The organism is Streptomyces sp. NPDC048484, from assembly GCF_040651415.1.
In the GTDB taxonomy this organism is placed as follows: Bacteria; Actinomycetota; Actinomycetes; order Streptomycetales; family Streptomycetaceae; genus Streptomyces.
Genome location: NZ_JBEZJY010000003.1, coordinates 1 through 224412 on the forward strand (window position 1 = coordinate 1; position 224412 = coordinate 224412).

The following is a 224412-nucleotide window of genomic DNA, read 5'->3' on the forward strand; positions in this document are numbered from 1 at the left end:
GGTACTGCAGGGGGGACCCTGTGGGAGAGTAGGACGCCGCCGAACAAATATTGCAAAGAAGCCCCCGCACCTCGGTGCGGGGGCTTCTTTGCGTTTCACGGGAGGATACCGGGGCCCCTCCGCGCTGTGGGCGGATGCCTGAGGGTAAGGTCAGGGAGCAACGTCAGCACGTTCCCCACAGGAGGCCCTCGGGTGGAGGTCCAGGAGACCCGCGTTCAGACAGACCGGGTTCTCACCATCCCGAACGTCCTCAGCATGGCGCGCCTCGCGGGCGTACCGCTCTTCCTGTGGTTGATCCTCAGGCCGGAGTTCGGTGGGCCCAACAGCGACGGCTGGGCACTTCTGGTGCTCATGTTGAGCGGAGTCACCGACTATCTGGACGGCAAGCTCGCCCGGCGCTGGAACCAGATCAGCAGTCTCGGCCGGCTGCTGGACCCCGCGGCTGACCGGCTCTACATTCTGTCGACCCTGCTCGGCCTCACCTGGCGCGAGATCCTGCCACTGTGGCTGACCAGTGTCCTGCTGGCGCGTGAGCTGGTTCTGCTCGTGATGGTGGGCATCCTCAGACGGCACGGCTATCCGCCGCCTCAGGTGAACTTCCTCGGGAAGGCCGCGACGTTCAACTTGATGTACGCCTTCCCGTTCCTGCTGCTCAGTGACGGAAGTGGATGGCTTGCGTCACTCGGTGCTATTTTCGGATGGGCGTTCGCAGGATGGGGTACAACTCTGTATTGGTGGGCAGGGATCCTCTACATGGTTCAGGTCCGCCGCCTTGTTCGTGCGGACAACCATGGCCGACTGAGCTCGCCCAATGGGCGGCCGTAGTGGCCTCTGATGGCCCGCAACGAGAATGTGCGGGACAATCTGACGGGTGAAGTCGGCTAGACCGTCTCTTCAAGGAGGACGCTTCCGACATGAAGGCCGTCGTGATGGCCGGAGGCGAAGGCACACGCCTTCGCCCCATGACCTCAAGCATGCCCAAGCCGCTCCTGCCCGTGGCCAATCGCCCGATCATGGAGCACGTGCTACGGCTGCTCAAGAGGCATGGGCTCAACGAAACCGTCGTCACTGTCCAGTTTCTGGCCTCGCTGGTCAAGAACTACTTCGGTGACGGTGAAGAGCTCGGTATGGAGCTGACTTACGCCAACGAGGAGAAGCCGCTCGGTACTGCCGGCAGCGTCAAGAACGCCGAGGAGGCACTCAAGGACGACACTTTCCTCGTGATCTCCGGTGATGCTCTGACCGACTTCGACCTCACCGACCTGATCAATTTCCACAAGGAAAAGGGTGGGCTGGTCACCGTCTGCCTGACCCGCGTCCCCAATCCTCTGGAATTCGGCATCACCATTGTCGACGACGAGGGCAAGGTCGAGCGCTTTCTTGAAAAGCCGACCTGGGGTCAGGTCTTCTCGGACACCGTGAATACGGGCATCTACGTCATGGAGCCCGAAGTATTCGACTATGTCGAGGCCGATGTCTCCGTCGACTGGTCCGGTGACGTCTTCCCTCAGTTGATGAAGGAGGGCAAGCCGATCTACGGCTATGTCGCCGAGGGCTACTGGGAGGACGTCGGCACGCACGAGAGCTATGTGAAGGCGCAGGCCGATGTCCTGGAGGGCAAGGTCGACGTCGAACTGGACGGCTTCGAGATATCGCCCGGAGTCTGGGTCGCCGAGGGCGCCGAGGTCCACCCCGACGCGGTGCTGCGAGGACCGCTCTACATCGGGGACTACGCCAAGATCGAGGCCGACGTCGAAATCCGTGAGCACACCGTGGTGGGCTCCAACGTCGTCGTGAAGACCGGGGCGTTCCTGCACAAGGCCGTGCTGCACGACAACGTGTACATCGGTCAGCACAGCAACCTGCGTGGCTGTGTCGTCGGAAAGAACACCGACATCATGCGGGCCGCGCGGATCGAGGACGGCGCCGTCATCGGGGACGAGTGCCTCGTCGGCGAGGAATCGATCGTTCAGGGCAACGTGCGGGTGTACCCGTTCAAGACCATCGAGGCCGGCGCTTTCGTCAACACGTCGGTCATCTGGGAGTCGCGCGGCCAGGCCCATCTCTTCGGAGCCCGTGGAGTGACCGGGATCCTCAACGTGGAGATCACGCCTGAGCTGGCGGTGCGCCTGGCGGGGGCGTACGCGACGACCCTCAAGAAGGGTTCCACCGTCACGACGGCCCGTGACCACTCCCGAGGTGCCCGCGCGCTCAAGCGGGCGGTCATCTCCGCCCTGCAGGCCAGCGCCATGGACGTACGGGACCTGGAGAACGTACCGCTGCCGGTGGCGCGGCAGCAGACCGCGCGGGGCAGTGCCGGCGGAATCATGATCCGGACGACGCCCGGGGTTCCCGACTCGGTCGACATCATGTTCTTCGACGGGAACGGGGCCGACCTGTCGCAGGGAAGCCAACGCAAGCTCGACCGGGTGTTCGCGCGGCAGGAGTACCGGCGTGCCTTCCCCGGCGAGATCGGGGATCTGTATTTTCCGGCCAGCGTCTTCGACTCGTACACGGGCTCCTTGCTCAGGAATGTCGACACGACCGGGATCGCCGAGTCCGGGCTCAAGGTGGTCGTGGACGCGTCGAACGGCAGTGCGGGACTGGTGCTGCCCAGCCTGCTGGGCAAGCTCGGGGTCGATTCGCTGACCATCAACCCAGGGCTCGATGAGTCGCGGCCCACAGAGACAGCGGACTCCCGCCGGTCAGGGATGGTGCGGCTCGGAGAGATCGTGGCCTCCGCGCGGGCGGCCTTCGGGGTGCGGTTCGACCCGGTGGGCGAGCGGTTGTCGCTCGTCGACGAGAAGGGCCGGATCGTCGAGGACGACCGGGCGCTGCTCGTCATGCTGGATCTGGTGGCCGCCGAACGGCGCAGCGGGCGGGTGGCGTTGCCGGTGACCACCACGAGGATCGCCGAGCAGGTGGCGGCGTACCACGGGACGCAGGTCGACTGGACGACGACGTCTCCGGACGATCTGACGCGCGTCGGGCGCGAAGAGTCCACGATCTTCGGCGGCGACGGGCGCGGCGGGTTCATCGTGCCCGAGTTCAGCAGCGTGTTCGACGGCGCGGCGGCCTTCGTCCGGCTCATCGGCCTGGTGGCGCGGACACAGCTCACGCTCAGTCAGATCGACGCCCGGATCCCGCGGGCGCACGTCCTCAAGCGCGATCTCGCGACTCCCTGGGCGGTCAAGGGGCTTGTGATGCGGCGTGTCGTGGAAGCGGCCGGTGACCGGTTCGTGGACACGACCGACGGTGTCCGTGTGGTGGAGACCGACGGTCGCTGGGTGATGGTCCTTCCCGATCCGGCGGAGGCGGTCACCCATCTGTGGGCCGAAGGACCCGACGACGCGTCGGCGCAGGCTCTGCTCGACGAGTGGTCGTCGGTGGTGGACAGCGCAGGTCGCTGAGCTGCACACGCGCGTGCCGGACGGTGCCCTCAACAGGGCCCGTCCGGCACGTCGGTGGGGCCGTTCGGAGGTACTGGTCGCGACGTGCGACGATGTGCGGCATGCCGCAGCAGCCCCCCGTTCGGAGCACCCCTACGCGCCCCTCGCGCCCGGACGCGTCCATGTCGCTGCTCACCAACGTCATGGACCACAGCCTCGACGAGGGGTACGCCGAGGCGGCTGCCCGCAAGAAGGCCGAAGGCACCGGCGGGATGCCCAAGACGCTGCGGGCGAAGCTCGCTCTCGCGGCCGGGCTGGTGCTCGCGGCGCTCGTGGTGACCGTGGGTGCGGCGCAGGCGCGGATAGCGGCTCCGGGCGTGGCGAAGGAGCGCGAGGAGCTCATCGACCGTATCGACCGTGAGACGTCGTCGGCCGAGGACCTGGAGGACGGCATCGACGAGCTCCGCGACGATGTGAGCTCCCGGCAGCGTGAGGCGTTGCAGAAGCACGGCGGTGACCAGGGCGAGCTGGTGGGCATCCTGGCGGGGGCCGTCGAGGTGCACGGCCCCGGCGTGAAGCTCGTCGTGGACGACGCCAAGGAAGCCGGCCAGGGCGGTGAAGGGGACGCGCGCGAGACGTCGGGCTTCTCAGACACCGGACGCGTACGTGATCGCGACATGCAGCGCGTGATCAACGGGCTGTGGGAGTCGGGTGCCGAGGCCGTCACGATCAACGGACAGCGGCTGACGGCGCTGTCCGCGATCAGGGCCGCGGGTGACGCGATACTGGTCGACAACAAGCCGCTGGCGCCGCCGTACACGGTGTTGGCCGTGGGTGATGGGAACCGGCTGAGCACCAAGTTCCAGAACAGCGGTGACGGGCGGTATCTGCACGCTCTGCAGGAGAACTTCGGCGTCAGGACCAGCATGTCCGTCGAGGGCGAGGTCCGGCTGCCCGCAGCATCGAGTGTGATCGTACGAACAGCAGAACCGAGCACAGAGAAAGGCACATCGTGATCGCCGTACTGGGCCTCGTTGTGGGAGTCGTGGCTGGATTGTTGGTCCGGCCCGAGGTTCCGGCGATGGTCGAGCCCTACCTTCCGATCGCCGTCGTCGCGGCGCTGGACGCCGTGTTCGGAGGTCTGCGGGCGATGCTCGACGGCATCTTCGACGACAAGGTCTTCGTGGTGTCGTTCCTGTCCAATGTCGTGGTGGCCGCGCTGATCGTCTTCCTGGGCGACAAGCTGGGCGTGGGCGCCCAGTTGTCCACGGGTGTCGTGGTCGTCCTCGGTATCCGCATCTTCTCCAACGCCGCGGCGATCCGCCGGCACGTGTTCCGGGCGTGAGGCGGATGAACAGCGAGGACGAAACGCCGGGCACCCCCAAGAGTTCGCTGCGTAGGGAACTGCCCGAAGAAGTGTCGGCGAAGGCTCCGGAGTCCCCGGCGGCTCCGACGGCTCCGAAGGCTTCGGAGACGGCGGAGACAGGGGAGACGGCGGAGGGGCCCGCGGCACCGGACGCCGGGACTCCGGAGGCTGGGCCGGAGCCGGGCAGGCCTGCCGCCCTCACCGGCCGGCAGCGGCTGGTGAAGGGCCTGTGGCCGCCACGCGTGTCCCGTGCGCAATTCATCGTCGCGCTTCTGCTGTTCGGGCTCGGCTTCGGCCTCGCCGTCCAGGTGGCGTCCAACAGTGACAGCGACGGCGCCCTGCGTGGCGCACGTCAGGAGGATCTCGTGCGCATCCTCGATGAACTGGATGGCCGCACACAGCGTCTGGAAGAGGAGAAGCAGGGGTTGGAGGATCAGCGCACCGAGCTGGAGAACAGCTCGGACCAGGCCGAGGAGGCCCGTAAACAGACGGTCGAGAAGGAGAAACAACTCGGCATTCTGGCGGGCACCGTGGCGGCGCAGGGCCCCGGCATCACGCTGACGATCGACGACGAGAAGGGGACGGTCGAGGCCGACATGCTGCTCGACGCGGTCCAGGAGCTGCGCGCGGCCGGCGCGGAGGCGATCCAGGTCAACGGCGTAAGGATCGTCGCGGGCACCTATCTGACGGATGTGGACGGGGGAGTCGCCGTGGACGGGAACAAGATCAGCTCCCCCTATCGTTTCAAGGTCATCGGTAAGCCGCAGGACCTCGAACCGGCGCTCAACATCCCTGGCGGAGTGGTGCAGACTTTGGAGAAGGAGCAGGCCACTGTCACGGTGGAACGCTCGGACAAGATCGTCGTGGACGCCGTGCGACCGGCGAAGCGGCCTGAGCACGCTCGGTCGTCCTCCCAGTGAACCGGCGGCGCTTGAGGGCCGCTCCTCCAGGGCATGAGCTTGCGGGGGGTCGGCGCACCGAATGGGTGGTGCGTGGTGGAAACTGTCTGGTGGATACGGACGTTGTGAGGGTGTCCGGCTCGACCGGTGTGTGCAATCAGGGTTCGTCCTGCCCCACGGGCGGGTCTGTTTCGGTCAAGGGGAATCGCCCGTGAAGTTGTTTGCGAAGTTGTTCGGCAAGAGCGCACGAGAAGGCAGCGACAACGCGACTGCCCGGCATCGTGCACCGCGCCCCTCGGAAGGCGAGGAGCAGGGAGACCGCCCGCTGTTCCGGGACCAGGTCGGTGGGCCGGGCGGTGACATTTCCGGTGGTCAGGGCGCGCCGTCTGTTGACCCTGCCCAGTCGGGGCGCATAGGTTTCGGGGATCCGTCAACCTCAGGTGCGGGTGGAGGTTTCGGCTCCGACCCGTACGCGTCCAATACCCCGGCGGGGCAGCCGCGGCAGGAGGATCCGTCCATGTCGGCCCTGGTGTGTACGAGGTGCGGTAACCGCAACGCGGAAGCGAGTCGCTTCTGCTCCAACTGTGGTGCGCCGTTGCGGGCCGGGGCGACCCCGGAGCGCCCGTCGGAGACCACCTCGACGATTTCCATTTCCGGCCTTGAGGCCTACGACGCCGAGGTCACCGGCCAGACCCAGATGCCGATGCTGTCTCCCGAGGCGCAGGCCGCCGTCGACGCGCTGCCGCTCGGCTCGGCGCTTCTGGTGGTGCGGCGGGGGCCCAATTCGGGCAGCCGCTTCCTGCTGGACGGCGAGCTGACCACGGCCGGCCGTCATCCGCAGAGCGACATCTTCCTGGACGATGTGACCGTGTCGCGCCGCCATGTGGAGTTCCGCCGGGAGCCCGACGGTTCGTTCACGGTGGCGGACGTCGGCAGCCTCAACGGCACGTACGTCAACCGGGAGCGGATCGACCGGGTCCCCTTGTCGAACGGTGACGAGGTGCAGATCGGCAAGTACCGGCTGGTCTTCTACGCGAGCCAGCGGGGCATCTGACCCTCCCCCAGACTTTGTCCGGGGAGACCCCCAGGGAAGGTCCATGCTTCGAACACCGAGCGGCGGTGCCGGACACGGCGCCGCCGCCGCGGACAACGGGCTGATGAGTATCGGCACCGTGTTGAACGTGCTGCGTGACGAGTTCCCCGAGGTCACCGTCTCCAAGATCCGGTTCCTGGAGTCCGAGGGCCTCATCGAGCCGCAGCGGACGCCCTCGGGATACCGGAAGTTCAGTCCGGGCGATGTCGAGCGTCTCGGTCACGTCCTTCGGATGCAGCGGGACCACTATCTGCCCCTGAAGGTGATCCGCGAGCATCTGGACGCCCCGGGGCGCGGTGAGACGGCCCCGGTGCCGTCCGTGGGGCGTCAGCGCGACGGCGGGGCCCCGAGCGAGCCTGAAGGGCCCACGGTGGTCCGGATCGGCCGGGCCGAGTTGCTGGCCGCCGCGGAGATCGGTGAGCAGGTACTCGACGAGTGGGAGTCGTACGGGCTCATCGCCCCCCTGCCGGAGGGCGTGTACGACGCCGAGGCGGTGACGGTGGCCGGACTGGTCCTGGAGCTCGGTCGGTTCGGGATCGAGCCGCGGCACCTGCGTGCTGTGAAGGCGGCCGCCGACCGCGAAGCAGCGCTCGTGGACCAGGTCGTGGCGCCCCTGCGCCTCCATCGCAACCCACAGACCAGGGCACACGCACAGGCGCGTACCAAGGAGCTCGCGGGACTCGCGGTGAAGCTGCACGCCGCCCTGGTGCAGTCCGCGCTCGGGGTGCGGCTGCCCTGACCCGGCGGGGCGCGCCGGGCGTGGGATAGGGCACCATTCCGTGCTCGACTACCCAAAGGTGCCGGGCACGGCCTAGGGTTGCTGTGTGAACGAGCTCGACGTCGTAGGTGTCCGGGTGGAAATGCCCTCCAACCAACCGATCGTGCTCCTGCGTGAAGTGGGAGGCGACCGTTACCTCCCTATCTGGATCGGGCCGGGGGAGGCGACGGCGATCGCCTTCGCACAGCAGGGCATGGCCCCCGCGCGACCGCTGACCCACGACCTGTTCAAGGACGTGCTGGAGGCCGTCGGTCAGGAGCTGACCGAAGTGCGCATCACGGATCTGCGGGAGGGTGTCTTCTACGCGGAGCTGGTGTTCGCCAGTGGAGTCGAGGTCAGCGCCCGGCCGTCCGACGCCATAGCGCTGGCGCTGCGCACCGGGACGCCCATCTACGGCAGTGACGGCGTCCTGGACGACGCCGGCATCGCGATTCCGGACGAGCAGGAGGACGAGGTGGAGAAGTTCCGCGAGTTCCTCGACCAGATCTCGCCAGAGGACTTCGGGACCAACAGTCAGTGACGTGAGTGACGCGAGTGACGTCAGCGGCGGCGTGAAACACCGGCCGGTGACCCTCCGGGACCGTCGCACAACAGGCCGTACGGCGGCCGTCGAGAGGGCATTCGGCTAGCCTTTCCCCGCGGTGGGGCACGGGAAACCACTCTCAGGGTGATTATCACCCGGCGTGCCGAGTGTGGCGATCGTTGACGCGCCCCTGGTGACTGCCTACCGTCGAGGAGGCAGGTCAAGGACGGAGGTCGGCGTGAGAAGCAGCGGCGACGGTACGGCTGGGGGTGCCCCCGGACGCGGTCCGGGGGAGAGCGGCCCGTACTCGCTTCAGAGCAGCGCGGCCGATCACGTACAGCGGCCGACGGCGGTGCCGGTGGACGGCGAGGTGGCGTCCGAGGAGATCGGTTATCGCGGCCCCACGGCGTGTGCGGCCGCGGGGATCACCTATCGGCAGTTGGACTACTGGGCCCGGACCGGGCTGGTCGAGCCGAGCGTGCGACCCACTCACGGAACGGGGACGCAGCGGCTCTACAGCCTCCGGGACGTGGTCGTCCTGAAGATCGTCAAGCGGTTCCTCGACACGGGGGTCTCGCTGCAGAACATCCGCACCACGGTGCAGCACCTCAGAGAACGCGGATCCTGCGACCTGGAGCGCATGACGCTGATGAGCGACGGTGCGACGGTCTACGAGTGCTCCTCACCCGACGAGGTCCACGCACTTCTCCAGGGCGGCCAGGGCATCTTCGGCATCGCCGTGGGCGTGGTGTGGCGGGACGTGGAGAACGCGCTCTCGCAGCTGCACGGGGAGCGTGTCGACACGGGCGAGACACTCGTCGGGCCAAATCCCGCGGACGAGCTTGCCCGGCGCCGCAACCGGGCGGTCTGACCCGGCGGCTCCGGCGGCTCCGGAGGTTCCGCGGTCGGGCGGTTTCTGGCGCGGTCCCGCATCCCTCCGGAGGCGGTGTGCCGGGGCATTGTCAGTGGCGTAGGGCAGCATCGGACATGTGAGAACCGCGCCCACGATCCTGCATCTCGACATGGACGCCTTCTTCGCCTCGGCGGAGCAGGCGTCCAAGCCGAGTCTGCGCGGGAAAGCGGTCATCGTGGGCGGCCTCGGACCGCGTGGAGTGGTCGCCACCTGTTCGTACGAAGCACGGGTCTTCGGCGTGCATTCGGCGATGCCCATGGCGCAGGCCCGCCGCCTGGCGCCGAACGCCGCGTACCTCGTACCGCGCTTCGGGCTCTACCGGGAGATCAGCGAGCAGGTGATGAGGCTGCTGCGGGAGCTGTCACCGCTGGTGGAGCCTCTGAGCCTGGACGAGGCGTTCGTGGACCTGGAGGCCGGGCAGACGGCCTGGGACGAGAGATCTGCGCTGCTGGCCGGGGGGAAGCTGCGCGCGGACATCCGGGCCGTCACGGGGCTGACCGGATCCGTGGGGCTGGCAGCCTGCAAGATGCTCGCGAAGATCGCCTCCGAGCAGGCCAAGCCCGACGGGCTCGTGCTGATAGAGCCGGGTACCGAACGGACGCTGCTCGCTCCCATGCCGGTGCGCATCCTGCCGGGCGTGGGGCCCGCCACGGGGGACCACCTGCGCCGGGGCGGGATCAACACGGTCGGCGAGATCGCCGTAGCGGGCGAGGACGAACTCGTACGGCTGCTGGGGAAGGCTCATGGGGTCGCCCTGTACGCCATGGCGCTGGCCCGCGACGAGCGGCCCGTGGTGGCCGAGCGGGACACCAAGTCGGTGTCGGTCGAGGACACGTACGACGTGGACATCCACGACAGGGGGCGGGTGCGCATGGAGGTGCAGCGGCTCGCGGACCGGTGTGTCCAGCGGTTGCGGGGTGCGCATCTGTCGGGGCGGACCATCGTGCTGAAGGTGCGCCGGTTCGACTTCTCCACGCTGACCAGGTCCGAGACGCTTCGAGGGCCCACGGACGACCCCGCGGTGGTTCGGGAGGCGGCCGCACGGCTGCTGGAGTCCGTGGACACCACGGGAGGCGTACGGCTGCTGGGGGTCGGGGTCTCGGGACTCGCCGACTACACGCAGGAGGACCTTTTCGCCCAGGCTCGGGCGGCTGCCGCCGAGGAGTCGGAGGAGCCCGGCCGGGAAGAGGCCGAGGAGCCGGTCCAGGAGGCGGAGCCGGAGCCGCCGGCCGAGCGGCAGTGGCGGGCGGGGCACGATGTGCGGCATGCCGAGTTCGGGCACGGGTGGGTGCAGGGGAGCGGACTGGGGCGGGTCACGGTGCGGTTCGAGACGCCTGATTCCGGGCCGGGGCGGGTGAAGACCTTCCGGATCGACGATCCTGCGCTGGAGGTGGCGGAGCCGTTGCCGTTGGTCGCGCGGATACCCGCGGGCGTGCATGTGGCGCCGGAGGAGGGGTGAGGGGGGCCTCAAAGTCCGCAAGCAGGTCTTCCGCAAGCAGGTCTTCGTGCCTCTGTGCGGTCGTGCGTGCGGTGGGTGCGGGGCGTGTGTGGCCTGTCGCACCGTTCCCGCGTCCCTGAAGAACTCAGGTGGGTTCTTCCTTGGCTGACAGGTGGCCGAAGTCGTGGTCCGGGAAGGGGGGAGGTGGAGCCACATCCAGGCCGTAGTGGTGGTACAGCTGGATTTCCTGTTCGGGGGAGAGGTGCCGTCCGACGCCGAAGTCGGGGGCGTCCCTGATCAGGGCCCGTTCGTACGGGATGCGCAGCGATCCGTCGATCAGTTCGCTCGGCTCCAGGGGGACGAACGCGTCCCGGCTGAACAGGCCCGTGCGTATGGCCGCCCACTCCGGTACGCCGGTCGCGTCGTCCAGGTAGACCTCGTCAACGGTGCCGATTCTCGTGCCGTTGCGGTCGAACGCCTTGCGCCCTATCAGGTTGCGCGGATCGATGTCGGTCTGCACGGGCCCTCCAGCTGCTCGCAAGTCATCCGTAAGCACTACGAAAGAGCACTTTGAGGAGGGCGGCCACTCGAGGGAACCCCGCTGATAGGCTGGGCGGCGGCTGCTGACCCCATGCGGGAGAGTCCTCCGGGTTTCATCGGAGGCGCCGAAGGAGCAAATCCTCCCCGGAATCTCTCAGGCACACGTACCGCATGGACGAGGTCACTCTGGAAAGCAGAGAGGTGTCCGGGTGTTCGACGGGTTCCGCTCTCACCGACGGTGAAAGCCGGAGCGCCCTCGTGGCGAACCGGTGAAGCTCTCAGGTTGAGATGACAGAGGGGGAGGCCGTCCGGGCACCCATGCCGTGGTGCCCCTCGAAGGTCGTCAGACCAGGAGGCCTCCGCAATGACCGCCCATCGTATTCCGCTCTCCGAGCTCGAACAGGGAATCCCCTTCGAGCAGCGCCACATCGGGCCCGACTCCGAGGCCCGCGCCAAGATGCTCGCGCAGGTGGGGTACGGCTCGCTCGACGAGCTGACGGCCACCGCGGTGCCCGATGTGATCAAGAACGCCGACACGCTCGACCTGCCGGGTGCGCGTAGCGAGGCCGAGGTGCTGGCCGAGCTGCGCTCCCTCGCGGATCGCAACCAGGTGCTTGATTCCATGATCGGGCTCGGCTACTACGGCACGTTCACACCGCCCGTCATCCTGCGCAACGTCATGGAGAGCCCCGCCTGGTACACCGCGTACACGCCGTACCAGCCGGAGATCTCGCAGGGCCGCCTGGAAGCGCTGCTCAACTTCCAGACCGTGGTCGCCGATCTGACGGGCCTGCCGACCTCCGGCGCCTCGCTGCTCGACGAGGGCACGGCGGCCGCCGAGGCCATGGCGCTGTCGCGCCGCATGGGGAAGAACAAGAAGGGCCTCTTCCTCATCGACGCGGACGCCATGCCGCAGACCGTCGCCGTGATCCGGACCCGCGCCGAGCCCACCGGCGTCGAGGTCGTCGTCGCCGACCTGAGCGCCGGCATCCCCGCCGAACTCGCCGAGCGCGAGATCAACGGCGTACTCCTCCAGTATCCCGGCGCCTCCGGTGCCGTACGGGACCTCAGGCCCGTCGTCGACCAGGCGCACGAACTGGGCGCGGTCGTCACCGTCGCCGCCGACCTGCTCGCCCTGACGCTGCTGACCTCGCCCGGTGAGCTGGGAGCCGACATCGCCGTCGGTACGACGCAGCGCTTCGGCGTGCCCATGGGCTTCGGCGGGCCGCACGCCGGATACATGGCCGTACGGGAGAAGTTCGCGCGCAGTCTGCCCGGGCGGCTCGTCGGTGTCTCGGTCGACGCGGACGGCAACAAGGCGTACCGGCTCGCCCTGCAGACGCGGGAGCAGCACATCCGCCGTGAGAAGGCGACCAGCAACATCTGTACGGCTCAGGTGCTGCTCGCCGTGATGGCCGGGATGTACGCCGTCTACCACGGTCCCGAGGGTCTGAGAGCCATCGCCCGGCGTACCCACCGGTACGCCACGATCCTCGCCGCGGGTCTGACGGCGGGCGGGGTCGAGGTCGTCCACGAGGCGTACTTCGACACGCTCACCGTGCGGGTGCCGGGCAGGGCCGCGGAGACACTCGCGGCCGCCCGCCAGGGCGGGGTCAACCTCCACCTCGTGGACGCGGACCACCTGTCCCTGTCCTGCGACGAGACGACCACACGGACCCAACTGGGCGCGGTCTGGTCGGCGTTCGGCGTCGACGGCGATGTGGCGGCACTGGACGCGACGGCACAGGACACGCTGCCGGCTCCGCTGCTGCGCACCGACGCGTACCTCGCACACCCGGTCTTCCAGCAGTACCGCTCGGAGACCGCGATGCTGCGCTACCTGCGCCGTCTCGCGGACCGCGACTACGCGCTCGACCGGGGCATGATCCCGCTCGGCTCATGCACGATGAAGCTCAACGCGACCGCCGAGATGGAGCCGGTCACCTGGCCCGAGTTCGGGCAGCTGCACCCCTTCGCGCCCGCCGAGCAGGCACAGGGTTATCTGACGCTCATCCGTGAGCTGGAGGAGCAGCTGGCCGAGGTCACCGGGTACGACAAGGTGTCGCTCCAGCCCAACGCCGGTTCGCAGGGCGAGCTGGCCGGTCTGCTGGCCGTCCGCGGCTACCACCGGGCGGGCGGCGACGAGCAGCGCACCATCTGCCTGATCCCGTCCTCCGCGCACGGCACGAACGCGGCCAGCGCCGTGATGGCCGGTATGAAGGTCGTCGTCGTGAAGACCGCCGGGGACGGCGAGATCGACGTCGAGGACCTGCGCGCCAAGATCGAGCAGTACCGTGACGAGCTGTCCGTGCTGATGATCACGTACCCCTCGACGCACGGTGTGTTCGAGGAGCACGTCGCCGACATCTGCGCGCAGGTGCACGAGGCGGGCGGCCAGGTGTACGTGGACGGCGCCAACCTCAACGCGCTGGTCGGGCTCGCCAAGCCGGGTCACTTCGGCGGCGACGTCTCGCACCTCAACCTGCACAAGACGTTCTGCATCCCGCACGGTGGCGGCGGCCCGGGTGTGGGGCCGGTCGGGGTGCGCGCGCACCTGGCGCCGTACCTGCCGAACCACCCGCTGCAGCCCGCCGCGGGACCGGAGACGGGCGTGGGCCCGATCTCCGCGGCTCCCTGGGGTTCCGCGGGCATACTGCCGATCTCGTGGGCGTACGTCCGTCTCATGGGCGGTGAGGGACTCAAGCGGGCCACGCAGGTCGCCGTGCTGAGTGCCAACTACGTGGCCAAGCGCCTGGAGCCGCACTTCCCGGTCCTCTACACCGGTCCCGGCGGGCTGGTGGCGCACGAGTGCATCATCGACCTGCGGCCGCTGACCAAGGCCACCGGCGTGAGTGTCGACGACGTCGCCAAGCGGCTCATCGACTACGGGTTCCACGCGCCGACCATGTCGTTCCCGGTGGCCGGCACGCTGATGATCGAGCCCACCGAGAGCGAGGACCTCACCGAACTCGACCGGTTCTGCGACGCGGTGATCGCCATTCGCGCGGAGATCGAGAAGGTCGGCACGGGCGAGTGGGGAGCGGACGACAACCCGCTGCGCAACGCCCCGCACACGGCGGCAGCGCTCGGCGACACGTGGGAGCACGCGTACAGCCGTGAGGAGGCGGTCTTCCCGGCCGGGGTCTCGGCCGCCGACAAGTACTGGCCGCCGGTGCGTAGGATCGACCAGGCGTACGGCGACCGGAACCTGGTCTGTTCCTGCCCGCCGCTGGACACCTACGAGGAGTAGTCGTCACTCCTCGTGTCCGCCAAAGGGCGGCCGGGGCCGGCGGGCGCAGAGGTATGGGCGGCCGGTGTCGCCACGCGCACACGGGCCACGGTCGCCTTGCGGAGGTCGAGGAGTGTCTCGTCGCTGCCGGGAAGAACGGTGTCGAACCGCTCCAGCTGTCGGCCGCCGAGCGAGACGGTGCCGTCGAGCACCACCAGAGCGGTGGCGGACGTGGCCGAGACGGGCAGTTGCGCGTCGCCGCTGAGAAGGTCGACGCCGCCGCGGATGCCGCGCCGTGTCATGAGGTTGAGCGCCTGCGCCCGGCCCTGAACGGCGGTCGCGGCCACCTGCGAGGCTCCGGCGAACCGGACCACCTGGGTGTAGCGCAGATCGTGCACGACTCCGTCGATGGACAGCTGCAGGGGCACAGGAGCCGCTGACAGCAGATGGCGGTCCATCTCCGGAAGTGCGGAGAAGGGGCCGGTTTCCTCGATGTCCGCGAGGCTCAGCCGCCACGTGGTCGTCCTGGGCTGATCTGCTGCGAGCTCGCGGTGGATCTCGCGGGTCCAGCCTCGCCCGTTGGCCCACCGCTGTGGTTCGAGCGTGGTCATGCGGATGACGCGCGTGGCATCCGCGTAGCCGATTCCCGACTCTCCGGCGCGTGGTTCCGGTGTGAGCATGTCGAACTCACGGCCTCTCTGTCGTCCAGTCTGTTGTCCAGCGGTCACTCTCCCGTCCATCGTCGCTCAGTCGTGAGTCGTGAGTCGTCAGTGACAGCGGGTACGTCAGCGGTGACCAGCATTGTTCAGGGCAAACCTGGGCAGAGTGGTTACTCCTGAGTCATTCCTGGACATGCGTCGGGGCCGGTTCGGGGAGTGTTTCCCGGGCCGGCCCCTCATGTGTCCGGGCGGTCTGCCGCGCCGCCCGTGTGCGTCGTGCCGCTCAGGCGGCGGTCATCACGTCCATGGCCAGCGGCCGGTGCGGAGCGATGATCCGGCCGTCCGGCAGAAGTTCGCCGGTGTCCTCGAAGAGGAGGACGCCGTTGCACAGCAGGCTCCAGCCCTGCTCCGGGTGATGCGCCACGAGGAGCGCTGCCTCCCGGTCGGCGGAGTCGGCTGTCGGGCACGGTCGCTGGTGCTGGCACATTGATGGGATCTTTCGCTTTGGTGTGAGGTCGGTGATCGATGTGTTGTCTGTCCCGCGGCTCGAACTGGCGTTCATGGCCGCCCCCCGTTTGTCAGATGGTCCGGAACCCAGTGTTGCCCTACGGGCGTCAATCCGCAGGGATTTAGCGGCAGCACTCCTCACAGGTTGATGACGCATCACCCGTGCGGACGGTTCATCCCAACTGAGGTGTCTCTTTGGGTGGTTCGGAATGGTCGGATGGGGCTAGTCCGTACGGGCCGGGGGTGCGCTGCGTCCAGCATGCGTCACTCCACGCGACACCCTCCCCGTCCGCTCCCCATCCCTCGCGTATATCCGTTTCCCGTCCCTCGCGCATAAGGGCGACGCGCACAGCGGTGTGCCCCGCGGCCGGGGTGGAGGCCGCGGGGCACGAAAGTAGGGATGCGCTCAGGCGGGTGAGCCGAGCAGCGGGGTGGGCGTCGGGGTGAGCCGATGCGTCAGAACGGGCAGCAGTTCGGCCGCCCGGTGCGGGCGGTGAGCGGCGATGCCGGGTGGGGCGGGCGCCAGCGGCACCAGCAGGTCGGTGGCGGCGAGACGGCCTCCGGTGCCGTCGGCGGTGAAGTCGCCGTGCAGCCAGAGTGTGAGCATGTAGAGCTCGGGTACCGACAGCAGACGTGGCTGGTACGACCCCGGCATCGTCTCGGCCTGGCGCAGAGCGCGTTCGGTCGCGGTGACGTACGGGCCCTCGAAGAAGTGGGAGAAGGCCCAGCCGTCGGGGGTCAGCCTGGTTTCCGCGGCCGCTACAGCACGTTCGTGGCAGCGGATGAGGAATCGCCATCCGGCGAGACGGGTGGCCGAGGTGCCGGCCGGGGTGATCCGGTCGAGCACGTGGACAGGCAGTGGGAGTTCGGCTGTGAGGGGTCCCTGGGCGTTGCGAAGGGACGGGGTACGGGCTTCGCGGACCGCGGTGGGGGAACCGAGGGCCGTGACGACGGTGCGCAATGCCGGCGCGGGAGCCGGAGGGACGTGCAGCGGCATGATGGGTCGCCTCTCGTTCGACAGGCATGGTGGCGCGGGGCGGGGGCGGACGGCGCTGTCAGCTCTCTGGGTCAGCTCTCTGGGTCAAAGGGGCGTGGGTGCAGGGCCCGTCGGCGAAGGGACGTCTGCCGCGAGATGTCCGGTACGTGTGCTCGCCGAGTTGTCGGAAGGCCCTGGTAGCTCCGCTACGTTCCTTCCGACACACTGGCGATCGCACGCACCGGGCGCCGGCGGCCCGCCCTTCGGGCGAAGATGTCACTTCGACGACAGATTCTGCGACCGTGAGTGCCAACTCTCTGCCTCGTTCGCGGAGTTTATACGACACGTGTTCAGGCGATGTTTCGGCTAGCCGTTCCGCATATTAAGTGCAAGAGGCAATCAGGTCGCCTAAACGTGTGTTTGACCGAGGTTCTTTGCGGGTACCCGTCGCTGACCTCGGAATATTCCACCGAGGTGGACGGCCGGTTTTCATCGGTGTTTTTCACGACAGGGTCGACCGTCAACAAAAACGCGATGCCTCATGCCTGGTGAATGTGCCGGGAGAAAACTGAGTTCAGAGTAGTGCCCGGGGGGTCACCCCAGGGCGTTATCGATCACATTGCCTGGGCATCATCTTCCGTGAGCCGGACACCAGCGGCCGGTTCCACGGGCTGCCCAGTCGAGGAGGGAAGCTTCGATGGGGGAGAAGGTCGTGGTGGGGTCGATCGGTCTGTCCGACCGCCGACGGTACCGAGAAAAGCTCCAGCAGTGTCTGGAGGGGCTGGCGCGGTTGTTGGCGGAGAAGCGGTTCGACCGTCCCAAGAATCTCATGGGTCTGGAGGTCGAGCTGAATCTGGCGGGGCCCGACGGCATGCCGAGAATGATGAACGCTGAAGTACTCGAGCGTATCGCGAGCCGTGATTTCCAAACAGAACTCGCCATGTTCAATCTGGAAGTAAACATTGCTCCCCATCGGCTGGAAGGCCGGGTATTCGACCGGCTCGCCGAGGAACTGCGCACCTCACTCGCATACGCCCACCGGAAGGCGAACGAGGTCGAGGCCGGAATCGTGATGATCGGTATTCTGCCGACCCTCGCCCGCGACGACCTGGTCTCCGCGAACCTTTCCGACGTGGACCGCTACACACTGCTCAACGACCAGATCGTGGCGGCCCGTGGCGAGGACTTCTCGCTGGACATCGAGGGCGTGGAGCGGCTCAGCTGCACCTCGGCGTCCATCGCGCCCGAAGCCGCCTGTACCTCGGTGCAGTTGCACCTCCAGGTCACCCCCGACCGGTTCGCCGACGTGTGGAACGCCGCGCAGGTCGCGGCCGCGGCGCAGATCGTCGTCGGCGCCAACTCGCCGTTCCTCTTCGGCCGTGAGCTGTGGCGCGAGTCCCGGCCCCCGCTGTTCCTCCAGTCCACCGACACCCGTCCGCCGGAGCTGCAGGCGCAGGGAGTGCGGCCGCGCACCTGGTTCGGTGAAGGGTGGATCTCCTCGGCGTACGACCTCTTCGAGGAGAACCTCCGTTTCTTCCCTCCCCTGTTGCCCATCCGCGACGAGGAGGACCCGATGCGCGTCCTCGACGAGGGCGGTATTCCGCGGCTCGCCGAACTCGTGCTCCACAACGGCACCATCTACCGCTGGAACCGCCCGGTGTACGGCATCGACGACGGCGTCCCGCACCTGCGGGTCGAGAACCGCGTGCTGCCCGCGGGCCCCACCGTGATCGACGTCGTCGCCAACGCGGTCTTCTACTACGGACTCGTACGCGCCCTTGCCGCGGAGGCACGGCCGGTCTGGACCCGGCTGCCCTTCGAGGCCGCGGCCTCGAACTTCGACCGCGCCTGCCGGTACGGCATCGACGCACAGTTGGAGTGGCCGCGGCGCGGCAGGCACGGCGGGGTCACGCGGATGCCCGCGGTGGAACTGGTGCGGGACGAGTTGCTGCCGCTCGCCGCGGCGGGTCTGGACGCGTGGGGCGTCGAGCCGGCCGACCGGGATCTCTACCTCGGTGTGATCGAGGAGCGGTGCAAGCGGGGAGTCAACGGGGCCTCCTGGCAGTCCCGTACGTTCCACAGGGCGCTGGAGAGCGGCATGGGGCGCAATGCCGCGCTGGCCGCCACGACGAAGCGGTACAGCGAACTGATGCACCTCGGTGAGCCGGTGCACACCTGGCCGGTCGGCTTGCGGGAGCCGGCCGTTCCGCTGGGGTGACAGCGGCCGGAGCAGCAGGAAGGGAGCAGCAGGAACGGGCCGGTGGGAAGGGGCCGGCGGGAAGGGATCGGCAAGAAGGGATCAGCTTCTGTTGCCCGCTTTCACGACAGCCTTGAGGATCACCGAGTGGATCTGGGACGGGTCGGTGACCAGTTGTCCTGAGCCGCCGGTCGCCTCGGCGATCGCGTTCAGCTCGTTCTTGTCGGCGTCCGGGCCCACGGCGATCGCGATGAGGGGTACGGGATGCTCGGGGTCGGTGAGCTTGCGGAGTTCGGCTATCAGGCCAGAGCGCGAGATGCTCCCGGGATCTTTGTTCACGCCGTCGGTGAGCAGCACCAGTGCGTTGAACTTGCCCTTGGCGTAGGAGGCCGTCACCGCCTTGTACGCGGCCAGTGTGGTGTCGTACAGGCCGGTCGAGCCGTTGCGGACCGGCTTGAGGTCGCTGAAGGCCGCCGACAGCCGTTCCCGCTGGCTGCTGCCGCCCACCTGGTCGCCGAGCCGGTCGGTCGGTACGAGGACGCGGTAGTCGCGCTTGCCGTCGAGCTTCGTGGCGAACTTCCACAGCCCGATCTCGTCCTCCGGCGTGAAGGTGGCCAGGGCCTGCAGCAGTGCCGCCTTGGTCACGTCCATACGGGACTCGCTGGTGCCCGGCACCGGGTCCGACATGGACGACGAGGCGTCGACGACCGTGGTGAGACGGGCGCTCTGCACCGTGATCGTCCACAGGCCGAGGGCTTCCTCGACCTCCTTGTCCGTGGCCGGCTTCTCCGGCACTTCCTCGTAGGGCTGGGGGGCGCGGCCGCCAGCTCCGGCGACCAGATCGGCCGGGATGTCGTCCTCGTCCGTACGGAAGCCGTGCTTCTCCAGGATCCTGCGCCCGTCGGGCTCGCCGAGGAGAGTCATGAACCGCAGCGCTGCCCGGCTCTCGTCCGTGGTCAGGCTGGGCTCGTCGACCAGCGCGAACGGATGGTCGAGCCGGGGCGCACCGTCCTTCGGGTAGAAGAGGTCGAGATCGTCGCCGCTGTCCGCCGACGCGTTGTACGCGAACGTTTCCTGCTCGGAGAGGATCAGTGCCTGGTTGCGCTTCGGGTTGCCCTGCTCGGTGCCGGACAGGTCGCGCGGCAGGGTGTCCAGGACCTGGCCGTCGCTGTCGGAGGTGCGCTGCGAGAGGGCCTTCGCCGTGGCCGCCGCAAGGGTGTCGCCGCCCTTCGACTTGCCTGCCGTCTGGGCGAGTTGGGTCAGCGCGAGCAAGCCCGTGGCGCTGCGCGAAGGGTCGCCCGCCCCGAGTTTCAGGCTCTCGCTCGTCATGGTCGCACCCGCCAGCTCGGTCCAGGAGTACGTTTTCCTGGGCCAGCCGAGGGACTTCGCGGCCGTCGGGATCATGGCGACACCGATGGGGGACGAGGCGACATTGCCCGCCGGTGTCACGCTGATCGACTGGTTGTCCGCCAGCACCTGGTTCACCCACACGCCCGAGTCCGGTACCCATGCCTCGAAGTCGGTCGCACCCTTCTGCTTCGACCGCAGGGCATCCGTGACCTTGTACGTGTCCCGGGCGGTCACGCGCACGTCGAGGCAGCTGCCGTCGGAAGTCACGTCGTTGTCCCGGGCGTAGTCGGCCGCGTCCTTGAGCGCGGGTGCGATGCCGGGAGCGGCGGCGATCCTCAGCCGTACGACGTCGTCCCAGCAGGACGAGCCGAAGGAGAGCAGGCCACCGTCGACCGCGGCCACGGTGCCGGCGGCGAGTACCAGGGCCGTCGCGAGTGCCACGTTGCGGCGCCGCGTGCGTGGCCGGGGGGCGGCGCCGCCCCTGCGCAGCCCGTCGGGCAAGCTGTGACGTCCCATGGCGGTGGTGCCCCTCCCTGATCGAGCCCGGAGCCGTTGAAGTCGTTGAAGCCGTGAAATGGCTGGATGGCACGGCACGGCACAAAGGGAGTGCGCCCCCCATGGTGTCCGTCCCCCGACGGCCTGTCGCGCACGATCTTCGCAAGTTCATTCGAGACCCTAGCGGGGCGAAGATGGGGATGAGGCGGGATTACGCAACTGGAGGCAGGAGTGCACGTGGGGCAGGGGCCGACCGCTGGTTCTTTTTCCGAGGAACGGCCCGCGCGGCGGATCCTCCGTGACGAGACGCTGCTCGTGCTGGGCGTCTCGCTCGGGGCGAGCGGGGTCTCCGCACTGATCAGCTTTGTCGGCTCGGTCACCAGACCGGGGGGCCTGAAGGACCAGGCGGCCACGCTCAACGCCTCGGCCGCCCCGGGCCGTCCATGGCTCGATCTGGCATGGCAGTTGTTCGGCATGGCGTCCGCGCTGGTGCCGGTCGTGCTCGTCGCGCACTTCCTGCTCCGCGAGGGCGAGGGGCTGCGCACACTCGGGTTCGACCGCACACGGCCCTGGCCCGATCTCGCCCGTGGAGCGGGGATCGCCGCGGTCATCGGCAGCTCGGGCATCGCCTTCTACCTGGCGGCCCGCGGGTTCGGCTTCAACCTCACCGTGGTGCCGGAGGCACTGCCCGAGGTGTGGTGGAAGTACCCGGTGCTGATCCTCTCCGCGATCCAGAACTCGGTCCTGGAGGAGGTCATCGTCGTCGGGTATCTGCTGCGCCGCCTCGGCCAGTTGGGCTGGACGCCGGTCACGGCCCTGGTGGCCAGCTCGGTGCTGCGGGGCTCGTACCACCTCTACCAGGGCATCGGCGGGTTCATCGGGAACATGGTGATGGGCGTGGTCTTCGTCTACCTGTACCGCCGGTGGGGTCGGATCGGGCCGCTGGTGGTCGCCCACTCGCTCCTCGACATCGGGGCGTTCGTGGGATACGCGCTGCTGGCGGGGAAGGTGGGGTGGCTGCCCACCGCGTGACCCCGCGTGTGACCACCCGCGTGAGTGGTCGGTTCGCGCCGCTCACGCGAGCAGGTCACCCTCGATCACGGTGACCGCGCGGCCGGAGATCAGGGTGCGGTCGCCGCGAAGCTCGGTGCGGACCCGCCCGGAACGGGACGAGGCCTGGAGGCCGGTGAGCCGGGTACGGCCGAGGCGGCCGGACCAGAACGGCGCGAGGGCCGTGTGGGCGCTGCCGGTGACCGGGTCCTCGTCGATGCCGATGTTCGGGAAGAAGCAGCGGGAGACGAAGTCGTAACCCCGGGATGGATCTTCGGCGGGGGCCGTGGCGATGATGCCGCGCTCGGAGCAGCGGCCCAGGGACACGAGGTCGGGTGTCAGGGCGAGGACCTTTTTCTCGTCGGAGAGTTCGACGAGCAGGTCCCCGATGTTCGGGCCGGTGTCGAGTGCGGTGAGGGGTTCGGCGCCCAGGGCGTCGGCGAGGCCCGGCGGGATCTCGACCTCGGTGAGCGGGGCGGTCGGGAAATCCAGTGTGATGGAGCCGTCGTCGAGCGTCGTCGCGATGAGCACGCCGCTCCTCGTCGCGAACCGCACGGTGCCTCGTGCGGCCCCTGTGGTGGCCAGTACGTGTGCGGTGGCGAGTGTCGCGTGGCCGCACATCGCGACCTCGGCGGCAGGGGTGAACCAGCGGAGCGCCCAGTCGGCCTCGCCGCCCTCCGGGAGGGGATGGGCGAACGCCGTCTCGGCGTGGTTGACCTCCAGGGCCACGTTCTGCAGCCAGGCGTCGTCCGGGAAGGACGTCGAGGCGTCGAGCAGGAGGACCCCGGCCGGATTGCCGGCGAAGGGGCGGTCGGTGAAGGCGTCGACGATACGAATTCGCATGCGCCAGACGCTAACCGGTGATCAGAGGCACCGGCCAAGGCCAATTCGCGGTAGGTGGACCGGTGGTGGGGAGCGCCGTCACCGGCAGTGGTTCGGCTACGGCTCCGCACGACCCGGCACGGAGAAAGAAGGCAACCGGGGCCCGAGGCCGCCGATGAACTCTGCGGACGCGAAGAGCTCAGGCGTCAGATGCACGCCCGTGATGCGGTGGGCGAGGGCGAAGGCGGCGAGGAACTGGTTGCCGATGTCCAGGTCGTCGGTGCCGCTGAGATCGAAGCCGGATTCCCGCATCTCGGTGAGGAGCTCATCCGGCCGGCTGCCGGTGCGGTCGTCGGGATAGGCCTGGTCGAGATCCAGGAGTACGGCGCCGTCGCGATACCAGCAGAAGCGGCACGCCCCAGCGATGGCGTTGTGGTTCGTGACCACCGTGCGCCCGCGCGAGAGAGGGAGCATGACCTCATCCGTGGCACCCAGAAAGCCGTCGGGCTCGAACATCAGTGACCAACCACCAAGAGAAGTGGCCCCCGCGAACTCCCGGTGATGTTCGAGCACCGCGTCCTGTGACGGCTTGATCAGCCCGTCCACGCCGGTGATCCGCGTTCCGGACTCGACTCCCAGGGTCTGGAGCAACTCCTCAGGGGCGAGCCCTTGGACGAGCGTGACGCAGTACGTCTCGTACTGGTCGCGCTCTCGGATCCACGCATAGTCGGCGGCGGTAGTCGTGTCCGTCATGGGCGCAGCATGACAGCCGCCACTGACATTGATGCTGATACTCAGGTCCAGTGCCCGTACGGGGCGGTTCTTCGTCCTGGTCCATGGGGGCGGAACAAGGGCACGTTGGCGGCCCCTCAGTCGACACAGAACTCGTTGCCCTCGATGTCCTGCATCGGGATGCAGGAGTCGTTGCCGTCATACAGCGTTTGTACGTGTACCGCGCCGAGCGGGACCAGTCGTGCGCACTCGGCCTCAAGTGCGGCCAGGCGCTCTTCACCCACGAGTCCGGTGCCGACCCGCACGTCGAGATGCAGCCGGTTCTTGGCGGCTTTCCCTTCGGGGACGCGCTGGAAGTACAGTCGCGGGCCGACACCTGAGGGATCACTGCAGGCGAACCATGATTCCCACTCCTCAGGTGGCTGCGAGCGCTTGAAGTCGTCCCACGTGTCAAACCCCTCCGGCGGCGGCGGGACGACGTACCCCAACACCTCGCACCAGAAACGAGCGAGGCGCTCGGGTTCTGCGCAGTCGAAGGTGACTTGGAACTTCTTGGTCGACGTCATCGGTCCACCGTATGGGCGCGCTCTGTTACACCGGGATCTACACCGGGATCGCAGGGTTTCCTCGCCGTGCGGTCGAGGTCTCGCGTGACATGAGCAGCGCGGACCGGATCGCAGGCTGAGAGGAGTCACCCTCTACGGGCCCTCGGGGCCGGCGTCCCCGGCTCGCGCGGCGGCTGCCGCCTCCAGCAGAAGCCAGCCGTCGACCTCCACCGTCTGCCGCTCCCTCGGCTGCCACCCACGGGCCAGCGCCACGTCGAGCAGGGCCCGGACGGCGCCCGGCTCGTGCAGATTCAGGTCTGCGCCCTGGATGAAGCCCACGTCTCCGGAGCCGAAGGGGGCCCCGCCCGGGACGTAACGGCCGGGCCCGCCGGCGAAGACAATGCGCAGCCGGCCGCCGGTGCCGGCCGGCTGCGGAGACAGGGTGAGGGTCTGGCGGCAGCTCTCGGGCCGACCGTCGTGGTCCGTTCGGTGACTGTGGCGCATCGCCCACATGTACACGCGCCCGTCGGCAACCAGCCGGCGGGGCTTCTTCGCATGGCGAGGCACAAGGCCGAGGATACGCGGCCCGGCCCCTGGGGCAGCCCCAGCGATGATCAAACCCCGATGAACCGGACAGGTCGGTCGTCACACTTCGGCGAGACCGGTGAAGGTCCGACGAGACAGGACAGCTGCCTGTATCGGTAGAGCCTTGCCAGGCGAGCTATTCCGATATATCGTTGACGCATCGCGACAGATCAACGATGGAATGGAGTGATTGCGATGCGTTCCCATGGAGAGGAATACGGACCGGGCTTCGGCCCCGGTCATGGACGTGGTCGAGGGCATGGCCGGGGTGGCCCCGGCGGTCCCGACAGGGGTGCCTTCGAGGGGCTGCGCGCGGCTTTCGGTCCCTTCGGGCCCGGTTTCGGTGGTCCCGGCTTCGGTCCGGGCCCCTGGGGCGGGCGTGGAGGCCGGGGCGGACCGCGTGGCAGGGCGCGGCGCGGTGACGTACGCGCCTCGATCCTGGCCCTGCTCAAGGACCGGCCCATGCACGGCTACGAGATGATCCAGGAGATCGTCGAACGCAGCGGCGGGGCGTGGAAGCCCAGTCCGGGCTCGGTGTACCCCACCCTTCAGCTGCTGGAGGACGAAGGTCTGATCAGCAGTGCGACCGAGGGCGGCAAGAAGCTGTTCTCGCTGACCGAAGCGGGTCGCGTCGCGGCCGCCGAGGGTGCGGAAGCGCCCTGGGAGGATGCGGGGCGAGGAGTCGACTGGGAGGCGCTGAGCGACATCCGGCAGGCCGGCTTCGGTCTGATGGAGGCGTTCGGGCAGGTCTGGAAGACCGGCGACAAGGAGCAGCGTGAGAAGGCGCTGTCCCTCATCAACGAAACACGCAAGAAGCTGTATCTGATCCTCGCGGACGAGGACTGATGGCTCATCCGGCTGAACAAGCTGTGACATGGGGGGTACTTCGACTTCGAAGTACCCCCCATTGTGTCCATTGCGTGTGCCCGTGTGTCTGCGTGCCCGTGTGTCTGTGTGACTGTGTGGGGCGGCAGTGTTCAGAGGTGGTCATGGGTGGAGGGGTTCTCTAGGCGACCAACCCGCCCAGTTTGCGCAGGGACTCGTTGAGTGCCGCCGTCGCCGAGTCCTTCAGTTTGCCCGCCATCAGCGATACGGCGGCACCGGTGAACTCGCCGTCGATACGGACTGTGGTGGCTCCTCCCTCGGGAACCAGCGTGTAGCGCGTGGCGACGGTCACGGACATCGGCCCCTTGCCTCGGATCGCGAGCGTGCGAGCCGTCTCCAGTTCCTCGATGGTCCAGTTGACCTCGGCGGGGAAACCCATGAGCTTCATGTTCTCCTCGAAGGTGCCGCCGACTTCGAAGTTCTCGGGGCCGCCCTTCGGGAAACTGGTGTGGGTGGAGTTCCACTCGCCGTACGAGGAGAAGTCCGTGAGCTGCGCCCAGACCTTCTCGGCAGGCGCCTCGATCCGTGCTTCCGCGCTGACTTCGGCCATGCGGCCACCCCTTTGTCTCGGGCGCTGCGCCAGGCGCAGCTGGCTACGGTGTCGCGGAACGTAGCCGTAGAGGCTTGAACATTCAATACTGATGAACTGTCAGGAAGTGCGGGGATCTCATCCGTAAGGAGGAGGAGCCGGACATCGGGGCCCACCCTGTGTGGGACGCGAGAATGCTTCCCAGCGGGGATGACCGGACGAGAGGGGAGTGATGGGGTGAGGGGTGTGCAAGACCGTATCCCCCATCAGCAGGCCGCCGAGCGCGGCCGGACCGGCCTGGACGTCGAGGTCCGTCTCAGCGCGGAACTGGCAGCAGTCGTAGTCGGTGCGCGCAGAAGGGCACTGCGGGACGGGGACCGGCAGATCGACACGGCTCATCTGCTGCATACGCTCCTGGAGTCGGACCCCGATGTGCGAGAGGCCTTCGACAGCGGCCCGCAGCTCGCGCGGCTGCTCGGCTATCTCGTCCAGCGCAGCATCGGATACGGGCTCCGCTGGCAGAACTCCGTCGAGGACTCCGGTGCCGTGCCGACGCTGACCGGGGGTGAGTGGTCGCCGGTGGCGGCCGGCGCCCTGGCGGCCGCGTACGTACGAGCCACCCGGCGGGGTGACCGGCTCGCGGAAGGCGTCGACCTGCTCGCCGCGCTCGTCACCGAACCCGAGTCGCGGGCCGTCGAGGTGCTGACCCGCGCGGGGGTCGATGCGCGGGAGCTGCTGGTACGCCTGGACGGCGCGGCGGAGCGGGGTATCGGGGCCTGACGCGCTCGCCGGAATCGGGCTGGGCACGTCCAGGCATTGAGACAGGTGTCAACGGGAGTGACGCTCATGTCGTCGCCTGCCATCATGTGCCGGTGCATACGTCGATGAGCAGTCAGGACCACCGGGGGAGAGGCGTCGGGCTGGGGCTCGCGCTCGGGTCGGCGGTCGCCTTCGGAGGATCCGGCGTCGCCGCCAAGCCGTTGATCGAGGCGGGTCTGGAGCCCCTGCACGTGGTGTGGCTGCGCGTCGCGGGCGCCGCACTGGTCATGCTGCCGTTGGCCGTGCGTCACCGGAATCTGGTGCGCGAGCGTCCCTTGCTGCTCGCCGGTTTCGGACTGCTGGCCGTGGCAGGCGTCCAGGCCTGCTACTTCGCCTCGATCTCCCGCATACCCGTCGGGGTCGCGCTGCTCGTCGAGTACCTGGCGCCGGCGCTGGTCCTCGGGTGGGTGCGGTTCGTGCAGCGCCGGCCCGTCACGCGTGCCGCGGCCCTCGGCGTCGTTCTCGCCGTCGGCGGTCTCGCCTGTGTCGTCGAGGTATGGGCGGGGCTGAGCTTCGACGCCCTCGGACTGCTGCTCGCGCTCGGCGCCGCATGCTGCCAGGTCGGCTACTTCGTCCTGTCCGACCAGGGCGGCGACGCGGAAGAGCGGGCGCCGGCCCCGCTCGGCGTCATCGCGTACGGGCTGCTCGTCGGCGCACTCGTCCTGACGGTCGTGGCACGGCCGTGGGGCATGGACTGGTCGGTCCTCGGTGGGAGCGTGGACATGGACCGGACCTCCGTCGCCGCCTCGCTGCTGCTGGGCTGGATCGTGCTGATCGCGACCGTCCTCGCCTACGGGACCGGGGTCCTGGCGGTGCGCAGGCTCTCGCCCCAGGTGGCCGGAGTCGTGGCGTGCCTGGAGGCGGTCATCGCGACCGTGCTCGCCTGGGTCCTGCTGGGGGAGCACCTTTCGGCGCCCCAGATCATCGGCGGAACGGTGGTGCTGTGCGGCGCCTTCATCGCGCAGACGTCCACGCCCGCCAGGGCTTCGCAGGCGCCGGTGGCACGTGGCGCGGCGAACACCGGCGGGCCTCGAATCCCGGGCGAGCGTCAGAGGGTCGTCAGGTAGTCGGGGACCTCGATACCCGGAGCCAGATCGTCGGCGGGCAGGGGCGTTCCGTGGCTCGTGCGGACAGGGAGGACTCCGGTCCAATGAGGCAGGCCGAGGTCCTCGGGCTCGTCGTTCGGGCCGCCGGTGCGCAGCTTGGCCGACACCTCGTCGAGGTTCAGCCGCAGTACGGCTGTGGCGGCCAGCTCCTTGGCGTTGGCGGGCCGCGAGTCGTCCGAGCGACCGGGCACCACCTGGTCGACCAGAGCGTCGAGGGCCTCCCGCTTCTCGTCCGGGTCCGTCACCTGGCAGGCCACGCCGTGCACCACGACCGAGCGGTAGTTGAGCGAGTGGTGGAACGCCGAGCGGGCCAGCACCAGCCCGTCGACGTGCGTGACCGTGAGGCAGACGGGTAGACCCGGGTCGGTCTGACCCGCCATGCGCAGCGGGCGCGAACCCGTCGAGCCGTGCACGTAGAGCCGCTCGCCGACCCGCCCGTACAGCGTGGGCAGCACGACCGGCGCTCCGTCACGGACGAACCCGAGATGGCAGACGTACCCCTCGTCGAGGATCGAGTGCACCATCTCGTGGTCGTACGCGGCACGCTCCCGGGAGCGGGTGGGGACGGTGCGGTCGGTCGGGGTGTAGGTGTCGGGGCGCGGGGCGGCCGTCTCCGTCATTGGTGCTCTCCAGGTCAGCGTCGTCATACGTACGCACGGGACATGCGGGATATGCGGGACAGCGGAACGCGCGGACACGCGGTGCGCTCGCGCGCATCGTGTTCTCACCGCGCGTTCACCTTGCGTGGCATATTGCACTAGTGCATACTCTGCTTTGTGCTAGGAGAGTATCGGATCGAGGGCAGGCGCGCAGCCGAGATTGCGGCCAGTGTCGAGCGTGCGGTGGGTTCGGGAGAGCTGGAGCCCGGCCAACTGCTGCCGCCGATGCGGGAGTTGGCATCGCGGCTGGAGGTGAATCCCAATACCGTCGCGGCCGCCTATCGCACACTGCGTGAACGCGGGGTCATCGAGACCGAGGGCCGGCGTGGCAGCCGGGTCCGCTCCAAGCCGGTGACGACCGCTCGCGAGCTGTCCCGACTGGATGTGCCGACCGGGGTGCGGAACCTGTCCGACGGCAATCCGGACCCGGCCCTGCTGCCCTCGCTCGTCGACGCGCTGACGGCGGCCGCGGAACTCGCCGACCGCGAACCGACGCTCTATGGAGCGGCTGCCGTGGAGCCGGACCTGGCGCGGCTCGCGCGCGCGGACCTGGACGCGGACGAAGTGCCGGACGGGCCGGTCGTCGTCACCTCGGGGTCACTCGATGCCGTCGAGCGGGTACTGGCCGTCCATCTCAGGCCCGGGGACGCGGTCGCCGTGGAGGATCCCGGGTGGCACAGCGTGCTCGACCTGGTTCCGGCCCTCGGACTGCGGGCCGTTCCCGTCGGCGTCGACGCCGACGGGCCGCTGGCCGCCGACGTGCGAGCTGCCCTGGAAGCCGGGGCGCGGGCCCTGGTCGTCACCGACCGCGCGCAGAACCCGACCGGCGCCGCGGTGAGCGCCTCGCGCGCGCGTGCCCTGCGCGCCGTGCTGGGGGAGTATCCGGAGACCCTGCTCGTCGAGGACGACCACGGGCATCGCATCGTCGACCTGCCCCTGCATCCACTGGCCGGCGTGACCCGGCACTGGGCGTTCGTGCGCTCGGTCGCCAAGGCGTACGGGCCCGATCTGCGACTGGCGGTGCTCACCGGCGACGACGTCACCATGGACCGCGTCCAGGGGCGGCAACGGTTGGGGCCGGGCTGGGTGAGCCGGGTGCTGCAACGGGCCGTGGTGCGGCTGTGGTCGAGCGGCGCCGTGGACACCCGGGCCGTCTCGTCGGCGTATGGGCGGCGCCGGGACGCGCTGATCGCCGCGCTCGCGGAGCGTGGCATCGAGGCGTACGGACGCAGCGGTATGAACGTGTGGGTTCCCGTCCCGGACGAGACCGGCGCCGTCGCGCGGCTGCTGCACTCCGGCTGGGCCGTGGCGCCGGGGGCCCGCTTCCGGATGAGCGCGCCGCCCGGACTGCGGATCACCGTGTCGACGCTCGATCCGGGCGAGGCGGGGAGGGTGGCCGAGGCGATCGCCTCGGCCGTGGGACCCGCGCCCGCTCGGCGTTACGTCTGATCCGGCGAAGGCTTCACCGGATTCACGGGCTGCCCTGGCTGCCCCGGCTGCCCCGGGCTCCCTGGGCCGCTGTCTTGCGGGCTTCCCGTCTTCCCGGACCGCGGCGACGGGATCCTGGAGCCGGAGGGCCTGGAGCCGGAGGGCCTGGACTGGGTGAGCGCCGCGCCCGCCAGCACGATGACGGCACCCACCGGCGTCGACCAGGTCAGTGATTCGCCGAGGATGGCGACACCCGCGGCGGTGGCGATGACCGGGATGAAGTACGTGACCATCTGGGCCGTCGTCGGCCCGACCTCGGCGACCAGGCCGTACTGGACGAGGACGGCGAGGCCCGTGCCGAGGGTGCCCAGCGCGATCACCGCGAGCAGCGGTATCAGCGCGAAGTGGTTCGGCGTCGCGGTGAACAGTGGAGTGACGACGGCCAGTTGCACCGTCGCGAGCAACAGCTGGGCGCCGGCCAGCGACAGGTTGGAGTGGCTGGAGCCGGCCAGCGTGCGGCGGACGTAGATCCAGCCGATCGGATAACTGAGCGAGGCAAGCAGGGCCATCGTGGTGCCGGCGGCGTCCAGACCGTGGAAGCCCTGCCAGGCGCCGAGCACCGTCAGTACGCCGAGGAATCCGATGCCGAGGCCGGCGACACGGCGGCGGGTGGGCCGGTCCTCGGACAGGGCGACCATCGACAGGGCCATGCCCCACAGGGGTGAGGTCGCGTTGCAGATCCCCGCCAGGGTGGACGGGATCGTCAGCTCGGAGTACGCGAACAGGGAGAACGGCAGCGCGTTGATCAGGAGGGCCGCGACCGCCAGATGCCCCCACGTGCGGGCGCCGCGCGGCAGGCGCTCACGCTTCCAGACCATCGCTGCGGCGAGCACCAGCGTGCCGAACAGCAGTCGGCCGAACGTCACTTGGAAGGGTGCGTAACCGTCCGTCCCCACCTTGATCAGCAGGAAGCTGAAACCCCAGACGAGGGAGAGGGTGCCGAAGCGCACGCGCCAGTTGAGAGCCGGGGCCGGCGCCGGCGCCGGAGTCGCTGCCGGAGGGTGGGGAGTCAGAGCCGGAGCCGGAGTCGTACGGGGACGGGACGCGGAGCGCGGTAGGGACGCCGAAGAGGCGTTGGGTACGACGGTGTCGGCTGAGGCGGGGAGAGGAGTACGGGGCTCGGACGGGGCGCTCATACGGCTCACGATGACGGAAGCGATCTCGTAGAACAAGCGAGACTTTTCGTCAGGCATCTCGTAGCATCGCTTACATGTTGAACCTGGAGCGCCTGCGCACTCTCGATGCCCTCGCCCGTCACGGCTCGGTCAGTGGCGCTGCCGACGGACTGCATGTGACGACGTCGGCGGTCTCTCAGCAGATGGCCAAGCTGGAGCGGGAGGTGGGCCAGCGGCTGCTCGCCAAGAACGGGCGGGGGGTGCGGCTCACCGACGCCGGGCAGCTGCTCGCCGACCACGCCGCGCGCATCCTGTCCCAGGTCGAACTCGCCCAGTCCGACCTGGAGGCGCAGCGCGGACAGGTGGTGGGGGAGCTGCGGCTGTCCGCGTTTCCCACGGCGGCGCGCGGGCTGTTCCCGGCCGCCCTGGCCGCGTTGCGCGCCGAGCATCCCGGACTGCGTGTCCGCTCACGCGAGTTGGAGCCGGAGGAAGGGGTCTTCGGGGTGCTGCGCGGCGACATCGATCTGGCGGTCGTCCTCGACTGGTACAACAAGCCGTTGCCCATGCCCGAGGGGTTGGTCAAGGCCTCGCTCCTCGACGACGTCGCCGACGTGGCGATGCCCGTGGGACATCGCTACGCGGACCGCGCGGAGGTGGACCTCGAGGACTTCGCCGAGGACGAGTGGATCGCCTGGGAGGAGGGCGAGTTCTGCCACGAGTGGCTGCTCTTCACCCTGCGGGGCAAGGGGATGGAGCCGGTGATTGCCCACCGCGCGGAGGAGCACCACACACAGCTCGCGCTGGTCGCGGCGGGGCTCGGTGTGTGCGTCGCGCCCCGGCTCGGGCGCGGCCCGGTGCCGGCCGGCGTGCGGACGGTCCCGGTGCGGCACCGGGTCTCCAGGCATGTGTACGCCGTGTGGCGTGCGGACGCCGACCGCCGCCCGTCGATCAGGGCGGTGGCGGATGCGCTGCGGACGGCGGGCTCGGCGCTCGGGTGAGACACGCGCCCGCGCTCACCGGTGCGGGCCGGCCAACGGTTCCGGCGGCCCGACGGTTCCGGGGGCGGGAGACGAGGCGGGGCGCGCCACTCATCGGCTCCCCGTCAGCCCCTGCCGCTCCCCGCCGACGACTCTCCGACTTTCCGCTGGCTCCCCACCGTCTTCTTTCCAGCTTCTCTCCGGCTTCCCGCCGTCTCTTCTCCGGTCACAGCGTGGCGAGCTTGCGGAAGTCCCACGAGGCCGTCGCCTCCGGCGTCAGCCGCATCCAGGCGTGCCTGCCGTCGTGCGGCATCTCCTCCAGGCCGAAGTTCTTGCGGGCGAACAGCCGCTCCACGGCGTCGAGTTCGGAGCACGGCTCGCCGGTGCGCGGCGCCTCGCCGACGAACTCGACCGAGCCCGACACCTCGACGCCCCGCAGCTCCCCGTACTCCTCGCCCGTATCGACGACAACGGCCACCCGCGGATCGCGGCGCAGGTCGGCCCACCGCTTGCTGCGGGTGATCGAATACAGCCAGAGGGACTTGCCGTCCCAGGTGAACCAGAGGGTGCTGACATGCGGAGCACCGTCCGCGGAGACGGTCGCCACGCGGCAGGTGCGCTGGGTGGTCAGGAACTTGTCCAGCTCGTCGGGCGTCATCATGATTCTTCGGCCCCGGCGCTGAGTGACGGCCATACGGGTCCCCTCTTCGCTTCTTCCAGGACTTCTACGACGAAATCTTCTATGACCGTTCTTCCATGACTCTTCCGCGGCATCGAGCCTGACGGTGCGTCAGGAAATCATGGGCTGTCTTCCGTCAGTACGCAATGGTGGCTACGCTCGCCCGCCACCACCGGTCGGGGCGACCCGGTTCCGGCCGACCGGGACGCCGCTCGCGACAGGAGAAGTCATGCCGTCGTACGAAGAGCTCAGGGAACTCCTCGATCCCGCGACCACGGTGCTGCTGACCGTCGAGTGTCAGGAGGGCGTCGTCGGCCCGGACAGCGCGCTGCCGGAACTCGCCCGGGAGGCCCGCGCGTCGGGCGCGCTGGACCGGGTCGCCCGCCTTGTGGCCGCGGCCCACGAGAGCGGCGTACAGGTGATGCACGCGATCGCCGAGCGCCGCCCCGACGGCCGCGGCGCGAACCACAACGCCCGGCTCTTCCGTGCGGCCGAACGCCTGCCGGTGCAGCAGCTGACCGGCAGTACCGCGGTCCGTGTCGCGCCGCCCGTCGAGGTCGCCGCGGAGGACCTCGTCGTACGCCGCCTGCACGGCCTTTCGCCCCTTGCCGGTACCGAGGTGGACGCGCTGCTGCGCAACCTGGGCTGCCGCACGCTCGTCGTGACCGGTGTCTCCGCCAACGTGGCCGTACCCAACACGGTGTTCGACGCCGTGAACCGCGGATACGCCGCCGTGGTCCCCCGGGACGCCATCGCGGGCGTGCCCTCGGACTACACCCCTGCGATGATCCGCAACACGCTCGCCCTGGTGGCCACCATCACCACCACGGACGACGTGCTGGCCTGCCTCAAGCGGCCCCGCTCCGTCAGGCGAGCGTGATCGAGTCGCCGGTCACCGTGATCTTGGCGGCGGTCAGTCCGCTGGTCGCGGGTCCCTTCTTGACGCCGCCGTCCGTGACGCTGAACTGGCTGCCGTGGGCGGGGCAGGTGATGATGCCGTTCTCCACGCTGTTCACCCGCTGTTTCTGGTGCGGGCACACGGTCGAGAAGGCCTTGAACTCGCCCGCCGTCGGCTGGGTGACGACCACGGACTGGTCGGCGAAGACCTTGCCGCCGCCCTCCGGGATGTCGGCGGTCTTGGCCAGTTCCGCGCCACCGGCGGCTCCGGACGAGGCGTCAGAGGAGTCGGATCCGGCCGACTTGTCGTCGGAGCCCCCGCACGCGGTCAGGGCGGCGGCGATACCGGCCGCGCCCAGCCCCGCCAGGAGGGTTCGACGGCAGAGCGCCGGGGCGGGCTGAATCGATTCGCTGGACATAGTGGCGGTCCCTTCCACGGATGTGCAGATGTACTGGTGTGCGGATGTACTGGCGTGCAGATGTGCGGATGTGCGTTTGCGGGGAGGCGTGTCGATCCGACAAGAGGTACGGGCACGTCACCCGCATGGTTCAGGCGGTCCGAAGATCCAATGACTTCTTGATGAAATCGAGATCCATTCGGAGCAGGGTGTCTATCACGCCTTCCTGTGTCACCAGATGTGTCGCGCCTTCCGGCGGGAGACGGCTGTACGACACGGTGGTCCGGCTGTGGCTCAGGTGGTGGTGTCCGGGGTTGTTTCGGGCTTTGAGTGGAGGATTTCGCGGGCCTGTTCGGCGGCGCGGGCGGTGCTTTCGGAGACGAAGTCGAGGAAGCGGGCGATGTTTTCGAGGCGAGTGGCGGCGGGAGTGCCGCTGCGGAGGACGCTGATGCCCTGCCGTGCGGTGTCGACGACCTTGGTGATGGAGCGGGCGCTGGCCATCATGGACTGGTAGTAGACGTCGTCGTCGACGACGTACCGCTCGCGTCGGCCTTCGTCGCGTTCCCGGCGGACGAAGCCCTGGCTCTCGAGGAACGCGATCGCCTTCGAGATGGCCGCCGGGCTGACCTGGAGGCGTTGGGCGAGTTCGGCCGCGGTGAGGCTGCCGCTGTCGGTGAGGATCAGGCAGGCCGTCACCCTGGACATCATCGTGGGCATGCCCGAAGCGATGATGACGGTGGTGAACACCTCCTCGTACTCGCGCACTGCTTCGGCGTCGCGTCCATAGGGCTGCGGGGGTGTCTGTGAGTCCCGGGGCTCTGCCTTCCTGCGCCGGTGGGCGCGGTGTTCCGTGGCGCGGTGGGCCACTTCGGCGCGGTAACCGGTCGGACCGCCGTTGCGCATCACCTCGCGCGTGACCGTCGAGGTCGGCCGGTCCAGGCGTCGCGCGATCTCGGCGTAGGCGAGGTCGTCGGCCAGTCCCAGTGCGATCTGCTGGCGTTCCTGCTGGGTGAGCCTGCCTCCCGGCATCGCGGTCTCCTTCGTGGCCTGGGTGGCCCTGTGGTGGCTGGTGTGCCGACTATAGCGTTCACTCCTAATTCATTGCAACGAACTCTGGTTCGTAGCGTTGCGTTACGCGTCAGGTCATTGCATCGACTTCGGTGCTCCCGCCTGCGGTTATTGGCCCTAGACGCAACGAGCGTGTTGTCAGATCAGTGAATGCAACGTAGCGTTTCCCTCATCGGAAAGAGCGGGCCGAAGGGGCACGCGATACCGGAGAAGGAGAGCACCATGGAGAAGTTCGACACCCCCGCCGCCGTCCAGGCCGTCCTCGACATTCCCGCAGGACGCATCCAGCTCATCGCCGCTGACCGCACCGACACCACCGTCGAGGTCCGGCCGGCCAACGCCGCCAGGAGTCGCGACGTGAGGGCGGCCGAACAGACCGAAGTCACCTACGCCGACGGCGTCCTGCGGATCCAGGCCCCGGAAGCGAAGAACCGGATCCTCGGCAACTCCGGATCCGTCGAGGTCACCGTCCAACTGCCCGCCGGCTCCCATGTCGAGGCGAAGGCCGCCGCCGCGGAGTTCCGCGGTGTGGGACGTCTCGGCGATGTCACCTTCGACGGCGGCCACAGCTCGGTCAAGCTCGACGAGGCCGCAAGCGCCCGCCTCACCGGCCTCGACGCCCACATCACGGTCGGCCGGCTGAACGGTCCCGGCGAGATCAGCACCCAGCGGGGCAACGTGAACATCACCGAGGCCGTGGGCGGCATGCTCACGCTGAGCACCCAGCAGGGTGACATCACCGTCGGTGCCGCCCAGGGAGTCTCCGCCGTCCTGGACGCCGGCACCAGCCACGGCCGGATCAGCAACGCGCTGAAGAACGCCGACGGTGCCGCCGCCGGCCTGACCATCAAGGCGACCACCACTCAGGGTGACATCACCGCCCGCAGCCTCTGAGGCTCGCAGCCCTCTGAAGGAGCACTCCTCATGACCAACACGACCGACAAGACCAACACGACCGACACGACCGACTTGGCCATCGCGGCGTACGGGCTGCGCAAGTCCTACGGCGACAAGACCGTCCTGGACGGCGTCGACCTGACCGTCCCGGAAGGCACGGTCTTTTCCCTGCTCGGCCCGAACGGCGCAGGCAAGACCACCGCCGTAAAGATCCTCTCCACCCTCATCTCGCCCGACGCGGACTCCGGGCGGATCCATGTCGGCGGCCACGACCTCGCCACCCAGGCGCAGGCCACCCGCGCGGCGATCGGTGTCACCGGGCAGTTCTCCGCGGTCGACGGGCTGATCACCGGTGAGGAGAACATGTTCCTCATGGCGGACCTGCACCACCTGCCCAAGGGTGAAGGGCGGCGGGTCACCGCCGAGCTGCTGGAGCGCTTCGATCTCACCGAGGCCGCGAAGAAGCCCGCCTCCACCTATTCCGGAGGCATGAAGCGCCGTCTCGACATCGCCATGACGCTGGTCGGCAGCCCGCGGATCATCTTCCTCGACGAGCCGACCACCGGCCTCGACCCGCGCTCACGTCACACGATGTGGGGGATCATCCGCGAGCTCGTCACCGACGGGGTGACGGTCTTCCTCACCACTCAGTACCTCGAAGAGGCCGACGAACTCGCCGACCGCATCGCCGTCCTCCACGACGGCAGGATCGCCGCCGAGGGGACGGCCGACGAGCTGAAGCGACGCATCCCCGGCGGACACGTCCGCCTTCGCTTCACCGCCCCCGCCGACTATCAGCACGCAGCCGGCGCCCTCACCGAGGCGACCCGCCAGGACGAGGCCCTCACCCTCCAACTCCCCAGCGACGGCAGCCAGCGCGACCTGCGCTCCATCCTCGACCGGCTGGACTCCGCCGGCATCGAGGCCGACGAACTGACCGTGCACACCCCTGACCTCGACGACGTCTTCTTCGCCCTCACCGCCGCCACCGCCGTGCCCACCCAGCCGAACCAGCCGAACCAGTCCAAGGAGACCGTCCGATGAGCTCTCTCTCCCTCTCCGTGCGCGACTCCTCCACGATGCTGCGCCGCAACCTCCTGCACGCCCGCCGCTACCCGTCGCTCACCCTGAACCTGCTGCTCACCCCGGTCATGCTGCTGTTGCTGTTCGTCTACATCTTCGGCGACACCATGAGCGGAGGCGCGGGCCGCTCCGCCTACATCGCCTACATCGTGCCCGGCATCCTGCTGATGACCATCGGCTCCACCGTCATCGGCACCGCCGTCTCGGTCTCCACCGACATGAACGAAGGCATCATCGCCCGCTTCCGCACCATGGCGATCCACCGCAGCTCCATACTGTTCGGCCACGTGGCCGGCAGCGTCCTGCAGATCACCATCAGCGTCGTCCTCGTCGGCGCCGTCGGCGCCGCCATGGGCTTCCGCTCCACCGATGCCAGTGTCCTGGAGTGGCTCGCGGCGTTCGGACTGATCATGCTGTTCGCCCTCGCGCTCACCTGGATCGCGGTCGGCATGGGCATGGCCAGCCCGAACGCCGAGGCGGCCGCCAACAGCGCACAGCCGCTGATCCTCCTGCCCCTCATCTCGAGCGCCTTCGTCCCGCTGAACAGCATGCCCGGCTGGTTCCAGCCGATCGCCGAGTACCAGCCTTTCACCCCCGCCATCGAAACTCTGCGCGGACTCCTCCTCGGCAGCGAGATCGGCAACAACGGGTGGATCGCCCTGGCCTGGTGCCTGGGCCTGACCGTCCTGGGCTACCGCTGGTCCACAGCCCAGTTCAACCGCGACCCCAGGTAACGGCCATGCCGGCGGAGGTCATCTCCCGCCACTCGTCCCGCCCGGGGCGGCGTACACCGACACCGCGTCGGTCGTGCGCCGCCCCTTTCACGTGAGTGGGGACTCACAGCGGCCTGGCCGCACCGTGCCGCCGTCGATGCAGTCCTGCCCGGCCGCTGCGTCCAGTTCCTCGTGAACGCGGCGTTCGACGACCGCTCAGTTCGCCGGCTCGACCTGCTGGTCGACCTGGCAGAAGTCGACCGATGCCAGGAAGCGCTTCTCGAGCTTCACCTCGGTCTTTGCCTTGCCCTTCGCCGGCACGGTGACCATGTCGGACTGGGTCCTGAGGAGCAAGGTGCCCTCGGCGTCGTAGAAGGTGACCCAGGCCTGGAAGCCGGCCTTGCGCTTGTTCGGGTTCTTGATCTCGACCGTCGCGTACGGGGTGGCCGCGGTCGCACAGCTGACCAGCTTCGCCGCGCCGGCCTTCAGCGTCGTGCCGGAACCGGTGCTGGAGGAGGTGGGTGTGGAGCGATAGCCGGGGCGCCGGGTGTAACCGCTCCCGCCGCTGCTGCCGTACGTGGAGTCGTCGTCATCAGCGCGGTACCCGCCCGACGAACTGCCCCCTGAAGTCGATCCTGAACTCGATCCCGAACTCGATCCCGAACTGGTCGACGAACCGCCGTGGTTCTGGCTGGAGCTGCTGCAACCCCCGCCACCGCTGCTGCTTCTGTTGTGGCCGTGCCGCCCCGACGAGAAGCCGGTCATAGTGAGTACGACCAGGGCCAATACCGCTGTGAGCTTGAGTGTGCTCCCCCGAGAATCCATACGATCACTCTAGTTCAGGGACCCCCGCACGTGCTGCGGCACACCTGTGTCTCGATCATGCTGGAGGCCGGAGAGTTTGGTGTGACCCCGGCGTGGCGATTTGGGCGCTCCTCGCCCGCGATCACCCTCGGTTACTATGCTCACTTCATGCCGGATGCCGGAAGCAAGGGGCGCACCGCCATCGACGGACTGTTTGGTTGACGGGGGATTCCCGCTGCTACGCCCCTCCAAAGCCGGCCGTGGATCGCAAAGGCTGAATAGACGGGTTGCCTGGAAAATGCTGAAAGAGGTCACTGCGACCCGCTACATCACGCCCCTGCGTGAGGGCGGCTCGCTGCCGGGACTCGTCGAGGCCGACGATCTCGGTACGTACGTCATGAAGTTCACCGGCGCTGGACAGGGGCGCAAGACCCTCGTCGCTGAGGTCGTCTGCGGTGAACTCGCCCGTCGCCTGGGCCTGCGTGTACCGGAGCTGGTCACGATCGGGCTCGACCCGGTCATCGGACTCGGCGAACCGGACCATGAAGTACAGGAGTTGCTCAAGTCGAGCGGGGGGCTGAACCTCGGGATGGCCTTCCTCACCCGGGCGATCGGATTCGACGCCCTCGCGCACCGGGTGAGCCCGGAAGAAGCCGGGAAAGTCGTCTGGTTCGACGCGCTGGTCAACAATGTCGACCGGTCGTGGCGGAACCCCAACATGCTGTTCCGGGACGGCGATCTGTGGCTCATCGATCACGGTGCCACCATGATCTGGCACCACAACTGGCCCGGCGCCCAGGCTTCGGCGGCCAAGCCGTACGACGCCTCCGCTCACGCACTCGCCCCTTTTGACCCCGACATCTCCGCCGCCGCCGAGGAGCTGGGCCCGCGTGTCACGGAGGAACTGCTCGCCGGGGTGACCGCCGCGATCCCCGAGGAGTGGCTGAGGGGCGAGCCGGGCTTCGACTCGGCCGACGCCCTGCGGCGCGCGTACGCGGAGCCGCTCCTCGCCCGGGCCGCCACCGTCCACGAGCGCATCTGTATCCAGGGCAAGGATGAGGATAAGGGCGCGGGCAAGGGCAAGGGCAAGGGCAAGGGCAAGGGCAAAAAGAGCATCCAGGGCGTTCGGGGTGTTCGGGGCGTCAAGGATATTCAGGAGGAGGTGAAGTGAGCGGGCGTGAGGGACAGGTCGGCCGCGTCGTCTACGAGTACGCGCTGCTGCGCGTCGTGCCGCGTGTCGAACGGGGGGAGTGCTTCAACGCCGGAGTGCTCGTGTACTGCCGCGCGCGATCCTTCGTGGCCGCCCGCACCCACCTCGACGAGACCAAGCTGCGCGCTCTCGACCCGGGGGCGGACGTGGCGGGCGTGCTGGCGGCCCTGCGGGCCGTCGAAGGTGTCTGCGCCGGGGGTGCGGAGGCCGGACAGGCCGCGGGCGACGACGCCGGGCGACGCTTCCGCTGGCTGATCGCGCCCCGCTCCACCGTCGTACAGCCGGGGCCCGTCCATACCGGTCTCACGGCGGATCCCGTGGCCGAGGCGGGGCGGCTGCTCGACCTGCTGGTCAAGTAATGGATCATCTACCGGTCAGGTGATGGATCACGTGCCGGCCGGGTAATGGATCACATGGGCGCGGCTTGCCGTTGACACTGGGTGCCAAGGCTTCTAGCGTCTCGTCTGCTGAAGGTACTAAGCGGTCGCTCACCAGAGGGGCGTACCGTTCCAGGGCTTCCCCAAGGGCGAGGAGAACCAGCAATGTCCACCACTGAGCAGCGCGTCGCCGTAGTCACCGGTGCCGCGCGCGGCATCGGCGCCGCGACCGCCGTACGACTGGCCGCGGAAGGCCGTGCCGTCGCGGTGATCGACCTCGACGAGGCCGCGTGCAAGGACACCGTGGAGAAGATCACCGCTGCCGGCGGCAAGGCGATCGCGGTGGGCTGCGACGTCTCCGACGAGGCGCAGGTCGAGGCCGCCGTGACACGGGTCGCCCAGGAGCTCGGGGCGCCTACGATCCTGGTGAACAACGCGGGCGTGCTCCGCGACAACCTGCTGTTCAAGATGAGCGCGTCCGACTGGGACACGGTTCTGAACGTGCACCTGCGCGGCTCCTTCCTGATGACGCGGGCCGTGCAGAAGTACATGGTGGACGCCAAGTTCGGCCGGGTCGTCAACCTCTCCTCGTCCTCGGCGCTCGGCAACCGCGGTCAGGCCAACTACGCCGCCGCCAAGGCCGGTCTGCAGGGCTTCACCAAGACTCTCGCGTTCGAGCTCGGCAAGTTCGGCGTCACCGCGAACGCCGTGGCGCCCGGCTTCATCGTGACCGACATGACCGCCGCCACCGCCGAGCGGGTCGGCATGGGCTTCGAGGAGTTCCAGGCCGCGGCCGCCACCCAGATCCCGGTGCAGCGCGTGGGCAACCCGGACGACATCGCCAACGCGATCGCCTTCTTCACGGGCGACGCCGCCGGATTCGTCTCCGGCCAGGTGCTGTACGTGGCCGGCGGACCGCTCAACTAGGACTGGGGACAGGGACATGACCGCTGTGGAACTCTCGGGCAAGGTCGCCCTTGTCACCGGCGCCAGCCGCGGCATCGGCTACGGCATCGCCGAGGCACTGCTCGCCCGCGGCGACCGGGTCTGCATCACCGGCCGCAACGAGGACACGCTCAAGGAGGCCGTCGAGCAGCTCGGCGCCGACCGTGTCATCGGTGTCGCGGGCAAGGCCCACGACGAGGCCCACCAGGCCATCGCCGTCGAACGCACCATGGAGGCGTTCGGCCGCGTCGACTTCCTGGTCAACAACGCCGGTACGAACCCGGTGTTCGGGCCGATCGCCGACCTCGACCTCAACGTGGCGCGGAAGGTGTTCGAGACCAACGTCGTCTCCGCGCTCGGCTTCGCCCAGCGGACGTGGAAGGCGTGGCAGAGCGCGAACGGCGGGGCGATCGTCAACATCGCCTCCCTCGCGGGTGTCTCGGCCTCGCCGTTCATCGGGGCGTACGGCATGAGCAAGGCCGCCATGATCAACCTGACCATGCAACTGGCACACGAGTTCGCGCCACTGGTGCGGGTCAACTCGATCGCTCCCGCCGTGGTCAAGACCAAGTTCGCGCAGGCCCTGTATGAGGGCCGCGAGGCGGAGGCGGCCGCGGCCTACCCGCTCGGCAGGCTCGGCGTGCCGTCGGACATCGGGGGTGCCGCGGCCTTCCTGACCTCGGAGCAGTCGGACTGGATCACCGGGCAGACACTCGTGGTCGACGGCGGCATCTTCCTCAACGCCGGCGTGTCCTGAACCACCGGATCCCGGGGACGGTGCCGGTTTTCCGGGTGGTGCCGGCCCTCTGGGTGGTGCCGGTCCGTCGAAGAATTCGGTGATTTAACCGCTGTGTCTTACACGGGATTTCCACTCGGAAAATTCGTGATGTTGACGGATATGTTCCGCACAGATTCCAAACAAGGGACGCAGAGCCAAAAAAAATCGAACAAATGATGTTCGTGCACGTCAGATGCCCCGCCGGGAGAGTGAGTCGACCGGCGGGGCACTGCGCTATGGTCCTGCCCACCTTGCGCGGCAGACGGAGGAGCGAGCGTGCGCGTGTTCAACCGGAACCGGTCTCTGCGGCACTTGTCGGTGGTAGCAGCCATATCCCTGGTGTCGGGGTGTGGAGTGTTCTCCTCCGACGCGTCCGAGGACGAGGGCCCGATCGTCGTGGGCACGACCAGCGCACCCAGCACTCTTGACCCCGCCGCGTCGTGGGACGGCTCCTGGGAGCTGTTCCGCAACATCTACCAGACGCTGCTGAGCTACCCCGCCGGAGCGTCCGCGCCCGAGCCGGACGCCGCCGAGAGCTGCCGTTTCACCGACGACTCGGAGCGCACGTACAGCTGCACGCTGCGCGACGGAATGTCCTTCTCGGACGGGCACGGGCTCGACGCCAAGGCCGTGAAGCACTCCATCGACCGCATCCGGAAGATCGCTGTGGACGGCGGCCCGGCGGGTCTGCTCGGCAGCCTGGAGCGGGTCGAGACCAAGGGCGACCGCGTGGTCGTCTTCCGTCTCAACAAGCCCGACGCCACCTTCCCGTTCGTGCTCGCCACACCGGCCATGTCGATCGTCGACCCCGCGGAGTATCCGGCCGACGCCCTGCGCGAGGACGGCAAGGTCACCGGGTCGGGACCGTACGGCCTGGATTCCTACCAGGAGGGGCAGGAAGCCCGGCTCGTCCGCAACGACAACTACAAGGGCTTCGCCGACCGCAAGAACAGCGCCGTCACCATCCGGTACTTCCAGGACTCGGGCGAGATGGTCGCCGCGCTGAGGGACCGGAAGATCGACGTCACCCTGCGGGGGCTCGCCGCCAAGGACATCGTCGACCTCGAGGAACGGCGGGGCAAGGACGAGATCCAGCTGGTGGAGGGCGCGGGCACGGAGATCCGCTACCTGGTCTTCAATCCGAAGGACCCGTGGGCCAAGCGGGCCGCGGTCCGCAAGGCCGTCGCCCAGGTCGTCGACCGGCCGGCCATCGCGCACACCATCTACAAGGACACCGTCGAGCCGCTGTACTCCATGGTCCCGAGCGGACTGGCCGGTCACACCACGGGCTTCTTCGACGACTACGGCAGCCCCAGCACCTCCAAGGCCCGGCAGATCCTCCTGGAAGCGGGCATCGCCGAACGCGTGCCGCTCACCCTCTGGTACACGACGGACCGGTACGGCTCCACGACCAAGCCGGAGTTCGAAGAACTCAGACGTCAGCTCAACGGGACGGGCTTGTTCAGCGTCACCGTCAAGGGCCGTCCCTGGAAGACGTACGAGGCGGGCTACCGCAAGGGCGAGTACCCCGTGTTCGGCCGTGGCTGGTTCCCCGACTTCCCGGACGCCGAGAACTTCATCGCGCCGTTCGTGGGCGAGCAGAACGCGCTCGGTACGCCGTACAAGTCCCCCGAGATCACGGACGTACTGCTGCCCGAGTCGCGCCGCGAGAGCGACCGCGGGGACGTCGCCGAGCAGTTCAGGAAGGCCCAGGACATCCTTGTCGACGACGCGCGGCTGCTGCCGTTGTGGCAGGGCAAGCAGTACGTCGCCGCCAGCGAGGAGATCTCCGGGGTCGAGCGCTCCATCGACCCGTCGACGATCATGTTGGTGTGGGAGCTGGACCGCAAGACCAGCTGGTAGCGGGGGAGGCAGGCGGGTGGGCGGCCGGGAGCCGGCCGGGAGCCGGGCTGATTGTCAGTGGGCGGCGGTAGGTTCTGTGGACCGGAAACGACCGCACATCTAAGGAAGTTCACGTGACCGACACCGCCATGCTGCCCGAGTCCTGGCGCGGCGTCCTGGGCGAAGAGCTGCAGAAGCCCTACTTCAAGGAGCTCACCGAGTTCGTCGAGGAGGAGCGTGGGAAGGGCCCCGTCCACCCTCCGCGCGACGAGGTCTTCGCCGCACTCGACGCGACTCCGTACGAGCGTGTGAAGGTGCTCGTCCTCGGCCAGGACCCGTACCACGGCGAGGGACAGGGCCACGGCCTGTGCTTCTCGGTCCGACCCGGTGTGAAGACGCCGCCCTCCCTGCGCAACATCTACAAGGAGATGAGGGAGGAGCTCGGCCACCCCGTGCCGGACAACGGCTATCTGATGCCGTGGGCCGAACAGGGCGTCCTGCTGCTCAACGCGGTGCTGACGGTCCGCTCCGGTGAGGCCAACTCGCACAAGGGCAAGGGCTGGGAGAAGTTCACGGACGCGGTGATCCGGGCCGTGGCCGGCCGGCCCGAACCGGCGGTCTTCGTCCTGTGGGGCAACTACGCGCAGAAGAAGCTCCCGCTCATCGACGAGGACCGGCACACAGTGGTGAAGGGCGCACACCCCTCGCCGCTGTCCGCGAAGAAGTTCTTCGGCTCGCGCCCCTTCACCCAGATCGACGAGGCGATCGCCAAGCAGGGACACGAGCCGATCGACTGGCGGATTCCGGACCTCGGCTGACGCTTCGAGGCCGTGACGGGCTCCGAGGCCGTGACAGGCGTCGGGCCGGGCTGGTCCGGGCTCAGGGCTGGTACGGGGGCTGGTCCGTCACGGGGTGGCCCAGGGGCGTACGGGGCCGCCTGAGCTCGTTTGTCCGTGCCTGCCGTTAGCGTCGGGAGAGGTGGCAACGGGAGGCGCGGGCGCGCCGGCCGGCGGACGAGCGGGTGGAGGACGACGCGGTGGCGGAGCAACAGGAACAGGCGGCGGCGGACGCGATGATGACCAGGATCGGGCAGGTCATCATGCTCCTCCACGGCGGCGACCGTGAGGAGGCCAGGGGCCGCTTCCTGGACCTGTGGGCGGAGATCGGCGATGAGGGCGACGCACTCCATCGCTGCACGCTCGCGCACTACATGGCCGACACGCAGGACGATCCCTCGGACGAACTTGCCTGGGACCTGCGGGCCTTGTCGGCGGCGGACGAACTCACGGACGCACGGGTCGCGGAGCACCACCGGTCCCTCGCGGTACGGGCCTTCTACCCGTCCCTGCATCTGAACCTCGCCGCCGACTACGTGAAACTCGGCCGCTCCGAGGCGGCCCGGGGCCACCTGGATGTGGCCCGGGACAACGTGGGCGTCCTCGGTGACGACGCCTACGGCGACGGGATCCGGGCCGGCATCGGCCGCCTGGAGTCGAGGCTGGACCAGGAGGTGCCGGGCGGGGCACCCGAAGGCACGCCCAGACAGGGGAGAGGACCGGGAGGGGAGACGCTGGGGCCGCCGCGCCACACGCCCTAGCGGTCGGGGCAGCCGGGGGCAGAGGGGCCCCATCGGTGGTGGGCCCCAGGGGGCCCCAGGGGGCTCCAGGGGCCCGGGGTCAGCCGTACATGTCCTTGCAGAGTGCTGCCTCCGGGCTGTCCGCCTTCCAGCCGCCGTACGCCCGGCCCAGGGCACACACGTCCGTGCCCGTCGACGGTACGGAGGTGGGCAGTGGCGGGGCGGGGCGGTGTCCGGGTCGCCGCGGCTCCGAGCGCTGGGGCGGAGCGGCTGGGGCGCGCCGCGGTGGGGCCACCGGGGTCGCGGCGGGGCCGACGGAGGCCGTACGCGCCGGCGTGGACGCGGGTGACGAAGGGCGGCGGGACGGGCCGATGAGCTCCAGGGCCTCGCGGGCCGGAGCCTGTACGACCTGCGGTTCGGCCCTGCTGTCCGGGCGCGGCTTCGACACCGTGGGCGGTGGGGCCGACAGGCCCGGTGAGGGTGGTCGCTGGGCGGTCACACAGCCCGAGACGGCCGAAACAGCCACGGTGACCAGGAGCGTTGCGGTGGTCGCGGTTCGATGCACCCGCGCAACTCTGCTGTGTCCGAGCCGGTTTGGGCAGCTGAGAAGCGGAGGATGCCCCACATGGGTGAACGCGCGGCGGCCGGTGCCCTGGCCGCCGCCCGAGTCGCTGCCGCCTCGGACACAGGCTCTCAGAGCCTGTGTCACATCCCCTCAGTCGCCGGTGGCCCCGTCGACGCGCTCGCGGAGCAGGTCTGCGTGACCGTTGTGGCGTGCGTACTCCTCGATCATGTGGGTGTAGATCCACCGCAGGTTGAAGGGCTTGTCGGTGAACCTGCTCCTGCCCTTGGACAGGTCGTCCAGGCCGAACCGCGCCGCGTTGCGGCGGGCGATCGCGATCTCGTCCTGCCAGGTGGGGTACGCCACCTCCCAGGTGTCCGCCTCGGTGAGATGGAACTCGCCGTCCTGGTCTTCGTCGCTGTAGTGGATCGGCCCGGCGTCGTCGTTCATGAGGACCCTGCGGAACCAGCTGCGCTCCACGTCCGCCATGTGCCGGACGAGACCGAGCAGGGACAGTTCGGAGGGCGGCACCGAGGCGGTTCTGAGCTGGGCGTCGTCCAGGCCCTCGCACTTCCGGGCGAGGGTTTCCCGGTGGTAGTCCAGCCAGCCCTCCAGCATGGCTCGCTCGCCGGCGTCCGTCGCGGGTTCCCTGCGCTTGATCGTCATGGCCGCATCATCGCGGACGGCCGACGCCCCGGCCAGTACTTTTCGCCCCATGCCGACGAGCCCGGCCTGTGGCCGGCCACGACCCGGCCGGCCCGCCGTGTCCGTGTTCGTCACCCGCCGCGCGCCTCCAGCGCCGGCTCGTACGCCGCGTACACGGAGGCACGCAGGCTCCGTACGACCGCGATCGTCCGCAAGGCTGTCGCGGTCGCACGGCGCAACATGATGCGAAGCCGACCATCGACGGGATTGCCGACCGGCGACCGCCGCGGTCGCCGTATGCTTCCGACGAGACGGGCATACGCGTGCCCCGGAGCCGCGTTGATCCGCCCGGATCCGCGCCTCGGCCCGCCCGGGCCCGCATTCCCTCGGAGGAGATCCCTGTGAAGGTCGGCTGCATCGGACTCGGCGACATCGCGCTGAAGGCGTACCTGCCGGTGCTCGCCACCCGTCCGGGACTCGAACTGCATCTGCACACGCGGACGCCCGCGACCCTCACCAGGGTCGCCGACAGCCTGCACGTTCCGGCCGGGCGGCGGCACACGGACCTCTCCGCGCTGCTCGCGCAGGACCTCGACGCGGCGTTCGTGCACGCGCCCACGCACGCGCACCCCGAGATCGTGGCCCGGTTGCTCGAAGCGGGCGTCGCCACGTACGTCGACAAGCCGCTCGCGTACGAACTCGCCGACTCGGAACGCCTGGTGCGGCTCGCGGAGGAGCGGAACACCAGCCTGGCCGTCGGTTTCAACCGGCGATACGCGCCCGGGTACGCGCAGTGCGTCGAACACCCGCGTGAGCTGATCCTGCTGCAGAAGAACCGCGTCGGCCTGCCGGAACAGCCCCGCACGATGATCCTCGACGACTTCATCCATGTCGTGGACACGCTGCGGTTCCTGGTGCCGGGGCCGGTCGACGACATGACCGTGCGGGCCCGTGTCGAGGACGGGCTGCTCCACCACGTCGTGCTGCAGCTGGCCGGGGACGGGTTCACGGCGCTCGGCGTGATGAACCGGCTGAGCGGCTCGGCCGAGGAGATCCTGGAGGTGTCCGGGCAGGACACCAAGCGTCAGGTGATCAACCTCGCCGAGGTCGTCGACCACAAGGGGCAGCCGACGACACGGCGGCGCGGCGACTGGGTGCCGGTGGCCCGCCAGCGCGGTATCGAACAGGTGGTGCTCGCCTTCCTCGACGCCGTGCGAGCGGACAAGGTCCTCAGCGCCCGGGACGCGCTGGCGACCCATGAACTGTGCGAGCGGGTGGTGCGTGCGGTGACGGAGCGCTCCGCCTGAGCCGCAGCGACCGTACGCCCTCGGTGGCGCCCAGGGCGGCAAGGATCAGCAGGGCCGCGTAGAGAGGCCACTGGCCGAACCGCGCGTACGGGGTGACGCCGTGCGACAGCGGCACGTCGTACACGGCGGATGTGCTCTCGTCGGTGCCGAGCCAGGAGCCGACGCGCTCCCCGTCCGGACCGTAGGCCGCCGAGACGCCGGTGAGCGTCGCGTGGACCATCGGCCGGCCTGTCTCGGCGGCCCGCAGCGCCGCGAGCGACGCATGCTGCTCGGGAGCCCAGCTGCTCTGGAACGAGGACGTCGCCGACTGCGCGAGCAGGACCTCGGCGCCGTCCCGCGCGAGATGCCTGCTCATGTCGGGGAACGCCGATTCGAAACAGACCATCGGGCCCACCCGCAGTCCGTCGCCGACGTTCATCACGACCTGCTCGGTGCCGCGCATGCGGTCCTCGCCCGCGGCCTTGCCCACGGAAGTGGCCCAGCCGAGGAGGGAACGGGCCGGGACGTACTCGCCGAAGGGCACGAGCCGCATCTTGGCGTAGCGGTCGCCGGTCGGGCCCTGCGGACCCACGAGCACGGAACTCTTGTATATGCCCGGCACGTCCGAGCGACGCGCGTCGACATTGACCATGATGTCGGCGTCGGCCTCACGGGAGAGCGCGGCCAGCCGGTCCGCCAGGTCGGGACGGTCGGCGAGGTCGAAACCGACACTGCTCTCGCCCCATACGACGAGGTCGACGTCCTGCCCGGCCAGCTCCCGGGTGAGCGCCTCCTCGCGCGCGAACCGCCTCTCGGGGCTGCCGGCGCCGTCGATCACGCCGGGCTGCACGACGGCGATGCGGGCCCGGCCGCCGTCATCCTCCGGGCGCGGCGACCAGGTCCAGACCGCCGAGGTGGCCGCGGCCGTCGCGACGAGTCCGGCGACCGCGGGGACACGGGACGACCGCACCGCGACAAGGATGGCCACCGCCACGTTCACGCCGACGAGCAGGAAGCTGAGCAGCCACACGCCGCCGACCGAGGCGAGCCGCAGCGCCGGCTCCACATCCCACTGGCTCGACCCGAGCAGACCCCAGGGCCCTCCCAACCCCTCCCAGGAGCGCACGAGTTCGACCATCAACCAGCCGGAGGGCAGCACGAACAGGGCGGCCACCAGGCGGCCCGGCGAGGGCGCACCGGCCAGGAAGCGCCGCACCAGCAGGCCCCACGGCGCCCAGAGCGCGCCCAGCAGCGCCGCGATCACGACGGTGAAGACATGCAGGCTCGGCAGCAGCCAGTGGTGCACGGCCAGCATGAAACCGAGCCCGCCGAGCCAGCCGTCGTACGCCGCCCGCCGCCCCGTCGGAGCCGAGCGCACGAGCAGGATCCACGGCACCAGCGCCACGTACGCGAACCACCACAGGGACGGCGCGGGGAAGCTCAGCATCGGCAGCGCACCGGCGAGCGCGGCAGCCAGGCCGCGCCTCCACGGGGAGCCGAGACGTCGCCGCCAGTCAGTGGCGGACAGGTTCATCCAGCGCCTCCCTCGGCCCACGGTGCTCGGTGCGTCAGTCCAGTGTGCTTCAGTGTGCGCGCCCCGGGACGATCTACGAAAGGGGCCCCGGCTCAAGGGGCGGCGGGTTCCTGGCGTCGTTGCGGGGCCCGGCGCCACTTCTCGTGCACGACCACTTCACTCAGCCGCCAGCCGTCGGCCGTACGCACCAGCCCGAACCCGTACCGGCCTCCGCAGACGAAGTCGGGCTCGGTGGATCCACCGTCGGGTGCCGCGAGGCCGTCGGGTCCCGCGAAGCGCATCGGGTTGACATAGTCGGCCTGGACCCGGGCCGTGTCGCCCGTGTCCTGCTCCAGCAGGCCGAAACGCACCCGTCGGTTGACGATCAGGTGCTGCCGCATCGGGAACAGCGCCATGGTCTGCGAGAGCCATCCGGCGATCTGACCGGCATCCCCTTCGATACCGCCCGCGGACCGGTAGTCCGCCCGTCCGTCCGGTGCGAAGAGCTGCCGGTACGCCCCCCAGTCCCCGTCGTCGACCGCCACCGCGTACTCGGTGACCACCTCGTCGACCGCGAGCCGGTCCATCACCGCCGCCAGTTCCACACGCTGTGTCATCGGCTCAGTGTTGGCCACGAGGAGGACCGCGCCAAGGGGTGCGCGGCGATATTCACCGGCCGTGCGCGGTACGGATGCCCGAACGGGCGTCCCCGGTCAGTGCTGGGCGTTCGGCCCGCTCCGGTGCGGAGCGTTCAGGACCTTCGTGGTGAACGAGGCCAGCTCTGCCCGTAGTCGCTCGCGGGGTGTGCCGTGGTGGTCGAGCAGGTGGTCGACGAGGTCGGCGCGGACCGAGGCGAGCAGTGCGTGGGCGGTGAAGTCACTGCCGTCGAAGCCCGGAAGCTCCTCCAGGACGCCGCGGAGGGTGGCGTGCCACCAGTCGTAGTGCCCCGCGCCGTAGGGGCTGCCCGTCCCCGCGTCCTCCAGTGCCAGCGAGAGGTGCCGGTGGTCGAGCTTGAAGCACAGGAGGGCGTCCAGCAGGGCCGGAACGCGCTGCATCGGCGGGGCGCCGGGCCCGAGGGGGTGCGGGCCGTCCGCGACGGCCTGGCGTACAGGTTCCAGCCGGGCTTCGAAGAGCGCCTGGATCAGACCGGTGCGGTCTCCGAAGCCGCGGAAGAGCGTCCCTTTGCCGACCCCCGCCTCGGCCGCGATGTCGGCCATGGTCACGTGTTCGGGCCTGTCGCTGCGGGCGAAGAGCCGGTCGGCTGCGGCGAGTACGGCTTCCCGGTTGCGTGCGGCGTCCGCACGGGGCTTGCGCTCGGGCACGGGTTCCCTCCTGGGGTGGGGCACAGATTCCCTCCTGGGTTCCGCAGATTCCGTGGGTGGCCGTGGGTGGCGGCAGGGGGCGGCGAGTGGCAGCCGGGTTGCGTAAGCGGACCGTCGGTCCGTATGGTTGGAGAAAGCGGACCGCTGGTCCGTATTGTATCGGAGGAGACCCTCGATCATGACCACGACCACGCCCATTGCGTCGACGGAGGCCGCGCCCGTTGCCTCGACCGCGGCCACGCGACCGGCGGACCTGTTCCGCCAAGGCCTGCAGCTACTGCTCGACAAGGACATTTCCGGCTGGGTCGACCTGTGGGACGACCGGGGCGTCCTCGAATTCCCCTTCGCGCCCGAAGGGTGGCCGAAGAGGCTGGAGGGCAAGGCCGCCGTCTCCGACTACATGCGCCATTACCCCGACCACATCGATCTGCATGACTTCCCCGACGTGAAGATCCATGAGACCGGCGACTCCGGGACGATCGTGGTGGAGATGCGCGGGGTGGGGCTGCTGGTGGAGACTGGGGCTCCGTTCGACATGATCTACATCGCCGTGGTGGCCGTGGCCGACGGTCTCATCACTCACTACCGCGACTACTGGAACCCGCTCGCCGTCTCCCGGGGCAGCGCGGCCGACTTCACGCGGAGCGACCGATGACCGGCTCCGGCGTCACCCTCGTCCTCGGGGCCACCGGTACCACCGGCAGCCGAGTGGCCTCCCGCCTCGCCACGCAGGGACACCGGGTCAGGGCCGCGAGCCGAGGCGCCACCCCCGTCGACGGCGCGCAGGCCGTCCGCTTCGACTGGTACGACCCGGCGACGTACGAGGGGGCGTTGAGCGGCGCGGACCGTGTCTACCTCGTCGCGCCCGTGGACTCCGCGACGCCGGCCGACGTCATGCTGCCCTTCCTGGAACAGGCCCGAGCGACCGGACTGCGCCGAGCGGTGCTCCTCAGTTCCTCCGCGATCCCCGCGGGAGGCCCGGCCGCCGGGCTGGTGCACGAGGCTCTGCCCGGCCTGTTCGACCAGTGGGCGGTACTGCGGCCGTCATGGTTCATGCAGAACTTCACCGGCGATCACATGCACGCCCGGAGCATCCGCGAGGAGGGGGTGATTCTGACCGCGGTGGGAGAGGGCCGGGTGGCCTTCGTTGACGCCGACGACATCGCGGCGGTCGCCGTACACGCGCTGACCGATGCACGGGCTCCGGGTGCCGACCTGGTCATCACCGGCCCGGAGGCGCTGAGTCACGCCGACGTCGCGGCCGTCCTCACCGAGGTGACCGGGCGGGCGGTCGCTCACCGGCCGCTGACGTACGAGGAGATGCGGGATCACCTGGCCGCTTCGATGCCGCTCGAGTACGCCGCGATGCTCGCGGGCATGGACCGCGCGAACGCGGGAGGAGCCGAGGACCGCACCACTGACACGGTCCGCCGTCTCACGGGCCGTCAGCCGCGCACCTTCCGCGACCATGTGAGGGGGGCGACTTCTACGACGGGTCGTGTGACGGCTCGTACGACGGTATGACTCGTACGATGCGGGCGGCCTGGCGGTGGTGACCCGTCAGGCCCGCGCCGCAACAGTGCTCGCGCGCTCCGGAGTTCACGCCGCCTCGCCGATGTTCATGCCGCTTCGACGATCTCGTCGCGTACTGCCGCGGCCCACTGCACGACCAGCAGTTCATACTCGGCACGCTCCTGCGTCGAGAGGGAACCGCCCGCGCGTATCCATAACGCTCGGATCTGCTCATTCAGCACGGCCGCGGACCGCACGGAACCAGGGGTCGGAGAATTGGTGGACATGCGCATCAGCGTAAGGCCAACGGCTGACCGTGCGCTACTGGATGACTACCCATGCCTTATGTGGTTGGTCACGCTATAAACCTGTCAGGGCTGCCGAGTTGAGATTTTTCCGGGCGCCGGGTGAGGTTCACTGCCGTTCCGCCCACGTGTGTGACCAGGTGAGCAGCGGGCCCATCGCGGTCACGAGATCGTCGCCGAGACGGGTGAGGCGCCAGGTCGACTCGTCCGTGGGGGTGGCGATCCCCGCGTCGCGGAGGTCGGTGAGCCGGGCGGACAGCACGCTGGAGGACATGGCGTCGCAGCGCCGCTGGAGATCGCGGAAGCCGATCGGCGCACCACCCTGGTGGAGTTCCCAGATCACCCGGAGTGTCCAGCGGCGGCCGAGGAGGTCGAGCGCGGCCATCACGGGGCGACCAGTGGCCGAACCGCGCACAGGGCGGCCGGGGCGGGGTGTCGTGCCCAAGACCACTCCCTCCCCTTCTCTCCCGCGCCGGTCGGCTCGCGGGATCGGCTGACTCACCGAGCTGACTCACTGAAGCGACAACTCTCCGTGCGCTTCTTTGCGTTCCGACTCTTGCGCTTCTGAATTAGAAGCGCAAGAGTCGGGCGGCATGAAACAACGCATCGACGGCATCATGCCGCCCTACGATCCTGAATCCGAGCGTGCCTTACGCCGCTGGATGCCGCCCGGCGTCACCCAGGAACCCCTGATGCTCTTCAAGGTCCTGCAACGCCACCCGGACCTCGCCTCCCGTATGCGGACGCTCGGTGCAGGCCTGCTCGTCCAGGGGTTGCTGTCCGACGCGGACCGCGAGTTGGTCATCGCCCGGGTGGCGGCCCGCTGCGGATGCGCCTACGAGTGGGGCGTCCACATGGCCGCGTACGCGGAGGCCGCGGACCTGAGTCCGGATCAGGTCCCTCTGACGGTGACCGGCACCCCGGCCGACCCGGCCTGGGCACCCCGGCAGCGGGCCCTCCTCGAAGCCGTCGACCAGCTTCACGACACGACCCGCCTCGGCGACGAGGCCTGGACCGCGCTCCGTGACCATCTCGGCGAACAGGAAGCCCTGGAGTTCCTGGTTCTGGCGGGCTGGTACCGCACCATCGCGTACGTGCTCAACGGGCTGGAGATCGAGCACGAACCCTGGGCGAAGGCGTTCCCGAACGCGTGAACGCGTGACCGGTACCGGCCTCGCGGACCATCGGACCATCGGGGCAGCCCCCAGGGGCTTGGGTGGCGGATGCGGCGCACCTGGCCGGCCCTCGGTTCAACCGCGGGCTGCTGCGACCCCGGGTACGGCCGGCGCCAGCCGGTACGCGTTGCCCTCGCGCCGCACGTGACCGGCGGTCGGCGCCGGGAAGTGGCTGCCGAGTAGCAGCGTCGAGGTGCCGGCCAGCGAGTCGAGCATCCGGTGCCGGGTCCTGGCGGCGAGTTCAGGTGCGATGTCGACGCAGCTGGAGAGATCCGGATGCCCCATCTGGACCGGGTGGTGGATACTGTCGCCGCTGATGAGCGCCCTCTCGCCCCGGCTGCTCAACTCCACCGTCACCTGGCCCGGAGTATGGCCGGGGCTCGGCAGCAGACGGACGCCCGGCGCGATCTCCGTGCCCTCGTCCGCGACGTCGACGAGTTCGAAGAGGCCCGCGTCCCGGACGGGGTGCACCGAGTCCTGGAACATCTGTTGCCGCGCTTCTTCCATCTCGACACCGGCCCAGTAGTTCCATTCGGTGTGCGAGGTGAGATAGCGCGCGTTGGGGAAGGTGGGCACCCAACTGCCGCCTTCGGAGCGGGTGTTCCAGCCCACGTGGTCGGTGTGAAGGTGGGTCAGGACGACGACGTCCACGGTCTCGGGTGCAAAGCCTGCCGCTGTCAGCCGCGCGTCGTAGTCGCTGTTCAGGTTGTGCCAGGCGGGGTTGGTGCGCTGCTTTCCGTTTCCGATGCCGGTGTCGACCAGAATCCGCAGTCCGTCCACCTCGATCGCGAAGCTGTGGCTTGCCAGCCGGAGGATGCCTTCTTCGTCGGCGAAGTCGGGGCGCAGCCAAGGGGTCCGGGTCACGACGTCCGCAGTCGCCCCGGGCAGCAGCCACGGGCCGGTCGCGGCGGGAAGGGCTGTTTCGTCGATGCGTCGCACGGTGTGGTCGCCCACGGACCATGCGGGGGTCCGCGCGGCGGGGGTATCGGGCTGCGAGGTCGTGGACACGGTGATCTTTCCTTACGTGAGCTAAAAGCAACTGGTTTGCTTTAATGAACCGTAGGTCCTACCGTCCACTAAAGCAAACGATTCGCTTTTAGGTGTCGCGGGCCGTGGCCAGTTCCCGGACCGCTGTACCCGCACAGAGCTGGAAGGACACTCATGACCAGCGAACTCACTCCTCAACAGGCAGCTCAAGGCGCGCTGCGGGCGGGACTCGCCCTCGGGGACGACCGTCACGAAGGGGTGGCTGCGACCGCAAACCACATCCACTCCGTCATCACCATGCTGCGGGAACTCGACTTCGCCGACACGCCCCCCGCGGTCGCGTACCGGGCCGGACAGGAGAACGTCGATGCAACCCTTTGAGCTGTCCCTCGCCGAGGCGGCCCGCGCGGTACGCGCACGGGAACTGTCCCCGGTCGAGCTCACCGAATCCGTACTGGCCCGCATCGGCGCGGTCGACGGAAAACTCCGCGCCTACGTCACCGTCGCGGCGGACGCCGCTCTGGCCGCGGCGGTTCGCGCCGAACGGGAAATCTCCGAAACCGGACCGCGCGGCCCGCTGCATGGGATCCCCATGGGCCTCAAGGACCTGATCGACGCCGCCGGCCTGCCCACCACGGCGAGCTCGGACGTCCGGGCCGGGCACATCGCGGACCACGACAGCGAGGTGGCCGCCCGCCTGAAGGCTGCCGGGGCCGTTCTTCTGGGCAAGACGCACACCCATGAATTCGCCTACGGCCTGACCACCCCACAGACCAGCAACGCCTGGGACCGGAGCCGCGTCGCCGGAGGGTCGAGCGGCGGCTCGGCGGTGGCGGTCGCCGCGGGCGAGGCGACGTTCGCCCTGGGCACCGACACGGGAGGTTCCATCCGGGTCCCCGCCGCACTCAACGGCGTGGTGGGCCTCAAGCCGACCTACGGTCTCGTCTCCCGTTCCGGTGTGACCCCGCTGTCCTGGTCCCTGGACCATGTCGGCCCCATCACCCGCAGCGCGCGGGACGCGGCTCTGGTGCTGGCCGCGACAGCCGGGTACGACCCGCGCGACCCGGCGAGTGTGTCCGGCCCCCCGGTGGACTTCACCGGCGGCGGCGATCTGAAGGGGCTCAGGGTCGGAATTCCCCGCAATCACTATTTCGACAGGGTCTCGCCCGAAGTCGAGGAGGCCGTACGCCGGGCGATCGAGCGGCTGGCGGAGCTCGGCGCGAAGCTCGTCGACGTAGAGATCCCGATGGCGCGCTATGTCCAGGCCGTCCAGTGGGGGCTGATGGTTCCCGAGGCCACGGCCTACCACGAGCGGTCATTGCGGGCCGTCCCCGACCTGTACAGCCCGGACGTACGCGTCCTGCTTGAGGCCGGCGAACTCACATCGGCCGGCGACTACCTGCGCGCCCAGCGGGCCCGCACCATGATGCGCGACGACTGGGCCCGCATGTTCGACGGGATCGACGTACTCGCCGCCCCGACAGTGCCGATGACAGCCGCGAAGTCCGGCCAGGACACGGTCGAGTGGGCCGACAGCACCGTGGAAGCGGTGTCCGACAGCTATGTCCGCCTCTCCGCCCCGGCCAACATCACCGGCGTTCCGGCCCTCACTGTGCCGGTCGGGCACGATCACGCCGGACTGCCGATCGGTATGCAGCTGATGGCGCGCCCCTTCCGGGACGCGACGGTGCTGCGCGTCGGGCGGGTGTACGAGGAGGCGGCCACCGACGTCGGGCGGATCGCCCCGGTGGCGGCCTGAGGACCGACGGAAGCCCGGTGGCTCGTGCGCGCCCCGGGGGCGCGCGGCAGACCTTCTCGGTCGACCCCGGTCGACGGCTTCGGATGGTGCAGCGCCCAGGGCGCCCCCTTGTCGCCAGGAACGGGATGGGGTGACTAGAAGCAACTTATTCGCATTAAGGTGGAACGCATGAGTCCCAAGTCCATGACGCGTCCCGGCGGACGCAGCGCTCGTGTGCAGGAGTCGGTGCATGCCGCGGTCCGCGAGCTCGTCGGTGAGACGGGCCGCGAAGCACTGACCGTCACCCTGGTGGCGGCCCGGGCCGGCGTGACCCCTTCCACGATCTACCGCCGCTGGGGCGACCTGCAGGAACTCCTGTCCGACGTCGCAGTCGAACGGCTGCGCCCGGAGACCGACCCCGTCGATCTCGGCAGCCTGCGGGCCGATCTCGACGCATGGGCGGAGCAGTTCCTCGACGAGATGGCCTCTCCGCCCGGGCGTGCGTACATCAGGGATGCGCTCCTCGGTGATCCGGACGGCACCAACGCCGGCCAGTGCTCCGCCTACGCCGCAGAGCAGATAGACGCGGTCCTGAACCGTGCGACGCGGCGCGGAGAGGCCGTGCCTGACACGGAACGAGTGATCGACCGGGTCGTGGCGCCGATGATGTACCGCATTCTCTTCCGGCCTGGTCGACTGGACGCCGCGTACGCGCGCGAACTCGTGACGAACGCCCTCGGCCGGCCCTGACGGCGAAACCGCACTTGCCCGAGCGTCAACCACGGAAGGCTGGTCGAGACCATCAGGGACCCGATCAAATGGGGAGGCTTGGCGCGAGCGGGCCGGCGGCGACTCAGCCCGACGACTCCGCCGCGTGCGGGCTCAGCGCGCCCATGCTGACCAGCACGATGATCAGGATGCCGAGCAGGATGCGGTAGTAGACGAACGGCATGAAGCTCTTGGTCGTGATGAACTTCATGAACCAGGCGATGACCGCGTAACCCACCAGGAAAGCGATGATGGTGGCGAAGACCGTGGGGCCCCACGAGACGTGACCGCCCTCGCTCGCGTCCTTCAGCTCGAACGCGCCGGAGGCGAGCACCGCCGGGATGGCGAGCAGGAACGAATAGCGGGCCGCGGCCTCGCGGTTGTAGCCCATGAGGAGACCGCCGCTGATGGTGGCGCCGGAGCGCGACACACCGGGGACGAGGGCCATGGCCTGGCAGATGCCGTAGATCAGGCCGTCCTTCACGCTCAGGTCCTGCAGCGTCTTGCGTTCCCGCGCGGCCCTGTGCTTCCCGCCCGCCTCGTCACGTGCCGCGAGCCGGTCCGCCACGCCCAGGATGATGCCCATCACGATCAGCGTGGTCGCGGTGATACGCAGATCGCGGAACGGCCCCTCGATCTGGTCCTTGAGGGTGACGCCGAGTACACCGATCGGAATCGAGCCGATGATCACGAGCCAGCCCATCTGGGCGTCGTGGTCGTGGCGCATCGCCTTGTTCGTGAGCGAGCGGAACCATGCCGAGACGATCCGCGCGATGTCCTTGCGGAAGTAGATCAGCACCGCCGTCTCCGTGCCGATCTGGGTGATCGCCGTGAAGGCCGCCCCCGGGTCCTCCCAGCCCGCGAACGCCGCGGTGAGCCGCAGGTGCGCGCTGGAGGAGACGGGAAGGAACTCGGTCAGCCCCTGGACGAGTCCGAGGATGAGGGATTCAAACCAAGACATGAAGTTTCGTGATCCAAGCGCTGATGACGGGAGCGGAGCGAATAGGCGTGCGAACGTGCCGTGTTGTCGTCAGCGGTGACCAGGCGCGCCCGGGGCAGCGTAGCGCCTCCGGGTGAGCGTGTGACGACAGGGCCTCCTCAGTGGAGTCATGCGAGGCGGCGGGGGTGTTGACCCGCGACGATGCCGCCGCTTACGTTTCCGCGAGGAGTGAAAGCGCTTGCTGTCTCCGGGGTCATCTCATGGTCACCGGGACGGGCAGGCGTCTGCCAGATCCGCTGTCACGTCCGATGGAGTGCTGATCCCGTCCATGCGTACTGCCCGCGACGCCACCACCACCAGCAAGACGACCGAGCGCGAGAGGCGGTCCTCGGCTTCCCTCGACGGCCGCCGCATCAGGGCCGCCGTCATCGGCACCGGAGCCATCGCCTCCGGCAGCCATCTGCCGGCCCTCGCAGCTCTTGCCGCCGAGGGCGAGGTGGAGATCGTCGCCGCGGTCGACATCGACGCCGCCGCGGTGAAGCGCTTCTGCGCGGACGGCGGTGTCCCGCACGGGTACACCGATCTCGACCGGATGCTGGCAGAGCAGCGCCCGGACCTCGTCTCCGTCTGCACCCCGCCGACGCTGCACCGCGAGCAGACGGTCGCCGCGCTGCGTGCCGGTGCCTGGGTGTGGTGCGAGAAGCCGCCCGTGCCGACTCTCTCCGACTTCGACGCCGTGGAGGCGCAGGAGGGCGCCGACGGCGGCCCCTACGCCTCCATCGTCTTCCAGCACCGCTTCGGATCAGGAGCGCGGCACGTACGCCGCCTGATCGCCGAGCGGGCCGTGGGGCGGCCTCTCGTGGCCCACTGTCAGACCACCTGGTACCGCAACGCCGCCTACTACGCCGTGCCCTGGCGCGGTAAGTGGGAGACCGAGGGCGGTGGCCCCGCCATGGGCCACGGCATCCACCAGATGGACCTCCTGCTCGATCTGCTCGGACCGTGGAGCGAGGTGCGCGCCATGGCCGGACGCCTGGTGCACGACGTGCAGACGGAGGACGTCTCCACCGCCCTCGTGCGCTTCGAGAGCGGCGCCCTCGCGACCGTGGTGAACAGCGTTCTCAGTCCCGACGAGGTCAGCCGCATACGGATCGATTGCGAGCGCGCCACGGTCGAACTCACTCACCTCTACGGCCACAGCAACGACAACTGGCGTATCACCCCGGCACCGGACGCGTCGGCCGAGGACGTGGCGGCCTGGCAGGACTTCGGCGCCGACGTGCCCAGTTCGCATCTGGCACAGTTGCGCGACCTCGTCGCGAGCATGCGCGCGGGCGAACGGCCGCGCAGCAGCGGCGCCGACGGGCGCACCAGTCTCGAACTGATCACCGCGCTCTACAAGTCGGCGTTCACGGACACGACCGTCCGCGCCGGTGAGATCGGCCCCGGCGACCCCTACTACACGGCCCTGCACGGTGGAGCGCCCGGCTGGGCACCCGCGACGCACGAGGAGGCATCGGTATGACCGCACGAGGCGGCCTGCGTATCGTCCACGCCCACGGCGACCGCATCACGGTCACCGAACCCTCCACGGGAGTGGAGCTGTTCAGCTACGTCTACGGTCCTGAGGCGGCCTGGGAGGCGCCGAAACCGTATCTGCACCCGCTCAGGACGCTTGCGGGCAACGTTGTCACGGACTACCGGCCCAACGACCACCGCTGGCACAAGGGCCTGCAGATGACCGCCTCGCATCTGTCGGGGGCGAACCTGTGGGGCGGCAACACATACGTTCACGGGGAGGGGTATCTCGAACTCCCTGAGCGGGTGGGGTCGATGCGGCACGTCGGATTCGACCGGGTCGAGGCGGACAGCGCGGGTTCGGCCGGTGCGGGCGCGGACAGTGCGGCTTCGGGCGGCACCGGTCCGGGCGGGGCGGTCATCGCCGAGCGGCTCACCTGGCATCCGTACGACGGCTCGCTCTGGGCGGAGGAGGAGCGCCGCGTCGAGGTGCACGACGTGGACCCGGCGTCCGGTTCGTGGGCACTGACCTGGACGACCTCCGTCACCAACCGCCGGGACGAACCCCTGCGGTTCGGCAGTCCGACGACGGCCGGGCGGGAGATGGCCGGCTACACCGGCCTGTTCTGGCGCGGCCCCCGCGGCTTCCGGGACGGGCGGATCATCGGCCCGGACACCGAGGGGCCGGACCTGATGGGGCAGCAGGCGCCGTGGCTCGCGTACTCCGCGGAGCACGACGTCTCCGACGGATACGCGACGCTCGTCTTCGCGCACGCCCCCGAGAACGATCACACGGGCGAAAGCGGGGCCCACCCCGCCCACTGGTTCGTCCGCAACGAGCCCTTCGCGGCCGTCGCGCCCTCCTTCGCCTTCTTCGACGAACTGGAGCTCGCGCCCGGCGACACACTCACCCGCCGCTACCGCGTCGTCGTCGCCGACGGCGCGTGGGAGCGCGAGGAGATCGCCAAGTACCTGGCGGAGCACCCGTGGTGAGCCCCGCCGAAGGCTTCACTGAGCGGTCGGGAGGCTTCACTGAGCGGTCGGGAGGCTTCGGCGGTCTCCCGGGCGGAGTCGCCGTCTCGCATCTCTCGGTCTACGACTGGCCCGCCGACGACGGGGTGTGCGGCGGAACCCCCCATCTGCATCTGACCTGTTCGGAGGCGTACGTCGTCACCGGCGGGCGGGGCGCGGTGCAGACCCTGACGACCTCCGGGTACGAGGTCACGCCGCTCCCACCGGGCACGGTGGCCTGGTTCACGCCCGGCACCATCCACCGGCTCGTCAACGAGGACGACCTGCGCATCACCGTCCTCATGCAGAACAGCGGGCTCCCGGAGGCGGGGGACGCGGTGCTCACGCTGCCGCCCGAGTACCTGACCGACCCGCGGACGTACGCTGCCGCGACCGTCATTCCGGCGGACGCGCCCGAGGAGGAGAAGGAACGGATCGCCCGCGCCCGGCGTGACCTCGCCCTGAAGGGCTACCGGGCGCTGCGCGAGGCGGACGGGCCCGAGCCCCTCGCCGCGTTCCACCGGGCAGCCGCGGCCCTCGTCCGGCCCCGGCTCGCCGAGTGGCGGGAGCGGTGGCGGCGAGGCGCCGAGGCGGCGGCCGCGGCGACGGGCGAACAGCTCGAACGGCTGGAGCGGGGGGACGTGTCCCACCTCGCCGACGCAGCCGTGCGATCCGAACAGCCGTCGGCGCACGGGAAGTTCGGGATGTGCGGGCGGCTCGACGTGTACCGGGGAGAGTAGGCCGCGGGTCCGCTGCCGCCGACGTGTTCGAGCACCATGGGGCGATCGCCGTCGTTGAGATGGCGGTCGTCGCCCCACGCCATGAGCGTGAGCAGCTCCGGAGCCGGCCCGGAGCCGGCTCCGGGCCGGCCCGCGTGGGCCGGTACTCGAAGCGCGGCTCAGCGGGAGCGGAAGTGGTGGCGTTTGCGCCAGGCGACTATCGCGGTCACCAGCGCGGGGAGCGCGATGAAGGCCATGGCGATCAGGAAGGCCGGGGAGGTCGGGGCCGAGGCGCGGGCGCCGGCGACCGCGTACGCGGCGGTGTTGGGGATCGAGCCCAGGCCCGTGGCGACGAGGAAGGGGAACCATCCCATCCGGGACACGGACGCGCAGTAGTTCGCGGCCCAGAACGGCACCCCGGGGAAGAGGCGCGCAGCCATCATCGAACGGAAGCCGTGCCGGCTGAGCTGCCCGTCGGCGGCCTTCAGCCAGCGGCCGCGCAGCAGAGGCCGCAGCGCGTCCTGCCCGAGCATCCGACCGAGCCCGAAGGCGATCCCGGCCCCGAGGACCGTACCGGCGAGCGCGGTCCCGAGCCCCAGCTGCGAGCCGAAGAGGGCGCCCGCCGCGAGGTTGAGGATCGGCCGGGGCACGAACGCGACCGTGCACAACCCGTACGCCACCGCGAAGACCACGGACGCCGCGGCGCCGTTCAGCTGGGGCGGCCAGCCGTCGGCCAGCAGCTTCTGCGGCTCGAACAGCAGCACCGTCGCGGCGGCCGACAGCAGCAGCGCCACCAGCAGGGAGAGCCGGGACCATGGAGAGAGCAGTGCTCTTGTGCAGCGAGCGGCCAGGCCTGTCGGCGCGGCGGTGAACTCCACGGGGACGAGTTCTGTTGCGGGGAGCGGGGCAGTGACCGTGGCGGTGCCCCCAGAGCGGGTGGTGGCATCGAGCATCCGGCGACACTAACTGACCCATGTGTGTGATCGCCGTATGGTTCGTCTCATGGGCGTCACAGCTTCCGGAACGTCAGATGGCCGTTCGGAGCTGCCGCACAGCGTTGTCGCGGACACCGTGCTGGAGCGGCTGACCGTCACCTACACCGCCGCGGCCGATCCGGAACGGGCTGCGTCGGTCCGCGCGTACATGAAGGACATCGCCCCTTTCCTGGGCCTGACCTCGCCTGATCGCCGCGCGCTCTCCCGTACGGTCCTCCAGGGAACGCCCCAGCCGGACGAAGCCGACTGCACGGCCGTGGCGCTGCGCTGCCGGCGGTTGCCGGAGCGCGAGTACCACTACTTCGCCGTCGACTATCTGCGCCGGCATGTGAGGCGTCTCTCCTCGGGTTTCCTGCCCGTGGCGCGTCACCGTTCGCCAATCGGGGCACCCCGACTTCTTCGTCCGCAAAGCGATCGGCTGGTGTCTGCGCGAGTACGCCAAGACGGATCCGGCGGCCGTACGGGGATTCGTCGCCCGCGAGCGGAACCGGCTCTCGCCGCTCTCAGCGCGTGAGGCGCTCAGGAACATCGGCCCCTGACGTCCTGACGTCAGGGGCCGATGATCCGGCGTTCTGGCGTTCCTGAGGCCTCCGGCGCCACGGACGCACCAAATACACCGGGCGCCCCCGGTGCACCCGGCGCACCAGCGGAAACGTCTGGATCCGCGCGGCCGACGCCTGTGGAAAACCATTCGACGCGGCCGGACCCGTCAGCGATGATCGCCTCATGTTCCGGTACGCCTTCCCTTTCGCAGCGTCCGCAGTCGCGGATGCCCCGAAGGCTGCCGTTCTCTTCACAGTGGCCGCCGCAGAAGGCGCCCGAAGCTGACCCTTCCCGGATCGTCCGCCGGACCCCGCAGGGGGAGGGTCGGCAAGTCCTTGGGGTCCCTGTCCCGGCCGTTCTGACGCCGGGACCATCACTCAGCTCTGCTGACACCGAAGAGGCTTCGAGGTACAGCCATGCCCAAGACGGCTTACGTGCGCACCAAACCGCATCTGAACATCGGCACCATGGGTCATATCGACCACGGCAAGACCACCCTGACCGCCGCCATCACCAAGGTCCTCGCCGAGCGCGGCTCCGGCACCTTCGTACCGTTCGACCGGATCGACCGGGCGCCGGAGGAGGCCGCGCGCGGCATCACCATCAACATCGCGCACGTCGAGTACGAGACCGACACCCGGCACTACGCGCACGTGGACATGCCGGGCCACGCCGACTACGTCAAGAACATGGTCACGGGCGCGGCCCAGCTCGACGGGGCCATCCTCGTGGTCTCCGCGCTCGACGGGATCATGCCCCAGACCGCCGAACACGTGCTGCTCGCCCGGCAGGTGGGCGTCGACCACATCGTCGTCGCTCTGAACAAGGCCGACGCCGTCGACGACGGCGAGGACACCGTGTTGACGGACCTCGTGGAACTGGAGGTCCGCGAGCTGCTGACCGCGCACGGCTACGGGGGCGACTCCGTACCGGTCGTACGGGTCTCCGGGCTCAGGGCGCTGGAGGGCGACCCCCGGTGGACCGAGGCGATCGGCGCGCTGCTCGACGCCGTGGACACGTATGTGCCCATGCCCGAGCGGTACGTGGACGCGCCGTTCCTGCTGCCGGTGGAGAACGTGCTCACCATCACCGGTCGCGGCACGGTCGTCACGGGCGCCGTCGAGCGCGGCACGATCAGGGTGGGCGACCGCGTCGAAGTGCTCGGCGCCGCCGTGGACACGGTGGTCACCGGTCTTGAGACGTTCGGCAAGCCCATGGACGAGGCGCAGGCCGGCGACAGCGTGGCGTTGCTGCTGCGCGGCGTCCCGCGCGACGCCGTGCGCCGCGGTCATATCGTCGCGGCGCCCGGCAGCGTCGTCCCCAGCCGTCGTTTCTCCGCACAGGTCTACGTCCTGTCGGCGCGCGAGGGCGGGCGGACGACACCGGTGTCCACCGGCTACCGGCCGCAGTTCTACATCCGCACCGCGGACGTGGTCGGCGACGTCGATCTCGGCGAGAGCGCGGTCGCGCGGCCCGGTGACACCGTCACCATGACGGTCGAACTCGGGCGCGACGTACCGCTGGAGCCGGGACTCGGTTTCGCGATCCGTGAGGGCGGCCGCACGGTCGGCGCCGGCACGGTGACCGGCGTCGGCTGAACCGGCGTCGGCTGAACCGGCATGGCCGGGCGGGTGCCCGCCTTCCGTTTCATGCGAGTTCGTGCGAGTTCGTACGAGGGCGGGCACCCGATCCGGCTGGCGCCGGGCCGTAGGGACGCAAGGCGCCGGGAGCGAGCAGGAGCGGGATCGGGAGCGGGCAAGGGTCGGGCTCGGGCACACCCGTGCGGGCACAATGGAGCCGTGGATGAGCCGATACCCGTGACCAGGACCGTGGATCACGGGACCGCCAAGCTGATGCCGGACGTCGACCGGAAGCGGGCCTGGCTGCTGACGGTCGACGGGGCGCCGCAGTCGTACGTCGACCTGGACGAGCCGACGCACCTGGAGTTCGAGTACGCGCGACGGCTCGGGCACGTCCTCGACTCGGTCGCGGCGCCGGGGCGCCCGCTGGATGCGCTGCACCTCGGTGGTGGTGCCCTCACGCTGCCCCGGTACCTCGCCGCGACCAGGCCCGGGTCCCGGCAGGACGTCGTCGAGGCCGACAGCGGGCTCCTGGACCTCGTCGTCGAGTATCTGCCCGTTCCCGAGGGCGTCGGCATCGCGGTGCACGGCGCGGACGCCCGCGCCTGGCTCGAAACAGCCCCCGCCGCCTCCGCCGACGTCCTGATCGCCGACGTCTTCGGCGGCTCACGGGTACCCGCGCATCTGACCTCGGCGGCGTACGCGCGCGAGACCGCGCGCGTCCTGCGGGACGACGGCGTGTACCTGGCCAACCTCGCCGACGCCTCACCCTTCGCCTTCCTGCGCTCCCAGCTCGCCACGTTCTCCCTCGCGTTCGGGGAACTCGCGCTGATCGCCGAGCCGGGTGTGCTGCGCGGCCGCCGCTTCGGGAACGCGGTGCTCGTCGCCTCGCACCGGCCGCTCGACATCGCCACCCTCATGCGCCGCACAGCCTCCGACGCCTTTCCGGCGCGGGTCGAGCACGGGGACACGCTGCGGGTCTTCATGGGGGACGCGAAGCCCGTACGAGACGAGGACGCGGTGCCGTCGCCGGAGCCGCCGGACGGGGCCTTCAGCATCGGCTGAGGGAGAGGGAGAGGGAGAGGGAGAGGGAGAGGGGCACGGGCCGGCGGATACGGGCCGGTCAGTTCTCGGCGGGCGCCGGCTCGCTCTTCTTCGGTGATCCCTGCGTCACTTCCCGCGTGCGCCGCGTCAGATTCCGTACGTCGGGCACGAACAGCACCGCCGCCGTCACCACGACGACCAGGACCGCGCAGCCCCACAGGGACGCCGAACGTCCGAAGACCGACTCCGCCGGACCCGCGAGGGCGGTGGCGAGCGGGACCATGGCGATCGAGCCGAACCAGTCGTACGCCGAGACGCGGGAGAGCTTGTCCTCGGGGATCTCCTGGTGCAGCGCGGTCATCCAGGAGACGCCGAACACCTCGATGGCGACGCCGGTCACGAACATCACCGCGCACAGGGCGCCGACCGGAAACGGTACGGCGAGCGCGGCGGACGGCAGGGCCAGCGGGAACACACAGAGCGTTCCGGCGAGGAGCAGCCTCCGGGGTTTCCAGCGCATCATCAGCAGCGCGCCCCCGACGGTGCCCGCGCCGAACGCGGCGAGTGCCAGGCCCCACGGACCGGCGCCGCCGAGACTGTCCCGGGCGACAAGAGGGCCGTACACCGCTTCGGCGGCGCCGACGACCGCCACCACGACCGAGAACTGGGCGACGATCGCCCACAGCCAGGGCCGTCCGACGACCTCCTGCCAGCCGTCGCGGAGGTCGGTGAGCAGGCCGGTGCCCGGCACCCGGGGCGGTATGTGGCCGACGTCGAGGAAGGCACGCAGGGCGCCCGCGACCGCGAAGGCCGCCGCGTCCACCGCGAGCACCCAGCCCGGTCCGACCAGCGCGACCATGACACCGCCGAGCGCGGCGCCGCCGAGGCCCGCGCCGTGCATCGCGAGGCGGAACACGGCGAAGGCACGGTTGGCCTGCTTGCCGCTGACGGAGGAGAGCAGCATGCCCTCGGCGGCTGGGGCGAAGAACGCCTGGCCGGTGCCGCCGAGCGCGGTGAGGAGCATCATCTGCCAGAGCTGGGGCTCGCCGCCGATCACGAGTGCCGCGAAGGCCGCCTGGGAGAGGCAGTTGAGGGTGTTGGCCGCGACCATCACACGGTGCCGGGGCAGGCGGTCCGCGACCGCGCCGCCGATCAGCAGGAAGAGCACGAGGGGCAGGGTGCGGGCCGCGGCCACCAGGCCCACGTCGCCACCGTCGCCGCCCTCGTCCAGGACGGCGAACGCCGCCGCGATCAACGCACCCTGGCTGCCCAGGTTCGTCACGACCGCGGCGGCGGTCAACAGGGTGTAGTTGCGGCCCGCCCAGGAGGGGCGGCGCAGGCGGGCGGGAGGGTCGGTGGCGGGGTCCACCTGCCGACTATCCCCGCCGCCGGGCCGACTTGCCAAACGGGTTGTCGGCCTCTTCGCGCCGGTTCACCTCTCGCCGCCGACGGCTCTCTAGGACAGCGCCTGCCACGCCTTCGAGAGTGCCTGCCGGAACTGGTCCGTCTGGTGCGCGGTGAGATCGCGGACCATGCGTTCCTCGAGTTCCCGTACGGGCTCGGCATGCAGCGTGAGCAGATCGCGGCCGGACTCGGTGAGAAGGATCAGCAGCTCGCGGCGGCTGCGTGGGTTGCGCTCGCGCCGCACGAGCCCGCGGGTCTCCAGGGCCCGGACCACGTCGGCCACGGACTGCGCTGTCACGAACGAGTCGCGTGCGAGCTGAGCCGCGGACAGGCCGTCGTGCCGCTCCAGGACGGTGAGTGAGGTGTACTGCAGGGCTGTGATCCCCGTCGGCTTCAGCAGCTCGTCGAGATGGGAGCGGACGACGAGTTCGACCTGCTTGACCATGTAGAGGAGCGACGGGGGTGCCTTGGTGACGACCATGGGTTCAGCCTAAGGCATTGACAGGAAACCTGTCTGTAATGAGACTGCCAACCAACAGGAATCCTGTTGGTTGAAAACTTGGCGATCAAGGCTGAGGAGTGGGCAATGACGACCACCTTCGAGAGTGGGCCCGGGCAGTTGTTCATGGGCGGACAGTGGCACGAGGCGGCTGACGGGGCGCGTACCGACGTGATCGACCCGTCCACGGGCCAGGTGGTCACGACGGTCGCCGAGGCGGGCGCGGCCGACGTCGACGTCGCCGTACGGGCCGCGCGCGACGCCTTCGACAACGGCCCCTGGGCCGGCCTGAGCGGCCGCGAGCGCGGCCGGGTGCTGCACCGCGTCGCCGAGCTGATCCGGGAGAACGCCGACGAGATAGCGGCTCTGGAGAGCCGTGACGTCGGCAAGCCGATCACGCTGTGCCACGCCGTCGACGTGACGAACGCGGCCAACGACTACGAGTACTACGCGTCCCTCGCCTGGACCCTGGACGGCGCGACCCGTGACACGCCGCTCAACGGCCTCGCCTACACCCGGCGCGGCCCGATCGGCGTGGTCGCCGCGATCACCCCCTTCAACTTCCCGCTGATCCTCTCCGGCTCGAAGATCGCCCCGGCTCTCGCGGCCGGCAACACGGTCGTGCACAAGCCCGCCGAGGAGACCCCGCTCAGCGCCCTCTACATGGCCGGCCTGCTGAAGAAGGCGGGCGTGCCGGACGGCGTCCACAACGTCGTCACCGGTACGGGGCCGGTCGCGGGCGAGGCGCTGCTGCGCAGTCCCGGCATCGACAAGATCGCCTTCACCGGGTCGACGGCGGTCGGCCGGCATGCGGCGAGCGTCGCCGGCGAGGGCCTGAAGTCGGTCACCATGGAGCTCGGCGGCAACGCGGCGCACATCGTCTTCGAGGACGCCGACGTCGAGAAGGCCATCGGCGCCGTCATCAAGGGTTTCGTGTTCAACACCGGCCAGTTCTGCATGGGCGGCCCGCGCCTGCTCGTCGCGCGCCCGCTGTACGACACCGTGGTCGCCATCCTCGCCGACGCCGTCCCCGGTGTCCCGGTCGGCGACCCCCGCGAGCCCGAGACCGTCGTCGGGCCGATGGCGGGGGAGCGGCACCTGAAGAAGGTCGAGGAGTACGTCGAACTGGCCCGCAAGGAGGGCGCCCGCATCGTGTGCGGCGGTGGGCGTCTCGACCTGAACGGCGGCTTCTACTACCAGCCCACGGTCATCGCCGGCCTGGCGAACGACTCCCGGGTCATCCAGGAGGAGATCTTCGGCCCGGTCCTCACGGTGCAGCCCTTCGACTCCGAGGACGAGGCCGTCGAGCTGGCCAACTCCACGCCGTACGGCCTGGCCTCGGGCCTGCAGACCACCGACCTCGCCCGTGCGCACCGCGTCGCCGACCGTCTCCAGGCGGGCATCGTGTGGATCAACGACTGGGCGATGCTCGACCCCGCGGTGCCCTTCGGCGGGGTCAAGGCCTCCGGCTTCGGCCGCGAGTACGGGCCCGAGGGGCTCGCCTCCTACACGAAGGTCAAGTCCGTCGTCGTCTCGCTCGGCTGAGCGCCCCCCCGCAGGTCCATCATCGATTCAGGGAGTTCGCAGCATGTCCACCACCACTCGCGCGGCCGTGGTCGAGTCCGGGGGAGCACCCTTCACCCTCGCCGACGTCGAACTCGACGAACCGCGCGCCCATGAGGTCCTGGTCCGCATCGTGGCCGCCGGTCTGTGTCACACGGACCTCGGCGTCGCGAGCGGCGGCCTGCCGTTCCCGCTGCCCGGAGTCCTCGGGCACGAGGGAGCCGGGATCGTCGAGGCCGTCGGACCGGACGTCACCGGGGTCGAATCCGGCGACCACGTCGTGCTGTCCTTCACGTCCTGCGGCTCCTGCCGGAACTGCCGCGACGGCCACCCGGCGTACTGCGCCGCCTGGCTGCCGCTGAACCTCCTCGGCGGTCGCCGTGCGGACGGCTCCGTGACCATCAGCCGCGACGGGGCCCCGCTCGGCGGTCACTTCTTCGGCCAGTCCTCCTTCGCCGAGAGGGCGTTGGTGGACGGGCGCAGCCTCGTCAAGGTCGACAAGGACCTGCCGCTGGAGTCCCTCGCACCGCTGGGCTGCGGTGTGCAGACCGGCGTGGGCGCCGTGTGGAACGTCCTGGAACCCCGTACAGGGGACACGATCGTGATCCTCGGCGCCGGCGCGGTCGGTCTGTCGGCGGTGATGGCCGCGGCGCTGACGCCCGCGACCACGGTGATCGCCGTCGACAAGGTGGCTGAACGGCTGGATCTGGCGCGGGAGTTGGGTGCCAGGCACACCGTGAACGCCAATGAGGCGGACATCGTCGAGGCGGTCCAGCTGATCACGGGAGGGGCGGGGGCGGACGGGGTCGTCGAGACCACGGGCAGCGTCATCGTCCTCCGCAAGGGCGTGGACGCGCTCGCAGCGCGCGGTACGGCCGTGATCGTCGGAGCCCCGCCGTTCGGTTCGGAGGTCGCCCTGGACGTCAACGGAATGCTCGGCGGCAAGCGGCTGGTGGGTCTGACACTGGGCGACCAGGAGACCCAGACCGCGATCCCGGCCCTGGTCAAGCTGGTCCGGGAGGGCCGCCTGCCGCTGGAGAGGCTGATCAGCACCTACGCGTTCGAGGACATCGGCCAGGCCGTCCAGGACATGGCCGCGGGCAAGGCGATCAAGCCGGTACTCACGTTCACCTGATGGCCGGGGCTCAGGACAGCGCGCCCCACAAGGGGCGCAGGCAGCCGCGCGATCAGCCGCGACCGACCCGCAGGTCGACACCCGACCGTTTCCCCGCGCCCCGCAGAGTCCTACCGAAGCCGGTACATGACCGGAGGGGCTGTCCGGCCTGACGGCCGGACAGCCCCTCACCAAGATCTTCATCGACCTAGCCGTCCGTCGGCGCGTCCTTCGTGAGGCGCACGGTGCTCAGGATCTTCTGGACCGTCGCCTCGGGGATCTCACCGTCGACACCCTTGGCGCCGAACAGGTTCCAGGTGACGTAGTCGCCCACGCTGTTCTTGAACGCGAAGGTGGTGGCCTTGCCCTCGCTGTCGCACTTCCCCTTCTGCGGCGTGTTGCTGGAGTACGCCTTGGCGACGCTGCCCACAAGGCCCGACTTCGTCGTGTAGGCCTTCGCCTTGTCCCACTTCACGCTCTTCTTGTCGGGCTGCGTGTAGCCGCCGAAGATCCACCACGGCACCCGGGTCTCGGCCGCCTCGGCCGCGTCCTTGGCGCCGTTCTCGCCGCGCGTTCCGGTGGTGGCCAGCGCCGTGTCCTCCTTGCGGCCGTCCTTGTCGCTGTCGCTGCTGCACCACTTGGACTTGAGGTAGGCGGGGGCGGTGACCGTGGTGCGGTCGGTCTTGCCCTTCTCCTCCCACTCGAAGCCGACGCTCGTGTCGGTGCTCTCGATCTCCCAATCGGCCGGCACGTCGAACATGGTGCCGAAGCGGGGATTGATGACGACCTTCCAGCCCGCGATCGTCGCCTTCTCGCCGTCCGTACCGCGAGGGTTGTCCTCACCGGTGGACGCGGACGCACTCGGGTCCTTGGACGCGCTCGACGACGGCGACCGCTTCGACTTGCCGCCCTTGTCGCTGTCGGCCTCGTCGTCCTTGTCGCCGCCCAGGACCAGCACACCCGTGACACCGGCCGCGACGACCACAGCCGCAGCGGCCACGATCGCGACGAGCTTCGTCCTGCCACCGCCACCGCCCGCCGGAGGCTGCGGTGCACCGGGCGCACCCCAGCCGGGCTGCCCCGGCTGCGTGTACGGGCTCTGCGGCTGAGGTCCGGTCTGGTATCCAGGCTGCTGATATCCGGGCTGCTGATACGGATTCGGCTGCTGGTACCCCGGCTGCTGGTACGGGTTCTGGTTCTGGTCCTGCGGGTTCTGCTCGCCCCCGGGCGGCTGGTTTCCTGGCCACATGGCCAGAACCCTAGCGTCGCTCCGGACACGGTGGGGTCACCGGCCCTCGTCAGGAACGTACCGGATCGGGAGCCAGATGCGTCCTAATGCAGACGTACCGGTACCGAGGATTCCGCGGCAGGGCCGGGTGGAGGCGCCGCTCCTCTGTTCAGGGTTCGCTACTCGCGGGTAACATGCGGCCATGAGTGCAGATCAGATGTCGATCGGCGAGATGCTCGCCGCCACGGTCCCGATGGTTCGGACCCTGAAGCTGGAGTATGTCGAGACAACTCCGGAGAAAGCCGTGCTCGCGCTGCCCGATCAGAGCGAGTACCACAATCACGTCGGCGGACCCCATGCCGGGGTGATGTTCACGTTGGGGGAGTCGGCGAGCGGGGCCGTGGTGCTGGCCGCGTTCGGGGACCAGCTCGCGCGGGCCGTACCGCTGGCCGTCAGCGCCGAGATCAGCTTCAGGAAACTGGCCATGGGGGCTGTCACGGCCACCGCCACGCTGGGGCGTCCCATCGGCGACGTCATCGCCGAACTCGACGCGGGGAAGCGCCCGGAGTTCCCGGTGGCCGTCGCCATCCAGCGCGAGGACGGCGCCGTGACGGGAGAGATGACCGTCGTCTGGACACTGCGCCCCAACAGCTGAGGCCAGGCAGCCTAGGGGCAGAGCCGAGGGGGCGGAGTTGAGGCGCCGGAGTTGAGGGCAAGGCGTCGTGGCGTCCTGGGTTCGCCGGGGCGTACCGTGCCGGACTGGGCGCGTTCAGCGATGTCGTCGTCGCCGGCGGACCTCGCCGTGCACCGTTACCGACGTGCTGAAGGCGCTACTGAGGCGAGGCTGGAGGCGGGCCGGATCGGCGACGCCTGCACGCTCTTCTGCGTGAGCACCGCACCGTGACGATCGAGGAGGTACGCGGAGCATGACGATCCCCGTCGAACCACTGCGCATCGGCGTGCTGGGCGCCGCCCGCATCGCTGATCTGTCCCTGGTCGGCCCGGCCCGCGCGACCGGCCACCGCCTGGTGGCGGTGGCCGCCCGTGACCGGTCCCGGGCCGAGGCCTTCGCCGCCGGGCACGACGTCGAACGGGTCCTGGACTCGTACGCCGACGTCGTCACCGACCCCGAGGTCGAGGTCGTCTACAACCCGCTCGCCAACGGCCTGCACGGGCCGTGGAACCTCGCGGCGCTCGCCGCGGGCAAGCACGTGCTGACGGAGAAGCCCTCGGCGAGCAACGCGGCGGAGGCCGTCGAGGTCCGGGACGCCGCCGACAAAGCAGGCACCGTCTTCATGGAGGCCTTCCACTACCTCTTCCACCCCGTCACCCGGCGCCTGCACGAGCTGCTGGAATCCGGCGAACTCGGCGAGCTGCGGCACGTCGAGACGCTCGTCGCCGTTCCCGCTCCGCCCGCCGAGGACCCCCGCTGGTCGTTGCCGCTGGCCGGCGGCGCACTCATGGACCTCGGCTGCTACGGCTTGCATGCCCTGCGCATGCTCGCTCCGTGGGCGGGTGGGGCGCCCACGCTGGTGGGCGCCAGGGGCGGCGGCCGTGCGGGCGCTCCCGACGTCGACGAGTGGCTGGACGCGGACCTGGCCTTCCCCGGCGGCGCCACCGGTTCCGCCCGCTGCCACATGGACCACAGCGAGCTTCGGATGAGCTGCCGGATCGTCGGCTCCCGCGGCGAGGCGACCGCGATGAACTTCGTCCTGCCGCACCGGGACGACCGTGTCGTCGTACGCACACCGGCGGGGGAGCGGACCGAGCAGCTCGGCAAGCGGTCCTCGTACACGTACCAACTGGAGGCGTTCGCCGCCCATGTGCGGGGCGGGGCGGCGCTGCCGCTCGACGCGGAGGACGCGGTGGCGACCATGCGGCTGATCGACGGCTGCTACCGCGGGGCCGGCTTCTCGCCCCGGCCGCGCACGGCGGTTCCGCGCGCGTAACCGCCCGACGGCGCGTCGTTCGTGCCCCGGCCGGTCCGTCGCCCTCGGGCGGTCGTGGGCTGGTCGCGCAGTTCCCCGCGCCCCTGAAGTGGCCCTCGGCTCAGGCGTAGAAGGCCGGGCGTTCGACGAGTTCGACCTCGACGCGGCCGCCCTCGTTCTGGGCGCGGACGCCCGCCTCGCAGACCGCGGCCGTGGCGTAACCGTCCCAGGCGCTGGGCCCCGTGACCTCGCCGCGCCGGGTGGCGTCCACCCAGGCCTGCATCTGGCGGTCGTACGCGTCCTCGAACCGCTCCGTGAAGTCCTGGGCGATGGTGCCTCCCCAACGGCCCGCCGTGTTCGTGACCAGGGCGTGCCCGTCACCGATGCGGGCCGTGCCGCGTTCGCAGACCACCTCGGCCTGCACCTGGTATCCGAAACCGCAGTTGACGTTGATCTCGACGTCCACGATCGCGCCGCCCGCGGTCTCGAACAGCACGAACTGCGGATCCTGCAGGCCCTTTGGGGCGTTGCCCGACGGCGTCGGCTTCAGCACGGTGACCGCGGTGATCTCCTGGCCGAGCAGCCAGCGGGTGATGTCCATCTCGTGCACGACGGAGTCGTTGATGAGCATCTCGCTGGTGAAGCCGGGCGGGGTCGCCACATTGCGGTGCCGGTTGTGCAGCATCAGCGGCCGGCCCAGTCGGCCCGTTTCCAGCAGTGCCTTGAGCTTCGTGTACTCGGCGTCGTACCGGCGCATGAAGCCCACCTGCACCCGGCGGTGCCCGAGTCTCCGCTCGGCCTCCAGGACGCGCAGCGCCGAGGCCGAGCCGGGCGTGAGCGGCTTCTCGCACAGGACCGGCAGATCGAGTTCGAAGGCGGTGAGCAGGGCCGCCTCGTGGGCGGAGCCCGGGGAGGCGATCAGTACGGCGTCGACGCCGTCCGAGGCCATCGCGGCGGCCGGGTCGGTGTACGCGGAGCAGCCCTCGATGCCGTCGGCGATCCGCTTGACCCGTTCCGCGTCGACGTCGACGACGGCGGCCACGTGGGCCCCGTTCGTCACCTCGTGGAGCCGGCGCACATGGTCGGCCCCCATCCTGCCGGTGCCGATGACGGCCACGCCGAGGGTTCCCCCGCGAGCCATCAGGACTTCCCCTCCGAGGTGGCGAGGGGAGACCTCACGTCCTGCACCTCGGGGAGTTCGTCGACGTCGACGCCGCGGACCTGGGCGAGTTCGTGTTTGAGGGCGGCGAGTTCGGCGCCGCCCGCCATGTGGTTGGTGAGTTCTTCGAGGGTGACCTCGCTGCGGGCGGCGGAGAGTTCCATGGTGCCCAGGCGCAGGACGCTGAAGTGGTCGCCGACCATGTAGGCGTGGTGCGGGTTGTGGGTGATGAAGATGACGCCCAGGCCGCGGTCGCGGGCGGCGGCGATGTACTTGAGTACGACGCCGGACTGTTTGACGCCCAGGGCGGCGGTGGGCTCGTCCAGGATCAGGACGCGGGCGCCGAAGTAGACGGCGCGGGCGATGGCCACGGACTGCCGCTGGCCGCCGGAGAGGGTGCCGATCGGCTGGTCGAGGTCGTCCAGGATGATGCCCATGGCGCGCAGTTCGGTGTCCGCGGTCTGCTTCATCGCCGTGATGTCCAGGCGGCGGACGGGCCAGGGGCCCTTGGTCATCTCGGAGCCGAGGAAGAAGTTGCGCCACACCGGCATCAACGGCACGGTGGCCAGGTCCTGGTAGACGGTGGCGATGCCCTTGTCGAGGGCCTCGCGCGGGGTGCTCAGCCGCACCGCCTCGCCGTCGATGAGGAACTCGCCCTCGGTGTGCTGGTGCAGGCCGGAGATGATTTTGATGAGCGTCGACTTGCCGGCGCCGTTGTCGCCGAGGACGCAGGTGACCTGGCCGGGGTGGACGGTCAGGTTCACGCCGTGCAGGGCGCGGACGTTGCCGTACGCCTTGCCGGCTCCGCGCAGCTGGACGATGGGCTGTCCGCCGTCCTGGGCCGTGGGTTCGGCCTGGTCCTTGGCCGGCGCGTCGGTGACCGAGCTGCTGCCGGTTCCGGTTCCGGTGCCGCTCTCGGCGGGGGAGTCGGAGGTGGTGTTGTCGGTCATGGGTTACCTCCGGGTTGCCTGGCGGCGGACCCACAGATTGACGAGGGCGGCGAGCAGGAGCATGACGCCGAGGAAGGCCTTGAACCAGTCAGGGTTCCAGTTGGCGTAGACGATGCCCTGGGAGACCATGCCGAAGATGAAGGCGCCGATGACCGGCCCGATCGCGGAGCCGTACCCGCCGGTGAGCAGGCAGCCGCCGATGACCGCGGCGATGATGTAGAGGAACTCGTTGCCCACACCCTCGCCGGACTGGACGGTGTTGAACGAGAACAGGATGTGCATGCCGACGAACCAGGCACCCGCGCCGACGCCCATGAACAGGGCGATCTTGGTGAAGGTGACCGGCACGCCGACCGCGCGGGCACTCTCCTTGTTGCCGCCGGTGGCGAAGATCCAGTTGCCGAACTTGGTGCGCAGCAGCAGCCAGGTCGCGGCGGCGGCGAAGACCAGCCAGTAGAAGACGGTGATCTTGACGTCGACTCCGCCGATGCCGATCTCCGAGGCGAAGACACTCCTGGCCTGGTCGAAGCCGTCCATGTCGCTGATCGAGTCGGTGGCGACGTTCTCCGTGTAGAGCTTGGTGATGGCGAGGTTGGCGCCCTGCAGGATCAGGAACGAGCCCAGCGTGATCAGGAACGACGGCAGGCCGGTGCGGACCAGCAGGTAGCCGTTGAACGCGCCGACCGCCAGCGCCACCACCAGGGCGACGACGACACCGGTCCATACGTTCATGGACAGCTGGAAGCTCCAGATGCTGGCGGTCAGCGCGGAGGTGGTGACCGCGACACCGGCGGACAGGTCGAACTCGCCGCCGATCATCAGCAGCGCCACCGGCAAAGCCATGATGCCCATCACGGAGGCCTCGTAGAGCACGTTGGCCAGTGAGCTCGCCTCACGGAAGGGGGAGGCGACCGCGAAGAAGAAGACGTAGACCGCGATCGCCGCGATGAGTGCGCCGATCTCGGGGCGGCCCGCCAGCCTGCGGACCAGGGACCGCTGTGAGGTCCGGCCGTCCTTGGGAGCGGCCGGCGAAGCCGGCGGCGAGGAACTCGCCGCCGGTGCCGTTGCCTGGGTCATGGGTGTCACCGAGTGCCCTTCGCGGCGAACTTCGAGATGTCGGCCACGTTCTCCTTGTCGACGAACGCCGGACCGGTCAGCACCGGCTCCTGGCCACCCCCGCTGAAGTTGCCGTTGGTCTTGTACAGCCACAGGGAGTCCACCGACAGGTAGCCCTGCAGGTACGGCTGCTGGTCGACGGCGAACTCGATGTCGCCGTCCTCGACGGCCTTGACCATCTCCTTGTTCAGGTCGAACGTCGCGACCTTCGCCTTGCTGCCGGCGTCGTCCACGGACTGCACGGCGGTCAGGGCGAACGGGGCGCCGAGCGTGACCACGTAGTCGATCGACGTGTCCTGCTTGAGCTTGGCGTTGATCGTCGACTTCACGGCCGGCATGTTCGTGCCGTTCACGTTGAGGGTCGTGGTCTTGCCCTTGAACGTCTTCTTCACACCGGAGCAGCGGGCCTCCAGGGAGACGCTGCCCTGTTCGTGGATGACGCAAATGTTGTTCTTCGCGCCGAGCTCGTTGAGCTTCTCGCCGAACGCCTCACCGGCGACGAACTCGTCCTGGCCGAAGTACTCCAGGAGCCCCTGCTCCTTCCAGTCGTCGATGCCTCCGTTGAGGCCGACGACGGGTATGCCGGCCTTCTCGGCCTTGGCGACCACGGACTTCATGGCGTCCGGCTTGGAGAGGGTGAGCGCGATGCCGTCGACCTTCTGGTCGATCGCGTTCTGGACCAGGTTGGCCTGCTTCGCCGAGTCGGGGCTGTTGGAGTACACCAACTCGACGTTGTCCTTGGCGGCAGCGGTTTGCGCTCCCTTGCGGACGAGGTCCCAGAAGGTGTCACCGGGGGCCGCGTGGGTGATCATCGCGACCTTCATACGGGGGGTGTCGGCCTTGCCGGCAGACCCGTTGCCCGAGTCCTCCTCGGCCTTCTTGCCGCCGGAGCCGCTGGAACAGCCGGTGACTATCAAGGCCGCCGCGGCGACCGCGGTGACGAGGGCGAATCTGCGGGAGCGGGGGCGAGACGTGCGGTCCATCTTTCCGGCACCTCACTGTGCGACAGGGGAGAGGAAGCAGAAAACTCGGCTGTGCTGTTTGGAGGGGATGTAAGTCCCTGACAGACCCCGCTGTCAATACTTTGTTAAGACATCATTTCACGACGACGTGAGAATGTAAGTACAAAGTCTTGACATGGCTCGCCCCCGGTCTTACACCTAGGACACACCGGTCCCCTGCATCCCGCATCCCGCAAGTCCGGATCCCGCACCCCCGGAAGTCCGCATCCACCACGAGGAGCGACGCGTATGCCCGAGTCCTTCGACCTGATCACCATGGGCCGCCTCGGCGTCGATCTCTATCCTCTGCAGACCGGCGTACCCCTCGCCCGCGTCGAGACCTTCGGCAAGTTCCTCGGCGGTTCGGCGGCCAACGTGGCGGTCGCCGCGGCGCGCCTGGGACGTGCGACAGCGATCGTCAGCCGAACCGGCGATGATCCCTTCGGAGCCTATCTGCACCAGGCTCTCAAGGAGTTCGGGGTCGACGACCGCTGGGTCACCCCGGTCGAGGCCTACCCGACGCCGGTCACGTTCTGTGAGATCTTCCCGCCCGACGACTTCCCGCTGTACTTCTACCGGCAGCCCAAGGCGCCGGACCTGGAGATCCGCACCGACGAGCTCGACTTCTTCGCACTCCGGGCCGCGAAGATCTTCTGGATCACCGGAACCGGACTGAGCGAGGAGCCCAGCCGCTCGGCCACACTCGCCGCCCTCAAGGCCCGCGACAAGGCCGGGACCACCGTGTTCGACCTCGACTGGCGCCCCATGTTCTGGAAGGACCCTTCGGAGGCCCGCCCGTACTACGCCGAAGCCCTGCGGCACGTCACCGTCGCCGTCGGCAACCTCGACGAGTGCGAGATCGCCACCGGAGTCCGGGAACCGCGGGCCTGCGCCGAGGCCCTCCTCGAAGCCGGCGTGGAGCTGGCCGTCGTCAAGCAGGGCCCCAAGGGCGTCCTCGCCGTCCACCGCGACGGCACCACCGCCGAGGCGCCGCCGGTGCCCGTCGAGGTGGTCAACGGCCTCGGCGCGGGCGACGCGTTCGGCGGCTCGCTCTGCCACGGCCTGCTGGCCGGCTGGGAGCTGGAGAAGACGATGCGGTACGCCAACGCGGCCGGCGCCCTGGTGGCCTCCCGCCTCGCCTGCTCCTCCGCGATGCCGACCGCCGCCGAGGTCGAGGATCTCGTCACCTCCCGCGGCTGACGCCGCCACCCCCTGAACGGAGCCAACCTTTGAGCATCACCATCCCCGACCTCGTCAGGGTGCGCGCCCGGCATCCGGAGGCCGTGGCCGAAGCGGCCGCCCGCCGTACCCGGCGCCCCCTCGTCGGCGACAGCGGCCGCCTCATGATCGTGGCCGCCGACCACCCGGCACGCGGCGCGCTCGGAGTCGGCGACCACAGGCTCGCCATGGCCAACCGCGCCGACCTGCTGGAGCGGCTGTGTGTCGCGCTGTCCCGGCCGGGCGTGGACGGAGTGCTCGCCACCGCCGACATCCTGGAGGACCTCCTCCTGCTCGGCGCGCTGGAGAACAAGGTCGTCATGGGCTCCATGAACCGCGGCGGTCTGGCCGGCGCCGCCTTCGAGATGGACGACCGCTTCACCGGCCAGCGTGCCGAGGACATCGCCCGGCTGAACTTCGACGCGGGCAAGCTGCTGCTGCGCATCGACTACGACGACCCCGGCTCGCTCACCACGCTGGAGTCCACCGCCCGGGCGATCGACGACATGGCCGCGCACCGTCTGCCCGTGTTCGTCGAGCCGTTCATCTCCCGCCGCGTCGACGGGACGGTCCGCAACGACCTCACGGCGGAGGGCGTCACCCGCTCCATCGCCATCGCCTCCGGTCTCGGCGGCACCTCCGCGTACAGCTGGCTGAAACTGCCCGTCACCAGCGACCCGGACGACATGGCCGCCGCACTGGAGACCTCCTCCCTGCCCGCCGTCCTGCTCGGCGGAGAGGTCGGCAGGGACCAGGAGGGCGCGTACGAGAAATGGCGGAAGGCGCTGCGGCTGCCCACCGTCCAGGGCCTGGTCGTCGGCCGGTCCCTGCTCTACCCCGCCGAGGGTGACGTGGAAACCGCGGTGGACACCGCGGTCGGCCTGCTCTGACCGGAGATCTGACCGGAGACCGGAAGGACCACACTTCATGACCAGCGCACACCACCTGCCCGCGGGCAAGGCCGCGAGCGGCACGTACGCGGTGGACGTCACCCCGGAGAGCGCGGGCTGGGCCCACTCCAGCCTCCGGGTCCTCGAACTGCCCCCCGGCGGCACACACCTGTTCACGGCCGGGGACAGCGAGTGGATCGTCACGTCGCTCGGCGGCGGCTGCACCGTCGCCGTCACCGACGACTTCGGCCGTGACGAGTTCGAACTGCACGGCCGCGCGAGCGTGTTCAGCGGCGTGAGCGACTTCGTCTACGTGCCGAAGGACGCCACCGCGGCCCTCACCTCCGCCGAAGGCGGCCGCTTCGCGCTCACCGGGGCCCGCTGCGAGCGCCGCCTGCCGGCCCGCTACGGGCCCGCCGAGTCCGTGCCCGTCGAGCTGCGCGGCAGCGGCAACTGCTCCCGAAGGGTCCACAACTTCGGCGCGGCCGGAGTCTTCGAGTGCGACAAGCTCATCGCGGTCGAGGTGATCACGCCGGGCGGCAACTGGTCCTCGTACCCGCCGCACAAGCACGACGAGGACCGGCCCGGCGAGGAGTCCGAGCTGGAGGAGATCTACTACTTCGAGATCGCCGACCACGAGGGCACGCCCGGCCTCGGCTACCAGCGGGTCTCGCCGTCCGGGCACGGCAGCGGCACGGACGTGCTGGCCGAGGTGCGCGGCGGAGACGTCGTCCTGATCCCGGACGGCTGGCACGGCCCCTCCATCGCCGCGCCGGGCCACGACATGTACTACCTCAACGTCATGGCGGGCCCCGGCGCCGACCGGGCCTGGCTGATCTGCGACCACCCCGACCACGCCTGGATCCGCGACACCTGGCCGGGCCAGCCGGTCGACCCCCGGTTGACCTGATCCGCCCGCGCCCGCGCCTCTGCCCCGCCGCCGCCTCCGCATCCGAGTGAGGAACCGATGAGCCGCTCCACCCTCCGCCTGACCGTCGCCCAGGCACTGGTGCGTTTCCTGGCCGCGCAGTACACCGAACGCGACGGCGAACGGCACCGGCTGATCGCCGGTACCTGGGGGATCTTCGGCCACGGCAACGTGGCCGGTCTGGGCCAGGCGCTCCTCGAAGCCGGCGAGGAGACCATGCCCTTCCACCAGGGCCGCAACGAACAGGCCATGGTGCACGCCGCGGTCGGTTACGCCCGCCAGCTCAACCGGCTCTCCGCCCAGGCCGTCACCACCTCCATCGGCCCCGGCGCCACCAACCTCGTCACCGGCGCGGCCCTGGCCACGGTCAACCGCCTCCCCGTGCTGCTCCTGCCCGGCGACTACTTCGCGACCCGCGTCGCCGACCCGCTGCTCCAGCAGCTGGAGCACCCGGTCGAGGCCGACCTGTCCGTCAACGACACGCTGCGCCCGGTCTCCCGCTACTTCGACCGCGTCCACCGCCCCGAGGCGCTGATCCCCTCCGCCCTCAACGCGATGCGGGTACTCGCCGACCCCGTCGACACCGGCGCCGTCACCCTGGCCCTGCCGCAGGACGTCCAGGCCGAGGCGTACGACTGGCCCGAGGAGTTCTTCGCCGACCGGATCTGGCGCGTCCGCCGCCCGGCGCCCGAACCGGCCGAACTCGCCGCCGCGGCGGAAGCCGTACGCGGCTCCCGCCGCCCCCTGATCATCGCGGGCGGCGGCGTCCACCACAGCGAGGCCGAGCCGGCCCTCAAGGCGTTCGTGGAGGCCACCGGCATCCCGGTCGCGTCCACCCAGGCCGGCAAGGGCTCGCTGCGCCACGACCACCCCGCGGACGTCGGCGGCGTCGGCCACACCGGCACCGCCGTCGCCGACGACCTGGCACGCACCGCGGACCTGGTGATCGGCGTCGGCACCCGCTACTCCGACTTCACGACCGCCTCCGCCACGCTCTTCCAGAACCCGGCCGTGCGGTTCGTGAACCTCAACGTCGCCGCCTTCGACGCGCACAAGCTGAGCGCCCGGACCCTGGTCGCCGACGCCCGCGCCGGTCTGGAAGCCCTCACCGAGGCGCTGTCCGGCCATCGCGTGGACGCGGCGTACGAGGCCGAGTACCGCGCGGGCAAGGAGCGTTGGGAAGCGGTCGTGGACGCCGTCTACCGGGCGGACGACGAGCACGCGGTCCCCACCCAGACCCAGGTCCTCGGCGCCCTGGACGCCGTGGTCGGCGACGACGACGTGGTGATCAACGCGGCCGGTTCGCTCCCCGGCGACCTGCACAAACTCTGGCGTGCGCGCAGCCCGCGTCAGTACCACCTGGAGTACGGCTACTCCTGCATGGGATACGAGATCCCGGCGGGCATCGGCGTCCAGCAGGCCGCCCCGGGTACCCCCGTCTGGTCACTGGTCGGCGACGGCACGTACCTCATGATGCCGACCGAGATCGTCACGGCCGTCCAGGAGGGGCTGCCCGTCAACCTGGTGCTCATCCAGAACCACGGATACGCGTCCATCGGCGGCCTCTCCGAGTCGGTGGGCGGCGAGCGCTTCGGCACCGCCTACCGCTACCGCGCCCCCGACGGCACCTTCACCGGCGACCCGCTGCCGGTCGACCTGGCGGCCAACGCCGCCAGCCTCGGTATGGACGTCCTGCGCGCCAAGACCGTGCGCGAACTGCGCGACGCCCTGGCGACCGCCCGCGCGTCCGACCGGCCGACGTGCGTGTACGTGGAGACCGATCCGACGCCCAGCGCCCCCGGCGCCGAGGCCTGGTGGGACGTACCGGTCGCCGAGGTCGCCTCCCGCGAGGCCGCCACCCGCGCCCGTGCGGCGTACGACCAGCAGGTCGCCGACCGCCGCCGCCACCTCTGATCTCCCCCTCCCCACCCTGATCTCCCCGCTCACGCAAAGGACCCGCACCTCATGAAGAACATCGACCACTGGATCGGGGGGAAGCCCGTCGCGGGCGCCTCCGACCGCTTCGGCCCCGTGTACGACCCGGCCACGGGCGCACAGGAGAAGCAGGTGCCCTTCGCCTCCGTGGACGAGGTGGACGCCGCCGTCGCCTCCGCGAAGGCCGCCTTCGAGAGCTGGGGCACCGCCTCGCTGGCCAAGCGCACCACGGTCCTCTTCAAGTACCGCGAGCTGCTCGACGCCCACCGCGACGAGATCGCCGAGCTGATCACCGCCGAGCACGGCAAGGTGCACTCCGACGCGCTCGGCGAGGTCGCCCGGGGCATGGAGATCGTCGAACTCGCCTGCTCCGTCCCGCAGTTGCTGAAGGGGGAGCTGTCCACCCAGGTCTCCACCCGGGTCGACGTGGCCTCGATCCGCCAGCCCCTCGGTGTCGTCGCGGGCATCACCCCGTTCAACTTCCCGGCCATGGTGCCGATGTGGATGTTCCCGCTGGCCATCGCGTGCGGCAACACCTTCGTGCTCAAGCCGAGCGAGAAGGACCCCTCCGCCTCGTTCCGGCTGGCCGAGCTGGCCTCCGAGGCCGGGCTGCCGGACGGCGTGCTCAACGTCGTGCAGGGCGACAAGGTCGCTGTGGACCGCCTCCTGGAGCACCCGGACATCACGGCCGTCTCCTTCGTCGGCTCCACGCCCATCGCTAAGTACATCCAGCTCAAGGGCATCGAGCACGGCAAGCGCGTCCAGGCACTCGGCGGCGCCAAGAACCACATGCTGGTCCTCCCGGACGCCGACCTGGACTTCGCCGCCGACCAGGCCATCAACGCCGCGTACGGCTCGGCCGGCGAGCGCTGCATGGCGGTCTCGGTGGTCGTCGCGGTCGGTCACACCGGTGACGAGCTGGTCGGGAAGATCGCCGAGCGGGCCAAGGGGCTGAAGATCGGCCCCGGCAGCGACCCCGCCAGCGAGATGGGCCCGCTCATCACCCGCGAGCACCGAGACAAGGTGGCCTCGTACGTGGCGGGCGCCCGCGCCCAGGGCGCCGAGGTCGTCGTGGACGGTACGGGCTTCACGGTGCCGGACCACCCCGAATGCGCTGACGGCTTCTTCCTCGGTGTCTCGCTCCTCGACAAGGTCCCGGTCACCGCGGACGCCTACCGGGACGAGATCTTCGGCCCGGTGCTGTGCGTGGTCCGCGCCGAGACGTACGACGAGGGCATCGCGCTGATCAACGCCTCCCGCTGGGGCAACGGCACCGCGATCTTCACCCGGGACGGCGGCGCCGCCCGCCGCTTCCAGCTGGAGGTCCAGGCAGGCATGGTCGGCGTCAACGTGCCGATCCCCGTCCCCGTCGGCTACCACTCCTTCGGCGGCTGGAAGGACTCCCTCTTCGGGGACCACCACATCTACGGCAACGACGGCGTCGCCTTCTACACCCAGGGCAAGGTCATCACCACCCGCTGGCCCGACCCCGCCGACAGCGGCGGCATCAACCTCGGCTTCCCCAGCCATTCCTGACCCTCCCGACGACACCCTCCCGACGACGCTTTTGACGCTCCTGACGTAAGCCCTGTACGCACGTTCACCCGAAGGGAGAGGCTGCCGTGGCAGAGTCCGAAACCGCACGTCCGGCCACCGCCGGGGCCTTCGACCGCCTGGACGTCGCCCTGGACCGGGGCAGCCCGATCCCGCTCTACTACCAGCTCGCCCAGCAACTGGAGTCCGCGATCGAGCACGGGGCGCTCACCCCGGGCGACCTGCTGGGCAACGAGGTGGACATCGCCGCGCGGCTGGGCCTGTCCCGGCCGACCGTCCGCCAGGCGATCCAGTCCCTGGTGGAGAAGGGCCTGCTGGTGCGCCGCCGGGGCATCGGCACCCAGGTGGTGCACAGCCAGGTCCGGCGTCCGCTGGAACTGAGCAGCCTGTACGACGACCTCGCGGCCGCCGGGCAGAGCCCCGCCACCCGGGTGCTGCGCAACGAGATCGAATCGGCCTCCGCGGAGGTCGCCGCGGCCCTCGGCATCCCCGAGGGCCGGGACGTCATCGCGCTCGAACGGCTGCGCTCCACCCACGGCGAACCCATGGCCCACCTCAGCAACTACCTGCCCGCCGCGCTGTTCGACCTGCACACCGAAAGACTTGAGGCGACCGGCCTCTACCGGATGATGCGGTCCGCCGGGATCACCCTGCACAGCGCCCACCAGACCGTGGGCGCCCGCAGCGCCACCGCGGAAGAGGGCGGCCTGCTCGACGAATCCGCGGGAGCCGCACTGCTCACCATGCGACGCACGGCGTACGACGACACCGGACGAGCCGTGGAGTACGGGACCCACGTCTACCGGGCCTCCCGCTACACCTTCGACTTCCAACTGCTCGTCCGCCCCTGATCGGATGCGGTTGCCGGGCTCGGAAGCCGTCCGCGGCGGTACGTTGAGCCCGTGCGGCGCGGGTGCACCGAGCAGGGCGGACGGGAAGACCCCTCCTGGAGGGGTTCGCTCCCGGAGGGGACCGCTCCCCAGGGACGGAGAGGGTCAGGTGGTGACGAGCGAGGAGAGCGGCGTGGCGCGGCAGCTCCACATGGCGGACACGGCGGTGGTGCTGCTGGACGCGCGCGCGACGGTCGCCGGCTGGACCGCCGACGCCGAGCGGCTGTTCGGTCACAGCAGGGCCGAGGCCGTGGGCCGGGCCGTGGCCGATCTGCTGATGCCCGAGGACGCCGCGCGGCTGCCCGAACTGGCCGCCCGGTGCGTCAGGGACGGCGCCTGGACCGGGCTTCTCGCGGTGCGCCACCGGGACGGGCACCCGGTCGTCGCCACCGTACGGGTCGCCTCGGCCGGGGAGGCGGCGGACGGCCCGCCCCGCTGGGTGGCCCTGGCCGCCGACACAGCCGGCACCCCCGGCTGGAGCATGAGCCGTGGAGCGCTGGAGCGGATGGCCGCGCACTCGCCGATCGGCATCGCCATCGTGGACGTCGACCTGCGGTTCGTCTGGTCGAACGCCGCCCTGGCCCAGTTCGGCGGCGGACCCGGACACGAGCGGATCGGCAAACGGCTCGCGGACATCCAGCCCGGCCTGGACGCCGAGGCCCTGGAAGCCGTGATGCGCCAGGTCCTGGAGACCGGCGTGACCGTCGCCGACTACGAACACGTCGGTACGGTCCGCTCGGCACCGCACCGGGACACCGCCCACGCCATGTCCTTCACCCGGCTCGACGACGACCAGGGCACACCGCTCGGCGTGTACTACACGGTCGTGGACATCACCGAGCGCCACCGGGCCCGCGAGCGACTCACCCTTCTGGACCAGGCGGGCGAACACATCGGCCGCACCCTGGACGTCACCCGAACCGCCCAGGAACTGGCCGACGTCGCCGTGCCGGGACTCGCCGACGTCGTCACCGTCGACCTGCTGGAGACCGTCCTCGAAGGCGGCGAACTCGCTGCCGGGCCGATGAGCGGGCCGGACGCCGTGCCGCTGCGCAGAGCCGGCCACCGGTCGGCCGACGACGGGGTCCCGGAAACCGCCGTCGGAATCGGCCAGGTCGCCCGGTACCTCGCCGATGCGCCCCCGGTCTCCGCCCTGACCAGCGGCAGATCCTGGATCGAGGAGCGCCTCGACCCACTGGCCGAGGAGTGGACCGCCGACCTGCCCCGCGGCGAGGCCGCCACCTTCCTCGACCTCGGACTGCACACCGCGATGATCGTGCCCGTCCGGGCACGCGGCACCACGCTCGGCATCACCACGTTCTTCCGGAGCCACCGCAAGGACCCCTTCGACCAGGACGACCTGAGCCTCGCCGAGGAGTTCGTGGCCCGCGCCGCCCTGTGCGTCGACAACGCCCGCCGCTACACCCGGGAACGCGACGCGGCGCTGGTCCTGCAGCGCCATCTGCTGCCGCACCGGCTCCCCGAACAGGACGCGATGGAGGTCGCCGCCTGCTACCGGCCGGCCGACGAACTGACGGGCCTCGGTGGCGACTGGTTCGACGTCATCCCGTTGTCGGGCGCACGGGTCGCACTCGTCGTGGGTGATGTGGTCGGGCACGGCATCGAGGCCGCCGCCGCCATGGGCCGGCTGCGGGCCGCCGTGCAGACCCTCGCCGACCTGGACCTGCCGCCCGAGGAGGTACTGGCCCACCTCGACGACCTGGTCGACCGGGCCGGGAGCGAGGACGACCCCGGGACACCGCTCCGCGCCGACGGCGTACGGGTGAAGGGTGCCAGCTGCCTCTACGCGGTGTACGACCCGGTCGGCGGCCGGTGTTCCATGGCCGCCGCGGGTCATGGTCTGCCCGCCGTCGTGGCCCCGGACGGCACGGTGGACTTTCCCGAACTGCCGCCGGGCCCCGGACTCGGCGTCGGCGGTCCGCCCTTCGAGTCGGTCGAACTGCGGCTCGCCGAAGGCAGCGTGCTAGCCCTGTGCACCGACGGCCTGCTCGCCGCCGAGGGCCCCGCGGGCCGGCGGGACGCCGCCGCCGACCGGGACCGGCTGAGCCGCGCACTGGAGCGGCCGGCCCCCGGCCTCGACGACCGCTGCGCGGCCGTGGTCGACGCCCTGGTCCCGGCGCGCCCGCCGGACGACGTGGTGCTGCTGCTGGCCCGCGCCCGCCGTCTGCCGGCGGACCGGATGGTGTCCTGGGAACTGCCCGGTGACCCGGCCTCGGTCGCCGAGGTCCGCAAGCGGACCTCACGGCAGCTGTGTGAATGGGGTCTCGACGAGCTGACCTTCACGACCGAACTGATCGTCAGCGAGCTGGTCACCAACGCGATCCGGCACGCGGCCGGCCCGATCAGGCTGCGGCTGATCATGTCGAGGACCCTGGTCTGCGAGGTGTGGGACGCCAGCCCCACGTCCCCGCACCTGCGCCATCCGAGGTCGACCGACGAGGGCGGCCGCGGCCTCTTCCTGGTCTCCCGCTGTACTCAGCGCTGGGGGACCCGCTACACCCAGGAAGGCAAGATCATCTGGACCGAGCAGTCCCTGACGGGCCCGTCGGTCTGAGCCGGCCGGTGCTCCGAGCTGGCCGGTGGTGTCTAATTTTCCGTTGTGCCAGTGGTGCCTAACGGTACGGCACGTCACTTTTGGCGCATAGTGCGTCCGGAGGGCGAACCAGGACGGCCGCCCGCGCGCCCCGCGGTTCACCTCCTCGTGCCCGTACCCAACGAGGAGTGACGCCTCATGTCCGACACCGTGTCCAGGCGGTCCGTCCTGCGCCTGCTGGGCGGCGCGACCGCCGTAGCCCTCGCCGCGACCACCGGCAGCCCCGCACCGGCCCGGGCCGCCGTGCGGGAACCGGCCGCGGGCCCCCGCGTCGAGAGCCTCCTCACCCGGCTGACCCTGGACGAGAAGATCTCCCTGCTGCACGGCGCCACCGACCCGAAGTCCCTCGGCCAGGCCGGCTACGTCCCCGGCGTGGAACGGCTCGGCATCCCGCCCCTGCGCCTCGCCGACGGCCCCGCCGGAGTCCGCGTCAAGCGGCGCGCGACCGCCCTGCCCGCGCCCGTCCTGCTCGCCTCCGCGTTCGACCCCGGCCTCGCCCGCCGTTACGGCCGGGTCATCGGCCACGAAGGCCGCGCCCTCGGCCAGGACGTGCTGCTCTCCCCGATGGTCAACCTCGTCCGCACCCCGTACGCGGGCCGCAACTTCGAGACCTTCAGCGAGGATCCGCTGCTCTCCGCCGACCTCGTCGCCGCCGAGATCAAGGGCATCCAGGGCGAGGGCCTCATCGCGACCGTCAAGCACTACGCCATGAACAACCAGGAGAAGGACCGCGAGACCGTCGACGTACGGGTCGACGAGCAGACCCTCAACGAGGTCGAACTGCGCGCCTTCGAGGCCGCCGTCGGCGCCGGCTCCCGCGCGGCCATGGGCGCCTACAACAAGGTCAACGGCACCTACGCCTGCGAGAACAAGGAACTCCTCACCGGCATCCTCCGCGACCGCTGGGGCTTCGAGGGCTGGGTGATGACCGACTGGCACGCCGCCCACAGCACCGTCGCCTCGCTCACCGCGGGCCTCGACATGGAGATGCCGAACGGCAGGTACTTCGGGCCCGCTCTCAGGTCGGCGGTCCAGGACGGGAGCGTCTCCGAGGAGTACGTCGACCGGTCCGTACGCCGGATCCTCACCGCGATGGACGACTTCGGCCTGCTCGACGGCAGCGCCCCGCCCCGTCCGCGCCGGGACCCGGCGGCGGGCGCGGCCGTCGCCCTGGAGGTCGCCAAGGCGGGCGCGACCCTCCTGCACAACAAGAACCGCACGCTGCCCCTGACCGGCCGGGCCGCGCGCAGCATCGCCGTCGTCGGCCCCACCGGCTCCCTCCCGTTCGTCAGCGGCGGCGGCAGCGCCCATGTCGTCCCCGACCACGCCGACAGCCCGCTCGACGCCATCAGGTCCCGGGTGGGAGAGGGCTCCCGGGTGTCGTACGCACTCGGCGAGGACCTCTTCGGCAAACCCCTGCCGAAGAACGCCCTCTCGGCGGGCATCACCCCGGAGGGCCAGCGGATCGCCGCCGGGACGACCTGGACGTACGACGGGACGCTCACCGTCGAGGACGACGACGAGTGGACCCTCGTCATCCACTACTCCGGTACGCGGCCCACGGTGCTCCTGGACGGGACCGAACTCTTCCCGGTGGCGGCCGGGCTCGCCGAGCAGTTCACCGGCGGACTGGTGTCGGCCGCGCCCGACGGCCTCGCGGTGCGGCGCAGGACGCTCGATCTCGCCGCGGGCGGGCACCGGATCGAGATCGTCGCGAAGGGCGGCGCCGAGGGGCAGACGCTCAGGCTGCGGCGCGTCACCGGCGCGACCCGCGCCCAGGACGTGGCCGAGGCCGTGAAGGCCGCGAGTGCCGCGCACAGCGTCGTCCTGTTCGCCTACGAGGACGCCACCGAGAACCAGGACCGCACCACCCTCGCGCTGCCCGGCCACCAGGCGCGGCTGATCGAGGAGGTGACGGCGGCGAACCCGCACACGACCGTCGTCCTCAACACCTCGTCCTCGACCTCGATGCCGTGGCTGGAGCGCACCGGCGCCGTGCTGCAGATGTACTACCCGGGGCAGGAGGGTGCGACGGCCACCGCGGCCGTCCTGTTCGGCGACTGCGACCCCGGCGGACGGCTCACCCAGTCCTTCCCGGCCGACGACGAGAGCCACCCGGTCGCGGGCGAACCACGCCGCTACCCGGGCCTGGGAGGCGTCGAGGAGTACTCGGAAGGGATCCACGCCGGCTACCGCTGGTACGACTCCAAGGGCGTGGAACCGCTGTTCCCGTTCGGGTACGGGCTCTCGTACACCTCCTTCGCCTACGAGGACCTGGCGGTGCGACGGACGGGGGACGGGCTGGAGGTGGCCTTCACCGTGCGGAACACGGGGAGCCGGAACGGCATCGACATCCCACAGGTCTACGTGGGCCCCTCGCCCGACCTCCGGGTCGACCGGGCGGTACGGGTACTGGGCGGCTACCGACGGCTCGCGCTGAAGGCGGGGGAGTCGCGCAGGATCACCGTGCGGGTGGCTGAACGCACCCTCTCCTCATGGGAACCGCGCCGGCACGGCTGGGTGCTCGGCACCGGCCGGCGGACCGTATGGCTCGGGGCCTCGTCACGTGAGCTGCGGCTGCGTACGACGGTGGATGTGTGAGCGCCCGACGAGCCTCCGTGTCAGGGGCGTGAACCGGTAGGCTTCCCGGCGTGCGCGCGACCGAGCGCACGCCGGGCCCGGCCCGGTCCGCGGTGAATCGGGAGGAACCGGCGTTGCACGTCCAGGAGTGGCTAGAGACCGTGCCTGCGGTCAGCATCTACGCGCTGGTGGGCCTGGTCATCGGCCTGGAGAGCCTGGGCATCCCGCTGCCTGGCGAGATCATTCTCGTCTCCTCGGCGCTGCTCGCCTCCCAGCACGGTGACATCAACCCCGTCATCCTCGGTGCCTGCGCGACCGCGGGCGCGATCATCGGGGACTCCATCGGCTACGCCATCGGCCGCAAGGGCGGACGCCCACTGCTGGCCTGGCTCGGTGCGAAATTCCCCAGGCACTTCGGCGAGGGCCATATCGCCACCGCCGAGCGGTCCTTCGAGAAGTGGGGCATGTGGGCCGTCTTCTTCGGCCGCTTCATCGCCCTGCTGCGCATCTTCGCGGGCCCGCTCGCGGGTGTGCTGCGCATGCCGTACTGGAAGTTCCTGATCGCCAACGTGCTCGGCGGGATCCTCTGGGCGGGCGGCACCACCGCGGTCATCTACTACGTGGGTGTGGTCGCCGAGTCCTGGCTGAAGCGCTTCTCCTGGCTCGGCCTGGTTCTCGCCCTGCTCATCGGCCTCGTCTCGATGCTGGTCATCAAGCGCAAGGCGAAGAAGATGACGGCGGAGAGGGAAGCCGACAAGACGACGGCAACCCCGGACCCGGCCCCGGTCCCGGTGACCGACTAGGCCCTCAGAGCCTGTGTCAAGGGGCGCGGGGCCGTATCGACCTGCGGCTCCGCCGCGCGGGCGAGGGCGCGGTCAGTCACGATGGCCCCGCAGCCGCCCGATACCCCGCCCGGTCACCCTCCGTGGGCGACCCGGTGGGTCCGCGCCAGCTCGACATAGAACACCCCGTTGAGCGAAAGCCCCTCCCGCTCCTCCTCGCTGAGTTCCCGCTTGACCTTCGCGGGAACACCCGCGACGAGCGACCCCGGTGGCACCCGCATCCCCTGCGGCACCAGCGCCTGGGCCGCGACGAGCGACCCCGCCCCGATCACCGCCCCATTGAGGATCGTGGCCCCCATCCCGACCAGACAGTCGTCCTCGACCGTCGCCCCGTGCACCACGGCGTTGTGCCCGATGGACACCCGTTCCCCGACGGTGATCGGAAACCCGGGGTCGACGTGCAGCGTGCAGTTGTCCTGCACGTTGCTGTCCGCGCCGATGACGATCGGACCGCAGTCCGCCCGCAGCACCGCGCCGTACCAGACGCTCGCGCCCGGGTGCAGGGTGACGTCCCCGATGACCACGGACGTGGGCGAGACGAACGCCTCCGGGTCCCTCTGCGGATCCTTGCCGCCGATCCCCATGACCAGCGCCTTGTGCGTCATCGTCGTCTCCTCGTTCTCGTCGGTACCGGCACCGTATAGGGACGGGGCCGCGCCGCGGTGGGGCGAAGATCACAGCCGTACGAGCTCTTGGGCGGACATGACGCTGAGTACGGTGAGCGGGTGTCCAAGAGGAAGAACACGTTCTCGTCCCGGCGGCGCCGTCTCGTCCAGCGGGCCGTCCACGCGGGCTGGGCCTGGGTGCAGCGGACGGGAGCGGTGACCGCCGAGCGGCCCGGACGGCTGCGGTTCGGCGCGATGGGGACGGGGACCAGGCTCGCCTTCCCGCAGGGCACGGTCTTCGGTGAGCCGTGGATCCATCTGGGCGATCACTGCATCATCGCCGAACAGGTCACCCTGACCGCCGGGTTGATGCCCGACCTGGACCTCGGACCCGAGCCCATACTGCGCATCGGGAACGGCGTCGTCCTCGGCCGCGGCAGCCACGTCATCGCCGACACGACGGTCACGATCGGCAGTGACTGCTACTTCGGGCCCTATGTGTACGTGACGTCCACGAACCACTCGTACGACGATCCCAAGGAGCCCATCGGCAAGCAGTGGCCGCGGATGGAACCGGTGGAGATCGGCCCCGGCTGCTGGGTCGGCACGGGTGCGGTGATTCTGCCGGGAGCGCGGATCGGGCGGAACGTCGTGGTGGCGGCCGGTGCGGTGGTGCGCGGCGTCGTGCCCGACCACGCGGTGGTGGCCGGCGCGCCGGCGCGGGTCGTACGGCGCTGGACCCCGGGCGACGGCTGGCAGCCGCCGCTGCGGACGCCGGCACCGGTGCCGATCCCCGACGGCGTCACTCCGGAGCAGCTGCTCGCGCTGTCGGAGCTGGACGAGGAGGGCATCGCCGCGCTGCGGGCCGTGGAGGCCGTGGAGGATGCCCATACGGACGTACGCGCCGAGTCCTGACCGGGGTCCCCGAGCCGGGCCCCGAGCTGGGCCTCGAAGCCGGGCCCCGAAGCCGGGCCCTCAGGTCGGGTCCTGAAGCCGGGACCTGAACCGGCGGGCGGGCCTCACCCCGTGGCGAGCAGCACCGTGCCGACGAGGGCGAGGCCCGCGCCCGCGGCCTGGACCCCGCGCAGCCGTTCGCTGAGGAAGCCGCGCGCAGCCAGCGCCGTGACCACCGGATAGAGCGAGGCGAGAACGGCGGCCACGGCCACCGGGCCGCGCTGGGCGGCCAGCGAGTACGTGCCGTTGGCGGCGACATCGGCGAGGCCGACGAACGCGAAGGCCGGAAGGGCCCGCCAGTCGACCTTCGGGGGAGCGAGGCTGCCGCGCCGGACGGAGACGTACAGGGCCGTGCCACCCGCCAGGACGTTGGTGACGCGCTGTACGAACAGCGCCAGGAAGAGGCCGGTGAGCGTCGAGGAGGCCTCGGCGATCAGGGTCATCACCGCGCCGAAGCCGAACGCCGCGAGCAGGGTGAGCAGGACGGCCTGCCGCTGCACGGGCGCGCCCCTGAACTGCGGTCCGCCCGCCAGTACGACTCCCGCGACGGCGACCGCGATCCCCGCGAACTGCAGCAGCCCGGGGCGCTCCCCGAGGACGAGTCCGACTCCTACGGGCACGGCGACTCCGACCGAGCCGAGCGGCGAGACGACGCCCATCGGGCCGAGCGCGAGCGCCTTGTAGAAGGCCAGCATCGCGACGGGCCCGACGAGCCCGGCCGCCACCGCGAACCACAGCCGCGGACCCGTCTCGCTCCAGGCGCCCGTCACGAGGACGATCGCGCCGAGCACGACGGTGGCGATCGACTGCGAGACGACCACCACCGTCAGTGCCGGGGTACGTCGTGTCAGCAGCCCGCCACCGAAGTCGGCCAGTCCCCACAGGAGGCTGGTGGCCAGGGCGAACAGTGCTGTCATCACGTACCTCGCAGTACAGTTCGGTGAACGATCCGGTGCACCCCACCGTAGTTCAATGTATTGAACTCTGTCATCCATGATATTGGACGGAATGTGTCGGACCTCGACCTGCTGACCCAGTCACTGGCCCGCAACGTCAAACGCTGGCGCACCGAGCGCGGCTTCACCCTGGACGCGCTCGCCGCCCGCGCCGCGGTCAGCCGTGGCATGCTCATCCAGATCGAGCAGGCCAGGACCAACCCCAGCCTCGGCACCGTCGTCAAGATCGGTGACGCGCTCGGCATCAGCATCACCACCCTGCTGGACTACGAGCAGGGCCCCAAGGTCAGGATCGTCCCGGCCGAGCAGGCCGTACGGCTCTGGCACACCGACGCCGGCAGCTACAACCGGCTCCTCGCGGGTACCGAGGCGCCCGGCCCGCTGGAGATGTGGGACTGGCTGCTGATGCCGGGCGAGGGCAGCCCCTCGGACCCGCACCCCGCGGGCACGGTCGAACTCATCCATGTCACGAAGGGCGAGCTGGCGCTCACCGTCGACGGCACGGAGTACCGCGTCCAGGCAGGCGCGAGCGCCTCCTTCGAGGCCAACACGCCCCACACGTACGCCAACGCCGGTGACGTGCCCGTGGAGATGGTCATGGCTGTGTCGGTCCCCGGCGTGAACTGAGGCTCCGGGCGGCGGCGTACACCTGGACTCCGGGCGTCGTGCGTGCCCCGGGGGCCTGGGCGTCGTGCGTGAGCCGGGGCCTGGTCGGCAGGCGCGGAGGCCCTCGGCGTGGCCCGTTCGTGCGGCTGTTAGCGTGCCGTCATGCGCGCACCCATCGGACACTTCGACGACGCCACGCCCGCCCCCGACCGCCTCGACGCGCTGCCCGGCCCGGTCGCCGACGCCGTACGCGACTGGCGCGGCAGTGTCCCCGCCGAGCAGATCGTGTACGTCGACACCGAGCCGGAGTGGGCCGACACCGCCACCTTCCTGGAGCACTACGGCCCGGAACTCCTCGACCGGTCCGCGAACTGTGTGGTCGTCGCGGGCAGGCGCGGCGGAGAGACCACCCTCGCCGCATGCGTGGTGCTGTCCGCCACCCGGGTCGATGTGAACGGCGTGGTCCGGCGCCAACTCGGTGCGCGCAAGGCGTCGTTCGCGTCGATGGACACGGCGACCGGCGAGACCGGCATGGAGTACGGCGGCATCACACCGCTCGGACTGCCCACGCACTGGCCGCTGTTGGTGGACTCGGCCGTCGTCGATCTGCCGTACGTGCTGGTGGGCAGTGGCCGGCGGCGCGGAAAGCTGCTCGTGCCCGGGAAGGCCTTCGCGGAGCTGCCGAACGCCGTGGTGCTGGAGGGGCTCGGGGGCGCCTGACCGTCCGGGTCAGCCCGTTGCGTCGCGGGCGGTGGTGCGCTCGGCCGCGTCGAGCAGGGCCGGGTCGACCGCGTCCATCGTCCGTGCGTGGAGTCCGTCCGCGACCAGCGCGGCCGAGCCGCACCCGGCTCGTCCTGTTGCACGCCCTGGCCGAGGACGAGGCGGACGTCACGACGCTGACCGGGCGGTGCGGCGCGACCCGCCCGGCCGCCAGTCGGCACCTGGCCCGGCTGCGGCTCGCGGGTCTTGTCAACACGCGCAAGGTGGGTCGCCGGGTGATCTCTTCGCTGCGGGACGGGCACCTGCGCCGGGTCGTGGACGAGGCGCCGAATCTGGCCGACCACCGGCTGAGTGACAGGCCGACGCACGATTGAGCGGCCCTGCCGGCCGGTCTGTTTGGGGCGTGGTCCCCGGGTACTCGGGGCGTGAACCCCCGCCTGCCTCCGGGCGCGGGAGGCGCGGGCGGGGGATGCTGAGGAAGACGGAACCCCGGCCCGGCTGGTGCTTGCGACGCTGTCGGGCGTCCGCCCACGCCCCTCGGCACGATTCAGGAACGGTACTGCCATGAACAGCGACGCAACAGTCCGAAGCGACGTCGTCTCCAGCCACTCGATCGCGGGCGCCCCGTGCTGGGTGAGCCTGACGGCGCGTGACCAGCAGAATGCCGAGGATTTCTACCGGGCGGTGCTGGGCTGGCGCTTCAGGGCGGCCACGCTGATGGACCGGTTCCGGATCGCCTACGCGGACGGGGTGCCGGTCGCGGGCATCGCGGCCGTGGCCTCGATGTGGCAGATGGCCGTCGCCTGGACCCCGTACTTCGCTGTGGACAGCGCCGACGACGCGGTCGCCCGAGCCCATGAGCGCGGCGGTACGACAGCGGTCGGGCCCATCGGTTTCCCGCCCGGCCGGGCGGCCCTGCTGGCGGACCGCGACGGAGCCGTCTTCGGAATCTGGGAGGGCCAGCTCGTCGTCGGCTGGGAGACCTGGCGTCGGGCCGCCCCCGCCTTCCTGCGGCTGCACACGCGCAACGCCTTCGACGCCGCCATGTTCTACGGCGAGGTGCTGGAATGGGCGACTTCACGGCCCGGCTGCTGCGAGGTGCACTACGACGGGGACGAGGTGGTCCTGCGCGGCGAGGGTGACGTGGTGGCCCGTATCCACTCGGGCGCGGTGGAGGCGGCCCCCGACCCTACGATCCGGCCCCACTGGCAGGTCCACTTCGCGGTCACCGACGTCGACGCCTGCATCCGCGCCGCGCTGGCCCACGGGGGCACGGTCCGTGACGGGGCGTCCGCCGCGGAGGCGGTGCTGCGTGATCCAGACGGGGCACAGTTCACGGTGACGTCCAAGCCGCAGCATTGAGCCGCACCACCGGAATGACCCCCTCCGGCTCATAGAGGCCTATTTATGGCCTGAAGTGATCGGTCTAGGCCATAGATAGATGCCAATTGAACGAAACCGCTTGCCTCCGCCCTGCGTGCCACGTAGATCTGTCCAGGCACAGTTGTTATTCGGGGGGATGTTGGCATATGCAAGGTACAATTGACGGCTTCAGCTATGGCATGGTCACGCCGCTAACGGCCTACGTCATGGCCTGTTTGGGAGCGGCTCTGGGGCTGCGCTGCATCACCCGGTCCCTTCGCAAGGGCAAGTCCGGCAAACCGGCCTGGCTCGCGCTCGGAGCGGCATCGATGGGCTGCGGCATCTGGACGATGCACTTCATCGCGATGATCGGGTTCCAGGTCGAGGAAACCCGCATTCGCTACGACGTCGGCCTGACGGTTCTCAGCCTCGCTGTGGCGATCGCCGTGGTCGGCATCGGCGTCTTCGCCGTCGGCTATCGCGGCGGGGGCACGACGACCCTGCTCCTCGCGGGCAGCTTCACCGGCATCGGGGTCGCGGCCATGCACTACATAGGCATGGCCGCCATTCGTCTGAACGGCAGCCTGGAGTACGACATCCCCATCGTCGGACTCTCCGTCCTGATCGCCGTCGTCGCCGCGACAGCCGCGCTCTGGGCGGCGGTCGCGATCCGTGGCTTCCTCGCCAGTCTGGGAGCGAGCCTCGTCATGGGTGTCGCCGTGTCCGGGATGCACCACACGGGCATGGCGGCCCTCAGCGTGCACCTGCACGGCGAGACCGGCGGACCGGAGACGGGCGGGTCCGCCCACGCGCTCCTGCTGCCGATGCTCATCGGCCCGGTCCTCTTCCTGCTGATCGCGGGAGTGGTCGTGATGTTCGACCCGATGCTCGTCCTCGGGGACGCCGACGGGAAGGGGACCGTGGGCCGTCGCCGGGCGCCCGCGCAGCACACGGACCCGCCCGCCTGGTCCGGCTCGGCGTTCGAGGCGCCGCCGAGGACGGACCGGAGCGCGTACGACCCCGGGCCGCCCGCTCGACGCAACAGGTGAACGGAGCCCGGCCGCCGTCCCAGGACGGGCTCTGAGGCGGGGGATCCCCGAGGGGGCTTCACCATCCGTACGAGCTCCGGTGGATCTGCGTGACCGTCACGGCAAGCGGCGGAACGCTCCTCGACGTCAAGATCCACCGGCTCGCGCACCCGGGCGCTTGAGTCTCCAGCGCCTGGAGGGTCCAAGATCTGGCCCATGGAAGACGAACGCCCTGACGTGCTCACCATCGGCCGGCTCGCGCAGCGCACCGGACTTCCGGTGCGCACCCTGCGCTTCTGGTCGGACGAGGGAGCGGTGCCGCCCGTGGCCCGCTCCGCAGGCGGCTACCGGCTGTACGGCGCCGAGTCCGTGGCCCGCGTCGAGCTGGTCCGCACCCTGCGAGAGCTGGGCCTCGGGCTCGACGACGTGTGCCGTGTCCTGAGCGGCCGCACCACGGTCGCCGAGGTCGCCGACGCGCACGTGGCCGCGCTCGACGCGCAGATCCGCTCCCTCAAGGTGAGCCGGGCCGTCCTGTCGACCGTATCGAAACGTGGTTCGACCGCTGAGGAGACAGCACTGATGAACCGGTTGGCACGGCTTTCCGCCGCCGAACGCAAGCAGATCATCGACGAGTTCAAGGAGGAGGTGTTCGGCAGTCTCGACGTCGGCCCGCACCTGCGTGACCGCCTGCGCACCTTCAGCATCGAACTGCCCGACGACCCCACACCCGATCAGGTCGACGCCTGGATCGAACTGGCCGAGCTGGTGCGGGACCCCGGTTTCCGGGCCCGGATGCGCACCATGCTGGAGCTGAGTACCCCGGTCCCCGGGCAGAGCCGTCCCCCCGGGGCGTCCATCTGGTGGGGCAAGCAGGTCGTGCAGACCGTCGCGGAGGCCAGAGAACGCGGGATCGGCCCTGAAGGACCGGCAGCGGCCGAAGTGCTGTCCAAGCTGTTCGGCGACGCCGATCGGGCCGCCGTGCTGTTGTGCCTGGAGGCCGGGATCGAGGCGGGGGCGGAACGCTACCGCAGGCTCGTCGCCCGCGTGCGCGGACAGTATGCGTTTCCCGACGCGACCGAGGAGCTGGAGTGGCTGACGCGAGCCCTGCATGCCGCGGACCAAGCCTGACCGGCCGTGCCGATCTGCTTGGCCTTCGGTTTCGAGCCCCTCGGGCTGGCAGAGGTCGACGTGTCGACGTGTCGATGACCGTCCGCACTGCTCGTCCCCAGGCAGGCCCTAACGCAGGGAATTGAGTTCGATCGCCGGGCAGCGGTCCATGACCATGTCGAGGCCGGCCGCGCGGGTGCGCTCGTAGCCGGCCTCGTCGATCACGCCGAGCTGGAACCAGACCGCCTTGGCGCCGATGGCGACGGCCTCGTCGGCGACGGAGCCGGCGAGGCCGCTGTTGATGAACACGTCGACGACGTCGACTGCGAAGGGGATCTCTGCCAGGGAGGCGTATCCCTTCTCCCCGTGGACGGTCTCGGCCTTCGGATGGACCGGGATCACGCGCTTGCCGTAGCGCTGGAGCACCTGCGCGACGCCGTACGCGGCCCGCCGTTCGTTCGACGAGAGGCCGACGACGGCCCAGGTGTCGCCGAGTTCGGTGAGGATCTTGCGGATCGTTGCCGGATCGCCGTACACGGTGAGCCTCCAGGAAATGCGGTAAGGGCTGCTGCGCCGGACAACAGCGCACACCGCGCGGTGATTCCCGGCGCCGCGGCCCGCCGCCGACAGGTCCGCGAAGCCGGGGTCGGTGTGGCGAAAGTCGCCGTGATAGCTTGCCGAAGCCAGTCGAACCCATGTACGTGGGTCAGGGAATCCGGTGGAAATCCGGAGCTGACGCGCAGCGGTGAGGGTGACGGGCGGGGCATCGGCCACTGGATCGACACGACGGTCCGGGAAGGCGCCTCGTCCGGGTGAACCCGAGTCCGAAGACCTGCTGGCGGCCTCCGTGGTCCCGAGACGGCGGGGGAGCACCCGTACGACCGGGCTCCGCGTTCGAGCCCTCGACGTCTGAGGAACTTCCGTGCCCATCGCACGCCCCGCCCGCCCGGCCGTCCTGCTCCTTTGCGGAGTCATGTGCGCAGTCATGCTGCTGACCGGCTGCGGTGCGACCGACCCGCCCGACGTGGACTCCGAGGCCGCCGTCACTCTGGACAACTGCGGTCACACCGTACGGGTGGAGTCCCCGCCCCGACGGGCGGTCTCCCTCAACCAGGGCACCGCCGAGATCATGCTCTCGCTGGGCCTCGCCGACCGCATGGCCGGCACCGCCACCTGGACCGACCCGGTGATGAAGGGCCTGGAGAAGGCCAACGCGAGGGTGAAGCGGATCGCCGACAACACCCCCTCCTTCGAACGGGTCCTGGACGCCGACCCCGACTTCGTCGCCGCCTCGTTCGAGTCCACACTCGGCAAGGGAGGCGTCGCCACCCGGGAGCAGTTCGAGAAGCTCGGCGTGCCCGCTTACGTCTCGCCCTCCGACTGCGCGGGCAAGGACAACACCGGCGACGGCGACGGCGCCCGGAGCAAGCCGCTCGGCTTCGACGCCGTCTACCGCGAGATACGTGATCTGGCCGAGGTGTTCGGCGTGGAGGAGCGGGGCGACAAGCTGGTCGCCGAGCTGCGGCAGCGCGTGAAGAAGGCCACGTCGGGCATCGACGCCTCGGACGTCTCCCTCCTGTACTGGTTCGCCAACTCGGAATCGCCCTACATGGCGGGCTGCTGTGGATCCCCCGGCATGATCACCCGGGCGTTCGACGCGAAGAACGTCTTCGACGACACCCACGAGGAATGGCCCCAGATCAACTGGGAGACGGTGGCCGACCGCGACCCCGACGTCCTCGTCATCGGCGATCTGACCCGCAAGTCGCAGACCGCCGAGTCCGCGAAGAGGAAGATCGAGTTCCTGGAGACCGACCCGGTCACCAAGAACATGACCGCCGTCAAGAAGAAGCGGTACGTCCTGCTCAGCGGGCAGGCCCTGAACCCGACCATCCGTACCGTCGAGGGTGTCGAGCAAGTCGCTGCCGCCCTGCGGGAGTTCGGGCTCACGGGGTGACACGCCCGCGCGTGGGGCTGCTCTACGCGGCCGGAATGGCCCTGCTCGTGGCATCCGTCGCCTTCGCGATCACCATCGGCCCCGCGGACATCCGCGTCGGTGACGTGTGGGCCGTGGTCGCGTCCCATCTCGGCTGGGGGAGTACGGAGCTGAGCCCCATCCGGGACGGGATCGTCTGGCAGCTGCGACTGCCGCGCACCCTCCTGGCCGCCGTCTGCGGGGCCGGACTCGCCGTGTGCGGCGCGGTGATGCAGTCCCTGCTGCGCAACCCGCTCGCCGACCCGTTCGTCCTCGGGGTGTCCTCGGGCGCCTCGACCGGCGCGGTCGTCGTGGTCGTCCTCGGGGCCGGCGGAGGACTGGTGTCGGTCTCCGCCGGCGCGTTCCTCGGTGCGCTTCTCTCGTTCGGGCTCGTTCTGCTGCTCAGTCACACCCTCGGCGGGACGACGGACCGGGTGGTGCTGAGCGGTGTCGCCGCGATGCAGCTCTTCTCCGCGCTCACCTCCTTCGTGGTGATGACCGCCGCCGACGCCGAGACCACCCGTGGAGTCCTGTTCTGGCTGCTCGGCTCGCTGGGCGGGGTCGGCTGGACCGACGTCTGGGTCTGCCTCGCGGTGCTGGCGGTCACGCTGGCGGTCTGCCTGGCGTACGCGCGCACGCTCGACGCGTTCGCCTTCGGCCAGGACGCCGCCGCGAACCTCGGGGTGTCCGTGGCGCGTACACGTCTGGTGCTGCTGTGCGCGACGGCCCTCCTGACGGCCGCGCTCGTCAGCTCGGCGGGCGCCATCGGCTTCGTCGGCCTCGTCCTGCCGCACGCCGCCCGGGCGCTGGTGGGCTCCGGCCACGCCCGGCTGCTGCCGGTCGCCGCCCTCGCCGGGGCGGTGTTCCTGGTGTGGGTCGACACCCTGGCCCGTACCGTCCTCGATCCCCAGGAGGTGCCCGTCGGCGTGGTCACCTCACTCATCGGCGTACCGGTGTTCGTGCTGGTGCTGTACCGGACACGGAGGACGCCATGACGACCGAAAGCACCACGAGTCCCACGAGTGCCGGGGGTGCCGGGGGTGCGGTGACGTCGGGGGACGCCCCGGGTGCCGGGGGAGACGAGGGTGCTGAGGCCGCCGAGAACGCGGAGGCCACGCCGGCCGCCGGGCTCCGGGCCCGGCACGTCACCCGTACCGCCGACGGACGCATCATCCTGGACGGCGTCAGTATCAGCCCCGCCCCCGGCGCCACCGTCGGCCTCCTCGGCCCGAACGGTTCCGGCAAGTCCACCCTCCTGCGCCTGCTCTCCGGCGTCCTCGCCCCGGCCTCGGGCGTGGTCACCCTCGACGGCCGCCCGCTCGCCGGACTGGGGCGCCGCGACATCGCCCGCCGTATCGCGGTCGTCGAGCAGCAGGCCGACACCCAGGTGGAGATGAGCGTCCTGGACGTCGTGCGCCTCGGCCGTACACCGCACCGCCGCGCCTGGGCGCCCGCTTCCGGGGCCGACGAGGAGGCCGTCCACGAGGCCCTGGCCCGTACCGGACTCGCCGACCGCGCCCATCAGTCCTGGCACACCCTCTCCGGCGGCGAACGCCAACGCGTGCAGATCGCCCGCGCCCTCGCCCAGGAACCCCACGAACTCCTCCTGGACGAACCGACCAACCACCTGGACATCCAGCACCAGCTCGATCTGCTGACCCTCGTCACCTCGCTCCCGGTCACCAGCGTCGTCGCACTGCACGACCTCAACCTCGCGGCCATGTACTGCGACCAGCTCGTCGTCCTGCGCGAGGGACGCGTGGTGGCCGGCGGGACCCCGGGCCACGTGCTCACCGAGGAACTCATCGCCGAGGTGTACGGAGTCCGGGCCGCCGTCACGCGCGACGGCTCCGACGGCCGGCCGCACGTGCGCTTCCTGGGCACCGTGAACCGGCCCGTCCGGCCTGCCGCGCCCCAGGAAATCGCGAACGCGTGTCCGGAATGATGTCGGCATCCCTGCGCACGGCCTCTCACCCGCCTACGCTCAGCCCGTGCTGCGTATCACCGACGCCCGAACCGGCGGCCTCGTCACCGCCACCCCCGCCCGCCGCGGCCTGACCCGCGTCGAGGCCCATGTGCCGCGCCCCGACACCACCGGCCTGCGCGTACTCCTGATCGCCGATGTCCTCGTACGGGCCCTGGAGATCGGCGGGACGCCCGTCTGGACCGTCCTGACCGGCACGGAGCGACGCGCGGAACTCCGGGCCCGGGCCACGGCGCTCGGCATCCGGCCGTTCGAGGACGAACGGGACAGCAGCCCCGGCCTGGGCGAGGCCCAGGTGCTGCGCGTATGCGGCCCGGCAGGCGTGACCGGCAGCGACGAGCCGGCGGGGCACGAGGCAGCCGGCGGCGAGGCGGCCGACGGCGGAACCACGGCCGAGGAAGCGGCCGAGGAAGCGAACGGCGAGGCGAACGGCGAGGCGAACGACGAAGCAGCGGACGGTGGGGTGGCGCGCGGTCTGCACATCGCGGTCGCCCCGGCCGACGTCGAGAGCGGTGTGGCGGACGACGAGGAGAGCGCCACGGCTCTGCGCTTCGCTCTGCTCGCGCGCCCCCGCGGCGAGGCCCTGCGGCTCGGCGCGACCGACCTCGCGGAGGCCGAGGACCACCTGAGGCACTGGCGGGGCGCCGTCGCCACCTGGGCCACCAGGCCCTCCGGCCCCATCCCCGATCCCGTACGGGAACAGCTGCGCGCCGCCTGGGAGGCAGACCTGGACGTGCCCGCCGTACTCGACGTACTGCGCAAGGTGGAGACGTCGGGGACCGTACCGGACGGGGCCCGCTTCGAGACGTACGCCTACGCGGACCGGCTACTGGGGCTGGAGCTCACCCGGGACATCGGCCGCGGGGCGCCGGCGTGATCGCGCGCTCCGGACCGGGCCCGCTGCGCCGGCTGGTCGTGCTGCGGCACGCCAAGTCCGCCTGGCCGGACGGGGTCGCCGACCACGAGCGGCCGCTCGCACCGCGCGGGCGCCGGGACGCCCCGGCCGCCGGACGCGCCCTCGCCGCCGCCGACTGCCTGCCGGATCTCGCACTCTGCTCCACCGCCGTACGCGCCCGGCAGACCTGGGAGTTGACCGCCGCCGAGTGGGGCACGCCGCCGCCGGTGTGCCACGATGCGCGGCTGTACGCGGCAGACGTGCCCGAGTTGCTCGAAGCGATACGCGAGGCACCCACGGACGCCGAGACCCTGCTGCTGATCGGGCACAACCCCGGCCTGGAGGAACTGGTCCTCACCCTGGCCGGGGACAGCCTCGACGACGCGCTGGACGACGTCCGCACGAAGTTCCCCACCTCGGCGATCGCGATCCTCGCGTGGCACGGCAGCGGCTGGGCATCACTCGGCCCCGGCACGGCACTGCTCACGGACATGATCGTGCCGCGCGGCAAAAAGGGGGACGGCAGGAAGGGGGACGGCAGGCAGGGGTGACTGGCAGGGGTGACAGGCAGTCCCCCTCCCGCGGGCCCGTCGGCCGGTGGTCGCCCGCGTGTCCGCGGCGCGCATACGCTGGCCTGATGCAGGACGAGTACCGCACCGTGGCCCGCGCAGGCGTGCACGAGACCGAGATCAACCGCTCCCGTTTCCTCTGCGCGCTGGCGCCGGCGGCCACCGAGCGGGAAGCTCAGGACTTCGTAGCGGCCGTCCGCAAGGAGCACGCGGACGCGACGCACAACTGCTTCGCGTACGTCATCGGCGCCGACGCCGCCGTCCAGAAGGCGAGTGACGACGGTGAGCCGGGCGGCACCGCGGGCGTCCCGATGCTCCAGATGCTGCTGCGGCGCGACATGCGGTACGTCGTCGCCGTCGTCACCCGCTACTACGGAGGCGTCAAACTCGGTGCGGGCGGCCTCATCCGGGCCTACGGCGGCGCGGTCGGAGAGGCGCTGGACACCCTGGGCACGCTCACGCGTAAACGCTTTCGTCTCGCGACCGTGACCGTCGACCACCAGCGGGCGGGCAAGGTGCAGCACGATCTGCGGTCGACCGGCCGCGAGGTGCGTGACGTGGGCTACGGGGAGGCCGTCACCATCGAGATCGGGCTGCCGGACGCCGAGGTCGAGGCCTTCCGGAGCTGGCTGGCCGACATCACGGCAGGGACAGCGGGCTTCGAACTGGGCGGAGAGTCGTACGGGGACGCGTAGGCAGCCGCACAACAGGCGGAGCAGACGTCTGCCGTCATCCGAAGCCGGCTGCCGGTGGCAGACTGGGGTTCGTGATGGACCAGGTACTGACAGGCGTTAGCGTGGTCGGTGCTGAGAGCGAGGACCGTGCTGGTCCGGTGCTGAGTCCAGGGGCGAAGTAGGGGGAAGCATGCACGTCGGAGCGGCGTCTTGAGAATTCTGCACACTTCCGACTGGCATCTGGGCCGGGGGTTCCACCGTGTGAACATGCTCGGTGCCCAGGCCGGGTTCATCGGTCACCTCGTCACGACCGTGCGCGAGCGCGGCGTGGACGCGGTGGTGGTGTCGGGAGACGTGTACGACCGGGCCGTGCCCCCGCTGGCCGCGGTGGAGCTCTTCGACGACGTGCTGCACCGTCTGGCCGACCTCGGTGTACCCACGGTGATGATCTCCGGGAACCACGACTCGGCGCGCCGGCTCGGCGTCGGAGCCGGGCTCATCGACCGCGCGGGCATCCATCTGCGGACCGAGCCCTCGGCCTGCGGCACCCCCGTGATGCTGCAGGACACCTTCGGGGACGTGGCCTTCTACGGACTGCCGTATCTCGAACCGGCCCTGGTGAGAGACGAGTTCGGGCTGGAGAAAGCCGGTCACGAGGGTGTGCTCGCCGCCGCCATGGACCGGGTGCGCGCCGACCTTGCCACACGCGCGCGGGGCACCCGATCCGTCGTCCTCGCCCACGCCTTCGTCACGGGCGGCGAGGCCAGCGACAGCGAGCGGGACATCACCGTGGGCGGGGTCGCCGCCGTCCCCGCCGGGATCTTCGACGGGGTCGACTACGCCGCGCTCGGCCATCTCCACGGCAGCCAGACCATCACAGCGCGTGTGCGGTACTCGGGGTCGCCGCTGCCGTACTCCTTCTCGGAGACGGACCACCGCAAGAGCATGTGGCTGGTCGACCTGGGGGCCGACGGTTCGGTGGAGGCCGAGCGCGTCGACTGCCCCGTACCGCGCGCGCTGGCCCGTATCCGGGGCGGGCTGGAGGATCTGCTCGCCGATCCGGAGCTGGCGCGCCACGAGGAGGCCTGGGTCGAGGCGACCCTCACCGACCCCGTGCGTCCCGCCGACCCCATGGCGCGGCTCGCCGAGCGGTTCCCGCACACGCTCAGCCTCGTCTTCGCACCCGAGCGGGCACCCGACGACCCCGACGTGTCGTACGCGCGGCGGCTCGCGGGCCGCAGCGACCAGCAGATCGCGGAGGACTTCGTGGCCCATGTGCGCGGCGCCGGTCCCGACGAACGCGAACAGGCCGTGCTGAGGGACGCCTTCGACACCGCCCGCGCCGAGGACACCGTCCGCGAGGTCGCCAGGTGACCACGTACGACCCGAACAGCCAGGAGGTCCGATGAGGCTGCACCGGCTGCACATCACCGCCTTCGGGCCGTTCGGCGGCGCCCAGGAGGTCGACTTCGACGACCTGTCGTCCGCCGGGCTCTTCCTGCTGCACGGGCCGACCGGCGCCGGTAAGACCTCCGTCCTGGACGCCGTCTGCTTCGCGCTGTACGGCTCCGTACCGGGCGCCCGGCAGGGCGGTTCGCTGCGCAGCGACCACGCGCTCTCCAGCACCCGCACCGAGGTGACGCTGGAACTCACCGTGGCCGACCGCCGCCTGGAGGTCACCCGGCAGCCCCCCTGGGAGCGGCCCAAGAAGCGCGGCACGGGCACCACGACGGAGAAGGCGCAGAGCTGGCTGCGCGAGTACCACGCGCCGGCCGGCTCCTGGAAGGACCTCAGCCGCTCCCACCAGGAGATCGGCGAGGAGATCACCCAGCTCCTCGGGATGAGCCGCGAGCAGTTCTGCCAGGTCGTACTGCTGCCCCAGGGCGACTTCGCGCGCTTCCTGCGGGCCGACGCCGAGGCCCGCGGCAGGCTCCTCGGCCGCCTCTTCGACACCCAGCGCTTCGCCGCCGTCGAGCAGCGCCTGGCCGAGCGCAGGCGGCTGGCCGAGACACGAGTGCGCACCGGGGACGCCGAGTTGCTGGCCGACGCCCACCGGATGCAGCAGGCGGCCGGTGACCTCGTCGAGCTGCCGCTGCCCGACCTGACGCCCGGCGATCCGGGGCTCACCGAGGCCGTGCTGGAGTGGGCGGCCATCGCCAGGAGCACGGCCCGCGAGTGGTTCACGATCGCCCACTGCGCGCAGGCTGCCACCGAGTCGGCCCACGCCGCCGCGGATCGCGTACTCGACGACGTACGCGAAGTCGCGAGGCTGCAGCACCGGTACGCCGAGGCGCGGGAGCGGGCCGCTCGGCTGGAGGAGCGCTCCGGGGCCCACCAGGAGACCCGGACGCGCATGGAACGTGGCAGGAAGGCCGAGGCGGTGGCGCCGGCGCTCGGGCTGCGGGAGACGACGGAGGCCGAGCACAGGCGGGCGGCCGACGCCGAGTCACGCGCGCGTGTCCTGCTCCCCGATGCCCTCACCGACGCCGGGGCCACCGGCCTCGCGGCCGCCGCACGCAAGGCCGCCGAGGAACTGGGCGGACTGGAGTCGGCCCGCCGCGGCGAGCACCGGCTCACCGAACTCCACACCGAGCGGCAGGAGCTGGACCGCCAGGAGCGCGCCGACGAGGACGTACTGCAGGACGCCGAGCAGTGGCTCTCCGAGTGGGAGACGACCAAAGCCGGTCTCCAGGCCCGTATCGAGTCGGCTCAGGAGGGCGCCACCCGCGCCGAGCAGCTCGCCGTGCAGCGCGAGCCCGCCCGCTCGCGGCTCGCGGCCGCCCGGCTGCGCGACCAGCTCGCCGGAGACACCGACGAGGCCCACGCGCGCGTGCTCGCCGCGCGCGAGCGGGCGACGGACGCGCGCGCCCACTGGCTGGACCTCAAGGAACAGCGGCTCAAGGGCATCGCAGCGGAACTCGCCGCGAGCCTGGTGGACGGTGAGGCCTGCGCCGTCTGCGGCGCAGCCGAGCACCCCGCTCCGGCCCGGAAGGTCGAAGGACACGTCGACCAGCGGGCCGAGGACGAGGCGCTCGCCGCCCACCAGAGCGCCGACGAACAGCGAACCGAGGAGGAGCGGCGGCTCGGGGTGGTGCGCGAGGCGCTGGCCGCCGCCACCGCCGAGGCGGGGGACACACCCACCGGCCGACTCGCCGAGCAGGCCGAGGAGTTGGAGGAGCGACACGCCGAGGCGCGGGGCGCCGCCTCGGGGCTGCACGCGGCCAGCGAGGCGCTCCGGCAGGCCGAGCACGAGCACCGGCGGCGGGTCGCCGCCCATCAGGAGGCCGCGGTGCGCGGCGCGTCACGGACCGCGCGCAGAGATGCCCTGGCCCGTGAAGCATCCACCCTGGACGGGGAGTTGGCGCAGGCCAGAGGCTCGGCGGGCAGCGTGGCCGAGCGGGCCGCCGAGTTGGAGCGGCGGGTCTCGACGCTCACCGAGGCCGCGGACACCGCGCGCGTCGCGGCGGACACCGCGCAGCGGCTCAAGGACGCCGACGCGCGGCTCGCCGACGCGGCCTTCCGCGCCGGGTTCGACACGCCGCAGGCCGCCGCGGCCGCGCTCCTCGACGACGTGGCCCATCGGGAGCTGCAACGACGGCTCGACGCCTGGCTGCAGGAGGAGGCGACGGTCCGCGCGGTACTCGCGGAGGCCGCGACGGCGGCCGCCGCGCACCAGCCGCCCGCCGATGTCCAGGCCGCCGAACAGACCGCCGCGGTGGCCGTCCGGCGGGTGCGCGAGGCGGCCTCCGCGCGTGACGCGGCCGACCGCCGTTGCACGGAACTCGACCGGCTGACCCACCGGGCTGCCGGGTCCGTCCGCCGGCTGGGACCGCTGCGCGAGGAGTACGAGCGCGTGGCCCGCCTCGCGACGCTCGCGGCCGGCACCTCCGCGGACAACGAACGCCGGATGCGCCTGGAGTCGTACGTCCTCGCCGCCCGCCTGGAACAGGTCGCGGCGGCCGCCACGGCGCGGCTGCAGCGTATGTCCGCCGGGCGGTACACGCTCGTCCACTCCGACGACCGGGCCGGCCGCGGCCGCAGCGGGCTCGGACTGCACGTCGTCGACGCCTGGACCGGGCGCGAGCGCGACACGGCGACGCTCTCCGGGGGTGAGACGTTCTTCGCCTCCCTCGCGCTCGCGCTGGGCCTCGCGGACGTGGTCACCGACGAGGCCGGCGGGGTACGCCTCGACACGCTCTTCATCGACGAGGGTTTCGGCAGCCTCGACGACCAGACGCTCGACGAGGTCCTCGACGTACTGGACTCGCTGCGGGAGCGGGATCGCAGTGTCGGCATCGTCAGCCACGTCGCCGATCTGCGCCGACGGATCCACGCGCAGCTGGAGGTCGTGAAGGGTCGGTCGGGGTCGGTCGTCCGGCAGCGGGACGGCGGCTGACGAGGCGCGTCGCGGGAGCCGGAAGACTCAGTCGCGTATCAGCTGGACGGCCAGGCAAAGGAATCGTCAATTCCGGCCCGCCCGGGCGTGTAGTTTCTGCCCATGGCGAGATATGCAGGCCCCGGTTCGGTCGAGTGGGTCGAGTCGGGCGGTGGACCGCTCATAGCGATACCGGAAGTGGTGCTGCCGTTCTGGACGGGGGCCGACGGCGACGAGCTGGCCTCCGACTACGACAGGGCATGTGAGGTGGAGGGCTTCGTAGGCCTGCTCCCCGTCGGCAACGCCACGGCCCTGGTCCTCGGTGAGGATCCCGCCGCCACGTCCTATCTGCCCGAACACGGCACGTTCGTACGGTGGTCCGCGGGCGACTCGGAGCGTGAGCTGCTGGCCGGGGTTCCGGCCGCCCTCGACTCCGCGGCGTGGGGGCGCGAGGTGCACTGGCAGGTTCCCGGGGCCGTCGTGCTGTTCGACGCGGCGTGGCCGGGGGCGGAGGCCACGAAGACGGGGCACCTGCGGATCCCCCTCGAACCGGGGCGGTACGCGGTGCGCGGGGCGCACGCCGAGCCGGGACCGGAAACATGGATCGGGCTCGTGCAACTGCGGTCGCCGGGGCGGTGAATGGGGCCGGGCCCGCGTGACTCGGGGCACGTACTCGCGTAACCCGGGGCACGTGCCCGCGTAACCCGGGGTACGCGCGGGGTTGTTGCGCCGCACGGCGGGGGAGGCGAGCCGATCAGCATGCTCCGTCGCCGAAGTCGCCGAAGTCGAGTCGATCAGCATGCTCCGCCGCCGAAAATGACCTGCGAATGACGCGAGTACCGACCACCATGGTCCGCCATGCCACCTCAACTTCCCCCACCTACCACCGAAGCCCTGCGCCGCGACCCGTTGCCGTTGCGGGGGCGCACCGCCCTCGTCACCGGGGCCTCCCGGCGCGCAGGGATCGGCTATGCCGTGGCCCGGCGCATCGCCGCGTACGGGGCGAGCGTCTATCTGCACCATCACGTGCCGCACGACGCCGGGATGCCCTGGGGTGCGGATCGCCCGGAGGAGGTCGCCGCCGGAGTCCGAGAGGCGCTCGGCGACCCCGGGGCGCGGGTCGTCGACGGGCCGGGTGACCTCTCCGATCCGGCTGCCCCGGCCGAACTGATCGCCAGAGCGGCGGACGCACTCGGAGGGCGGCTCGACATCCTCGTCGCCAACCACGCCCTCAGCGGCTCGGACGGGCCGCTGGACGCGATCGACGCGGCGCAGCTCGACGCGCACTGGGCCGTCGACACCCGGTCGGTGATCCTGCTCGTCCAGGCCTACGCCAGGCTGCGTGCCGCGCAGCCGCGGCGTGCGCCGGGCGGGCGCGTCATGATGATGACCTCCGGTCAGGACATCGCGGGCGGGATGCCGCAGGAGATCGCGTACGCCCTGCAGAAGGGCGCCCTCGCCTCGGTCACCCGCTCCCTCGCGACCACGCTCGCCGAGCACGCCGTCACCGTGAACACCGTCAATCCCGGCCCGGTCGACACCGACTACCTGACGGGTCAGGCGTATCGGACGGTCGCCTCGATGTTCCCGGGCGGGCGCTGGGGGATGCCGGACGATCCCGCGCGGCTCATCGCCTGGCTCGCGACGGACGAGGCCGAGTGGATCACCGGACAGGTCATCGACTCGGAGGGCGGCTTCCGGCGCTGAGCCGATCGTGCGGCGTTGAGTCGGCCGTGCGGCGCTGCAGTGGTCGTACGGTTCGGCGGCCGGGTCGGGCCCGGCCGCCGTGTTCCGTCAGAGCCGCGACAACTCGTCCACCAGGTCGTCCAGGCCCAGCGAACCCTGGGACAGCGCCGCCATGTGCCACGCCTTCGCGTCGAAGGCGTCGCCGTGGCGCTTGCGCGCGTTCTCACGGCCCAGCAGCCAGGCCCGCTCGCCGAGCTTGTAGCCGATGGCCTGGCCGGGGATGGAGAGGTAGCGGGTCAGCTCGCTCTCCACGAAGTCCGCGGGGCGGCTGCTGTGCGCGCCGAAGAACTCCTGAGCCAGCTCCGGAGTCCACCGCTCGCCCGGGTGGAAGGGCGATTCCGCCGGAATCTCCAGCTCCAGGTGCATGCCGATGTCGACGATGACGCGGGCCGCGCGCATCATCTGCGCGTCCAGGTAACCGAGCCGCTCCTCCGCGTCCTTGAGGTAGCCGAGTTCGTCCATGAGCCGTTCCGCGTACAGGGCCCAGCCCTCGGCGTTGGCGCTGACCCCGCCCACGGTGGCCTGGTAGCGGGAGAGGTCCCCCGCGACGTGCACCCACTGGGCGAGCTGGAGGTGATGGCCGGGGACGCCCTCGTGGTACCAGGTCGACACCAGGTCGTACACCGGGAAACGGGTCTGCCCCATCGTCGGCAGCCACGTACGGCCGGGGCGTGAGAAGTCCTCCGACGGTGGCGAGTAGTACGGGGCGGCGGCGCCGCCCGGCGGGGCGATGCGGGACTCCACCTTCCGTACCCGCTCGGCGAGTTCGAAGTGGGTGCCGTCCAGTTCCTCGATCGCCCGGTCCATCAGGCCCTGCAGCCACTCGCGGACCTCGTCGACGCCCTCGATGTGCCTGCCGTGCTCGTCCAGGTGCGCGAGCGCCACCCACGGGGTCTCGGCGCCGGGCAGAACCTTCTCCGCCTCCTTCTCCATCTCGGCGAAGAGCCGGTGGTACTCGGCCCAGCCGTACGCGTACGCCTCGTCCAGGTCGAGATCCGTACCGTTGAAGTAGCGCGACCAGCGCGCGTACCGCTCGCGGCCCACCGTGTCGGGCGCGCCCTCGATCGCCGGCGCGTACACGTCGCGCATCCAGTCGCGCAGCGCGACGACGGCGGCCGTCGCCGCCCGCGCGGCCTCGTCGAGTTCCGTGCGCAGGGTCTCGGGTCCCGCCGACGCGAAGTCCTCGAACCAGCCGCGGCCCGAACCGTCCATGTCCGCCCACTCGGTGAGCTGCCCGACGAAGGTCGCAGTGGGGCGCGGACCCGCGTACAGCTTCCGCTCCAGACCGAGGGCGAGGCATGCGCGGTAGCCGTCGAGGGCCGTCGGCACCGCGCGCAGTCGCTCGGCGATCGCGGCCCAGTCCCCGTCCGTGTCCGCCGGCGTCACGGTGAACACCTCGCGCACCGCGTGCGCGGCCGTTTCCATGTTGCCGACGGCCCGCAGGCCCTCCTCGGCGTCGTGCACGCCGAGTTCGGCGGTGAGGCGCTCGCGCAGCAGGCGGGCGCAGCGGCGCTCGATGTCACTGTCCGCGCCCGGCTGCCGCTCCGCCTCGTCGAGCCGGTCCAGAGTCACCCTCGCCAGTCGCGCGAGCGCCTCCTGGCCGGCGGGCGAGGTGTCGGGCAGCCTGCTGGAACTCTCCTTCACGCCGAGATACGTACCGATGACCGGGTCGAGGGCGACGAGCTCGTCGACGTAGGTGTCGGCGACCTCTCGGGGCAGCGGGTTCTTCGTCTGTGACATGCGGCCATCCTCATACGGCGACGGTCGCCACGTCAGCTCGGTTTTCCGTTCCTACCGCCGTAGGGGGCGACCGACGAGTGGTCGGGTCGGCCGCCCTCTACGGTTCAGCCGTCTCCGTCAGTCGCGCACGGAGTGCTCGGGCTCGGGCCCGGACGCGGGCCTGTGCCCGTACTCGTGCCCGGTGGCCTCGGCGTACGGCAGCCCGGCGCGCCGCGGTGCCGGGTCCAGGCGGGTGTCCAGGCGGGCCGTGATGACGAGGGTGCCCTCCTCGATCTGGTAGTCGAGGGGGAGGCCGAGGCCGCGCATCGCGGCGACCATGCCGGTGTTGGACGATTGCGTGACGGCGTACACACTCCCGCAGCCTGCCTCGACGGCCATCGCCACCAGGCGGCCGAGTAGTTCGCCGCCGATACCGCGCCGCTGCCAGTCGTCCTCCACCAGCAGCGCGATCTCCGTCTCGTCGCCGTCCCAGAGGAGATGTCCCATCCCGACGACGCGCCCCGACGCGGTCTGCACGGCGAGCGTGCGCCCGAAGCGGGGGCTGAGAAGGTGCTTGAGGTACTTGTCCGCGTCGCCGACGGGCCCGTGATAGCGCATGCTCAGCGTCCGCTGCGAGCACCGCTCGTGCATGGCCCTCGCGGCGTCGACGTCACCGGGATCGGCGCGGCGTACGGTGATGGCGTTGCCCCGCGGCAGTGTCAGGACGTCCTGGCTGCGCGGGACCCGCGGGCCGAGCCTGGCGTCCAGTTCGACCAGCGCCCGCGCCCGGGCGAACTCGGTGGGCGTGAACGGCAGATAGGGCCGCTCCACGGTGATCACTCCGCCTTCCGGGGCGCGCAGCCGCATCACCGTCTCTTCGAGCGACCCCTCGACGAGCGCCCCCTCGTCCGAGCGGTCCCCGGGCACCGACGTGGCGGGCACCGACCGGATCGTGCACCGGCCCAGCAACTGCCGCAGCGCCAAGGGAAGTTCGGCCGCGTCCAGCGCGGTGCGCGTCGCGAGGCCAAGCACCCGCGTGGGCGCGTCCACCAGGTCGTGCGCGTCCGCCCGCTCGATCCATGTGCCGGAGCCGCCCGACAGCGACACCGCACGCGTGACCTCGGACGCCGCCATCGGCGCGGGGGCACGCAGCAGGAACTCGTCCACGGTGCCCTCGGCCAGCGGATGTGTCTGCAGGCTCAGGATGTCGACCCGCAGTTCCGCCAGCGCCATGCACAGCGCGGCGAGCGAACCCGGCTGGTCCCGCACGGTGGTACGCATCCGCCACAGCACGGTTTCCCCGGCCGCCCCGGCCTGCCGCACGGATGCGGCCGGCCGGGCGCCGGTATCGCCTGTCGGCGGGGCGTGACCGTGGCGTCGTGACCACCATGTGTGGAACCCGGCCGTGGCGATCAGTGCTACCGCGGAGATCGCGAGCAGGGCGGGGCCGTCGGGGCCGTGCCCGATCAGGTTCGCCACGGCGTCGGCGACTGCCACCGCCGTGAACAGGGCGGCCAGTTCGACGAGATCCCTGCGCCAGTGGTGGACCGGTCGGCCGTTTTTCGCGCGTGTCACATCAGACATGTCCGGAGTCATACAGCCACTGTGGAGTACGTGTGTTGCGTGATCGCGAACGCCTTGTGACTGATCGGTTAAGGATGCATCTGTCTTCTTTGTTGCATTTTTCACTATTCCCTGGCGGAACTCGAACGCCCACGTGAACGCCCACGTGCAGGCCGATGTGAACGCGCACGTGAACGGCCTAGGCGGCTACGGGCGCCGATGTCAGGCGGCCACTCCCTGTTCCAGCGTGGCACGCAGTCGGCGGGCCTGGGTCACGAGCCGGGACGAACCGCGCCGCTCGGTCGCCTGCGCGAGATGTGCCACGTCGCCGCGCGCCCCGGTCAGCTCGGCGCACTCGGCGGCGACTGCCAGCAGTTCGCCGAACCCGCGGGCGGCCGGGGCCGCGCCGTCCGAGGCGAGGTCCGCGAGCAGCACGGGCAGCGCGGCCCGGAGTATCGACCAGACGGTGGCGTACGCGCCGGTCGTCGCCGCGGTGTGTACGGACTCGGCGAGCCGCAGGGGCCGCACCGCCCCGCACCGCACCAGCCGGCCCAGGTCCCTGCCGAGGCCCTCGGCGTCCAACTGCCCTCGCGCGGCGAGTACCAGCAGGGCGTCCACCGCGCTGAGCCGGTCCTCCGGGTGACGCGCCCCCAGCCCGTACGCCACACACAGGTGTACGGCTTCACCAGCCTCGCCCTCCGCCTCGGCGATCAGCGGCAGGGCCGCGGAGACATTCCGGATCTCCTCCACCGCGGCGGTGGAGAGTTCGTGCATCAGGCGCGCGGCCACCAGTTCCCGCCGGCCGGGCAGCACGGCCAGCCAGTGCTGCCGCCCGGCCCGGTTCCAGTAGTGGGAGCAGTACGTGCGCATCACGTCGCCCACGGGCTGCCCGAGCCGACGGAACGCCGGTGGGAGGTCCTCCGGCAGCCCCTCGATCCGGCCGAGTTCGAGCAGGATGCGCACGCCTGAGGTGCGTCTTCCGTTCGTGGGTGTTGCCGGGCCCTCGCTCGTGAGCCACCGGGCCAGCCGCTCGCCCTGCGTCGTGCCGAGCCCGGCGGCCCGCTCGGCGGCGGCCTCGGCCACCGCCCGCTCGTCTCGGCGCACCCGGAGCAGTGCCTGCGCGAAGTCGGCTTCCCCGGGCCGGGCGCCGAGCCGGTGGTACTCACCGAGGCGGGCCACCAACTCGTCCGGTTCCAGGAGCCCCGACGACCAGGTGGGCGTGGCCAGGAGAAACGGCAGCGGATCGGTCCGTACCCGGTAGGCCGCCTCCCACAGGCGCGCGTCGAAGACGGCGGCCAGCGCGGTGTGCACGCAGGGGTCCGGCATCGGGGCGTGCTGATGGGCCTTGTGGAGCGTGGCCGTGGACACCTTGCCCAGCAGGGCCGCGAGGACGACCTGGAGACCGTGCGGCGCGCTCCGGAGGTACTCGTCCATCGAGTGGTACTGAGGATCGGCGTCCATCCACCAGATCCGTGCGACCACCGGGGTAAGGGCTTCGGTCAGTTCCTCCTGACGCCGGTACGCGTGCCGCACCAGTCCGTCCAGAGCGCGCTCGAACGCCGGCATGTCATCGTCGGTGGACGCCAGCAGGGCCCCGACCTCCCCGGCCAGCTCGACCGCCGAATCCGGCGCGGGCGCGAGCCGTGAAGGCTCCGGTGCGAGTGGCAGCAGCTCCAGGTACGGCTGCGGCGCGAGTTCGCCCGCGTCCAGTCCCAGGGCCACGGTGGCACGCGCCCGCAGTCCGGCGCCCAACTGGGTGGCGGCGTCGGCGATTTCGACCCGCGCCTGCGGGTCCGCCTTGTCGATCTTGTCGATGAACCGTTCCACCAGCTTCAGGGCGCGCTCCTGTACATCCGGGTCCTCGTGCCCGAAGGCATGCGCCACCGCGGGCAGCAGCTCGGCGGCGCTCGACGGGTCACGCCGGAGCGCCTTCCCGAGGAGCACGAGCTGGGCACGCACCAGCTTCTTCTCCGCGCGGAACAGCACGGCGGCGGACATCTCGGCGAGCTGGCGGGGCGCGATGGCGTCGGCCAGTGCCAGAGAACCCAGCACCGACTGGGCGTGCGACGCCACGGTGGAGGCCGCGTGGGCGGCGAGTGCCAGCCAGTCGGTGACGCGCTCCCGCTCCTCGGCCCGGCTCGGCTCAAGTGCCGTCAGTACGCGGAGGAAGACGCGGCAGTCGGCCGGCGCGGTGCCGCGCAGCAGTCGGGCGGTACAGGCGCCGAGCATGGCCTGCCGGTCGAGGCGGCCCTCCTCGGTGAGCCTCGCGAGAGCGTTGACCCAGCTGTTCGGACCGTCACCGAAGAGCCAGTCCAGGCGACGGCCGATGTCCGGGATCTCGAAGAGGGCGGCGACGAGCTCCGGCGCGTGCGGATCCCGGCGAAGCCGGTGCAGGACGGTGTCGCCGCGCTGCCACAGGCTGCCGACCTGCTCGACCCAGCCGACGACGTAGGTCTCCGTCGTCGGCACCGCACAACCGGACAGCCTTACCAGCCCTGCCATCAGCTCGTAGGGCACCTGGGCGCTCGACGGGCGGTCCGCCAGGCGTTGGGTGAGATCGCCGAGCCAGTCCTGCTCCCGGTCGCCCAGCACATGGAGCAGCGCCGCGGGAGACGCCTGGGACCAGCGCAGGTCGGCCGCGGTGATCCAGGCCGCCGCACCGGCCGCTCCCGTGTGGCAGGCCGTCCCGGCCGCGTGCAGGGTGGGATACGCCTTGCGGGACGCGGCGTCCCAGGGCGCGATCCGCAACTCCTTGCGCAGCTCCTTCAGTGCCGGCAGGCAACGCCGTCGCTCGGGATCCGTCATTCCGTCCAGCAGGGCCGCGGCCTCGCTCATCCGCCCCGCCCGTACGGCCTTCAGCAACGGGCCACTCACCGACGCGTCAGTCACCGGCGCATGACTCACCGACACCGCGTCACCCACCGACACCGCACCGCTCATCGTGCACCTCCGTCGACCAGAACCTGTGCCTGTCCGGACACCGCACCGCGGCGGACCATCCGCACCGCCAGCGCGTGCTTGCACGGCCCGCGCCCGCCCCGGTACTTGGCCCACCACAGGCAGCTGCAGCTCAGCACCCCCGCGTCGTCGCGCACCCGGTGCGCGTGCCCGCGCTCCACCCGCGCGGCGTCGTAGGGAAGTTCACGATGGAAGTAGGCCGCCTCCGCACCTGAGGCGACGTCAGGAAGCCCTTGAAGAAACGGGGGTGGTCCTCGACGCCGCGGGGTGTTGCACCCCGCGAGGTCTCAAGTCCCAGGCGCTGCCCGCCCGATACGGGCTCCAGTGAGGAGGGTCGGGTGTAGGCCACGGCCTGCAAGGATCGCGTCATGGAAAAACCGTAGAGGCGACCACTGACAATCGGCCCCGACCTGCGAAAACGCCGGAACCGGGAACGCCGATGTGCCGCGTACCGGGGGATGACGCCGGCACGCGGCACGGGGCATGAGATTACGGGAGTCGGAGCCCCTCGCGTACGCACGGCTCGCGTGCGCACGGCTTCCGTGCACACGGCTCACGTACGCACGCCGCGCGCGCCACGGAAGCTGCCGCCGGGTGGGGGGTGCTACTGCCCCACACGTCCGGGCTGCAGCACCTTCGTGAACAACACCGAGCCGCCGGTGGCCCGCAGACGGACCGTCAGTTCACCGCTGTCACCGTCGATGGCGACCTCGCCGAAGTACTGGGGCGACTCCATCGGGGACACGTTCGCCGTCGCCGGTGCTTTGACGAAGACCCGGTCCGGACCGAACGTGCCGTCCAGCGCGTTCGCCTGGAAACCGCCCGCGGCGAGCGGGCCGGAGACGAACTCCCAGAACGGGGCGAAGTCCTTGAAGGCGGCACGCGAGGGGTCGTAGTGCTGCGCCGAGGTGTAGTGCACGTCCGCCGTCAGCCACACCGTGCCGGTGATCCGGTGGTGCTTGACGAACCGCAGCAGCTCCGCGATCTGCAGCTCGCGTCCGAGCGGCGCGCCCGGGTCGCCCTGCGCGACGGCCTCGAAGTCCGTCGTGCCGTCCGGCACGACCAGGCCGAGCGGCATGTCGGAGGCGATCACCTTCCACACCGCGCGCGAGCGTGCCAGCTCCCGCTTCAGCCACGCCAGTTGCTCCGCTCCCAGGATGCCGGTGGTGTCGTCGGTCTGCCGGCCAGGAGAGTTGGCGTTGCGGAACATGCGCATGTCGAGCACGAAGACGTCCAGCAGGGGGCCGTGGCGCACGACCCGGTGCACCCTGCCCTCCTCGCCCGTGGCGGGCAGCGTGGAGATCGGGAAGTACTCGCTGAACGCCTTGCGGGCCCGGGAGGCCAGCGTGTCGACGTCCTTCACCGTGTAGCGGGCGTCGGTGAGGATCTCGCCCGGGTACCAGTTGTTGACGACCTCGTGGTCGTCCCACTGGGTGATCGTCGGGACCTGCGCGTTGAACCGGCGGACGTTCTCGTCGAGCAGCGAGTAGCGGAAGTTGCCACGGTACTCGGCGAGGGTCTCCGCGACCTTGGACTTCTCCTCGGTGGTGACGTTCCGCCAGAGCCGGCCGTCCGGAAGCGTCACGGACGGCGACAGCGGACCGTCCGCGTAGATCGTGTCGCCGCTGCACAGGAAGAAGTCGGGGTTCAGGCGGCGCATCTCCTCGTACGCGTACAGGCCGCCGATGTCCGGATTGATGCCCCAGCCCTGGCCCACGATGTCGCCCGACCAGAGGAAGCGGACGTCCTGGCGCCGCTTCGAGGGCGCGGTCCGGAACGTGCCGGACACGGGCTCGCCGGTGCGGCGGTGGTCGTCGGGGTCGGCCAGTGTCACCCGGTAGTGGATCTGCTCACCGGCCGGCAGGCCGCGCAGCGGGACCGTGCCCGTGAAGTCCGTGCCGGCGCCCAGGAGAGGGCCGTGCCATTTTCGCGGCCTGCGGAACGACTCGGTCGCGGAGGTCTCCACGATCATGCGCGCGGGGCGGTCGGAGCGAACCCACACCAGGCCGGAGTTCGTGGTCACGTCTCCGGCCTGCACACCCCATTGCGCCTTGGGCCGCCCCGACAGGGCGAACGCCGGAGCCGTGCCGACGGCGGGGACGGCGGAGGGCAGCGCGAGTGCCGCCGACGCGGCGAGCGAGCCGCGCAGGACGCCCCGGCGGCCGGGGAGGGGGCTCGGCGGACGGTGTGACATGGGGCGCCTCCAGAGGCGGGTTCGGCGAGTGTGCACGGCTACAACTACTTGTGTGCCGCAGCGCACACGGAAACCGCAAGTGAACAACTCGCTGCGCTGGATTCGGCGGGGTCGGGTCCGGCCCGGCATCAGCCGGGGTCCACCGCGATCGCCATCGCTCGGATTCCTTCGCGGATGCGGGTCGGTGAGACGTGGGCGTAGCCCAGTACGAGGCGGATCACGTTGTCCGCGGGTGGGCTTCGCGTGTAGGCCGTGAGGGGGCGGACGGCGATTCCGGCCGCGGCCGTGGCAGCCAGGAAACGGTCGGGCGGCCCGTAGCGGTCGGGGAGTGTGGCGATGGCGTGCAGCCCGGCCGCGATACCGGAGACCCGGGTGCCGGGGAAGTGCTCCGCCAGGGCCGTGACCAGCGTGTCGCGGCGTTCCCGGTACGCGCGTCGGCAGCGGCGGAGCTGACGGTCGTAGTCGCCGCGTTCCACGAAGCGGGCGAGCAGGGCCTGGTCGACGACGGGATTGCCGAGGTCCATCGTGCGTTTGCGTTCGACGACCTCCTCGGCGAGCGACGCCGGTACCAGCAGCCAGCCGAGCCGCAGGCCGGGTGCCAGCGACTTGCTGACCGAACCCGTGTACGCGACGTGCTCCGGATCAAGCCCCTGCAGGGCGCCCACCGGAGCCCGGTCGTAGCGGAAGTCCCCGTCGTAGTCGTCCTCGACGACGAGCCCGTCCACGGCACGAGCCCAGTCGAGGAGCTCCGCGCGGCGTCGCGCGGAGTACGCGATCCCCGACGGGAACTGGTGCGCGGGCGTCGTCACCACGACCCGCACCCCTGACGCGCGCAGCGCCCCCGTGTCCAGCCCTTCGCCGTCCAGCGGCAGTGGTACGGCGTCGAGGCCGGCCGACGTGTACAGGGTCCCGTGCTCGGGGCTTCCGGGGTCCTCCACGCCCACGCTACGCACCCCGCGCGCGTGGAGCACGATTCCGAGCAGTGTCGTCGCCTGGGCCACTCCGGAGACGACCACCACCCGCTCCGGATCCGCGACCACCCCCCTGCGCCGGGTCAGCAACTCGGCGAGTGCGGTACGCAGCCGGGGCAGCCCGCGCGGATCCGGGTAGCCCAGCGCGTGGTGCGGCAGTTCGGCGAGCACCCCGCGCTGTGCGGCCGACCACGCCGCGCGCGGGAACAGCGACAGGTCGGGCGTACCGGGCAGGAAGTCCGCGTGGGCACCGGGGGAGCGGGGAGCGAGGTCCCGTGCGCGGGGAAGGGCGGCCCGGGCGGCCCCGCCGACCCAGGTCCCGGCACCGCGGCCGCTGCGGAGATAGCCCTCCGCGGTCAACTGCTCGAACGCTTCCGTGACCAGGCCCCGGGACACCCCGAGATCGGCGGCGAGTTCGCGGCTGGACGGCAGACGTGTGCCCGGCGGGAGGCGGCCCGAGCGGACCGCCTCCCGCAGTGCGGCCTGCAGGGCACGGCCACGCGCGCGTGCCGGTGGCGAGGCGGCGGACAGGAGCGTCTCCCAGGCGCCGGCCCGGCCCGCCGCTGCGGGCGTATCCGGATCGGTCCCCGATGACGTCATGGAAGTGGACCTTAGACCGGACCGTCATCCTTCATGGCGTCATGGCGTCATGGCGTCATGGCGTCACGGCGCAGGGCCGTGGGCAGCGCCTTGGTGAGGGCCGGAGTCGCCCTGGGATCAGGAGCGCTGAGCCGCAGGGGGCGAAACCCGGCGGCTTCCGTCCAGGATGACGCGGGCGACCAGCGCGGGGTCGTCGTTCATCGGGACGTGCCCGCAACCGGGCAGCCGCACCAGCCGGGCCCGGGGAATGATCTGCTTGGCGCGGACTCCCTGGCGGCGCACCAGGATCCGGTCCCGGGTACCCCAGGCAACCGTGACGGGAAGGCCGGGGACGTCGTCCGTGAAGTGGACCGAGCCGCCCGCCCTGAGGGTCTCGGTGAATCCCTCGGCGTTGGCCAGTGCGAGGGTCTCGGCGACCACCGCCTCGGGTGAACGGCGGGCCGGGCGTGCGTAGATGCTGCTGGTCAGTACCGTGCGTCCGGCCGCCGAGCGCGACAGCCGCTCGATCATCGGGAGCGGCATGCTCCGAGCGGCCCGCCGCATCGCCTGGAGCAGACCGAACGCGTAGCGCCGCTCGACGGGCGACCAGAAACCGGCGGGCGACAGCGCCGTGACGGACCGTACGAGCTTCTCGCGGCCCAGCTCCAGGGCCAGCAACCCGCCCAGGGAGTTGCCCGCCACATGCGGCCGGTCGAGCTCCAGCGTCTCGCACAGCGCGGCCAGTGCCGCGTTCATCGTCGCCAGGCCGTGGGTGAGTCCGTCGGGCAGCGCGGGGGATTCGCCACAGCCGGGCAGATCCACCGCGATCACGTCCCGCTCGGCCGCCAGAAGGTCGACGACCGGGTCCCATGCCTGCCGGTGGTGGCCTATCCCGTGCAACAGCAGAAGCGGTTCGCCACTGCCCACGCGCCGGTACGCGAGGGTGATGGTCCGCGGGCCGTGCGGAGAGGTGACACTGAAGGAGACCGTGGCGGCCATGGCTTTCCCCTCGTCTGGAACCGGCTGACTCCTAGACAGCTTGTCAGCAATTGCTACCGGCGGGTAGCCCCCGGGGTGCCGGACTCGTACCCGGGCGTGCGTCGTGGGCTTCGTCACCGCCCGGACACGGTCTTGTCGCCTGGACACGACCCGATACGCCGGGATGGGATGGTCCCGTGGCTACCGACACCGTGACCGAGGTCTTCGAAGAGCACCGGCCCGTTCTGATGGGCGTCGCCTACCGCATGCTCGGCCGGGTGGCCGATGCCGAGGACGTGGTCCAGGAGGCATGGCTGCGCTGGTCCGGTGCCGACCGCTCCGACGTGCGCGAACCGCGCGGCTACCTGGTGCGCGTCGCCACGCGGCTCGCCATCGACCGGCTGCGGCAGGCCCAGTCCCGCAAGGAGGCCTATGTGGGGCCCTGGTTGCCCGAGCCGTACGTCACCGACTTCGGGGACACCGTCGCCGACACGGCTGAGCGGGCCGTCCTCGCCGACTCGGTCTCACTGGCCGTCCTCGTCGTCCTGGAGTCCCTCTCGCCGCTGGAGCGCGCGGTGTTCGTGCTGCGGGAGGCGTTCGGCTACCCGTACGCGGACATCGCGGTCACGCTCGACCGCAGCGAGTCCGCGGTGCGTCAGCTCGCCGGACGGGCCCGTAGGCACGTCGAGGAGAAGCGGCCCCGCTACGTGGTCGACCCCGTCGAACAGCGCGCTCTCACCGAGCGGTTCCTCGCGGCGGCGGCGGAGGGCGATCTCGCGGGGCTGATGTCCGTGCTGGCCCCGGACGTGCGCCTGGTGGGCGACAGCGGCGGCCTGGCCCAGGCACCGCTGCGGGTCATCGAATCGGCCGACAAGGTGGGCCGCTTCGTCGAGGGGATCACGCGGAAGGGTCTGGCGGACGCGTCGTTCCGCTTCCTGGAGGTCAACGGCGGACCGGCGCTGCTGGTGCTGTCAGGCGGCAAGCCCGACAGCATCATCCAGCTGGGTGTCGTGGACGGCCGCATCCAGTGCGTCTACATCATCCGCAACCCCGAGAAGCTGCTCTCCCTGGCCGTCGACTGACAGGGCCCTGCCGAGCCATGGCCCCCGTCCAGGAGACGGGGGCCACGCCGTTGTGTCACGTAAACGGCGTATCGCGAACACCGCATGAACGCTCTGCGGCAACGCGCCTGTGCGAGCTGTAACGGATCGAGGATTGGTCTTGACCAAGGGTGGGGGCCGCCATATGGTCGCAGGGGTTAGTGCAGGAACCTTTAATAAACAAGGGCGTTAAAAGCCGCCGGGACACGGCGATTGCGGAGGACACGGTGGGGACCACGCAGTTGGATACGGTGCCGGAGCCCAAGTACTGGCACCTCAAGACCGTGCTCAGCGAAGCACTGGACTCCGAGTTCTCGGTGGGTGAGATCCTGCCCAACGAGCGCGATCTGGCGGCCCGGTTCGGCGTCGCGAGGGCCACGCTCCGCCAGGCCCTGGAACAGCTGGAACTCGAAGGCCGGCTCCAGCGCCGCCGCGGTGTCGGTACGACCGTGGCACCACCGCGCATGGGCGTGGCCGTCGGATCCGAGCAGCACACCTGGCCGGGCGCCGCCGACGACGCGTGGCAGCCCGCCGACTGCGCGACGGCGGTGCCGCCCACGGCGGTGGCACAGGCCCTGGAGACCGAACCCGATGAACAGGTGCACATCGTGCGCCGCTCCCGGATGACGCACGGCCAGCCGGTCGCCGCCGAACTCCTCTACGTCCCCGCCTCGTCGGTGCCCGACCTGTCCGGCATCGACACCCCGTCCGGCACCGCCCGCGCGCGTACGGTGCTGCGGGAACTCCAGCGCAGGGAACTGGAAGGCGAGGACCGTGCCGTGGAGCTGGGCTCGGCCCGCGCGGACGACGCGAAGGAACTGGACCGGCTCCCCGGCGCGCCCGTCCTCGTCGTCACGACCCGCTTCTTCGCCGAGGGGCGCACGGCGGCGGTCTCCGTCGCCACCTACCGCGCCGACACCTGTCGGCTGACCTTCGGCGACTTCGGCGGTGTGGAGATCCACCACGCCCCCGAGCGCCGGGCTTCCTGACCGGCGAACGAACCGACCGCCGAACGGACCGACCGACGGACGAACGCCGCCCTCCGGGCGGAGCGGCGTTCAGCGGCGGGCCGTCACCGTACTCTCCACCGCGAAGAGCTGTTCCTCCACGTGGTCGAGAGCCAGTCGCAGCGCGCCCGTCGCCACCGCCGCCTCGCCCAGGAGCGACAGCGTCACCCGGGGTGGCCGCAGACAGTAGCGGGCCAGCTCCTTGCGCAGCGGCTCCAGGACGCCGTCGATCCCAGCCGCCCAGCCGCCGATCACGACGAGTTCGGGGTCGAGGGCCAGGACGAGCGCGGCAACGTCGTGCACCAGACGCTGTATGAAGCGGTCGACGGCCGCCAGGGCCTGTTCGTCGCCCGCGCGAGCGTGCGTGAAGACCTCCGCCACCGCTTGTTCGTCGAGCGGATGCAGTGGCTCGCCGGTCGTGGACAGCAGCGTCTCCGGAGTGACCTCGCGGCCCAGCAGATGGAGCGCGCCGATCTCGCCGGCCGCGCCCCCGTAGCCGCGGTGCAGCCGCCCGCCGATGAGAGAGCCGGCGCCCGGGCTCAGGCCGGCCAGCACGAACACCATGTCGTCCGATTCGGTGGCCGCGCCCTTCCAGTGCTCCGCGACCGCCGCCGCGTTGGCGTCGTTCTCCACGAGGACCGGACACTTGAAGGAGCGGCGCAGGCGTTCGCCCAGCGCCAGACCCGTCCACTGGGGCAGCGCCGTACCGAGACGCACCGTGCCGTCGGCCTCGACGATGCCGGGCGTGGCCACCCCGACGGCACGCAGGGAGCCGCGTGCGACTCCGGCTCGGCGCAGCAGCTCGGCGACGGCCGTACGCAGCCGCTCCAGCCGCTCGTCCGCCGACGCCGTCTCGCAGACGGCCTTGGCGAGCGACCCGAGCACCCGCCCGTCCAGGTCCGCCAGGAGTACGGACACACGGTGCGGACCGATCTCCAGGCCCAGCAGATGGCCCGCCTCCGCCCGGAAGCGGAACCGGCGCGCGGGCCGGCCCTGGCGCCGTGCGGCACTCTCGTCGGCCGCGGCCTCGACGACGAGCCCACCGTGGATGAGACCCTCGACGACGCCCTCGACGGTGGGCCGGGACAGGCCGGTCACCCGCGTGACCTCGGTGAGTGTCGCGAAATCCGTGGCCCGCAGCGCGTGCAGCACCACCGCGGAGTTGATCCTCCGCAGCAGAGAGGGATCCCCGCCGGTCAACTGCCCCAACGTCCGTCCTCCCAGCTCGTGCGCGTGTCGGTTGGCCGGATCGTACTCGGCGCGGCGGATCCCGGCGAGTGCCGCGGATCAGCTCCTTGTCCCCGACCGGAATCAGCCGGGTGCCACGAACCCCGACTCGTATGCCGTGATCACCGCCTGCGTACGGTCCCGGGCCCCCAGTTTCGCCAGTACGGCGCTGACGTGCGACTTCACCGTCTCGGTGCCGACCACCAGCCGCGCGGCGACCTCGGCGTTCGACAGACCCCGGGTCATCAGCCGCAGCACCTCCGCCTCGCGCTCGGTCAGAGCCGCCCGTTCCAGAGCGGCCCGGGCCGCGGGATTCCCGTCGCAGGCCCCGTACTCAGCGGCCAACTGCCGTACCGAGGCCGGGAACAGCAGCGAATCGCCCTCGGCGACCAGACGCACCGCGTGCACGATCTCGGCCGGCCGGGCCCGCTTCAGCAGAAAGCCGTCGGCACCCGCGCGCAGCGCCTCGTACACGTACTCGTCGTTCTCGAAGGTTGTCACCACGACGATCTTCGGCGGCCGGTCGACGGTCCGCAGCACCGCGCGTGTGGCCTCGATGCCGTCCATGAGCGGCATACGGACGTCCATCGCGACGACATCGGGCCGCAACCGCCGCACCAGCGGGATCACCGCCGCGCCGTCCGCGGCCTCGCCGACGACCTCGATGTCGGGCTGTGCCTCCAGAATGGCGCGCAGACCGGCTCGTACGAGGGGTTCGTCGTCGACGAGCAGAACAGTGACCGGCATCCGGCCAGCGTAGATCAGCGCAACGGCAGCTCGACGTGCACCTGCCAGTCGCCGTCGTCCGGGCCGGTCCGGGCGCTGCCACCGAGCAGCGCGGCCCGCTCCCGGATGCCCCGCAGACCGCTGCCGCGGCCGGGCCCCGGTATCTCCGCCGTCAGCGGATTGCGCACCTCCAGACAGAGCGTCCGGTCATCGACCGCGATACGAATGCGGACAGGCACCGAGCCCGCGTGCCGCAGCACATTGGTGAGGGACTCCTGGAGGATGCGGTAGCCCTCGCGGGAGACCGGACCGGGCACGTTCTCCAGCGGGCCCGTCAGCTCGGCGTCGATCTTCGCCCCGGAGACGCGCGCGGACTCCATGAGCCGGTCGGCCTCCACCAGGGTCGGGCGGCCGCTCGCGGGCCGCCGTGACTCGCGCAGCACCGCGAGCACCCGCTCCAGGTCCTCCAGCGCGGCACGGCCGGTGTCCTCGATGGCGAGCAGAGCACGGTCGGTGAACGCGGGGTCCCCCGCGGCACGCGCGGCACCCGCCTGCACCACGGCCACCGTCAGCGCGTGACCGATCGAGTCGTGCAGCTCGCGGGCGATGCGTGTGCGCTCCAGGAGCTGTTCCGTGCGCTCCTCCAGGGCGGCGACCCGCTCGGCCGCCGACGGCCCCAGAAGGCGGCGCGCGACGGCCGTGACGAGCTCGCCGAGACCGACCACCGAGGCGTACATCGCGATGAGGGGGAGCGGCGCCAGGAAGCCGTACGCCCAGTGCGGATGCGCGATGCTCATGACCGGGTTGTCCGTCACCGCGTGCCCGAACGCGGCCGCCGTGAGGTCGTAGGTGAGGATCGGAAACCAGACGGTGCTGAACACGGCCAGCGCGCCCAGCGCCATGCGGGCTTCGAGCCACAGCACGGTACGGAACCGGTCCCGCCAGGTGGCCGACGGCCGGACGGAGAATCCCGGGTCCTGCTCACCCGGCGTCAGCAGCAGCTGAGCCTGCACCCCCTCGCCCAGACGCACGGCCGGGATCAGCCCCAGCGGGATCAGCGGCACCGCCGGCCCCCACGGCTGTCCCGGGAAGACGTACAACCACACGCTCACCAACAGCATCGGCACCCACAGGTGCAGCAGCCGGGTGTACGTCGTCCCGCGGGTCAGCGGGCTCAGCAGGCGGACCATTGACTCATCGTGCCAGCCGGCACCGACAACGAGCCTCCCCCGAGCGAGGGAGACACCCTCCCCGGGCGGGGGAGGCCCAAGGCCCCGTCCGGCAGCGAACCTTGTGCCATGACCAGCATCGACGTCCAAGATCTCACCAAGGAGTACGGCACCACGCGCGCCGTGGACCGGCTGACCTTCCGCGTCGAGCCGGGCCGGGTCACCGGCTTCCTCGGTCCCAACGGCGCCGGGAAGTCCACCACCCTGCGGCTCGTGCTCGGCCTGGACCGGCCCACGTCCGGCACCGCCACCCTCGGCGGGCGCGCGTACGCGACACTGGAGGAGCCGTTGCGCCACGTCGGCGCCCTGCTCGACGCGCAGGCCGCGCACGGTTCGCGTACCGCGCGGGACCATCTGCGGGTACTCGCGGCGAGCAACCGTCTTCCCGAGCGCCGGGTGGACGAGGTCCTGGAGGAAGCGGGCCTCGCCTCGGTGGCCCGCCGCCGCGTCAGGACGTACTCCCTGGGCATGCGGCAGCGTCTGGGCATCGCCGCGGCACTGCTGGGCGACCCGCAGGTCATCCTGCTCGACGAGCCGTCGAACGGGCTGGACCCCGAAGGCATCATCTGGATCAGGGAGTTGCTGCGCCGGCTCGCCCGGGAGGGCCGCACCGTGCTCGTCTCCAGCCATCTGATGAACGAGACGGCGTCGTTCGCCGACCATCTCGTCGTGCTGGGGCGTGGCCGGCTCCTCGCCGACATGGCGATGCGGGAGTTCATCCACGCGCGCGTGGATCCCCGGGTACGGGTGCGTACCACGGACGGTGCGGCCCTCGGCGGCCTGCTCGCCCGCCACGGATACGAGGCCGTGGAGCGCCAGGGTGAGGGCGGGGCCGACAGCGAGAGGGAACGGTGGATCGTGCACCACGCGCGCGTGGACGACATCGGCCGCCTCGCCTCGGGCGCGGGCCTGCCCCTCCTCGAACTGGCGGCGGAGGAAGGCACGCTGGAGCAGGCCTACCTCGATCTGACGGCCACGGAGGCCGAGTTCGCCGCCCAGCTCCCGACTCAGCCGCAGGAGGCCTGACCGTGCCGTTCGCACCCGCACTCCACTCGGAGTGGCTCAAGATCCGCACCCTGCGGTCGCTGGTCGCCGGACTCGGCGCCCTTGTACTCGTCACCGCGGCGTTCTCCGCACTGGCCGGGCTCGACAACTCCGGGGACGCGGACATCGACCCCCTCTTCTCGGCGTTCTTCGGTGTCAGCTTCGGGCAGATCGCGGCGGTCACCTTCGGCGCGCAGGCCGTGTCGTCCGAGTTCCAGGGAGGTGCCCTGCGGGTCTCATTGACCGCGGTGCCCCGCCGCGGACGATGGTTCGCGGCCAAGGTGACGGCCATCGGCGCACCCGTCCTGGCCGTCGGTCTTCTCACCGGGGGCGTGAGCCTGGCCGTGGGCAGGGCAGTTCTCGGTGACCGGGCGAGCGGCATGAGCTGGGGCGAAGGACTGCGGGCAGTCGTGGGCTGCGGGATCTACCTGGCGCTGATGGCCCTGCTCGCGGCCGGGCTGGCCGCGCTGTTGCGCAGCGGCGTCGCCACACTGAGCATCCTCATCCCCTTCCTCCTGCTGGTCTCCTTCGTGGTCGGGGACATGTCCGGGAACGTCGCAGACTTCCTGCCCGACAGGGCGGGGCAGGTGGTGCTGCACGAGACGTGGGACGGCCTGCTCGGGCCGTGGAGCGGGCTCGCGGTGACAGCGGCGTGGACGTCGGCCGCGCTGCTGGCCGGATCATGGAGCGTCCGCCGCCGGGATGCGTGAACCGATGCGTGAACCGATCGTGAACCCGGACATCCGTGTCACCTGATGGGCCGCCAAGTGTCAGTGGTGACCGCTTTACTGGACTTCATGACCACTGAGCGACACCTCGCCACGATCGACGAGCTGTGCGTACGCGACTTCCCCGCGGCGCACGGCTGGTCGGACCTCGGCGCGGGGGGACCCGGCTACCACCTGGTGGTACTGGAGACGACGCGCGGCTTCGGTACGGGCGACCGGTCCGGCAGGGAGGAGATCGCGGACCAGTTCACCGCCTACAGAGAGGGCGTCTCGCAGCGACTGGGCGAGCGCTGGGGCGAGGCGGAACCGAAGAGCCTGGACGGCGTCTTCCTGCGCTCCGAGGACCCGGGCGAGCACATACCGAAGCCGTGGGCCTACCTCAGTGCCTACGTGCGATACGTGGACCTGTGGGAGGCCGACGGCAGCGGGCGCTGGGTCGCGGTGGGGGTCTCGGAGCCAAGGGAGGGGCACGAGTTCCAACTCTTGGCGCTGGTCACGGACTTGGACCCGCCATGACCGGCTACGCCTGAGCGACCTCTCGCAGCCGGCCGAACTCCTCCGCCATCGTCGCCGCCGTCCAGTGCGCGTTCAGACCACTGGGATTGGGCAGTACCCACACACGCGTCGAGCCGAACGTCCGCTCCTGCGGCCCCACGGCGGCCTTGCGGTCGTCGAAAGCCGCCCGGTAGGCGGTCACGCCCACCACCGCGAGCCACCGCGGCCGCAGCCGCTCCACCTTGGCGGCGAGCAGTCGCCCGCCCTCCCGGTACTCGTCCGCGCTCAGCTCGTCGGCCCGGGCACTCGCCCGCGCCACCACATTGGTGATGCCGAGCCCGTACGAGAGCAACTCGTCCTGTTCCGCGGGCATCAGCAGCCGGGGAGTGAAGCCGGACAGGTGCAGGACCGGCCAGAAGCGATTGCCGGGCCGCGCGAAGTGATGGCCCGTCGCGGCCGTCATCAATCCGGGGTTGATACCGCAGAACAGCACCTGGAGACCGTCCGCGACGACATCCGGCACGAGCCGGTCGCGGGCGGCCTCCAACTCGGCGGCGGTGAACCGTGTCAGAGGATCGCCCCCGGCGTGTAGCCCGCGGCCTCCGGATGCTGCTTCACGATCTCCTCGATGCGGGCGACGACCACGGCCACCTGCTCGGCGGCGGCACCGGTGAAGGACAGCTTGTCGGCCATCAGCGTGTCGAGCCCCGCGCGGTCGAGCGGGATGCGCTCGTCCGCGGCGAGCTTGTCAAGGAGCTCGTTGCGCTCGGCGCCCTGCTCACGCATGGCGAGGGCGGAGGCGACGGCGTTCTCCTTGATGGCCTCGTGCGCGACCTCCCGGCCGACACCCGCGCGCACCGCGCCCATCAGGACCTTCGTCGTCGCGAGGAACGGCAGGTAGCGGTCCAGCTCGCGTGCGACGACCGCCGGGAAGGCGCCGAACTCGTCGAGGACGGTGAGGAAGGTCTCCAGCAGACCGTCCAGCGCGAAGAACGCGTCCGGCAGCGCGACCCGGCGCACCACCGAGCAGGACACGTCGCCCTCGTTCCACTGGTCACCCGCCAGCTCGCCCGTCATCGAGGCGTAACCGCGCAGGATCACCATCAGGCCGTTGACGCGCTCGCAGGAGCGGGTGTTCATCTTGTGCGGCATCGCCGAGGAACCGACCTGGCCCGGCTTGAAGCCCTCGGTCACCAGCTCGTGCCCGGCCATCAGCCGGATGGTCTTGGCGGTGGACGAAGGGGCGGCGGCCAGCTGCACCAGCGCGGTCACGACCTCGTAGTCCAGCGAGCGCGGGTAGACCTGACCCACCGACGTGAACGCCTGCGAGAAACCGAGGTGCCCGGCGATCCGCTGTTCCAGGTCGGCGAGCTTGGCCGCGTCCCCGCCCAGCAGGTCGAGCATGTCCTGCGCCGTGCCCACCGGGCCCTTGATGCCGCGCAGCGGGTAGCGGCCGAGCAGTTCCTCGACCCGGCTGTGCGCGACGAGCAGCTCGTCGGCGGCGGTCGCGAAACGCTTGCCGAGGGTGGTCGCCTGCGCCGCCACGTTGTGGGAGCGGCCCGCCATGACCAGCTCGCCGTACTCGCCCGCGAGCTTGCCGAGGCGCGCGAGGACGGCGACCGTGCGGTCGCGCACCAGCTCCAGGGAAAGCCGGATCTGCAGCTGCTCCACGTTCTCGGTGAGGTCGCGGGACGTCATGCCCTTGTGAACGTGCTCGTGCCCGGCGAGGTCGTTGAACTCCTCGATCCGCGCCTTCACGTCGTGTCGCGTGACCTTCTCGCGCTCGGCGATCGAGACCAGGTCGACCTGGTCGAGGACCCGCTCGTAGTCGGCGAGGGCGGCGTCGGGCACCTCGATCCCGAGGTCCTTCTGGGCCCGCAGCACGGCGAGCCACAGCTGACGTTCCAGCTTCACCTTCTGCTCGGGGGACCACAGGGTGGCGAGCTCGGCCGAGGCATAGCGGCCGGCGAGGACGTTCGGGATACGGGGCTTTGCGGGCGCAGTCACGTGTACGGAGTTTACCGGGCGTCCATACAGGCTCCGAACCATCCAGCTTGTGTAGGAAGCTACAGGTCAGAGGCTCCCTGGCCGGTCCTGATGCGAGTACCGGCGCCGCTGACACGGACGCGCGGGTCACCCGCGCGCAGCGTCACCGTGAGCTCGCCGGGGCGGCCCAGATCCGTGCCCTGGTGCAGGGTGAGAACGGCGTCCTCGGGGACCAGGCCGAGCTCACGGGCGTACGCGCCGAACGCGGCGGCTGCGGCGCCGGTCGCCGGGTCCTCTACGACGCCGCCGACGGGGAAGGGGTCACGGACATGGAAGATGGCGGCCGACTCCCGCCACACCAGCTGGACCGTGGTCAGATCCAAGCGGTGCATCAGGGCTTCGAGGCGCGTGAAGTCGTAGGCGAGATCCGCGAGGCGCTCGCGGGTGGCCGCCGCGAGAACGAGGTGACGGGCGCCGGCGAAGGCGATGCGGGGCGGGAAGGCCGGGTCGAGATCGGTGGTCGGCCAGTCGAGTGCGGCGAGCGCCTCCACGAGGTCGGCGTCGGCGATCTCCTCGATGTGCGGCTCGACACTGGTGAGCGTGGCCCGGAGCGTCTCGCCCTCCTCGGCCACCTCCACGGGCACGGTGCCTGCGCGCGTCGCGAACACCAGCTCCCCGGGGCCTGTCCGCTCGGCGAGCGCGACAGCGGCCGCGACGGTGGCGTGCCCGCAGAACGGCACCTCGGCCTTGGGGCTGAAGTAGCGGATGCTGTAGGCCCGCCCCTCCTGGCCGCCGAGGCCCTCCGGGGGCGCGGTCAGGAACGCGGACTCCGAGTATCCGAGGTCGGCGGCGATGGCCAGCATGTCGCTGTCGGCCAGGGTGGTGGCGTCCAGAACGACACCTGCGGGGTTTCCGCCGTCGGGGGCGCTGGAGAAGGCGGTGTAGCGCAGCACCTCGGGCCTCGGCGTGTTAGTCGTCATGCTCCTGGCAACGCGGGGCGGGGCCATGGCAGTTCCCGCCATACCCATGTCCATCCCATGTCCATGAGGACGATTGTTCGGCTGAATGGGGGTCGGAACCGGCTTGAGCAGCGCACCTCGTGGACGACGAGGCGTTCAACTCGTGGATCCTTGGTCGCACCCCCGCCCGACGCTGGGGGACGGTGGCCGACGTGGTCGGCCCCACCGTGTGGCTCGCGTCCAACGCCGCCGACCACGTCAACGGCCAGGTCGTCTTCGTCGACGGCGGCATGACGGCTGACGGCGGCATGACGGCTGTCGTCCGAGAAGGGAACCGTCCATGACCACCAGCACCACCACCGCGGTCGTCGCCCACGGCGCCGACGACCTCCGGGTCGAGCAGGTCGACCTGCGCACTCCCGAGCCGTACGAAGCGGCCGTCGCCGTCGCCTACGGCGGCATCTGCGGCTCCGACCTGCACTACTGGCGGCACGGCGCCGTCGGCCAATCGATCCTCCGGGCGCCGATGGTCCTCGGGCACGAGGTGGTCGGCACCGTCGTGCACGCGGCGTCCGACGGAACCGGTCCGGCCGAGGGAACCCCGGTCACGGTCCACCCCGCGACCCACGAGGACACCGACGTCCGCTTCCCCCGGCACCGCCCCAACCTGTCGCCCGCCGTGCGCTACCTGGGCTCGGCCGCCCGGTTCCCGCACACCGAGGGAGCCTTCGCCCGCGAGATCGTGCTGCCCGCGGCGATGCTGCGCGAGCTGCCCCGCGGGATCGACCTCCGGGTCGCCGCCCTGGCCGAGCCGGCCGCCGTCGCCTGGCACGCCGTGTCCCGGGCCGGCGATCTCAGGGGCAAGCGCGTCCTCGTCGTCGGCAGCGGACCCATCGGAGCGCTCGCCGTGGCGGTGGCGGCACGGGCCGGCGCCGTGGAGATCGTGGCGGTCGACCTGCACGCGAAGCCGCGCGAGATCGCGACCGCCGTAGGTGCCACCCGCACCTTGGACGCGGGGGACGCCGAGGCCATCGCCGCCGTGGACGCGGACGTGGTCATCGAGTCCTCCGGCAGCCACCGAGGCCTGGCGTCCGCCCTGCGCGGCGCCACCCGCGGCGGAACGGTGGTCATGGTGGGCCTGCTGCCGAACGGCGACCAGCCCGTACCGGTCGCGCACGCCATCACCCGGGAACTGCGGCTGGTCGGCTCGTTCCGTTTCAACGACGAGATCGACGACGTGATCACCGCGCTCGCCGACGGATCCCTGGCGATCGATCCGGTCGTCACGCACTCCTTCCCCGTGGAGGAGGCGCTGGAGGCCTTCGCGGTCGCCGCCGACGCCTCGGTCTCGGGCAAGGTCCTGCTCGCATTCTGACGACGCCACCCGGGTGCGGTCCAGGCGGGCCGTCCTGCTCGTGGGGCGGGCGGGGCAGGGCTCGAAAGCCTGCGGCCGGCCCCCGCCTACGTGGTCAGCCGTACGAACGACCTGCTCGCCGCGGACCCCGCCGGGCGCAGGCTGCTCGCCGGGATCGACGCACCGGACCTGCCCCGGCTGGTCGGTGAACTCCTGCTGAAGAGCCCGGAGTTCGCCCGCAGTTGGGCCGAACGCGGAACACGCCGAAGAGAAACGGAACTGACGGCGCCGCGGGCATTCCGACACGTCGGAGGACGGCGCCGGAGGGGCCGTGGATCAGGGCTGGATCAAGACCTTCAGAGCGGTCCTGTCGGCCATGGCCCGGTAGCCGTCCGGTACGCCGTCGAAGGCGACCGTGTGATCGAAGACCCGACCGGGATCGACCGTGCCGTCGAGGATGTCGGGCAGCAGTTCCTCGATGTAGGCGCGGGCCGGGGCGGCGCCACCGGTGACGGTGATGTTGGCCATCATCGACTCGAATCCGAGCGGGATGCCGGTGTACTGGGCGACGCCCAGCCGGCTGATCACACCACCGTCACGGACGATGCCGAGCGCCGTGTCCATCGCCTGTGTGGCGCCGACGGCCTCCACCACCGCGTGCGTGCCGTCGCCACCCGTCAGCTCCCGCACCCGCTCGATGCCTTCCTCGCCGCGCTCGGGCACGACGTCGGTGGCGCCGAAGTCGCGGCCCAGGTCGGTACGGTCCGTGTGCCGCCCCATGAGGATGATCTGCTCGGCACCCAGCCGCTTGGCGGCCAGCACCGCGCACAGTCCGACAGCGCCGTCACCGATCACGGTGACGGACCTGCCGGGGGCGACCCGGGAGGTCACCACTCCGTGGTGGCCGGTGCAGTACACGTCGGACAGCGTCAGCAGGGACGGCAACAGGGCCGAGTCCTCGGCCACCGGCAGCTTCACCAGCGTGCCCTGCGCCTGCGGGACCCGCACGGCCTCGCCCTGGCCGCCGTCCACACCGTTCAGGCCCCACTGACCGCCGTGCCGACAGGAGGTCTGCAGGCCCTCGGCACAGAAGTCGCAGGTGTTGTCCGCCCATACGAACGGTGCGACCACCAGGTCACCGGACCTCAGCCCCGACACGTCCGATCCGACGTCCTCGACCACGCCGAGGAACTCGTGGCCCATGTGCCGACCGTGCTCCGAGGCCGGCATGGAGCCGTACGGCCACAGGTCGCTCCCGCAGACGCAGGAACGCACGACGCGTACGAGGGCGTCCGTGGAGTTCTGGATCTTGGGGTCGGGGACGTTCTCGACGCGGACATCGCCGGCGCCGTACATCACTGTTGCTCGCATGAAACTTCTCCCAAAGCGCGATGGTGCTGATCGGAAAGTGCGGCCGCCCGTGGGCACGGGCAGCGCGTCGAGTTCGGCGAGGGCCGCGGCGCTCAGCTCGACATCTGCCGCCGCGGCGTTGTCCGCCAGGTACTTCGGCGCCCTGGTCCCGGGAATGGGCACGACGTACTCACCGTGTGTCCATACCCGAGCCTGCGCCATCTGGGCCGGAGTGCCCCCGAGACGGTGCTCCCGTCCCCGGGTGGGGGTCTCCGGTGGAAATCTCCAACGACATCGACTCTTCACCCATCACCCGCCGCGTGCCAGGGCGGGCTGTGCAGGGGAGTGACATTCCGGGGTGTGACAGGGCCCCCCACGGACGCCTGCACCTGGACGTACGGGCCGCACCCGGTCTGCACGGCGACGAGCGGACGGCCGCCCTCGAAGCGGAGTGCGAGCGCCTCGTCGGTCTCGGTGCCATCCGCTTGCGCCGCGCGAGCCGGCTCCTCCTGCCAGCGCGCGCTACCGAACACTTGCCCAGTGCTCCACCCTTCGGGGTGGAGGTGAAGGGCATCCTGTCCATAGCGGCCCGTAGGGTCGCAGTGGCATGGCTCGGGTCGCCTGGCCGGACAACGGGGTTGTCCGGCCTACCGCCGGACGGGCGGGAAGTCAGGCCTGCGGAGGCCCTGTAAGACCGCTCCTCACCGGTCGGCAGAGGCCCGTGAAAGAGGAACCCGTGGTGGTACTGCGTAGCAGTACGGACCGGAATCACCTGCCCTCGGGCAGGTGAGGGCGTCAAATCGTGATGGCCAATCCGGAGGGAAACGAGTTCTGCATGGACTGAACGACGGGGAACTTCACCCCGGTGATGTCTTCGGAGACGGCCCACAGCCGCTGCTGGACGGCTGCCTCGTACGACTGCGGGCTGGAGGTGACCAGCCGGGGGTGGCCCTTGACCTCGTTGCATCCGCCGGGACCGTAGTACTGGCCGCCGAGCGCGGCGGGGTCGGCGGCGGCGCGCAGGGTCGGCAGCGCGCCCATCGCCGGCGTCTGGGTGATCAGCGGCGCGAGCCAGGTGATCGGAAGCCGGAGGGCCGCGGGGGTGTTGCGGGCGAGTTCGGTGCTGGACAGGCCGGGGTGCGCGGCCAGCGCGACGGTGGTGCCGTGCGCGGCGAGCCGGCGCTGCAGCTCGTACGTGAACATCAGGTTGGCCAGCTTGGACTGGCCATAGGCGGCGACCCGGCTGTACGACCGCTCCCAGTGCAGGTCGTCGAAGTGGATCGCGGCCCGGATGCGGTGGCCGGTGCTGCTGACCGTCACCACGCGCGAGCCGGGCACCGGCAGCATCAGATCCAGCAGTAGTCCGGTGAGCGCGAAGTGGCCGAGGTGGTTGGTGCCGAACTGCATCTCGAAGCCGTCCCGGGTGGTCTGCTTCGGGGTGTACATCACGCCGGCGTTGTTGATCAGGAGGTCGATCCGGCCGAGCCGGGTCCGCAGCGCCGCGGCCGCGGTCCGGACGGAGTCGAGCGAGGTCAGGTCCAGCGCCTGCACGCTCACGTCGCCGGTCATGCGGGCCGCGGCCTGCTCGCCCTTCTCGACGTTGCGCACGGCGAGCACCACGGAGGCCCCGCGCTCGGCGAGCGCCTTGGCGGTCTCGTACCCCAGGCCGGTGTTGGCCCCGGTCACCACGGCCACCCGCCCGCGCTGGTCCGGAATATTCGCCGTCGTCCACTTCTCGCTCATGCCAGGCTCCCAACTAACTAACGTACCGAAGGTATCTTGCGCCGACGACGTTAAAGTACTCTCGGTACGTTGTCAACGTACCGGAGGTACCTAAGTTAGGGTGGTGGTCGTGACTTTCCAGCGGGCGCGAACCGAAGAGCAGCGGGAGATCCGCCGACGGGCGATCCTCGACACGGCGTCGGCGATGCTCGACGAGATGCCCGTGGCCGCGGTCACCCTGAACGAGCTCAGCCGCCGCGTAGGACTGGCGAAGCCGAACGTGCTGCGCTACTTCGAGTCTCGCGAGGCGGTGCTGCTGGAACTGCTGGACAGCCTCCTGCAGGAGTGGCTGACGGAACTGGCAGGCGAGTTGGCCGCCGGCGCCGACGAGAAGCTGCCCATGGACGAGCGAGCGGCAGCGGTGGCCGAGGTCCTCAGCCGCTCACTCTCCGGCCGAGTGGTGCTGTGCGACCTCTTCGGTGCACAGAGCAGCGTCCTGGAACGCAACGTCTCCGTCGAGGTCGTCGCACGCTACAAGCGCGCCTCCCTGGGCCGCCTGACAACCATGACCGCCCTGATCCTGAAGTACCTGCCCGAGCTGGGCGAGAACGCGACGCTGTTCAGCCTGCAAACCATGCTCATGGCCGGCGTGCTGCCGACGTACAGCACACCCCCGCCCAGCCTGCAGGCGGCCTACCAGGCCGAGCCCGACCTGGCCCGCTTCCACTTGGAGCTGAAGGACTCCTTGAAGCTGGCCCTGACCGCAACCCTCCTGGGCGTGCTGCCCCGCCGCTGACCTGCGACGCACTGGAACGCCGAGCACGGCCACCAGCGCCTGCACCGCCTTCGCCCGCGGCCTGCCGGAAGAACGGCGGTCCTCGATCTCCCGGGGGCTGACGCGGGTGCTGCCCTACTCCACAGGCCCCTTGTACTCCTCGTACGGCAGTAGTTCCGGTCGTTTGGGCGCGCGGCCGTCCCCCGAGGAGCGGCCGGTCAGCCGGCGGCCGATCCAGGGCAGCAGGAACTGGCGGGCGAAGCGGACGTCGGCGGTCCGGCGGGCGGCCCAGCCGGGCGGGGCCGAGGGCGGCATCGGGGTGTGCCACTCGGCGTCCTGCGCCGCGTGCCCGAGCGCCTGCCACACGGCCTCGGCGACCCGGCGGTGTCCCTCGCCCGTCAGATGCAGCCGGTCCACGTCCCACATGCGGGGGTCGCCCAGGGACCGCGCTCCGTAGAGGTCGACCACGAGTGCGCCGTGGCGGGACGCGAGATCGTCGATACAGACGAACAGTTCTTCCATACGGGGGCGGAACCGTTCCAGGACCGGGCCCTGGCGGCCGGGGCTGCGCATCAGGACGAGCTGCTTGCAGGCCGGCGCCAGGCGGTTCACGGCCTCTTCCAGGAGATCCCGGACGCGCACCATGTCGCACTTGGGCCGCAGGGTGTCGTTGAGGCCGCCGACCAGCGTGATCACGTCGGGCTGCATCGCCACCGCGACGTCCACCTGCTCGGCGACGATCTGTCCGATGAGTTTTCCGCGCACCGCGAGGTTGGCGTAGCGGAAGCCGGGCGTTTGCGCGGCCATCCGGGCCGCGAGGAGATCCGCCCATCCCCGGTACGAGCCGTCGGGAAGGAGATCCGACATGCCCTCGGTGAAGGAGTCGCCGACCGCGACAAGGCTGGTGAAGGTGGCATTCGTCTGCATGGCGGAAGAAATAATAGCGCGTGCACATACCCGCTGGTCTGCCCGTCGGCGGAGCCGTCGGCGTGCTCCGCGGGAGCGTCACACCGGCTGACCGAACAACTCCCTCAGCACGTCCTCCATCGTCACAAGACCGGCCAGCCGCCCGTCCGAGCCGAGCACCGCCGCCAGATGCGTACGACCGCGCCGCATCGCGGTCAGCACGTCGTCGAGCGGCGTGCTCTCCCGGACGCGGGCGATGGACCGCATGTCCCGCACCTGGAACGGCAGGTCGCGCGGCATCGCGTCCAGGGCGTCCTTGACGTGCAGGTAGCCGACGATGCGCAGTCCGTCGTCCACGACGGGGAAGCGGGAGAAGCCGGACTCGGCGGACAGCGCCTCCAACTGCTCCGGGGTGACGCCCACGCGCGCGTGGACCACCCGTTCCAGCGGCAGCACCACGTCGCGCACGGGACGGCGGCCCAGCTCCAGGGCGTCGTGCAGACGCTCCTGGGCGCGGTCGTCGATCAGCCCCGCCGCACTGGAATCCTTCACGAGGCGGGCCAGTTCCGTGTCGGAGAAGGTCGCGGACACCTCGTCCCGGACCTCGACCCGCAGCAGCCGCAGCAGCGCGTTGGCGAACGCGTTGACCGTGAAGATCACCGGCCGCAGCGTCCGGGACAGGGCGACCAGCGGCGGACCGAGCAGCAGGGCCGTCCGCACGGGTTCGGCGAGTGCGATGTTCTTCGGCACCATCTCGCCGAGCAGCATGTGCAGATACGTGGCCAGGGCGAGCGCGATCACGAACGAGATGGCGTGCCCGGTTCCGGCCGACAGTCCCACCGCGTGGAACACCGGCTCCAGCAGATGCGCGATGGCGGGTTCGGCGACGATACCCAGGACCAGCGTGCACAGCGTGATGCCGAGCTGCGCGGCCGCCATCAGCGCGGACACGTGCTCCAGCCCCCACAGCACACTGCGCGCCCGCCGGTCGCCCGCCTCGCCGCTCTCCATGGACTGCTCGATCTGGCTGCGGCGCACGGAGATCAGCGCGAACTCGGCCGCCACGAAGAAGGCGTTCACGACCAGGGTGGCCAGGCCGATCAGCAGTTGTACGGCGGTCATCGCCCCCGCCCTCCTTCGGTTCCCGCTGCTTCGGTTCCTGCTACTTCGGTTTCCGTTTCCTTCGAGCCCGCATCTTTCGGTCCCGTTCCTCTTGATCCCGTTTCTCTTGATCCTGTTTCTTCGGAACGGGTGTCTCCGGTGCCCGGTGGGTGCATCAGCACGCGTGCGGCCCGCCGTCCCGTGGCGTCCACGACGTCCAGCCGCCACCCCGCGACCTCGACCGTGTCCGTCTCGACGGGGATGCGCCCCAACTCCGTCGCGATGAGACCCGCGAGTGTCTCGTACGGCCCGTCGGGCGCGCGCAGCCCGACACGGGCGAGCCGGTCGGTGCGGATGGAACCGTCGGCCGAGTACAGCGTGCGGCCCTCGTCGTCCGTCCCGGCCGGGGCCAGGTCGGGCGTCTCGTGCGGGTCGTGCTCGTCGCGCACCTCGCCGACGACCTCCTCGACGATGTCCTCCAGGGTCGCGACCCCGGCGGTGCCGCCGTACTCGTCGATGACGACGGCCATCGTGCGCTTGCCGGACAGCCGGTCCAGCAGCCGGTCGACGGTCAGCGTCTCCGGTACGAGCAGGGGCTCGCGCATCACCTGCGACACGGTCGTACGGGCCCTGCGGTCGGCCGGCACGCCGATGACGTCCTTGATGTGCGCGACCCCGACGACCGAGTCGAGGTTGCCGCGGTGGACGGGGAAGCGTGAAAGGCCGGTGGCCCGCGTCGCGTTCGCCACGTCCTCGCAGGTCGCCTGGACGTCGAGGGACATCACCTGGACACGCGGCGTCATGACGTTCTCCGCGGTGAGGTCGGCGAGGTTCAGCGTGCGGACGAACAGTTCGGCGGTGTCCGCCTCCAGGGCGCCCAGCTTCGCGGAGTGCCGGGCCAGGGCGACCAGTTCCCGCGGGCCGCGCGCGGAGGCCAGCTCCTCGGCGGGCTCGACGCCGAAACGGCGGACGACACGGTTGGCGGTGTTGTTGAGGTGGGAGATGAACGGCCGGAACACCGCGCTGAACCAGCGCTGCGGCGTAGCCACCCGCTTGGCCACGGCGAGTGGTGAGGAGATCGCCCAGTTCTTGGGCACCAGCTCGCCGACGACCATCAGGAAGACCGTCGACAGGGCCGTACCGATCACCAACGCGACCGACGAGGTCGCCGAGCCCGGTACCCCGGCCGCTTCGAGGGGCCCGGCGATGAGCTCGGCGACGGACGACTCGGCGAGCATGCCGACGACCAGGTTGGTGACGGTGATGCCGAGCTGCGCGCCGGAGAGCTGGAAGGTGAGATTCCGTACGGCTCTGAGGGCGCCCGTCGCGCCGACCTCGCCGCGCTCGACGGCCCGTTCCAGCTGGCTTCGCTCGACCGTGGTCAGCGAGAACTCGGCCGCGACGAACACGCCGCAGGCCAGTGAGAGCAGCACCGCAACGGCGAGGAGGAGTACTTCGGTCATCGGGTCACCTCCGTTCCATGATCGGGCAGGTACGAAGGAAGCGCGCGATGTCGACGCGGCGGGACGCCGTGCCGTCGGCTGTCGGAAGGCTCGCCCATGGCCGGCCGCCCCCACCTTTCCTAAGGGGACGATGCAGTCCCTTGTGATCGAATGCGTGATCGAATGGCCGGGGAAGCCCCGGCCGAGTTCACTCGACCAGCGGCTTGACCCAGCGCCGCCAGTGTTCTTCCGGCGCGTACCCCGCCGCGCGCCAGGCATGGTGCGCCGATTCGTTGCGTCGCAGCACCATCGCGTCGGCGCGGCGCCCGCCGAGGCGTGCGAACCGCTCCTCCGCCGCGACCAGGAGCGCCGAACCGATGCCCTGACGTCGCCGGGCCGGATCCACCGCGAGCCGGTACAGATGGCAGCGCCAGCCGTCGAATCTTGGCTGCTCACAAGCGTCTCGCTGCCCGTGTCTACAGGGGCTTGACCCAGCGTCGCCAGCGGTCCTCGCGATGGTAGCCACTCGCAGCCCAGGTGTGGTGGGCCTGTTCATTGGCTTCTAGGACCATGGCGTCGACGCGTCGCCCGCCCAGGGCGGCGAAACGTTGTTCTGCGGCTTCCAGTAGGGCGGTGGCGATGCCTTGTCGACGGTGGTCGGGGTGTACGGCGAGTCGGTAGGCGGAGCATCGCCATCCGTCGAAGCCGGCTATGACGGTTCCGGTGAGGGTGCCGTCGCGCTCGGCGAGGAGCAGTGCTTCGGGGTCTCGTGAGATGAGCTGGTTCACGCCGTCGTGGTCGTCGCTGATGCTCGTTCCTTCTGCGGCGTCGCACCAGAACTGCAGCACGGTGTCGACGTCTGCGAGAGTGGCGTGGCGGATGTGGAGATCGCTCATGGGGCGAGCCAAGCAGAGTGCCCGCCTGCTGGCGAGCGGTTTCCGCGGCGGGGAATCGACGGAGGGGTGGGCTTGGTCCCGGTTTTCTGCAAGCCGCGAGCTCGTCGGCCGAATCCTCGTGTACTGCCCACTTCGGTGGGGACCACGGGTACAGCGCGAGTTCGCCCCGTGTCTTCGCCGAACGACCTTCGAGGACGGGGGTGAACCTCCGTGCGTCACTTGTTCAACCGCCTGGTCGGCCAGATCTATTACTGCCTGCAGCACGGCGAACGCTACGACGAAACACCGGCCTTCCCGTCGCCGTCGGGAGGACATGAGGCAGCCGCGGCATAGCCGAGAAGACCAGAGTTCTCACTCCGGAATGGTCAGACCGAACTCACGCAGCCGGGGCAGACAGACGCCGAGACAAGCCTCCACAGAGATGGCGTCCGTGCGCACCAGCAGGTCCTCGCGGAAAGGGGCCCCGCTTGCGACGAATGTCCACGGCTTCGTCCCGTCGCGCATGCGCTCGGCGTCAGCCTTGAACAGAACCGTGACGCCCTGCTCTGCCAACGACTCCATGACCCGCACCACGTCCAACGAGGCCCCCTTGCGCCTGAAATCGAACAGCCAGCAAAGCTACAGCAAGTTCCCAGCTGTCCCCTTGACGGCTTGGCGCCGTGAGGCGTCTACCTCGACGTACACCAGCAACTCAACCCGTAGCACCCGGCGCGCAAGCAGCAAGCGACGGTGGCAGCACACCGACCTGCCGTGCGGGGCGTGCGGACCCATGGTCAGGGCGACAGCCGCCGTCGATGCGGGCGCACACGGGTCACCCGGATGCTCACAAAGGGCAGGGCATCACCTTGGCCTTGCCCCGTCCCGGATCGCGGCCTGAACTCACCCTCCCACCACCGACGAAGCAGGTCAGGGGAGTGCCCCCAGGACTAGCAGATCACCGCCGTCTTCCGGTTCCGTGACGGTGCGTCCCAGCTGGACCAACAGCCCCGAGACCGCAGCCTGCACGATCGCCTGCATGCTGTCGCCTGAGGCGCCGGGCTGGTCCTTCGCCAGCGAAGCGAACCTGTCCGAGTCCGTCCACCTCACCAGCACCCCGGCCGGCACCGCCGTCACCGCAAGCCCGGGCCTGCTGTCCTGTGCATCTTCGCCAACCAGCTGGAACCCCGGCTGAGCCAAGGCATGCCGTACTTGGGAAAGCAGGTCGGACGGCGCAGATGACACTGGCCCCGCCTGCCCCAAACCTGCTGGATCAAGCCTTCAAGTTTAGAAACACGTACAGGTGCACAAACCGGTGGTCCGGCACGACCACCTGGCCGACCACGCGCACACCATCCACCCCTCGGGTGGAAGCCATCCGGGATGACGTGGACTCTGCCGGACCGATGCTCACCACCGCGGTGCGCAGTCCCGCCCTGCCACCGCGGTCGACCGCGGAGCCCAAGTTACGGACAGGGTTTCGTAGTGTCCGCCTGCCTGTTTCCGTTGTCCGCAGGTTCTCGGGGCACCGGTTCCAGAGCGCCCGCTGCCGAGCCAGCGGCGTTCAGGCACCCGGTAGGAAGAGGCAGAACGGATGACCGTGAGGGTCGCGCAGGACCCGCACGTCCTTCTGAGGCTGATACTCCTCCAGTGTCGCGCCCAAGGCGCAAGCCCGTTCCGTCTCCGCCTCCAGGTCATCGACTTGCAGGTCCAGATGCGCCTGCATCTGCTGAGTGCCCGGCCGCTGCGGCCATGTGGGAGCAGCGTGATCGGTCTCCAACTGGAAGCTGAGCCCGGGGCGCTCCTGTTCTGGGGACTTCAAACGGACCCACTCCGGCTTTCGATCGACTTCCTGCCAGCCGAGCAGGGCCAGGTAGAAGTCGGCCAGCGCGGGAGGATCAGGAGTACCGAGAACAAAGGCACCAAGTGTTGTAGTCATGCTTTCCAGCCTTGCCCCGACACTCGCCCTCACGCATCTGGGCACCGTCTTCCGGGATCAACACGATGCCAAGCAGTACTCGTGGACAGTTCACGCCGGTGACCCCGATGGTCTTGTCCGGCACCCGTAGCTGGCTGACGGTGCGTTGGCCTTCCAGGACAGCGGAGAGCAGGTGGGCGGGCGGGCCGGTGTCCGTGCGTGAGCCGCGGGCGGCCTTGCCGTCCACGGCCGGCTGCCGGAGGGGTCGCATCCGAGCAGTTCGGCAAGCCCGCCGGGGCATACGAGGGTCAGGAGGCGGCGATGGTGGAACTCGACGGTGCGCGGCGCACGCCCAGCGGGCCGGCGGCGCGCACGCCGAGACAGTTGCGAATGTCCACGCCGGGAACCGGGTGGTGCATCAGCTGTTCGTCAGTTGCAATTGATCCGTGCCCCGGTTTCTATACTGTAGTTGGCCCACACCATCGCATCCCGCGTATTGGGACCGTAATCGCCATCCGCCCTGACACCCACCTTCTTCTGAACGGAGACGAGCGCCGATTCGGTGAGGCCTCCGAAGTCCCCATCCGTTGCCAGCCTGTATCCGTAGCAGGAATTCAGGTTCTTCTGGAGGGCGCGGACTGCCGTGTTGCTCATCCCCCGGTCCAGCCAGCACTTGGACCCATCGCCGGTGGCATAGGGGACGTACTTGTACGAGGTGGGGTTTGTGACTTTGTTGTACAGGTAAGCCCCGTAGCTGCAAGGGGAGTCAGCCGCAGCGGCGGTCGCAGACGGCGCGCCGGCGAGAACGCCGCCGAGGAGGCCAGCCAGAAGGGCCCCTACGGCCGTAGCCGACTTGGCGCGCCTGCTTCGGATTTTGATCAATTCTGCTCCACCTTCCAATTGTCGGGCGGACTGCCCGAGTTCCTACAGGACGGGAGTGCGGGTGTGACGAAGCAGCGTGAACTCATGAGATCACTGGCTTGATGTGGGATGCCCCTGCCGGTGTTGGCCCCGTATGACGGGCACAGTAGCCCGGCCCGGTCGCTGAGTGTGCCGGTCGTTCGCCCCACAAGGAACGGCCGGCACGCACACCGGAATACGCGCAAGGAAGCGGACGAGACCGCCTCTCGTTCACAGCCGTGACCTTTGAGCTCGACTGCCGCTACTACCCTTGCCTCTATGCGGCCTGGGGGATACGAGGAGAACGGGGCCGCTGAGCCGATGGACGGCCCCAGGTCCAGTGAGCGTCTGTTGATCCTGACCCTCGAGCGGTACGGGGTGTGGCTCCGGTCCAGCGTGGTCTGCCTCTGCGGTGCGCTGGGCGTCGTGTTGGCGGATGTGGCGGAGATTCCTCTGGCGATGTCTCTGCTGGTGCCCGCTGTCCTGGCCTGCGGTGTGCGCCTCTACGCGCTGCGCCACCCGCTCCCGTTAGCCCTGCTGTGGACGTTGGACGCGGCCGTGGTGGTGCTGACGGGGCTGTTTCAGCCGGTGCTCGGTGGCGAGAGCGCGGATGTGATGGTGGAGGCGATTGTCGGCATCTGCGTCGTCGCTTTCCAGTACGAGTGGGCGACGCGCCCAGTGGCCGGGTTTGGCCTGGCCGCGTTGGGGACTGTCGTCTGCGTGCTGGGAGACGTCCTCTCCTCGCCCGGGCACAGCCCCGACGTAGTACCCCTGGTGCGCATGTTCGTCCAGGCGGGCCTGTCGCGGGCTGCTTTCCTCATGGTTCGCGCGCGGGCCAGGGCGGCCGACCGGTCGGCCGCGGCCAGGGCGGCGTCGCGCCGCGAGGCCGCTGTCGCGGCCGCGCGGAGGGCGACCGAGCGCGAGTACCTGGCGACCCTGCACGATACGGCGAGCGCGACACTGCTGATGGTTTCCCAGAGCGACGGCCGGGACTGGTCGTGGCTGCCGCCGCGGGCCAGACAGGATCTGGAGGCGTTGTCCGCCATGCCCGGATTCGAGACAGGAAGCGTCGACCTCGCGGCGCTTCTCAGCTGCGTGCCCGAGGGTGAGGGACTCGCCAGGGTGCAGCTCAAGACGTACATCGAGGGCCCGCTCGTGACTCCGTCCGGCCCTGGGCTTGCGATATTCAACGGGGTCCGGGAGGCCGTCACCAATGTGGCACGCCATGCCGGGGTGCGGGAAGCGGAGCTCAGGGCGTGGGCAGAGGAGGACGGCGTCGTCGTCGAACTGTCCGACGCGGGACGGGGCTTCGACCCGCAGTCCGTCCCCGCCCGGCGCCGCGGCATCTCCGGTTCCATCATCGGCAGGATGCACACGGTCGGAGGCTCGGCTTCCGTTACCTCCCATCCGGGCACCGGGACCCGCGTCCAGTGGCGCTGGCACGGCCGGGCCGGGGAATCACAGGCAGGGGCTGGCGGCACACCGCGCCCGCCCCGCGTCCAGGCGCAGCACAGCGCTGCCGTCCGCCTCATCCGCGGGCAGCTCCTCTACGGGGCTCAACTGGCCGTACTGCTGATCAGCCTGGTGTGGCAGTTCACCATCTCGCTGCGCCGGCTCATGGTCCACCAGGACGTGTACCGCCCTGCGTGGGCACAGACAGCCGCCTTCGTCTGCCTCGCCGCCGTTGCGGTGGCCGGGGGCGCCTATCTGCTGCGTGGCCGGCAGATCCCGCCAAGGGTGCGCGGGTGGAGCCTGGGTTCGGTGCTGGCAGCTTCGGCGGTATGCGCGTTCACGCTCCCGCCGGGGCAGTCGACAGGTCCGGCGGACTGGGCGTTCGGAGTGGTCGGCTGGCATGCGCTGTTCCTGCTGGCAGACCTGCGGGTCAGGGTGTACGCGGCATTTCTTGGGGCGCATATGGGACTCAACGCGACTGCTGTGTTCTTGTCAGGGGCGCCCACTGTCGCCGAGTTGGCCGTCATGGGGATCTCCACGATATCCGCCTGCGGCTTCCAACTCTCCGTCGGTCTACTGGTGACGCGCCTGCTTCACGGTACGGCGCCGGCAGCGGGGACCGCGGCCGCACGGGAGGAAGAACTGCGCACCCGGGAACGCATCCACGAGGACATGCAGCGTGATCACAAGGAGCGCTACCGGGCCCTGACGGCGACGACGGTGCCGCTGCTCGTGGGCCTTGGCCACGGTGTGCTGAGCCCGCACGACCAGGAGGTCAGGCTGCGGTGTGGTGTGGAAGCCACCCGTATGCGCCGCCTGTTCGCCGAGGGCGATGCCGTCTCGGACCCGCTGCTGAACGAGTTGCGGGCATGTGTCGAGGTGGCCGAGCACCAGGGGGTGACGGTGAGCCTGGCCGTACGAGGCCGGCCGGGTGAGGTGCCTGTGGAGGTACGCAGGGAGTTGGTCGACCCGGTGGCGGTGATTCTGGGCCATACCCGCTCGACCGCGCGGGTCACCGTCGTGTGGACCCCCCGCGCGGTACGCGTGAGCGTAATCAGCGAGGGCTGCGCCGACGTCCATGGCACGGGAGAGGCCTCTCGAGCCCACGGCCGTGCCACGGACGCTAAGGTGACCGTGGTGCGAACGACGCGCGGCGGAAGTGTGTGGGTAGAGGCTGGCTGGAGAAGACCGGCGGCCTCCGGAGTTGACCTGGCATGAGTGACAACGCACCGGTCAGCGTGGTCGTCGTCGACGACCATCCCGCCATCCTCGCGGGCGTAGAGGCGTGGTACGCCGCATCGGGTCGGCCCATCACCGTGGTCGCGGCCAGCGGCTCCGTACAGGAAGCCTGGGCCCCACCGGGCAGCACGGCCGATGTCGTCATCCTGGACCTGCAACTGGGCGAGGGCGGCCCCGCCTTCGGCAGCCTCCGAAGACTCGTCGACGCCGGACGACGGGTCGTCGTCTACTCGATGCGGGATGACGAGAAGACAGCGCTCAGCTGCCTGGACCTGGGAGCCGCGACCTTTCTGACCAAGAGCGAGGGCCGACAGCACCTGGTCGAGGCGACGCTGGCGGCAGCCGATGACCGGCCCTACATGCCGCCGGCGCTGGCCGGCGCACTGGGAACGAACACCCGTGCCGACCGCCCCCAGCTGTCCTCGCGCGAGGAGGACGTGCTCATCGAGTGGTTCCAGTCGGAGTCGAAGGAGTTGGTCGCGCAGCGTCTCGGCATCTCCGTACGGACCGTCAACTCGTATCTGGACCGGGTGCGCATCAAGTACGCGAACGTCGGCCGCCCCGCGCGGACCAAGGCAAGCCTGGTGGCCCGCGCCATCCAGGACGGGCTGGTCGATGTGGACGACCTCTGAGACTCAGATTCTTGTCGCGGCGCGTGCTGAGCGAACGAGACTTCCGCGAAAGCCAGATCAGTTGAGAACAGCGGCCTCCCGTGATCTCAAACGATCTGGCACCGCAGCAGGTCAGGGGCTCGTCACCTGACAGGCTCACAAGGAGAGGACACGTCAGGCGGTCACCCCTTGGGGTAGTTGAGGGGTAGGGCGAACCGTCCGGGATCAGTGTGCTGGCACCGTGGCCCGCTCGACTACTGTCCGCCGGCTTTGAATCCTCGGTACACAGCATCGTGGCCCAGCCGCTCCTGCTGCCGGACACGCCGCGTCATGACGATTGCGGGGATACCGAGCGCCAGCAGCACCGGGATCGCGGCGGCGATCCCGAACCACAGGAAGATCGCGAGATAGCCGTAGGCGGCGCTGTCCACGTCCGCGTCTGCCTTTACCAGGAAGACGATGCTGGCCACGAACGCGACCGCCATGATAGCCGCGACGGTGATCGCGAGCCAGAGCAGGATGCCGGCCCAACGCCGGTACCCGGCACTGACCTCATGGAACCGTGGCGGCCCGTACCCGCCGGGCGGACCGGGCAAGGGCCTTGGCGCCGGGCGTTGGGCTGGCCACTTCTCAGACATGAGGCCCCGTTCTGCGCTGCGCGGCCCCGGAACGCCAACTTCCGCCGCCACAGCACGCACCGCGCCGGAGCGTCGTCCCCCGGGTCACTTCTTCACCGAGTCCCATGCGCCGGCGTTGAAGCTGCGCAGGAGGGCGATCAGCGCGGCACCGAGCCGCCAGTCCACACCGGGTGCGTGGACGTGCAGTTTGTCGCCCTTGGACCTGAACTCCAGCGGGACCTGCCCGTTCGCGCGCCACCGGATGCGCCGGGGTGCGCGTGCGAAACCGCCCTCGTTGCCAGGGACGCTGTCGAAGACGCTCATCACGAGGACCACCGTCATCAGGGGCAGCAAGAGCCACCACATCCACCACCATACGATCCTCCCCTTGAAGCCGACCGCTTCGAAGCCGCCGGGCTGGTGCACGGTCCAACGGGTGCGCAGGCCCCTGCCACGGAGCGCCTTCTCGCGCATGAGCGTGCCGATGACCTCGCCGTGCGCGCCGAGCACCTGAAACCTCGCGACGCCGCCGCCAGCCGACAGGGTCACCACAGTGGCCACCCGCTCCCGGCGTTGATCGTCGGCCCACAGGGCGAAGGAACGGGCCCCGCCACCCCGGGCCGCACGGTACGCGGACGTGCCTCCCGGCGGCAGTTCGCGCTCCACGTACACGGCCGACGGCGCCGGACCCGACCCGTCGGAGAAGCTGACCATATCCGCCACCTTCTCCTGACCCTGGCCGTCGACTCGTCTCGGCCCGCCGTACATGGTCAGTACGTTGCTGCTCATCCGACCTGCTCCACGTAGTAGTCGCCTGCCCAGGCCAGCCCAGTCTGCTTGGCTATGGCGACGCGTTTTGGGAAACTGAACGTCGAAGAGAAGCGGCCGCACCGTTGAGTATGCGGCCGCTTCTGTTCTCCCTCGCCACAGCGGATATGCAGCATCGGAGAGGCCGCTCCGGGACGTCGACCCGGCTTGGTGCCGACGGGACCGCCTGCGGCCATCGAGCTGCGTCAGAGGTAGGAGGTGATGCGGGGCTGGATTCGGGCTGACGCCGCGTTGCGGTAGATCCCCTCGCCATACCCCGGCGAGGAAGCCGACGAGGCGTTGAAAGTGTCATTGACCCAGATCTCCGTGCGGGTCTCTCAGTGCGGGTGGGGCCCAGGTACGTCCGATAGGCCGTGGCGCAGTCGGGGCCGTAGAAGATCTGGAAGCTTGGCCTCGGTTCGGCCGCCGCAGCGGGGCTGGCGGTACCCACGATTGCGGTGAGGGCGAGTAGCACAGTAGCGATCACACCGGGGCGGGGAGAGTCACCGGGTTCCCTTCAGTTGGGTGAACTGCGTGGCCTGCATTTATCGTGTACATGGACTTGCGGATCTTGGGCGGAAGATTCAAAGCCGAGTGCACCGACACACCAGCCCACACCTGCGTTCCGCTGTCAGCCCCGTACGACGGGCACAGTAGCCCGGCTCGGTCGCTGAGTGTGCCGGTCGTTTGACCCACAAGGAACGGCCGCCGCGCACATCGGAATACGGGCAAGGCGGCGGTCGAGACCACCTTGGAGCCTTCCCCGTGATCGTGGTGCTAGTACTCCAGCAGTACTTCGTGGCTTGACCTGGGGAAACGTGGAGCGGTGGGAGTGTAACGGGCAGAGTGCCGTCATGGACGGCTTCTGCCTGCACGCCCCTCGAAGGAGTGCCCACGACGGCGAGAGCACATCCGTGCGGGGAAGCCCCCGATCGTGATGACCGAACAGGCAGAGACCTGGGACCGCGACCTGAATGACCTCTTCACCACCATCGGCCACCGCTTCGGCCGTGTCGAACCCCGCCGACGGATGCGGGACTACGTGCGCGCGCTGCTCGCGCCGGTCGCCCGCAAGAACAGCTGGCAACTGGCCGAACAGGCCGGTCACTCAACCCCTGACGGCCTGCAGCACTGGTGCCTTCCGCGGCGTCGCGCCAGAACTGCAGCACGGTGTCGATGTCCGAGAGGGTGGCGCAGCGGATGTGGAGATCACTCATGCGTCGAGCCAAGCAGAGCGCGCGTCTGTTTGGCGACCTGCTTTCCGATGACCTCGCACGTGGAGCGCGTGGCCATCCTGGAACCTGCGAACAACGGTGCCTGACGTTGGTTAGGGTGCCAGGTAGAAGCTGATGACGGGGGGCTCGTTGGTGGGGAGTTGGCGTCGGCAGAAGCCGGGCACAGTGTGGGGCGGGTAGTGCACGCGCTCATCGGCCGGGGCGGTGGTGGGCGGGTGACCGGTCGGTCGGTGCCCGCGGTTCTGCCCCCGTCGCTGCGCGCCGGGCTCGGGCTGGTCGCGGCTCTCGCCGCGCTGGTGGTCGTCGTGCTCGGGGCCATGTACGCCGGCCACAGCCGGCCCGGCACGGTGGACAGGTGGTTCGTCGACCCGACGGCGGACAGTGTGCGGCCGCCGTGGCGGCACGTCGCTCTGGCCACGGACTTCCTGGGGGAGCCCGCCGGAGCGGCGATGCTGGTCGTGGCCGCCGTGACGGGCTGTCTGCTGCTTCGGCGGCCTCGTGCAGCGGTGCTCGTCGTTGTCGGCGTCTGCATGGCCGTGGGGACGACGAGCTTGATCAAGTCTTTGGTGGGACGCACCATCCACGGCGACGGCAACCTGTCCTATCCGAGCGGGCACACCGCCTTCCTCACCGCGCTCGCCCTCATGCTGGCACTGCTCGCGACCGGCCGGCTCGGCCTCGGCAGGACGGCCGGCACGCTGTTCGTGCTCGCCGCGGCGCTCGCCGCCGGGGCCGCCATGGGCTGGGCGCAGGTCGCCCTGAGTGCGCACTACCCGACCGACGTCCTCGGCGGCTGGTGCACCGCGCTGGCGGTGATACCGGCGACCGCTTGGCTGGTCGACCGGATCGCCGACCGGATCGCCGACCGGATCGCCGACCGGCCGGTCGATCGGCCGGTGGATCGGGTGGCCGACGCCGGTCGGCAGGAGCGTCCCTGACGTCACGTCATATCAGCTCATGTCATTTCACCTCGCGTCATGCCAAGCGGCGGAACACGGGCTTCACCGGGCGCCCAGTCAGCCAGGGGGTGGGGTCGGCGGCGTCCAGTGCCTTCCGGTACACCGCACATGCCTGGGCCACCACGTCGACGGTGTGATCGATGTCGGCGTCGCTGAGCGCGCTGCTCACTACGAACGACGGGGCCAGCACCCCGCCCGCGAGGAGATGACGCAGGAACAGGGTGCGGTAGTGCTGCGACGGCTGCCGGTTCTCGTCGAGGGTGGCGAAGACCAGGTTGCTGGCCCGGCCCCGGACGACGATGTGGTCGCCGACGCCCAGGCCGGCCGCTGCCTCGCGGACACCGGCGGCCAACCGCTCGCCGAGGGCGTGCAGCCGCGCGGTGATGCCCTCCTCGACGTAGGTGGCCTGCACGGCCATCGCGGCGGCCAGGGAGTGCGTTTCCGCGCCGTGTGTGGTGGACAGCAGGAACACCCGGTCGCCGGAGTGACGCAGCCCGCCCAGCTCCATCAGATCGCGGCGCCCGGCCAGCGCGGAGACGGCGAATCCGTTGCCCAGCGCCTTGCCGAACGTGGAGAGGTCGGGGACGACGCCGTACAGGCCCTGAGCGCCCGCCTCGGACCAGCGGAGGCCGGTGATCATCTCATCGAAGATCAGTACGCAGCCGTGCCGGTCGGCCAGCTCGCGCAGTCCGGCGAGGTACCCGGGCGGCGGCTCGGTGTGGGTGGCCGGTTCGAGGATCAGACAGGCGACCTCGCCCTGGTGCCGGGTGAGTAGTTCCTCCGTGGCCGCCAGGTCCCCGTAAGGGAACGCCACGGTGAGTTCGGTGGTCGCCGCCGGAATGCCGGCGGACATCGGCGTGGTGCCGATGAACCAGTCGTCGACGGAGAAGAACGGATGGTCGGCGCAGATGGCCACCCGCGGGCGCCCGGTGGCGGCGCGGGCCAGTCGCACGGCGGCGGTGGTGGCGTCGGAGCCGTTCTTCGCGAACTTCACCATCTCGGCGGTCGGCACGGTGGCCAGGAAGCGTTCCGCGGCGTCGACCTCCACGATGGAGGGCCGGACGAAGTTGCTGCCGCGGTCGAGTTCGCGCCGTACGGCCTCGATCACGCGTGGGTGGGCGTGGCCGAGACTGACCGACCGCAGGCCGGAGCCGTACTCGATGTAGCGGTTGCCGTCGATGTCCCACACGTGGGCACCGCGGCCGTGGCTGATGACCGGGGCCAGGTTGTCGGGGTACTGGTCGTCGCCCTTGGCGTAGGTGTGCGCGCCCCCGGGGATCAGGGCGTGCAGTCGCTCGTTGGCCAGCCGCGACCGGGGCAGGAGGAACTTTTCGGTGCTGTCGGTGCTGTCGGTGCCTTCAGGGTCCACGCGGATCTCATCTCTCTTGGTGCTTCAGGACCTCGGCGAGGCTCGGCGCCTCCCGGTCCCGTTGGGACATCGAAGCGGCCGGCAGCGGCCAGGGAATGGCGAGCTCCGGGTCGTCGAAGGCGATCGTCACGTCCTCGGCCGGATCGTGCGGGCGGTCGATCCGGTAGGAGGTGTCGGCGGTTTCGGTCAGCGCCTGGAAGCCGTGCGCACACCCCGCCGGGATGTACAGGGTCGCCTGCGTCTCGTCGGACAGCTCGAAGACCGCGTGGTTGCGGTAGGTCGGCGAGTCCGTCCGCAGATCCACGACGACATCGAAGATCCTCCCGTACGAGCACCGCACCAGCTTGGCCTCGCCGGCTCCGGAGCGCAGGTGCAGACCGCGCAGCACCCCCCGGGCCGAGCGGGACACGCTGTCCTGGATGAAGGTGTTCGGGTCGAGGCCCACCGAGCGGACCACGTCGGCGTCGAAGGTGCGGCAGAAGAAGCCGCGCTCGTCGGCGTACGGCGTCGGCTCGAACAGGTACGCGCCGGTGATCGCCGGGACTTCGGTGGCTTTCATGGAGTCTCCCGCGAGGCGTGGGCGCTGGTATGGGCGTTGGTATGGGCATTGGTGTGGTCGGTCGCCGGGAACAGGGCCGCGGTCAAGGCCGTGAACTGGTGCTCCAGGCGGCGCGCGGCGGCCAGGTTCCGCTCGCCGAGGGTCTGCCGCAGCTCCGCGGATGACTGCTCCAGTGCCCGGAACTGCTCCAGCAGCCGGTCGGCGTCGACCTCGCGAGCCGGGTGGCAGTACGCGTCGAGACCCATCTGAGCCATGAGTGCGTCGCTCTTCGCCGCATAGCTGACCGCGAGCGTCGGCGTTCCGACCTTCAGCGCGCAGATCAGGTTGTGGTAGCGGGTCGCGACCACGCTGTCGGCAGCCGCCATCTCCTTCATCAGGTCGGCCAGCGAGGACGTCTCGGCGGCGGTGACCAGCGGTGAGTCCACGGCGGCGAGGATCGAGGCGACCACCGGCTCATCGCACTCGTCACCGGTGAGCAGCCGGACCGCTCTGCCGTCCTCGGCCAGCGCGCGGACGAAGCGGGTCGTCCCGTCGAGGTAGCGCCGGTATATGTCCTCGGCCCGGGCGCGGTCGTCGTTGCCGCCGTGGAAGGCCATGACGCCGACGCAGACCGGGCCCGACGGGCTGATGGCCTGTTCCGAAGGCGCGCTCACCTGCGGTGCCGGCGTTGGTGCCTGTGTCGGTATCGGTGTCGGTGTCGGCAGGGAGAACGCGAGGTCCGGGTAGACCTCGTCGCGTGCGGTGTCCACGCCCATCGCCCGCATCGCGTCGCGGGACAGGTCGTCCCGGTAGGACCGGTACGTGGCCAGTCGTGCCGACCAGCGCACCAGGGTCCGGGTCGGCCGGTTGCCGATCGCGGCGGCGCCGACGCCGACCAGCGCGACCCGGGTGCCGAACAGCCGGCCGCTCGCGCAGAGCAGGAACAGCGAGTACGGGAAGCCCCACGGCCGCAGCGGCAGCGTGGCCTCCAGGACACCCATGCCCGGCACGATCACCACGTCGTGCCGGCGCACCCAGGCGGCGGTGCGGAAGACGTCGACGAGTTTGCCCAGGCCCTTGCCCGCGATCGCGCCCGCACGCGACGCCGTCCGGTACTCCCCGCGGTACCAGTGCAGCCGCGCCGCGGGGATCCCGTACCGGGCCGCGACGACCTCGGGTCCGCCGCACAGCGCGGCCACGGCCGCCTCCGGGTGCTCGGCGCGGAGGTACCCGAGCACGGCTTCCAGCGACCCGTCGTTGCCGAGGTTGCCGGAGCCGAGCAGGCCGAACACCCCGACGCGCACCGGAGTTTCGTCCATGGACGTCATGCCTTTCTCCCCTCACGGCCGGCGACGAGGTCGTCGACGGAGACGGTGAGCAGGCCCGGGTCGACCGGGGCGCGGTCCTCGACCCGTTCGCCGGCGCCCGGCCGGACCCGGCTGGTCATCCAGGCGGCCAGGTGCCGATAGCACGCGCGCCGGTCCGCGGGGGACAACGGCGCCCGCCGGACCGCCGAGACGAAGCCCCAGACGTACTCGGCGAGCAGCCGGGGCGTCGGGTGCAGCGGGCCTGCCCGGCGCGGGTCCAGATTGACGCACCGGGAGCGCTTGGACGGGTTCGCCCGTTCGGCGCGGGTGGGATGGTCGCGGCGGAAGTACAGCAGCTCGGGCACCTGGTAGAAGGGCCCGTGCAGGGCGATCTCGGCGACGTAGGTGCGGTCCGCGTGGTGGTAGCTGTCCATCGGCTTCACCCGGCGCAGCACGTCGGCCCGCAGCACCCCGTAGAAGTCGTCGCCGCCGGGCTCGAACAGCAGACTGCGGAAGCGCTCCGGCGCGTGCGGCGAGTCGGTGGCGAGCCCGTACTCGTACGGGACCTTCACCTGGGCGTCGCCGTCGATGACCGCCTGGCCGGTGTGCGCCAGGATCATCCCCGGCCGCTCGTCCAGCGCCTCCACGCAGCGTCGCAGCAGGTCCCGGCCGTACAGGTCGTCGTGCGAGGCCCACTTGAACAGCTCACCGCGGGACTCGGCGAACACATGGTTGTGGTTCGGCGTGGCGCCGATGTTCCGGGGCAGCCGGAGGTACCGGATGCGCGAGTCCCGCGCGGCGTACCGGCGGCAGATGTCCTGGGTGCCGTCCGCCGAGGCGTTGTCGGAGATGACGAGCTCGAAGTCCTCGTAGGTCTGGCCGAGCAGGGCGTCGAGCGACTCGGCCAGGTACTCCTCGCCGTTGTACACGGGCAGGCCGATACTCAGCCTGGGTTGGGCGGTCATGAGGTCCTCACTTCGGGGATGGGATCGTGGTGGTGCTCCCGCAGGGCGGAGCGCAGTTGCAGCCACCACACGGCCGAGCTGCTCAGCGTCGCGGCGGCGACGCCCCAGGCCGAGCCGACCGTGCCGCCGACGGCCGCCCCGCCGAGGCCTCCGCCGACATAGCAGACGGAGGCGACCATCTGGCAGCGCAGGCTGCGCCGGGCGGCGCCGAGCGCCCGCAGCCCGGCCGCCGCGCCGGTGCCGAGACTGGCGCCCGCGACGCCGAGCGTGGCCGGCACGATGAGCTGCGAGGCGGACTGCCAGACGCCGCCGAGCACGAACTCGCCGAACCGGTCCGGCACCAGCAGCAGCGCCGATCCCCAGAGCAGGGCGGCGACGGCCTGCCCACCGCCGAGGAAGAGGCAGAATCTGCCCAGTTGGTGCGAGGCCCTCCGCAGCACCCGTGCCGCCTCCGCGACGGTGACCAGCGAAAGGCCCATCAGCACGGCGAGGAACGGGCCGAGCAGCAGTTCGGCGCCCCGGACCGCGCCCACCGCGCTGACTCCGACGATCACGCCGAGCCCGTACGCCCGCAGCTGGTGCGCGCCGCTGAGGCCGACGTTCTCGACCAGGTACCGGTAGCCGAGGTCGCGCTGCTCGCGCAGCCACCCGCGCGCTCCGGTCATCCGGGGGCGGATGCCGGACTGGAGGCAGCCGTACACCGCGGCCACCGCGGCGGACGCGCCCCAGGCGAGCACGAAAGCGGCGACGGTGCCCACACGGGCCGCCACCACCAGGGCCGGGATGAGCGCGACACCCCACACGAGGTCGTTGACGAACGCCTTCTTCCCGTTGCCGGCGGCGAAGAACGAGTACCGCCAGGCGTCCTGCAGCAGCAGCGTCGGCAGTACGACGCCGAGGACGGCGAACGCGGGCCCCACGCTGCCGCCGAGAGCCAGCCCGATCACCAGACACACCACGCCGAGGGCGCCACCGACGCCGAGCGCGGTACCCGAGGACCGGGCCACCGCCCCGCGCCAGGACGTCTCGGACACGCCGCTGAAGCGCACCACGAGCGGGTCGGTGGCCAGTCCGCGGGAGACGTTGAGCACCACGCCGTAGGTCACCCAGGCCAGGCTGAACACGCCGAACGCGGCCGGCCCCAGCGAGCGGGCCACGTAGACCCCCACCGCGAAGTTGCTCATGCTGGAGGCCGCCTGGTCGGCCAGTCCCCACGACAGCCGGCCGACCATGGCCCGCTTGGCGGTCTGCCGGGCGGGTCCGGCCCGGTCCGCCGGTGTCGTCGGCTTCTCCCCCTCGGTGGCCATCGGCGTCATGCCTTGATCAGCTCGGCGTCGTGCAGGGCGTCGGCCGCGGCGGCGACGGCGCCGAACGGCAGCCCGGCCCGCTCGGCGACGTCCAGCAGACTGTGCTCGCCGTCGGAGAGGTTGAGCACCCAGAGCATGGCCATCTGGGCCTGCTTCGCGTCGCTGCGGCCGCCGAGCGAGTCGTAGAGCCCCCGCTTCCCCAACTGTGGTTCGCCGTAGGGGCTGAGGTTGAGGTACTGCCGGTTGCGGTCCAGTACGGCGAATGTTTCCCGGCAGACCGCAAGGGTGTCCGCCATCGCCTCCGGGGAGACGAAGTCCGGGTTGTCCGCCGAGGTGTGGTACTCGGGGTAGCCGGCGTACGGGGTTCGGCTGAGCGACCCCACGCCGAGGTTGAACCCGGGCGAGCAGTACTGCCGCTCGTCGTAGCCGTACGGGGTGAACTCGCTGATCTGGTGCGGGCGTTCGGAGGCGGTCAGTACGTGCCGCATCACCTGGTCGATCTCTGCGTCGCCGCGCCTGCTCTGCTTGTAGTTCAGCCGGCCCCGGTCGCCGGCGCAGGCCAGCACCAGGCCGTGCTTGACGCGCTCCACCCGCTCCGCGTTGCGGGCCAGCCAGGTGATCGCCCCGATGGTGCCGGGCGCGTAGATGAACCGGTAGGTGTAGTACGGCGTCTCCTGCGCCAGCGCCCGGGCCAGGAAGGTCGCCACCGCGATGCCGGCCAGGTTGTCGTTGGCCAGCGACGGGTGGCAGACGTGGCAGGAGACGATCACCTCGTCGGGGACCTGCCCGGGGATGACATGCTCGGCGTAGGTCAGGTGGCCGTCGTCGAGCGTGGAGTCGATGCGCACCTCGTACTCGCCGTCCGGCAGCGCGTCCAAGGTCTCCTGGGCCAGGCAGAATCCCCATTTCGGCTCGTAGTAGCTGGTGCGGTACGGCACCCACGTCGGATGGTCCGGCAGGGTGTGCAGGTGTTCGCGCAGCTCGGCCAGCGGCATGGTCCGCGCCACCGGCAGGCTGTATCCGAGCACGTGCAGGCTGGACGCGGCGAAGTCGACGACCCGGTTGCCCGCGGCGTCGGCTATGTAGGCGTCCCGGATGTTCCACTCCTGCGGCACCGTCCAGTCCAGCACCTGCGTCCCGGTCGGCACTTCGTGCGTGCGCAGCGGGACGTACTCGTTGACGATCTCCAGGGTGGCGCGCACCCCGTCGCCGGTGATGCTCCGGCACAGCGGGTACAGCCGCTCCACCAGCGCGTGCATCTCCTCGCCGGCCGTCAGCGCGTGCGTCTCCTCGCCGGCCGCGGTCATCCGCGCCACCGCAGGGTCTCGTCGACGGTGCCGGCCTCGGACGCCGCGCGCAGCACGGCGAGGCGGGTGAAGCGCTGCTCGAAGCCCTCCCGGGTCAGCCCGTGTTCGCGGTAGGCGTCGGCGAGCTCGAGCGCGCCCTGCTTCACCGTCCACTCGCAGTCGAAGCCGGGACCCCCCGCCATCGCAGTGCGGAACCGGGAGAAGTCCACCCGGTACGACCGCGGATCGGCACCGTTCTCCCCGGTGATCTTCACCCGCGAGCCGGCCACCGCCTCGGCGACCTGTTCGGCGATCTCGGCGACCGTGACGTTGTTGATCTCGCTGCCGATGTTGAACGCCCGGTCGTGGACCGCTTCCCGCGGCGCGGCCAGCGCGGCCGTGAAGGCCCGTGCGATGTCGGCGGCGTGCACCAGCGGGCGCCAGGGGGTGCCGTCCGAGAGCACAAGGACCTCGCCGGACAGAAGGGCGTGCCCCACCAGGTTGTTCAGCACGATGTCGGCGCGCAGCCGGGGTGAGTAGCCGAAGGCGGTGGCGTTGCGCATGAACACCGGGCTGAAGTCGCCGTCGGCCAGCGCGTGCAGGTCGTCCTCCACCCGCACCTTGGACTCCGCGTACGGCGTCACCGGGTGCAGCGGGGCGTCCTCGGTCACCAGGTCGTCACCGCCGGCGGCGCCGTAGACGGAGCACGTCGACGCGTACAGGAAGCGCCGCACCCCGGCCTCGCGGGCCAGCCGGGCCAGCCGGACGGAGGCGTGGTGGTTGATGTCGTAGGTGAGGTCCGGCGCCAGCGATCCCAGCGGGTCGTTGGACAGGGCGGCCAGGTGGATCACGGCGTCCACCCCGGCCACGTGTTCGGCCATGACGTCGCGCAGGTCCACCCGGTGCCCCGGCGGGTCCGCGGGCGGCGGGCCGAGCACACAGTCGGCGAACAGGCCGGCGTCGAGACCGACGACCTCGTGGCCGGCGGCCTTGAGTACCGGGACCATCACGGTGCCCAGGTAGCCCTGATGTCCGGTCAGCAGTACGCGCAAGGTTCATTCCCCCAGTGAGAAAGTGCCCAGGTCGAGCGTGAGTTTGGTGACGTCGAACGCCTCGGCGTAGCGCGCGTGGCATTCGATGCCGCGGATCCGTGCGAGGCCGAGGAAGGCCTCCCGGTCGTACCAGGGCCGGTGCCGCTGCGAGGGGTAGTGCTCCTGCAGCAGCCGCACCTTCTGTTCGGCGGTTTCCGGCGACAGCGGCTGGTACGCCGACGGACGGCCGAGATCGCCGTCCCATTTGACGATCTCGTAGCCGAGTACGAGGTGGTCGCGGAACGCGGTGGGTATCAGCTGCGCCAGGCCGCGGTGGTCCTGGTGCGCGTCAGCGGTGCGCGGGGCGAGGACGAGATCCGGTTCGGTCGCCGCGCGCAGCTCCTCGACCGCGGCCTTGGCCTCGTCCCACTGCGCCGGCAGCCGGCCGTCCGTCAGCTTGAGCACGGTCAGCCGCAGGTCGGCGCCCGGGCAGAAGGCGGCGAGCGCGGCCTGCTCCTCCTGTTCCCGGTCGCTGCCACCGCCCGAGAGCACCAGGGCGTCGACACGGATACCGGGCCGCGCGAGGCACATCGTCAGCAGCGTGCCGCCGGCGCCGATGGCGATGTCGTCGCAGTGCGCCCCCACCGCGACCACCCGGTCCAGGCGCCCGGTCCCGAGCCGGATCACGCGGTGCCCGCCGTGGCGCCGGCTCTGTTCCCGGTCGCGCTCGCCTGCGCGCCGTCCCGTTCCCACACGGCCCACGGGCGGTCGCCCCGGGTGTAGGCGTCGTCGAGTGCGGCCCGCTCCTTCACGGTGTCGGTCGGCTTCCAGAAGCCGCGGTGCTGGTACGCCACCAGCCTTCCCTGCTTGGCCAGTTGCCCGCAGCCGTCGGCGACCAGGTCTCCGCCCTCCGGGATGTGGTCGAAGACCTCCTGGCGGAGCACGAAGTAGCCGCCGTTCTCCCAGAGCGGCAGTTCACTCACCGCGGTGATGCCCCCCACCAGGCCGTCCTCGCCCAGCTCCACGCAGTGGAAGGAGGACTGCGGCGGCACCACCATCATCGACGCACCGGCGTCGCGCTGGGCGAACCGGTCGATCATCTCCGGCAGCGGGGCGTCGGTGAGGACGTCGGCGTAGTTGGCGAGGAACATCTCGTCGCCGTCCAGGTGGTGCCGCACCCGGCGCAGCCGCTCCCCGATCGGTGACTCGATGCCGGTCTGCGCGAACGTGATCGTCCAGTCGGCTATGTCGGTGGACAGCAGCTCGGTCTGCCCGCCCCGCAGCACGAAGTCGTTGGACGTCGTCTCCTCGTAGTTGAGGAAGAAGTCCTTGATGTGGTGGGCCCCATATCCGAGGCACAGGATGAACTCCGTGTGCCCGAAGGACGCGTAGTAGCGCATGACGTGCCAGATCAGTGGCCGCGGGCCGACCATCGCCATCGGTTTGGGCGTGTCGTCGGAGGATCCGTTACGCATACGCAGCCCGTAACCGCCGCAGAACAGAACGACCTTCATGCTGCAATCTCCTTCACGGCGTGACCTCGACAATGCTGAGTTCCGGGATGGGAAAGACCAGCCGGCCGCCCCAGTCGTGCACGAAGGACAGCTGCTCGACCAGCTCTGCCCGCAGGTTCCACGGGAGGACGAGGACGTAGTCCGGTTTGTCTGTGGCTATCTGCTCGGGCGGCAGGATCGGGATGCGGGTGCCCGGGGTGAACCTGCCGTGCTTGTAGGGATTGCGATCGACCGTGTACGCGAGCAGGTCGGGCCGGATGCCGCAGTGGTTGAGCAGGGTGTTGCCCTTGCCCGGGGCGCCGTAGCCGACGACCGTCTCACCGCGCTCGGCCGCCTCGATGAGGAACTTGAGGAGGTCCCGGCGCACCTTGGCCACCCGGGCGGAGAACTCGGTGTACCCGGACAGCTCCTGCAGACCGGCGGCCTTCTCCCGGTCCAGCACGTCGGCCACCCGCCCGGTCGGCTCGCCGGCCACCTCGGCCGGCCGGGCCCACAGCCGGATGGAGCCGCCGTGCGTGGGCAGCAGCTCGACGTCCACGAGCGTGAGTCCGCCGCTCGCGAGGGCTCGGATCGCGGACGCGACCGTGTAGTACTGGAAGTGCTCGTGGTAGATCGTGTCGTACTGGTTCTCCTCGATCAGGGTCAGCAGGTGCTGCACCTCGATGGAGACCCAGCCGTCGTCGGCGACCAGGGCGCGCAGCCCCTGGGTGAACCCGACCACGTCGGGGATGTGCGCGTACACGTTGTTGGCCACGACCAGGTCCGCCGGGCCGTGCTCGGCGCGGACGTCCGAGCCGATGGCCGGGTCCAGGAACTCCGTGAGTGTGGGCACACCCGCGTCCCGTGCCGCGGCGCCGACGTTCACCGACGGCTCGATGCCCAGGCAGCGGATCCCGCGGTCGACCAGGTGTTTCAGCAGGTACCCGTCGTTGCTCGCGACCTCGACCACGAACGCGTCGGGGCCGAGCTCCAGCCGCTGTACGGAGTCGGCGACGAACGTGCGCGCGTGCTCCACCCAGGAGGTCGAGTACGAGGAGAAGTACGCGTACTCCTTGAACGTCTCCTCCGGTGTGATCAGCGGAGGGATCTGCGCGAGCCAGCAGTCGGTGCAGACCCGCAGGTGCAGCGGGTACGCCGGCTCCGGTTGGTCCAGTTGGTCCGCGGCGAGAAAACTCTCGCACGGCGGGGTCGCTCCCAGATCGACGACGCTGGTCATCGCCGTCGAGCCGCAGAGTCGGCATCCTGTCATCAATTTCCCCCATTTCCGCCCGCGCGGGTTCCCCGTCGCGAGCCAGTGCTTCCGTCCCCCACCGGCGGCGGGCTGTCCCCGCCGCCGGACCGCACCGCGATCGCGGTGCGGTACCCCTCCACCAGGCGCTCAAGACCGACGGCCGGGCTGAACCCCTGCTCGTACCGGCGTCGGCCCGCCCGGCCCATCTCCCGGTTGCGGTCCTGCTCGGCCGTGATCCGGCGCAGGCAGGACGCGAGCGAGGCGGGCTCGCCCGGCCGGTGCAGCAGCCCGGTCACCCCGTCCTCGACCAGTTCGACGAAGGCGCCGTGACCGGCGGCGACGACCGGGACCCCCGCCGCCATCGCCTCCACGACCACCAGGCCGAACGCCTCGAGCCACGTCGAGGGAGCCACCACGGCGACCGACCGCGCGATGGCCTGCCGGCACTGGGCCGGGTCGTACAGGCCGACGTACCGCACGTCGTCCCGGCCCGCCGCCCAGGCGATCACCTCGTCCTCCAGCGGCCCCGTACCGGCGATCACGAGCGGCACGCCCACACCGCCGCTCGCCGTGATCTCGTCCCACGCGGCCATGAGCAGCCGCACGCCCTTGGTCTCCGCGAGCCGTCCGAGATAGAGCAGATGCTCGCCGTCGCCCGACCGGCGGTCGTCGGGGTCGGGCACGAAGTTGTGCTTCACCATCAGACGCTCGGCCGGCATGCCGGACCGCACCAGGACGTCGCGCTGCGCCCCGGAGATGCAGAAGAACCGCTCCACGCCGGACCACCACCGCCGCCGGTTGACCGACAGGCTGAGCGCGAGCGGCACCGTAGCCAGGCGGGAGTTCCGGTAGCAGCCGTGCCGGACGGCGGGCAGCGGCGCCGCCCCGACGCACTCGGTGCACGGCCGGCCGTCCCGCTGCAGTGTGCCGGGCGCGCAGACCTGGGTGTAGTTGTGCAGCGTGGCGACGACGGGCACCCCGGCGTCGGCGCAGGCGGCCAGCACCGCGGGCGACAGGAGCGGGAAGACGTTGTGGACGTGGACGACGTCCGGCCGCTCGGTGCGCAGCCGGGCGGCCAGCTCCGATCGGACCGCCGGGTTCCACGGCACGAGGAGCGGCAGCGCGGCCTTGGAAAGCAGGGACATGGCGGCGATGTCGTCGCTGCGCCGCTCGAACAGCTCGACCCGGTGGCCGGCCGCCCGCAGCAGCGCCACCTCCTGGTCGACGACCTTGTTCTCTCCGCTCGGCTGCGCCGAGGAGTAGCGGTTGTGCACCACCAGGACACGCATCTTTGACGTCACTTCTGATCCCTGGCCCATCTCGGGACATGTCGTCGGGGGACCGCCGGCCTCGCGGGAGGCGTGGCCGCGGCAGGTGCGGTGAGCAGCGAGGCGGCCAGGCCCAGATGCAGCAGATACGGTGAGGCGTCGCCCAGCCCGGCCTCGGTGTACGAAGCGATCGCGCAGTAGCTGATCAGGAAGATCGCGCAGGCCCTCGGCAGCGACGGTGGCCGCAGCAACGCGACGCCGCCCAGCACGATGAAGATCGCCGCCACGAGGGTGACGCCGGTCCAGCCCTGCTCCTGGAAGACGGCAAGCCAGCTGTTGTCGATCGGCAGCCCGCCGAACGACTTGTCGCCCAGGCCCATGCCGAACAACTTCTCCCCGGTCGTCCGGGGCTCTGCCAGCAGGGCGTCCCAGACCTTGGCCCGGCCGGTGAGGCTGGTGAGGTTCTCCTCGCTCTGTCCGCGCAGGAACCACGTCCGTAGCGCGGAGGCGAACCCCACCGCGGCCACCACGGCGCACAGCACCGTCCAGGTGAAGAACCGGCGGGCGGCGGCACTGGTCAGGATGAGCGAGCCGATCGCCAGCACCAGCCCGATGAGCAGGCCGAGCGTGGCCGTCCGGGTATGGGTCATCGCGAGCAGGACGAGGGAGGGCACGATGATGACCGCCGCGCTGGCCCGGTCGGTCCGGCGGCCCAGTACGAGCAGCACGGTGAGCCCGATGATCACCGCCGCGTACTGTCCGATCTGCGGCGGGGTGAGCGGCCACAACGCGCCGACCAGCCGCCCGCCGTAGGTCTCGGGCATGGCCGCGCCCGGTGAGACGACCGCGCCGGCGGCGACCGACGCGAGCACCGCGAAGTACATCCGGATGTGGTGCCGGACGAACGTCAGACTGCCGTCCCACCAGCGGGTGAGCAGCCACAGCGTGCCGACGAAGAGAGCCAGCCGGGTGCAGCGGAACAGCGCGCCGAGCCCGGACGCCAGTTGCAGGCTGGAGATCAGGCTCGGTACCAGCAGCAGGGTGAGCAGGAGCACGAAGGCGCTGGCCCGGATGCGCAGTCGGAGGTTGAGCGCGAGCGCCAGCGTGAACGCGGCGACCAGCGCGCCCATGGTGACCAGCTGGATGAGGGAGCGGGGCAGCGGGATGATGGTCTTCGCCCCGGCGGAGCCGAGCGTGTTGAGGATCAGCAGCCCCCACACGATCCCGACGAGCTTCGGTGTGCCGGCGGGGCCCGGCTCGACGCCGAGCCGCGTGCCCGCCGTGTCCGCTCCGCCCGGCAGCTCCCCGCGCCGCAGGTCCTGGCTCATCTCAGGCACCGGCCCCTGCGTCGAGGGTGCTGTCCGCGTCCTGCTGATAGGGAGTGCCCTGCCACTGTCCGAAGTCGAGCACCCGGCTCGGGTCGTGGGCGACGAACTGCCATGGTCCGCGATAGACGTTGCCGTGCCAGCGGTTGTGCTGCTTGAGGGTGATCGCCTCGGCCACGCGCTCGCCCTTGTACGGCGACCAGTCCGGATAGGTGCCGTAGTTGGACAGCACCGCCATGCGGTCGCACTTCACCGTGCACTTGACGACGGACTTGTCCAGCACGAAGCGGTTGGCGTGGATGTCCACCCGCTGGGTCTTCCACCGGCAGTCGGCGTAGAGCGGTGCCTTGGCGATCGCCGGCCGCGCGCAGCGGTCGGTGTCCCGCATCAGCAACGTGCAGTCACCGGACGAGGTGTTGGCGGGGCTGTTGCAGAACCGGTCGGCGTTCTCCCACAGGGTGATTCCGGACCAGTTGTTCTCCAGCACGTTCCGGTAGATATCGATCTTGTCCGTGCGGGCCGGGACCCGTGGTTCGCCGCCGGACTCGGACAGGTAGAGGGTCGCGAACGGGAAGCTGTCGCCGCGCTCGGCGTACCTGCGGCCCTCGACCCAGTTGTTGCGCCGGATCAGGTTCTTCCGGATGACCGCGTTGTAGCTGGTCTCGTACATCAGCGCGGCACCGTCGTTGGCCTCCAGCACGTTGCCCTCGATGAGGAAGTCGTTGTTGTTGGTGTCCGCCCACAACCCCGGTCCGCGGTTGTCGTGCACCCAGTTGCCGCGTATGTCGGCGCCGTTGACGGCCCAGAACTTGACGCCTCCGGTGCAACCGCAGCCCGACCGCCGCCGCTCCCAGTCGCCGGTGTTGTTGCCCACGATCTCGTTGCCCTCGATGACCAGGTCCTTGATGAGGCCGCCGGCCTTGTACGCGTTCATGCCGTACTGACCGTTGGCGCGCAGGCAGCTGGCGCGGACCTGCTGGCGGGCACCGGCCATCAGCCCGGCGCCGGAGTTGCGCTGGATCGTCGCGTGCTCGATCACCCACCCGTCGGCCGAGTCGTGGTTGACCACGCCCTCGTCGTGCGGCGCGACGAAACGCTGCACGGTCAGGTAGCGGATGGTGACGTCGCGGGCGGTGCCGCCGAACGCGTACTGGTTGGTCTTGCGGCCGTCGAGCACCGCGCCCGGCGCGCCGAGGTAGCTGTTTCCCTTCTTGGGGATGATCTGGGCGTAACGGTCCGATTCGAGCCTGTGCGTCCCAGGTCGAAGCCAGAACGTGGTGTTCGGGGGGCTGCTCTTGGTCTTCGCGGCCAGGTCACCGGTCACCGAGGGGTCGACCGTCACCGCGCCCGCAGGCGCCTTCGCCGGTCCGGCCGCGGGCTTGGCGCACACCCGGGCCACGGACCGGGCCTCGGACCTGGAGGGCGCAACGGTCGTGGAGGACGCGCCGGTCGGCTCCGCCGGGGCGTCCGGTGTACCCACGCAGCCGGTCGCCGCCAGCAGGACCAGCACCAGCGGTGCCGTCGGTAACGCCCAATGCCACCTCTTGATCACCACGCGCCCTCCCTAGGTAAACCTGAGTACGGTGGTGAACCCCTGCGCGCCGTCGGCGAAGCCGGTGCCGACCAGCGTGGTGGTGGGTTCCTTGCGCCCGAAGCCGGCGGAGTACCAGCCCAGCGGCGGGTCGCTCTCGCCGCGATGCGCCCGCCAGCTCAGCCGCCCGGGCAGATCGAGCACCGCGGAGCGGTCCTCGCCGTCCCGCGTCCAGGTGAGCACGGCCCGGTTTCCCACCAGGTCCGCGACGATCGCCGGCCCGAGGTGGAAGGCCAACCGTGCGGCCCGGCGCGGGCCGTCCACCTCGTCCACCACCCGCAGCTCCTTGTCCGCGGCGGTCAGTTCCACCCGGCGGCGGTGCACGGAGCGCCGGTAACCGTCGTGCTCGGCGCACCAGCGGGCCGTCCCCCCGTCGGAGGCGTCGGATGCGTCGGATGTGTCCGCGTCCAGGACGCGGCTGCGGGCATGCCGGGTCCACAGGAACGGGCCGCCCGAGACCGACTGGTCAGCGCCGTCCAGTTGCAGGGTGTTGTGGCCGAGGGTCGAGCGGAAGTACTGCCGCCACTCGGGCTGCCCGTGGTAACAGAACGTCCCCGGGTCGGCGAGGACGTCGACCCCGTCGTGCCGGACCTCCACGGACAGCGCGTCCGCGTGGGCATGCGCGGCGATGGACAGGAAGCCGTGCGGACCGGCGTCGCAGCGGCACCAGATCTCCGCCGGGCCGCGCAGGATGGTGAGCCCCGCGTCGGCGAAATGGGCCGGTCGGCTTGCCGGGCGGGTCACGGCCGGTGCGGTTCCGTCTTCCGGGTACGGCATGGTTTTCGCGTGCGGCACGGCTTTCGGGTGCGGCACGGCTTTCGGGTACGGCCGGATGAGCGCGGCAAGCAGCGGGGTGCGCACATCGGTACCGGTCACCGCCGGCCACCAGGCGAGCCGGCCGAACACGGCGTCTCCGGTGGCCAGCAGCGAGGCCCACCGGTCGGTGCCCGCGCCGTCCACGACCAGACCGTGCCCGTCGTCCGCGTCCCCCTGGCGCGGCGGCCGCAGCCGGTTGTCCACGACGGCCGCGAGCGCGTCGGTCATCCGCAGCAGCACCAGCCTGATCGACGCGGGGACCGGCACGTCGGCGGCATCCGCCTCGGCCACCGCGGCCAGGCCGAGCTCAAGGACGAGCCCGTGGTACTCGGTGGCCAGCTCGCGGTTGAGGCCGGAGCCGAAGGTGTTGCCGCGCAGGTGCCGGTCGAGGGACCGCAGCGCGCCGGCCCGCCAACGCGCCGAGGAGGGGAACCACCCGAACGCGCAGGCCGCTGCCAACTGCCCGGCGGCCTCGGCGATGACGTGGTTGTTCGCCGAGGACCCCCGGCTGGGGAAGGCGGCCAGCCAGCGCTGGTGGTGCCAGATCTGGTTCAGCGCCACCGGGTTGCTTTCGAACAGCCCGGCCGCGCCCGGCCACCCGTCGAGCAGCCGGCGGATCCACACCCAGGACAGCAGCCGGATCCCCAGCTCGATGCCGCTGATCCAGTGCACCCCGCGCAGCGGCGGGTTGGCCGCCCACCACGACCGCAGGTGCGCGGCCACCCGCTCGGCGTACCGCTCGTTCCCGGTGATCGCGTAGGCGGCGGCGAGCACGGTGAGGTACTGATGCCGGGACGGCTCCCAGATCTGCTTGATGTCCCCGACCGCGTCCTCGCTCCGGTACGGCACGTCGAAGGCGTAGCCCTCCGGAGCCCGGCGCCCGGTCTTCGGGTCGTACCACCAGTCCGGGTCGGCCAGGTCGTCGCGGGGCACCCCGAAGTACTCGGCGTGCCCGTCCATCAGCCGGTCCGCCTCGGCGATGAGACGTTTCGCGGCGTCCGGTGGCACCGCGGCGATCGCCTGGGCGGGCAGTACCGCGGTGAAGCGGGCGCCGGTCACACTCGGGCAGCCCGGCGGCTCCGACCGCCACCGCCGCCTGCGCACCGCGTCGCCCGCCCGGCCGCCGATCTCCCGCGGCCCCATCCGGGACAGCCGCCGCAGGTACCACCCCGTGGTGGCGCTCATGGTCATCGCGCTCTCGCCAACGTCACCGGCGCGCCGCCGGCCAGGCCGGCCGGCACTGCGAGGGTGGCCGCCGTGGTGGCGACCAGCGACTCCAGCGGCACCGGCATCGGCCCGCCGCTCCGCACGGCCTTGACGAACGCGGCCAGCTCGGCGGCCTGGCCCTTGTCCCGGGCCTTGGGCAGTCGCGAGCTGACCCACCGCTTGCGGCGGCCGTCGTAGACAGCGGCACGGACGAAGTCGTCGAGCCGCAGCACCTTGCCGTCCGCGACGAGGTCCAGCGTCTCCTTGGGGAAGCCGGGCGCGCCGGTGGTGACGTAACTGATGGTGGCGGTGGACCCGTCCGGGTAGCGCAGCACGACCTGCAGGTCCTCGTTGCCGGACGAGGCGACGGCGTACACCGATACCGGGTCGGCCCCGAGCAGCCAGCTCGCCGTGTCGATGAAGTGTCCGCCCTCGCCTGCGAACCGCGAGCCCTCGGTGCCCTGTTGGAGGTACCAGCTGCCGTGCTGCAGCTGACCTGCGTTGACCAGGTAGCGCAGGCTCGCCGGACCGGTCCGGGCGCCGAACCGCTCCCTGGCCTCCTGCAGCAGCGGCGCGAAGCGGCGGTTGAAGCCCACCTGCAGCCGGTCGTTGCCGGACTCCTCCACCGCCGCGAGCACACCGGCCAGTTCGTCCTCGGTGAGGGCCAGGGGCTTCTCCACGAACACCGCTTTGCCGGCCAGCAGCGCCCTGCGGGTCAGTTCGGCGTGCGAGCTGTGGCGGGTGACCACGAACACCGCGTCGATGGACTTGTCGTCGAGCACGGCGTCGAGATCGGTGCTCGCCTCGGCGAAGCCGAACTTCCGCTTCGCGTTGGCCGCGGACAGCGCCGTCGTGGTGACGACCGTGGACAGCTCGACGCCGTCGCGCTGGGCCAGGTGCGGCAGCAGCATCGACGTCGCGTAGTTCCCCGCGCCGGCGAACGCCAGCCGCACCGGCGCTGTGGCGGACCGGGCCGTGGTGACCGCTCCGCCGCCGCGGCGCACCGCGGGCAGGGCCACCGCCGGGGCCTTGGCTTCGGCTGGGGGTTCGGCGGAGCCGGGGTAGCGGAACAGCACGGCCACGGCCTTCAGTTCGCCGTCCTTCAGGCGCTGGTAGGTGTCGACGGCGTCGTCGAAGTCGGCGATGTGGGAGACCAGGGGCTCCACGTCGACACGGTCGCGGGCGAGGAGATCGAGGAAGCACGCCAGGTTGCGGCGCTCGGTCCAGCGCACGTAGCCGATCGGGTAGTCGCGCCCTTCCAGCTCGTACGCCGGGTCGTAGCGCCCGGGGCCGTAGGAGCGGGAGAACCGGACGTCGAGCTCTTTCTCGTAGTACGCGTTCCACGGCAGGTCCAGGCGGCACTTGCCGATGTCGACGACCCGGCCGCGGTCCCGGCTCAGCCGGGCGGCCAGCTCGACGGGCTGGTTGCTGCCCCCGCCGGCGGCCAGATACACCTGGTCCACGCCGTGACCGCCGGTGAGCTCGGCGACGGAGGCCTCCACGGCCGCGGACGCGGGATCGCCGCAGGCCGCGGCGCCCAGGCGCTCGGCGAGTTCGCAGCGCACCGGGTCGGGGTCGACGCCGACGACGCGGACTCCCGAGGCGGCCAGGAGCTGCACCACCAGCTGCCCGATCAGTCCGAGGCCGATGACGAGCGCCACCTCGCCGAGTTGCGGCTCGCCGCGGCGCACTCCCTGCATCGCGATCGCCCCGACGGTGCCGAAGGCCGCGTGCCGCGGCGCGAGGCCGTCCGGCACCGGCGCGTAGAGGTTCTTCGGCACCCAGTTCAGCTCGGCGTGCAGCGCGTGCTCGTTGCCGGCGCAGGCCACGAGGTCGCCGACCTTCACATCGTCGATCCCGGCGCCGACCTGCTCGACCACCCCGCTCAGCGAATAGCCCAGCGGCGTGTAGGAGTCCAGCTTGCCCATCACCTTGCGGTAGGTGGCGGGCACCCCGTTGGTGGCCACGCTCTGCATGACCTTGGCCACCTGGTCCGGCCGGGAGCGGGCCTTGCCCACCATCGACATGCCGGCCTCGGACACCTTCATGAGCTCGGTCCCGGTGGAGATCAGCGAGTAGGCGCTGCGGACCAGTACGCCGTCCGGCTTGCACCCCGGCACCGGTACGTCGAGCAGCGCCAGCTCGCCGCTCTTGTAGTTCTGCACAACCTGTTTCACCGAAGCTCCTCTTGTTTCCACACCGTCGAGCCGTCGTCAGGCCCTCAAGCCTCAACTCGTCAAGCCGTCAAGCCGTCAAGCCGTCAAGCCGCCTGGCTCTGGCCGGAGCCAGAGGTCGCGCCGCGATACCAGTACTCAAGGGTCAGCACATGCCACAGATGTTTGGAGAAGTCCCGCTGTCCGGCGGCGTCCTCGGCGACCATCCGCGCCAGCGCGTCGCGGCGCAGGATCCCGGAGTTGACGAGCACGCCGTCGTTGATCACCTCGCGCACCAGCGGTGCCAGATCCCGGCTCATCCAGGCGCGCAGCGGGGCGCTGAACAGGCCCTTGGGCCGGTACACGATCTCCCGGGGCAGGATCGTGGCGCCCGCCTCCTTGAGGACGGCCTTGCCCTGCCGTCCGACGATCTTGCGATCGCCGGGCACGGCGAACGCCGCCTTGACCACCTCGACGTCCACGTACGGCACCCGCACCTCGGTCGACGCGGCCATGCTGGAGCGGTCCGTGTAGGCGAGGTTCAGGCCCGGCAGGAACATCCGGGCGTCGCCCAGGCACATGCGGTTGACGAAGTCGTCCAGCTCGTTGTCCTGGTAGATGTCCGCGTGCTCGGTCAGCACGTCGTCGACCGTCCCGGCCAGGTCAGGATCGATCAGGGCGAGCAGTTCGTCCTGGTCGTACATGGTGTAGCTGCGCCGGAACGCGGTCTCCTCCGGCAGATCGGCGAAGGAGAGGAACCGCTTCGCGAAGCGCACCGACCGGTATCCCCGGCGGGCCGTGGCGACCGGCAGCCGGTCCACGGCCGCGGACAGGCCGTGCCGCAGGGGCCGCGGGACGCGCTGGTAGCGCAGCGCGAGCACGTTGGCCAGGTGCTTGCGGTACCCGGCGAACAGCTCGTCGGCGCCCATCCCCGAGAGCATCACCTTGACCCCGGCCTCCCGGGCGGCCGAGCAGATCAGGAAGGTGTTGATCGCGGCGGGGTCGCCGATCGGCTCGTCCAGGCTGTACGTCATCTGCGGCAGCAGGTCGAGCACGTTCGGGGCGATCTCGATCTCGTGCAGGTCGACGCCGAACTGCTCGGCCACCTGCCGGGCGTAGCGCAGGTCGTCCGGCATCGCCTCGAACTTGGCGTCCTCGGCGCGGAACCCGATCGTGTAGGCGGAGATGCCGGGTCGGTGGCGGGCCGCCAGCGCGGTCAGGTAGCTGGAGTCGAGACCGCCGGAGAGGAAGGTCGCCACGGGTACGTCGGAGAGCAGGTGTTGCCGGGTCGACTCCTCGACGATGGCGGCCAGGTCCGGCTGCTCGCCGCTGCGGGCCCGCTCCTGGCCCTCGGCGGCGACGTCCTTGAGGTTCCAGTACCGGCCGCGCTCCACCCGGCCGTCGGGCCGGCACCGCAGCCAGCTCCCCGGCGGCAGCTTCTCCGCTTCGCTGAACGCGCAGCGCGAGTCCGGCACCCAGTAGTACAGCAGCGAGGCCACCAGGGCCGCATGGTCCACTTCCAGGGTTCCGCCGGTCACGGCGGCGAGCGCCTTGAGCTCGGAGGCGAACATCAGGCCCCCGCCGCGCCGGAGCAGGAACAGCGGTTTGATGCCGAGCTGGTCGCGGGCGAGCACCAGGTCACCGGTTCGCTCGTCGAAGACCGCGAACGCGAACATGCCGCGCAGCCGGGGCAGGCAGTCCGTGCCCCAGCGCCGCCAGGCCTCAAGGAGCACCTCGGTGTCGGAGGTACCGCGAAAGCGCACCCCGGCGGCTGCCAGCTCGGTACGGAGTTCGGGCGCGTTGTACAGCTCGCCGTTGTACGTGAGGGAGAGGCCGTCCGAGACCATCGGCTGGGCGCCGGTCTCGGACAGGTCGATGATGGCCAGCCGGCGGTGCCCGAGGTGTACTTCGGTGTCACCGGCGCAGTGGCTGTACCGGCCCGCCCCGTCCGGGCCGCGGTGGGCGAGGACATCGGTGAGCCGGTCGGTCACGGCCTTCCCGTCCGGCCAGCGGTAAGTGCCTGCGATGCCACACATGTTCTACCTGGCCTCCTGATCGCTGTACGGGACCCGTGCGGCCGACATCGACGGCCGCTCCGTGCGTGGCTGGTCCGTCTCGTGCTGCCAGGCCGGCCGCTCGTGACGGCCGCGTGGCGCGGTGTGCGGCCCGTCCCACAGCGTGCCGTCGGTCCGGTCACGCGGATCGGGGTCGATCAGCACCACACCGATCACCGGTATGCGCTGGTCCGCGAGTTGCCGCGCCACGGTGTGCAGCCATGCGGCGCTGCCGTGCCCGGCACGCACGACGAGCACGGTCCGGGTACCGAGGTACTGGAGGTCGGTCCACGCCGTGCCGGGCGCGACCGAGCCGACGCCGATCTTGCACGTCTGATGCGGCACGGCCGCGGCATCCTCGCCGCTGACCACGGCCGGGTCTCCCGGCTTCTTGGGGCTGTTGGCGAGCTCCCGGCCGGGCAGACCGTCGATGACGACCACCTGCTCCTCCGCCGCCAGTGCCCTGGCGACGTTCAGGGCGATCGCGCTCGTGCTGCGCGCACAGCCCAGTTCCAGCAGCGACACCGGTTCCGCGGAGCGGCGTACGGTGCGGGCCAGGGTCGCGGTGAGCCGGTCGCGTGCCGCCCGGGTCCGCCGGCGCTGCCACAGCCCGGCCGGCCCGCGGGGCCGGGAGCGCAGCTCCGCGACGACCGAGGCGCCCAGGTTCGCCGCGATCTCCCGGCGCAGCACGGGGCGGTCCGCCACCACCGTGCCGACCGCGGCCAGCGCGAGCCCGAGGAAGAGCCCGAGGACGAGCCCGATCACGGCGTTGGTGGCAGCGGTCTTCGGCAGGGAGTGCTGCACCGCGCGCGGGGAGTCCACGATCTGCGTGCCGGCGACGACCTTGGGCGTGCCGGTGCGCGCATCCGCGGCGCGCTGGTCGAAATCGGCGATCCGCGAGTTGAGCAGGGCCCGGCGGGCGAAGAGCGACTCAAGGCTCGCCGACGTTTCCGGGTCGCTCTCCGGCGATCGGTCTCCGATCGAGTCGTTGACCTGGGTGAGCTCGTCACGCATGCGGTCACGCTGGTCGAGGAGGGCCTTGGCCTCGGCGTCCGCGGCTTCCCGCATCCGCCTCACATGGTCCGCGACGAACGTGTCGGCCAGCGCCTTGGCCCGGGCCACCGCTTCCGCGTCGCTCTTACCTGTCACATCGATCTGCAGCAGGTTGTTGGTCAAGCCGGTACCCCGGTAGTCCAGCATGAAGTCCTCCGGCTTGTCCGGGGACTTGAGGGCCTGCAGGGCCTTGCCGGCGATCCGCGTCGTACCCAGCAGCGCGACGTCGGTGCGGATCAGTGTCCCGGTGTCGTTCGGCTGGTCCTCCTGGTGCACGACCAGCACCTTGGTCGTCGCGGTCGGCGGCGGCGGCAGCAGGACCGCCACGGCCATGCCGATCAGCAGCCCCAGCAGTGCCGCGGAGCACCAGAGGCGGCGGCGTCTGCGCACCGCCACCACCAGCGCGTGCAGGTCCAGCAGCGGAGCGGCGGCCGGCGGCTCCGAAGTCGTACTCGTCGTCACGCTGAACCTCCCGTCGCGGGGCCGTGAGTCGCGAGTGCTGCGGTGGCGTTGTCCGGAGGGTGGTCGGCGGACCGCGTCGGGCGGGCCCGGACCAGGCCGGCGACGACGATGCCGACGACCTCGTGCCCGCTGTCCGCACACGCCTCGGCGATGCCGGCGAGTTCTCCTGCGGTCCAGCTGCCCGCGCTGAGTACGACCAGGGCACCGGACTCGGTGCCGCGGTCCGGCACCATCGGCTGGGACACCGGGACTTCCACCACCCGCAGCAGCGGATCGTTCTTGGCCTCGGCGACGAGCTGCCCGGCGGCCCGGCCGGCGATCTCGTCGCCTTCCGGTACGACGACCAGCAGCCGCCGGGGGGCCGGCAGCTGGTTTCGGAGGCGAGCGCACACCCGCCGGTAGCGGATCCGTCTGCCGGCCTCGTCGCCGGACGTCCGCGGGGCCGGTATGTCCCACCGGGCGTCGACGCCGAGGAGACGGCGGATCCTGGCCCGCGGGCCACTGTCCTGCGGCCGGTGCGCGGGCTGTTCACCCGGCACGTCGACGGTGCCGAGGAGCGCCGAGCCCAGCGCCGCGGCGATCTCCGGTTCGGTGCGCAGCCGGCGATTCACCCGGGCGGCGGCGAGATGGCCGATGACCGCGAGCAGGAAGAACAGCAGCGCCCCGCCGACGATGAGCTGCGTCCTCGTCGGCGGCGCCTCGCCGGTCGGCCGGGCCGCCGGCCCCATGACGACCATTCCGGCCTGGTTGGTCGTCGGGTCGGCCTCGTCGAGCTTCGTCATGGCCTCGTCCAGCGCGGTGCGCAGATTCGCGAGCGCGGTGCGGGCCTGCACGCTCTCCACGGTCTGCCCCGGATCGGCTGCTTTGGCCAGGTCGGTGATGCGGCGGTTGGTCTCCTTCACCTGCTGCCGCAGCGTCTCGGGCCCCGAAGCCGCTTCGGAGTCGGCGCTGTCGCCCGCGATCCGCGCGGCGAAGGTGACGAACTGCTGGGCCACCTGGTCGGAGAGCCGCTGTGCGCGCTCCGGGGTGTCGGCCGTACCCGAGATCTTGATGATGTTCCCGTCTGCGGCCTGGGCGCTCACTCGATCCCTCAACTGGCCGCCGCTGACGCCTTGCCAGTGCAGCGTGGCGGCCACGCGGTCGACCACCACCGAACTGGTCGCGATCTCCGCCTGGGTCAGCAGCTCGCGCTCCTCCCACTGACCCGGCAGAAGTACCGATGCCGACGCCGTGTAGCGCGGCGGGAACAGCACCGAGGCGCCGTAGCCGACGAGCGCGCCCATCACGGCGAGGACGGCGAGAAGCCGCCAGCGCCGCTGGAGAATCCGCCCGATCGTGACCAGGCGTATTGTGTCGTCGCTCAACGGTGCGGCCTCTTCCCTGTGCGGATGGGGCCGCTCGCCGAAACCGGAGTGTGGTCGCGGCAGGCGGCGGCGTAGGCGGAGAGCAGCGACGCCTGCGAGTTCCGCCAGGACAGCTGACCGCTGATCCGCTCCTGGCCGATCTCGCCCATCCGGGCCCGCTGCTCCGGATCGTCCAGCAGCTGTGCGATGAGCTTGGCGAACTCGGCCTCGTCGTTGGCGGACGCGTAGAGGGCGGCGTCACCGGCGGAGACGCGCGCCTCCCGGAGGTCGAACGAGACGATCGGCCGGCCCATGGCCATGTACTCCAGGACCTTGTTCATGGTCGACACGTCGTTGAGCGGATTGCGCGGGTCGGGGGAGAGGCACACGTCCGCGGTGGACAGGTAGCGCACCAGGTCGGCGTCCGGAATGCGCCCGGTGAACTGCACCTGCTCGGAGAGCCCGAGCCGCCGGGACAGCTCCACCATGGCGTCGAAGGCGTCGCCGGAGCCGACGAACACCGCGTGCCAGTCGGTCCGCCCGAGCTCGTCACGCAGCTTCGCGAGGGCCCGCAAGGCGTAGTCGACGCCGTCCTGCGGGCCCATGACGCCCAGGTAGCACAGCAGATGAGGCTTGCCGCGCTTCAACTCCGGCTCGGGCGGCACCGGTTGGAACCGGTCGGTCTGGGGCGCGCTGCGCACCACGAAGACGTCCTCCGGCCGCTGCCCGCCCCGGTGCGTCGCGACGTCCCGGTAGCTCTCGTTCGTGGCGAGCACGACGTCCGCGGCCCGGTAGGTCATCCGTTCCAGCGCGCACACGGCGCGATAGAGCAGATCCTCGCCGCGGTCGAACCGGGAGAGGTACAGCTCGGGTACCAGGTCGTGCTGGTCGAAGACGAACCGGGCGCCGCGCCGCTTCAGCCACAGGGCGGGCAGGAACAGCAGGTCGGGCGGGTTGCAGGCGTGGACCACGTCGACGGGGCCGACCTTGCGGGCCAGCCGGGCCGTGTGCCACAACGCCGACCCGTACTCCCGCAGATAGCCGGCCGGCCCTCCGGTGGCCGCGCGCAACGGGTAGCGGTGGATCCGCACCCCGTCGATCTCCGCCTCCGCCTCCGTGTCCCGTTTGTTCCCCCGGGGGCAGATGACGTGCACCTCCCAGCCCGCGTCGCGCAGTGTCGTGCACTCCTGCCACACCCGCCGGTCGAACGGCACCGACAGGTTCTCCACCAGGATCAGCGCGCGCCGGTCCGGCCGGTCGCCGCCGGCTGTCTCATCGAACGATCTGTCACCAAGCAAGGCCCATGTACCCCGGTTCGGTTCGGCGCGTGTCGGCGTCGGGAAGGTGGATGAGGTCGATGAGCACCGGGCCGTCGCCGCCGTGGGGCAGCGCCGCCAGCACGGCCGGGTCCCTGGTCCCGACCAGGCACACCTCGGCGTGCTCCAGTACGTCGTCGACGGAGTCCGCGAGAAGGTCCGCGAGGTGCGGCAGCCGGGTCTCGATGTACTCACGGTTCGCGCCGAGCAGCCGTGACAGGCTCACGTTGGCGTCGTGGATCCGCAGGTCGTATCCCTTACCGAAGAGTCTTTCCGCCAACTCGACGAGCGGGCTCTCGCGGAGGTCGTCGGTACCGGGTTTGAAGGACAGCCCGAGCAGGCCCACCCGGCGCTTGCCGGTGCGCTCGACCAGCTCCACCGCGCGTTGCAGATGTGCGGAGTTCGAGGGCAGCACGTGGGCGAGGATGGGCACCGAGACGTCGGCCCGCTGCGCCGCGTGGACCAGGCTGCGCAGGTCCTTGGGCAGGCAGGAGCCGCCGAAGGCGAAGCCGGGCCGCAGGTAGGCGGGGCTGATGTTGAGCTTGCGGTCGGCCAGGAACACGTCCATCACCTGGTGCGAGTCCACCCCGAGTGCCTGGCACACGGCGCCCAGCTCGTTCGCGAAGCCGATCTTGAGGCCGTGGAACGCGTTGTCCGCGTACTTGATCGCCTCGGCCGTCGGGACCGGCACCCGGAACACCTCGCCGGGCAAGCCGTCGTACAGCGCCAGCACCGCGTCGCCGCTTGCCGGGTCGAGCTCGCCGATGACGGTCTTGGGCGGGTCGAAGAAGTCCTGCACGCTCGTGCCCTCGCGCAGGAACTCCGGGTTGACCGCGACCCCGACCTCCACCCCGGCCGTGCCGCCGACGTACTTCTCCAGGATCGGTACCAGCAGGTTCAGGCAGGTGCCCGGGAGCATGGTGCTGCGGAACACGACGGTGTGCCGGCCTCCCTGCTTGGCCCCCTCGGCCAGTGCGGCGCCGATCTCCTCGGTGACCCGCTCCAGGTACGTGGTGCACAGGCTGCCGTTGGGCTCCGAGGGCGTGCCCACGCAGATCAGCGACACCTCGCTGCCCATGATCGCCTCGTGGACGTCGTCCGTGGCTCTCAAGGCTCCGGTCCGCACGACCTCGGCGATGAGCTCGCCGATCCGCTCCTCGACCACCGGGGCCTTGCCGTCGTTGACCAGGTCGACCTTCACCTGGTTCACGTCCACCCCGATGACCTCGTGACCCATGCTGGCCAGGCACGCGGCTGACACGCAGCCCACGTAGCCGAGCCCGAAAACGCTGACTCTCATGCCCCGTCCCTCCCCCCGGGCAGGCCTTCCCGGCCTGCGGTCCGTACATCGATCGGCCGGTTGTGCCGCGGCCCCCGGCGCATCAGTAGGCCCCCTGCCCGTAGAGCACCGCGCGTAGCGTCTTCCACAAAATCACCGTGTCCAGGGCGAGCGACCAGTCCTCCACGTACCGCAGGTCCAGCCGGACCGCTTCCTCCCAGGGCAGGTCGCTGCGTCCGCTGATCTGCCACAGGCCGGTGAGCCCGGGCTTGACCAGCAGCCGCCGCCGGATGTCCGGGCCGTACGCGGCGGACTCCTCCGGCAGCGGGGGCCGCGGACCGACGAGTGACATCGATCCGGTGAGCACGTTGAAAAGCTGCGGGAGCTCGTCGATCGAGTACCGGCGCAGCACTGCTCCCACCCGGGTCACCCGCGGGTCCCGGCGGAGCTTGAACAGCAGGCCGGCGCCCTCGTTGCGGTCGGCCAGCCCGGCACGTGCCCCGTCGGCCCCGGCGACCATGGTGCGAAACTTGTAGATGGTGAACTCGCGGCCGTCCTTGCCGACCCTGCGCTGGCGGTAGACCACCCCACCCCGGCTGTTCGCCAGCACGAGCAGCCCGACGAGCACCATGAGCGGCGCGAACAGCACCAGCAGGACCGCCGCGCCCAGCCGGTCGACGACCCCTTTGACCACCCGGTGACCCCCGGTGAAGGTCGGTATGCTGACCCGCAGCAGCGGGATCCCGAGCACCGCGTCGACGTGCAGCCGCGGGCCGGCCACCTCCATCAGTACGGGGGCCACGACCATCTCGGCATCGCTGCCTTCGAGGTTCCAGGCCAGCCGCTGCAGTCGTTCCGGTGACCAGTGCGGGTCCGGTGTGACCGCGACGACACGGTAGCCGTCGCGGCGGACGTGATTGGCGACGTCCGCCAGCCGGCCGACGACCGGCACTCCGTCCAGGTGGTCACCGTCGAGCCCGAGACCGTCCGTCGTGCACACCGCGTCCACCCGCCAGCCGAGGTGCGGGAACTTGCGGGCTCGGGTGATCAGGTCGCGCATGGTGTCCGGACTCCCGGCCGCGAGCACCGGTCTCAGGCACTGGCCTTCCTTGCGCTGTCTGTGCAGTCGCAGGCGCAGGAGATACCGCGCGGTCATGGTGGTGAGCGCGATCGCGGGGATCGCGACGAAGATCCAGAGCTTGATGTTGCGCGAGGTGAGGGCGATCCCGCCGAGTGCCAGTACGACGGCCGCCGTGAACAGCGAGCGTCCGAGCCGGCGGAATTCCTCGGCGCCCTGGCCGAGTACGGCCGGAGCCCACGATCGGCTCACCGCAAGCGCTCCCAGCACCAGCAGCTCGGTGCCGAAGGCGAGAATCACCCATTTCTCGTGCCAGTTGGCCGCGTCCCGGGCTCCGAAGAAGTTGCCGATCGCCACCACCACGAAGCCGGTGGTCATGGTGTCGCTGGCGATCACGGTACGGCGGTACCGCTGCTCCCAGTCGATCGTGGACTGTCTGACCGGCCCATTCGCCAGACGCCCACGCGCCGGTGGAAACGGGCTGACTAAATCCCCCCGCTGCACAGAACCCCCCAAGGTCCCCAGTGGTTCGACGCGTTCGCCTCACACTGTTCATCCCCCCGGGAGACCCCCGCCCCCCGCTCTGTTCCTCCCCTCGGGAGGCCCCCGCCCCCCACGCATGACATCCCGGTATTTCAGCGCGCCTCGAACAGCCCGGCAGTGGACTCGCATGTCCTGCCAGGCTCTTGAAGGTGTGCGGGAACCCGTCGAAACCCTGAATGCTCCCCGCACCCAAGGGCCCCTCACGGGCTCCAAGAATTGATCACCCCACGCCTGGCGCGGGGGAAGTGCGACTGCTAACTTCCGGTGGCTCCGGACGTTTGGATCGCTATTGGTCGGCTTATGTCCGAACTGGTGAAGCTCGGTCAATCTAGACCATCAGGACCAGTATGTAGAGAGGATGTGTGCAATTTGCGTTCAAGTTTTGAGGGTGTGTTTGCCGATCACTGACCGCCTGCGAGTGCCGTCACGAAGAAGGCGTGCCATGTGACCTGTGACGACGAGAGTTTCTGGGCTGTCGGCACCGGCAACCACGAGGCGTCCCGGCCCTGACAACCTGGCCGCTTTTAGGCGTAACTTCCGCGCTGTTGTGACCGGCGAGCCGCAACGGACCTTTCACGGCCCCGATTCGGCTACGATGTCCCACTATTTGTGCCCTGCAACGTGCCGCTGTGGGGGCCCGGTGTGGGCGAGGTGCCCGGGGCGGGCGGGGTGTTCGACCCGGACGACGAGGCGCGCGACGTGAGGGACCGACTCAAGGTCTGTTTCCCGGGCGCTGCCCCACCCGGCCACCTGTCCGGGGCTGTGGACCGGTGGCGCGAGCGGTGGAGCCGCCGACGATCAACTCGGTGGCTATGCGCACCCGTCGGGCACGCTTGGGAGGGTTCGTCTCCTGGAGCAGGCGGACCGCGGCTGAGCCCGCCTCTTCGAGCGGGACCCGTAGCGCCGTGGTGTCGGGCCGGTCCGTGCTGATCGCGGTCAGGTCGTCCGACGCCGCCAGGCTGATGTCCTCGGGGACCCGTATGCCGGCGTCGCGCAGCCCCAGATGCAGGCCGAGCAGCAGGTAACTGCTGTAGGCCACCACCGCCTGGACGTTCCGTTCGGCGGCGATGCGCTCGGCGACGGCCAGCCCCGCGTCGATCCGGGGGGCGACGGGACCGAGCACGGTGAGGTCGACACCGCTGCGGCGGGCGGCCTTCTCGACCGCGCTGTTGCGCTGTTCGGCCATCCACGAACCGTCCGGGCCGCCCACATAGGTGATGGCCCGGTGACCGAGGCCCGCCAGGTGCGTGACGATGTCGGCGACACCGCCGGGGGTGTCGATCAGGACGCCGGGCACCGCGGGCACGGTGCGGTCCACCGTGACGACCGGCAGCTTGGACGTGAACGCCCTGATCGCCGAGTCCGGGCTCACCGGCGCTATGAAGACGAGACCGTCGACGCGCGAGGCGAGCTTCCCCGCCAACTCGTGTTCACTGCTCTGCGAACCCTCGGAGACGGCGAGCAGGATGTTGTCGCCGTGCTGGGACAGGGCGCGCTGCACGCCGGTCACGATCGGGGCGAAGAAGGGGTTGGCGAGACTCGGGACCAGTACGCCGATCAGGCTCGTCCGGCCGGTGGTCAGCGCCCGGGCGTTCGCGTTGAACTCGAAACCCATGGCCCCGGCGGCGGCCAGCACCCGCTCGCGCGTGTTCGCCGCGACCATGTCGGGCCTGCTCAGCGCGCGTGACGCGGTCGCCTTCGACACCCCCGCCGCGCGTGCGACGTCTGCCAGCGTCACCATCTCGCCCCCCAGTGTGTGCGTAACGGGATCTTTACACGAACGCGTTGACGCTTGGATCCGGGCGAAAGTATGGTCCACCTCAACCGGTTGTTGCAACCGGTTGCAGCAACCGGTTGTAGGAATCTCTGAGAGGTGGTGTGGCTGTGTCCCGGAAGGCCACCTTGGGGCTGCTGCTCGCGCCCGGCCTGGCACTGCTGGCCTTCGGCTTCGCGTTCCCCTTCGTCGTGACGCTCTTCGCGCCGCCCGCCGCCGACGACCCCGACGTGCTCGGCAAGCTGGGCACCATGCTCACCGACAGCTACGTACTGGGCGTGCTCGCCCGGACCGTACGCGTGGCCGTCACCGTCACCCTGGTCTGTCTGGTCTTCGGCTTTCCGACGGCCTATCTCATCGCCCGGGCTCCCAAGAGCCGCCAGGGCCTGCTGCTCGCGCTCGCGGTCTTCCCGCTGCTGCTCAGCACGGTGGTGCGGACCTTCTCCTGGCTGGTCATCCTCGGCCGCAACGGCCTCATCAGTGATGTCGTCCTGGCGACCGGACTCACCGACCGCCCGCCCGAGCTGCTCTACACGGAGTTCGCCCTGGTCGCCGGTCTCACCCAGCTGTTCATGCCGCTGATGATCCTCACCTCGTACAGCTCGCTGTCGCAGATCGACTCCGGTCTGGAGGACGCCGCCCGCGGCCTCGGCGCGAGCCCCGGCCGGGCCTTCCGGCAGATCGTGCTGCCGCTCGCCCTGCCCGGCGTACTGGTGGGGGCGACCCTGGTGTTCGCCGGAGCGGTCACCGCCTTCACCACACCGCTGCTGCTCGGCGGCTCCCGCAACCGCACCCTGGCGACGCTGCTCTACGACTACGCGAACGTGAAACTGGACTGGGGCGGGGCCAGCGCCGTCGCACTGATCATGACCGTACTGGTGCTCGCGGTCGGCTGGGCCTCGGGCAGGATATCGGCGAAGGTGGCCACGTCGTGATACGCCGACGCCCCGTTCTCTCCCTGCTGGCCGGCCTGGCCATGGTCTTTCTGCTCGGGCCCATCCTCCTGGTCGTCGCCATCGGTTTCTCCTCCGGCGACACCGTCGAGTTCCCGCCCTCCGGCTTCTCGCTGCGGTGGTTCGACCAGGCGCTGTCCAGCGGCTCCTTCCAACAGGGCCTGGTGACCAGTCTGCTGGTGGCCGCTGCGGCGACGCTGTTCGCGCTGGTCCTGGGCATCCCCGTGGCCCTGGCCGTGCAGCGCCACAGGTTCCGCGGCCACAAGACGGTCGAGACGCTCTTCCTCTCACCCGTGATCGTCCCCGAGCTGGTCCTCGGCTTCGCGCTCTTCCAGCAGCTCATGGTGACCATGCGGATCACGGCGCTCGGCGCGCTGCTGATCGGCCACACCGTCCTGCTGCTGCCCTACGCGGTACGCGTCACGGGCGCCTCGCTCGCGCTGTCGGACCCCGGGCTGGAAGAGGCTGCCAGGGGTCTCGGCGCCGGACCCCTGCGGGCGTTCTTCGCGATCACGCTGCCGGTGATGGCGCCCGGCATCGTGTCGGCGGCCGTGCTGTCCTTCCTGACCTCCTTCAACAACGTTCCGCTGTCACTGCTGCTCAAGGGGCCAGGGATCTCCACGCTGCCCGTCGAGATGCTCAATTACGTGCAGTTCTCCTACGACCCCATGGTGGCCGCGGTGAGCACCCTGCTGCTCGCCGCCACGGTCGGCGTGGCCCTCCTGACGGAGCGCCTCGTCGGATTCAACAAGGTCTTCAGCCGGTGAGCGCGGTACGAGACGGCAGGGACGGCGGCAAGGGCAGCGACAAGGACAGCGATGGGGACAACGGCGGAGACAACGGCGGAGACAACGACAAGAAGAGGACAGGAAGAACGACGATGACTCCAGTGGTTCAACTCGACGCCGTCTCCCGCGAGTTCGCGGGCACGGCAGCGGTACGGGACCTCGATCTGACCGTACGCCGCGGGGAGTTCACCGCGCTGCTCGGCCCCAGCGGCTGCGGCAAGACCACCACCCTGCGCATGATCGCCGGATTCCTGGAACCCACCGCGGGCCGCATCCTGCTGGAGGGTGAGGACGCCACCAGGCTTCCCCCGGAGCGCCGGAACATCGGCATGGTCTTCCAGTCGTACGCGCTGTTCCCGCACCTGACCGTGGAGAAGAACGTCGCCTTCGGACTGAAGATGCGGGGCGTCGAGGACGGCGCTCGGCGCATCCGGGCGGGCGAGGCGCTGGAGCTGGTCGGCCTGTCCCACCTCGCCGGCCGCAAGCCCAAGCAGCTCTCCGGCGGCCAGCAGCAGCGCATCGCACTGGCCCGCGCCATCGCCGTACGCCCCTCGGTGCTCCTCCTCGACGAGCCCCTGTCCAACCTCGACGCGCGGCTGCGCGTCCAGATGCGCCAGGAACTCGCCCGTATCCAGAAGGAGACCGGGCTCACCGCGATCCTGGTCACCCACGATCAGGAGGAGGCCCTGGAGCTCGCCGACAGCATGGTCATCCTCGATCAGGGCACGGTCGCCCAACAGGGTGCCCCGCGAGAGGTGTTCGGCGCTCCCGCCAACCGCTTCGTCGCTGAGTTCCTCGGTTACGAGAACTTCGTCGAGCTGCCGGACGGCCGCACGGTCACCATCCGGCCGGAGCACGTCACGGTGGTCAGCCCCGAATCGACCCCCGAACCCCTCACGCTCCCCGGTGGTACCACGGTCGACGCCGTGCTCACCTCCGTGCGGTTCCGCGGCACCGACTGCGTCGTCACCGCCGTGTCCGAGGGCCGCACCGTCCTGGCCACCAGCAGTGACTTCGAGCTGCGCACCGGCCGGCAGGTGCGCCTCCATCTCCCCGCCGCGCACACCATCGATCTTCCCCGCACGAAGCAGGAGCTGCAGACCTCATGAGACGACTCGCCACCACCACCGCGGCCACCCTGCTGGTCCTCCCGCTGGCCGGCTGCGCCGGATCGGCCGCGGGGGAGCAGGACCCCAAGAAACTGACCGTCTCCACCTTCGGCTTCGGCGCCGACCTGTTCGAGAAGAACATCGTCAAGCCGTTCGAGAAGGAGACCGGTATCGACGTCCAGGTCGAGAGCGGCGACAACGCCGAGCGGCTCACCAAGCTCAAGATCAACAGCAGCAACCCGACGGTCGACGTCGCCATGATCTCCGACCTGTTCGCCCAACGCGGCCAGGAACAGGGCCTGTTCGAGAAAATCGACCCGTCGGCCGTTTCCAACCTCAAGAAGATCCACGACTTCGCCAAGAACAAGGACGGCTACGCGCCCGCGTACACGTACCAGCTGCTCGGCATGCTCTACCGCACCGACAAGTTCGACAAGGCGCCCGGCCTCAAGGACCTCTGGAAGGCCGAGCACAAGGGCAAGATCGCCATGCCCGACATCTCGACCAGCGCCGGAGTGCCCTTCCTCTACTCCACCGCCGCGACCTACGGCTCGGGCCCCGAGGACACCGACACGGCGTTCAAGAAGCTCTCCGCCAACTCCTCGAACGTACTGAAGTACTTCAGCCGCAGCACCGAACTCGTCAGCCTGCTCGACCGCGGCGAGGTGGAGATGGCCCCGGCGCTCGACCTGTTCGCCATCGACCCGGTCGAGGCGGGCAAGCCGATCGCCTGGGCGCCCCTCGACAAGGGCCGGTACGTGGTCTCCAACACCGCGCAGCTGGTGAAGGGCGCGCACAACAAGGCGGGCGCGGAGAAGTTCATCAACTACCTGCTGTCGGCGAAGGCCCAGGAGAAGGCCGCGGCGACCTTCCACGACAAGCCCGTCAACAAGGACGCCACGATTCCCGGGGCGATCACCGACGTGGTGGGCGAGGCGGCGACCGACCCCGCGGCGGCCGGCTTCACCATGCCCGACCTGAAACTGGCCGTGAAGAACAACGACGAGTGGGTCGACCGCTTCCAGCGCGAGGTGTCCGGGTGACACACCCGCAGCCGGTCGTCATCGACTGCGACCCCGGTATCGACGACGCCGTCGCCCTGCTGCTGGCCTTCGCGTCGCCCGAACTCGATGTCACCGGCATCACCACCGTCGCCGGGAACGTCGGGATCGGGCAGGTCGTCGACAACGCGCTGCGACTGTGCGACCTGATCGGTGTGGACGCTCAGGTGCCCGTCGTACAGGGGCACGCGGGGCCCATCGCCCGCGCCGTTCGTATCCCGGACGAGCCCGTGCACGGCGAGGGCGGGCTCGGCGGCGTACACCTCCCTCCGTCGGCGCGTACGCCGCACCAGGCGCAAGCCGTCGCATGGCTGGCCGCGCGGCTGCGGGACCGAGGGCCCGCGGGCACCACCGTGATCGCCACCGCGCCGCTCACCAACATCGCCGCGTTGCTGCACGCCCACCCGGAGGCCGCCTCGTCGGTCAAGGAGATCGTGCTGATGGGCGGGGCGGCCTTCGCGCCGGGCAATGTCACGCCGTCGGCCGAGTTCAACTTCTTCGCCGACCCCGAGGCCGCCCGGTTCGTGACCGAGGCCGGGGTGCCGCTGCGGATCGTCGGGCTCGACGTGACCCGCAAGGCGCTGACGACCCGGGCCGACATCGAACAGCTGCTGGCCGACGGCGCGCCCGCCACCGGTGCCGCAGGGCGGATGCTCGACCACCTCGCCACCCGGTACGAGCAGCGCCACGGCGTCGCCGCCTGCGCGGTCCACGACGCGCTGGCCGTGGCCGCCACGGTACGCCCCGGCCTCATCGAGTGGACCGATGCCTGGGTGACGGTGGAGTGCGGCGGCGAGTTCTCCCGCGGCAAGCTGATCGCCGATGTGCACGGACGCACCGGACTGCCGCACAACGCCAAGGTGGCCACCGGCGTCGACACCGATGCTTTCCGTGCCTTTCTCATCTCCCGCCTGCTGCGCCACTACGGCGCCGACGCCCACGGACCCGTTCGCCGGGGCTGATACCGGGCCTCTTCCGCGAACCACTGACACATCTGCCGAACGAGAGAACCGTCGATGCCTGCGCCCAGCCACTGCGACCTGCTGATCCGCGGAGCCCGCGTGGTCTCCGTACACACCGGGGAACAGACCGCCGCCGATGTCGCCGTCACCGGCGACCTGATCCGCGCCCTGTTGCGCCCCGGCGCCCAGATCGACGCCGGCCAGGTCATCGACGCCGATGGACTTCTGGTGGTGCCCGGTTATGTCGACGCGCACATGCACATCGAGAGCTCGCTGCTCGCACCGCGCGAGTTCGCGCGGATCACGCTGCCCCGTGGCACCACGACGGTGCTCGCCGACCCGCACGAGATCGTCAACGTCGCCGGGCGCGAGGCGATGGCCTGGATGATCGAACAGGGCCGCGGCGCCCTGCAGTCCATGCACTGGGCGGTGCCCTCGTGCGTACCGGCCCTGGAGGGCTTCGAGACGGCGGGTGCCGTGCTCAGCGCCGCCGACATCGCCGACATGCTCGACTGGGAGGGTGTCACCACGCTCGGCGAGGTGATGGACTACCGGGCCGTCGTCGACGGCAGCCGCCGGATGCGCGAGATCGTGGCCGCGGCGCGGGCCAAGGGCGTACGACTGGACGGGCACTGCCCCAACCTCTCCGGCGACGACCTGGGCGAGTACCTGTGGGCGGGCATCGACTCCGACCACACCAAGAACACCCCGGAGGTCGCGGTCGAGAAGGCCCGGCTCGGCATGCTGCTGATGCTCCAGGAGAAGTGCCTCACCCCGGAGCTGGTGAGCAGACTCGCCACACTGCCGGTGCAGCCGGACTTCTGCCTGGTCACCGATGACCTCGCGGCGGACGCCATCGTCGAGCGCGGCCACCTCGACCACATCGCCCGGGTCGCCGTCGGCGCCGGTATGGATCCGTTGACGGCGCTCCGCGCGCTGACCCTGCACCCGGCCCGCCGCCTCGGCCTGGACGACCGCGGAGTGGTGGCCCCCGGACGGCGCGCGGATCTGGTACTGCTGCGCGACCTGGCCGATTTCACGCCGGTCATGGTCGTGTGCGGGGGCGAGCCGGTCGAGGAGGGCGCGCCCGCGGTCCTGTCCGGCAACCCGTTCGCCGACTCCGTCCACCTCGACCCGCTGGACGCGGACGGGTGCGCCTGGACGGTGGACCTGCCGGACGGCGAGCATGTCTTCCGGGCCCTGCGGGTCAATCCGGTGGACACGTTCACCGAGCCGGCCGAGGTCGTCCTTCCGGTGCGGGACGGCGTCGTGCAGTGGGAGGGCCGTACCGCGGTACTGGCCGTGTTCGAACGCCACCACCGCAGCGGGCGGCGCACGATGGCTCCGGTGGTCGGCTTCGAGCTGTCCGACGGCGCGGTCGCCACCACGTACGCGCACGACAGCCACAACCTGACGGTCACCGCCACCACGTCCGCGGCGCTGCGAGAGGCCGCGAACCGTGTCATCGCCTCACACGGGGGGATCTGCGTGATCGCTGCGGGCGATCAGCCGGTGCACCTGCCGCTGCCGGTGGCCGGGGTCCTGTCAGACCGTCCCGCCGAGGAGGTGTCCCAGGGCGCGGCCGCGATCCGCGAAGCCCTGCACCGCTGGGGCTGGGCGCACCGGAACGCGTTCATGTCCATTTCGACCATGACTCTTCCGGTCTCCCCGCAGGTGAAGCTGACCGACCTGGGGCTGGTGCGGGTGGTCGACCGGGCCTGGGAGCCCGCCGTCCTGGCGTGAGCACCGCGCCGCGGCCCCTGGCGGACCCGGCGCGTCTCCTCACCACCAGCCGCTGCCGGGCGCGGGGCTCCGGACCGGTGACTCGGTCCCGGAGCCCCGCGACGACCGTCCCGAACGCCTCCAGGTACGGCTCCAGCCATGCCCTCCGGGGCCGGTGCGGCCGCGCCGGCCCCGGAGGGCCTGCCGCTTCGCGTGACCGCCCCCGGACCGGGGCGGTCACTCGTGCGCGATGGCCGCGAGCACGTTCATGCGCGACGCGCGCAGCGCCGGCAGCAGCGCCGCCACGATGCCCACGACGGCAGATCCCACGACGACCGCGACGAGGGTGGTCCACGGGATCGCGAACGCCTTCATCCCCTGCAGCGCGAGGACCTGCTGCACGCACACGCCCCACACGAGCCCGAGCACCAGCCCCAGGATTGCGCCGAACACGGCGATCACCACCGACTCCAGCCTGATCATCCGCCGCAGCTGGCGGCGGGCCAGCCCGATCGCGCGCAGCAGCCCGATCTCGCGGGTGCGCTCCACGACCGACAGGGCCAGGGTGTTGACCACACCGAGCACCGCGATGACGATCGCGAGCCCCAGCAGGGCGTACACCAGATAGAGCAGCACGGCGATCTGGTCGTGGATCAGCTTCTTGTAGTCGGCCAGGTCGCGCACCTGTACCTGCGGATACGGGTCGAGTGTCCTGTCGAGGTGGGAGCGCAGCGTGTCGTCGGAGGCGCCTGCGGCCGCGTTCACATACAGCGCGGAGTCCTGGCCGCCGGGCACGTACTTCTCGATGGTCGCGAAGCCGAGGAACAGTCCGCCCTGCGTTCCGAAGCCCTCCGCGGCGTCCTGGTCGGTCAGCGCCGCGACCTTCAGCTCGGTCTTCCGTCCGGCGGAGAACTCGACGGGGATCATGCTGCCGAGACGCACGTCATGGTCCTTGGCGAAGCCGGCGTCCATGGCGATGTTCCCGTCCGCGAGTGCGGCGGCCGTGTCCCCCTCGGCGTAACTGATGCGGGCGACGTCGTCCAGTTTCGGGTCGTAGCCCGCCGCGGTCGTCTCGACGCGCTTGCCGTCCGGCAGCCGGACGGCGACCGGCGCGAACCGCTGCCGTACGACGAGTCCCGCGCCGTCGGTGGCCTCCACCTTCTTGGTGATCTCCTGCGGGAACGGCAGGAAGTTGGCGTTCTGGACCACGAAGTCGGCGCCCAGCGTCTTGTCGATCTGCTGGTCGAAGGACTTGGTCATGGACGCGCTCGCCACGGACATTCCACCGACCAGGGCGATGCCCACCATCAGGGCGGCCGCGGTGGCGCCCGTGCGTCGCGGGTTGCGCAGGGCGTTGCGCTGGCTCATCCGGCCGACCGAGCCGAACACGGCGGGGAAGAACCCGCCGAGGACGCGGATCACCGGACGGACGAGCAGCGGTCCCGCGATCACCGTCGCGATGAGGGTGAGGACGACACCGAGGCCCAGCAGGGAGGCGGCGGACGAGGTCCGCGTCGCCGTCGAGCAGCCCACGAGCGCGGCGGCGCCCAGCGCGCCGACGACCGATCCCACCACGGCCCGGGTCCGCAACGGCCGTCCCACACCGGCGATCTCGGCGTCCGCCAGCGCGGCCATCGGCGACACCGTGGCGGCCCGGCGGGCCGGAAGGTACGCCGCGACGAAGGTGACGCCCACCCCGACGACGTACGACGCGACCGGCGTTGCCCACCCGATGACCATCTCGGTGGTCTTCAGGTTCATGCCGAAGACGCCCATGAGCTTGATCAGTCCGAACGCGAGCCCGATGCCCGCGGCCAGGCCGAGCGTCGAGCCCACCAGGCCGAGCAGGACCGCCTCCGTGAGCACGGACCGGCGGACCTGCCGCCGGTCGGCGCCGAGTGCGCGCAACAGGCCCAGCTCGCGGGTGCGTTGGGCGATCAGCATGGAGAAGGTGTTGACGATCAGGAAGACCCCGACCAGTACGGCGATACCCGCGAAGCCGAGCATCACGTACTTGATCACGTCGAGGAATCCGCCGAGCTGGGAAGCGGCCGTCTCGGCCTGTTCGTCCGCGGTCTCCAACTCGTAGGTGCCGGAGCCGAGTTCCGCTGCGATGCTCCGCTTGAGCCGCGCGTCGCTGACTCCTGACTCGGCGTCCACCTGGATGCTGGTGGCGACCCCGGTCCTGCCCAGCAGCTTGTCCGCCGCGACGGCCGGGTCGAGGAAGACCAGCGCGGCGCCCGGGTTGGTGGTCTTGAAGGTCGCGATACCGACGACCTTCACCTTGAACGACCCGGGCTGCGCGATCACGGTCAGCGGGTCACCGATGTCCACCCGCTTCTTGTCGGCCGTGTCCGCGTCGAGGAGCGCCTCGCCGGGTCCGCGCGGGGTGTGCCCGGAGGTCAGCGCCACGGGGCTGCGGTCGGTGACGTACCAGTCGGCGGCGATGGTGGGCGCGCCCGTGGTCGGGCCCACCGACTCGTTGTCGCGGTCGACGACGGTGACGTTCTCGACGGCCACGTCCGGACGCGCGAGGGCGACCCCGGCGACCTTCCCGATGCGGTCCACGAGGTCCGTGGGCACCGTCTCGACCGCTCCGGAGGGGATCTGCGACTTCAGATCCTCCTTCGGGCTCACGGTCACGTCGGCCGACGTGGACGCGAAGAGCCGGTCGAACGTACGGCTGACGGTGTCCGAGAAGATCAGGCTGCCCGCGACGAACGCCACGGACAGGACGACGGCCAGCGCCGAGAGCAGCAGCCGGCCCTTGTGGGCGAGAAAACTCCGGAGTGTCGCCTTCAGCACGACGGCCTGCCTCAGTCCCTGTCGGGGGCGATGCCCTGGTCGAGGTCGCTTTTCTGGTCGAGGGCGGCGTCACCCTCGAACGTTCCGCGGATCGTGTCGAACCTCTTCATGCGCTCCAGCACCGTCTCAGCGGTCGGCCGGGCCATCTCGTCCACGATCCGCCCGTCCCCGAGGAAGAGGACCAGGTCGGCGTGGCCCGCCGCGCCAGGATCGTGCGTGACCATGACCACGGTCTGCCCCAGCTCGTCGACGGCGTCCCGCAGGAAGCCGAGGACCTCCAGGCCCGCGCGCGAGTCCAGGTTTCCGGTCGGCTCGTCCGCGAAGATCAGCTCGGGGCGCGAGGCGAGCGCCCGGGCGCAGGCCACCCGCTGTTGCTGACCGCCGGAGAGCTGCGCGGGCCGGTGCTTGAGACGGTCGCGCAGACCGAGCTGGTCGATGACCTGGTTCAGCCACTTCTCGTCGGGCTTCTTCCCCGCGATGTCCATGGGCAGCGTGATGTTCTCGGCCGCGTTGAGCGTCGGGATCAGGTTGAAGGACTGGAACATGAAGCCGATCCGGTCCCGCCGCAGTTGGGTCAGCTCGCGGTCCTTCAGCCCGGTGATCTCGGTGTCGCCCAGCCACACCTGTCCGGTCGAGACGTTGTCGAGCCCCGCCAGACAGTGCATCAAGGTGGACTTCCCGGAGCCCGAGGGGCCCATGACCGCCGTGAAGCGGCCGCGCGCGATGTCCACGTCGACCGAGTCGAGGGCGAGCACGGTCGTCTCACCCGACCCGTACGCCTTCGTCAGGCCCCGGGCGCGGGCCGCTGTCTCCTCGTCGCCCGTGCGCCCGAGGGCGTGCTCCGCAGCTGCTGTGGACAAGACCAGCCTCCTATGTCGGACTTCGGTGTCCGCGGGGCGAGCCTAGTGTGATCCGGGGCACACCCGGTATCCCCCCGCAGTACCCACTTGCCTTTGCTAGCGTTTCGGCGCTAGCTTCGAAGTATGGCGAAGACGCAACTGAACGTACGCGTGGACGAGGGCACCGCCCGGGCCGCGCGTGAACGCGCCCTGGCCCGCGGGATGAGCGTCAACCGCTACATCGAGGAACTGGTCAAGCAGGACACCGGGGAGGCCGGCCACACCTTCGTCGAGGCCGCCGCCGACTTCATGAAGCAGTACGAGTCCGTCTTCGCCGAGGAGTTCGGCACGAACAGAGAAGGCCGACGCTGAGCTCTTGAACGAACCACTGAACATCAGAGTCGACCTCGCCTGGCTCCTCATGGTCGCCGAGCAGAAGACGCCGGGAGACCCCCAGGTCGCCGACTGGGGAGCCCTCGTCGCCGCCGTCGGCCGCCACGAGGCCGAGATCTTCGGCGTCCCCGTCTACGACACCCCGCACACCCGCGCCGCCGCGCTGCTCCAGCTGCTGCTGCACGTCCCGGCGCTCGAACGCTCGAACGCGATGTTCGCCATGGCCGTCGCGTACGCCTACCTCGTCGCCAGCGGCCTGAAGGTCGTCACCTCGCCCGAGCAGGTCCGCGATCTGGCCAGGCTGGTCAAGACCGGCGAGGCGACGGTGCAGGACATCGCGCGCGAGCTGCGCCAGTGGAGCCTGTGAGGCTCAGTGACTCAGAGGCTCTGTGACTCAGTGACTCAGCGGCTCTGTGTCTCGGTGGTTCAGCGCCTCACGGACTCACGGGCTCACCGGCTCACCTGCTTCAGGAGGGGCGGACGGGCGGCGAGCGGTGCCCAGCACGCAGTACGAACTCGGTGTCCGCGGCCCTTTGTCGGGCACCGACAGCTGTCGGTAGGGGCCGAGTTCGTACCCCGCGTCCCGGATCGCGCCGACCGGGTCCCGGCCCACGTGGCAGCCGCCGAACAGCAGCGGCCAGACCGTGCGGTCCAGGACGCTCTGACCGGCCCGCATCGCGCGGCCGCCGCCTCTGCCGTGCTCGAAGAAACGCAGCTCGCCGCCCGGGCGCAGGACGCGGCGGATCTCGGCGAGGGCCCGCGGCACGTCTCGTACGCTGCACAGCACCAGCGACACGACGGCTCCGTCGAACGCCTCGCTCTTGACCGGCAGGGCCTCCGCGACCCCCGGCACCACGTCGACCGGCGCGTCCGAGCGCAGGGCCGCGGTCACGGCCAGCTGTCGCAGCCGCCGCTCGGGTTCGATCGCGACGATCTCCGAGACCGTGCCCGGATAGTGGGCGAAGTTCAGCCCGTTGCCCGCGCCGATCTCGATGACCCGGCCGGAGAGCCCGGCGAGCAGCTCGTCGCGATGGACGCCGATCGTCGGCTCCGCCGCCACACTGAGCCGGGCGTAGAAGCGGGCGAACAGCGGATGGTGCACCGGAGCCGGAGTCAGCGTGCCGGTCTTGGCGATTCTGGAGCCGCGCGGTCGCATGAGGCCTCCCGTTGGGGCGTGGACCTACCGCGATTCTCCCCCCGGAGGGCCTCGCTCACCCGTCCGTCGACCTGCCGTTCGCACCGCGGTCCCGTCCGGATGCCGTTTGTTGTCCGCGGGGCGGTTGTGGCCGGTTGTTGTCTGCGGGGTGGGTGTGGCCCGTCGCGCAGTTCCCCGCGCCCTTACGCCCTTGCGCCCTTGCGCCCTCTACGGGCGCTGCGCCGCAGCGGTGAAGGACCGTGCGTCCCATGTTCCCCCGAGGCGTGGTGCCAGCCGGCTTGCCGCTGTGGCACGGAAAGCCGCGGGCGTGAGCCGGCCGGAGCCTTCGGGGAGCGCGCCCAGCAGGGGTGCCCCCGCCACCCTCGGGAGGTCCGCCAGGTTGCAGCGGGACGCGAGGTCGGGGTCGTTCGGCCAACTGCCCACGACGACGCCGAGCAGGTCGAGCCGTTGTGAGCGCAGTTCGCGGGCGGTCAGTTCAGTGGTGTTGAGCGTGCCGAGCCCGGCGGAGGCGACCACCAGCACCGGAGCGCCCAGCAGCCGTGCCGCGTCCGCCAGGGTGCCGCCCTCGTCGGCGAACCGTACGAGCAGCCCGCCCGCACCTTCCACCAGCACGAGGTCGTGCTCGGTGGCCAGCTTGCCCGCGGCCTCCGCCATCTGCTCGGGCCGCACCGGCGCGAGACCGGCCCGCCGGGCCGCCGTGGCAGGGGCCAACGGCTCGGGATAGCGCGCGAGTTCGACGGCCGTGACCGCGCCCGCGAGCCGCGCCACCTCGTCGGCGTCCCCGCGCTCACCCGGCAGCAGGCCCGTCTGCGCGGGTTTGAGGACGGCCACCGAGCGCCCGGCCGCGACGGCCGCCGCGGCCACGGCGGCCGTCGCGACGGTCTTGCCCACCTCCGTGCCCGTCCCCGTGATCACCAGTACCGTCATGTCAGCCCTCCCGCGCGGCCGCGCACACGGCCGCCGTGATCCGCGCCAGATCGGCGTCCACGGTGACGTACGGCGGCATCGTGTACACGAGGTCCCGGAACGGGCGCAGCCACACGCCCTCGCGCACCGCCGCCCGGGTCGCCGCCGCCATGTCGATCTCGTGGTCCAACTGCACGACCCCGATGGCGCCGAGGACGCGTACGTCCCGGACACCCGGCAGTTCAGCGGCCGGCGCCAGACCGTCCCGCAACCCCGTCCCGATGCGCTTGACCTCGGTCTGCCAGTCCTGGCCGAGGAGAAGATCGATCGAGGCGCAGGCCACGGCGGCGGCGAGGGGATTGCCCATGAAGGTCGGGCCGTGGGCGAGGACCGGTACCTCTCCGCGTGAGATCCCCTCCGCGACCCGCGAGGTGCACAGCGTCGCCGCCATCGTCAGATATCCGCCGGTCAGCGCCTTGCCCACACACATCACGTCCGGCGTCACCCCGGCGTGCCCGGCCGCGAACAGCGTCCCCGTGCGTCCGAAGCCCGTCGCGATCTCGTCGAACACCAGCAGCACGTCGTGGGCGTCGCACGCCTCGCGCAGCACCCGCAGATACGCGGGGGAGTGGAACCGCATCCCGCCCGCGCCCTGCACCACCGGCTCCACGATCACCGCCGCCAGCTCGTCCGCGTGCCGCTCGATCAGCGAAAGCAGGTGGTCGGCGTAGGACTCCTCGTACGCGACCGGCGGCGCGTCGGCGAACACCTGCCGCTGGAGCACGCCCTGCCACAGCTCGTGCATCCCGCCCTCGGGATCGCACACCGACATCGGCTGCCAGGTGTCGCCGTGATAGCCGCCGCGCCAGGTGAGCAGGCGCCGCTTGGCCGGGCGGCCGAGCGAACGCCAGTGCTGGAGGCACATCTTGACCGCGACCTCGACGGACACCGAGCCGGAGTCGGCCAGGAAGACGTGTTCCAGCCCTTCGGGTGATATGTCGACAAGGCGCTTCGCCAGCCGTACGGCCGGCTCGTGCGTGAGCCCGCCGAACATCACATGGCTCATCCGGCCGAGCTGGTCGCGGGCCGCCTCGTTGAGCACGGGGTGGTTGTAGCCGTGGATCGCCGACCACCAGGACGACATGCCGTCGATCAGCTCGCCGCCCCCGCCGGCCATCCGCAGCCGCACCCCGCTCGCCGACTCCACGACGAGCGGTTCCTGCCGGCCGGGCATCGGCCCGTACGGATGCCACACATGCTGTCGGTCGAGATCGAGCAGCTCACGGACGGAAGGGTCCGGCAGGGAGGGGCTGGACACGGAAGGGCTGGTTACGGACGGGCTGGGCACGGAAAGGCCGGGCGGGGGCAGATCAGGCATTGGGCGCGAGATCCGTTCCGGCGCCCCGACGGCGTACCGCGACCAGGTCCGTACGCGCCTCGGAGACCCGCGTCGGCCCGGAGACCGGTTCCTCCGGGGCGCGCTCCTCGCCGGCCGGGCCGCAGGGACCGCGGCCGGCGCCCTCGTGCGAACCGCACCCCGTTTCCGCGCCCGAACCGCACCCGGTCTCCGCGTGCGAGCCGCAGCCTCCGTGCGCGGTGACCCGGTGCTCCGGAAGCGTCACCTCGCCCGAGCCCTCCACCTCGAACCCGGCGTCCGCGATCATGTCCAGGTCCACCTTGCCCGCCTGTCCCTCACTGGTGAGGTAGTCGCCGAGGAAGATCGAGTTGGCGAGGTGCAGGGCGAGGGGCTGCATCGTACGGAGATGGACCTCGCGGCCGCCCGCGATCCGCACCTCGACGTCCGGGCAGACGAACCGGACCATCGCGAGGATCCGCAGACACCGCTGCGGCGTGAGGTGCCACTCCTTGGCGAGCGGGGTGCCCTCCATCGGGATCAGGAAGTTGACCGGCACCGAGTCCGGGTCGAGCGCCCGCAGCGCGAGGACGACGTCGACGAGGTCCTCGTCGCTCTCGCCCATACCGGCGATCAGACCTGAGCAGGCGGACAGGCCCGCGGCGTGCGCCTTCCGGACCGTGTCCACCCGGTCGGCATAGGTGTGGGTGGTGGTGATGTCCCCGTACGTCTTCTCGGAGGTGTTGAGGTTGTGGTTGTAGGCGTCCGCCCCCGCCTCGCGCAGCCGATCGGCCTGACCGTCCGAGAGGAGACCGAGACAGGCGCACACCTCGACGTCCTCGTGCCGGTCCTTGATCGCCCTGATGGTGTCCGAGACCCGGTCGACGTCACGGTCCGTCGGGCCGCGTCCGCTCGCCACCAGACAGACCCGCTTGGCGCCGCCCGCGAGCCCCGCGGCAGCGGCCTGGGAGGCCTGGTCGGGCTTCAGCCACGTGTACTTCAGGATCTCGGCCTTCGAGCCGAGCCGTTGTGAGCAGTAGGAGCAGTCCTCGGGACACAGGCCCGACTTCAGGTTGACGAGGTAGTTGAGTTTCACCCGCCGGCCGAACCACTGCCGGCGTACCTTGCCGGCCGCGGCCACCACATCGAGGAGTTCTTCGTCGGAGGTGGCCAGCACGGCCAGTGCCTCGTCGCGGGTCGGCAGCTCGCGCCGAAGCCCCTTGTCCACCAGCGTGTTCAGCAGGTCCATGAGGTCCGATCCTGGCCTATCCGACCGCGCCGGGCCAAGGAGGGACCGGACAACAGAGACGGTTCGACGTGTGGGTATTGCCACATCATGGGCGGCTGGTGATCCCGCTAGGGTCTGTGCGTTGCCTACAAAAGGCAGTGGGGACGGCCGGGCGGAAGGTCATGTGTCGGGACCCCATGGGACACCCTCACGTCATGGCCCGGAGGACACATGACCCGATCGCCGTTCGAGTGGATCGACGAGCAGGCGCGGGCGCGCCGCCGGGCCGGACTCGTCCGCACTCTGCGTCCCCGCGCCGCCGACTCCACGCTCCTCGACCTCGCCGGAAACGACTATCTGGGCCTGGCCCGGCACCCCGAGGTCACGGAGGCCGCCGCGCGGGCCGCCCGGGCATGGGGCGGCGGCGCCACCGGATCCCGGCTCGTCAGCGGGTCGACCGAACTGCACGCGGAACTGGAGTACGAGCTGGCCGCGTTCTGCGGCTTCGAGTCCGCCCTCGTCTTCTCATCGGGCTACGCGGCCAACCTCGCAGTCGTCACCGCGCTCGCGCCGCACGGCTCCCTCATCGTCTCCGACGCGGGCAACCACGCCTCGCTGATCGACGGCTGCCGGCTGGCGCGCGGTACCACCCAGGTGGTCGCCCACGCCGACCCCGAGGCCGTCCGCAAGGCGCTGGGCACGCGCACCGGGCCCGCGATCGTCGTCTCCGACACGGTCTTCTCGGTGGACGGCGACGCGGCCCCGCTGGCGGAACTGGCCGCCGCCTGCCGGGAATCCGGCGAACCAGGCACACCCGGCGCGGCCCTGGTGATGGACGACGCGCACGGTCTGGGCGTCCTCGGTGACGGCGGGCGGGGCGCCGCCTGGTCGGCGGGGCTCGCGGGCGCGCCCGACGTCGTCACCACCGTCACGCTGTCGAAGTCGCTCGGCAGCCAGGGCGGCGCCGTCCTCGGACCGGCCCCCGTCATCGACCACCTGGTCAACGCGGCCCGTACCTTCATCTTCGACACCGGTCTGGCCCCCGCGGCGGCGGGCGCGGCCCTGGCGGCCCTGCGTCTGCTGCGCGGGGAACCGGAACGGGCCGCACGCGCACGTGCGGTGGCGACGGCTCTGTACGCGCGCCTGACGGCTGAGGGCCTCGAAGCCGTACGGCCGGACGCCGCGGTCGTCTCCGTGCGCGCCCCCTCCCCGGAACAGGCACTTCGCTGGGCCGCGGACTGCCGTGAGGCGGGTCTGGCCGTCGGCTGTTTCCGTCCCCCGTCGGTGCCGGACGGCATCTCACGGCTGCGGCTCACCGCCCGCGCGGATCTCACCGACGCGCAGCTCGACCGGGCCGTGGGCGTGATCATCGAAGCGCGCCGATAAACCCCTCCCAGGCCGCCGGGGCGAAGAGCAGGGCGGGCCCCGACGTGTTCTTGGAGTCGCGCACCGCGAGCAGGCCGGCCCATGGGCCGGAGCCCGGACGGGCCGTCTCGACGCAGTTGTTCATTCCCGTGCTGTGGCTGCTGCGCTGCCACAGCACACCGGGCAGACGCGTGCTGGAAGGTAAGTACCGAGGCATTGCGGGCATGGTGCCTCCTCATGTGCCGTCAGCTACACCGGCGATGAAATCCAACGTGTCCTCGGGCGAAAGGGCGTGGACCTGAAGGGCGTTGAAGGCCTCGCCATAGGCCCGGAGGTCTGCTTTGTGTTCGAGATAAAGGCTACTCGTCAAGTGGTCGAGAACAACCACATTCAGATCAGATCTGTTCGGAAACGAAAAAATTACGAAGGGCCCGGTGACTCCGACATGGGCCCCAACTCCGAAAGGAAGCACCTGAATCCGCACGTGAGGAAGGTGCGCGGCCTCCTGGAGCCGGTCCAGCTGCCGCGCCATGACCTCCGGTCCACCGACGGTCCGCCGCAGCACCGCCTCGTCCAGAACGGCACTCAGCCGGAGCGGTGTGTTCGAACGGAGCACGTCCTGACGTGCGAGGCGGACCTTCACCAGTACCTCCACCAGCGCGTCGCCCTTGCCGTCGGGCGCCCCGCCCACAGCGGCCCGTGTCACCTCCCGGGCGTACTCCGGCGTCTGCAGGAGGCCCGGCACGACGGAGTTCTCCAGCGTGCGCATCGCGCCGGCCTGCGACTCCAGGCTGATGAAGTCGCTGTACGTCGACGGCAGGAGGCCCCGGTAGGCGTGCCACCAGCGCTGTCGGCCGTCGTCGTCCGAGCCCGCCAGCACGACGAGCAACTCGTGCAGTTCCGGGTCCCGGACGTCGTACGCTTCCAGGAGCAGCCGTACGTCCGCGGGCTTGACCCCGCTGCGGCCGGTCTCGATCCGGCTCACCTTCGACTGGTGCCAGCCGACGAGCTGGGCCGCCTCACCGCTCGTGAGGCCCGCGAGGGCGCGCAGGGCCCGCAGTTCGGCGCCGAGTTTCCGTCGGTGCACCGCGGGGCCGTACTGCATGGCCGTCTCCTTCCGACCGTCGCGCGGACGCTATGGCGCCCGGCGTCACGCCGACGGTAGAGGACAAACCGGGTGGCCGCCCAAATACGGTCGAGCGTCGCAGAGTTCACCGCTTCGAGGGACAGATATATGCATATCCTGGTGGATCGGCACCGTGAACGCCGAGGTGATGGCACTCTGGCGCAAGCACCAGTTCGGGACCGCGCTCGAAGTCATCCGCTTCGGTCGGACTCCGGTCCCGTGGGAAAGGGACGACGTCGCATGGCAGACCGCCAGGAAGCATCCGTCACTCTGCCGAGCGATCCCGCCTCGGTCTCCGCCGCCCGGTCGTACGTCACCGACGTCCTGGCCGAATGGGGACTTCCGTCCGACTCGGAGGCCGCCGACACGGTCCGGCTCATCGTCTCCGAGCTTGCCACGAATGCCGTACAGCACACCTTCGGGCTGTCACCCACCTTCACGGTGGACATCGAGCTCGACCGTGACGAACAACTGCGCATCGGGGTGACCGACAGCCACCCGCGGTTTCCGAAACGGCTGCCCGCGGCCGTCCAGCAGGACAACGGTCGCGGCATGGTCATCATCCGATGGCTGACCGCGGAGTGGGGCGGCAAGCTCACGGTCCTGCCCACCAGAGAGGGCGGAAAGACCGTGTCCATCGTGCTGCCCTGGACGGCACCGGCGGAGCCGGCACGGGCCGACTGAGCCTCGCCACCGCCACCGGCGCGGGCTACCTGTCGTCCGAGTCCTTGTCCACGGCCCGCTTCACCAGATACGGCATGACCTCCCACAGGCCGGTGCACAGGGCCAGCGTGGTCACCCCCGCCACGATGCCTTCGGTCCGGCCCACCGCCACGTCCACGACGAGCAGCACGGAACCGGAGAGCGCGAGCGCGAGCACGGCCAGGCCGACCTGCGCGAGACGGGACGAAGCATTCACGATCTGGGGCTTGGCGCCCCTCCGGAACAGCCGGCGGTGCAGGGCGGCGGGCGCTGTGAAGAGCGCCGCCGCCAGCACCGAGAGCAGCAGCGTGACCACGTACGTGGTGCGCTGCACCGTGTCGAGGGACGGGAACCGCGGGGTGAAGGCGAGGGTCAGCAGGAAGGCGAAGAGGATCTGGACGCCGGTCTGGGTGACCCGCAGCTCCTGCAGGAGCTCGTTGAAGTTCCGGTCGGCGCGCTCAAGGCGGGTCTCGTTGCGCTCCTCGTGGTGATGCGGTTCGGCCATAGGTGAACGAGTAACCACTCAGCCGCCGAAATCACGTCCGGCCCCTCACGGGGTGGCCGCGGGGATCCCCGCGGCCACCCCGTGGGCAAGATCACCTGACGCGGCCGTACCAGACGCTCTTCGTCCAGATCTTCTGGAGCTTCACCACGTCCCCGGTCTTCGGGGAGTGCCAGATCCGGCCCTTCCCGGCGTAGAGGCCCACGTGGTAGACGTTCCGGCCCGAATGGAAGAAGACCAGGTCCCCCTGCTTGCGGCTCGAAGAGGAAACATGCTTCGTCTTGTTGTACTGGGCCGCCGCCGTGCGGGGCAGGCTCTTGCCGGCCTTCTTGAACGAGTAGAGCGTGAGGCCGGAGCAGTCGAAGCGCTTGGGCCCTGCGGCGCCGTACTTGTAGGGGGAGCCCTTCTTGGAGGCCGCCACCTGAAGTGCCTTTGTCGCGTGAGTGGCCGCTTCCGCGCCGGACGCGAAGCCCGGTGCCACGATGCCACCGCCGACAGCGGCGATGGTGAGGACCGATGCCGTACCGGCCCTGCTGAACAGCGACGGGACACGATTGAGCGCAGTCATGCGCAACCCTTCGTCAGCCGCCTGTGAAGGATGACCTGTCGGATTCGGGCTGGCGAAGTTGCCCGGCCGCTGCTGCGGCTTCACCCCAAGGACCACTCGGATCTCTCCGGCGGCCCGTCGTGCCTGGGTCCTCCACTCCTGCCGATGCACTTCTGTCGACCGGTCATCCGGGCAGCGGCAGGACTCGGCGTCCGCCCGGACCGCCCCGCCGCTTCTGGCGGGGGCTTGTCGTCGGAAGGGATCTTGACGCACTGATGTGCCAAAAGCCGAGCGGAATCGGTGCTTTGTGGGCTTACTCACCACTCACCCATTCGGGTGGACAGCCCTTTCTATGGAGGGGTGTCGAGGGTCCTGAGGACCTCCGCACCAGCACCGGAATGGTTGATTCCGCCCCGGAGGTACGCGCGTTGCGCAACTCCGGGGGGTCGGAAAGTACAGCCGCGAATACGCCATCCGGGGGTACACCGTCTGGTCCGTTTCGGTTCCGGCCCGGACGGCTCGTCAAATCCCTGCGTGACGCCGGGCCGGCGGGCGTACGTCAGGTGCCGGAGCCGGGCGGCAGGGCGACCCGGCCCGCCCGGCGTTCACCGTCCAGGATGCGCAGGGCCCGTGCCAGGGTCGGTGCGTGCACCTCGTGTTCGCCCCGCTGGTGCATCAGGGTCAGGGCGTCGCGCAGCGCTGAGGCCCTGCCGACCAGCGCCTGGGCCGCGCGCAGTCCGCGGTAGGTGTCGCCGGAGTGTGCCGGGTTGATGCGGCCGATCAGGTCGACCACCTCCAGGTAACGGTCGATCAACTCGGCCTCGGCCCGGGTCAGCGCCGGCAGCGGGGGCAACTCGGGCGGGAGCACGGCCGGTTCACCTCGCGCCGGATGTGCCGAGGGTCGACTTGCGGCTCGGGACGATCCGGTCGACCAGCCCGTACTCAAGGGCCTCCGGGGCATCCAGAATCTTGTCCCGCTCGATGTCCACCGAGATCCGCTCCCGGCTCTGCCCTGTGTGCTGAGCGAGCAACTCCTCCAACTGCGCACGGGTACGCAGCAGTTCGTCGGCCTGGATGGCCAGGTCGGACGCCTGCCCCTGGACCGGCTCGGAGAACGACGGCTGGTGGATCAGCACGCGGGCGCCCGGCAGCGCGTACCGCTTGCCCGGCGTGCCCGCCGCCAGCAGCACCGCCGCGGCCGACGCGGCCTGCCCCAGACAGATCGTCTCCACCTCGCAGCTGACGAACCGCATCGTGTCGTAGACGGCCGTCATCGCGCTGAACGAGCCGCCGGGGGAGTTGATGTAGAGCGAGATGTCCCGGTCGGGCGCCTGGTACTCCAGGTGCATGAACTGAGCCATCACGTCGTTCGCCGAGGTGTCGTCGATCGGCGTCCCGAGGAACACGATCCGCTCTTCGAGGAGCTTGGAGTACGGGTCCATGGTCCGCGTCCCCGAACTGGTGCGCTCGGTGAACTGGGGCAGGACGTAGCGGGCGGACGGTCGGGTCATGACACACGCCTCCTCCGGGAGAGATCCTGTAAAAATGTACAGGACGTACATGACGTTATGATGGGGAGCAGATTCTAGATCCACAGATCACAGCAGGTCAGAACGTGTTTACGCTGATCGTGAAGCAGGTTTCTCTCACGGCCATCCGGCATGTTCAGGCAGCCGCGTCGTCCTCGAAGCCGAGCAGAACCGTGAGGTGATCCGAGGCGGCGCGCAGGTCCTCGGGGCAGCACAGCCGACCTGTGCACGGAGCGACAGCAAGGGCCGTAGCCGCCGGCGCCGCCCCCGGCTCCGTGGTCGAAGGCCCGAGTGGGCCGAGGGGACGGTCGGCGCCGAAAGCCGGCCCGCCCGGGAGTCTGTCGGCGCCGTAGGCCTGCACGTCGATGACGGGTCATCAGGGAGAGAAACGTCCGGGACACTGCAAGTTGCGCGACGCCCGGTGCTCCTGTCGGGCGACGGACGTCCGGTCGGTGTTGAGGGTGCGCATCTTCCGAGGGCGGGGGCTGGCGGCACGGGTGTGGTTGCTCCCGTGCCGCGCGGCGCCCTCGTGATGTCAGGCGGTGCGCTTCACGTGGCGGACCAGCCACATCAGCAGGGCGTCCAGGTCGGCGGCGGCCGAGAGGACCCGGTCGACCGCCTCGGGGGTGTGCAGCCACTGGTCGCAGCCGAGGGGTCGGGCGGCGATCAGCGAACGGTGGCGCAGCAGGTGCGTACGGGAGTGGTCCGTCGGATAGCCGCGCGGGGGGCGTTTCATCACGTCCCCGGAGATGTCGTAGCCCTTCTTCCGTACGTCCTCGACGATGGCGGACAGTTCGCGGCCGCTGCCCTCGGAGGCGACGGCTTTGCGGAACGTGTCCACCTGGCCGGGATCGGGGTACCACCAGGCGCCCTGGATCCGCAGGCCGTCCAGGTCGAACCGGAGACCGATCTCGATCTTGCGGGCGAGCCGGATCACCGCGCTCTGGTGCTGCCACCACCAGGAGTCGGTGCGGTAGTGCCAGACGGAGAAGTCCTCGTACCGGGGGTCGGTGTCGGCGACCTCGTTGAGCAGGGCGATCATCGGCTGCCGGACCAGGCGCTCGCGGTCCGCGCGGCAGCGCTCGCGGATCGCCTGGGTCGGCTCGCCCTGGAGCTGCCACAACACGTCCATGGCCTGCTCCGGCCAGCCGGTGAACTGTTCGCGCATGCGCGGAGGGTAGCTCACCCGTGATCCGCGCGCGGAGAGCGAGACGGGCAGGGAGGCGTAACCCCAGACGTGGTGGAGGTGTTGCGGCAGGGCTCGCCGGCCGGTTCGGACTCCTCCTCCGGCTCGGGGCCCCCGCCGCCCTGCCCAGCACCCGGCACGGGCTCCTCGACTCCGCCATCCGCGTCGTCAGCGCAGGGGCGATCCTCGCCACCGGCTTCCTCTTCGGCCACTTCGTAGGCAGGCCGGTCCACCTCGTCTTCGGCGCGCTTCTCCTGCTGACCGCAGCCCTCTGGTCCACCTTCGGCACCCAGAACCGGCAAACCTCGGCTCGCCCCCTGCGCGCTACACCCCCGCACGCGGCGCCGCCCCCGCTGCGCCCACGCCGGGACGAGTCCGGCGGCCCGCATGCGAGTTGTCCCGGGCGGCGGGATGCGCAGACTCTCACGCCAACCGAAACCCAGTGAACGCTGCGTGGCCAAAGGTCCGGAAAGGGCGTTGCAGGCCCCGCTCGTCCCGTCCGACAATCTCACGGTCGCCACGGAGGCGGCGGCCGGGACTGGCACCACGCCTGCAGGTGTCCCCGCTCCGTGACGGAGGTCTGTGGTGCTGCGCATCCATTTCACCGCGGAGGATCTCGCCCGTACCCGGGTGGCCACTACCATCGGGGCCGCCGCGGAGACGTATTACAGCCTGGAGATGCTGTGCGGGCGTTCCCTCCCGTTGCCCTTTCAACGGTGGCGCGCCACGGTGGCCGGCCGGCTGGGCGAGGACGCCGGGCCACTCACCGCACTGCTGCCGGCCCGGGGCCCGGGCCTCGACCTGCTGGCGCTGGCCGGTGACTCGCCCGACATCGACCACGCCGTGGAGGCTCTGCTGCGGGCACCGCGCACCCTGGTACGCCGCGAACTGGAAGCCGTCACCGTCCGCCCCGCCCACATGCCGTGGGCGCGGGCCGTCGCCGAGGGGGACGCCGATGCCCGGCGGTTACTGGCGGCCGGCCTCGTGGCCTGTCACCGAGTGGCCGTCGCGCCGCACTGGGCAGCTTCCCAGTCACAGCTGGACGTCGTGCGGGCGCAGTACGCCCGCACGTTCCTCGAAGGGGGAGTCGACGCCCTGCTGGCCGCTCTGAGTCCTCCGCTGGTGCGCTGGCGCCCGCCCGTGCTGGAGATACGCTACGCGCGCCCGGTCGAGATTCACCTGGGCGGCAGAGGGCTGGTCCTGGTGCCAACTCTGTTCTCCTGGCGTCAGTTCAGCCTGCTGTACGACCCGTACGACGATGCGTCGGTGCCGCGGCTCACCGTACCGGCGGTGACCGACCCGGCCACCGGCGCCGCGCTGTGGCATCCCAGGGGCCCCGTGACCGACGACCCCCTGGGCTCCCTGCTCGGACGTACCCGGGCCGCCGCGCTGCGCGTGGCCGCCGACGGTTGCAACACCACCGAACTGGCCGCGCGACTAGGTGTCTCCCCGGCGGCCGTCAGCCAGCACACCAAGGCATTGCGCGAGGCACGCCTCATCACCACCAGCCGACACGGTGGTTCCGTACTGCACATGGCCAGCGCCCTGGGCCGGGAACTGCTGGACGGGAACCGATAGCGATAGCGCCGCGCACCGTGGCTGTGGGCCCTTAAGCCAGGGCTTAAGGGCGTAGCCGCCCATGCCGGCGGCCCGGAGCATTCATGGCGTTGACGTGTCCAAAGGATGCGCTCGGTGCCGAACTGCTGGAGGTACGCCGCCTTCGCCCGTCGGCCGAAGTGCTCACCGATCAAAAAGGAGAACGCCGATGATCAAGCATGCCCTGTCCCGGGCGACAGCGCTGGCTGGGGGAACGGCTGCAACACTGGCCATGACCGCCCTGCTTGCCGCACCTGCTCAGGCAACGGCAACCGTCTGGAACACCTGGGACAATCTGGCTTACGCCAATCACTGTCTTGATGGCAGTGTCTCCCAGGGGGCCCGTCTCAACACCTGCAACGGGAGCTCCTACCAGAAGTGGGACTACTTCTGGGACAGCAGCGCTCCGATCAGGCATTACCAGTCCGGACGGTGCCTCGACGGCAGTGTCTCCCAGGGGGTCCGTCTCGTGGCCTGCAACGGAAGCACGTACCAGAAGTGGCGTCCCACCGTCTCCACGGGCGAGATCAGGCATGTGCAGTCCGGACGGTGCCTCGATGGCAGCGTGTCCCAGGGTGTCCGGCTCGTAGCCTGCAACGGAAGCATCTACCAGCAATGGGTGTAGCCCTGCGCTTGGCGTGCGACGGCTCGCCCGAGGAGCCCGGCACACAGTGAGGGAACGCGTCCTCGGGATGCTCGCAAAGGCGCGGGCCCTGGAAAACCCGCCGGGGTGGCGAGGGTCTTGCCGGACAACTCGCGTCGGGTGGTGCGGTGCGTCCGTGCACCACCCGGCCGGGTCGTCGTCTTCGGAAATACCTCTCTGCGGCCTGGCGCGATCACTCGTGTCCCGCCGCACGAGCCCGTGCGGCCGGGGACGGTGCGACCGCTCGTCTACCGGTCCGTCCGGCCCTCGCCCACAGGCTCTTCCCCGTCGTGTTGGCGCAGGCACCCCTCGACGTGCCCCTCGACGATCCGGGTTTCGAAGGCGGGCTGAGGCGCGGTGGCGGGGCCGCGTAGCGCAGGCCATCGCCGCCCTGCCGGGAGCCCGGCCACGGCCCGCCGGGCTCGGCCCTCATCGTGGCTCGGGCTCGGTGAGGGTCTGTGCGCACCAGATCGTCTTGCCGTCGGTGGTGTGCCGGGTGCCCCAGCCCTGGGTGAGCTGGGCGACGAGCAGCAGGCCCCGGCCGCCCTCGTCGAAGGCGCGCGCCCGACGCAGGTGCGGTGCGGTGTTGCTGGCGTCGGAGACCTCGCAGATCAGGGAGGCATCGCGAATCAGGCGCAGCCTGATCGGGGGCTCGCCGTATCTGATGGCGTTGGTGACCAGCTCACTGACAACCAGTTCGGTGACGAATGACGCCTCCTCCAGGCCCCAGGCCTCCAGTTGGCCGAGGGCGAACTTCCTGGCACGCGGCACCTGTGCGGGGTCGGGCTCGACGTCCCAGTCGGCGACATGCTGGGGATCCAGCGCGTGAGTGCGAGCGAGCAGCAGGGCGGCGTCGTCGGTGCGGTGTTCGGGAAGCATGGCGTCCATCACCGTGTCGCAGAGGCCCTCCAGTGTGGTGGTCGAATGGTTCAGGACCCGCAGCAGTTCGTCGACCCCCTGGTCGACGTCGCGTTCACGGCTCTCCACCAGCCCGTCGGTGTAGAGGGCGAGCAGACTGCCCTCGGGCAGTTCGAGCTCGGTCGCCTCGAAGGGCAGCCCGCCGATGCCGAGCGGTGGTCCCGGCTGTGCGGGCGCTGGGGTCCTGGTGCCGTCCGGGGAGATGATCAGCGGTAGCGGATGACCCGCGCTCGCCATTGTGAGGCGGCGGGAGACCGGGTCGTAGACGGTGTACAGGCAGGTGGCCCCGAACTCGCCGGTCGGCTGGAAGCGGCCTGCGGGCTGGAAGTCGCTGGCGAGGTGGACGACCAGGTCGTCCAGGTGGGTCAGCAACTCGTCCGGCGGCAGGTCGACGTCGGCGAGCGTGCGGACCGCCGTGCGCAACCGGCCCATGCTGGCCGAGGCGTGCAGGCCGTGACCGACCACATCGCCGACGACCAGGGCGACCCGGGCACCGGAGAGCGGAATGACGTCGAACCAGTCACCGCCCACTTCCGCGTCGGTCCCGGCGGGCAGGTAGCGGGATGCCACCTCGACCGCCTCCTGGCTCGGCAGCCGCTGCAGCAGCAGACTGCGCTGCAGGGTCAGCGCGGTCGTGCGCTCGCGCGAGTACCGGCGGGCGTTGTCGATGGCGACGGCTGCCTTGGCGGTCAGCTCTTCGGCGAGGATGAGGTCGTCGGCGGTGAAAGCCTCGGGCCGGTCGCTGCGGGAGAACTCGACGACGCCGAGCAGGGCCCCGCGGGCCCGGAGCGGCACAGTGATCCGGCAGGTCAGCCCATCCGCGGCGATGGACTCGTCGATCAACGGGTTGCCCGGCGGCCAGTGGGCCGGGTCGGAGGCTAGCCCGGGCCCGAAGGCCCATTCGCCGCCCTCGCCGGGCTCGGCCGCGAGCTGAACCGTGGACCTGCCGGTTGCGATGCAGCGGGTGGCGACGGAACCGGGAGCGTGACTGACCGGCACCTGGTGCCCGGGCGCCCGGTCGGTGTCACTCTTCGCACTGTGCTGGGCGGCGCGACTGAGCGTGATGGCTTCGCCGGAGGCGGGCGGAAGCGGCGGTTCCTCTCCACGCAGCACCTCGTCGAAGAGATCGACGGTGACGAGGTCGGCGAATCCCGGCACCGGGGTCGTCGCCAGTTCCCTGGCGGTGCCGATCACGTCGAGTGTCTGGCCGATACCGCCGCTGGCCTCGTTGAGGATGAGCAGGCGCTGCCGGGCCCAGTACTCGGCGCTCATGTCGAATCCCCAGTTGGCGACCGCGCGGACCCTGCCCTCGGCATCCCGGACGGGCCACATGCTGGTGGCCCAGGCGTTGGCGTAGTCACTGCCGCGCGGGCGGAAGACGGTGATGAGACGCGCGGGCCTGCCCGTCCTCGCCACTTCGGAGAGCTGGTCGGTGTAGGGCTTGTCGTCCCTTTCGGGAAACAGCGAGCGGTCGAATTCGGGAAGCACCTCGCGGTACTTCTTACCGAGCACCTGCTCCTCGGAGTGCGCGATCACCCGGCCCGAGGAGGCGTTGATCCATAGAAACCGCAGCTCAGGGTCATAGACGCCCAGAGCGAAGGGACACTGCTCGAAGGCCAGGTCGGCGATCACCGGTCGGCGTTCCCAGCGCTGGACGGTCACCACGTGGCCCAATGCCCGCCCCGCGGGGCCGAGCAGCGGGTGAGTCGACACCAGAGCGTCCACCGTGGAGCCGTCCCGGTGGCGCAGAGGGATGAGCTCCGCGTGGTCGGGGCCGCTGCCGTGATTCTCGGGGAAACCGGGTGGCGGGGGAGCGGCCAGCAGGTCGGTCACAGGGCGCCCGACGGCGTCCTCCGCTGCCCAGCCCAGCAGCAGCCGCCCGCTCTCGCTCCAGCCGCTCACCATGCCGTCCGGGCCCACCACAAGCGCGGCAGTGCGGACATCCTGTCTTCCGGCCATGTCCACGCGCCACGCCTCCGTCCGGACAGCCGTGCTCCTCAGGGATGATTTCCAGCCGCCAGCTTTCAGCCTAGGTCCGCTTCCGCTCCACGGCGCCCTGGCCGATGCGTTCCTGACCGCCGGGTCGGGTGCGGGGCTGAGCGGGGCCGGCGCCTGTGCGCCTTGCTCGACAGCAGGCGCAGCACATCTACCGCAGCTGCTCACCCCTGCCACGCGCGGCAGGGGTGAGCAGAGGACGACGGGGCAGCGTTTCCGGCACCGTCCCAGCACGGGAATGGCAGGAAAGGCATCGGAGGCCCTACCTCCAAGAGTCGAGCCGCCGTGGGGGTAGACGCGGCGCGGTCGAGGCTGACGCCCCGACCGTGCGGACGAAGGTCGGCGGACCGGTCTCTGCCGACCCCGGTCCGCCGCACATGGCCTGGCATTCGGGACCGTCGGGACCGTCGGGCCGAGACCCACAAGATCAGGAGTTGGATGTCCCGTAGCCGGATCTGTGGCGCTCTTGGGCGGTCGGTGCAGTCTCGACGTCGGCACTCGGCTCCGATGTGCTGGGCTGCTCCCGGTACGACGGGGCCGGCCGGTCCCGTCCGGCGACCGGTGACAGCGACGAGCGTCCTGCCCCACCGCGCTCGCCGCGCTGCACGACGGGTGGCGGCTGTTCCAGGCGTCCTGGTCGCTGCCGCCGCAGTCCGGCCACGAGTACGACGTGTCCTTTCTTGAAGCACGAGTTCTTCTTCGAGAAGCCGGAGGAAGGCTCTCGCCCCTGACTCGGTACTGGAACTGCGGCGGACGGTTCCGGATCAGTAGCCGTAGATCATCTTGTAGGCGACCTCGGGGAGGAACTGTCCGGCCGAGGAGCCGGTTCCGGCGCCGCAGTTGCCGTCGGACTCACCCGGGACCTTGATCCACAGGAGCATCTCGGCGCCTCCGCCCAGCTGGGTGGAGGCGCCGATCCGGCGGCCTGAGGGGTTGCACCACTGGCCGTTGGAGCCGTTTCCGTTGCGACTGGTGTCCACGACGAACGGCTTGGTGTAGCCGTACCGGGCGTTGAGTTCACTGTTGACGGCGTTGCCGTACGCGGTGTTCTCGGCCGTGGTCAGGTAGTTGGAGACGTTGAGCGAGAAGCCGTGGGCCTGTCGGAGGCCGGCTTCGTGGAGGCGCCGGGCCATGGTCGCCGCGCTCGCCCAGGCCGGGTTGCCGGAGTCGAGATAGACCCAGGTGTTGGGGGCCTGGCGGTTGAACTCGGTGAGCGCGCCGGTGAGCATGGCCTCGCGTTCGTCGATCTGGGCCTGGTTCATACAGCCGTAGTCCCCGAGGGAGTCCGGTTCGAGGACGACGACGGCCGGGCGGCTCGCGATCCCGCCCGCGAACTGGGCGATCCAGTTCGCGTAGGCGGACGGCGAGGAGGCTCCGCCCGCGGAGTGCCCGCCGCAGTAGTCGCGGTTGTAGATGTTGTAGGCGACAAGGACGGGTAGCTTGTCCCGGGCGTCCGCGGCGCCTGCGTACGCGCCGGTGGCGTTGCCGATGGTGCCGCTCCAGGAGCCGAACCAGCGGGCCGTCGGCGTGTTGGCGATGGAGGCGTTGACCGCGGGTGCCCGGCCGTCGCCGGGGTTGGCCGTGGCCCACCGCTTCGCGCTGGAGTCGGGGTCCACGTAGAACCCGTTGGTCATGGTCGTCGGGTCGGCCGCGTGGGCGGACGGTGCGGCGACGAGTGCCAGCGGCAGCGAGGAGAGCGCTGCCATCAGGGCGAGCAGTCTGCGGCGCATGACGGTACCTCGTTTTCTGACAGGGATGCGTCCGATGGCCGGCGGTGAAGGTGGGGAGCGCTCTCATCGGACGCGCTCCCCACGGGACGGTCGGTCAGCAGGTCGAGTTGGTCTGGGTGAGGAGGCCGAGCCGCCACGGCAGGGTGTTGTAGTCGCCGCCCGCGTCGGGGTTCATGCCCTGGTAGAGGTACTGGAGTCGGCAGGCGGGGATGGTCAGGGTCTGGTCGTAACCGGCACGGATCATCTCGCCGTGGCTGATGTCCCTGGTCCAGGATCCTGACGGGAAGGCGACGTTGTTCGACTTGGCGAAGGGGTTGCTCTCGGACGCGGCCAGTGGTGTCCAGGAGCCGGCAAGGCTGGTCGTCGTCCAGGAGCGGAAGTAGCGTCGGCCGTCCGATCCAATGGCCTCGACCAGGAGCAGATACTGGTTGCTGCCCTGCACCTTGTACACGTTGCTCGCCTCGAAGAGGGCGTACTTGGAGTCCTGGGCCGCGATCACGGTGTTCGTGAAGCCGTTCGGGAACTGGCCGACGGTCGTCTGGGAGCGGTACAGATGCCCGTTGTCGTCGGAAGAGAACAGATAGCAGTTGGCGCTGTCGCAGATCACCCACATGTCGACCCAGTAGCCGTTGCCGATGTTCTGGCGGATGATGTCCGGCATCGACGAGTAGAAGTTGCGCGGTGCGCTCCACCCGTTCGGATTGCTGATATCGGGGTTGGTGGAGTACGACGCGTTGCCGGTCTGGTACACGAGGTACCACAGGCGTTGGGGCGCGTTGTAGAAGACCTGCGGCGCGGCCCGGTAGCCGGTGCCTATGGCGCTGCGGTCCAGATAGTGGTGCGTGGCCGAGCCGGCCTGCGACCAGTCACTGAAGTTCAGGTACACCAGGTTGTATCCGGAGGAGCTCGCGGTACTGGCGAACACGTGGTACTTGCCGTTGTACTGGACGACCGTCGGATCCTTGATCCCGGCGATGTTGTGGGTGGCGTCCGACTTCGGTGAGATCAGCGTCCCGCTGGAGCTCCAGGAGAAGCGGGAAGGCAGCGCGGCGGCGGACCCGGGCGAACGGGAGCCAGCCGACCGGGCGTCGGCCCGCCGTGTCGCGGCCGTGCCGCCCATCGAGGTGAGCGCTGACTGGTAGGCCGTTTTCTTGTTGCCGTTGCGGTCGAACAGCAGGGGGTTCTCCCCACTGCGCCAGGAGTCGCTGTCGCGGATGCCCCAGACCGTGATGCCGGTGCAGCGCGCCACGTTCATACAGGACCTGACGGTGTTCGCGTACGCGGTCGTCGGGGCCTGCGCGATGTCCAGTTCGGTGATCTGTACGTCCACGCCGAGGGCGGCGAAGTTCGTCAGCGTCGTCTGGAAGCTGGCGGGTGGACCGCCGGCGCCGAAGTGGGCCTGGAGGCCGACGCAGTCGATGGGAACGCCGCGTGCCTTGAAGTCGCGAACCAGGCGGTAGACACCCTGGGTCTTGGCGTCGCCCCAGTTCTCGATGTTGTAGTCGTTGTAGCAGAGCTTGGCCGCCGGGTCGGCGGTCCGGGCCGTGCGGAACGCCTCCTCCAGGAAGCCGTTGCCCAGCACATCCCGGAAGACCGAGCTGCGCAGTTGGCCGCTGCCGCCGTCGGCGAAGGCCTCGTTGACCACGTCCCAGGAGTGGATCCGGCCCTTGTAGCGGTTCATCACCGTGGTGATGTGGTTGTTCATCACGCCGCGCAGCGTGTTCGCGTCCCTGATGGAGCTGACCCAGCCGGGCAGCTGGGAGTGCCACACCAGCGTGTGGCCCCGCATGCGCTGACCGCGGGCCGCCGCGCGGTTCATGATCTGGTCGGCGGCGCCGAAGGTGAACTGTCCGCGGGACCGCTCGGTGGCGTCCCACTTCATCTCGTTCTCGGCTGTGACCGAGTTGAACTCGCGGTCCAGGATGCCGGTGTATGTGCTGTCGCCGAGTCTTCCGGCGGCCACGGCGGTCCCGAAGTAGCGGCCGGACTGGGCCGCTTGGGCCCCCAGGGTGCCGGCCTTGGCCTCCGGGCTGCCGGCCTGGACCCCCGGGGTGCCTGCCTTGGCCGCGTCGGGTGCGCCGGTCGCGGTGCCTGGCGTGATCAGGGCGGCCACGGCCACCAGGCCCAGGACCGAGGCTCGGCGTCGGCCGATCCGTTTCAGCGGATTCATGCTTCTCCTCGTACGGTCGGGTGCGAGTGGATGGTGCGGGGTGCGGGGTGCGGGGTGCGGGGTGCGGGGTGCGGGGTGCGGTATGCGGGGAGGGAGGGGCGGAAGGTTCAGGGGGTGGACAGCTCGGACCGGTAGCCCATGAAGAACCGCCAGTCGTTGCCCATGGCGAAGCGGGTCCCAGGCGGGTGGAGGTGACGCTGTCGGTGCCGTAGGAGAAGGTGCCGGGCCGGGACGCTCCGGGGACGGATGTCGGCGTTCGCCCGCAGCCAGAGGCGACCGTCCTCTTGGTGCCGGTGGTGCCGGTGGTGCCGGTGGTGCCGGTGGTGCCGGTGGTCCCCTTCATGGTCAGCCCGTCGACCATGACCGCCGAGTCACGCCGCCGTCGCCCTTGAGTCCAAGTTGACGCAGACATGACATATCCATGGCGTTCTCCTTGCGCGGCCGGACCGTTGTGGGTGGCGCGTGGAGCCGCCGACAGCTCCAGGGCTGAGCGGCGCGTGCCGTTTCGCGATGTCGGAGATCGATCGGCACGTCGAACACTCTGGATGATAGGAGCCCGGTACCGCCCGTCAATACCTCTCGCATGATTCGGTCTCTATGTCGAAATATTTCGCACAGTCGGTGGGCCGGAAGCGGTCGGAGCCGATCGCCTTGGGCGGTCTCGCGCCTGGTCGGCGCATGTCCGGAGCTGTTGCCTTGATTGCGGAGGCGTTGAATCCCAGGGTGTTGACATGTTCCGCTGCCTCTCTGTAGTCCGGGACGACCCTGTGGCGGAATGCACTTCGATCGGGAGAATGGCCGAATCTTGCGCTCATCCGCCATGTCAGGTACGCGACATTCAGCCACATCCTGTTCTCGGAAAGGGGAGTTACGTGAGCGCCACGGCAAGATCCCTCTTACGGCCCGCCGCGGTCGCGGTGCTGCTCGTCCTGACCCTGGGAAGCACCGTGCTACCGGCCTCCGGCACGGCTGCCGCCTCCGTGCGTACCGTTGCCGCGACCCCCGGTTGCGGCAAGGTGCCTACGCTGACGAGTGGTACGCACACGATTCAGACCGGTGGCAAGAACCGGAGTTTCATCCTGCGGATCCCGGACGGTTACGACCGTAACCGCCCCTACCGGCTGGTCTTCGGGTTCCATTGGCTGGGCGGCACCTCCTCCGACGTTGCCACGGGCCGCACCGTGGAGACCGGCACCTGGGCCTACTACGGGCTCCAGCGGCTGGCGAACAACAGCGCCGTCTTCGTCGCGCCCCAGGGTCTCAACAACGGCTGGGGCAACGCCGGTGGCGAGGACGTCACCTTCGTCGACGACATGATCAGGCATGTCGGCCAGGGTGGACGTCCGCCCCTCCCGATGGCGTGCGGGCCTCGGCCGCCTCACGGCCGGGGCGGCGCTGCTGACGGCAGTGGCCCTGCTGCCCTGGTTGTCCGGGAACGACCCCGCACTGACGGTCCTGCGGGCCCGCTCCGCCGACCAGGATCCGACCCCCACCCAGTTGGCCGCCGTACGTGAGCAACTGGGCCTGGACGAGGGACCACTCGCACATCTCGCGCACTGGCTGCGTGGGCTGACCCAGGGCGACGCGGGCACCTCCTGGGTATCCGGCGAACCAGTCCTGCCCCAGGTGACGAGCGCCTTCGCGGTCTCCTTCACACTGATGCTCGGCGCGTTCGCGGTCACGATCGCGGTCGCCGCACTGGTCAGCGCCCGCACCCTGTATCTGGGCTCCCGGCACCGGCTGCCCGGGAGCACAGGGGCCCCAGGGACCGCAGTCCTCGCCGCGCTGCCCAAGTTCCTCCTCGCCTCGATCCTCGCCACGGTGTTCGGCGTCTGGCTGGGCTGGTTCCCGTCCAGTGGATGGGAGGGGCCGTCGTCGATGCTGCTGCCCGCGCTCGCCCTGGGTGTCCCCTCCGGGGCGATGATCGGAGGTTTGCTCGACCAGTCGCTGCCCGCGGCCTTCCACGAACCGTGGGCCCGGACCTGGCGCGCCTACGGTTTCGCGCCCGGCCACATCGCCCGGCACGCGCTGCGTCGCACGCTGGCCGGTGTGCACCCACAACTCCTGCCCACCGTGGGGCCCTGGTCGGCGGTGCCGTCGCGGTGGAGAAGATCTTCAACATTCCCGGGCTCGGCCGCCTCGCCCTGGACGCCGCTATCGCCCAGGACCTCCCGCCCCTGCAGACCACGACACTGGCCTTGGTTGTCCTCGGTATCGCAGCCGGCCTCCTCATCCAGGCCTTGCGCCGAGCCCTCCTCGGTCCTGCCTTGCGGGACGGGGCCTTGCCCGCCCTGCACACGCCGGCCCTCCGATCAGGGCATTCCCCCCGCTGGGTCGCCGCAGTTTGTGCCGTAGTCCTGCTCACCCTGATCGTCGCCGGACTGCTCCGCGATCCCTTGCACGTGGACACGGCGGCTCGGCTGCTCCCGCCCTCGGCCGCGCACCCACTCGGCACGGATTCGCTCGGCCGTGATCTGCTGGCCCGATTGGGCCATGGGGCGCTGCGGACGGTGGGCGTGGCTCTCGCCGTGACGGCGGTGTGCACCGTCACCGGGCTGTTGCTCGGTATGGCGGCCCAGGTGGGCGCGGGCCTGACCGAAGTGGTGTCGACGCTGCCGGCGGTTCTCGCCGCACTGCTGACGACCGCGGTGACCGGCCCGTCGGTCTGGGGTGCCGCGTGCGCGGTCTGCCTGGTCGGCTGGACCCCCTACGCCGCCCAGGCCGCGGCACTGTACGAACAGGAACGAGCCAGCGGCCACATGCTTGCCTCCGTCTCCTTCGGCGCCGACCGCGCATATCTGCTCCGCCATCACCTGCTGCCCGCCGTGCTGCCCCCCGTACTGCGCAACGCGCTCCTGCGCCTGCCCACCACGGTCCTCGTGCTGGCCTCCCTCGGCTTCCTCGGTCTGGGCGAACAGCCGCCCACCGCGGAGTGGGGCCGCCTCCTGTCGGAGAACCAGCCGTACGTGGAGCTCGCGCCGTGGACCGTACTCGGCCCGGCATGCGCACTGGTCCTGTTCTCCGTTCTCGCCGTGTCCAGCACAGCCTTGGCCCCGACACGGAGCCGGCGCCGCCGGGCGGCGAACCGATGAGAAACAGGTCCTCGGGATGCAGCCGACCTGACACACCTGCCACTTGACCCCTCTGATGGGGCGGGGTCCAACTTTCGGATGGTCGGAGTCCAGGCTGTGCGGGCGATCCCGGGCCGAAAAGCGGCGAGGCTGATCACCAGCCCGTCCGCCCAGTCCCCGCGGACGGGATCAAACGCAACCGCGCGGACCTCCCACCGCGCTGGTGGGACGCCGAGAAAGAGGAGCTGACCGAAGAACGAGTCACGCCTGCGCGGCTGCGTCGACAGCGGTGGTCATGATGTGGCGGATCCGTTCGCGCAGCAGTTGATGCGTGCGGTCGTGATGGTTGCGTGGGTGCCACGCCATGCCGATGGTCAGGGGCGGCAGCACCAGGGGGATCGGGAACGTGCGCAGGTCGAGTGTGTTCAGCATCGGCCGTCCGAGTCCGGCCGGGGCGACGCTGACGACGTCGGTTTCGCGGGCCAGGAACAGCGCGGTCGCGACGCCGGGGACCACGGCCACCACATGTCGGCTCAGGCCCAGTTCGGCGAGCCGCTCGTCGATCGGGCCGCGGGCTCGGCCGCGTCGCGATACGACGATGTGGTTGGTGGCGGCGAACCGCCGCGGTGTGACGGTTTTCGCCCTCGCGAGTGGGTGATCCGGCCGGACAACGCCTATCAGCGTCTCCGTGAGAAGTGTTTCCGAGCGGATCTCCGGGTCACCGGGACGCACGATCCCGATCTCCAGATCCACCAGTCCTTCGCGCAGGGCCGGGGTGTCCTCAAGGTTCTCCGGCCGCAACCGCAGGGAGATGCCGGGCGCCTGGGTCCGTAGGTCGTCGATGAGGGACGGGATGAAGGTCGTGGACAGCATGTCGTCGACCTGTAGGTCGAACGTGCGCACGGCGGTTCGGGGATCGGCAGTGTTCGACGGTGCGAACAGTGCTCGAGCTCGGGTGGCGACAGCGTGCACCTCTCCGCGCAGTTCCAGGGCCCGGGGGGTGGGCACGAGGTCGCGTCCGGCCCGCACGAGGAGCGGGTCGTCGAAGGTGCGGCGCAGTCGGGCCAGAGCGCGGCTCATCGCAGGTGGCGAGGTGTGCAGGCGTGCCGCGGCCTTCGTCACGCTGCTCTCGGCGAGCAGCGCGTCCAACGCCTCGATGAGGTTCAGATCGACGTAGTCCATCCCGGATTATCACTTGCGAAAGTACTACCTATCAAGGTTGCACTGGTGTGAATCGGCTGCGTTTCCTAACGTCGAATCCACTCGACGACATGAAGGAGGTCGCGGTGGACATCCGCATCCGCATCCGCACGCCACGCGACAGCGGGCACCCTGACGTCGGCGGCCGCGGTGCCGACGTGACCGGGGAGGGGCCGCGCCAACACCGCCGGTGGCGACGGCGGACACGTTTCTCTACGACCCGCGCCGCCCGGTCCCGAGCCTGGGCGGCACCGTGCTCGCCGCCGCCTCCGGTGCCTTCCCTGGACCGGCCGACCAGGCGACCGTCGAAACATGCGAGGACGTGCTGTGCTTCACCACTCTCGTCCTCAAGCACGCCGTCGAGGTCACCGGCCACGTCACGCTGGTCGGTCGAGCTCGCCCGCACGACCCTGGAGGGCTTCGAACGTGGCGACGGGGGATGCGCCGGACGCCATGCCGGCCTGGCTGCGCTCACTTTTCGATCTGGACAGGACGGCCGCGCCGGCCCTGGCCGGCGTGGCCGTCGACCTGCGAATCACCCAAGTGGCCAACGACACGTGGGGCGTGCACGCCGTGCTGTCGTACGACGCCGTCCGGTGACCCCCACCAGATCAGCTACCGAACTCGATGTTCATCCGACGTCATGACCCCCCTTGTAAACCGTGTGAGAGCGAGTAGCGAGCAAACCGAATGACAGTTCATAACCATCCCATGACCAGCAGCGACGTAATCCCCGAAGCCCGCCCGCGCCGCATTTCCTTTGCGGAGGTGCGCGCCCGGATCGGCGAGCCCGAGGACATGATCAAACGCAAGGTCCACGACCGTCTGGACCTGCATTGCCGCCGTTTCATCGCCCATTCTCCTTTCCTGGCGATGGCCACGTCGGACGCCACGGGACTCCCCGACAGCTCACCACGCGGCGACTATCCGGGATTCGTCAAGGTCCTGGACGAGCGCACGCTCGCCATCCCCGACCGACCGGGCAACAACCTGGCCGACTCGTTTCGCAATCTCGCCGAGAACGACGGGATCGGGCTGATGTTCGTCGTCCCAGGAATGCGAGAAGTGCTGCGTGTCAACGGTCGTGCCTATCCCACCGACGAGCCGGACGTGCTCGCCCGGATGCGTACCGAAGGAAAGGAGGCCGTGCTGGCGATCGTCGTGGAAGTGACGGAGGTCTTCTTCCACTGCGGACGCGCGCTGATCCGTTCCCGGCTGTGGGATCCGGCGAGCCAGGCCCTGGCCGGGGAACTGCCGTCGATGGGCGAGATCGCCATCGACCAGATGGGGCTCGACGCGGATCCGACGGTGCTGGAAGAGATGCTCGAAGACGACTACCGGCACCTGTACTGAGGCGGTATGGCCATGCAACGAACAATCCTTGAAAAGGCAGAGCCGGTCGCCGAGGGGGCCGTTTCGCTCCTCCTGCGCGGCGCCGACGGCCCGCTGGCCCCCTGGGAACCTGGCGCCCACATCGATCTGTCACTGCCCAACTGGCTGACCCGGCAGTACTCGCTGTGCGGGAACCCGGCCGACCTCGACACGTACCGTGTCGCCGTCCGTCACGACCGGCTCAGCCGGGGCGGCTCGGAGTACATCCACCTGTTCCTCGACGAGGGCCGCACACTCGAGGTCTCGGTGCCACGCAACAACTTTCCCCTGCTGCCCGCCCCGGAGTACCTGTTCCTCGCCGGCGGGATCGGCATCACCCCCATCGTGCCGATGCTGACGGCGGCGGTCGACGCGGGCGCCTCGGCGACGCTGGTGTACATGGGCAGGTCCCTCGCCACCATGCCGTTCGCCGACGAACTGCGGGCCGCGCACGGCAGCCGGGTGCGCATCCACGCCACCGAGCGGCACGGCAGGCCCGACTTCGCCGCCGAGGCGGCGGCGTTGGGCCCTCGGACGCTGGTGTACTGCTGTGGCCCCGAGCCGATGCTCGACGCGGCCGAGGCGGCGTTCCCCGCGCAGCAGCTGCACATCGAGCACTTCCGGCCGGTGGCCAAGGAGTTCGGACCCGACAAGCCCTTCGATGTGCGCTGCGTCCGGTCGCAACGGACCGTCCGGGTCAGTGCGGAGGACTCCATGCTGGCCGCGTTGAGCCACGCGGGATTCCGCATACCGTCCGGATGCCGTGAAGGGGTCTGCGGCAGTTGCGAGATCGTCCTCGTCGACGGAGAGCCGGAGCACCGCGACGACATCGGCGCCCCGCCGGGTCGTATGTACTGCTGCGTTTCACGGGCGCTGTCGTCCGGCCTCACCGTCGACCTCTGACCCGATCTGTACCACGCCTCATGTGCCGCACGCCGTGAGCGCCGACCATCTCTGGAGGGATGCCCCATGACCGCCCATCCGCATCTGACGACCAGGGCCGGTTGCTTGTGATCGACTGGCTCGATCTGGCCGAATCGGTCATCGCCTCACCGTGGTTGTACGCGGTGCTCGTCGCGGTGTCCTTCCTCGACTCCTTCCTCCCGCTGATCCCGAGCGAACCCGTCGTGATCGTCGCGGGGGTCTACGCCGCGACCGGTGAGACCGACATCGTGCTCGTCATCGCCGCCACGACGCTCGGTGCCCTTCTCGGCGATCTCGTCCCCTACGCGGTCGGACGCCTGCTGGGTGAACGCATACTCAAGCGCCTGCCACCGGGCTCCAAACGCCGGACGGCACACGACTGGTTCGCCCGCGAACTCGACGCCCGCGGCGGCTTCATCCTGGTGACCACACGGTTCATCCCGGTGGGGCGCTACCTGGCCACCTTGTCGACCGGACTCGTCGGCTACCCGTTGGGCACATACGTACTGTTCGTCGCGTTCGCCACCGCCACCTGGAGCGCCTACACCGCTCTCACCGGCTATTTGGGCGGCGTCGTGTTCCAGGAGAACACGCTGCTGGCCATCGCCGTCGGTGTGGGGCTGGCGGTCGTGGTGACCGGTGTCATCGAAGGCGTACGTCACCTCCGCCGCCGCAGGACCGCCGTCGCAGCGGACACCGCCGTCGACTGACTCCGGTTGTGACCGCCGCTGGACCCGACGTCCCGCGGGAAGGGTGGCACGTTCAGACCGTACCTGTTACCTTCCCCTCCGATCATACATTCAGTCATGACATGTATGAATGGAGCCAGTATGCGGGGAAAGACGGCCGTGGTGCTCGGCGGTAGCGTGGCGGGGCTGTGCGCCGCGGGAGTGCTCGCGAGGCATTTCGACGAGGTGATCGTCCTGGAACGGGACCGGCTCCCGCCGGACGCGCAGCATCGGCGGGGCGTGCCGCAGAGCAAGCACCCGCACTTCCTCCTCAACTCCGGGCGTCGCGCGATTGGCGAGATCTTTCCTGGGTTCGAAGAGGCACTGATCGCTGCGGGCGGGATGCGCCTGATGCCGTCGATGGACGCGGCGTACTGCGAGAGCAACGGCTGGGCCCCGCGCAAGGCCGGGTCGATGACGATGGTCTACAGCTCCCGCGTGCTCATCGAGCGGGTCCTGCGCGACAAGGTCCGCGAGGTCCCGGCCATCGAGATCCGCGAGGGCGTGACCGTCACCGGACTTCGTTCCACCGGGGGCGGCACCGCGCGCGGGCGCGTCGAGGGAGTCGAGTACCGCGCGGGCGACGACTCGGGCCACCTGTCCGCGGACCTGGTCGTCGACGCACTGGGGCGCGGCTCCTCCGTCGCCGACTGGCTGAGCACGGCGGGATGGCCGGCGCCGCCGGAGAAGACCCTCGACGCCAAGGTCACCTACACGTCGCGGTGGTACGACCTGCCGCCCGCCGACCGGCGTCCACAGGCGTGGTGGTGGAAGCACCTGGTCGTCACTCCGACCCAGGACACCGGCGACCATCCCGAGGAACACGAGTTCCTCAGCAACTTCTTCCCGATCGAGGGGAACCGCGCCATCGTGTGCATGGGGGCATGGGGCATCCGGATGCCGCGCGAGGTCGACACCTTCGAGGCCGCGGTCGACCGCGTGCGGGCCAGGTCCTTCGGGCAGGCGTCGCGTGCCTGCACTCCGACCTCCGGGGTGCACCTCACTCGTTCGACCGGCAACAAGTGGCGCCGCTTCGACCTGCTCGACCAGCCCCCGCTCGGGCTGGTCTGCGTCGGTGACTCGATCTGCGCGTTCAACCCGTTCTACGCCCAGGGGATGAGCTCGGCGGCCCGCTCCGCGCTCATCCTCGCCGAGATGCTGCACGGCCACGACGTCCTCGACCTCGCCTTCATCCGCGAGTTCCTCACCCGGCAGAAGAAGTCACTCGACGTGCCCTGGATGCTCGCGATGGCCCGTGACCAGGCATATGACTTCGCGACCGGGAGTGAGGTCGTCGCTCCCTGGCGCCGCAAGCTGGCCGCGCGCCTCAGCTGGCCGGTCTTCAACGCCATCAACGCCACGAGCCGCGAGGACGCCTACGTCGAGCGGACGTTCGCCCAGGTCTTCAACCTCGACATGTCACTCAGGGAGATGACCACCGATGTGCGGTTCTGGTTCGGCATCGCGCGCTACAAGGTGCGTCAGCGGCTCGGACGCACGGTCGTGCCCGGTGGGTTCGACGACCAGCAGGATCCGCCCGGCACCGACTTCACCGGCCAGGCCCGCGCCGGCAATTCGCCGTACGCCGAGACCGACCTCGTCAATGACTGACCCGAGGAGCAAGGAATGAGCTTTTCGTGCGACTCAGCGGCCGAGCGCCTCGCTGGAAGGCTCGGCTTCTCCTGCCATGACGCCGATCCCATCGTGGACTTCCGCAACCCGTTCGGCCTCGAGAACGGCACCATGCCATTCCTCGAGCTGCTCATCATCGGCGGTGCGGTGTTCGCCCTCGTCCATGCGTGGCGGCGGTGGCGGCGCGACGGCGACCCGGTCAACATCTCGCTATGGTTCGCCTCGCTCGTCTACCTGGCGGTGATCGAGCCGCCGCTCTACTTCCCGAGCTGGTTCGGCCTGGAGGAGCACGTCGGGTTCATTTTCTCCCACAACGTGTTCACCGTGCAGTTCATGTACGACCGGCTGCCGCTCTACATCGTGGCCTTCTATCCGGCGCTGTCACAGCTCGCCTACGAGGTGGTCCGCGCTCTCGGCATCTTCGCGCGACGAGGTCTCCTTCTCGGTTCGCTGGCAGTCGCGTTCACCTGCCAGGTGTTCTACGAGATCTTCGATCAGCTCGGACCTCAGCTGAAATGGTGGGCCTGGAACCCCGGCAACGAGATGATCAACGAGCCGGCGCTCGCCTCGGTCCCGATGAACAGCATGTTCCTGTTCGCCTCGGTGTCCTTCGGCGCGATGACCTACCTCGTCGTCCGACTGGTCGGCGCGAAGGATGGCCGAGGCACGCTCACCGGCCGGCAGACCAGCCTGCGCACCGTGGTCGCCGGCGCCCTGACACCTTTGGCGATGACGATCGCCGGCGTGCCCAGCAACCTCTTCCGCGGTGGGGACCACCTCGGGATCCAGCAGGCCATCCTCGGCGCCGAGCTCGCCCTGGTCTGGATCGTCGGCCTCTACCTTCTCGCGGACGCCTGGCGTGCGCGGCGAACAGATCCAACTCCGGTGGCGTCGCCGCTGTTCGCGCGGATCTATCCGGCGCTGTACCTCGGCGTCCACATCGTCCTCTGGCTGGTCGCACTGCCGGCCTACTTCGCGGCGTCCAATGGCACCACCGAGCACGGCACGCCGATCGGCAGCCTGTGGTACGCGGTGATGTGCACCGTAGCCGCAACCGGGCTCATCGTGGCCGTACTCCGCGCGACCATGTCCCGACGGGCCACGGAGCCTGTGCGATCCTGAGACCATGGGGCATCACGGCTGGGGAGGCCGGCCTCCCGCATCGGACGCGGAGGCCCGGCAGCGCATCATCGACGCGACCGCCCGCTGCATCGACCGGCACGGCGTCACGAAGACGACCCTGTCCGACGTCGCCGGCGAGCTCGGCGTCACCCGCCAGACCGTCTACCGCCACTTCGACCGTATCAGCGACATCATCGGCGAGGTAGCGGCCCAGGGCGCCGCGTCGTTCGTCGACCTGATGATCGCGCACCTGCAAGGGAGCACCGACCCGGCCGAAGCTGTGGTCGAAGGCATGGTCTTCTGCGTACGGACCATCCCCACCGAGCCACGCCTGAGCCTTCTGCTGCAACTCGGAGACACCACCGCATTCGGCCGCGGCGCCACCACCAGGGACACCATCGCCTACGGCGCCAAGATGCTGCAGCGCTTCCCCGTCGACTGGGCCGCTGCCGGCATCGACGAGGACGACCTCAACGGCCTCGCCGAAATCATCATGCGACTCCTGACGTCGCTGCTGCAGCACCCCAGCGAGCCACCGCAGGAAGAAGCCCGGCTCCGCACCTTCCTCAACCGCTGGCTGGCCCCGGCGCTGTCCCGGACATCAGCATCCGCCCACCCGCGTTCTTGAACGCTCAGTCGTCGTCGCCGTCGCCTGTGCGGCCGCCGCTGTGATCGCCGCCGTCTTCGTCGGCTTCCGGCCCAGCGGCACGCGGCTGGCCGAGGCGAAGGGGAGCACGGCGTGAGTTCGCGACCTTCGTCCACGACGGGAAACGGCAGCCGGGACTCGTCGCCGACGACCAGGTCCACCCGTTCGAATACCCCGTCGAACTGCTGGACCTGATCGTGGAGGGCGAGCAGTCCCTGCGCGGGGCCGGAGAACGTGCCCTGGCGGGATCCCTGCCGCTGCTGCCGCCGCTGCAACCGCCGACCGTACGCGACTACATGACCTTCGAGAGCCATGTCGAAGGCGTCGCTCAGGGCTACGGCGACACCGTCCCCGAGGAGTGGTACGCCGCGCCCGCGTTCTACTTCGCCAACCCGTACGCGGTGATCGGAGGTGAAGCTCGGCCCGGCCAAGGGCAAAGACACCGCCACCACCCTCGGCCCCTGGCTCGTCACCGCCGACGAACCGGAACCCCACCGCAACCCGGAAGGCCTCCTCGACCTCGCCCTGACCGTTCAGGTCAACGGCGATAACGTCGGTCAGGATCGACTGGCCAATATGGCCTGGACGCGGACTGTATGAGAGGCGGCAGTCGAGAGGCATCTGACCTGGTCTTTCCTTGCGCCCAGTGGAACTGATGGACTCCACGGATGCCCCGTAAGCTAGGGAGCATGGCCTACGAGATTCCGGTGACGCAAGCCAGGGCTGAGCTCGCCGATCTGATCAACCGCGTGGTGTACGGCGCCGAGCGCGTCGTCGTGACGCGGCACGGAAAGCCCCTCGTCGCCCTGGTGTCCGCCGCTGACCTGGAGCGACTCGAGAAACTCGACGCGATGGGGGACGAGCAGGTGATCAGCTCGGTCTCCGGGGTGCGCGAGGTGGCGTCCGCTCCCCGTGAACGCCAGCGGTTCGGGATCGCGGCGGAGCACCGGGGGCCGGGGGCGTCGTAGTCGTAGGAGTGGAGTGGCTGCGGTCCGCCGCCAGATGAGGGTGCGGGTGCGAGTGGGTGGTGGCGGCCCGTGGCGGGGCACGTCGAAAGACCATGCACCCCGTCCGCCACGGTGGGGGTGCACGGTCAGCTCTGTGCGGGTGGGCGGCTGGGCCGCGACCCTGGGCGTCAGTTCGTGAGCGCAGGCTCGGGCTCCGCCCGCCTGCTGCAGAGACTGCGCCACGAGCGGGCTCGCGGCCGAAGCGGTGAGCAGCTTGGGCCCCTGCTCGGTGACGACGACCGCTCCGTATACGGTCCGGTTCTCGATGGCGTCCCTGGCGGCGGCCTCGTCGGTGTAGCGGTGGATCTCGAAAGCTCCCTCGTGGACTTCGAGCCGCTGCTGAACCTGGGCGGCCGCGGTCGCCGGACCCGCCACGCCGAGCGGCAGATGGTGGGAAGCGGTACGGGCCGCGGGTCGCGGGCCAGGCGAAGGCCCACAGGGCGAGGGCCGCCAGGACCGGGACCAGCAACACGACGGCTGCGATGTGGCGGAGCCGCGACGGGGACGAAGGCTGCCGCGCCGCCCGGCACACCCCGCCGAGCATGTCGCCAGGACCCTGATCGCCGCGGCGCAGGGGTTCGACGCCCAGCAGGCGCTCTTCGGCGCCGCGCCCGCGGAGGTGCTCCAGGACGGCCTGCGGGCCTTGACGAGTGTGACTCCTCTCTCCCCCCGGATATATCCGGGGGGAGAGGTCACCTGGCGGTGGTCAGGCGTCGGCTTCCGGTCATCCACCTTCCGGCTGTCGGGCGAGGAACTCCGCGAACGCCGCCTTCTGCTTCGGATCCATGAAGCCCTGGCGGACGTTGCGGGCCCGCTCCTGGAGCCAGTGCG

At 70.5% G+C, this 224412-nt stretch carries 203 protein-coding genes, 15 pseudogenes and 3 riboswitches (1 of these 221 only partly in view); of the genes and pseudogenes, 113 read left to right on the forward strand and 105 right to left on the reverse strand.

The genetic code is table 11. From position 1 onward, the window contains the following. The first annotated feature begins 192 nt into the window (after positions 1-192). The 10 genes from AB0D14_RS03255 (at position 193) to AB0D14_RS03300 (ending at position 10420) form a co-directional block, all read left to right on the forward strand. The gene (locus tag AB0D14_RS03255; RefSeq protein ID WP_362773949.1) at positions 193-825 is read left to right on the forward strand and encodes a CDP-alcohol phosphatidyltransferase family protein; all 633 of its coding nucleotides are present in this window, start codon (positions 193-195) and stop codon (positions 823-825) included. Between the two features lie 89 nt (positions 826-914). Further along, positions 915-3410: a mannose-1-phosphate guanyltransferase gene (locus tag AB0D14_RS03260; protein WP_362773952.1), complete on the forward strand. Its 2496-nt coding sequence runs from the start codon at positions 915-917 to the stop codon at positions 3408-3410. Between the two features lie 92 nt (positions 3411-3502). Then, on the forward strand, positions 3503-4405 hold the full coding sequence (locus AB0D14_RS03265) for a DUF881 domain-containing protein (RefSeq protein ID WP_362773955.1): 903 nt from the start codon (positions 3503-3505) through the stop codon (positions 4403-4405). Further along, a complete protein-coding gene (locus AB0D14_RS03270) occupies positions 4402-4734 on the forward strand; it encodes a small basic family protein (RefSeq protein WP_046587749.1) in 333 nt (110 codons plus the stop codon). Before AB0D14_RS03265 ends, AB0D14_RS03270 begins: the two co-directional genes overlap by 4 nt. Before the next feature lie 5 nt (positions 4735-4739). Then, positions 4740-5675 carry a DUF881 domain-containing protein gene (locus AB0D14_RS03275; RefSeq protein WP_362773959.1) on the forward strand — a complete coding sequence of 312 codons (936 nt, stop codon included), beginning with the start codon at positions 4740-4742 and terminating at the stop codon, positions 5673-5675. Between the two features lie 61 nt (positions 5676-5736). Then, a complete protein-coding gene (locus tag AB0D14_RS03280; RefSeq protein ID WP_362773961.1) occupies positions 5737-6708 on the forward strand; it encodes an FHA domain-containing protein in 972 nt (323 codons plus the stop codon). Positions 6709-6751: 43 nt separating this feature from the next. Then, positions 6752-7486, forward strand: a complete 735-nt coding sequence (locus AB0D14_RS03285) for a MerR family transcriptional regulator (protein WP_362773964.1) — start codon at positions 6752-6754, stop codon at positions 7484-7486. Positions 7487-7571: 85 nt separating this feature from the next. Next, a complete protein-coding gene (locus tag AB0D14_RS03290) occupies positions 7572-8045 on the forward strand; it encodes a bifunctional nuclease family protein (protein ID WP_006123076.1) in 474 nt (157 codons plus the stop codon). Between the two features lie 241 nt (positions 8046-8286). Further along, positions 8287-8919 carry a MerR family transcriptional regulator gene (locus AB0D14_RS03295; protein WP_362773966.1) on the forward strand — a complete coding sequence of 211 codons (633 nt, stop codon included), beginning with the start codon at positions 8287-8289 and terminating at the stop codon, positions 8917-8919. 118 nt (positions 8920-9037) lie between these two features. Continuing rightward, positions 9038-10420 carry a DNA polymerase IV gene (locus AB0D14_RS03300; protein ID WP_362773969.1) on the forward strand — a complete coding sequence of 461 codons (1383 nt, stop codon included), beginning with the start codon at positions 9038-9040 and terminating at the stop codon, positions 10418-10420. A 124-nt stretch (positions 10421-10544) separates the two neighbouring features. Here the strand turns inward: AB0D14_RS03300 and AB0D14_RS03305 are convergent, their stop codons facing one another. Further along, entirely contained in the window at positions 10545-10919 is a 375-nt protein-coding gene (locus AB0D14_RS03305; protein WP_362773971.1) for a PRC-barrel domain-containing protein, read from the reverse strand. Between the two features lie 104 nt (positions 10920-11023). Then, positions 11024-11119, forward strand: a riboswitch (glycine riboswitch). Positions 11120-11303: 184 nt separating this feature from the next. On the opposite strand from AB0D14_RS03305, the gene gcvP reads away from it, so the two are divergent. Continuing rightward, positions 11304-14189 (forward strand): aminomethyl-transferring glycine dehydrogenase, encoded by a 2886-nt coding sequence (gene gcvP / locus AB0D14_RS03310; protein ID WP_362773974.1) that lies wholly within the window; start codon positions 11304-11306, stop codon positions 14187-14189. On the opposite strand, the gene AB0D14_RS03315 is transcribed toward gcvP, so the two are convergent. The 3 genes from AB0D14_RS03315 to AB0D14_RS03325 all read right to left on the reverse strand — a co-directional run bounded on the left by AB0D14_RS03315 (position 14177) and on the right by AB0D14_RS03325 (position 16331). Continuing rightward, a complete protein-coding gene (locus AB0D14_RS03315; protein WP_362773977.1) occupies positions 14177-14848 on the reverse strand; it encodes a HutD family protein in 672 nt (223 codons plus the stop codon). The two genes, gcvP and AB0D14_RS03315, sit on opposite strands and share 13 nt — an antisense overlap. A gap of 262 nt (positions 14849-15110) precedes the next feature. After that, the gene (locus AB0D14_RS03320) at positions 15111-15314 is read right to left on the reverse strand and encodes a DUF5999 family protein (protein WP_362773980.1); all 204 of its coding nucleotides are present in this window, start codon (positions 15312-15314) and stop codon (positions 15111-15113) included. A 426-nt stretch (positions 15315-15740) separates the two neighbouring features. Beyond that, positions 15741-16331 (reverse strand): hypothetical protein, encoded by a 591-nt coding sequence (locus tag AB0D14_RS03325; RefSeq protein ID WP_362773982.1) that lies wholly within the window; start codon positions 16329-16331, stop codon positions 15741-15743. Positions 16332-17007: 676 nt separating this feature from the next. On the opposite strand from AB0D14_RS03325, the gene AB0D14_RS03330 reads away from it, so the two are divergent. Next, complete coding sequence (locus AB0D14_RS03330) at positions 17008-18528, forward strand: glutamate--cysteine ligase (RefSeq protein ID WP_362773985.1); 1521 nt, start codon at positions 17008-17010, stop codon at positions 18526-18528. Between the two features lie 81 nt (positions 18529-18609). On the opposite strand, the gene AB0D14_RS03335 is transcribed toward AB0D14_RS03330, so the two are convergent. Continuing rightward, a complete protein-coding gene (locus AB0D14_RS03335) occupies positions 18610-20373 on the reverse strand; it encodes a substrate-binding domain-containing protein (RefSeq protein WP_362773988.1) in 1764 nt (587 codons plus the stop codon). A gap of 216 nt (positions 20374-20589) precedes the next feature. Between AB0D14_RS03335 and AB0D14_RS03340 the strand changes: the two genes are divergently transcribed. Beyond that, entirely contained in the window at positions 20590-21384 is a 795-nt protein-coding gene (locus AB0D14_RS03340; RefSeq protein ID WP_362773991.1) for a type II CAAX endopeptidase family protein, read from the forward strand. Between the two features lie 42 nt (positions 21385-21426). Here AB0D14_RS03340 and AB0D14_RS03345 read toward each other — a convergent pair whose 3' ends face one another. The 4 genes from AB0D14_RS03345 to AB0D14_RS03360 all read right to left on the reverse strand — a co-directional run bounded on the left by AB0D14_RS03345 (position 21427) and on the right by AB0D14_RS03360 (position 24068). Next, positions 21427-22245 (reverse strand): PhzF family phenazine biosynthesis protein, encoded by an 819-nt coding sequence (locus tag AB0D14_RS03345; protein WP_362773994.1) that lies wholly within the window; start codon positions 22243-22245, stop codon positions 21427-21429. Between the two features lie 96 nt (positions 22246-22341). Further along, positions 22342-22977 carry a DUF6461 domain-containing protein gene (locus AB0D14_RS03350; protein WP_362773996.1) on the reverse strand — a complete coding sequence of 212 codons (636 nt, stop codon included), beginning with the start codon at positions 22975-22977 and terminating at the stop codon, positions 22342-22344. Positions 22978-23093: 116 nt separating this feature from the next. After that, positions 23094-23522, reverse strand: a complete 429-nt coding sequence (locus AB0D14_RS03355) for a VOC family protein (RefSeq protein WP_362773998.1) — start codon at positions 23520-23522, stop codon at positions 23094-23096. Between the two features lie 132 nt (positions 23523-23654). Then, entirely contained in the window at positions 23655-24068 is a 414-nt protein-coding gene (locus tag AB0D14_RS03360) for a hypothetical protein (protein ID WP_362774001.1), read from the reverse strand. A gap of 213 nt (positions 24069-24281) precedes the next feature. On the opposite strand from AB0D14_RS03360, the gene AB0D14_RS03365 reads away from it, so the two are divergent. Next, positions 24282-24932 carry a PadR family transcriptional regulator gene (locus AB0D14_RS03365; RefSeq protein WP_362774003.1) on the forward strand — a complete coding sequence of 217 codons (651 nt, stop codon included), beginning with the start codon at positions 24282-24284 and terminating at the stop codon, positions 24930-24932. A 160-nt stretch (positions 24933-25092) separates the two neighbouring features. Here AB0D14_RS03365 and AB0D14_RS03370 read toward each other — a convergent pair whose 3' ends face one another. Then, positions 25093-25521 carry an SRPBCC family protein gene (locus tag AB0D14_RS03370; protein WP_362774006.1) on the reverse strand — a complete coding sequence of 143 codons (429 nt, stop codon included), beginning with the start codon at positions 25519-25521 and terminating at the stop codon, positions 25093-25095. 225 nt (positions 25522-25746) lie between these two features. On the opposite strand from AB0D14_RS03370, the gene AB0D14_RS03375 reads away from it, so the two are divergent. Both AB0D14_RS03375 and AB0D14_RS03380 read left to right on the forward strand, forming a co-directional pair. Continuing rightward, complete coding sequence (locus tag AB0D14_RS03375) at positions 25747-26280, forward strand: Clp protease N-terminal domain-containing protein (RefSeq protein ID WP_362774008.1); 534 nt, start codon at positions 25747-25749, stop codon at positions 26278-26280. An 86-nt stretch (positions 26281-26366) separates the two neighbouring features. After that, complete coding sequence (locus tag AB0D14_RS03380) at positions 26367-27386, forward strand: EamA family transporter (protein WP_362774011.1); 1020 nt, start codon at positions 26367-26369, stop codon at positions 27384-27386. Here the strand turns inward: AB0D14_RS03380 and AB0D14_RS03385 are convergent. After that, entirely contained in the window at positions 27368-28045 is a 678-nt protein-coding gene (locus AB0D14_RS03385) for a pyridoxamine 5'-phosphate oxidase family protein (protein ID WP_362774014.1), read from the reverse strand. The genes AB0D14_RS03380 and AB0D14_RS03385 overlap by 19 nt on opposite strands. 156 nt (positions 28046-28201) lie before the next feature. Here AB0D14_RS03385 and AB0D14_RS03390 point away from each other — a divergent pair, with 156 nt between their 5' ends. Beyond that, on the forward strand, positions 28202-29533 hold the full coding sequence (locus tag AB0D14_RS03390) for an aminotransferase class I/II-fold pyridoxal phosphate-dependent enzyme (RefSeq protein WP_362774017.1): 1332 nt from the start codon (positions 28202-28204) through the stop codon (positions 29531-29533). Here AB0D14_RS03390 and AB0D14_RS03395 read toward each other — a convergent pair. Beyond that, the gene (locus tag AB0D14_RS03395; protein WP_362774019.1) at positions 29524-30708 is read right to left on the reverse strand and encodes a DMT family transporter; all 1185 of its coding nucleotides are present in this window, start codon (positions 30706-30708) and stop codon (positions 29524-29526) included. The two genes, AB0D14_RS03390 and AB0D14_RS03395, sit on opposite strands and share 10 nt — an antisense overlap. A 74-nt stretch (positions 30709-30782) precedes the next feature. On the opposite strand from AB0D14_RS03395, the gene AB0D14_RS03400 reads away from it, so the two are divergent. Beyond that, positions 30783-31685: a LysR substrate-binding domain-containing protein gene (locus AB0D14_RS03400; protein WP_362774022.1), complete on the forward strand. Its 903-nt coding sequence runs from the start codon at positions 30783-30785 to the stop codon at positions 31683-31685. 205 nt (positions 31686-31890) lie between these two features. On the opposite strand, the gene AB0D14_RS03405 is transcribed toward AB0D14_RS03400, so the two are convergent. Then, positions 31891-32358: a pyridoxamine 5'-phosphate oxidase family protein gene (locus AB0D14_RS03405; RefSeq protein WP_362774024.1), complete on the reverse strand. Its 468-nt coding sequence runs from the start codon at positions 32356-32358 to the stop codon at positions 31891-31893. A 214-nt stretch (positions 32359-32572) separates the two neighbouring features. Here AB0D14_RS03405 and AB0D14_RS03410 point away from each other — a divergent pair, with 214 nt between their 5' ends. Further along, entirely contained in the window at positions 32573-33223 is a 651-nt protein-coding gene (locus tag AB0D14_RS03410) for a cysteine hydrolase (RefSeq protein ID WP_362774027.1), read from the forward strand. Here the strand turns inward: AB0D14_RS03410 and AB0D14_RS03415 are convergent. Both AB0D14_RS03415 and AB0D14_RS03420 read right to left on the reverse strand, forming a co-directional pair. After that, a complete protein-coding gene (locus tag AB0D14_RS03415) occupies positions 33210-33659 on the reverse strand; it encodes a Rieske (2Fe-2S) protein (protein WP_362774029.1) in 450 nt (149 codons plus the stop codon). The genes AB0D14_RS03410 and AB0D14_RS03415 overlap by 14 nt on opposite strands. Positions 33660-33932: 273 nt before the next feature. Beyond that, positions 33933-34667, reverse strand: a complete 735-nt coding sequence (locus AB0D14_RS03420; protein WP_362774032.1) for a helix-turn-helix domain-containing protein — start codon at positions 34665-34667, stop codon at positions 33933-33935. 261 nt (positions 34668-34928) lie between these two features. Between AB0D14_RS03420 and AB0D14_RS03425 the strand changes: the two genes are divergently transcribed. Genes AB0D14_RS03425 through AB0D14_RS03435 form a run of 3 tightly spaced genes read left to right on the forward strand, consistent with a single transcriptional unit; the run spans position 34929 to position 37420 of the window. Next, positions 34929-35600, forward strand: coding sequence for a DUF4097 family beta strand repeat-containing protein (locus AB0D14_RS03425; protein ID WP_362774035.1), 672 nt, complete (start codon positions 34929-34931; stop codon positions 35598-35600). A gap of 30 nt (positions 35601-35630) precedes the next feature. Further along, complete coding sequence (locus AB0D14_RS03430; RefSeq protein ID WP_362774038.1) at positions 35631-36647, forward strand: ATP-binding cassette domain-containing protein; 1017 nt, start codon at positions 35631-35633, stop codon at positions 36645-36647. Beyond that, a complete protein-coding gene (locus tag AB0D14_RS03435; protein ID WP_362774041.1) occupies positions 36644-37420 on the forward strand; it encodes an ABC transporter permease in 777 nt (258 codons plus the stop codon). The genes AB0D14_RS03430 and AB0D14_RS03435 overlap by 4 nt, the downstream gene beginning before the upstream one ends. 195 nt (positions 37421-37615) lie before the next feature. Here the strand turns inward: AB0D14_RS03435 and AB0D14_RS03440 are convergent, their stop codons facing one another. Beyond that, positions 37616-38224: a hypothetical protein gene (locus tag AB0D14_RS03440; protein WP_362774044.1), complete on the reverse strand. Its 609-nt coding sequence runs from the start codon at positions 38222-38224 to the stop codon at positions 37616-37618. Positions 38225-38254: 30 nt separating this feature from the next. On the opposite strand from AB0D14_RS03440, the gene AB0D14_RS03445 reads away from it, so the two are divergent. The 8 genes from AB0D14_RS03445 (at position 38255) to AB0D14_RS03480 (ending at position 44952) form a co-directional block, all read left to right on the forward strand. Next, on the forward strand, positions 38255-38425 hold the full coding sequence (locus AB0D14_RS03445) for an integrase (RefSeq protein WP_362774047.1): 171 nt from the start codon (positions 38255-38257) through the stop codon (positions 38423-38425). Between the two features lie 76 nt (positions 38426-38501). Beyond that, complete coding sequence (locus AB0D14_RS03450; RefSeq protein ID WP_362774050.1) at positions 38502-39374, forward strand: HipA family kinase; 873 nt, start codon at positions 38502-38504, stop codon at positions 39372-39374. Next, on the forward strand, positions 39371-39772 hold the full coding sequence (locus AB0D14_RS03455; RefSeq protein WP_362774053.1) for a DUF3037 domain-containing protein: 402 nt from the start codon (positions 39371-39373) through the stop codon (positions 39770-39772). The genes AB0D14_RS03450 and AB0D14_RS03455 overlap by 4 nt, the downstream gene beginning before the upstream one ends. Positions 39773-39955: 183 nt before the next feature. Beyond that, complete coding sequence (fabG, locus tag AB0D14_RS03460; RefSeq protein WP_362774056.1) at positions 39956-40717, forward strand: 3-oxoacyl-ACP reductase FabG; 762 nt, start codon at positions 39956-39958, stop codon at positions 40715-40717. A 16-nt stretch (positions 40718-40733) separates the two neighbouring features. After that, positions 40734-41492: an SDR family oxidoreductase gene (locus AB0D14_RS03465; protein WP_362774059.1), complete on the forward strand. Its 759-nt coding sequence runs from the start codon at positions 40734-40736 to the stop codon at positions 41490-41492. Positions 41493-41795: 303 nt separating this feature from the next. Next, the gene (locus AB0D14_RS03470; protein ID WP_362774634.1) at positions 41796-43376 is read left to right on the forward strand and encodes an ABC transporter substrate-binding protein; all 1581 of its coding nucleotides are present in this window, start codon (positions 41796-41798) and stop codon (positions 43374-43376) included. 113 nt (positions 43377-43489) lie between these two features. Further along, entirely contained in the window at positions 43490-44173 is a 684-nt protein-coding gene (locus AB0D14_RS03475) for a uracil-DNA glycosylase (RefSeq protein ID WP_362774061.1), read from the forward strand. Positions 44174-44391: 218 nt separating this feature from the next. Beyond that, positions 44392-44952: a hypothetical protein gene (locus AB0D14_RS03480; protein ID WP_362774063.1), complete on the forward strand. Its 561-nt coding sequence runs from the start codon at positions 44392-44394 to the stop codon at positions 44950-44952. A 79-nt stretch (positions 44953-45031) separates the two neighbouring features. Here AB0D14_RS03480 and AB0D14_RS03485 read toward each other — a convergent pair whose 3' ends face one another. Both AB0D14_RS03485 and AB0D14_RS03490 read right to left on the reverse strand, forming a co-directional pair. Then, the gene (locus AB0D14_RS03485; protein ID WP_362774066.1) at positions 45032-45496 is read right to left on the reverse strand and encodes a hypothetical protein; all 465 of its coding nucleotides are present in this window, start codon (positions 45494-45496) and stop codon (positions 45032-45034) included. A 150-nt stretch (positions 45497-45646) separates the two neighbouring features. After that, complete coding sequence (locus tag AB0D14_RS03490) at positions 45647-46159, reverse strand: DinB family protein (RefSeq protein WP_362774637.1); 513 nt, start codon at positions 46157-46159, stop codon at positions 45647-45649. A gap of 380 nt (positions 46160-46539) precedes the next feature. Here AB0D14_RS03490 and AB0D14_RS03495 point away from each other — a divergent pair, with 380 nt between their 5' ends. Then, positions 46540-47445, forward strand: a complete 906-nt coding sequence (locus AB0D14_RS03495; RefSeq protein ID WP_362774069.1) for a Gfo/Idh/MocA family oxidoreductase — start codon at positions 46540-46542, stop codon at positions 47443-47445. Here AB0D14_RS03495 and lnt read toward each other — a convergent pair. The 3 genes from lnt to AB0D14_RS03510 form a co-directional block, all read right to left on the reverse strand. Further along, complete coding sequence (gene lnt, locus AB0D14_RS03500) at positions 47369-48958, reverse strand: apolipoprotein N-acyltransferase (protein WP_362774072.1); 1590 nt, start codon at positions 48956-48958, stop codon at positions 47369-47371. The genes AB0D14_RS03495 and lnt overlap by 77 nt on opposite strands. Before the next feature lie 92 nt (positions 48959-49050). Further along, the gene (locus tag AB0D14_RS03505) at positions 49051-49554 is read right to left on the reverse strand and encodes a nuclear transport factor 2 family protein (RefSeq protein WP_362774075.1); all 504 of its coding nucleotides are present in this window, start codon (positions 49552-49554) and stop codon (positions 49051-49053) included. A gap of 96 nt (positions 49555-49650) precedes the next feature. Next, positions 49651-50259, reverse strand: coding sequence for a TetR/AcrR family transcriptional regulator (locus AB0D14_RS03510; protein WP_362774078.1), 609 nt, complete (start codon positions 50257-50259; stop codon positions 49651-49653). Positions 50260-50437: 178 nt separating this feature from the next. Between AB0D14_RS03510 and AB0D14_RS03515 the strand changes: the two genes are divergently transcribed. Both AB0D14_RS03515 and AB0D14_RS03520 read left to right on the forward strand, forming a co-directional pair. After that, a complete protein-coding gene (locus AB0D14_RS03515) occupies positions 50438-50914 on the forward strand; it encodes a nuclear transport factor 2 family protein (protein ID WP_362774080.1) in 477 nt (158 codons plus the stop codon). Continuing rightward, positions 50911-51783: an NmrA family NAD(P)-binding protein gene (locus AB0D14_RS03520; RefSeq protein ID WP_362774083.1), complete on the forward strand. Its 873-nt coding sequence runs from the start codon at positions 50911-50913 to the stop codon at positions 51781-51783. The genes AB0D14_RS03515 and AB0D14_RS03520 overlap by 4 nt, the downstream gene beginning before the upstream one ends. A gap of 95 nt (positions 51784-51878) precedes the next feature. On the opposite strand, the gene AB0D14_RS03525 is transcribed toward AB0D14_RS03520, so the two are convergent. After that, the gene (locus AB0D14_RS03525; RefSeq protein WP_362774086.1) at positions 51879-52058 is read right to left on the reverse strand and encodes a hypothetical protein; all 180 of its coding nucleotides are present in this window, start codon (positions 52056-52058) and stop codon (positions 51879-51881) included. Positions 52059-52185: 127 nt separating this feature from the next. Then, positions 52186-52461, reverse strand: coding sequence for a helix-turn-helix domain-containing protein (locus AB0D14_RS03530; RefSeq protein WP_362774640.1), 276 nt, complete (start codon positions 52459-52461; stop codon positions 52186-52188). Between the two features lie 208 nt (positions 52462-52669). Between AB0D14_RS03530 and AB0D14_RS03535 the strand changes: the two genes are divergently transcribed. Continuing rightward, positions 52670-53230: a carboxymuconolactone decarboxylase family protein gene (locus tag AB0D14_RS03535; protein ID WP_362774088.1), complete on the forward strand. Its 561-nt coding sequence runs from the start codon at positions 52670-52672 to the stop codon at positions 53228-53230. Between the two features lie 96 nt (positions 53231-53326). On the opposite strand, the gene AB0D14_RS03540 is transcribed toward AB0D14_RS03535, so the two are convergent. Continuing rightward, entirely contained in the window at positions 53327-54259 is a 933-nt protein-coding gene (locus AB0D14_RS03540; protein WP_362774090.1) for an MBL fold metallo-hydrolase, read from the reverse strand. Positions 54260-54412: 153 nt separating this feature from the next. Between AB0D14_RS03540 and AB0D14_RS03545 the strand changes: the two genes are divergently transcribed. From AB0D14_RS03545 to AB0D14_RS03555, 3 genes are all read left to right on the forward strand, one after another. Beyond that, positions 54413-54619: a hypothetical protein gene (locus AB0D14_RS03545; RefSeq protein ID WP_362774093.1), complete on the forward strand. Its 207-nt coding sequence runs from the start codon at positions 54413-54415 to the stop codon at positions 54617-54619. Beyond that, the gene (locus AB0D14_RS03550) at positions 54606-55997 is read left to right on the forward strand and encodes an amidase (RefSeq protein ID WP_362774095.1); all 1392 of its coding nucleotides are present in this window, start codon (positions 54606-54608) and stop codon (positions 55995-55997) included. The genes AB0D14_RS03545 and AB0D14_RS03550 overlap by 14 nt, the downstream gene beginning before the upstream one ends. Positions 55998-56165: 168 nt before the next feature. Beyond that, on the forward strand, positions 56166-56726 hold the full coding sequence (locus AB0D14_RS03555; RefSeq protein ID WP_362774098.1) for a TetR/AcrR family transcriptional regulator: 561 nt from the start codon (positions 56166-56168) through the stop codon (positions 56724-56726). 103 nt (positions 56727-56829) lie between these two features. Here the strand turns inward: AB0D14_RS03555 and AB0D14_RS03560 are convergent, their stop codons facing one another. Further along, complete coding sequence (locus AB0D14_RS03560; RefSeq protein WP_362774101.1) at positions 56830-57705, reverse strand: undecaprenyl-diphosphate phosphatase; 876 nt, start codon at positions 57703-57705, stop codon at positions 56830-56832. A 307-nt stretch (positions 57706-58012) separates the two neighbouring features. Between AB0D14_RS03560 and AB0D14_RS03565 the strand changes: the two genes are divergently transcribed. From AB0D14_RS03565 to AB0D14_RS03575, 3 genes are read left to right on the forward strand one after another with little or no spacing between them, the layout of a single operon-like run. Then, a complete protein-coding gene (locus tag AB0D14_RS03565) occupies positions 58013-59209 on the forward strand; it encodes a Gfo/Idh/MocA family oxidoreductase (RefSeq protein WP_362774104.1) in 1197 nt (398 codons plus the stop codon). Beyond that, entirely contained in the window at positions 59206-60195 is a 990-nt protein-coding gene (locus AB0D14_RS03570; protein ID WP_362774106.1) for a PmoA family protein, read from the forward strand. Before AB0D14_RS03565 ends, AB0D14_RS03570 begins: the two co-directional genes overlap by 4 nt. Continuing rightward, positions 60192-60953: a cupin gene (locus AB0D14_RS03575; protein WP_362774109.1), complete on the forward strand. Its 762-nt coding sequence runs from the start codon at positions 60192-60194 to the stop codon at positions 60951-60953. The genes AB0D14_RS03570 and AB0D14_RS03575 overlap by 4 nt, the downstream gene beginning before the upstream one ends. Before the next feature lie 14 nt (positions 60954-60967). Here the strand turns inward: AB0D14_RS03575 and AB0D14_RS03580 are convergent. Together AB0D14_RS03580 and AB0D14_RS03585 are read right to left on the reverse strand one after the other, a co-directional pair. Continuing rightward, positions 60968-61107, reverse strand: a pseudogene (locus tag AB0D14_RS03580) (transcriptional regulator); the annotation flags it as partial. Positions 61108-61111: 4 nt separating this feature from the next. Beyond that, positions 61112-61885: a VTT domain-containing protein gene (locus tag AB0D14_RS03585; protein ID WP_362774112.1), complete on the reverse strand. Its 774-nt coding sequence runs from the start codon at positions 61883-61885 to the stop codon at positions 61112-61114. Between the two features lie 49 nt (positions 61886-61934). Between AB0D14_RS03585 and AB0D14_RS03590 the strand changes: the two are divergent. From AB0D14_RS03590 to AB0D14_RS03600, 3 genes and pseudogenes are all read left to right on the forward strand, one after another. Further along, positions 61935-62466 (forward strand): annotated as a pseudogene (locus tag AB0D14_RS03590) (DNA alkylation repair protein). Between the two features lie 420 nt (positions 62467-62886). Next, on the forward strand, positions 62887-64068 hold the full coding sequence (gene tuf / locus AB0D14_RS03595; protein WP_362774114.1) for an elongation factor Tu: 1182 nt from the start codon (positions 62887-62889) through the stop codon (positions 64066-64068). Positions 64069-64269: 201 nt separating this feature from the next. Continuing rightward, positions 64270-65115 (forward strand): fused MFS/spermidine synthase, encoded by an 846-nt coding sequence (locus tag AB0D14_RS03600; protein WP_362774117.1) that lies wholly within the window; start codon positions 64270-64272, stop codon positions 65113-65115. A 58-nt stretch (positions 65116-65173) separates the two neighbouring features. On the opposite strand, the gene AB0D14_RS03605 is transcribed toward AB0D14_RS03600, so the two are convergent. Further along, positions 65174-66463 carry an MFS transporter gene (locus AB0D14_RS03605; RefSeq protein ID WP_362774120.1) on the reverse strand — a complete coding sequence of 430 codons (1290 nt, stop codon included), beginning with the start codon at positions 66461-66463 and terminating at the stop codon, positions 65174-65176. An 87-nt stretch (positions 66464-66550) separates the two neighbouring features. Next, positions 66551-66979, reverse strand: a complete 429-nt coding sequence (locus AB0D14_RS03610; RefSeq protein WP_362774122.1) for a MarR family transcriptional regulator — start codon at positions 66977-66979, stop codon at positions 66551-66553. Positions 66980-67084: 105 nt separating this feature from the next. On the opposite strand from AB0D14_RS03610, the gene AB0D14_RS03615 reads away from it, so the two are divergent. Further along, a complete protein-coding gene (locus tag AB0D14_RS03615; RefSeq protein WP_362774125.1) occupies positions 67085-68542 on the forward strand; it encodes an aldehyde dehydrogenase family protein in 1458 nt (485 codons plus the stop codon). Positions 68543-68585: 43 nt separating this feature from the next. Next, the gene (locus AB0D14_RS03620; protein ID WP_362774128.1) at positions 68586-69695 is read left to right on the forward strand and encodes an NAD(P)-dependent alcohol dehydrogenase; all 1110 of its coding nucleotides are present in this window, start codon (positions 68586-68588) and stop codon (positions 69693-69695) included. A 187-nt stretch (positions 69696-69882) separates the two neighbouring features. Here the strand turns inward: AB0D14_RS03620 and AB0D14_RS03625 are convergent, their stop codons facing one another. Continuing rightward, positions 69883-70923 carry a hypothetical protein gene (locus AB0D14_RS03625; RefSeq protein ID WP_362774130.1) on the reverse strand — a complete coding sequence of 347 codons (1041 nt, stop codon included), beginning with the start codon at positions 70921-70923 and terminating at the stop codon, positions 69883-69885. Positions 70924-71119: 196 nt separating this feature from the next. On the opposite strand from AB0D14_RS03625, the gene AB0D14_RS03630 reads away from it, so the two are divergent. Together AB0D14_RS03630 and AB0D14_RS03635 are read left to right on the forward strand one after the other, a co-directional pair. After that, complete coding sequence (locus AB0D14_RS03630; RefSeq protein WP_362774642.1) at positions 71120-71557, forward strand: DUF4442 domain-containing protein; 438 nt, start codon at positions 71120-71122, stop codon at positions 71555-71557. A 271-nt stretch (positions 71558-71828) separates the two neighbouring features. Continuing rightward, positions 71829-72851 (forward strand): Gfo/Idh/MocA family oxidoreductase, encoded by a 1023-nt coding sequence (locus AB0D14_RS03635; RefSeq protein ID WP_362774132.1) that lies wholly within the window; start codon positions 71829-71831, stop codon positions 72849-72851. A gap of 100 nt (positions 72852-72951) precedes the next feature. Here the strand turns inward: AB0D14_RS03635 and AB0D14_RS03640 are convergent, their stop codons facing one another. From AB0D14_RS03640 to AB0D14_RS03655, 4 genes are read right to left on the reverse strand one after another with little or no spacing between them, the layout of a single operon-like run. Continuing rightward, on the reverse strand, positions 72952-73971 hold the full coding sequence (locus AB0D14_RS03640; protein ID WP_362774134.1) for a Gfo/Idh/MocA family oxidoreductase: 1020 nt from the start codon (positions 73969-73971) through the stop codon (positions 72952-72954). Beyond that, positions 73971-74939, reverse strand: coding sequence for an ATP-binding cassette domain-containing protein (locus AB0D14_RS03645; RefSeq protein WP_362774136.1), 969 nt, complete (start codon positions 74937-74939; stop codon positions 73971-73973). Before AB0D14_RS03645 ends, AB0D14_RS03640 begins: the two co-directional genes overlap by 1 nt. Positions 74940-74942: 3 nt before the next feature. Next, on the reverse strand, positions 74943-76016 hold the full coding sequence (locus AB0D14_RS03650) for an ABC transporter permease (RefSeq protein WP_362774138.1): 1074 nt from the start codon (positions 76014-76016) through the stop codon (positions 74943-74945). A gap of 5 nt (positions 76017-76021) precedes the next feature. Beyond that, on the reverse strand, positions 76022-77038 hold the full coding sequence (locus AB0D14_RS03655) for a sugar ABC transporter substrate-binding protein (RefSeq protein WP_362774140.1): 1017 nt from the start codon (positions 77036-77038) through the stop codon (positions 76022-76024). 267 nt (positions 77039-77305) lie between these two features. Here AB0D14_RS03655 and iolC point away from each other — a divergent pair, with 267 nt between their 5' ends. The 9 genes from iolC (at position 77306) to AB0D14_RS03700 (ending at position 90468) form a co-directional block, all read left to right on the forward strand. Beyond that, entirely contained in the window at positions 77306-78256 is a 951-nt protein-coding gene (iolC, locus tag AB0D14_RS03660) for a 5-dehydro-2-deoxygluconokinase (RefSeq protein WP_362774143.1), read from the forward strand. Between the two features lie 29 nt (positions 78257-78285). Beyond that, complete coding sequence (locus tag AB0D14_RS03665; RefSeq protein ID WP_362774146.1) at positions 78286-79164, forward strand: deoxyribose-phosphate aldolase; 879 nt, start codon at positions 78286-78288, stop codon at positions 79162-79164. A gap of 37 nt (positions 79165-79201) precedes the next feature. Then, the gene (gene iolB, locus AB0D14_RS03670; protein ID WP_362774149.1) at positions 79202-80074 is read left to right on the forward strand and encodes a 5-deoxy-glucuronate isomerase; all 873 of its coding nucleotides are present in this window, start codon (positions 79202-79204) and stop codon (positions 80072-80074) included. 57 nt (positions 80075-80131) lie between these two features. Further along, entirely contained in the window at positions 80132-82006 is a 1875-nt protein-coding gene (iolD, locus tag AB0D14_RS03675) for a 3D-(3,5/4)-trihydroxycyclohexane-1,2-dione acylhydrolase (decyclizing) (protein ID WP_362774151.1), read from the forward strand. A gap of 51 nt (positions 82007-82057) precedes the next feature. Then, positions 82058-83563: a CoA-acylating methylmalonate-semialdehyde dehydrogenase gene (locus AB0D14_RS03680; RefSeq protein WP_362774153.1), complete on the forward strand. Its 1506-nt coding sequence runs from the start codon at positions 82058-82060 to the stop codon at positions 83561-83563. A gap of 86 nt (positions 83564-83649) precedes the next feature. Further along, positions 83650-84432, forward strand: a complete 783-nt coding sequence (locus AB0D14_RS03685; RefSeq protein ID WP_362774156.1) for a GntR family transcriptional regulator — start codon at positions 83650-83652, stop codon at positions 84430-84432. 148 nt (positions 84433-84580) lie between these two features. Beyond that, on the forward strand, positions 84581-87046 hold the full coding sequence (locus AB0D14_RS03690; RefSeq protein WP_362774158.1) for a SpoIIE family protein phosphatase: 2466 nt from the start codon (positions 84581-84583) through the stop codon (positions 87044-87046). Between the two features lie 177 nt (positions 87047-87223). Next, positions 87224-89686, forward strand: coding sequence for a glycoside hydrolase family 3 C-terminal domain-containing protein (locus AB0D14_RS03695; RefSeq protein ID WP_362774161.1), 2463 nt, complete (start codon positions 87224-87226; stop codon positions 89684-89686). 113 nt (positions 89687-89799) lie between these two features. Then, positions 89800-90468 carry a DedA family protein gene (locus AB0D14_RS03700; protein WP_362774645.1) on the forward strand — a complete coding sequence of 223 codons (669 nt, stop codon included), beginning with the start codon at positions 89800-89802 and terminating at the stop codon, positions 90466-90468. Positions 90469-90581: 113 nt separating this feature from the next. Here AB0D14_RS03700 and AB0D14_RS03705 read toward each other — a convergent pair whose 3' ends face one another. Further along, positions 90582-91112 carry a gamma carbonic anhydrase family protein gene (locus AB0D14_RS03705; protein WP_362774164.1) on the reverse strand — a complete coding sequence of 177 codons (531 nt, stop codon included), beginning with the start codon at positions 91110-91112 and terminating at the stop codon, positions 90582-90584. Positions 91113-91232: 120 nt separating this feature from the next. On the opposite strand from AB0D14_RS03705, the gene AB0D14_RS03710 reads away from it, so the two are divergent. Next, positions 91233-92027 carry an acyltransferase gene (locus AB0D14_RS03710; RefSeq protein ID WP_362774166.1) on the forward strand — a complete coding sequence of 265 codons (795 nt, stop codon included), beginning with the start codon at positions 91233-91235 and terminating at the stop codon, positions 92025-92027. A gap of 104 nt (positions 92028-92131) precedes the next feature. On the opposite strand, the gene AB0D14_RS03715 is transcribed toward AB0D14_RS03710, so the two are convergent. After that, positions 92132-92983, reverse strand: coding sequence for a DMT family transporter (locus AB0D14_RS03715; protein WP_362774169.1), 852 nt, complete (start codon positions 92981-92983; stop codon positions 92132-92134). Positions 92984-93076: 93 nt separating this feature from the next. Here AB0D14_RS03715 and AB0D14_RS03720 point away from each other — a divergent pair, with 93 nt between their 5' ends. The 6 genes from AB0D14_RS03720 (at position 93077) to AB0D14_RS03745 (ending at position 97866) form a co-directional block, all read left to right on the forward strand. Next, a complete protein-coding gene (locus AB0D14_RS03720) occupies positions 93077-93649 on the forward strand; it encodes an XRE family transcriptional regulator (RefSeq protein WP_362774172.1) in 573 nt (190 codons plus the stop codon). A 141-nt stretch (positions 93650-93790) separates the two neighbouring features. Then, positions 93791-94348: a YbaK/EbsC family protein gene (locus AB0D14_RS03725; RefSeq protein WP_362774175.1), complete on the forward strand. Its 558-nt coding sequence runs from the start codon at positions 93791-93793 to the stop codon at positions 94346-94348. Positions 94349-94431: 83 nt separating this feature from the next. After that, on the forward strand, positions 94432-94722 hold the full coding sequence (locus tag AB0D14_RS03730) for a metalloregulator ArsR/SmtB family transcription factor (RefSeq protein ID WP_362774177.1): 291 nt from the start codon (positions 94432-94434) through the stop codon (positions 94720-94722). A 190-nt stretch (positions 94723-94912) separates the two neighbouring features. After that, entirely contained in the window at positions 94913-95710 is a 798-nt protein-coding gene (locus tag AB0D14_RS03735; RefSeq protein WP_362774180.1) for a VOC family protein, read from the forward strand. 167 nt (positions 95711-95877) lie between these two features. Beyond that, positions 95878-96759, forward strand: coding sequence for an MHYT domain-containing protein (locus AB0D14_RS03740; RefSeq protein WP_362774183.1), 882 nt, complete (start codon positions 95878-95880; stop codon positions 96757-96759). Between the two features lie 195 nt (positions 96760-96954). Continuing rightward, positions 96955-97866 (forward strand): MerR family transcriptional regulator, encoded by a 912-nt coding sequence (locus tag AB0D14_RS03745; RefSeq protein ID WP_362774186.1) that lies wholly within the window; start codon positions 96955-96957, stop codon positions 97864-97866. Between the two features lie 108 nt (positions 97867-97974). Here the strand turns inward: AB0D14_RS03745 and AB0D14_RS03750 are convergent, their stop codons facing one another. Next, a complete protein-coding gene (locus AB0D14_RS03750; RefSeq protein WP_362774188.1) occupies positions 97975-98382 on the reverse strand; it encodes a CoA-binding protein in 408 nt (135 codons plus the stop codon). Positions 98383-98512: 130 nt separating this feature from the next. Next, positions 98513-98700, forward strand: a riboswitch (cobalamin riboswitch). 67 nt (positions 98701-98767) lie between these two features. On the opposite strand from AB0D14_RS03750, the gene AB0D14_RS03755 reads away from it, so the two are divergent. The 10 genes from AB0D14_RS03755 to AB0D14_RS03800 all read left to right on the forward strand — a co-directional run bounded on the left by AB0D14_RS03755 (position 98768) and on the right by AB0D14_RS03800 (position 110024). After that, positions 98768-99802 (forward strand): ABC transporter substrate-binding protein, encoded by a 1035-nt coding sequence (locus AB0D14_RS03755; protein ID WP_362774191.1) that lies wholly within the window; start codon positions 98768-98770, stop codon positions 99800-99802. Positions 99803-99837: 35 nt separating this feature from the next. Next, on the forward strand, positions 99838-100815 hold the full coding sequence (locus AB0D14_RS03760) for an iron chelate uptake ABC transporter family permease subunit (RefSeq protein ID WP_362774648.1): 978 nt from the start codon (positions 99838-99840) through the stop codon (positions 100813-100815). Further along, positions 100812-101765: an ABC transporter ATP-binding protein gene (locus AB0D14_RS03765; protein ID WP_362774194.1), complete on the forward strand. Its 954-nt coding sequence runs from the start codon at positions 100812-100814 to the stop codon at positions 101763-101765. The genes AB0D14_RS03760 and AB0D14_RS03765 overlap by 4 nt, the downstream gene beginning before the upstream one ends. Positions 101766-101811: 46 nt before the next feature. Continuing rightward, positions 101812-102681, forward strand: coding sequence for a hypothetical protein (locus AB0D14_RS03770; protein ID WP_362774196.1), 870 nt, complete (start codon positions 101812-101814; stop codon positions 102679-102681). Next, positions 102678-103250 (forward strand): histidine phosphatase family protein, encoded by a 573-nt coding sequence (locus tag AB0D14_RS03775; protein ID WP_362774198.1) that lies wholly within the window; start codon positions 102678-102680, stop codon positions 103248-103250. The genes AB0D14_RS03770 and AB0D14_RS03775 overlap by 4 nt, the downstream gene beginning before the upstream one ends. A gap of 86 nt (positions 103251-103336) precedes the next feature. Beyond that, entirely contained in the window at positions 103337-103963 is a 627-nt protein-coding gene (locus tag AB0D14_RS03780) for a YigZ family protein (RefSeq protein ID WP_362774201.1), read from the forward strand. A gap of 189 nt (positions 103964-104152) precedes the next feature. Next, positions 104153-105316 (forward strand): exonuclease SbcCD subunit D, encoded by a 1164-nt coding sequence (locus tag AB0D14_RS03785; RefSeq protein ID WP_362774203.1) that lies wholly within the window; start codon positions 104153-104155, stop codon positions 105314-105316. Positions 105317-105347: 31 nt separating this feature from the next. Beyond that, entirely contained in the window at positions 105348-108338 is a 2991-nt protein-coding gene (locus AB0D14_RS03790) for an SMC family ATPase (protein WP_362774206.1), read from the forward strand. 102 nt (positions 108339-108440) lie between these two features. Next, a complete protein-coding gene (locus tag AB0D14_RS03795; protein ID WP_362774207.1) occupies positions 108441-108956 on the forward strand; it encodes an immunity 21 family protein in 516 nt (171 codons plus the stop codon). A 219-nt stretch (positions 108957-109175) separates the two neighbouring features. Continuing rightward, positions 109176-110024: an SDR family oxidoreductase gene (locus AB0D14_RS03800; protein ID WP_362774210.1), complete on the forward strand. Its 849-nt coding sequence runs from the start codon at positions 109176-109178 to the stop codon at positions 110022-110024. Between the two features lie 87 nt (positions 110025-110111). Here AB0D14_RS03800 and AB0D14_RS03805 read toward each other — a convergent pair whose 3' ends face one another. The 7 genes and pseudogenes from AB0D14_RS03805 to AB0D14_RS03835 form a co-directional block, all read right to left on the reverse strand. Next, on the reverse strand, positions 110112-111803 hold the full coding sequence (locus tag AB0D14_RS03805; RefSeq protein ID WP_362774213.1) for a DUF885 domain-containing protein: 1692 nt from the start codon (positions 111801-111803) through the stop codon (positions 110112-110114). Between the two features lie 117 nt (positions 111804-111920). Continuing rightward, complete coding sequence (locus AB0D14_RS03810) at positions 111921-113366, reverse strand: GNAT family N-acetyltransferase (protein WP_362774216.1); 1446 nt, start codon at positions 113364-113366, stop codon at positions 111921-111923. A 201-nt stretch (positions 113367-113567) separates the two neighbouring features. After that, on the reverse strand, positions 113568-116180 hold the full coding sequence (locus AB0D14_RS03815; RefSeq protein WP_362774651.1) for a DUF6493 family protein: 2613 nt from the start codon (positions 116178-116180) through the stop codon (positions 113568-113570). A gap of 101 nt (positions 116181-116281) precedes the next feature. Beyond that, positions 116282-116512, reverse strand: a pseudogene (locus AB0D14_RS03820) (SWIM zinc finger family protein); the annotation flags it as partial. Between the two features lie 395 nt (positions 116513-116907). After that, positions 116908-118497 carry an alkaline phosphatase D family protein gene (locus AB0D14_RS03825; RefSeq protein WP_362774218.1) on the reverse strand — a complete coding sequence of 530 codons (1590 nt, stop codon included), beginning with the start codon at positions 118495-118497 and terminating at the stop codon, positions 116908-116910. Between the two features lie 128 nt (positions 118498-118625). Then, positions 118626-120068 (reverse strand): PLP-dependent aminotransferase family protein, encoded by a 1443-nt coding sequence (locus AB0D14_RS03830; protein WP_362774221.1) that lies wholly within the window; start codon positions 120066-120068, stop codon positions 118626-118628. Positions 120069-120185: 117 nt separating this feature from the next. Continuing rightward, a complete protein-coding gene (locus AB0D14_RS03835; protein WP_362774224.1) occupies positions 120186-121046 on the reverse strand; it encodes an alpha/beta fold hydrolase in 861 nt (286 codons plus the stop codon). Between the two features lie 176 nt (positions 121047-121222). Between AB0D14_RS03835 and AB0D14_RS03840 the strand changes: the two genes are divergently transcribed. Then, the gene (locus AB0D14_RS03840; protein ID WP_362774227.1) at positions 121223-122107 is read left to right on the forward strand and encodes an RNA polymerase sigma-70 factor; all 885 of its coding nucleotides are present in this window, start codon (positions 121223-121225) and stop codon (positions 122105-122107) included. Between the two features lie 245 nt (positions 122108-122352). After that, a complete protein-coding gene (locus tag AB0D14_RS03845; RefSeq protein ID WP_362774230.1) occupies positions 122353-123114 on the forward strand; it encodes a GntR family transcriptional regulator in 762 nt (253 codons plus the stop codon). Positions 123115-123183: 69 nt separating this feature from the next. Here the strand turns inward: AB0D14_RS03845 and AB0D14_RS03850 are convergent, their stop codons facing one another. The 3 genes from AB0D14_RS03850 to AB0D14_RS03860 all read right to left on the reverse strand — a co-directional run bounded on the left by AB0D14_RS03850 (position 123184) and on the right by AB0D14_RS03860 (position 126275). Further along, complete coding sequence (locus tag AB0D14_RS03850; protein WP_362774233.1) at positions 123184-124341, reverse strand: ROK family protein; 1158 nt, start codon at positions 124339-124341, stop codon at positions 123184-123186. A gap of 102 nt (positions 124342-124443) precedes the next feature. Beyond that, positions 124444-125106, reverse strand: coding sequence for a response regulator transcription factor (locus tag AB0D14_RS03855; RefSeq protein ID WP_362774236.1), 663 nt, complete (start codon positions 125104-125106; stop codon positions 124444-124446). A gap of 14 nt (positions 125107-125120) precedes the next feature. Beyond that, positions 125121-126275 carry a histidine kinase gene (locus AB0D14_RS03860; RefSeq protein ID WP_362774239.1) on the reverse strand — a complete coding sequence of 385 codons (1155 nt, stop codon included), beginning with the start codon at positions 126273-126275 and terminating at the stop codon, positions 125121-125123. 108 nt (positions 126276-126383) lie between these two features. On the opposite strand from AB0D14_RS03860, the gene AB0D14_RS03865 reads away from it, so the two are divergent. The 3 genes from AB0D14_RS03865 (at position 126384) to AB0D14_RS03875 (ending at position 128602) form a co-directional block, all read left to right on the forward strand. Next, on the forward strand, positions 126384-127340 hold the full coding sequence (locus tag AB0D14_RS03865) for an ABC transporter ATP-binding protein (RefSeq protein WP_362774241.1): 957 nt from the start codon (positions 126384-126386) through the stop codon (positions 127338-127340). A 2-nt stretch (positions 127341-127342) separates the two neighbouring features. Beyond that, on the forward strand, positions 127343-128068 hold the full coding sequence (locus tag AB0D14_RS03870) for an ABC transporter permease subunit (RefSeq protein ID WP_362774244.1): 726 nt from the start codon (positions 127343-127345) through the stop codon (positions 128066-128068). Positions 128069-128155: 87 nt separating this feature from the next. Beyond that, positions 128156-128602 carry a hypothetical protein gene (locus AB0D14_RS03875; RefSeq protein WP_362774247.1) on the forward strand — a complete coding sequence of 149 codons (447 nt, stop codon included), beginning with the start codon at positions 128156-128158 and terminating at the stop codon, positions 128600-128602. Between the two features lie 4 nt (positions 128603-128606). Here AB0D14_RS03875 and mug read toward each other — a convergent pair whose 3' ends face one another. The 3 genes from mug to AB0D14_RS03890 are packed head-to-tail and all read right to left on the reverse strand — an operon-like array spanning position 128607 to position 131547. Further along, a complete protein-coding gene (gene mug, locus AB0D14_RS03880) occupies positions 128607-129152 on the reverse strand; it encodes a G/U mismatch-specific DNA glycosylase (protein ID WP_362774654.1) in 546 nt (181 codons plus the stop codon). Then, positions 129149-130630, reverse strand: coding sequence for an adenylosuccinate lyase (gene purB, locus AB0D14_RS03885; RefSeq protein WP_362774249.1), 1482 nt, complete (start codon positions 130628-130630; stop codon positions 129149-129151). The genes mug and purB overlap by 4 nt, the downstream gene beginning before the upstream one ends. Before the next feature lie 17 nt (positions 130631-130647). Beyond that, complete coding sequence (locus AB0D14_RS03890) at positions 130648-131547, reverse strand: PhzF family phenazine biosynthesis isomerase (RefSeq protein WP_362774252.1); 900 nt, start codon at positions 131545-131547, stop codon at positions 130648-130650. Between the two features lie 119 nt (positions 131548-131666). Between AB0D14_RS03890 and AB0D14_RS03895 the strand changes: the two genes are divergently transcribed. The 3 genes and pseudogenes from AB0D14_RS03895 to AB0D14_RS03905 all read left to right on the forward strand — a co-directional run. Beyond that, positions 131667-131870, forward strand: a complete 204-nt coding sequence (locus AB0D14_RS03895) for an SDR family oxidoreductase (RefSeq protein ID WP_362774255.1) — start codon at positions 131667-131669, stop codon at positions 131868-131870. Beyond that, complete coding sequence (locus AB0D14_RS03900) at positions 131867-132901, forward strand: L-idonate 5-dehydrogenase (protein ID WP_362774258.1); 1035 nt, start codon at positions 131867-131869, stop codon at positions 132899-132901. Before AB0D14_RS03895 ends, AB0D14_RS03900 begins: the two co-directional genes overlap by 4 nt. A gap of 60 nt (positions 132902-132961) precedes the next feature. Then, positions 132962-133126 (forward strand): annotated as a pseudogene (locus tag AB0D14_RS03905) (transcriptional regulator); the annotation flags it as partial. A 90-nt stretch (positions 133127-133216) separates the two neighbouring features. Here AB0D14_RS03905 and AB0D14_RS03910 read toward each other — a convergent pair. After that, complete coding sequence (locus AB0D14_RS03910) at positions 133217-134251, reverse strand: alcohol dehydrogenase catalytic domain-containing protein (protein WP_362774656.1); 1035 nt, start codon at positions 134249-134251, stop codon at positions 133217-133219. Positions 134252-134610: 359 nt separating this feature from the next. On the opposite strand from AB0D14_RS03910, the pseudogene AB0D14_RS03915 reads away from it, so the two are divergent. Continuing rightward, positions 134611-134825: pseudogene (locus tag AB0D14_RS03915) on the forward strand (hypothetical protein); the annotation flags it as partial. A 200-nt stretch (positions 134826-135025) separates the two neighbouring features. On the opposite strand, the gene AB0D14_RS03920 reads toward AB0D14_RS03915, so the two are convergent. Then, on the reverse strand, positions 135026-135973 hold the full coding sequence (locus tag AB0D14_RS03920) for an SDR family NAD(P)-dependent oxidoreductase (protein ID WP_362774261.1): 948 nt from the start codon (positions 135971-135973) through the stop codon (positions 135026-135028). Between the two features lie 109 nt (positions 135974-136082). Here AB0D14_RS03920 and AB0D14_RS03925 point away from each other — a divergent pair, with 109 nt between their 5' ends. Beyond that, a complete protein-coding gene (locus AB0D14_RS03925) occupies positions 136083-136748 on the forward strand; it encodes a TetR/AcrR family transcriptional regulator (protein WP_362774264.1) in 666 nt (221 codons plus the stop codon). A gap of 114 nt (positions 136749-136862) precedes the next feature. Here AB0D14_RS03925 and AB0D14_RS03930 read toward each other — a convergent pair whose 3' ends face one another. The 6 genes and pseudogenes from AB0D14_RS03930 to AB0D14_RS03955 all read right to left on the reverse strand — a co-directional run bounded on the left by AB0D14_RS03930 (position 136863) and on the right by AB0D14_RS03955 (position 141633). Continuing rightward, positions 136863-137654 carry an SGNH/GDSL hydrolase family protein gene (locus tag AB0D14_RS03930; protein ID WP_362774267.1) on the reverse strand — a complete coding sequence of 264 codons (792 nt, stop codon included), beginning with the start codon at positions 137652-137654 and terminating at the stop codon, positions 136863-136865. Positions 137655-137732: 78 nt separating this feature from the next. Next, positions 137733-138755, reverse strand: a complete 1023-nt coding sequence (locus AB0D14_RS03935) for a hemolysin family protein (RefSeq protein ID WP_362774269.1) — start codon at positions 138753-138755, stop codon at positions 137733-137735. After that, positions 138752-140197, reverse strand: a complete 1446-nt coding sequence (locus AB0D14_RS03940; protein WP_362774272.1) for a hemolysin family protein — start codon at positions 140195-140197, stop codon at positions 138752-138754. Before AB0D14_RS03940 ends, AB0D14_RS03935 begins: the two co-directional genes overlap by 4 nt. Before the next feature lie 187 nt (positions 140198-140384). Continuing rightward, positions 140385-140618, reverse strand: a pseudogene (locus AB0D14_RS03945) (GNAT family N-acetyltransferase); the annotation flags it as partial. A 34-nt stretch (positions 140619-140652) separates the two neighbouring features. Beyond that, a complete protein-coding gene (locus AB0D14_RS03950; protein WP_362774274.1) occupies positions 140653-141072 on the reverse strand; it encodes a GNAT family N-acetyltransferase in 420 nt (139 codons plus the stop codon). Between the two features lie 351 nt (positions 141073-141423). Further along, a complete protein-coding gene (locus tag AB0D14_RS03955) occupies positions 141424-141633 on the reverse strand; it encodes a hypothetical protein (protein ID WP_362774277.1) in 210 nt (69 codons plus the stop codon). Between the two features lie 454 nt (positions 141634-142087). Here AB0D14_RS03955 and AB0D14_RS03960 point away from each other — a divergent pair, with 454 nt between their 5' ends. Next, positions 142088-142243, forward strand: coding sequence for a hypothetical protein (locus AB0D14_RS03960; RefSeq protein ID WP_362774280.1), 156 nt, complete (start codon positions 142088-142090; stop codon positions 142241-142243). A 369-nt stretch (positions 142244-142612) separates the two neighbouring features. On the opposite strand, the gene AB0D14_RS03965 is transcribed toward AB0D14_RS03960, so the two are convergent. Together AB0D14_RS03965 and AB0D14_RS03970 are read right to left on the reverse strand one after the other, a co-directional pair. Then, the gene (locus AB0D14_RS03965) at positions 142613-142987 is read right to left on the reverse strand and encodes a VOC family protein (protein ID WP_362774282.1); all 375 of its coding nucleotides are present in this window, start codon (positions 142985-142987) and stop codon (positions 142613-142615) included. A gap of 408 nt (positions 142988-143395) precedes the next feature. Further along, a complete protein-coding gene (locus AB0D14_RS03970) occupies positions 143396-143848 on the reverse strand; it encodes a peptidoglycan-binding domain-containing protein (protein WP_362774285.1) in 453 nt (150 codons plus the stop codon). Positions 143849-144145: 297 nt separating this feature from the next. Between AB0D14_RS03970 and AB0D14_RS03975 the strand changes: the two genes are divergently transcribed. Continuing rightward, positions 144146-146536, forward strand: coding sequence for an ATP-binding protein (locus AB0D14_RS03975; protein WP_362774287.1), 2391 nt, complete (start codon positions 144146-144148; stop codon positions 146534-146536). Further along, positions 146533-147189, forward strand: a complete 657-nt coding sequence (locus AB0D14_RS03980; protein ID WP_362774289.1) for a response regulator transcription factor — start codon at positions 146533-146535, stop codon at positions 147187-147189. Before AB0D14_RS03975 ends, AB0D14_RS03980 begins: the two co-directional genes overlap by 4 nt. A 233-nt stretch (positions 147190-147422) precedes the next feature. Here AB0D14_RS03980 and AB0D14_RS03985 read toward each other — a convergent pair whose 3' ends face one another. After that, positions 147423-147806, reverse strand: coding sequence for a hypothetical protein (locus AB0D14_RS03985; protein WP_362774292.1), 384 nt, complete (start codon positions 147804-147806; stop codon positions 147423-147425). Between the two features lie 84 nt (positions 147807-147890). Next, the gene (locus AB0D14_RS03990; protein WP_362774294.1) at positions 147891-148574 is read right to left on the reverse strand and encodes a hypothetical protein; all 684 of its coding nucleotides are present in this window, start codon (positions 148572-148574) and stop codon (positions 147891-147893) included. A 955-nt stretch (positions 148575-149529) separates the two neighbouring features. Here AB0D14_RS03990 and AB0D14_RS03995 point away from each other — a divergent pair. Beyond that, positions 149530-149727 (forward strand): annotated as a pseudogene (locus AB0D14_RS03995) (IS701 family transposase); the annotation flags it as partial. Here AB0D14_RS03995 and AB0D14_RS04000 read toward each other — a convergent pair. After that, positions 149717-149809: pseudogene (locus tag AB0D14_RS04000) on the reverse strand (GNAT family N-acetyltransferase); the annotation flags it as partial. The pseudogenes AB0D14_RS03995 and AB0D14_RS04000 overlap by 11 nt on opposite strands. Before the next feature lie 233 nt (positions 149810-150042). Between AB0D14_RS04000 and AB0D14_RS04005 the strand changes: the two are divergent. Then, positions 150043-150765: a phosphatase PAP2 family protein gene (locus AB0D14_RS04005; RefSeq protein ID WP_362774297.1), complete on the forward strand. Its 723-nt coding sequence runs from the start codon at positions 150043-150045 to the stop codon at positions 150763-150765. A 37-nt stretch (positions 150766-150802) separates the two neighbouring features. Here AB0D14_RS04005 and AB0D14_RS04010 read toward each other — a convergent pair whose 3' ends face one another. From AB0D14_RS04010 to AB0D14_RS04115, 22 genes are all read right to left on the reverse strand, one after another. Further along, positions 150803-152155 carry a glutamate-1-semialdehyde 2,1-aminomutase gene (locus tag AB0D14_RS04010; RefSeq protein ID WP_362774300.1) on the reverse strand — a complete coding sequence of 451 codons (1353 nt, stop codon included), beginning with the start codon at positions 152153-152155 and terminating at the stop codon, positions 150803-150805. Positions 152156-152162: 7 nt separating this feature from the next. Further along, entirely contained in the window at positions 152163-152714 is a 552-nt protein-coding gene (gene rfbC / locus AB0D14_RS04015; RefSeq protein WP_362774303.1) for a dTDP-4-dehydrorhamnose 3,5-epimerase, read from the reverse strand. After that, positions 152711-154021, reverse strand: coding sequence for a polysaccharide pyruvyl transferase family protein (locus AB0D14_RS04020; protein WP_362774306.1), 1311 nt, complete (start codon positions 154019-154021; stop codon positions 152711-152713). The genes rfbC and AB0D14_RS04020 overlap by 4 nt, the downstream gene beginning before the upstream one ends. Next, positions 154018-154965, reverse strand: coding sequence for a glycosyltransferase family 2 protein (locus tag AB0D14_RS04025; RefSeq protein ID WP_362774308.1), 948 nt, complete (start codon positions 154963-154965; stop codon positions 154018-154020). The genes AB0D14_RS04020 and AB0D14_RS04025 overlap by 4 nt, the downstream gene beginning before the upstream one ends. Next, on the reverse strand, positions 154962-156281 hold the full coding sequence (locus tag AB0D14_RS04030) for a hypothetical protein (RefSeq protein WP_362774310.1): 1320 nt from the start codon (positions 156279-156281) through the stop codon (positions 154962-154964). The genes AB0D14_RS04025 and AB0D14_RS04030 overlap by 4 nt, the downstream gene beginning before the upstream one ends. Then, positions 156278-157579 carry a DUF4910 domain-containing protein gene (locus AB0D14_RS04035; protein WP_362774312.1) on the reverse strand — a complete coding sequence of 434 codons (1302 nt, stop codon included), beginning with the start codon at positions 157577-157579 and terminating at the stop codon, positions 156278-156280. The genes AB0D14_RS04030 and AB0D14_RS04035 overlap by 4 nt, the downstream gene beginning before the upstream one ends. Further along, positions 157576-158610: an SDR family oxidoreductase gene (locus AB0D14_RS04040; protein ID WP_362774314.1), complete on the reverse strand. Its 1035-nt coding sequence runs from the start codon at positions 158608-158610 to the stop codon at positions 157576-157578. The genes AB0D14_RS04035 and AB0D14_RS04040 overlap by 4 nt, the downstream gene beginning before the upstream one ends. A 3-nt stretch (positions 158611-158613) precedes the next feature. Then, on the reverse strand, positions 158614-159276 hold the full coding sequence (locus AB0D14_RS04045) for a PIG-L deacetylase family protein (RefSeq protein WP_362774316.1): 663 nt from the start codon (positions 159274-159276) through the stop codon (positions 158614-158616). Further along, positions 159273-160103 (reverse strand): sugar phosphate nucleotidyltransferase, encoded by an 831-nt coding sequence (locus tag AB0D14_RS04050; RefSeq protein ID WP_362774318.1) that lies wholly within the window; start codon positions 160101-160103, stop codon positions 159273-159275. The genes AB0D14_RS04045 and AB0D14_RS04050 overlap by 4 nt, the downstream gene beginning before the upstream one ends. A 13-nt stretch (positions 160104-160116) precedes the next feature. Continuing rightward, on the reverse strand, positions 160117-161352 hold the full coding sequence (locus AB0D14_RS04055; RefSeq protein ID WP_362774320.1) for a class I SAM-dependent methyltransferase: 1236 nt from the start codon (positions 161350-161352) through the stop codon (positions 160117-160119). Further along, positions 161352-162623, reverse strand: coding sequence for a glycosyltransferase (locus AB0D14_RS04060; RefSeq protein ID WP_362774658.1), 1272 nt, complete (start codon positions 162621-162623; stop codon positions 161352-161354). Before AB0D14_RS04060 ends, AB0D14_RS04055 begins: the two co-directional genes overlap by 1 nt. 8 nt (positions 162624-162631) lie before the next feature. Continuing rightward, the gene (locus AB0D14_RS04065; protein WP_362774661.1) at positions 162632-163930 is read right to left on the reverse strand and encodes an O-antigen ligase domain-containing protein; all 1299 of its coding nucleotides are present in this window, start codon (positions 163928-163930) and stop codon (positions 162632-162634) included. Between the two features lies 1 nt (position 163931). Further along, the gene (locus AB0D14_RS04070) at positions 163932-165482 is read right to left on the reverse strand and encodes a right-handed parallel beta-helix repeat-containing protein (RefSeq protein WP_362774322.1); all 1551 of its coding nucleotides are present in this window, start codon (positions 165480-165482) and stop codon (positions 163932-163934) included. Between the two features lie 9 nt (positions 165483-165491). Continuing rightward, positions 165492-167525 (reverse strand): alginate lyase family protein, encoded by a 2034-nt coding sequence (locus AB0D14_RS04075; protein ID WP_362774324.1) that lies wholly within the window; start codon positions 167523-167525, stop codon positions 165492-165494. Next, the gene (locus AB0D14_RS04080; RefSeq protein WP_362774327.1) at positions 167522-169717 is read right to left on the reverse strand and encodes a bi-domain-containing oxidoreductase; all 2196 of its coding nucleotides are present in this window, start codon (positions 169715-169717) and stop codon (positions 167522-167524) included. The genes AB0D14_RS04075 and AB0D14_RS04080 overlap by 4 nt, the downstream gene beginning before the upstream one ends. Positions 169718-169800: 83 nt before the next feature. Further along, on the reverse strand, positions 169801-171729 hold the full coding sequence (gene asnB, locus AB0D14_RS04085; RefSeq protein WP_362774330.1) for an asparagine synthase (glutamine-hydrolyzing): 1929 nt from the start codon (positions 171727-171729) through the stop codon (positions 169801-169803). A gap of 3 nt (positions 171730-171732) precedes the next feature. Next, entirely contained in the window at positions 171733-173262 is a 1530-nt protein-coding gene (locus AB0D14_RS04090; protein ID WP_362774333.1) for a Wzz/FepE/Etk N-terminal domain-containing protein, read from the reverse strand. Continuing rightward, the gene (locus tag AB0D14_RS04095; RefSeq protein WP_362774335.1) at positions 173259-174626 is read right to left on the reverse strand and encodes a Wzz/FepE/Etk N-terminal domain-containing protein; all 1368 of its coding nucleotides are present in this window, start codon (positions 174624-174626) and stop codon (positions 173259-173261) included. The genes AB0D14_RS04090 and AB0D14_RS04095 overlap by 4 nt, the downstream gene beginning before the upstream one ends. Continuing rightward, complete coding sequence (locus AB0D14_RS04100) at positions 174623-175903, reverse strand: glycosyltransferase family 4 protein (protein WP_362774337.1); 1281 nt, start codon at positions 175901-175903, stop codon at positions 174623-174625. The genes AB0D14_RS04095 and AB0D14_RS04100 overlap by 4 nt, the downstream gene beginning before the upstream one ends. Beyond that, on the reverse strand, positions 175893-177221 hold the full coding sequence (locus tag AB0D14_RS04105) for a nucleotide sugar dehydrogenase (RefSeq protein WP_362774339.1): 1329 nt from the start codon (positions 177219-177221) through the stop codon (positions 175893-175895). The genes AB0D14_RS04100 and AB0D14_RS04105 overlap by 11 nt, the downstream gene beginning before the upstream one ends. 82 nt (positions 177222-177303) lie before the next feature. Further along, the gene (locus AB0D14_RS04110) at positions 177304-178782 is read right to left on the reverse strand and encodes a sugar transferase (RefSeq protein ID WP_362774342.1); all 1479 of its coding nucleotides are present in this window, start codon (positions 178780-178782) and stop codon (positions 177304-177306) included. A 751-nt stretch (positions 178783-179533) separates the two neighbouring features. Continuing rightward, a complete protein-coding gene (locus AB0D14_RS04115) occupies positions 179534-180562 on the reverse strand; it encodes a LacI family DNA-binding transcriptional regulator (RefSeq protein WP_362774344.1) in 1029 nt (342 codons plus the stop codon). 143 nt (positions 180563-180705) lie between these two features. On the opposite strand from AB0D14_RS04115, the gene AB0D14_RS04120 reads away from it, so the two are divergent. From AB0D14_RS04120 to AB0D14_RS04145, 6 genes are read left to right on the forward strand one after another with little or no spacing between them, the layout of a single operon-like run. Then, positions 180706-181530 (forward strand): ABC transporter permease, encoded by an 825-nt coding sequence (locus tag AB0D14_RS04120; RefSeq protein ID WP_362774347.1) that lies wholly within the window; start codon positions 180706-180708, stop codon positions 181528-181530. Beyond that, positions 181527-182315: an ABC transporter permease gene (locus AB0D14_RS04125; RefSeq protein ID WP_362774349.1), complete on the forward strand. Its 789-nt coding sequence runs from the start codon at positions 181527-181529 to the stop codon at positions 182313-182315. The genes AB0D14_RS04120 and AB0D14_RS04125 overlap by 4 nt, the downstream gene beginning before the upstream one ends. After that, a complete protein-coding gene (locus AB0D14_RS04130; RefSeq protein ID WP_362774352.1) occupies positions 182312-183445 on the forward strand; it encodes an ABC transporter ATP-binding protein in 1134 nt (377 codons plus the stop codon). The genes AB0D14_RS04125 and AB0D14_RS04130 overlap by 4 nt, the downstream gene beginning before the upstream one ends. Further along, complete coding sequence (locus tag AB0D14_RS04135; protein WP_362774355.1) at positions 183442-184488, forward strand: ABC transporter substrate-binding protein; 1047 nt, start codon at positions 183442-183444, stop codon at positions 184486-184488. Before AB0D14_RS04130 ends, AB0D14_RS04135 begins: the two co-directional genes overlap by 4 nt. After that, the gene (locus tag AB0D14_RS04140) at positions 184485-185468 is read left to right on the forward strand and encodes a nucleoside hydrolase (protein ID WP_362774357.1); all 984 of its coding nucleotides are present in this window, start codon (positions 184485-184487) and stop codon (positions 185466-185468) included. The genes AB0D14_RS04135 and AB0D14_RS04140 overlap by 4 nt, the downstream gene beginning before the upstream one ends. A gap of 54 nt (positions 185469-185522) precedes the next feature. Next, entirely contained in the window at positions 185523-187211 is a 1689-nt protein-coding gene (locus tag AB0D14_RS04145) for an adenine deaminase C-terminal domain-containing protein (protein ID WP_362774360.1), read from the forward strand. A 216-nt stretch (positions 187212-187427) separates the two neighbouring features. On the opposite strand, the gene AB0D14_RS04150 is transcribed toward AB0D14_RS04145, so the two are convergent. Continuing rightward, positions 187428-189995 carry an ABC transporter permease gene (locus AB0D14_RS04150; RefSeq protein WP_362774363.1) on the reverse strand — a complete coding sequence of 856 codons (2568 nt, stop codon included), beginning with the start codon at positions 189993-189995 and terminating at the stop codon, positions 187428-187430. An 11-nt stretch (positions 189996-190006) separates the two neighbouring features. Then, the gene (locus AB0D14_RS04155; RefSeq protein WP_362774366.1) at positions 190007-190855 is read right to left on the reverse strand and encodes an ABC transporter ATP-binding protein; all 849 of its coding nucleotides are present in this window, start codon (positions 190853-190855) and stop codon (positions 190007-190009) included. A 123-nt stretch (positions 190856-190978) separates the two neighbouring features. Between AB0D14_RS04155 and AB0D14_RS04160 the strand changes: the two genes are divergently transcribed. Both AB0D14_RS04160 and AB0D14_RS04165 read left to right on the forward strand, forming a co-directional pair. Further along, a complete protein-coding gene (locus AB0D14_RS04160) occupies positions 190979-191206 on the forward strand; it encodes an antitoxin (RefSeq protein WP_362774369.1) in 228 nt (75 codons plus the stop codon). Positions 191207-191255: 49 nt separating this feature from the next. Beyond that, positions 191256-191594 carry a fic family toxin-antitoxin system, toxin component gene (locus AB0D14_RS04165; protein ID WP_362774664.1) on the forward strand — a complete coding sequence of 113 codons (339 nt, stop codon included), beginning with the start codon at positions 191256-191258 and terminating at the stop codon, positions 191592-191594. Between the two features lie 75 nt (positions 191595-191669). Here the strand turns inward: AB0D14_RS04165 and AB0D14_RS04170 are convergent, their stop codons facing one another. The 4 genes from AB0D14_RS04170 to bioB all read right to left on the reverse strand — a co-directional run bounded on the left by AB0D14_RS04170 (position 191670) and on the right by bioB (position 195892). Continuing rightward, positions 191670-192383, reverse strand: coding sequence for a class I SAM-dependent methyltransferase (locus AB0D14_RS04170; protein WP_362774372.1), 714 nt, complete (start codon positions 192381-192383; stop codon positions 191670-191672). Between the two features lie 207 nt (positions 192384-192590). Further along, positions 192591-193310, reverse strand: coding sequence for a dethiobiotin synthase (gene bioD / locus AB0D14_RS04175; protein WP_362774375.1), 720 nt, complete (start codon positions 193308-193310; stop codon positions 192591-192593). Between the two features lies 1 nt (position 193311). Continuing rightward, positions 193312-194592, reverse strand: coding sequence for an adenosylmethionine--8-amino-7-oxononanoate transaminase (locus tag AB0D14_RS04180; RefSeq protein ID WP_362774667.1), 1281 nt, complete (start codon positions 194590-194592; stop codon positions 193312-193314). A 67-nt stretch (positions 194593-194659) separates the two neighbouring features. Then, a complete protein-coding gene (gene bioB / locus AB0D14_RS04185) occupies positions 194660-195892 on the reverse strand; it encodes a biotin synthase BioB (protein ID WP_362774377.1) in 1233 nt (410 codons plus the stop codon). Positions 195893-196102: 210 nt separating this feature from the next. Here bioB and AB0D14_RS04190 point away from each other — a divergent pair, with 210 nt between their 5' ends. Continuing rightward, positions 196103-197257 (forward strand): 8-amino-7-oxononanoate synthase, encoded by a 1155-nt coding sequence (locus AB0D14_RS04190; RefSeq protein ID WP_362774380.1) that lies wholly within the window; start codon positions 196103-196105, stop codon positions 197255-197257. Here AB0D14_RS04190 and AB0D14_RS04195 read toward each other — a convergent pair. Together AB0D14_RS04195 and AB0D14_RS04200 are read right to left on the reverse strand one after the other, a co-directional pair. Beyond that, the gene (locus AB0D14_RS04195) at positions 197238-197462 is read right to left on the reverse strand and encodes a DUF397 domain-containing protein (protein ID WP_362774382.1); all 225 of its coding nucleotides are present in this window, start codon (positions 197460-197462) and stop codon (positions 197238-197240) included. The genes AB0D14_RS04190 and AB0D14_RS04195 overlap by 20 nt on opposite strands. A 9-nt stretch (positions 197463-197471) precedes the next feature. Further along, a complete protein-coding gene (locus AB0D14_RS04200; protein WP_362774385.1) occupies positions 197472-198341 on the reverse strand; it encodes a helix-turn-helix transcriptional regulator in 870 nt (289 codons plus the stop codon). Positions 198342-198602: 261 nt separating this feature from the next. Here AB0D14_RS04200 and AB0D14_RS04205 point away from each other — a divergent pair, with 261 nt between their 5' ends. Then, positions 198603-199046 (forward strand): ATP-binding protein, encoded by a 444-nt coding sequence (locus AB0D14_RS04205; protein WP_362774387.1) that lies wholly within the window; start codon positions 198603-198605, stop codon positions 199044-199046. A gap of 25 nt (positions 199047-199071) precedes the next feature. Here AB0D14_RS04205 and AB0D14_RS04210 read toward each other — a convergent pair whose 3' ends face one another. The 5 genes from AB0D14_RS04210 to AB0D14_RS04230 form a co-directional block, all read right to left on the reverse strand. After that, positions 199072-199569 carry a DUF6328 family protein gene (locus tag AB0D14_RS04210; RefSeq protein ID WP_362774390.1) on the reverse strand — a complete coding sequence of 166 codons (498 nt, stop codon included), beginning with the start codon at positions 199567-199569 and terminating at the stop codon, positions 199072-199074. Between the two features lie 91 nt (positions 199570-199660). After that, a complete protein-coding gene (locus tag AB0D14_RS04215; protein ID WP_362774392.1) occupies positions 199661-200134 on the reverse strand; it encodes a C40 family peptidase in 474 nt (157 codons plus the stop codon). A gap of 3 nt (positions 200135-200137) precedes the next feature. Next, a riboswitch (cyclic di-AMP (ydaO/yuaA leader) is annotated at positions 200138-200324 on the reverse strand. Positions 200325-200672: 348 nt separating this feature from the next. After that, positions 200673-200981, reverse strand: coding sequence for a hypothetical protein (locus AB0D14_RS04220; RefSeq protein ID WP_362774395.1), 309 nt, complete (start codon positions 200979-200981; stop codon positions 200673-200675). Positions 200982-200988: 7 nt separating this feature from the next. After that, the gene (locus AB0D14_RS04225) at positions 200989-201624 is read right to left on the reverse strand and encodes an ATP-dependent Clp protease proteolytic subunit (RefSeq protein ID WP_362774397.1); all 636 of its coding nucleotides are present in this window, start codon (positions 201622-201624) and stop codon (positions 200989-200991) included. Positions 201625-202177: 553 nt separating this feature from the next. Then, on the reverse strand, positions 202178-202810 hold the full coding sequence (locus tag AB0D14_RS04230) for a DUF2461 family protein (protein WP_362774400.1): 633 nt from the start codon (positions 202808-202810) through the stop codon (positions 202178-202180). A 603-nt stretch (positions 202811-203413) separates the two neighbouring features. Between AB0D14_RS04230 and AB0D14_RS04235 the strand changes: the two genes are divergently transcribed. Both AB0D14_RS04235 and AB0D14_RS04240 read left to right on the forward strand, forming a co-directional pair. After that, complete coding sequence (locus AB0D14_RS04235; protein ID WP_362774403.1) at positions 203414-204406, forward strand: helix-turn-helix domain-containing protein; 993 nt, start codon at positions 203414-203416, stop codon at positions 204404-204406. Between the two features lie 187 nt (positions 204407-204593). Then, positions 204594-205049, forward strand: a complete 456-nt coding sequence (locus tag AB0D14_RS04240) for an RICIN domain-containing protein (protein WP_362774406.1) — start codon at positions 204594-204596, stop codon at positions 205047-205049. Positions 205050-205496: 447 nt separating this feature from the next. Here AB0D14_RS04240 and AB0D14_RS04245 read toward each other — a convergent pair whose 3' ends face one another. Beyond that, on the reverse strand, positions 205497-207944 hold the full coding sequence (locus tag AB0D14_RS04245) for a SpoIIE family protein phosphatase (protein ID WP_362774409.1): 2448 nt from the start codon (positions 207942-207944) through the stop codon (positions 205497-205499). A gap of 491 nt (positions 207945-208435) precedes the next feature. Between AB0D14_RS04245 and AB0D14_RS04250 the strand changes: the two are divergent. Further along, positions 208436-208711, forward strand: a pseudogene (locus AB0D14_RS04250) (hypothetical protein). Between the two features lie 33 nt (positions 208712-208744). Here AB0D14_RS04250 and AB0D14_RS04255 read toward each other — a convergent pair. The 3 genes and pseudogenes from AB0D14_RS04255 to AB0D14_RS04265 all read right to left on the reverse strand — a co-directional run. Then, the gene (locus AB0D14_RS04255) at positions 208745-209710 is read right to left on the reverse strand and encodes a glycoside hydrolase family 6 protein (protein WP_362774412.1); all 966 of its coding nucleotides are present in this window, start codon (positions 209708-209710) and stop codon (positions 208745-208747) included. A gap of 94 nt (positions 209711-209804) precedes the next feature. Next, positions 209805-211880 carry a non-reducing end alpha-L-arabinofuranosidase family hydrolase gene (locus AB0D14_RS04260; RefSeq protein WP_362774415.1) on the reverse strand — a complete coding sequence of 692 codons (2076 nt, stop codon included), beginning with the start codon at positions 211878-211880 and terminating at the stop codon, positions 209805-209807. A gap of 131 nt (positions 211881-212011) precedes the next feature. After that, positions 212012-212279 (reverse strand): annotated as a pseudogene (locus AB0D14_RS04265) (xylosidase); the annotation flags it as partial. A gap of 536 nt (positions 212280-212815) precedes the next feature. Here AB0D14_RS04265 and AB0D14_RS04270 point away from each other — a divergent pair. Next, positions 212816-213202 (forward strand): annotated as a pseudogene (locus tag AB0D14_RS04270) (cellulose-binding protein); the annotation flags it as partial. A gap of 1 nt (position 213203) precedes the next feature. Continuing rightward, positions 213204-214972 (forward strand): annotated as a pseudogene (locus AB0D14_RS04275) (ABC transporter permease subunit). A 240-nt stretch (positions 214973-215212) separates the two neighbouring features. Here AB0D14_RS04275 and AB0D14_RS04280 read toward each other — a convergent pair. After that, positions 215213-216133: a LysR family transcriptional regulator gene (locus tag AB0D14_RS04280; protein ID WP_362774418.1), complete on the reverse strand. Its 921-nt coding sequence runs from the start codon at positions 216131-216133 to the stop codon at positions 215213-215215. 444 nt (positions 216134-216577) lie between these two features. Here AB0D14_RS04280 and AB0D14_RS04285 point away from each other — a divergent pair, with 444 nt between their 5' ends. From AB0D14_RS04285 to AB0D14_RS04325, 9 genes and pseudogenes are all read left to right on the forward strand, one after another. Then, positions 216578-216751 (forward strand): hypothetical protein, encoded by a 174-nt coding sequence (locus AB0D14_RS04285; RefSeq protein WP_362774421.1) that lies wholly within the window; start codon positions 216578-216580, stop codon positions 216749-216751. A 111-nt stretch (positions 216752-216862) separates the two neighbouring features. Continuing rightward, on the forward strand, positions 216863-217504 hold the full coding sequence (locus AB0D14_RS04290; protein WP_362774423.1) for an MSMEG_1061 family FMN-dependent PPOX-type flavoprotein: 642 nt from the start codon (positions 216863-216865) through the stop codon (positions 217502-217504). A gap of 12 nt (positions 217505-217516) precedes the next feature. Continuing rightward, positions 217517-218425 carry a PDR/VanB family oxidoreductase gene (locus AB0D14_RS04295; protein WP_362774425.1) on the forward strand — a complete coding sequence of 303 codons (909 nt, stop codon included), beginning with the start codon at positions 217517-217519 and terminating at the stop codon, positions 218423-218425. A 107-nt stretch (positions 218426-218532) separates the two neighbouring features. After that, complete coding sequence (locus AB0D14_RS04300; RefSeq protein ID WP_362774670.1) at positions 218533-219156, forward strand: DedA family protein; 624 nt, start codon at positions 218533-218535, stop codon at positions 219154-219156. Positions 219157-219276: 120 nt separating this feature from the next. Then, positions 219277-220785: a hypothetical protein gene (locus tag AB0D14_RS04305; RefSeq protein WP_362774428.1), complete on the forward strand. Its 1509-nt coding sequence runs from the start codon at positions 219277-219279 to the stop codon at positions 220783-220785. Between the two features lie 15 nt (positions 220786-220800). Then, positions 220801-221928, forward strand: coding sequence for a hypothetical protein (locus tag AB0D14_RS04310; protein ID WP_362774431.1), 1128 nt, complete (start codon positions 220801-220803; stop codon positions 221926-221928). Between the two features lie 4 nt (positions 221929-221932). Further along, complete coding sequence (locus AB0D14_RS04315; RefSeq protein ID WP_362774434.1) at positions 221933-222556, forward strand: TetR family transcriptional regulator; 624 nt, start codon at positions 221933-221935, stop codon at positions 222554-222556. A 269-nt stretch (positions 222557-222825) separates the two neighbouring features. Further along, a pseudogene (locus AB0D14_RS04320) lies at positions 222826-223162 on the forward strand (fumarylacetoacetate hydrolase family protein); the annotation flags it as partial. A gap of 101 nt (positions 223163-223263) precedes the next feature. Continuing rightward, positions 223264-223542: a type II toxin-antitoxin system Phd/YefM family antitoxin gene (locus AB0D14_RS04325; protein WP_362774673.1), complete on the forward strand. Its 279-nt coding sequence runs from the start codon at positions 223264-223266 to the stop codon at positions 223540-223542. 198 nt (positions 223543-223740) lie between these two features. On the opposite strand, the pseudogene AB0D14_RS04330 reads toward AB0D14_RS04325, so the two are convergent. Beyond that, a pseudogene (locus AB0D14_RS04330) lies at positions 223741-224125 on the reverse strand (hypothetical protein); the annotation flags it as partial. Here AB0D14_RS04330 and AB0D14_RS04335 point away from each other — a divergent pair. Then, a pseudogene (locus AB0D14_RS04335) lies at positions 224114-224236 on the forward strand (TetR/AcrR family transcriptional regulator); the annotation flags it as partial. The pseudogenes AB0D14_RS04330 and AB0D14_RS04335 overlap by 12 nt on opposite strands. A gap of 69 nt (positions 224237-224305) precedes the next feature. On the opposite strand, the gene AB0D14_RS04340 reads toward AB0D14_RS04335, so the two are convergent. Next, positions 224306-224412, reverse strand: the 3' portion of a protein-coding gene (locus AB0D14_RS04340; RefSeq protein WP_362774437.1) for a hypothetical protein. The gene runs 361 nt beyond the window's last position; only the last 107 of its 468 coding nucleotides appear in the window; the start codon falls outside the window, past its right edge; the stop codon is at positions 224306-224308.

Excerpts from the sequence above, each read along its gene's own strand:
- AB0D14_RS03275 (WP_362773959.1), top strand. The coding sequence starts at position 4,740 with ATGAACAGCGAGGACGAAACGCCGGGCACCCCCAAGAGTTCGCTGCGT.
- AB0D14_RS04290 (WP_362774423.1), top strand. The coding sequence starts at position 216,863 with ATGACCAGCAGCGACGTAATCCCCGAAGCCCGCCCGCGCCGCATTTCC.
- rfbC (WP_362774303.1), bottom strand. The coding sequence starts at position 152,714 with ATGAAAGCCACCGAAGTCCCGGCGATCACCGGCGCGTACCTGTTCGAG.
- AB0D14_RS03465 (WP_362774059.1), top strand. The coding sequence starts at position 40,734 with ATGACCGCTGTGGAACTCTCGGGCAAGGTCGCCCTTGTCACCGGCGCC.
- AB0D14_RS04135 (WP_362774355.1), top strand. The coding sequence starts at position 183,442 with ATGAGACGACTCGCCACCACCACCGCGGCCACCCTGCTGGTCCTCCCG.
- AB0D14_RS04295 (WP_362774425.1), top strand. The coding sequence starts at position 217,517 with ATGCAACGAACAATCCTTGAAAAGGCAGAGCCGGTCGCCGAGGGGGCC.
- AB0D14_RS03940 (WP_362774272.1), bottom strand. The coding sequence starts at position 140,197 with ATGACCGAAGTACTCCTCCTCGCCGTTGCGGTGCTGCTCTCACTGGCC.
- AB0D14_RS03435 (WP_362774041.1), top strand. The coding sequence starts at position 36,644 with ATGAGCTCTCTCTCCCTCTCCGTGCGCGACTCCTCCACGATGCTGCGC.
- AB0D14_RS03805 (WP_362774213.1), bottom strand. The coding sequence starts at position 111,803 with ATGTCACAGACGAAGAACCCGCTGCCCCGAGAGGTCGCCGACACCTAC.
- fabG (WP_362774056.1), top strand. The coding sequence starts at position 39,956 with ATGTCCACCACTGAGCAGCGCGTCGCCGTAGTCACCGGTGCCGCGCGC.
- AB0D14_RS03365 (WP_362774003.1), top strand. The coding sequence starts at position 24,282 with ATGCGTTCCCATGGAGAGGAATACGGACCGGGCTTCGGCCCCGGTCAT.
- AB0D14_RS04245 (WP_362774409.1), bottom strand. The coding sequence starts at position 207,944 with ATGGCCGGAAGACAGGATGTCCGCACTGCCGCGCTTGTGGTGGGCCCG.
- AB0D14_RS03450 (WP_362774050.1), top strand. The coding sequence starts at position 38,502 with ATGCTGAAAGAGGTCACTGCGACCCGCTACATCACGCCCCTGCGTGAG.
- bioB (WP_362774377.1), bottom strand. The coding sequence starts at position 195,892 with ATGGACCTGCTGAACACGCTGGTGGACAAGGGGCTTCGGCGCGAGCTG.
- AB0D14_RS03395 (WP_362774019.1), bottom strand. The coding sequence starts at position 30,708 with ATGAGCGCCCCGTCCGAGCCCCGTACTCCTCTCCCCGCCTCAGCCGAC.
- AB0D14_RS03505 (WP_362774075.1), bottom strand. The coding sequence starts at position 49,554 with ATGACACAGCGTGTGGAACTGGCGGCGGTGATGGACCGGCTCGCGGTC.
- purB (WP_362774249.1), bottom strand. The coding sequence starts at position 130,630 with ATGGTTCGGAGCCTGTATGGACGCCCGGTAAACTCCGTACACGTGACT.
- AB0D14_RS03585 (WP_362774112.1), bottom strand. The coding sequence starts at position 61,885 with ATGCTCGATGCCACCACCCGCTCTGGGGGCACCGCCACGGTCACTGCC.
- AB0D14_RS03680 (WP_362774153.1), top strand. The coding sequence starts at position 82,058 with ATGAAGAACATCGACCACTGGATCGGGGGGAAGCCCGTCGCGGGCGCC.
- AB0D14_RS03900 (WP_362774258.1), top strand. The coding sequence starts at position 131,867 with ATGACCACCAGCACCACCACCGCGGTCGTCGCCCACGGCGCCGACGAC.
- AB0D14_RS04065 (WP_362774661.1), bottom strand. The coding sequence starts at position 163,930 with ATGAGCCAGGACCTGCGGCGCGGGGAGCTGCCGGGCGGAGCGGACACG.
- AB0D14_RS03745 (WP_362774186.1), top strand. The coding sequence starts at position 96,955 with ATGGAAGACGAACGCCCTGACGTGCTCACCATCGGCCGGCTCGCGCAG.
- AB0D14_RS03280 (WP_362773961.1), top strand. The coding sequence starts at position 5,737 with ATGGGTGGTGCGTGGTGGAAACTGTCTGGTGGATACGGACGTTGTGAG.
- AB0D14_RS03425 (WP_362774035.1), top strand. The coding sequence starts at position 34,929 with ATGGAGAAGTTCGACACCCCCGCCGCCGTCCAGGCCGTCCTCGACATT.
- AB0D14_RS03570 (WP_362774106.1), top strand. The coding sequence starts at position 59,206 with ATGACCGCACGAGGCGGCCTGCGTATCGTCCACGCCCACGGCGACCGC.
- AB0D14_RS04225 (WP_362774397.1), bottom strand. The coding sequence starts at position 201,624 with ATGACCCGACCGTCCGCCCGCTACGTCCTGCCCCAGTTCACCGAGCGC.
- AB0D14_RS03835 (WP_362774224.1), bottom strand. The coding sequence starts at position 121,046 with ATGGCCGCCACGGTCTCCTTCAGTGTCACCTCTCCGCACGGCCCGCGG.
- AB0D14_RS04210 (WP_362774390.1), bottom strand. The coding sequence starts at position 199,569 with ATGGCCGAACCGCATCACCACGAGGAGCGCAACGAGACCCGCCTTGAG.
- AB0D14_RS04025 (WP_362774308.1), bottom strand. The coding sequence starts at position 154,965 with ATGACCGCCCAACCCAGGCTGAGTATCGGCCTGCCCGTGTACAACGGC.
- AB0D14_RS04190 (WP_362774380.1), top strand. The coding sequence starts at position 196,103 with ATGACCCGATCGCCGTTCGAGTGGATCGACGAGCAGGCGCGGGCGCGC.
- AB0D14_RS03640 (WP_362774134.1), bottom strand. The coding sequence starts at position 73,971 with ATGGCTCGCGGGGGAACCCTCGGCGTGGCCGTCATCGGCACCGGCAGG.
- AB0D14_RS03955 (WP_362774277.1), bottom strand. The coding sequence starts at position 141,633 with ATGGAGTCGTTGGCAGAGCAGGGCGTCACGGTTCTGTTCAAGGCTGAC.
- AB0D14_RS03550 (WP_362774095.1), top strand. The coding sequence starts at position 54,606 with ATGCAACCCTTTGAGCTGTCCCTCGCCGAGGCGGCCCGCGCGGTACGC.
- AB0D14_RS03735 (WP_362774180.1), top strand. The coding sequence starts at position 94,913 with ATGAACAGCGACGCAACAGTCCGAAGCGACGTCGTCTCCAGCCACTCG.
- AB0D14_RS04205 (WP_362774387.1), top strand. The coding sequence starts at position 198,603 with ATGGCAGACCGCCAGGAAGCATCCGTCACTCTGCCGAGCGATCCCGCC.
- AB0D14_RS03410 (WP_362774027.1), top strand. The coding sequence starts at position 32,573 with ATGCCGTCGTACGAAGAGCTCAGGGAACTCCTCGATCCCGCGACCACG.
- AB0D14_RS03635 (WP_362774132.1), top strand. The coding sequence starts at position 71,829 with ATGACGATCCCCGTCGAACCACTGCGCATCGGCGTGCTGGGCGCCGCC.
- AB0D14_RS04230 (WP_362774400.1), bottom strand. The coding sequence starts at position 202,810 with ATGCGCGAACAGTTCACCGGCTGGCCGGAGCAGGCCATGGACGTGTTG.
- AB0D14_RS03890 (WP_362774252.1), bottom strand. The coding sequence starts at position 131,547 with ATGACGACTAACACGCCGAGGCCCGAGGTGCTGCGCTACACCGCCTTC.
- AB0D14_RS03370 (WP_362774006.1), bottom strand. The coding sequence starts at position 25,521 with ATGGCCGAAGTCAGCGCGGAAGCACGGATCGAGGCGCCTGCCGAGAAG.
- AB0D14_RS04315 (WP_362774434.1), top strand. The coding sequence starts at position 221,933 with ATGGGGCATCACGGCTGGGGAGGCCGGCCTCCCGCATCGGACGCGGAG.
- AB0D14_RS03825 (WP_362774218.1), bottom strand. The coding sequence starts at position 118,497 with ATGTCACACCGTCCGCCGAGCCCCCTCCCCGGCCGCCGGGGCGTCCTG.
- AB0D14_RS03860 (WP_362774239.1), bottom strand. The coding sequence starts at position 126,275 with ATGGTCCGCCTGCTGAGCCCGCTGACCCGCGGGACGACGTACACCCGG.
- AB0D14_RS03405 (WP_362774024.1), bottom strand. The coding sequence starts at position 32,358 with ATGGCCGTCACTCAGCGCCGGGGCCGAAGAATCATGATGACGCCCGAC.
- AB0D14_RS04325 (WP_362774673.1), top strand. The coding sequence starts at position 223,264 with ATGGCCTACGAGATTCCGGTGACGCAAGCCAGGGCTGAGCTCGCCGAT.
- AB0D14_RS03320 (WP_362773980.1), bottom strand. The coding sequence starts at position 15,314 with ATGTGCCAGCACCAGCGACCGTGCCCGACAGCCGACTCCGCCGACCGG.
- AB0D14_RS04035 (WP_362774312.1), bottom strand. The coding sequence starts at position 157,579 with ATGACCGCGGCCGGCGAGGAGACGCACGCGCTGACGGCCGGCGAGGAG.
- gcvP (WP_362773974.1), top strand. The coding sequence starts at position 11,304 with ATGACCGCCCATCGTATTCCGCTCTCCGAGCTCGAACAGGGAATCCCC.
- AB0D14_RS03920 (WP_362774261.1), bottom strand. The coding sequence starts at position 135,973 with ATGAGCGAGAAGTGGACGACGGCGAATATTCCGGACCAGCGCGGGCGG.
- lnt (WP_362774072.1), bottom strand. The coding sequence starts at position 48,958 with ATGAACCTGTCCGCCACTGACTGGCGGCGACGTCTCGGCTCCCCGTGG.
- AB0D14_RS04020 (WP_362774306.1), bottom strand. The coding sequence starts at position 154,021 with ATGACGTCCATGGACGAAACTCCGGTGCGCGTCGGGGTGTTCGGCCTG.
- AB0D14_RS03345 (WP_362773994.1), bottom strand. The coding sequence starts at position 22,245 with ATGCGAATTCGTATCGTCGACGCCTTCACCGACCGCCCCTTCGCCGGC.
- AB0D14_RS03935 (WP_362774269.1), bottom strand. The coding sequence starts at position 138,755 with ATGACCGCCGTACAACTGCTGATCGGCCTGGCCACCCTGGTCGTGAAC.
- AB0D14_RS04280 (WP_362774418.1), bottom strand. The coding sequence starts at position 216,133 with ATGGACTACGTCGATCTGAACCTCATCGAGGCGTTGGACGCGCTGCTC.
- AB0D14_RS03350 (WP_362773996.1), bottom strand. The coding sequence starts at position 22,977 with ATGACGGACACGACTACCGCCGCCGACTATGCGTGGATCCGAGAGCGC.
- AB0D14_RS03565 (WP_362774104.1), top strand. The coding sequence starts at position 58,013 with ATGCGTACTGCCCGCGACGCCACCACCACCAGCAAGACGACCGAGCGC.
- AB0D14_RS03705 (WP_362774164.1), bottom strand. The coding sequence starts at position 91,112 with ATGACGCACAAGGCGCTGGTCATGGGGATCGGCGGCAAGGATCCGCAG.
- AB0D14_RS04255 (WP_362774412.1), bottom strand. The coding sequence starts at position 209,710 with ATGCGCCGCAGACTGCTCGCCCTGATGGCAGCGCTCTCCTCGCTGCCG.
- AB0D14_RS03325 (WP_362773982.1), bottom strand. The coding sequence starts at position 16,331 with ATGCCGCTGCACGTCCCTCCGGCTCCCGCGCCGGCATTGCGCACCGTC.
- AB0D14_RS04215 (WP_362774392.1), bottom strand. The coding sequence starts at position 200,134 with ATGACTGCGCTCAATCGTGTCCCGTCGCTGTTCAGCAGGGCCGGTACG.
- AB0D14_RS04170 (WP_362774372.1), bottom strand. The coding sequence starts at position 192,383 with ATGCGACCGCGCGGCTCCAGAATCGCCAAGACCGGCACGCTGACTCCG.
- AB0D14_RS03930 (WP_362774267.1), bottom strand. The coding sequence starts at position 137,654 with ATGCAGACGAATGCCACCTTCACCAGCCTTGTCGCGGTCGGCGACTCC.
- tuf (WP_362774114.1), top strand. The coding sequence starts at position 62,887 with ATGCCCAAGACGGCTTACGTGCGCACCAAACCGCATCTGAACATCGGC.
- AB0D14_RS03440 (WP_362774044.1), bottom strand. The coding sequence starts at position 38,224 with ATGGATTCTCGGGGGAGCACACTCAAGCTCACAGCGGTATTGGCCCTG.
- AB0D14_RS03420 (WP_362774032.1), bottom strand. The coding sequence starts at position 34,667 with ATGCCGGGAGGCAGGCTCACCCAGCAGGAACGCCAGCAGATCGCACTG.
- AB0D14_RS04160 (WP_362774369.1), top strand. The coding sequence starts at position 190,979 with ATGGCGAAGACGCAACTGAACGTACGCGTGGACGAGGGCACCGCCCGG.
- AB0D14_RS03655 (WP_362774140.1), bottom strand. The coding sequence starts at position 77,038 with ATGGACCGCACGTCTCGCCCCCGCTCCCGCAGATTCGCCCTCGTCACC.
- iolD (WP_362774151.1), top strand. The coding sequence starts at position 80,132 with ATGAGCCGCTCCACCCTCCGCCTGACCGTCGCCCAGGCACTGGTGCGT.
- AB0D14_RS03625 (WP_362774130.1), bottom strand. The coding sequence starts at position 70,923 with ATGTGGCCAGGAAACCAGCCGCCCGGGGGCGAGCAGAACCCGCAGGAC.
- AB0D14_RS04105 (WP_362774339.1), bottom strand. The coding sequence starts at position 177,221 with ATGAGAGTCAGCGTTTTCGGGCTCGGCTACGTGGGCTGCGTGTCAGCC.
- AB0D14_RS03985 (WP_362774292.1), bottom strand. The coding sequence starts at position 147,806 with ATGTCTGAGAAGTGGCCAGCCCAACGCCCGGCGCCAAGGCCCTTGCCC.
- AB0D14_RS03260 (WP_362773952.1), top strand. The coding sequence starts at position 915 with ATGAAGGCCGTCGTGATGGCCGGAGGCGAAGGCACACGCCTTCGCCCC.
- AB0D14_RS04260 (WP_362774415.1), bottom strand. The coding sequence starts at position 211,880 with ATGAATCCGCTGAAACGGATCGGCCGACGCCGAGCCTCGGTCCTGGGC.
- AB0D14_RS03795 (WP_362774207.1), top strand. The coding sequence starts at position 108,441 with ATGGCGAGATATGCAGGCCCCGGTTCGGTCGAGTGGGTCGAGTCGGGC.
- AB0D14_RS03800 (WP_362774210.1), top strand. The coding sequence starts at position 109,176 with ATGCCACCTCAACTTCCCCCACCTACCACCGAAGCCCTGCGCCGCGAC.
- AB0D14_RS04305 (WP_362774428.1), top strand. The coding sequence starts at position 219,277 with ATGCGGGGAAAGACGGCCGTGGTGCTCGGCGGTAGCGTGGCGGGGCTG.
- AB0D14_RS03815 (WP_362774651.1), bottom strand. The coding sequence starts at position 116,180 with ATGAGCGAGGCCGCGGCCCTGCTGGACGGAATGACGGATCCCGAGCGA.
- AB0D14_RS03620 (WP_362774128.1), top strand. The coding sequence starts at position 68,586 with ATGTCCACCACCACTCGCGCGGCCGTGGTCGAGTCCGGGGGAGCACCC.
- AB0D14_RS03535 (WP_362774088.1), top strand. The coding sequence starts at position 52,670 with ATGAAACAACGCATCGACGGCATCATGCCGCCCTACGATCCTGAATCC.
- AB0D14_RS04165 (WP_362774664.1), top strand. The coding sequence starts at position 191,256 with ATGGTCGCCGAGCAGAAGACGCCGGGAGACCCCCAGGTCGCCGACTGG.
- AB0D14_RS03545 (WP_362774093.1), top strand. The coding sequence starts at position 54,413 with ATGACCAGCGAACTCACTCCTCAACAGGCAGCTCAAGGCGCGCTGCGG.
- AB0D14_RS03725 (WP_362774175.1), top strand. The coding sequence starts at position 93,791 with ATGCGCGCACCCATCGGACACTTCGACGACGCCACGCCCGCCCCCGAC.
- AB0D14_RS03645 (WP_362774136.1), bottom strand. The coding sequence starts at position 74,939 with ATGACCGACAACACCACCTCCGACTCCCCCGCCGAGAGCGGCACCGGA.
- AB0D14_RS03790 (WP_362774206.1), top strand. The coding sequence starts at position 105,348 with ATGAGGCTGCACCGGCTGCACATCACCGCCTTCGGGCCGTTCGGCGGC.
- AB0D14_RS03525 (WP_362774086.1), bottom strand. The coding sequence starts at position 52,058 with ATGTCCACCAATTCTCCGACCCCTGGTTCCGTGCGGTCCGCGGCCGTG.
- AB0D14_RS03975 (WP_362774287.1), top strand. The coding sequence starts at position 144,146 with ATGCGGCCTGGGGGATACGAGGAGAACGGGGCCGCTGAGCCGATGGAC.
- AB0D14_RS03960 (WP_362774280.1), top strand. The coding sequence starts at position 142,088 with ATGCTGTCGCCTGAGGCGCCGGGCTGGTCCTTCGCCAGCGAAGCGAAC.
- AB0D14_RS03630 (WP_362774642.1), top strand. The coding sequence starts at position 71,120 with ATGTCGATCGGCGAGATGCTCGCCGCCACGGTCCCGATGGTTCGGACC.
- AB0D14_RS04195 (WP_362774382.1), bottom strand. The coding sequence starts at position 197,462 with ATGCCCGCAATGCCTCGGTACTTACCTTCCAGCACGCGTCTGCCCGGT.
- AB0D14_RS03490 (WP_362774637.1), bottom strand. The coding sequence starts at position 46,159 with ATGACGATCAAGCGCAGGGAACCCGCGACGGACGCCGGCGAGCGAGCC.
- AB0D14_RS03865 (WP_362774241.1), top strand. The coding sequence starts at position 126,384 with ATGACCAGCATCGACGTCCAAGATCTCACCAAGGAGTACGGCACCACG.
- AB0D14_RS03330 (WP_362773985.1), top strand. The coding sequence starts at position 17,008 with ATGGGGGAGAAGGTCGTGGTGGGGTCGATCGGTCTGTCCGACCGCCGA.
- AB0D14_RS03530 (WP_362774640.1), bottom strand. The coding sequence starts at position 52,461 with ATGGCCGCGCTCGACCTCCTCGGCCGCCGCTGGACACTCCGGGTGATC.
- AB0D14_RS03520 (WP_362774083.1), top strand. The coding sequence starts at position 50,911 with ATGACCGGCTCCGGCGTCACCCTCGTCCTCGGGGCCACCGGTACCACC.
- AB0D14_RS03285 (WP_362773964.1), top strand. The coding sequence starts at position 6,752 with ATGCTTCGAACACCGAGCGGCGGTGCCGGACACGGCGCCGCCGCCGCG.
- AB0D14_RS03765 (WP_362774194.1), top strand. The coding sequence starts at position 100,812 with ATGACGACCGAAAGCACCACGAGTCCCACGAGTGCCGGGGGTGCCGGG.
- AB0D14_RS03855 (WP_362774236.1), bottom strand. The coding sequence starts at position 125,106 with ATGCCGGTCACTGTTCTGCTCGTCGACGACGAACCCCTCGTACGAGCC.
- AB0D14_RS03315 (WP_362773977.1), bottom strand. The coding sequence starts at position 14,848 with ATGCTCACACCGGAACCACGCGCCGGAGAGTCGGGAATCGGCTACGCG.
- AB0D14_RS03430 (WP_362774038.1), top strand. The coding sequence starts at position 35,631 with ATGACCAACACGACCGACAAGACCAACACGACCGACACGACCGACTTG.
- AB0D14_RS04075 (WP_362774324.1), bottom strand. The coding sequence starts at position 167,525 with ATGACCATGAGCGCCACCACGGGGTGGTACCTGCGGCGGCTGTCCCGG.
- AB0D14_RS03610 (WP_362774122.1), bottom strand. The coding sequence starts at position 66,979 with ATGGTCGTCACCAAGGCACCCCCGTCGCTCCTCTACATGGTCAAGCAG.
- AB0D14_RS03515 (WP_362774080.1), top strand. The coding sequence starts at position 50,438 with ATGACCACGACCACGCCCATTGCGTCGACGGAGGCCGCGCCCGTTGCC.
- AB0D14_RS04060 (WP_362774658.1), bottom strand. The coding sequence starts at position 162,623 with ATGCGTGTCCTGGTGGTGCACAACCGCTACTCCTCGGCGCAGCCGAGC.
- AB0D14_RS04050 (WP_362774318.1), bottom strand. The coding sequence starts at position 160,103 with ATGAAGGTCGTTCTGTTCTGCGGCGGTTACGGGCTGCGTATGCGTAAC.
- AB0D14_RS03335 (WP_362773988.1), bottom strand. The coding sequence starts at position 20,373 with ATGGGACGTCACAGCTTGCCCGACGGGCTGCGCAGGGGCGGCGCCGCC.
- AB0D14_RS03560 (WP_362774101.1), bottom strand. The coding sequence starts at position 57,705 with ATGTCTTGGTTTGAATCCCTCATCCTCGGACTCGTCCAGGGGCTGACC.
- AB0D14_RS03415 (WP_362774029.1), bottom strand. The coding sequence starts at position 33,659 with ATGTCCAGCGAATCGATTCAGCCCGCCCCGGCGCTCTGCCGTCGAACC.
- AB0D14_RS03400 (WP_362774022.1), top strand. The coding sequence starts at position 30,783 with ATGTTGAACCTGGAGCGCCTGCGCACTCTCGATGCCCTCGCCCGTCAC.
- bioD (WP_362774375.1), bottom strand. The coding sequence starts at position 193,310 with ATGACGGTACTGGTGATCACGGGGACGGGCACGGAGGTGGGCAAGACC.
- AB0D14_RS03810 (WP_362774216.1), bottom strand. The coding sequence starts at position 113,366 with ATGTCTGATGTGACACGCGCGAAAAACGGCCGACCGGTCCACCACTGG.
- AB0D14_RS03385 (WP_362774014.1), bottom strand. The coding sequence starts at position 28,045 with ATGACGGAGACGGCCGCCCCGCGCCCCGACACCTACACCCCGACCGAC.
- AB0D14_RS03615 (WP_362774125.1), top strand. The coding sequence starts at position 67,085 with ATGACGACCACCTTCGAGAGTGGGCCCGGGCAGTTGTTCATGGGCGGA.
- AB0D14_RS03650 (WP_362774138.1), bottom strand. The coding sequence starts at position 76,016 with ATGACCCAGGCAACGGCACCGGCGGCGAGTTCCTCGCCGCCGGCTTCG.
- AB0D14_RS03695 (WP_362774161.1), top strand. The coding sequence starts at position 87,224 with ATGTCCGACACCGTGTCCAGGCGGTCCGTCCTGCGCCTGCTGGGCGGC.
- AB0D14_RS04030 (WP_362774310.1), bottom strand. The coding sequence starts at position 156,281 with ATGACGCCGATGGCCACCGAGGGGGAGAAGCCGACGACACCGGCGGAC.
- AB0D14_RS03760 (WP_362774648.1), top strand. The coding sequence starts at position 99,838 with ATGGCCCTGCTCGTGGCATCCGTCGCCTTCGCGATCACCATCGGCCCC.
- AB0D14_RS03875 (WP_362774247.1), top strand. The coding sequence starts at position 128,156 with ATGACCACTGAGCGACACCTCGCCACGATCGACGAGCTGTGCGTACGC.
- AB0D14_RS04115 (WP_362774344.1), bottom strand. The coding sequence starts at position 180,562 with ATGGTGACGCTGGCAGACGTCGCACGCGCGGCGGGGGTGTCGAAGGCG.
- iolB (WP_362774149.1), top strand. The coding sequence starts at position 79,202 with ATGACCAGCGCACACCACCTGCCCGCGGGCAAGGCCGCGAGCGGCACG.
- AB0D14_RS04055 (WP_362774320.1), bottom strand. The coding sequence starts at position 161,352 with ATGACAGGATGCCGACTCTGCGGCTCGACGGCGATGACCAGCGTCGTC.
- iolC (WP_362774143.1), top strand. The coding sequence starts at position 77,306 with ATGCCCGAGTCCTTCGACCTGATCACCATGGGCCGCCTCGGCGTCGAT.
- AB0D14_RS03990 (WP_362774294.1), bottom strand. The coding sequence starts at position 148,574 with ATGAGCAGCAACGTACTGACCATGTACGGCGGGCCGAGACGAGTCGAC.
- AB0D14_RS03740 (WP_362774183.1), top strand. The coding sequence starts at position 95,878 with ATGCAAGGTACAATTGACGGCTTCAGCTATGGCATGGTCACGCCGCTA.
- AB0D14_RS03265 (WP_362773955.1), top strand. The coding sequence starts at position 3,503 with ATGTGCGGCATGCCGCAGCAGCCCCCCGTTCGGAGCACCCCTACGCGC.
- asnB (WP_362774330.1), bottom strand. The coding sequence starts at position 171,729 with ATGTGTGGCATCGCAGGCACTTACCGCTGGCCGGACGGGAAGGCCGTG.
- AB0D14_RS03780 (WP_362774201.1), top strand. The coding sequence starts at position 103,337 with ATGCAGGACGAGTACCGCACCGTGGCCCGCGCAGGCGTGCACGAGACC.
- AB0D14_RS03910 (WP_362774656.1), bottom strand. The coding sequence starts at position 134,251 with ATGCGAGCAACAGTGATGTACGGCGCCGGCGATGTCCGCGTCGAGAAC.
- AB0D14_RS03980 (WP_362774289.1), top strand. The coding sequence starts at position 146,533 with ATGAGTGACAACGCACCGGTCAGCGTGGTCGTCGTCGACGACCATCCC.
- AB0D14_RS03715 (WP_362774169.1), bottom strand. The coding sequence starts at position 92,983 with ATGACAGCACTGTTCGCCCTGGCCACCAGCCTCCTGTGGGGACTGGCC.
- AB0D14_RS03555 (WP_362774098.1), top strand. The coding sequence starts at position 56,166 with ATGAGTCCCAAGTCCATGACGCGTCCCGGCGGACGCAGCGCTCGTGTG.
- AB0D14_RS03950 (WP_362774274.1), bottom strand. The coding sequence starts at position 141,072 with ATGAGCGATCTCCACATCCGCCACGCCACTCTCGCAGACGTCGACACC.
- AB0D14_RS04145 (WP_362774360.1), top strand. The coding sequence starts at position 185,523 with ATGCCTGCGCCCAGCCACTGCGACCTGCTGATCCGCGGAGCCCGCGTG.
- AB0D14_RS04310 (WP_362774431.1), top strand. The coding sequence starts at position 220,801 with ATGAGCTTTTCGTGCGACTCAGCGGCCGAGCGCCTCGCTGGAAGGCTC.
- AB0D14_RS04240 (WP_362774406.1), top strand. The coding sequence starts at position 204,594 with ATGATCAAGCATGCCCTGTCCCGGGCGACAGCGCTGGCTGGGGGAACG.
- AB0D14_RS03830 (WP_362774221.1), bottom strand. The coding sequence starts at position 120,068 with ATGACGTCATCGGGGACCGATCCGGATACGCCCGCAGCGGCGGGCCGG.
- AB0D14_RS03355 (WP_362773998.1), bottom strand. The coding sequence starts at position 23,522 with ATGACGTCGACCAAGAAGTTCCAAGTCACCTTCGACTGCGCAGAACCC.
- AB0D14_RS04200 (WP_362774385.1), bottom strand. The coding sequence starts at position 198,341 with ATGCAGTACGGCCCCGCGGTGCACCGACGGAAACTCGGCGCCGAACTG.
- AB0D14_RS03965 (WP_362774282.1), bottom strand. The coding sequence starts at position 142,987 with ATGACTACAACACTTGGTGCCTTTGTTCTCGGTACTCCTGATCCTCCC.